This window comes from Azospirillum soli (assembly GCF_017876165.1).
Taxonomy (GTDB): Bacteria; Pseudomonadota; Alphaproteobacteria; order Azospirillales; family Azospirillaceae; genus Azospirillum; species Azospirillum soli.
The window spans coordinates 223,876-447,948 of the sequence record NZ_JAGINQ010000002.1 but is presented as its reverse complement, the minus strand read 5'-3'; the positions used below and the strand labels follow the sequence as shown (position 1 = coordinate 447,948).

At 67.5% G+C, this 224,073-nt stretch carries 222 protein-coding genes, 1 pseudogene and 1 riboswitch (2 of these 224 cut by a window edge); of the genes and pseudogenes, 100 read left to right on the top strand and 123 right to left on the bottom strand.

The genetic code is table 11. The features are described 5' to 3' along the window. Together gpt and J2852_RS05155 are read left to right on the top strand one after the other, a co-directional pair. Window positions 1–93 carry the end of a xanthine phosphoribosyltransferase gene (gene gpt, locus J2852_RS05160; protein ID WP_209871933.1) on the top strand. It extends 408 nt beyond the left edge of the window, so 93 of the gene's 501 nt are visible here — the last part of the coding sequence; its start codon lies off the left edge, out of view; it ends in the stop codon at window positions 91–93. 286 nt (window positions 94–379) lie between these two features. Further along, complete coding sequence (locus J2852_RS05155) at window positions 380–2,011, top strand: hypothetical protein (protein WP_209871930.1); 1,632 nt, start codon at window positions 380–382, stop codon at window positions 2,009–2,011. A 69-nt stretch (window positions 2,012–2,080) separates the two neighbouring features. On the opposite strand, the gene J2852_RS05150 is transcribed toward J2852_RS05155, so the two are convergent. The 12 genes from J2852_RS05150 to ccoN form a co-directional block, all read right to left on the bottom strand. Continuing rightward, window positions 2,081–2,908, bottom strand: coding sequence for an ABC transporter permease (locus tag J2852_RS05150; protein WP_209871928.1), 828 nt, complete (start codon window positions 2,906–2,908; stop codon window positions 2,081–2,083). A 10-nt stretch (window positions 2,909–2,918) separates the two neighbouring features. Next, a complete protein-coding gene (locus tag J2852_RS05145; RefSeq protein WP_209871925.1) occupies window positions 2,919–3,866 on the bottom strand; it encodes an ABC transporter permease in 948 nt (315 codons plus the stop codon). A 31-nt stretch (window positions 3,867–3,897) separates the two neighbouring features. After that, window positions 3,898–5,385 carry an ABC transporter substrate-binding protein gene (locus tag J2852_RS05140; RefSeq protein WP_209871922.1) on the bottom strand — a complete coding sequence of 496 codons (1,488 nt, stop codon included), beginning with the start codon at window positions 5,383–5,385 and terminating at the stop codon, window positions 3,898–3,900. A 96-nt stretch (window positions 5,386–5,481) separates the two neighbouring features. Next, entirely contained in the window at window positions 5,482–6,144 is a 663-nt protein-coding gene (locus tag J2852_RS05135) for a Crp/Fnr family transcriptional regulator (protein WP_343206681.1), read from the bottom strand. A 183-nt stretch (window positions 6,145–6,327) separates the two neighbouring features. Then, complete coding sequence (ccoS, locus tag J2852_RS05130; protein ID WP_209871919.1) at window positions 6,328–6,528, bottom strand: cbb3-type cytochrome oxidase assembly protein CcoS; 201 nt, start codon at window positions 6,526–6,528, stop codon at window positions 6,328–6,330. Beyond that, a complete protein-coding gene (locus tag J2852_RS05125; protein WP_209871916.1) occupies window positions 6,434–8,899 on the bottom strand; it encodes a heavy metal translocating P-type ATPase in 2,466 nt (821 codons plus the stop codon). The genes ccoS and J2852_RS05125 overlap by 95 nt, the downstream gene beginning before the upstream one ends. Before the next feature lie 15 nt (window positions 8,900–8,914). Continuing rightward, window positions 8,915–9,433 (bottom strand): FixH family protein, encoded by a 519-nt coding sequence (locus J2852_RS05120; protein WP_246499294.1) that lies wholly within the window; start codon window positions 9,431–9,433, stop codon window positions 8,915–8,917. Window positions 9,434–9,480: 47 nt separating this feature from the next. After that, on the bottom strand, window positions 9,481–11,004 hold the full coding sequence (gene ccoG, locus J2852_RS05115) for a cytochrome c oxidase accessory protein CcoG (RefSeq protein WP_209871911.1): 1,524 nt from the start codon (window positions 11,002–11,004) through the stop codon (window positions 9,481–9,483). Between the two features lie 329 nt (window positions 11,005–11,333). After that, window positions 11,334–12,221, bottom strand: coding sequence for a cytochrome-c oxidase, cbb3-type subunit III (ccoP, locus tag J2852_RS05110; RefSeq protein WP_209871908.1), 888 nt, complete (start codon window positions 12,219–12,221; stop codon window positions 11,334–11,336). 3 nt (window positions 12,222–12,224) lie between these two features. Next, window positions 12,225–12,386: a cbb3-type cytochrome c oxidase subunit 3 gene (locus tag J2852_RS05105; RefSeq protein WP_209871905.1), complete on the bottom strand. Its 162-nt coding sequence runs from the start codon at window positions 12,384–12,386 to the stop codon at window positions 12,225–12,227. Between the two features lie 13 nt (window positions 12,387–12,399). Next, on the bottom strand, window positions 12,400–13,140 hold the full coding sequence (gene ccoO, locus J2852_RS05100) for a cytochrome-c oxidase, cbb3-type subunit II (RefSeq protein WP_209871902.1): 741 nt from the start codon (window positions 13,138–13,140) through the stop codon (window positions 12,400–12,402). Window positions 13,141–13,160: 20 nt separating this feature from the next. After that, the gene (ccoN, locus tag J2852_RS05095) at window positions 13,161–14,657 is read right to left on the bottom strand and encodes a cytochrome-c oxidase, cbb3-type subunit I (protein WP_209871900.1); all 1,497 of its coding nucleotides are present in this window, start codon (window positions 14,655–14,657) and stop codon (window positions 13,161–13,163) included. A 244-nt stretch (window positions 14,658–14,901) separates the two neighbouring features. On the opposite strand from ccoN, the gene J2852_RS05090 reads away from it, so the two are divergent. Both J2852_RS05090 and J2852_RS05085 read left to right on the top strand, forming a co-directional pair. Continuing rightward, the gene (locus tag J2852_RS05090; RefSeq protein WP_209871897.1) at window positions 14,902–15,429 is read left to right on the top strand and encodes a hypothetical protein; all 528 of its coding nucleotides are present in this window, start codon (window positions 14,902–14,904) and stop codon (window positions 15,427–15,429) included. A 92-nt stretch (window positions 15,430–15,521) separates the two neighbouring features. Further along, window positions 15,522–16,730, top strand: a complete 1,209-nt coding sequence (locus tag J2852_RS05085; protein ID WP_209871894.1) for a class I SAM-dependent rRNA methyltransferase — start codon at window positions 15,522–15,524, stop codon at window positions 16,728–16,730. A gap of 138 nt (window positions 16,731–16,868) precedes the next feature. Here the strand turns inward: J2852_RS05085 and J2852_RS05080 are convergent, their stop codons facing one another. From J2852_RS05080 to J2852_RS05070, 3 genes are read right to left on the bottom strand one after another with little or no spacing between them, the layout of a single operon-like run. Then, on the bottom strand, window positions 16,869–18,191 hold the full coding sequence (locus tag J2852_RS05080) for a class I SAM-dependent RNA methyltransferase (protein ID WP_209871891.1): 1,323 nt from the start codon (window positions 18,189–18,191) through the stop codon (window positions 16,869–16,871). Beyond that, complete coding sequence (locus tag J2852_RS05075) at window positions 18,188–19,576, bottom strand: multicopper oxidase family protein (RefSeq protein WP_246499293.1); 1,389 nt, start codon at window positions 19,574–19,576, stop codon at window positions 18,188–18,190. The genes J2852_RS05080 and J2852_RS05075 overlap by 4 nt, the downstream gene beginning before the upstream one ends. Window positions 19,577–19,588: 12 nt before the next feature. Beyond that, window positions 19,589–20,071: an acyl-CoA thioesterase gene (locus J2852_RS05070; RefSeq protein ID WP_246499292.1), complete on the bottom strand. Its 483-nt coding sequence runs from the start codon at window positions 20,069–20,071 to the stop codon at window positions 19,589–19,591. Window positions 20,072–20,165: 94 nt separating this feature from the next. Here J2852_RS05070 and J2852_RS05065 point away from each other — a divergent pair, with 94 nt between their 5' ends. Then, window positions 20,166–20,408, top strand: coding sequence for a hypothetical protein (locus J2852_RS05065; RefSeq protein ID WP_209871888.1), 243 nt, complete (start codon window positions 20,166–20,168; stop codon window positions 20,406–20,408). A gap of 18 nt (window positions 20,409–20,426) precedes the next feature. Here J2852_RS05065 and J2852_RS05060 read toward each other — a convergent pair whose 3' ends face one another. Together J2852_RS05060 and J2852_RS05055 are read right to left on the bottom strand one after the other, a co-directional pair. Further along, window positions 20,427–21,239: an ABC transporter permease gene (locus J2852_RS05060; protein WP_209871885.1), complete on the bottom strand. Its 813-nt coding sequence runs from the start codon at window positions 21,237–21,239 to the stop codon at window positions 20,427–20,429. Window positions 21,240–21,261: 22 nt separating this feature from the next. Beyond that, entirely contained in the window at window positions 21,262–22,146 is an 885-nt protein-coding gene (locus J2852_RS05055; protein ID WP_209871882.1) for an ABC transporter permease, read from the bottom strand. Between the two features lie 228 nt (window positions 22,147–22,374). Here J2852_RS05055 and J2852_RS05050 point away from each other — a divergent pair, with 228 nt between their 5' ends. From J2852_RS05050 to J2852_RS31950, 3 genes and pseudogenes are all read left to right on the top strand, one after another. Continuing rightward, the gene (locus J2852_RS05050) at window positions 22,375–22,737 is read left to right on the top strand and encodes a DUF2946 family protein (protein ID WP_209871879.1); all 363 of its coding nucleotides are present in this window, start codon (window positions 22,375–22,377) and stop codon (window positions 22,735–22,737) included. Between the two features lie 44 nt (window positions 22,738–22,781). Then, window positions 22,782–23,309, top strand: a complete 528-nt coding sequence (locus tag J2852_RS05045) for a YcnI family copper-binding membrane protein (RefSeq protein WP_209871877.1) — start codon at window positions 22,782–22,784, stop codon at window positions 23,307–23,309. A gap of 16 nt (window positions 23,310–23,325) precedes the next feature. Continuing rightward, a pseudogene (locus tag J2852_RS31950) lies at window positions 23,326–24,543 on the top strand (copper resistance CopC/CopD family protein); the annotation flags it as partial. A 334-nt stretch (window positions 24,544–24,877) separates the two neighbouring features. Here J2852_RS31950 and J2852_RS31400 read toward each other — a convergent pair. From J2852_RS31400 to J2852_RS04995, 10 genes are all read right to left on the bottom strand, one after another. Then, on the bottom strand, window positions 24,878–26,041 hold the full coding sequence (locus tag J2852_RS31400; protein WP_246499291.1) for an ABC transporter ATP-binding protein: 1,164 nt from the start codon (window positions 26,039–26,041) through the stop codon (window positions 24,878–24,880). Between the two features lie 116 nt (window positions 26,042–26,157). After that, on the bottom strand, window positions 26,158–27,327 hold the full coding sequence (locus J2852_RS05035) for an extracellular solute-binding protein (RefSeq protein WP_209871871.1): 1,170 nt from the start codon (window positions 27,325–27,327) through the stop codon (window positions 26,158–26,160). A 153-nt stretch (window positions 27,328–27,480) separates the two neighbouring features. Next, window positions 27,481–28,413 carry a GGDEF domain-containing response regulator gene (locus J2852_RS05030; RefSeq protein ID WP_209871869.1) on the bottom strand — a complete coding sequence of 311 codons (933 nt, stop codon included), beginning with the start codon at window positions 28,411–28,413 and terminating at the stop codon, window positions 27,481–27,483. Window positions 28,414–28,500: 87 nt separating this feature from the next. Continuing rightward, window positions 28,501–29,985: a chromosomal replication initiator protein DnaA gene (dnaA, locus tag J2852_RS05025; RefSeq protein ID WP_209871866.1), complete on the bottom strand. Its 1,485-nt coding sequence runs from the start codon at window positions 29,983–29,985 to the stop codon at window positions 28,501–28,503. 550 nt (window positions 29,986–30,535) lie between these two features. Continuing rightward, complete coding sequence (rpsT, locus tag J2852_RS05020; protein ID WP_209871863.1) at window positions 30,536–30,796, bottom strand: 30S ribosomal protein S20; 261 nt, start codon at window positions 30,794–30,796, stop codon at window positions 30,536–30,538. A 174-nt stretch (window positions 30,797–30,970) separates the two neighbouring features. Next, window positions 30,971–31,747 carry an enoyl-CoA hydratase gene (locus J2852_RS05015; RefSeq protein ID WP_209871860.1) on the bottom strand — a complete coding sequence of 259 codons (777 nt, stop codon included), beginning with the start codon at window positions 31,745–31,747 and terminating at the stop codon, window positions 30,971–30,973. Window positions 31,748–31,807: 60 nt separating this feature from the next. Then, entirely contained in the window at window positions 31,808–32,221 is a 414-nt protein-coding gene (locus J2852_RS05010; protein ID WP_209871858.1) for a hypothetical protein, read from the bottom strand. Between the two features lie 14 nt (window positions 32,222–32,235). After that, window positions 32,236–33,078, bottom strand: coding sequence for a bifunctional DNA-formamidopyrimidine glycosylase/DNA-(apurinic or apyrimidinic site) lyase (mutM, locus tag J2852_RS05005; RefSeq protein ID WP_209871855.1), 843 nt, complete (start codon window positions 33,076–33,078; stop codon window positions 32,236–32,238). A gap of 54 nt (window positions 33,079–33,132) precedes the next feature. Continuing rightward, window positions 33,133–33,492, bottom strand: a complete 360-nt coding sequence (locus tag J2852_RS05000) for a hypothetical protein (RefSeq protein ID WP_209871852.1) — start codon at window positions 33,490–33,492, stop codon at window positions 33,133–33,135. 12 nt (window positions 33,493–33,504) lie between these two features. Continuing rightward, window positions 33,505–34,365 carry a hypothetical protein gene (locus J2852_RS04995; RefSeq protein WP_209871849.1) on the bottom strand — a complete coding sequence of 287 codons (861 nt, stop codon included), beginning with the start codon at window positions 34,363–34,365 and terminating at the stop codon, window positions 33,505–33,507. Window positions 34,366–34,540: 175 nt separating this feature from the next. Between J2852_RS04995 and J2852_RS04990 the strand changes: the two genes are divergently transcribed. The 4 genes from J2852_RS04990 (at window position 34,541) to J2852_RS04975 (ending at window position 38,134) form a co-directional block, all read left to right on the top strand. Beyond that, complete coding sequence (locus J2852_RS04990; protein ID WP_209871846.1) at window positions 34,541–34,897, top strand: hypothetical protein; 357 nt, start codon at window positions 34,541–34,543, stop codon at window positions 34,895–34,897. A gap of 101 nt (window positions 34,898–34,998) precedes the next feature. After that, entirely contained in the window at window positions 34,999–35,790 is a 792-nt protein-coding gene (locus J2852_RS04985; protein WP_425514350.1) for a class I SAM-dependent methyltransferase, read from the top strand. Between the two features lie 6 nt (window positions 35,791–35,796). Next, window positions 35,797–37,335, top strand: a complete 1,539-nt coding sequence (ubiB, locus tag J2852_RS04980; RefSeq protein WP_209871841.1) for a 2-polyprenylphenol 6-hydroxylase — start codon at window positions 35,797–35,799, stop codon at window positions 37,333–37,335. Between the two features lie 115 nt (window positions 37,336–37,450). Next, entirely contained in the window at window positions 37,451–38,134 is a 684-nt protein-coding gene (locus J2852_RS04975) for a cytidylate kinase-like family protein (protein ID WP_209871838.1), read from the top strand. 175 nt (window positions 38,135–38,309) lie between these two features. On the opposite strand, the gene J2852_RS04970 is transcribed toward J2852_RS04975, so the two are convergent. After that, window positions 38,310–40,022, bottom strand: a complete 1,713-nt coding sequence (locus tag J2852_RS04970) for an extracellular solute-binding protein (RefSeq protein WP_246499290.1) — start codon at window positions 40,020–40,022, stop codon at window positions 38,310–38,312. 243 nt (window positions 40,023–40,265) lie between these two features. Between J2852_RS04970 and ppa the strand changes: the two genes are divergently transcribed. Both ppa and J2852_RS04960 read left to right on the top strand, forming a co-directional pair. Next, on the top strand, window positions 40,266–40,823 hold the full coding sequence (gene ppa / locus J2852_RS04965) for an inorganic diphosphatase (RefSeq protein ID WP_209871832.1): 558 nt from the start codon (window positions 40,266–40,268) through the stop codon (window positions 40,821–40,823). A 25-nt stretch (window positions 40,824–40,848) separates the two neighbouring features. After that, complete coding sequence (locus J2852_RS04960) at window positions 40,849–41,358, top strand: O-acetyl-ADP-ribose deacetylase (RefSeq protein WP_209871829.1); 510 nt, start codon at window positions 40,849–40,851, stop codon at window positions 41,356–41,358. On the opposite strand, the gene J2852_RS04955 is transcribed toward J2852_RS04960, so the two are convergent. Further along, a complete protein-coding gene (locus tag J2852_RS04955) occupies window positions 41,355–42,305 on the bottom strand; it encodes an L-lactate dehydrogenase (RefSeq protein WP_209871827.1) in 951 nt (316 codons plus the stop codon). The genes J2852_RS04960 and J2852_RS04955 overlap by 4 nt on opposite strands. A 264-nt stretch (window positions 42,306–42,569) precedes the next feature. On the opposite strand from J2852_RS04955, the gene J2852_RS04950 reads away from it, so the two are divergent. Together J2852_RS04950 and J2852_RS04945 are read left to right on the top strand one after the other, a co-directional pair. Then, on the top strand, window positions 42,570–45,269 hold the full coding sequence (locus J2852_RS04950) for a bifunctional acetate--CoA ligase family protein/GNAT family N-acetyltransferase (protein ID WP_209871824.1): 2,700 nt from the start codon (window positions 42,570–42,572) through the stop codon (window positions 45,267–45,269). 37 nt (window positions 45,270–45,306) lie between these two features. Further along, complete coding sequence (locus J2852_RS04945) at window positions 45,307–45,864, top strand: Uma2 family endonuclease (protein WP_209871821.1); 558 nt, start codon at window positions 45,307–45,309, stop codon at window positions 45,862–45,864. An 18-nt stretch (window positions 45,865–45,882) separates the two neighbouring features. Here the strand turns inward: J2852_RS04945 and J2852_RS04940 are convergent, their stop codons facing one another. Next, the gene (locus J2852_RS04940; RefSeq protein ID WP_209871818.1) at window positions 45,883–46,872 is read right to left on the bottom strand and encodes a 2-hydroxyacid dehydrogenase; all 990 of its coding nucleotides are present in this window, start codon (window positions 46,870–46,872) and stop codon (window positions 45,883–45,885) included. Between the two features lie 220 nt (window positions 46,873–47,092). On the opposite strand from J2852_RS04940, the gene J2852_RS04935 reads away from it, so the two are divergent. Continuing rightward, window positions 47,093–47,635: an SH3 domain-containing protein gene (locus tag J2852_RS04935; protein WP_209871815.1), complete on the top strand. Its 543-nt coding sequence runs from the start codon at window positions 47,093–47,095 to the stop codon at window positions 47,633–47,635. Between the two features lie 70 nt (window positions 47,636–47,705). On the opposite strand, the gene J2852_RS04930 is transcribed toward J2852_RS04935, so the two are convergent. The 6 genes from J2852_RS04930 to J2852_RS04905 form a co-directional block, all read right to left on the bottom strand. Further along, window positions 47,706–48,299 (bottom strand): DUF3501 family protein, encoded by a 594-nt coding sequence (locus J2852_RS04930; protein WP_209871812.1) that lies wholly within the window; start codon window positions 48,297–48,299, stop codon window positions 47,706–47,708. 18 nt (window positions 48,300–48,317) lie between these two features. Next, the gene (locus J2852_RS04925; RefSeq protein WP_209871810.1) at window positions 48,318–49,673 is read right to left on the bottom strand and encodes a heterodisulfide reductase-related iron-sulfur binding cluster; all 1,356 of its coding nucleotides are present in this window, start codon (window positions 49,671–49,673) and stop codon (window positions 48,318–48,320) included. A 98-nt stretch (window positions 49,674–49,771) separates the two neighbouring features. Continuing rightward, window positions 49,772–50,185, bottom strand: coding sequence for a rubrerythrin family protein (locus tag J2852_RS04920; protein ID WP_209871807.1), 414 nt, complete (start codon window positions 50,183–50,185; stop codon window positions 49,772–49,774). A 172-nt stretch (window positions 50,186–50,357) separates the two neighbouring features. Beyond that, complete coding sequence (irrA, locus tag J2852_RS04915; protein ID WP_209871803.1) at window positions 50,358–50,792, bottom strand: iron response transcriptional regulator IrrA; 435 nt, start codon at window positions 50,790–50,792, stop codon at window positions 50,358–50,360. A 191-nt stretch (window positions 50,793–50,983) separates the two neighbouring features. Next, window positions 50,984–52,381: an NAD(P)H-dependent flavin oxidoreductase gene (locus tag J2852_RS04910; RefSeq protein WP_209871800.1), complete on the bottom strand. Its 1,398-nt coding sequence runs from the start codon at window positions 52,379–52,381 to the stop codon at window positions 50,984–50,986. A 169-nt stretch (window positions 52,382–52,550) separates the two neighbouring features. After that, window positions 52,551–53,288, bottom strand: a complete 738-nt coding sequence (locus J2852_RS04905) for a glycerophosphoryl diester phosphodiesterase (protein WP_209871798.1) — start codon at window positions 53,286–53,288, stop codon at window positions 52,551–52,553. 64 nt (window positions 53,289–53,352) lie between these two features. On the opposite strand from J2852_RS04905, the gene J2852_RS04900 reads away from it, so the two are divergent. After that, a complete protein-coding gene (locus tag J2852_RS04900) occupies window positions 53,353–54,387 on the top strand; it encodes a lysine-2,3-aminomutase-like protein (protein WP_209871794.1) in 1,035 nt (344 codons plus the stop codon). Between the two features lie 28 nt (window positions 54,388–54,415). On the opposite strand, the gene J2852_RS04895 is transcribed toward J2852_RS04900, so the two are convergent. After that, a complete protein-coding gene (locus J2852_RS04895; RefSeq protein WP_209871791.1) occupies window positions 54,416–54,958 on the bottom strand; it encodes a TspO/MBR family protein in 543 nt (180 codons plus the stop codon). 98 nt (window positions 54,959–55,056) lie between these two features. Between J2852_RS04895 and ypfJ the strand changes: the two genes are divergently transcribed. Then, window positions 55,057–55,953: a KPN_02809 family neutral zinc metallopeptidase gene (gene ypfJ / locus J2852_RS04890; RefSeq protein ID WP_209871788.1), complete on the top strand. Its 897-nt coding sequence runs from the start codon at window positions 55,057–55,059 to the stop codon at window positions 55,951–55,953. A gap of 74 nt (window positions 55,954–56,027) precedes the next feature. Here the strand turns inward: ypfJ and pnp are convergent, their stop codons facing one another. The 19 genes from pnp to J2852_RS04795 all read right to left on the bottom strand — a co-directional run bounded on the left by pnp (window position 56,028) and on the right by J2852_RS04795 (window position 77,350). Next, window positions 56,028–58,151: a polyribonucleotide nucleotidyltransferase gene (gene pnp, locus J2852_RS04885; protein ID WP_209871785.1), complete on the bottom strand. Its 2,124-nt coding sequence runs from the start codon at window positions 58,149–58,151 to the stop codon at window positions 56,028–56,030. Between the two features lie 304 nt (window positions 58,152–58,455). Next, a complete protein-coding gene (gene rpsO, locus J2852_RS04880) occupies window positions 58,456–58,725 on the bottom strand; it encodes a 30S ribosomal protein S15 (protein ID WP_209871782.1) in 270 nt (89 codons plus the stop codon). 16 nt (window positions 58,726–58,741) lie between these two features. Continuing rightward, the gene (gene truB / locus J2852_RS04875) at window positions 58,742–59,680 is read right to left on the bottom strand and encodes a tRNA pseudouridine(55) synthase TruB (RefSeq protein WP_209871779.1); all 939 of its coding nucleotides are present in this window, start codon (window positions 59,678–59,680) and stop codon (window positions 58,742–58,744) included. Next, window positions 59,670–60,230 carry a 30S ribosome-binding factor RbfA gene (gene rbfA / locus J2852_RS04870; protein ID WP_209871776.1) on the bottom strand — a complete coding sequence of 187 codons (561 nt, stop codon included), beginning with the start codon at window positions 60,228–60,230 and terminating at the stop codon, window positions 59,670–59,672. The genes truB and rbfA overlap by 11 nt, the downstream gene beginning before the upstream one ends. A 184-nt stretch (window positions 60,231–60,414) precedes the next feature. Continuing rightward, window positions 60,415–63,147 carry a translation initiation factor IF-2 gene (gene infB, locus J2852_RS04865; RefSeq protein WP_209871772.1) on the bottom strand — a complete coding sequence of 911 codons (2,733 nt, stop codon included), beginning with the start codon at window positions 63,145–63,147 and terminating at the stop codon, window positions 60,415–60,417. A gap of 14 nt (window positions 63,148–63,161) precedes the next feature. Continuing rightward, window positions 63,162–63,869: an RNA-binding protein gene (locus J2852_RS04860; protein ID WP_209871770.1), complete on the bottom strand. Its 708-nt coding sequence runs from the start codon at window positions 63,867–63,869 to the stop codon at window positions 63,162–63,164. Between the two features lie 37 nt (window positions 63,870–63,906). Then, the gene (gene nusA / locus J2852_RS04855; RefSeq protein WP_209871767.1) at window positions 63,907–65,442 is read right to left on the bottom strand and encodes a transcription termination factor NusA; all 1,536 of its coding nucleotides are present in this window, start codon (window positions 65,440–65,442) and stop codon (window positions 63,907–63,909) included. A gap of 54 nt (window positions 65,443–65,496) precedes the next feature. Beyond that, window positions 65,497–65,982, bottom strand: coding sequence for a ribosome maturation factor RimP (gene rimP / locus J2852_RS04850; protein WP_209871764.1), 486 nt, complete (start codon window positions 65,980–65,982; stop codon window positions 65,497–65,499). Between the two features lie 256 nt (window positions 65,983–66,238). After that, window positions 66,239–66,967 carry a tRNA (guanine(46)-N(7))-methyltransferase TrmB gene (gene trmB, locus J2852_RS04845; RefSeq protein WP_209871761.1) on the bottom strand — a complete coding sequence of 243 codons (729 nt, stop codon included), beginning with the start codon at window positions 66,965–66,967 and terminating at the stop codon, window positions 66,239–66,241. 73 nt (window positions 66,968–67,040) lie between these two features. Continuing rightward, window positions 67,041–68,210 carry a methionine adenosyltransferase gene (metK, locus tag J2852_RS04840; RefSeq protein ID WP_209871758.1) on the bottom strand — a complete coding sequence of 390 codons (1,170 nt, stop codon included), beginning with the start codon at window positions 68,208–68,210 and terminating at the stop codon, window positions 67,041–67,043. Between the two features lie 216 nt (window positions 68,211–68,426). Further along, the gene (locus J2852_RS04835; RefSeq protein WP_209871755.1) at window positions 68,427–68,912 is read right to left on the bottom strand and encodes a helix-turn-helix domain-containing protein; all 486 of its coding nucleotides are present in this window, start codon (window positions 68,910–68,912) and stop codon (window positions 68,427–68,429) included. Between the two features lie 113 nt (window positions 68,913–69,025). After that, on the bottom strand, window positions 69,026–70,654 hold the full coding sequence (gene lnt / locus J2852_RS04830) for an apolipoprotein N-acyltransferase (RefSeq protein WP_209871752.1): 1,629 nt from the start codon (window positions 70,652–70,654) through the stop codon (window positions 69,026–69,028). 251 nt (window positions 70,655–70,905) lie between these two features. Continuing rightward, a complete protein-coding gene (locus J2852_RS04825; RefSeq protein ID WP_209871749.1) occupies window positions 70,906–71,823 on the bottom strand; it encodes a hemolysin family protein in 918 nt (305 codons plus the stop codon). Then, a complete protein-coding gene (gene ybeY, locus J2852_RS04820; protein WP_209871746.1) occupies window positions 71,820–72,347 on the bottom strand; it encodes an rRNA maturation RNase YbeY in 528 nt (175 codons plus the stop codon). Before ybeY ends, J2852_RS04825 begins: the two co-directional genes overlap by 4 nt. Then, window positions 72,347–73,336: a PhoH family protein gene (locus tag J2852_RS04815; RefSeq protein ID WP_246499316.1), complete on the bottom strand. Its 990-nt coding sequence runs from the start codon at window positions 73,334–73,336 to the stop codon at window positions 72,347–72,349. Before J2852_RS04815 ends, ybeY begins: the two co-directional genes overlap by 1 nt. A 56-nt stretch (window positions 73,337–73,392) precedes the next feature. Next, window positions 73,393–74,781, bottom strand: coding sequence for a tRNA (N6-isopentenyl adenosine(37)-C2)-methylthiotransferase MiaB (gene miaB, locus J2852_RS04810; RefSeq protein ID WP_209871736.1), 1,389 nt, complete (start codon window positions 74,779–74,781; stop codon window positions 73,393–73,395). Between the two features lie 211 nt (window positions 74,782–74,992). Beyond that, window positions 74,993–75,856 (bottom strand): lysophospholipid acyltransferase family protein, encoded by an 864-nt coding sequence (locus J2852_RS04805; RefSeq protein ID WP_209871733.1) that lies wholly within the window; start codon window positions 75,854–75,856, stop codon window positions 74,993–74,995. Window positions 75,857–75,863: 7 nt separating this feature from the next. Next, window positions 75,864–76,685, bottom strand: coding sequence for a GNAT family N-acetyltransferase (locus J2852_RS04800; RefSeq protein ID WP_209871730.1), 822 nt, complete (start codon window positions 76,683–76,685; stop codon window positions 75,864–75,866). Window positions 76,686–76,933: 248 nt separating this feature from the next. Beyond that, window positions 76,934–77,350, bottom strand: coding sequence for a Ros/MucR family transcriptional regulator (locus tag J2852_RS04795; RefSeq protein WP_209871727.1), 417 nt, complete (start codon window positions 77,348–77,350; stop codon window positions 76,934–76,936). A 91-nt stretch (window positions 77,351–77,441) separates the two neighbouring features. Here J2852_RS04795 and J2852_RS04790 point away from each other — a divergent pair, with 91 nt between their 5' ends. Beyond that, window positions 77,442–77,696: a sulfurtransferase TusA family protein gene (locus J2852_RS04790; RefSeq protein ID WP_209871724.1), complete on the top strand. Its 255-nt coding sequence runs from the start codon at window positions 77,442–77,444 to the stop codon at window positions 77,694–77,696. A 3-nt stretch (window positions 77,697–77,699) separates the two neighbouring features. Here J2852_RS04790 and rimI read toward each other — a convergent pair whose 3' ends face one another. Further along, window positions 77,700–78,164, bottom strand: coding sequence for a ribosomal protein S18-alanine N-acetyltransferase (rimI, locus tag J2852_RS04785; RefSeq protein ID WP_211112092.1), 465 nt, complete (start codon window positions 78,162–78,164; stop codon window positions 77,700–77,702). Beyond that, the gene (gene tsaB, locus J2852_RS04780) at window positions 78,164–78,835 is read right to left on the bottom strand and encodes a tRNA (adenosine(37)-N6)-threonylcarbamoyltransferase complex dimerization subunit type 1 TsaB (RefSeq protein ID WP_209871718.1); all 672 of its coding nucleotides are present in this window, start codon (window positions 78,833–78,835) and stop codon (window positions 78,164–78,166) included. Before tsaB ends, rimI begins: the two co-directional genes overlap by 1 nt. 63 nt (window positions 78,836–78,898) lie before the next feature. On the opposite strand from tsaB, the gene ddpX reads away from it, so the two are divergent. Both ddpX and J2852_RS04770 read left to right on the top strand, forming a co-directional pair. Next, complete coding sequence (gene ddpX / locus J2852_RS04775; RefSeq protein ID WP_209871715.1) at window positions 78,899–79,450, top strand: D-alanyl-D-alanine dipeptidase; 552 nt, start codon at window positions 78,899–78,901, stop codon at window positions 79,448–79,450. 146 nt (window positions 79,451–79,596) lie between these two features. After that, window positions 79,597–80,649, top strand: a complete 1,053-nt coding sequence (locus J2852_RS04770; protein WP_209871712.1) for a polysaccharide deacetylase family protein — start codon at window positions 79,597–79,599, stop codon at window positions 80,647–80,649. Between the two features lie 167 nt (window positions 80,650–80,816). On the opposite strand, the gene J2852_RS04765 is transcribed toward J2852_RS04770, so the two are convergent. After that, window positions 80,817–81,368, bottom strand: a complete 552-nt coding sequence (locus J2852_RS04765; protein WP_209871710.1) for a NifU family protein — start codon at window positions 81,366–81,368, stop codon at window positions 80,817–80,819. 102 nt (window positions 81,369–81,470) lie between these two features. Between J2852_RS04765 and J2852_RS32210 the strand changes: the two genes are divergently transcribed. From J2852_RS32210 to J2852_RS04750, 3 genes are read left to right on the top strand one after another with little or no spacing between them, the layout of a single operon-like run. Further along, window positions 81,471–82,721, top strand: coding sequence for an adenylate/guanylate cyclase domain-containing protein (locus tag J2852_RS32210; RefSeq protein WP_209871707.1), 1,251 nt, complete (start codon window positions 81,471–81,473; stop codon window positions 82,719–82,721). Window positions 82,722–82,733: 12 nt separating this feature from the next. Continuing rightward, window positions 82,734–83,093: a cupin domain-containing protein gene (locus J2852_RS04755; protein WP_209871704.1), complete on the top strand. Its 360-nt coding sequence runs from the start codon at window positions 82,734–82,736 to the stop codon at window positions 83,091–83,093. 41 nt (window positions 83,094–83,134) lie between these two features. Then, window positions 83,135–84,610: a fused MFS/spermidine synthase gene (locus J2852_RS04750; RefSeq protein WP_209871701.1), complete on the top strand. Its 1,476-nt coding sequence runs from the start codon at window positions 83,135–83,137 to the stop codon at window positions 84,608–84,610. A 15-nt stretch (window positions 84,611–84,625) separates the two neighbouring features. Here J2852_RS04750 and J2852_RS04745 read toward each other — a convergent pair whose 3' ends face one another. From J2852_RS04745 to J2852_RS04730, 4 genes are all read right to left on the bottom strand, one after another. After that, on the bottom strand, window positions 84,626–85,135 hold the full coding sequence (locus J2852_RS04745; RefSeq protein WP_209871698.1) for a universal stress protein: 510 nt from the start codon (window positions 85,133–85,135) through the stop codon (window positions 84,626–84,628). A gap of 1 nt (window position 85,136) precedes the next feature. Continuing rightward, entirely contained in the window at window positions 85,137–85,895 is a 759-nt protein-coding gene (locus tag J2852_RS04740; RefSeq protein ID WP_209871695.1) for a TIGR02186 family protein, read from the bottom strand. Then, window positions 85,895–86,812 (bottom strand): sulfite exporter TauE/SafE family protein, encoded by a 918-nt coding sequence (locus tag J2852_RS04735; RefSeq protein WP_209871694.1) that lies wholly within the window; start codon window positions 86,810–86,812, stop codon window positions 85,895–85,897. Before J2852_RS04735 ends, J2852_RS04740 begins: the two co-directional genes overlap by 1 nt. A gap of 258 nt (window positions 86,813–87,070) precedes the next feature. Next, the gene (locus tag J2852_RS04730; RefSeq protein ID WP_209871691.1) at window positions 87,071–88,069 is read right to left on the bottom strand and encodes an adenosine kinase; all 999 of its coding nucleotides are present in this window, start codon (window positions 88,067–88,069) and stop codon (window positions 87,071–87,073) included. 205 nt (window positions 88,070–88,274) lie between these two features. Between J2852_RS04730 and J2852_RS04725 the strand changes: the two genes are divergently transcribed. Both J2852_RS04725 and J2852_RS04720 read left to right on the top strand, forming a co-directional pair. Next, a complete protein-coding gene (locus tag J2852_RS04725; RefSeq protein WP_209871688.1) occupies window positions 88,275–88,946 on the top strand; it encodes an EI24 domain-containing protein in 672 nt (223 codons plus the stop codon). 144 nt (window positions 88,947–89,090) lie between these two features. Then, window positions 89,091–89,957, top strand: coding sequence for a bactofilin family protein (locus tag J2852_RS04720; RefSeq protein ID WP_209871685.1), 867 nt, complete (start codon window positions 89,091–89,093; stop codon window positions 89,955–89,957). A 90-nt stretch (window positions 89,958–90,047) separates the two neighbouring features. On the opposite strand, the gene J2852_RS04715 is transcribed toward J2852_RS04720, so the two are convergent. Together J2852_RS04715 and nth are read right to left on the bottom strand one after the other, a co-directional pair. After that, window positions 90,048–91,766: a methyl-accepting chemotaxis protein gene (locus J2852_RS04715; protein WP_209871682.1), complete on the bottom strand. Its 1,719-nt coding sequence runs from the start codon at window positions 91,764–91,766 to the stop codon at window positions 90,048–90,050. A 293-nt stretch (window positions 91,767–92,059) separates the two neighbouring features. Beyond that, the gene (gene nth, locus J2852_RS04710; RefSeq protein ID WP_209871679.1) at window positions 92,060–92,704 is read right to left on the bottom strand and encodes an endonuclease III; all 645 of its coding nucleotides are present in this window, start codon (window positions 92,702–92,704) and stop codon (window positions 92,060–92,062) included. 84 nt (window positions 92,705–92,788) lie between these two features. Here nth and J2852_RS04705 point away from each other — a divergent pair, with 84 nt between their 5' ends. Continuing rightward, window positions 92,789–93,292 carry a DUF2244 domain-containing protein gene (locus tag J2852_RS04705; RefSeq protein ID WP_209871676.1) on the top strand — a complete coding sequence of 168 codons (504 nt, stop codon included), beginning with the start codon at window positions 92,789–92,791 and terminating at the stop codon, window positions 93,290–93,292. Window positions 93,293–93,370: 78 nt separating this feature from the next. Then, window positions 93,371–94,255: a bifunctional transcriptional activator/DNA repair enzyme AdaA gene (locus J2852_RS04700; RefSeq protein WP_209871673.1), complete on the top strand. Its 885-nt coding sequence runs from the start codon at window positions 93,371–93,373 to the stop codon at window positions 94,253–94,255. A 7-nt stretch (window positions 94,256–94,262) separates the two neighbouring features. Here J2852_RS04700 and dapB read toward each other — a convergent pair whose 3' ends face one another. Further along, window positions 94,263–95,060 carry a 4-hydroxy-tetrahydrodipicolinate reductase gene (gene dapB, locus J2852_RS04695; protein ID WP_209871670.1) on the bottom strand — a complete coding sequence of 266 codons (798 nt, stop codon included), beginning with the start codon at window positions 95,058–95,060 and terminating at the stop codon, window positions 94,263–94,265. A gap of 66 nt (window positions 95,061–95,126) precedes the next feature. After that, window positions 95,127–96,044: a zinc ABC transporter substrate-binding protein gene (locus J2852_RS04690; protein WP_209871667.1), complete on the bottom strand. Its 918-nt coding sequence runs from the start codon at window positions 96,042–96,044 to the stop codon at window positions 95,127–95,129. Between the two features lie 89 nt (window positions 96,045–96,133). On the opposite strand from J2852_RS04690, the gene znuC reads away from it, so the two are divergent. From znuC to J2852_RS04640, 10 genes are all read left to right on the top strand, one after another. After that, entirely contained in the window at window positions 96,134–96,928 is a 795-nt protein-coding gene (znuC, locus tag J2852_RS04685) for a zinc ABC transporter ATP-binding protein ZnuC (protein WP_209871664.1), read from the top strand. Next, window positions 96,921–97,706, top strand: a complete 786-nt coding sequence (gene znuB, locus J2852_RS04680) for a zinc ABC transporter permease subunit ZnuB (protein ID WP_209871661.1) — start codon at window positions 96,921–96,923, stop codon at window positions 97,704–97,706. The genes znuC and znuB overlap by 8 nt, the downstream gene beginning before the upstream one ends. 77 nt (window positions 97,707–97,783) lie before the next feature. Next, window positions 97,784–98,557, top strand: a complete 774-nt coding sequence (locus J2852_RS04675) for a (Fe-S)-binding protein (RefSeq protein WP_209871658.1) — start codon at window positions 97,784–97,786, stop codon at window positions 98,555–98,557. A gap of 20 nt (window positions 98,558–98,577) precedes the next feature. Then, window positions 98,578–99,999: a LutB/LldF family L-lactate oxidation iron-sulfur protein gene (locus J2852_RS04670; RefSeq protein WP_209871655.1), complete on the top strand. Its 1,422-nt coding sequence runs from the start codon at window positions 98,578–98,580 to the stop codon at window positions 99,997–99,999. 2 nt (window positions 100,000–100,001) lie between these two features. Continuing rightward, the gene (locus tag J2852_RS04665) at window positions 100,002–100,682 is read left to right on the top strand and encodes a LutC/YkgG family protein (RefSeq protein ID WP_209871654.1); all 681 of its coding nucleotides are present in this window, start codon (window positions 100,002–100,004) and stop codon (window positions 100,680–100,682) included. Window positions 100,683–102,001: 1,319 nt separating this feature from the next. After that, window positions 102,002–102,571, top strand: a complete 570-nt coding sequence (locus tag J2852_RS04660; RefSeq protein ID WP_209871650.1) for a Smr/MutS family protein — start codon at window positions 102,002–102,004, stop codon at window positions 102,569–102,571. A 6-nt stretch (window positions 102,572–102,577) separates the two neighbouring features. Continuing rightward, window positions 102,578–102,979 carry a helix-turn-helix domain-containing protein gene (locus tag J2852_RS04655; RefSeq protein ID WP_209871647.1) on the top strand — a complete coding sequence of 134 codons (402 nt, stop codon included), beginning with the start codon at window positions 102,578–102,580 and terminating at the stop codon, window positions 102,977–102,979. A 208-nt stretch (window positions 102,980–103,187) separates the two neighbouring features. After that, a complete protein-coding gene (locus tag J2852_RS04650; protein WP_209871644.1) occupies window positions 103,188–104,729 on the top strand; it encodes a PAS domain S-box protein in 1,542 nt (513 codons plus the stop codon). 26 nt (window positions 104,730–104,755) lie between these two features. Continuing rightward, on the top strand, window positions 104,756–105,418 hold the full coding sequence (locus tag J2852_RS04645; RefSeq protein ID WP_209871641.1) for a CoA transferase subunit A: 663 nt from the start codon (window positions 104,756–104,758) through the stop codon (window positions 105,416–105,418). Beyond that, window positions 105,411–106,064 (top strand): 3-oxoacid CoA-transferase subunit B, encoded by a 654-nt coding sequence (locus tag J2852_RS04640; protein ID WP_209871638.1) that lies wholly within the window; start codon window positions 105,411–105,413, stop codon window positions 106,062–106,064. The genes J2852_RS04645 and J2852_RS04640 overlap by 8 nt, the downstream gene beginning before the upstream one ends. Before the next feature lie 101 nt (window positions 106,065–106,165). Here the strand turns inward: J2852_RS04640 and hslU are convergent, their stop codons facing one another. The 3 genes from hslU to J2852_RS04625 form a co-directional block, all read right to left on the bottom strand. Beyond that, on the bottom strand, window positions 106,166–107,482 hold the full coding sequence (gene hslU, locus J2852_RS04635) for an ATP-dependent protease ATPase subunit HslU (RefSeq protein ID WP_209871635.1): 1,317 nt from the start codon (window positions 107,480–107,482) through the stop codon (window positions 106,166–106,168). A gap of 16 nt (window positions 107,483–107,498) precedes the next feature. Then, the gene (hslV, locus tag J2852_RS04630; RefSeq protein ID WP_209871632.1) at window positions 107,499–108,047 is read right to left on the bottom strand and encodes an ATP-dependent protease subunit HslV; all 549 of its coding nucleotides are present in this window, start codon (window positions 108,045–108,047) and stop codon (window positions 107,499–107,501) included. Window positions 108,048–108,122: 75 nt separating this feature from the next. Further along, window positions 108,123–109,553, bottom strand: coding sequence for a trypsin-like peptidase domain-containing protein (locus J2852_RS04625; RefSeq protein ID WP_209871629.1), 1,431 nt, complete (start codon window positions 109,551–109,553; stop codon window positions 108,123–108,125). A 135-nt stretch (window positions 109,554–109,688) separates the two neighbouring features. Here J2852_RS04625 and hisB point away from each other — a divergent pair, with 135 nt between their 5' ends. The 8 genes from hisB (at window position 109,689) to J2852_RS04585 (ending at window position 115,446) form a co-directional block, all read left to right on the top strand. Next, entirely contained in the window at window positions 109,689–110,312 is a 624-nt protein-coding gene (gene hisB, locus J2852_RS04620; protein WP_209871617.1) for an imidazoleglycerol-phosphate dehydratase HisB, read from the top strand. A gap of 28 nt (window positions 110,313–110,340) precedes the next feature. Further along, on the top strand, window positions 110,341–110,985 hold the full coding sequence (gene hisH, locus J2852_RS04615; protein ID WP_209871613.1) for an imidazole glycerol phosphate synthase subunit HisH: 645 nt from the start codon (window positions 110,341–110,343) through the stop codon (window positions 110,983–110,985). Between the two features lie 2 nt (window positions 110,986–110,987). Then, window positions 110,988–111,536, top strand: coding sequence for a GNAT family N-acetyltransferase (locus J2852_RS04610; RefSeq protein ID WP_209871609.1), 549 nt, complete (start codon window positions 110,988–110,990; stop codon window positions 111,534–111,536). Then, the gene (gene hisA / locus J2852_RS04605) at window positions 111,533–112,282 is read left to right on the top strand and encodes a 1-(5-phosphoribosyl)-5-[(5-phosphoribosylamino)methylideneamino]imidazole-4-carboxamide isomerase (protein WP_209871607.1); all 750 of its coding nucleotides are present in this window, start codon (window positions 111,533–111,535) and stop codon (window positions 112,280–112,282) included. Before J2852_RS04610 ends, hisA begins: the two co-directional genes overlap by 4 nt. After that, window positions 112,282–113,067, top strand: coding sequence for an imidazole glycerol phosphate synthase subunit HisF (hisF, locus tag J2852_RS04600; RefSeq protein ID WP_209871605.1), 786 nt, complete (start codon window positions 112,282–112,284; stop codon window positions 113,065–113,067). The genes hisA and hisF overlap by 1 nt, the downstream gene beginning before the upstream one ends. Next, window positions 113,060–113,398 (top strand): phosphoribosyl-ATP diphosphatase, encoded by a 339-nt coding sequence (locus J2852_RS04595; RefSeq protein ID WP_209871602.1) that lies wholly within the window; start codon window positions 113,060–113,062, stop codon window positions 113,396–113,398. Before hisF ends, J2852_RS04595 begins: the two co-directional genes overlap by 8 nt. Before the next feature lie 24 nt (window positions 113,399–113,422). Continuing rightward, a complete protein-coding gene (locus J2852_RS04590) occupies window positions 113,423–113,791 on the top strand; it encodes a histidine triad nucleotide-binding protein (protein ID WP_209871599.1) in 369 nt (122 codons plus the stop codon). 119 nt (window positions 113,792–113,910) lie between these two features. Beyond that, a complete protein-coding gene (locus tag J2852_RS04585) occupies window positions 113,911–115,446 on the top strand; it encodes a PQQ-dependent sugar dehydrogenase (protein ID WP_209871596.1) in 1,536 nt (511 codons plus the stop codon). A 3-nt stretch (window positions 115,447–115,449) separates the two neighbouring features. Here J2852_RS04585 and J2852_RS04580 read toward each other — a convergent pair whose 3' ends face one another. The 3 genes from J2852_RS04580 to J2852_RS04570 form a co-directional block, all read right to left on the bottom strand. Continuing rightward, entirely contained in the window at window positions 115,450–116,280 is an 831-nt protein-coding gene (locus J2852_RS04580) for a DUF1206 domain-containing protein (RefSeq protein WP_209871593.1), read from the bottom strand. Window positions 116,281–116,359: 79 nt separating this feature from the next. Next, window positions 116,360–117,544 (bottom strand): murein transglycosylase A, encoded by a 1,185-nt coding sequence (gene mltA / locus J2852_RS04575; RefSeq protein ID WP_209871590.1) that lies wholly within the window; start codon window positions 117,542–117,544, stop codon window positions 116,360–116,362. Further along, window positions 117,544–118,212: a Tim44/TimA family putative adaptor protein gene (locus J2852_RS04570; RefSeq protein ID WP_209871587.1), complete on the bottom strand. Its 669-nt coding sequence runs from the start codon at window positions 118,210–118,212 to the stop codon at window positions 117,544–117,546. The genes mltA and J2852_RS04570 overlap by 1 nt, the downstream gene beginning before the upstream one ends. 211 nt (window positions 118,213–118,423) lie before the next feature. Between J2852_RS04570 and J2852_RS04565 the strand changes: the two genes are divergently transcribed. Then, complete coding sequence (locus J2852_RS04565) at window positions 118,424–118,984, top strand: FxsA family protein (protein WP_209871583.1); 561 nt, start codon at window positions 118,424–118,426, stop codon at window positions 118,982–118,984. Between the two features lie 133 nt (window positions 118,985–119,117). Next, window positions 119,118–119,615, top strand: a complete 498-nt coding sequence (gene secB / locus J2852_RS04560) for a protein-export chaperone SecB (protein WP_209871580.1) — start codon at window positions 119,118–119,120, stop codon at window positions 119,613–119,615. Window positions 119,616–119,716: 101 nt separating this feature from the next. On the opposite strand, the gene rho is transcribed toward secB, so the two are convergent. Then, the gene (gene rho / locus J2852_RS04555; protein WP_209871577.1) at window positions 119,717–120,973 is read right to left on the bottom strand and encodes a transcription termination factor Rho; all 1,257 of its coding nucleotides are present in this window, start codon (window positions 120,971–120,973) and stop codon (window positions 119,717–119,719) included. Window positions 120,974–121,313: 340 nt separating this feature from the next. Between rho and J2852_RS04550 the strand changes: the two genes are divergently transcribed. Next, the gene (locus J2852_RS04550; RefSeq protein ID WP_209871574.1) at window positions 121,314–124,031 is read left to right on the top strand and encodes a cation-transporting P-type ATPase; all 2,718 of its coding nucleotides are present in this window, start codon (window positions 121,314–121,316) and stop codon (window positions 124,029–124,031) included. A gap of 1 nt (window position 124,032) precedes the next feature. On the opposite strand, the gene hemJ is transcribed toward J2852_RS04550, so the two are convergent. From hemJ to hemE, 3 genes are all read right to left on the bottom strand, one after another. After that, on the bottom strand, window positions 124,033–124,464 hold the full coding sequence (gene hemJ / locus J2852_RS04545) for a protoporphyrinogen oxidase HemJ (protein WP_209871571.1): 432 nt from the start codon (window positions 124,462–124,464) through the stop codon (window positions 124,033–124,035). 39 nt (window positions 124,465–124,503) lie between these two features. Then, entirely contained in the window at window positions 124,504–125,571 is a 1,068-nt protein-coding gene (gene hemH / locus J2852_RS04540) for a ferrochelatase (RefSeq protein WP_209871569.1), read from the bottom strand. A gap of 70 nt (window positions 125,572–125,641) precedes the next feature. Beyond that, complete coding sequence (gene hemE / locus J2852_RS04535) at window positions 125,642–126,667, bottom strand: uroporphyrinogen decarboxylase (RefSeq protein WP_211112111.1); 1,026 nt, start codon at window positions 126,665–126,667, stop codon at window positions 125,642–125,644. A gap of 446 nt (window positions 126,668–127,113) precedes the next feature. Between hemE and J2852_RS04530 the strand changes: the two genes are divergently transcribed. The 5 genes from J2852_RS04530 to dnaQ are packed head-to-tail and all read left to right on the top strand — an operon-like array spanning window position 127,114 to window position 130,733. Then, complete coding sequence (locus J2852_RS04530) at window positions 127,114–127,953, top strand: pyruvate, water dikinase regulatory protein (protein ID WP_209871566.1); 840 nt, start codon at window positions 127,114–127,116, stop codon at window positions 127,951–127,953. Further along, window positions 127,950–128,558, top strand: a complete 609-nt coding sequence (locus J2852_RS04525) for a Maf family protein (protein WP_343206679.1) — start codon at window positions 127,950–127,952, stop codon at window positions 128,556–128,558. Before J2852_RS04530 ends, J2852_RS04525 begins: the two co-directional genes overlap by 4 nt. Next, window positions 128,555–129,409 carry a shikimate dehydrogenase gene (locus J2852_RS04520; RefSeq protein ID WP_209871563.1) on the top strand — a complete coding sequence of 285 codons (855 nt, stop codon included), beginning with the start codon at window positions 128,555–128,557 and terminating at the stop codon, window positions 129,407–129,409. Before J2852_RS04525 ends, J2852_RS04520 begins: the two co-directional genes overlap by 4 nt. 6 nt (window positions 129,410–129,415) lie before the next feature. Then, complete coding sequence (gene coaE, locus J2852_RS04515; protein ID WP_209871560.1) at window positions 129,416–130,060, top strand: dephospho-CoA kinase; 645 nt, start codon at window positions 129,416–129,418, stop codon at window positions 130,058–130,060. After that, window positions 130,053–130,733 (top strand): DNA polymerase III subunit epsilon, encoded by a 681-nt coding sequence (dnaQ, locus tag J2852_RS04510; RefSeq protein WP_209871557.1) that lies wholly within the window; start codon window positions 130,053–130,055, stop codon window positions 130,731–130,733. Before coaE ends, dnaQ begins: the two co-directional genes overlap by 8 nt. 97 nt (window positions 130,734–130,830) lie before the next feature. On the opposite strand, the gene J2852_RS04505 is transcribed toward dnaQ, so the two are convergent. From J2852_RS04505 to J2852_RS04495, 3 genes are read right to left on the bottom strand one after another with little or no spacing between them, the layout of a single operon-like run. Beyond that, window positions 130,831–131,805, bottom strand: a complete 975-nt coding sequence (locus J2852_RS04505) for a quinone oxidoreductase family protein (protein WP_209871555.1) — start codon at window positions 131,803–131,805, stop codon at window positions 130,831–130,833. A 17-nt stretch (window positions 131,806–131,822) separates the two neighbouring features. After that, window positions 131,823–132,317 (bottom strand): methylated-DNA--[protein]-cysteine S-methyltransferase, encoded by a 495-nt coding sequence (locus tag J2852_RS04500; RefSeq protein WP_209871552.1) that lies wholly within the window; start codon window positions 132,315–132,317, stop codon window positions 131,823–131,825. Window positions 132,318–132,321: 4 nt separating this feature from the next. Continuing rightward, window positions 132,322–134,340, bottom strand: a complete 2,019-nt coding sequence (locus tag J2852_RS04495; protein WP_209871550.1) for a thioredoxin domain-containing protein — start codon at window positions 134,338–134,340, stop codon at window positions 132,322–132,324. A 154-nt stretch (window positions 134,341–134,494) separates the two neighbouring features. Between J2852_RS04495 and J2852_RS04490 the strand changes: the two genes are divergently transcribed. From J2852_RS04490 to J2852_RS04450, 9 genes are all read left to right on the top strand, one after another. After that, the gene (locus tag J2852_RS04490; RefSeq protein WP_209871547.1) at window positions 134,495–134,746 is read left to right on the top strand and encodes a DUF6489 family protein; all 252 of its coding nucleotides are present in this window, start codon (window positions 134,495–134,497) and stop codon (window positions 134,744–134,746) included. Continuing rightward, the gene (locus tag J2852_RS04485) at window positions 134,743–135,102 is read left to right on the top strand and encodes a (2Fe-2S) ferredoxin domain-containing protein (RefSeq protein ID WP_209871544.1); all 360 of its coding nucleotides are present in this window, start codon (window positions 134,743–134,745) and stop codon (window positions 135,100–135,102) included. Before J2852_RS04490 ends, J2852_RS04485 begins: the two co-directional genes overlap by 4 nt. 32 nt (window positions 135,103–135,134) lie before the next feature. Beyond that, window positions 135,135–136,466: a tRNA uridine-5-carboxymethylaminomethyl(34) synthesis GTPase MnmE gene (gene mnmE / locus J2852_RS04480; RefSeq protein ID WP_209871542.1), complete on the top strand. Its 1,332-nt coding sequence runs from the start codon at window positions 135,135–135,137 to the stop codon at window positions 136,464–136,466. An 83-nt stretch (window positions 136,467–136,549) separates the two neighbouring features. Beyond that, on the top strand, window positions 136,550–138,418 hold the full coding sequence (mnmG, locus tag J2852_RS04475) for a tRNA uridine-5-carboxymethylaminomethyl(34) synthesis enzyme MnmG (RefSeq protein WP_209871539.1): 1,869 nt from the start codon (window positions 136,550–136,552) through the stop codon (window positions 138,416–138,418). Continuing rightward, window positions 138,418–139,047 (top strand): 16S rRNA (guanine(527)-N(7))-methyltransferase RsmG, encoded by a 630-nt coding sequence (gene rsmG / locus J2852_RS04470; protein WP_209871536.1) that lies wholly within the window; start codon window positions 138,418–138,420, stop codon window positions 139,045–139,047. Before mnmG ends, rsmG begins: the two co-directional genes overlap by 1 nt. Before the next feature lie 49 nt (window positions 139,048–139,096). Continuing rightward, window positions 139,097–139,882 (top strand): ParA family protein, encoded by a 786-nt coding sequence (locus J2852_RS04465; protein WP_209871533.1) that lies wholly within the window; start codon window positions 139,097–139,099, stop codon window positions 139,880–139,882. Beyond that, entirely contained in the window at window positions 139,882–140,808 is a 927-nt protein-coding gene (locus J2852_RS04460) for a ParB/RepB/Spo0J family partition protein (protein WP_209871530.1), read from the top strand. Before J2852_RS04465 ends, J2852_RS04460 begins: the two co-directional genes overlap by 1 nt. A gap of 5 nt (window positions 140,809–140,813) precedes the next feature. Beyond that, the gene (locus J2852_RS04455) at window positions 140,814–141,476 is read left to right on the top strand and encodes a class I SAM-dependent methyltransferase (RefSeq protein ID WP_209871527.1); all 663 of its coding nucleotides are present in this window, start codon (window positions 140,814–140,816) and stop codon (window positions 141,474–141,476) included. A 135-nt stretch (window positions 141,477–141,611) separates the two neighbouring features. Beyond that, window positions 141,612–142,979 carry an esterase-like activity of phytase family protein gene (locus J2852_RS04450; RefSeq protein ID WP_209871526.1) on the top strand — a complete coding sequence of 456 codons (1,368 nt, stop codon included), beginning with the start codon at window positions 141,612–141,614 and terminating at the stop codon, window positions 142,977–142,979. 27 nt (window positions 142,980–143,006) lie between these two features. On the opposite strand, the gene holA is transcribed toward J2852_RS04450, so the two are convergent. From holA to J2852_RS04430, 4 genes are all read right to left on the bottom strand, one after another. After that, a complete protein-coding gene (gene holA / locus J2852_RS04445) occupies window positions 143,007–144,032 on the bottom strand; it encodes a DNA polymerase III subunit delta (RefSeq protein ID WP_209871523.1) in 1,026 nt (341 codons plus the stop codon). Window positions 144,033–144,049: 17 nt separating this feature from the next. Next, a complete protein-coding gene (gene lptE / locus J2852_RS04440; protein WP_209871520.1) occupies window positions 144,050–144,592 on the bottom strand; it encodes an LPS assembly lipoprotein LptE in 543 nt (180 codons plus the stop codon). Next, complete coding sequence (gene leuS / locus J2852_RS04435) at window positions 144,579–147,149, bottom strand: leucine--tRNA ligase (RefSeq protein WP_209871517.1); 2,571 nt, start codon at window positions 147,147–147,149, stop codon at window positions 144,579–144,581. The genes lptE and leuS overlap by 14 nt, the downstream gene beginning before the upstream one ends. Window positions 147,150–147,247: 98 nt before the next feature. Next, on the bottom strand, window positions 147,248–147,790 hold the full coding sequence (locus tag J2852_RS04430) for a DUF3576 domain-containing protein (protein ID WP_209871514.1): 543 nt from the start codon (window positions 147,788–147,790) through the stop codon (window positions 147,248–147,250). A gap of 347 nt (window positions 147,791–148,137) precedes the next feature. Here J2852_RS04430 and J2852_RS04425 point away from each other — a divergent pair, with 347 nt between their 5' ends. Both J2852_RS04425 and J2852_RS04420 read left to right on the top strand, forming a co-directional pair. Further along, window positions 148,138–149,361, top strand: a complete 1,224-nt coding sequence (locus J2852_RS04425; protein WP_209871512.1) for a porin — start codon at window positions 148,138–148,140, stop codon at window positions 149,359–149,361. A 300-nt stretch (window positions 149,362–149,661) separates the two neighbouring features. Continuing rightward, window positions 149,662–150,825: a porin gene (locus J2852_RS04420; RefSeq protein WP_209871510.1), complete on the top strand. Its 1,164-nt coding sequence runs from the start codon at window positions 149,662–149,664 to the stop codon at window positions 150,823–150,825. 97 nt (window positions 150,826–150,922) lie between these two features. Here the strand turns inward: J2852_RS04420 and J2852_RS04415 are convergent, their stop codons facing one another. Continuing rightward, complete coding sequence (locus tag J2852_RS04415; protein WP_209871507.1) at window positions 150,923–151,435, bottom strand: hypothetical protein; 513 nt, start codon at window positions 151,433–151,435, stop codon at window positions 150,923–150,925. 94 nt (window positions 151,436–151,529) lie between these two features. Between J2852_RS04415 and J2852_RS04410 the strand changes: the two genes are divergently transcribed. Next, window positions 151,530–152,240, top strand: a complete 711-nt coding sequence (locus J2852_RS04410) for a YggS family pyridoxal phosphate-dependent enzyme (protein ID WP_209871504.1) — start codon at window positions 151,530–151,532, stop codon at window positions 152,238–152,240. 6 nt (window positions 152,241–152,246) lie between these two features. Here J2852_RS04410 and J2852_RS04405 read toward each other — a convergent pair whose 3' ends face one another. The 3 genes from J2852_RS04405 to ribA form a co-directional block, all read right to left on the bottom strand. Next, the gene (locus tag J2852_RS04405; protein WP_209871501.1) at window positions 152,247–152,762 is read right to left on the bottom strand and encodes a L,D-transpeptidase family protein; all 516 of its coding nucleotides are present in this window, start codon (window positions 152,760–152,762) and stop codon (window positions 152,247–152,249) included. Between the two features lie 26 nt (window positions 152,763–152,788). Next, a complete protein-coding gene (locus J2852_RS04400) occupies window positions 152,789–153,736 on the bottom strand; it encodes a hypothetical protein (protein WP_209871498.1) in 948 nt (315 codons plus the stop codon). 200 nt (window positions 153,737–153,936) lie between these two features. Then, on the bottom strand, window positions 153,937–155,079 hold the full coding sequence (gene ribA / locus J2852_RS04395; RefSeq protein ID WP_209871495.1) for a GTP cyclohydrolase II: 1,143 nt from the start codon (window positions 155,077–155,079) through the stop codon (window positions 153,937–153,939). Window positions 155,080–155,290: 211 nt separating this feature from the next. Here ribA and J2852_RS04390 point away from each other — a divergent pair, with 211 nt between their 5' ends. Together J2852_RS04390 and J2852_RS04385 are read left to right on the top strand one after the other, a co-directional pair. Further along, window positions 155,291–155,824: a glycosyl transferase gene (locus tag J2852_RS04390; protein WP_209871493.1), complete on the top strand. Its 534-nt coding sequence runs from the start codon at window positions 155,291–155,293 to the stop codon at window positions 155,822–155,824. Further along, window positions 155,821–156,510: a response regulator transcription factor gene (locus J2852_RS04385; protein WP_209871490.1), complete on the top strand. Its 690-nt coding sequence runs from the start codon at window positions 155,821–155,823 to the stop codon at window positions 156,508–156,510. The genes J2852_RS04390 and J2852_RS04385 overlap by 4 nt, the downstream gene beginning before the upstream one ends. Here the strand turns inward: J2852_RS04385 and J2852_RS04380 are convergent. Beyond that, window positions 156,492–157,250, bottom strand: coding sequence for a hypothetical protein (locus J2852_RS04380; protein ID WP_246499289.1), 759 nt, complete (start codon window positions 157,248–157,250; stop codon window positions 156,492–156,494). The two genes, J2852_RS04385 and J2852_RS04380, sit on opposite strands and share 19 nt — an antisense overlap. 177 nt (window positions 157,251–157,427) lie before the next feature. Here J2852_RS04380 and J2852_RS04375 point away from each other — a divergent pair, with 177 nt between their 5' ends. From J2852_RS04375 to J2852_RS04335, 9 genes are all read left to right on the top strand, one after another. Further along, complete coding sequence (locus J2852_RS04375) at window positions 157,428–158,303, top strand: MBL fold metallo-hydrolase (protein ID WP_209871487.1); 876 nt, start codon at window positions 157,428–157,430, stop codon at window positions 158,301–158,303. Between the two features lie 138 nt (window positions 158,304–158,441). Then, entirely contained in the window at window positions 158,442–159,260 is an 819-nt protein-coding gene (locus J2852_RS04370) for a YcbK family protein (RefSeq protein WP_246499288.1), read from the top strand. Window positions 159,261–159,311: 51 nt separating this feature from the next. Then, window positions 159,312–160,442: a glycosyltransferase family protein gene (locus J2852_RS04365; protein ID WP_209871484.1), complete on the top strand. Its 1,131-nt coding sequence runs from the start codon at window positions 159,312–159,314 to the stop codon at window positions 160,440–160,442. Between the two features lie 75 nt (window positions 160,443–160,517). Beyond that, window positions 160,518–161,291 carry a polysaccharide deacetylase family protein gene (locus J2852_RS04360; RefSeq protein ID WP_209871481.1) on the top strand — a complete coding sequence of 258 codons (774 nt, stop codon included), beginning with the start codon at window positions 160,518–160,520 and terminating at the stop codon, window positions 161,289–161,291. Continuing rightward, window positions 161,292–161,804, top strand: coding sequence for a hypothetical protein (locus tag J2852_RS04355; RefSeq protein WP_209871479.1), 513 nt, complete (start codon window positions 161,292–161,294; stop codon window positions 161,802–161,804). Then, window positions 161,801–163,684, top strand: coding sequence for an ABC transporter ATP-binding protein (locus tag J2852_RS04350; RefSeq protein WP_209871476.1), 1,884 nt, complete (start codon window positions 161,801–161,803; stop codon window positions 163,682–163,684). The genes J2852_RS04355 and J2852_RS04350 overlap by 4 nt, the downstream gene beginning before the upstream one ends. 65 nt (window positions 163,685–163,749) lie before the next feature. Next, a complete protein-coding gene (locus J2852_RS04345; RefSeq protein ID WP_246499287.1) occupies window positions 163,750–165,567 on the top strand; it encodes an ABC transporter substrate-binding protein in 1,818 nt (605 codons plus the stop codon). Window positions 165,568–165,571: 4 nt separating this feature from the next. Next, the gene (locus tag J2852_RS04340) at window positions 165,572–166,570 is read left to right on the top strand and encodes an ABC transporter permease (RefSeq protein ID WP_209871471.1); all 999 of its coding nucleotides are present in this window, start codon (window positions 165,572–165,574) and stop codon (window positions 166,568–166,570) included. Next, window positions 166,567–167,733, top strand: a complete 1,167-nt coding sequence (locus J2852_RS04335) for an ABC transporter permease (protein ID WP_209871468.1) — start codon at window positions 166,567–166,569, stop codon at window positions 167,731–167,733. Before J2852_RS04340 ends, J2852_RS04335 begins: the two co-directional genes overlap by 4 nt. Before the next feature lie 4 nt (window positions 167,734–167,737). Here J2852_RS04335 and J2852_RS04330 read toward each other — a convergent pair whose 3' ends face one another. Beyond that, window positions 167,738–168,193, bottom strand: coding sequence for a cyclic nucleotide-binding domain-containing protein (locus J2852_RS04330; protein ID WP_209871465.1), 456 nt, complete (start codon window positions 168,191–168,193; stop codon window positions 167,738–167,740). A gap of 58 nt (window positions 168,194–168,251) precedes the next feature. Next, entirely contained in the window at window positions 168,252–170,900 is a 2,649-nt protein-coding gene (locus J2852_RS04325) for an ABC transporter ATP-binding protein (protein WP_209871462.1), read from the bottom strand. Window positions 170,901–171,054: 154 nt separating this feature from the next. Here J2852_RS04325 and J2852_RS04320 point away from each other — a divergent pair, with 154 nt between their 5' ends. Genes J2852_RS04320 through J2852_RS04300 form a run of 5 tightly spaced genes read left to right on the top strand, consistent with a single transcriptional unit; the run spans window position 171,055 to window position 176,383 of the window. Further along, window positions 171,055–172,284 carry a glycosyltransferase family protein gene (locus tag J2852_RS04320; RefSeq protein WP_209871460.1) on the top strand — a complete coding sequence of 410 codons (1,230 nt, stop codon included), beginning with the start codon at window positions 171,055–171,057 and terminating at the stop codon, window positions 172,282–172,284. Continuing rightward, a complete protein-coding gene (locus tag J2852_RS04315; RefSeq protein WP_209871457.1) occupies window positions 172,281–173,567 on the top strand; it encodes a glycosyltransferase family 4 protein in 1,287 nt (428 codons plus the stop codon). Before J2852_RS04320 ends, J2852_RS04315 begins: the two co-directional genes overlap by 4 nt. 15 nt (window positions 173,568–173,582) lie before the next feature. Further along, window positions 173,583–174,593, top strand: coding sequence for a GGDEF domain-containing protein (locus J2852_RS04310; RefSeq protein WP_209871454.1), 1,011 nt, complete (start codon window positions 173,583–173,585; stop codon window positions 174,591–174,593). A gap of 39 nt (window positions 174,594–174,632) precedes the next feature. Beyond that, complete coding sequence (locus tag J2852_RS04305; protein WP_209871451.1) at window positions 174,633–175,805, top strand: glycosyltransferase family 4 protein; 1,173 nt, start codon at window positions 174,633–174,635, stop codon at window positions 175,803–175,805. Then, the gene (locus J2852_RS04300) at window positions 175,802–176,383 is read left to right on the top strand and encodes a histidine phosphatase family protein (protein ID WP_209871450.1); all 582 of its coding nucleotides are present in this window, start codon (window positions 175,802–175,804) and stop codon (window positions 176,381–176,383) included. The genes J2852_RS04305 and J2852_RS04300 overlap by 4 nt, the downstream gene beginning before the upstream one ends. Before the next feature lie 128 nt (window positions 176,384–176,511). Here J2852_RS04300 and xth read toward each other — a convergent pair whose 3' ends face one another. Together xth and J2852_RS04290 are read right to left on the bottom strand one after the other, a co-directional pair. Continuing rightward, on the bottom strand, window positions 176,512–177,306 hold the full coding sequence (xth, locus tag J2852_RS04295; protein ID WP_209871447.1) for an exodeoxyribonuclease III: 795 nt from the start codon (window positions 177,304–177,306) through the stop codon (window positions 176,512–176,514). Between the two features lie 10 nt (window positions 177,307–177,316). Then, complete coding sequence (locus J2852_RS04290) at window positions 177,317–178,000, bottom strand: fumarylacetoacetate hydrolase family protein (RefSeq protein WP_209871444.1); 684 nt, start codon at window positions 177,998–178,000, stop codon at window positions 177,317–177,319. A 358-nt stretch (window positions 178,001–178,358) separates the two neighbouring features. Here J2852_RS04290 and J2852_RS04285 point away from each other — a divergent pair, with 358 nt between their 5' ends. Next, the gene (locus J2852_RS04285; protein WP_209871441.1) at window positions 178,359–178,865 is read left to right on the top strand and encodes a MarR family winged helix-turn-helix transcriptional regulator; all 507 of its coding nucleotides are present in this window, start codon (window positions 178,359–178,361) and stop codon (window positions 178,863–178,865) included. 64 nt (window positions 178,866–178,929) lie between these two features. On the opposite strand, the gene J2852_RS04280 is transcribed toward J2852_RS04285, so the two are convergent. The 4 genes from J2852_RS04280 to J2852_RS04265 form a co-directional block, all read right to left on the bottom strand. After that, window positions 178,930–179,691 carry a gamma-glutamyl-gamma-aminobutyrate hydrolase family protein gene (locus J2852_RS04280; protein WP_209871438.1) on the bottom strand — a complete coding sequence of 254 codons (762 nt, stop codon included), beginning with the start codon at window positions 179,689–179,691 and terminating at the stop codon, window positions 178,930–178,932. Window positions 179,692–179,834: 143 nt separating this feature from the next. Then, window positions 179,835–182,120, bottom strand: coding sequence for a formate C-acetyltransferase (gene pflB, locus J2852_RS04275; RefSeq protein WP_209872107.1), 2,286 nt, complete (start codon window positions 182,118–182,120; stop codon window positions 179,835–179,837). A gap of 59 nt (window positions 182,121–182,179) precedes the next feature. After that, a complete protein-coding gene (gene btsR, locus J2852_RS04270) occupies window positions 182,180–182,899 on the bottom strand; it encodes a two-component system response regulator BtsR (RefSeq protein WP_209872104.1) in 720 nt (239 codons plus the stop codon). 26 nt (window positions 182,900–182,925) lie between these two features. Then, a complete protein-coding gene (locus tag J2852_RS04265; protein WP_209871436.1) occupies window positions 182,926–184,623 on the bottom strand; it encodes a sensor histidine kinase in 1,698 nt (565 codons plus the stop codon). A gap of 308 nt (window positions 184,624–184,931) precedes the next feature. Between J2852_RS04265 and speD the strand changes: the two genes are divergently transcribed. Both speD and speE read left to right on the top strand, forming a co-directional pair. Next, complete coding sequence (gene speD / locus J2852_RS04260) at window positions 184,932–185,441, top strand: adenosylmethionine decarboxylase (protein WP_246499286.1); 510 nt, start codon at window positions 184,932–184,934, stop codon at window positions 185,439–185,441. An 8-nt stretch (window positions 185,442–185,449) separates the two neighbouring features. Then, window positions 185,450–186,298 carry a polyamine aminopropyltransferase gene (gene speE / locus J2852_RS04255; RefSeq protein WP_209871433.1) on the top strand — a complete coding sequence of 283 codons (849 nt, stop codon included), beginning with the start codon at window positions 185,450–185,452 and terminating at the stop codon, window positions 186,296–186,298. 16 nt (window positions 186,299–186,314) lie between these two features. Here speE and J2852_RS04250 read toward each other — a convergent pair whose 3' ends face one another. From J2852_RS04250 to glnK, 5 genes are all read right to left on the bottom strand, one after another. Next, window positions 186,315–186,935, bottom strand: coding sequence for an HdeD family acid-resistance protein (locus tag J2852_RS04250; protein WP_209871430.1), 621 nt, complete (start codon window positions 186,933–186,935; stop codon window positions 186,315–186,317). 199 nt (window positions 186,936–187,134) lie between these two features. Continuing rightward, window positions 187,135–187,788 carry a LolA family protein gene (locus tag J2852_RS04245; protein ID WP_209871427.1) on the bottom strand — a complete coding sequence of 218 codons (654 nt, stop codon included), beginning with the start codon at window positions 187,786–187,788 and terminating at the stop codon, window positions 187,135–187,137. A 64-nt stretch (window positions 187,789–187,852) separates the two neighbouring features. Then, the gene (locus J2852_RS04240; RefSeq protein WP_209871424.1) at window positions 187,853–190,348 is read right to left on the bottom strand and encodes a DNA translocase FtsK; all 2,496 of its coding nucleotides are present in this window, start codon (window positions 190,346–190,348) and stop codon (window positions 187,853–187,855) included. 175 nt (window positions 190,349–190,523) lie between these two features. After that, the gene (locus tag J2852_RS04235) at window positions 190,524–191,771 is read right to left on the bottom strand and encodes an aminotransferase class I/II-fold pyridoxal phosphate-dependent enzyme (RefSeq protein ID WP_209871421.1); all 1,248 of its coding nucleotides are present in this window, start codon (window positions 191,769–191,771) and stop codon (window positions 190,524–190,526) included. 309 nt (window positions 191,772–192,080) lie between these two features. Continuing rightward, on the bottom strand, window positions 192,081–192,419 hold the full coding sequence (gene glnK, locus J2852_RS04230) for a P-II family nitrogen regulator (protein ID WP_085555610.1): 339 nt from the start codon (window positions 192,417–192,419) through the stop codon (window positions 192,081–192,083). A 289-nt stretch (window positions 192,420–192,708) separates the two neighbouring features. On the opposite strand from glnK, the gene J2852_RS04225 reads away from it, so the two are divergent. After that, complete coding sequence (locus tag J2852_RS04225; protein WP_209871418.1) at window positions 192,709–193,971, top strand: UbiH/UbiF/VisC/COQ6 family ubiquinone biosynthesis hydroxylase; 1,263 nt, start codon at window positions 192,709–192,711, stop codon at window positions 193,969–193,971. Window positions 193,972–194,168: 197 nt separating this feature from the next. On the opposite strand, the gene thpR is transcribed toward J2852_RS04225, so the two are convergent. Genes thpR through J2852_RS04205 form a run of 4 tightly spaced genes read right to left on the bottom strand, consistent with a single transcriptional unit; the run spans window position 194,169 to window position 197,568 of the window. Then, window positions 194,169–194,705 carry an RNA 2',3'-cyclic phosphodiesterase gene (gene thpR, locus J2852_RS04220; RefSeq protein WP_209871415.1) on the bottom strand — a complete coding sequence of 179 codons (537 nt, stop codon included), beginning with the start codon at window positions 194,703–194,705 and terminating at the stop codon, window positions 194,169–194,171. A gap of 32 nt (window positions 194,706–194,737) precedes the next feature. Continuing rightward, window positions 194,738–195,781: an NADP(H)-dependent aldo-keto reductase gene (locus J2852_RS04215; protein ID WP_209871412.1), complete on the bottom strand. Its 1,044-nt coding sequence runs from the start codon at window positions 195,779–195,781 to the stop codon at window positions 194,738–194,740. A 13-nt stretch (window positions 195,782–195,794) separates the two neighbouring features. Beyond that, window positions 195,795–196,967 carry an FIST signal transduction protein gene (locus tag J2852_RS04210; RefSeq protein ID WP_209871409.1) on the bottom strand — a complete coding sequence of 391 codons (1,173 nt, stop codon included), beginning with the start codon at window positions 196,965–196,967 and terminating at the stop codon, window positions 195,795–195,797. A gap of 4 nt (window positions 196,968–196,971) precedes the next feature. Beyond that, entirely contained in the window at window positions 196,972–197,568 is a 597-nt protein-coding gene (locus J2852_RS04205; RefSeq protein ID WP_425514349.1) for an arylesterase, read from the bottom strand. Window positions 197,569–197,674: 106 nt separating this feature from the next. On the opposite strand from J2852_RS04205, the gene J2852_RS04200 reads away from it, so the two are divergent. The 3 genes from J2852_RS04200 (at window position 197,675) to J2852_RS04190 (ending at window position 201,982) form a co-directional block, all read left to right on the top strand. Next, window positions 197,675–198,409, top strand: coding sequence for an ABC transporter ATP-binding protein (locus J2852_RS04200; protein WP_209871403.1), 735 nt, complete (start codon window positions 197,675–197,677; stop codon window positions 198,407–198,409). 169 nt (window positions 198,410–198,578) lie between these two features. Beyond that, window positions 198,579–201,104 carry an ABC transporter permease gene (locus J2852_RS04195; protein WP_209871398.1) on the top strand — a complete coding sequence of 842 codons (2,526 nt, stop codon included), beginning with the start codon at window positions 198,579–198,581 and terminating at the stop codon, window positions 201,102–201,104. Window positions 201,105–201,259: 155 nt separating this feature from the next. Continuing rightward, window positions 201,260–201,982 (top strand): Bax inhibitor-1/YccA family protein, encoded by a 723-nt coding sequence (locus J2852_RS04190; RefSeq protein WP_209871395.1) that lies wholly within the window; start codon window positions 201,260–201,262, stop codon window positions 201,980–201,982. A gap of 115 nt (window positions 201,983–202,097) precedes the next feature. Here J2852_RS04190 and J2852_RS04185 read toward each other — a convergent pair whose 3' ends face one another. Then, a complete protein-coding gene (locus J2852_RS04185; RefSeq protein ID WP_209871392.1) occupies window positions 202,098–203,228 on the bottom strand; it encodes a GGDEF domain-containing protein in 1,131 nt (376 codons plus the stop codon). 305 nt (window positions 203,229–203,533) lie between these two features. Here J2852_RS04185 and J2852_RS04180 point away from each other — a divergent pair, with 305 nt between their 5' ends. Further along, a complete protein-coding gene (locus J2852_RS04180; RefSeq protein WP_209871390.1) occupies window positions 203,534–203,983 on the top strand; it encodes an SRPBCC domain-containing protein in 450 nt (149 codons plus the stop codon). Next, window positions 203,971–204,546, top strand: coding sequence for a TetR/AcrR family transcriptional regulator (locus J2852_RS04175; protein WP_209871387.1), 576 nt, complete (start codon window positions 203,971–203,973; stop codon window positions 204,544–204,546). Before J2852_RS04180 ends, J2852_RS04175 begins: the two co-directional genes overlap by 13 nt. A gap of 142 nt (window positions 204,547–204,688) precedes the next feature. Here the strand turns inward: J2852_RS04175 and dnaJ are convergent, their stop codons facing one another. Both dnaJ and dnaK read right to left on the bottom strand, forming a co-directional pair. After that, window positions 204,689–205,855 carry a molecular chaperone DnaJ gene (gene dnaJ / locus J2852_RS04170; RefSeq protein ID WP_209871384.1) on the bottom strand — a complete coding sequence of 389 codons (1,167 nt, stop codon included), beginning with the start codon at window positions 205,853–205,855 and terminating at the stop codon, window positions 204,689–204,691. Window positions 205,856–205,969: 114 nt separating this feature from the next. After that, the gene (dnaK, locus tag J2852_RS04165) at window positions 205,970–207,961 is read right to left on the bottom strand and encodes a molecular chaperone DnaK (RefSeq protein WP_281418407.1); all 1,992 of its coding nucleotides are present in this window, start codon (window positions 207,959–207,961) and stop codon (window positions 205,970–205,972) included. Between the two features lie 484 nt (window positions 207,962–208,445). On the opposite strand from dnaK, the gene J2852_RS04160 reads away from it, so the two are divergent. Then, window positions 208,446–208,649, top strand: coding sequence for a hypothetical protein (locus J2852_RS04160; RefSeq protein WP_209871377.1), 204 nt, complete (start codon window positions 208,446–208,448; stop codon window positions 208,647–208,649). 62 nt (window positions 208,650–208,711) lie between these two features. Here J2852_RS04160 and J2852_RS04155 read toward each other — a convergent pair whose 3' ends face one another. Beyond that, window positions 208,712–209,200: a hypothetical protein gene (locus J2852_RS04155; protein WP_209871374.1), complete on the bottom strand. Its 489-nt coding sequence runs from the start codon at window positions 209,198–209,200 to the stop codon at window positions 208,712–208,714. Between the two features lie 92 nt (window positions 209,201–209,292). On the opposite strand from J2852_RS04155, the gene J2852_RS04150 reads away from it, so the two are divergent. Beyond that, window positions 209,293–210,180 carry a DUF1848 domain-containing protein gene (locus J2852_RS04150; protein ID WP_209871371.1) on the top strand — a complete coding sequence of 296 codons (888 nt, stop codon included), beginning with the start codon at window positions 209,293–209,295 and terminating at the stop codon, window positions 210,178–210,180. Here J2852_RS04150 and J2852_RS04145 read toward each other — a convergent pair. From J2852_RS04145 to hrcA, 4 genes are all read right to left on the bottom strand, one after another. After that, window positions 210,167–210,496 (bottom strand): DHCW motif cupin fold protein, encoded by a 330-nt coding sequence (locus J2852_RS04145; protein WP_209871368.1) that lies wholly within the window; start codon window positions 210,494–210,496, stop codon window positions 210,167–210,169. The two genes, J2852_RS04150 and J2852_RS04145, sit on opposite strands and share 14 nt — an antisense overlap. A 13-nt stretch (window positions 210,497–210,509) precedes the next feature. After that, on the bottom strand, window positions 210,510–210,875 hold the full coding sequence (locus tag J2852_RS04140; protein WP_209871365.1) for a response regulator: 366 nt from the start codon (window positions 210,873–210,875) through the stop codon (window positions 210,510–210,512). Window positions 210,876–211,083: 208 nt separating this feature from the next. After that, window positions 211,084–211,713, bottom strand: a complete 630-nt coding sequence (gene grpE / locus J2852_RS04135; RefSeq protein WP_209871363.1) for a nucleotide exchange factor GrpE — start codon at window positions 211,711–211,713, stop codon at window positions 211,084–211,086. A 52-nt stretch (window positions 211,714–211,765) separates the two neighbouring features. Then, entirely contained in the window at window positions 211,766–212,806 is a 1,041-nt protein-coding gene (gene hrcA / locus J2852_RS04130; protein WP_209871360.1) for a heat-inducible transcriptional repressor HrcA, read from the bottom strand. 157 nt (window positions 212,807–212,963) lie between these two features. Between hrcA and rph the strand changes: the two genes are divergently transcribed. Genes rph through J2852_RS04110 form a run of 4 tightly spaced genes read left to right on the top strand, consistent with a single transcriptional unit; the run spans window position 212,964 to window position 215,959 of the window. Continuing rightward, complete coding sequence (gene rph / locus J2852_RS04125; RefSeq protein ID WP_209871357.1) at window positions 212,964–213,683, top strand: ribonuclease PH; 720 nt, start codon at window positions 212,964–212,966, stop codon at window positions 213,681–213,683. Window positions 213,684–213,695: 12 nt separating this feature from the next. After that, entirely contained in the window at window positions 213,696–214,295 is a 600-nt protein-coding gene (rdgB, locus tag J2852_RS04120; RefSeq protein ID WP_209871355.1) for an RdgB/HAM1 family non-canonical purine NTP pyrophosphatase, read from the top strand. Beyond that, on the top strand, window positions 214,283–215,449 hold the full coding sequence (gene hemW, locus J2852_RS04115; protein WP_209871353.1) for a radical SAM family heme chaperone HemW: 1,167 nt from the start codon (window positions 214,283–214,285) through the stop codon (window positions 215,447–215,449). The genes rdgB and hemW overlap by 13 nt, the downstream gene beginning before the upstream one ends. Before the next feature lie 18 nt (window positions 215,450–215,467). Next, entirely contained in the window at window positions 215,468–215,959 is a 492-nt protein-coding gene (locus J2852_RS04110; RefSeq protein WP_209871349.1) for a dihydrofolate reductase, read from the top strand. Between the two features lie 57 nt (window positions 215,960–216,016). Here the strand turns inward: J2852_RS04110 and gshB are convergent, their stop codons facing one another. Genes gshB through rsmI form a run of 4 tightly spaced genes read right to left on the bottom strand, consistent with a single transcriptional unit; the run spans window position 216,017 to window position 219,153 of the window. After that, window positions 216,017–216,973: a glutathione synthase gene (gshB, locus tag J2852_RS04105; protein ID WP_209871347.1), complete on the bottom strand. Its 957-nt coding sequence runs from the start codon at window positions 216,971–216,973 to the stop codon at window positions 216,017–216,019. 18 nt (window positions 216,974–216,991) lie between these two features. Continuing rightward, a complete protein-coding gene (locus J2852_RS04100) occupies window positions 216,992–217,825 on the bottom strand; it encodes a SirB1 family protein (protein ID WP_209871344.1) in 834 nt (277 codons plus the stop codon). 33 nt (window positions 217,826–217,858) lie between these two features. After that, the gene (locus tag J2852_RS04095) at window positions 217,859–218,227 is read right to left on the bottom strand and encodes a YraN family protein (protein ID WP_209871341.1); all 369 of its coding nucleotides are present in this window, start codon (window positions 218,225–218,227) and stop codon (window positions 217,859–217,861) included. Further along, complete coding sequence (rsmI, locus tag J2852_RS04090; protein ID WP_343206678.1) at window positions 218,224–219,153, bottom strand: 16S rRNA (cytidine(1402)-2'-O)-methyltransferase; 930 nt, start codon at window positions 219,151–219,153, stop codon at window positions 218,224–218,226. The genes J2852_RS04095 and rsmI overlap by 4 nt, the downstream gene beginning before the upstream one ends. A 140-nt stretch (window positions 219,154–219,293) precedes the next feature. On the opposite strand from rsmI, the gene J2852_RS04085 reads away from it, so the two are divergent. Next, window positions 219,294–220,328, top strand: a complete 1,035-nt coding sequence (locus J2852_RS04085; RefSeq protein WP_343206677.1) for a penicillin-binding protein activator — start codon at window positions 219,294–219,296, stop codon at window positions 220,326–220,328. Between the two features lie 60 nt (window positions 220,329–220,388). Here J2852_RS04085 and J2852_RS04080 read toward each other — a convergent pair whose 3' ends face one another. After that, entirely contained in the window at window positions 220,389–220,904 is a 516-nt protein-coding gene (locus J2852_RS04080) for a phasin family protein (RefSeq protein WP_209871335.1), read from the bottom strand. Window positions 220,905–220,977: 73 nt separating this feature from the next. Beyond that, the gene (metZ, locus tag J2852_RS04075) at window positions 220,978–222,186 is read right to left on the bottom strand and encodes an O-succinylhomoserine sulfhydrylase (protein ID WP_209871332.1); all 1,209 of its coding nucleotides are present in this window, start codon (window positions 222,184–222,186) and stop codon (window positions 220,978–220,980) included. Between the two features lie 76 nt (window positions 222,187–222,262). Further along, window positions 222,263–222,342, bottom strand: a riboswitch (SAM riboswitch). Between the two features lie 147 nt (window positions 222,343–222,489). Between metZ and J2852_RS04070 the strand changes: the two genes are divergently transcribed. Next, window positions 222,490–222,921, top strand: a complete 432-nt coding sequence (locus tag J2852_RS04070) for an STAS domain-containing protein (protein WP_209871329.1) — start codon at window positions 222,490–222,492, stop codon at window positions 222,919–222,921. Here the strand turns inward: J2852_RS04070 and J2852_RS04065 are convergent. The 3 genes from J2852_RS04065 to tehA form a co-directional block, all read right to left on the bottom strand. Beyond that, complete coding sequence (locus J2852_RS04065) at window positions 222,918–223,661, bottom strand: nucleotidyl transferase AbiEii/AbiGii toxin family protein (RefSeq protein WP_209871326.1); 744 nt, start codon at window positions 223,659–223,661, stop codon at window positions 222,918–222,920. The two genes, J2852_RS04070 and J2852_RS04065, sit on opposite strands and share 4 nt — an antisense overlap. Window positions 223,662–223,673: 12 nt before the next feature. After that, window positions 223,674–223,898: a hypothetical protein gene (locus J2852_RS04060; protein ID WP_209871323.1), complete on the bottom strand. Its 225-nt coding sequence runs from the start codon at window positions 223,896–223,898 to the stop codon at window positions 223,674–223,676. A gap of 77 nt (window positions 223,899–223,975) precedes the next feature. Next, window positions 223,976–224,073, bottom strand: the end of a protein-coding gene (gene tehA, locus J2852_RS04055; RefSeq protein ID WP_209871321.1) for a dicarboxylate transporter/tellurite-resistance protein TehA. The gene runs 862 nt beyond the window's last position; only the last 98 of its 960 coding nucleotides appear in the window; its start codon lies beyond the right edge, outside the window; it ends in the stop codon at window positions 223,976–223,978.

The following is a 224,073-nucleotide window of genomic DNA, read 5'->3' as shown; positions in this document are numbered from 1 at the left end:
ACGGAAGTCAGCCAGGACACCTGGATCCACTTCCCCTGGGACATTGAGCTGCAGTTCTCGCAGCCCATCGCCAAGCAGCATCGCGGCTCCTGAAACGGGCTGACGCCCGCTTCAGGCTTATATGGCTTCATTCGCCAGCTCTCAGCGGATGCCATAGGCATCCGCCTGCCGCCAGCGGGAACTGCGTTCCCGCGAGAGGCCGGGGCATCGGCCGCATGAGCGGCCCAGAGCGGATTGAAATCCGCTTTAATCCCGCGCATTTCTGCCATGAGAAAAGCGGCGCTCCGCCTGGGGCGCCGCTTTTTTTCTTTACGGCAATATTAACCTTCAACACGCCATAAAGGTGGTGCAACGCATCTCACTCGCGCGACCGCCTTCGATGCACGACGAAAACGAAAACGCCCTTCGGGAAAAGATCAACGAGCTGGTCACGCGGCTGCCCGCCAGCTTCGTCTACGCCCTGCTGAGCGAAATCGAAGGCATGGACGGGGAGCCGGCCGAGCGCGTCCAGCTCGTCCGCCAGTACGTCATCGAGTATCTGAACCGCCAGCGCACCAACCGCGCCCGGCGCCTGTTCACCAACCTGTTCGAAGCCTTCCTGACCGACGACGACGTGCTGTACCACGGCGGCGTCAGCGTGCCGGGCATGGTGCAGCGGGTGGATGTCGGCGCGTTATGGGAAGTGCTGAGCCGCGACGCCTTCCCCCTGCTGGCCGTCGAGGCGCAGGAGAGACTGGACGAGATGGCGCGCGGCGAGGTCATCGACCGGGCGCTGCGCTCCCCGGAGGCGGCGGCGCTGAAGGAACGGATGCGCGCGGCGGCGGTGAAGCATCTGGACGCCGTGCTCGCCAACCGCAAGGCGCTGGAAGAGACCCTCACCGCCCTGTCACGCAACCGGCCGCGCCGCACCCGGCTGCTGTCCGCCTTCCTCGACAAGGCGCCCCATTTTGAGTCCAACACCGTCCAGTTGATGCGCGACATCCTGGCCCACGCTGAGGGATCGGCGCGCCTGATTGGCGAGCGGCTGGAGGGCTTCCCCGCGAACAGCTCCTCCGGCTGGGAGCGCGACCGCATGGCCGACACGCTGATGAACGGCACCGCCGAACTGGCGGAGCGTTTCCGCGGGCATGAGGATTTCGCGCTGCTGCTGCCGCTGTCCGTCCTGAACGTGAAGCGTAACTACGCTGTGGCGGCGCTGTACATCCGGCAGAGCGGCGTCGATCCGGGCCGGGGCAACCCGGTGACCGACACGCTGACCGCCCACTTCCTCGGCACGACCCGCGCGCTGACCGCCGCGCTGACCGCCATCCTGAAGCTGAACGAGCGCGTCCCCGGCTCCCCCATCCGGCCGAGCGCCAAGGAAAAGGCTCGCGTCGAGGGGCTGATGCAGCGGCTCGGCCAGCTGATTGAAGCCGTGACCGCGTCCGGCCTGATGGAAGACCGGCGCAGCGAGCCGACCTTCCGCAACGCGTGGCAGTCGGCCAGCAAGATCATCGGCGCGCGCGTCGCCGGGGTCGCCATGGAGCGGTCCGGACAGGCCGCCGCCGCACGCCGCCAGTCGGTCATCGACCATGGCGACGTGATCTGGCTGAACCGCCTGTTGTGGCAGTGGCATGGGCTGGCCCGCGACTTCGGCTTTGAGACCTACGACCTCGTGAAGTGGCGGGAGACGCTGCTGGAGGAGATGCGCGCCAACGTCGAAAAGGCCATGAAGTTCGAGGACACCGAATCCCTCGACGAGCGCATGGAGCATCTGCTGCGCATCAATGGCTTCAGCACCGTCTTCGGCCAGCGGATCAGCGGCTGGATTCCGCCCTCCAGCCACAACATGACCCGCCTGCTCACCCACCGGCTGGAGCGTGGCCCGGACCTGTCGCCGGAGGAGCGGGCGATCATCGACGACCTGATCGCCACCGCGCGGACCGAGGTCGGCAAGTCCCGCTACTGGAAAAGCCACGAGCTGATGGACCTGATCGAGCTGTCCGACAAGACCCGCAACGGGGCGGGTTGACAGACCGGCCAATAGGCGAGCCAACCACTTGACACAAGCCGCGCCCGCTTGCGTCAAGTCACGCGCGCATCAGATGACCGGTGCCGAGCGGTGGCGCGGGTCGAGCACGTCGCGCAGCCCATCGCCCAGCAGGTTGAGACCAAGCACGCACAGCGCGATGGCCGCGCCTGGAAAGACGGCCTGCAAGGGGGCCGTGAACAGGAAGGTCTGGGCGTCGCCCAGCATCTTTCCCCAGGACGGCGACGGCGGCTGGATGCCGAGACCGAGATAGCTCAGCGCCGCCTCGTTCAGCACGGCCACGGCGAACAGGACGGTCGCCTGCACGATCACCACCCCGGCCACGTTCGGCAGCACGTGGATGATGGTCACGGACAGCGGGCCTCGGCCAAGCGCCAGGGCCGCCCGCACGAACTCCCGCCGCCAGACGGAAAAGGCCGCCCCGCGCGTGACGCGGGCGAAGACGGCGGCGTTGAAGACGCCCAGCGCCAGGACGACGTTCACCGCCCCGGCGCCGAGAACGGCGGTCAGCAGGATGGCGGTCAGCACCGCCGGAAAGGCGAACAGCAGGTCGCCGAGCCGGGCCACCGCCTCGTCCCCCCAATGGCCCCAGCTGGCGGCGGCAAGGCCGAGCGGCACCCCGACCGCGGCGCCGAGCGCCACCGCCGCCGCGCCGACGGCCAGCGAGTTGCGGGCGCCCACCATGATCATGGACAGCACGTCCCGGCCGAAGTGGTCGGTGCCCAGCCAATGCTCCGGCCCCGGCGGGCGAAGCCGGGCGACGACGCGGATCTGCTCCGCCGGAAACGGGGTCCAGACGAAGGATAGCAGGGCGACGGCCAGGATCAGGGCGGTGATGACCGCGCCGAGGATCAGGCTGACGGGCACGCGGCGCCTCATGTCCGTACCCTCATGTCCGCACCCTCGGGCGCGGATCGATGGCCGCGTAGGCGACATCGACCAGGGCGTTGACGACGACGACGCTCATCGCCAGCAGGACGACGACGCTCTGCACCACGATCAGGTCGTGCTGGCCGATGGCCTGATAGAGCAGCCGCCCGAGGCCGGGCAGCGTGAAGACGTTCTCCACCACCACCGCCCCGGCGATCAGGAAGGCGCATTGCAGGCCCAGGATGGTGGCGACCGGGATCAGCGCGTTCGGCAGCACGTGCCGGATCAGCACCGTCCGCCGCCGCAGCCCCTTGGCCCAGGCGGTGCGGACGTAATCCTCGCGCAGTGTGTCCAGGGCGGCGGAGCGGGTGACGCGGGCCAGGATGGCGGCTTCCGGCAAGGCCAGCGCAACGGCGGGCAGCAGCAGCGCCTTCAGCGCCGGCCCCGCGCCGGCTTGCCAGCCGGGAAAGCCGCCGGCCGGAAACCAGCCCAGTTTGACCGAGAAGCCGAGGATCAGCAGGATGGCGAACCAGAAGCTGGGCACCGCGATCCCGACCTGTCCAAAGGCCATGACCGCCCAATCCCCCGCCCGGCCATGGCGGGACGCCGCCGTCAGCCCCAGCGGGATGGCGATGACGGCGGACAGAACCAGCGCCATGGCGGCCAACGGCAAAGTGATCGCCAGCCGCTCGGCGACCAGATCGGCGACCGGGCGGGCGTAGGTCAGGCTGGTGCCGAGATCGCCGGTCAGCAGCCCGCCGACCCAGCGCAGGTAACGCACCGGAATCGGCTGATCGAGGCCCATCTGGGCCCTGAGCGCCGCCAGCGTGTCGGGTTGCGCCTGGGTGCCGAGCATCAGCAGCGCCGGATCGCCCGGCACCACCTCCAGCACGGCGAACACGACCATCGTGGCGAGCCACGCGGTCAGCGCCAGCGTCAGCAGCCGGCGCACGAGGAAGGCAAGCACGCGGGTCTCTCCCGGCGCAAGGCTCGCGCCGTCACTTCCACCGCACGGCGGTCACGTCGTTGGCCTGGATCGGGCGGTTCAGCCACATGCCCTCGATCTTCGCGTTCTGCACGGTGGCCGCTGGCAGCATGAACAGGAAGGCGTTGACGGCGTCTTCGGCCAGGATCTGCTGCTGCTCCGCGTAGAGCTTCTCGCGCTTGACCGGGTCCTGGGTGCGGTTCAGCTCCTCCTCGACCTTCAGGAAGCGCTCACTCTTGTAGTTGAAGTAGTAGTCGGGGCGCCCGTAGATGTCGATGTCCAGCGGCTCGGTGTGGGCGATCAGGGTCAGGTCGTAATCCTTGCCCCGGAACACCTTTTCCAGCCACGGCGCCCATTCCATCGGCTCGACCTTCACGCGGATGCCGACCTCGGCCAGCATGGCGGCGATCAGTTCGCCCGAGCGGCGGGCGTAGATCGGCGGCGGCAGCTTCAGCGTCGTCTCGAACCCGTCGGCGTGGCCCGCCTCGGCCAGCAGCGCCTTGGCCTTCTCCGGGTCATAGGGATACATCCCCGTCAGGTCCACATAGCCGGCGCGGTGCGGCGGAAAGTGGCTGCCGATGGCGGCACCGTTGCCGAACAGGACCCCGTCGATCAGCGTCTTGCGGTCGATGGCGTGGGCCATGGCACGGCGTACCCGGACATCGTCGAACGGCTTGCGGCCGTTGTTGGTGCCGAGGATCGTCTCACCCTCCGTCGATCCGACCATGACCATGAAGGCCGGGTTGGCGCGGAACTCCGGCAGAGCCTCGTAGGTGTCGAACTGCGGGAAGGTGTCGATGTCGCCGGCCTTCAGCGCCGCGACCTGGGCGGCCGGATCGCTGATGAAGCGGAAGGTCACGCGGTCCAGCGCCGGCTGCGCGCCGTCGTAAGCGGGGTTACGGGCCAGGATCACGCGGTCGCCGGACACCCAACGCTCGAACTTGAAGGGTCCGGTGCCGACCGGGGTCTGCTTGTTGGTCGCTGCCGTCTCCGGCGCCACGATGGCGGCGTCGCCCGAGGCCATGTGGAAGAGGAACAGCCCGTCCGGCCGCGACAGCGTCACCACGACGGTCTGCGGGTCCGGTGTCTCCACCGTGTCGATGGCGGCGAAATAGGCCTTCTGCGCGTTCACCGAATCGGCGGCGCGGGCGCGGTCCAGCGAGAACTTCACGTCCGCCGAATCGGCCGCGCTGCCGTCGTGGAATTTGGCGTTCGGACGCAGGCGGAAGCTGTAGGTCAGCCCATCCTTGGACACCGTCCAGCTTTGCGCCAGTCCGGGAACCACCTTGCCGTCCGCATTGACGCGAGTCAGCGGCTCGAACAGGTTGGCGTAGGTGACCTCGTCGATCGCGGCGGCGGCCCCGGCGGTGGGGTCGAGGTGCGGCGGTTCCAGCCGCATGCCGACCACAAGATCGGTCCGGGCTTGCGGCCATGCGGCGCCCGGCACCAGCGCCAGAGCCGTGGCGGCGGCAAGCGCTAGGCGCTTCGCGCGGTTCAGCATGGCAACGTCTCCCCCATTTTTATCGCGGGGGCGATGATGCGGTGCGATGCGCCCAAGTTCAAGGCTTCCAATTCGCGGCGGGAAGCGGCCCGCCCTTTAGCAGCCCTCGGCCATGTCGTAGATGGCGTCCATGTCCGCGATCAGGACCTTGTTCCCTTCCTGAAGGGAAATCACCCCGGCGGTCTTCAGCTGGGTGAAGGTGCGGCTGACGGTTTCGGTGGTCAGACCCAGATAATCGGCGATGTCCGCGCGGCTCATCGGCACGTAGACAGGGTTTTCCTTGTGCCCGCGCCGGGCGGCGCGCTGGGACAGCATCAGGAGAAAGGAGCAGATCTTCTCCTTCGCCGTCTTGCGGCCGAGCAGAAGCATCTGGTCCTGCGCCGCCGCCAGCTCGTTCGACGCCATGGAGAAGAGGCGGCGCTGCATCTTCGGGAACTCGTCCATCAGCGCGTCGATCTTCTTGCGCGGGAAGCGGCAGAGGGTCGAGCCGGTGACGGTTTCCGCCGTGTAGGCGTAGCTCTCGTTCACGGCGAGGCCGAGGAAGTCCCCGGTCACCAGAAAGCCGGTGATCTGCCGCCGGCCGTCGGGCAGCAGCTTGTACAGCTTCACCGTGCCGGCGGTGACGTTGTACAGCGCATCGGCGGCGTCGCCTTCGCTGAACAGGGTCTGGCTGGCCTCGACACGGACGGTCTGGAGAATGTCGGCAAGACGGCGCAGTTCTTCCGGGTCCAAAGCGGCGCAGACCGTCAGGCTGCGCACGGGACAGGCCCCACAGGGGTTCATCTCGCTTGTTGCGCCCTTTTCGCGGGCGCGACCCATGTCGAAGGGTGGCATGGCATGACCCAGCCCTAGCCGTGCATGGGTCACATCATGGTCATTATCGTTCCGTTTCGCAACCGTGCTCGCACGAGCCTTTGCCGATTTGTCATAAAACCGGCGGGGCTACTGACCTTTCGACGGGGGCTCCGCCCGCTCGGGCTGCACGGGCTGCTGCGGGCGCGCCGCCTCGTCATCGAACAGGATGCGGTGGGCGGCGCCGTCCAGATCGTCAAACTGACCCGACTTCAGAGCCCACAGGAACGCGCCCAGCCCCAGAAGACCCAGGCTCAGCGCGATCGCGATCAGATACAGAAGCTCGGTCATTGGTCAGATCCTTGGCCACGGCGCCCCGGCTGAGCCGCAGCGCGTTGGCGATGACGATAAGCGACGAGGACGACATCGCCAAGGCGGCGAGCAGAGGAGTCAACAGACCGGCCACCGCGAGAGGCACGGCGAACAGGTTGTAGACCAGCGCGATGCCGAAATTCTGCTTCACCAGCCGGCCGGAGCGGCGGGCGACCTCGAACGCCTCGACGATGGGGCGCAGGTGGCGGCCCTGGAACACCACGTCGGCGGCGGTCTGGCTGACGTCCACCGCCGTGGAGGGCGACATGGACACCGAGGCCGCGGCCAACGCCGGGGCGTCGTTCAGCCCGTCGCCCACCATCAGCACATTGCGCCCTTCGGCGGCAAGCTCTGCCAGGACGGCGGTCTTGTCAGCCGGGGTCTGCTCGGCGCGCCAGTCGGCGATGCCGAGTTGGGAGGCGACAGCGGCCACCGCGCCGCGCCGATCGCCCGACAGCAGCCGGACGTCGAGGCCACGCGCCTTCAGCGCCGCGACCACCGCCGCCGCATCGGCGCGCGGCGCGTCGAGGAAGGTGATGCGCACCGGGGCGGCGCCCGGCCTGGCGAGCCACAGTTCGGGGCCGGCGGCGTCTTGTGTCGCTTCCGGCGCGCCGGTGAAGCGGCGGCTGCCCAGGCGGATTTCGCCCTCGGCGGTGTCGAGCGCCAGACCGGCGCCGGGGATCTCGCGCACGCCGGTGGCGACCGCCGCACCCGGAACGGCGCGGGCCAAGGCGCGCGCCAGCGGGTGGCGGCTGGCGGCGGCCAGCGAGGCGGCGAGACGCAGGTCGTCATCGGCCACGCCGGACAGCTGCGGGACGGGGTGCCCCTCGGTCAGCGTGCCGGTCTTGTCGAAGACCACCGTGTCGATGGTGGCGAATCGTTCCAGCGCGGTGGCGGTCTTCAGCAGGATGCCTTGCCGCATCAGCCGGCCGCTGGCGATCACCTGCACCACCGGCACGGCCAGCGCCAGCGCGCAGGGGCAGGTGATGATCAGCACGGCGACCGCGTTCATCAGCGCGACCTGCCAAGGCGCGTCCATCAGGAACAGCCAGCCGAGGAAGGTGCTGAGCGCCGCCACATGCACGACCGGGGCGTAATGGCGCGACACGCGGTCGGCGATGGCGACGTATTTGGCGCGGCCCTGCTCGGACACCTCCATCAGGCGGACGATCTCGGCCAGCAGGGTCCCCTCCCCCACCGCCGTGACGGTCAGGCGCAGGGGCGAGGTCAGGTTCAGCATGCCGGCGAAGACCTGATCGCCGGGGCGCACGGTGCCGGGCACGGTCTCGCCGGTGATGAGGCCGGTGTCCACGTCGGACACGCCGTCGGACACGCGGCCGTCCACCGGAATGCGCTCGCCCACCGCGATCAGGACGGTGGAGCCGGGGGCCACCTGCTCGGGCGGGACGATGGCGCTGCGCCCGTCCGGGTTCAGCACGGTGACGGAGGTCGCGTGCAGGCCCAGCAACTGTTCGGCGGCGGACCGCGCCCGGCCGCGCGCCCGCTGGTCGAGGTAGCGGCCGATCAGCAGGAAGAACAGCAGCATCATCGCGCCGTCAAAATAGGCGTGCGGGCCGCTGTTGATGGTCTCGAACAGGCTCATTCCCGTGGCGAGGCAGACGCCGATGGTGATCGGCACGTCCATGTTGGTGCGCCCGCGCCGCAGCGCCTGGAACGCCGAGCGCGCGAAGGGCCGCACGGCGTAGGCGATGGCCGGCATACAGATCAGCGCCGACAGCCAGTGCATCAGGTCGCGCGTGGCCGAGCCCATGCCCGTGGCGTGACCGGCCCAGACCGACACCGACAGCAGCATGACGTTGGACGCGCCGAAACCGGCGACGGCCAGCGCCCGCAGGAGCTCCTTCTCCGTCTTCTGCTGGTCGGTGCCGAGGCGGTCGGGATCGTAGGGGACGGCGCGGTAGCCGATGCGCGCGACCGTGTCCACGACGGTGTTGGCGTCGGTCTCGTCCGTCCGCCATGTCACCGTCAGGCGCCGCGTGGTCATGTTGAGCCGCGCGTGCGTCACCCCCGGCTGGCGCCCCAGCGCCGTTTCGATCAGCCAGACGCAGGCCGCGCATTGCAGCCCGTCCACCATCAGGTGCAGGGTCGCCGTGCCGTCCGCCGCCGTCTTGGCGTGCGGGGCATAGTCGATGGCCGGGGCCTCGTCCGGCCGCAGAGGCCGGGCGGACGGATCGACGCAACGCCGCTCGTAATAGCGTTCCAGCCCGAGGCCGCGCACGAGGTCGTACGCCGCCGCACAGCCGGTGCAGCAGAAGGGACCGGCGCCGTCGGAGGCCGTGGTGCCGGTGCCCTCCGCGTGCTCCTGCCCGCAGTGGAGGCAAACGGTCATGACATCAGACCTCGGTTACTTGATCCAGATGCGCTTTTCGTCCTGGTAGTCGCCGGTCGCATGCTCGATCTGCACGCGGAGGTCCCACTGGCCGGGAAGCGCCAGCTCCACCGGCGCGCCGTAGCGGCCTTCGCCCAGATACGGCAGATCCATGGTCACGTCGTTGCCCTGGCTGGTCGGACGGATGAAGGTCACCTTCACCGTCGCGCCCTGGAGCAGGTTGCCGTACTTGTCGTGCAGGGTCAGCGCAACGAGGCCCTTCAGCGGGTCGGTGGAGGTGAATTCGGTCTCCACCTTCCAGCCGCGCTCCGCCTGGGCGCGGGCGCCGGCGATGTCCTCGTTGTACTTGATGCCCTTGATGAAGTGCTGTTCGGTCTGCAAGCCGGTCCAGGTCGAAAAGGCGAAGTGCATCATCACGGCGTTGACCGCGACGACCACGCCGAAAAAGGCGACGAACAGCCAGGGAATGTACCAGCCGGGCTGGCGGCCATTCCCGGTGGTCTGCGTGCGGCGGTTCCCGGCGTCGGTGGACATCGTCATCGTCTCGTGGACCTTTACAACAGAGGGTGATGTGCGTTCGGTCAGTTGGCCGGCCCCATGAAGACCGACTCGTAAGTCGCCGTCTCACCATTGGCCGAGGTTAGCCTAAAGGTAAGGGGCTGACTGGCGCCTTGCAAACTGGAGCGGGGCGCTGTCACGAAAATTCTGTAGGTGGCGACCGTATCCGGCGGCGCGGAAAGGCGCTGCTGGACGGCTTGGATCTCTTGCCCTTCGCCGGCGACGGCGATGGTGGTTCCCGGCAGGCCGGCGACGGTCAGCGTGTAGTCGCGCGGGTCGCGGGTCATGTTGGAGATCTTGAAGGTGTAGGCGTTGCGCACCGACCCGTCGGACAGCGCCACGAACAGCGGCGCGCGGTCGCGCAGCACGCTGATGTCCAGCCCCGGCTTCAGCGCCAGCCCGACCGCGATGGCGCCGCCGATGACCAGCATCAGCAGCGAATAGATCAGCGTGCGCGGGCGGAACAGGCGGTAGGGCGCCGGCTTTCCGGTGGTGGCGATGGCGACCTGGTTGGTCTGGGTGTCGAACTTGATCAGGCCGGTGGGACGGCCGATCTTCGTCATGATCTCGTCGCAGGCGTCCACGCACAGGCCGCAGCCGATGCACTGCATCTGAAGGCCGTCGCGGATGTCGATGCCGGCCGGGCAGACCTGAACGCAGTTGAAGCAGTCGATGCAGTCGCCCAGCCCCTCGCCCCGGCGCTCGTCCCAGCTCTGCGACTTGCGGACCGGACCGCGCCCCTCGCCACGCCAGTCCTGATAGGTGACGATCAGGCTGTCCTCGTCGATCATTGCTGACTGGAAGCGCGGCCACGGGCACATGTAGGTGCACACCTGCTCGCGCGCGAAGCCGGCCAGCAGATAGGTGGTGGCGGTGAACAGGCCGATGAAGCCGAGCGCGGTCGAGGACGCCTCGAAGCGGACCATGTCGCCCAGCAGGGTCGGCGCGTCGGTGAAGTAGAAGATCCAGGCGCCGCCAGTGGCCGCCGCGATCAGCAGCCAGATCAGGTTCTTCAGCGCCTTGCGGCCGAGTTTCCGCGCGGTCCACTTGCCCTGGTCGAGGCGGATGCGCTCGCTCCGGTCGCCTTCCACCAGCCGTTCGACCCAGACGTAGAGGTCGGTCCAGACCGTCTGCGGGCAGGCATAGCCACACCACACACGGCCGGCCAGCGAGGTGGCGAGGAACAGGCCCAGCGCCGCCAGGATGAGGGCGCCGGTCAGGTAATAGATCTGCTGCGGCCACAGCTCGATGAAGAACAGATAGAAGCGCCGGTTGGCGAGGTCGAGCAGCACCGCCTGATCCGGCGCGTCCGGCCCCCGGTCCCAGCGAATCCAGGGCAGCACGTAGTAGATCGCCAGCAGCACGGCCAGCGCCGTCCATTTCAGCCGGCGAAAGGTGCCGTGGACGGCCTTCGGATAGACCTTGTTGTGCTTCAGGTACATCGACCGCGATGTGCGCCGGGGAGGCTTCTGTGGCCCGGACGGCGAAGGCGGCAGCGGTTCCGGCGTTTCCAGATGGGGCGGCTGGACATCGGTGGTCGTGGTCATGACCTTGCCTCCTTCTCTGGGCCTTCTTCTCTGGCCCTTCGTCTTTGGGCCTTACCTCTGGCCTTGCCCGTCATCGGGCCTTCGCCCCGCGCGTCCCCATCGGCGGCCGAGCCGACATGGTGCGGTGGCATTTCGGGGACTATGGCGTCACATCGCCGCAGGGGCATTGCGCTGGATCAATGGCCGAGCCGGGGGACGAACGGAGAATCGGCCGCGTTTGGCCGTGTTGGACCCTGAAAAAAGGACTTTGGACAAAAAGAAAGTGCCGGGGAGTCGCCTCCCCGGCACTTCAGAGCCCTACCGGCCGAAACCGGCACCTTGGCTTTGGCTTACTTGCCGCCGCCGAGGTTGTGGACGTAGACGGCCAGCGACTTGACGGTGGCGTCGTCCAGGCGCTTGGCCCAGGCGGGCATCACGCCGGCGCGGCCGTTCGTGATGGTTTCCACCAGGGATGCCTTGTCGCCACCGTACAGCCAGTTGGCCGTGACGAGCGGCGGAGCGCCGACGTCGATGCCGGCCGCGACCGAGCCCTGCGCCTGGTCACCGTGGCAGGCCACGCAGTTCTCCTCGTACACGGCCTTGCCCTTTTCGGCGGCGGCCGCGTCGGTGGAGCGCTTGTTCAGCGACAGGACGTATTCGGCAACCTGGCCGATCTGCTCCTTGTTCAGGATGCCGTCCTTGCCGAACGCGGTCATGCCCATGCCGACCGTGCCGCGGGTCTCCGCGTCATCCGCACGGATGCCGTGCTGGATGGTCTTGTAGATGTCGGCGGTGGTGCCGCCCCACAGCCACACGTCGTCGGCCAGCGTCGGGAAGCCCTTGGCCCCCTGGCCGCCGGCGCCGTGGCAAGCGGCGCAGTTCTCGTTGAAGTACGACCGGCCGCCGGCCATCGCGAAGGCAAGGAGGTCCTTGTTCTTCTGGATGTCCTCGACCGACGTGGCCGCGATGGCGGTCAGGTACTTCTCCTGGGCCTTCTTGCCCTCGGCGATCTTCTGCACGACTTCCTCGCGCTGCGAGTAGCCGAGCAGACCCTTCGTGTAGCTCTTGCCCAGCGGCCACGCCGGGTAGAACACGTAGTAGACGAGCGCCCACGCGATACAGACGTAGAAGATGTACAGCCACCACTTGGGCAGGGGGTTGTTCAGCTCCCGCAGGCCGTCCCACTCGTGGCCGGTGGTCTCGACGCCGGAAAGGGCGTCCTTTTCCTTCTGTGCCATGGCCTAAAACTCCTGACCATCTTCCTTGAGCGGGATCCGGGACGCGTCCTCGAACTTGCCGCGATTGCCGGGCCACATGGCATACACGAGGATGCCGGAGAACAGCAGGGCGAGCCAGACGGTCCAGAAGGACCGCAGGGCGATAGTGATCGAATCCAAGTCCACGGATCCCTCCCGGTTACTGCTGGAGCTGCTTCGGCGACTGGTACTTGGTGAAGTCCACCATGGTGCCCAGCACCTGCAGGTAGGCCACAAGGGCGTCCATTTCGGTGACGGTCTTGTTGCCCGTGAAGTTCGCCACGACGGCCTTCGGGTAGCGCTTGGCGAGCCCGGCCGTGTCGGCGTCCGGGTTCTTCTGCGCTTCGAGGTCGGCCTTGGCGTTGGCGATCTGCTCGTCCGTGTAGGGGACGCCGACGATCTTCAGGGTCTTCATGTGATCCTGAATGTCGGCGTACTTCAGCGGACGATCCTTCATCCAGGAGTAGCCCGGCATGATCGACTCCGGCACCACGGCGCGCGGATCGACCAAGTGGGCGACGTGCCAGTCGTTGGAGTACTTGCCGCCGACGCGGGCAAGGTCCGGACCGGTGCGCTTGGAGCCCCACTGGAAGGGATGGTCGTACATGCTTTCCGCGGCCAGCGAGTAGTGCCCGTAACGCTCCACCTCATCGCGGAACGGACGGATCTGCATGCTGTGGCAGTTGTAGCAACCTTCGCGGATGTAGATGTTCTGGCCAGCCAGTTCGAGCGGCGAATAGGGACGGACCCCATCGACCTTCTCGATCGTCGACTCGATCGTGAACAGCGGGACGATCTGGACAAGGCCACCGATCGCCACCGTGATCAGGATCAGAACGATGAGCAGAAGCGTGTTCCGCTCGATCGTGTCGTGGCTAAAGCCCTTTTTTTCCTCAGCCATTTTCTCAGATCCTCCGGGCGTTAGGCCGCACCGACCGCCGCCTTGTGCGGGGCGGTGGCATAGGGCTTCTCGATGCGGACGTCACCCTTGGCCGTGCGCCACAGGTTGTAGACCATGATCAGGGCGCCCGTGACGAACAGCACGCCACCCATCGCACGGATCACGTAGAAGGGATGCATGGCCGCAACCGTCTCGACGAACGAGTACTGGAGGAAGCCGAGGTTGTCGTAGGCGCGCCACATCAGGCCCTGCATGATGCCCGACACCCACATGGCGGTGATGTAGAGCACGATGCCGATAGTGGCGGTCCAGAAGTGGTAGCTGACCAGACGCAGGCTGTAGAGCTGCGAGCGCTTCCACAGGACCGGAACCAGGTAGTAGATGGCGCCGAAGGAGATGAAGGCGACCCAGCCCAGCGCGCCGGAGTGCACGTGACCGACCGTCCAGTCGGTGTAGTGCGACAGCGCGTTGACCGGCTTCACCGACATCAGCGGGCCCTCGAAGGTCGACATGCCGTAGAAGGCCACCGACGTGACGAGGAAACGCAGGACCGGGTCGGTGCGCAGCTTATCCCAGGCGCCCGACAGGGTCATGATGCCGTTGATCATGCCGCCCCACGACGGCATCCACAGCATGACCGAGAAGGTCATGCCCAGCGTCTGCGCCCAGTCCGGGAGAGAGGTGTAGTGCAGGTGGTGCGGACCGGCCCAGATGTAGAGGAAGATCAGCGTCCAGAAGTGCACGATCGACAGGCGGTACGAATAGACCGGCCGCTCGGCGCGCTTCGGGACGAAGTAGTACATGATGCCGAGGAAGCCGGCGGTCAGGAAGAAGCCGACCGCGTTGTGGCCGTACCACCACTGCACCATGGCGCTCTGCACGCCCGACACGAACGGGTAGGACTTCAGCCCCGTCAGCGACACCGGGACGTTGACGTTGTTGCCGAGGTGCAGGATCGCGACCGTCAGGATGAACGCCATGAAGAACCAGTTCGCCACGTAGATGTGCGACTCGCGCCGCGTCATCACCGTGCCGATGAACTGGATGGCGTACAGGACCCAGACGACCGTCAGGTAGAGGTCGAGGATCCATTCCGGCTCGGCATATTCCTTGCCCTGGGTGTAGCCGAGCACGTAGCTGAGCGCCGCCAGGACAATGAAGATGTTGTAGTTCCAGAAGATGAACTTCGCGAGGCCCTCGCCGCCGAACAGGAACTGGCGGCTGGTGCGCTGCACGGAGTAGAGCGAGGTGGCGAACAGAACGTTGCCACCGAACGCGAAAATCACGGCCGAGGTGTGAACCGGCCGCAGGCGACCGAAGCTCGTCCACTCAAGGCCGAGATTCAGCGCCGGAAACGCAAGCTGCAGCGCGATGAACGTGCCGGCCAGGAAGCCGACGACACCCCAGAACACTGCAGCGATGACGAAGAGTCGGACGGCGTCTTCGTAATAACGAACGTCTTCCGACACCCGCTGGCTGCCCAGGGCGGCCCCTGGAGTCAGAGTCGCTGATGTCATTCAATCTCTCCCGTTTGCCCCGGGCGGCTCGGGCCGCTCCCTCTGAGGTTGCACCACCGCTGGGTACGTACTGTTAAGGAGGGGGGCAGGTTCGCGCGCGATGTACGCATGCCGACGCCGGACGCGCCTGCCTCCAATAGTCCCCAATATGTGTAGGGGTGGACTTTGCAACATTGATCTACGTCAACGACCGGGCTTACCGGTGCCTGCCATCGTTCACCGTCCTTCACGCGGTTGGACAGGCATGGACGACAGCTTCATCGCGAAACCTCTCGGTCAGCGTCAAATCGACCAGGCCTACCCTCTGGTGCGTGCCATCGCCCCGGACCTGGCGGTGGAGCGTTGGCGCGCGTATGCCGCGGCACTCATTGGGTCCGTCGATACCCCCACGGCTCCGACCGGCATCATGACCGTGCAGAACGCGAGGGGGTACCTCCATGGGCTTTTCTCATACGCCATTGAGGAGCATCTGCGCCACGGTCGAATTTTGGCCGTGGAGAATTTCGTCGTGCTGGATCTGTTCGACATGACCGGGCCAGCGGAGACGCTGCTGCGGTCCATGGACGTTCTGGCGCGGGGCTTGGGCTGCTCGGCGATCCACACCACGCTGCCGGAAAGCTGCGTGGGAGCGGCGGATTCACACAATTCCGTGCTGTCCTGCTTCCGCAACGAGGGGCACCGGACCGAAACCCTGCGCATGTGCAAGCCGCTGGACGGGGCCAACGACAACCACGCCCACCCGCCGCGCGGCGACGCGCGGGATGGCAAATAGCCGCATGTGACAAGTGTGGGCGGGGTGCTGATTCGCATCCCTCTCCCTGTGACGGATTGCGCGGCGGCGCCAAGCCGCTACAGTGCGGGTCCATGAGCGACACCATCACCAAACCCGTCAAATACCCGGCGATCCATTTGCAGGCCGGCCGCCAGCGGCGCGTCCTGCACGGCCATCCCTGGGTCTATTCCAACGAAGTCCAGATGGACACGGCGGCCAAGGCCGTGCCGCCCGGCAGCCCGGTGCGGCTTCTGGACGCAGGCGGCACGCCGCTGGGCATCGCCACCTTCAACCCGCACACGCTGATCGCCGCGCGGCTGCTGTCCAGCGACCCGGCAACCGTGGTGGACCACGCCTTCATCGCCGGCCGGCTCCGCCGCGCCGTCGAGCTGCGCGACCAGCTGTTCGACCGTCCCTATTACCGCGTGGTGCACGCCGAGGCCGACGGGCTGCCGGGCCTGATCGTGGACCGCTACGGCGACGTGGTGACGGTTCAGGCCAACAGCGTCTTCATGGACCAGCGAATCGACGCCATCCTGGCGGCGCTGGACGAGGTGCTGGCCCCGCGCGCGGTCATCCTGCGCAACGACAGCACCCAGCGCGCGCTGGAAGGGCTGGCCGAGGAGACCCGGCTGGCCAAGGGCGAGATCGACGGCCCGATCCGGCTGGAGGAGAACGGCGCCACCTTCTTCGCCGACCCGCTGGGCGGGCAGAAGACCGGCTGGTTCTACGACCAGCGCGACAACCGCGCCTTCATCGCCAAGCTGGCGAAGGGCAAGCGGGCCATCGACTTCTTCAGCTACAACGGCGGCTTCGGCGTGCTATGCGCGGTCGCCGGCGCGTCGTCGGTGGTGTCGGTGGACCGTTCGCAGGGGGCGCTGGACAACGCGACCCGCGCGGCCGAGGCCAACGGCGTGTCCGACCGGTTCGAGGCGCGCCGCGCCGACGCCTTCAACGAGCTGGAGCGGCTGAACGCGGCCGGCGAAAAGTTCGAGGTGGTGATCGCCGACCCGCCGGCCTTCGTGAAGTCGAAGAAGGACCTGGCCGTGGGGTGCCGCGCCTACCGCAAAATGACCCGTCTGGCCGCCAAGATCACGGCGCCCGGCGGCTTTCTACTGTGCGCGTCCTGCAGCCACAACGTGGACACCCCGACCTTCGCCGAGCAGGTCGCGCGCGGCCTGACGGACGCCGGGCGCACGGGGCGCATCCTGCGCACCGCCGGGGCCGGCCCGGACCATCCGGTGCACCCGAACCTGCCCGAATCGGCCTATCTGAAGGCCATCGTGATGCAGCTCGACTAAAAAAGAAATTTTACCACGAAGACATCAAGACACTAAGAACTTCACAAAGGGACGTCAACTGGCGGAAGGACGATCCGCGCCGCCAGACCTTTTTATAAAGTTCTTTGTGCCCTTGGTGTCTTGGTGGTTATTCTTTTTTTATCGTGTGAACACCCCGACCACTTCCACATGCGCCGACCAAAGGAACTGGTCCACGGGGTAAACGCGTTTCAACGTGTAGCCCCCATCGACCAGGGTACGGGCGTCGCGGGCGAAGGTGGCGGGGTTGCAGGACACCGCCACCACCAGCGGAACCTTGCTGGCGGCCAGCGCCTGGGCCTGCGCCGCCGCTCCGGCGCGGGGCGGGTCGAAGACGACCGCGTCGAAACGGGCCAACTCCTTGGCGGTCAGGGGATTCTCGAACAGGTCGCGGCGTTCGGTGGTCAGGCGCAGGCTGCCGGTGGCCTTGTTCAGGGCGGCCTGCGCCGGGGCGTCGCCCTCCACGGCGTGGACCGCCGAACGCTGGGCTAGCGGTATTGAGAAGGTGCCGATCCCGGCGAACAGGTCGGCGACGCGCTTTGCCTCTCCAACATGCTCCAGAACGGCGGACACCAAGGCCGCTTCGCCCTCGGCGCTCGCTTGCAGGAAGGCGCCGGGCGGCGGGGTGACCGGCACGCCCGCGAAACGCACCGCGACGGGGCGACGGTGGGCGATGGGCTCGGGCGCGCCACGGTCGTCCGGCTGCCAGGAGATGCGGGCGATCTCGGCCTCGTTAAACGCCACCAAACGCTCGCGGGCGGTGCGATCGAGGCTGCGCGGGCCAACCAGCACGAGGTCGATGCCCCCTTCCAGATCGGTCGCGATCACGTCGCAGGCCCCGCCCTCGGGAAGGACCTGAAGCAGCAGCGCGCGCAGGGGCTCGACCAGCGCGGTCAGGCGCGGGACGAGAACCGGGCAGTCCTCCAGATCGACAAGGCGGTGGCTGAGCCGTTCGTTGAAGCCGAACCAGACGCGCTTGCCGCGCTTCAGCGCCGCGAAGCGGGCGCGGCGGCGGGCGGCGGCGGGGGTGCGGGACAGCGGCTCCATGGGCAGGTCGCCCAGCCCGACGCGGGCCAGCGCGCCGCGCACCAGCCCGACCTTCCAGGCCGCGTAAGACCCGTCGCCCATGTGCTGGAGCGTGCAGCCGCCGCAGGTGCCGAAATGGCCGCAGGGTGCCGTGCCACGGCCGGGGCCGGGTTCCAGGATTTCCAGCAGGTCCGCGCGCAGGGCCTCGCCCTTATCGGCGCTTTTCTCGTTGGCGCCGTCCTTTATGCGGACGCGCACGCGGTCGCCGGGGACGGTCAGGGGGACGAAAACCTTGACGCCCTCGACGCTGGCGATACCGTCGCCGCGTGCGCCGACCTCCGAGATGGTCACATCGGCGATGAGGGGTTCCGACGAAGTTTGCGGGCGGCGTTTGGAATTGGAGAAGGAACGTTTCACGCGGTTACTTTCAATACGGCCATCATGCCGGTCTCCTGGTGTTCCAGAATGTGACAGTGGAGCATCCAGTCGCCGGCCTCTTCAGCGACGAAGGCGATCTCGGCGGTCTCTTCGGGGCCGAGCAGGACGGTGTCGCGCCACTCGCGGTGCGGGGTCGGCTCGCCGTTGTGCTTCAGGACGCGGAAGGGGAAGCCGTGCAGGTGCATCGGGTGCCACCAGCCGGTCTCGTTGACGAAGGTGGTCACCAGCGTTTGGCCGCGTTTGGCGGTGATGAGCGGCTCCATGTGGTGGCCCATGGGGGCCTGCCCGTTCAGCGCCCAGAAGGGGCCGCGCGGGCCGGCGCCCTTCGGCATGGCGCCGTGCATCCCGCCGTCGAGGATCACGTCCTGGCGGACGGCGTTGGCGAGGTCCGGTTCCGGCAAGGGGTTGGGCGCCAGCGCGATGGGAGCGTCCAGCGGCGATTCCCGCAAGGGGGCCTCGGTGCCGTAGGTCAGCCGCGTCAGGCGGTAGGCCATGCGCGGGTAGAAGCCGTCCACCACGTCGAACCGCTCGCCGGGCTTGCCGGCCATGTCCAGCACGAGGTCGGCGCGCTGGCCGGGGGCGAGGATGACCTTGCCGCCCTTGGGCGCGTGCGGCGGCATCGGCTGCCCGTCCAGCGCGATCACCTGCGGGTCGTGCCCCTTGAACTCCAGCGCGAAGACGCGGGCGTTGGCGGTGTTGATCAGGCGCAGGCGGACGCGCTCCCCGGCGCGGACGGGCACCTCGTCCAGGATGGCACCGTTGACGGTCACCGTGTTGCCGATGCGGCCGGCGTGGGTGCTGTCCATCGGGTGGCCGAAGCCGCCGGCGATCTCCGCCTCCTTGGTCAGGCGCCAGTCGCCGAGCACCCAGAGCAGGTCGCGGTCCACGCGGATCGGCTCACGCTCCTCCACGATGAAGGCGCCGGACAGGCCGTGGGCGAGCTGCACCCCGCTGTTGGAATGCGGGTGATACCAGAAGGTGCCGGCGTCCTTCAGCGCGAACTCGTAGGCGAAGCGGCCGCCGGACGGCACCTCGGTCTGCGAGAGGTGGGGGACGCCATCCATGTTGTTCGGCACGCGCAGGCCATGCCAATGGATGGTGGTGACCTCCGGCAGGCCGTTGGCGAAGGCGATGCGGGCGGTGTCGCCCTGGCGGAAGCGCAGCTCCGGGCCGGGGACGCGGCCGTTGTAGGCCCAGACCAGCGTTTCCGGATGGCCCTTGCCGACGAGCGGCAATCGGGCGGGGCCGGCGGTGAGATCGATGGCCTTGCCCTCGCCGGCCAGCGGCACGCGCGGCAGCATCGCGGCGCCGGCGATGGCGGCGCTACCAGTCAAAAGCGTGCGGCGGGACAGGCGGATGGGCATGTTTAAGTCCGTTTAATAGCGGGCGAGGACGGCGCGCAAGCCCTCGGGGATGGGGGTCGGGCGGTGTTCGGCCTTGTCCACGATGACGCAGACGGCCTCCTGCGTGGCGATGCAGCGGTCGCCCTCGAACACGCCGGCGCCGACCACCAAGGAGCTGTTGCCGAGCTTCAGCACCCGCACGCCGATGCGCACGGTGGCGGGGTATCGAAGCTCCGCCTTGTACTCGATCAGGCTGCGGGCCAGAACGACGGTCCACGGGTCGGCGTCACGGAAGCCGCCGCATTCTTGCAGGAAATCGACGCGCCCCTGCTCGAAATACACGCCGATGGCGTTGTTGTTGACGTGGCCCAGCGCGTCGAGGTCGGCGAAGCGCACGCGCTCGCCGGTCCAGAAACGGTAGGCATCGGGGCTGGTCGGGCCAGGGGGCTGGTCTGGGGTCTGGTCGGTCATCCGCCGAATGTGGCCGGTCCGGGCGCCGGGAACAAGCTGGATCATGGCGGTTATTCGCGGCATCGGGCGCGAATAACCGCGCCAATGCGAGCGAGGCGGTGTTATAGGAGTCGGACCAACACCCGCTATGGACCGGATGATGAGCAACGAGAAAACCAACCAGACGGCCGAGGCCCTGTTCGAGAAGGCCCTGTCGATCGCCGAGAAGCACCTGGACGAGGCGATCAAGGAAGGCGGCCCGCTCGGCCCCTACATCGCCGTTGCCATGATCGAGGCCGCCGTCAACGCCGCCGTGGACGAGACGAGCCACGAGGACGTGATCGACATGCTGCGCGACCTCGCCTCGCAGATCGAGGCCGACGCGGACGAAGACGAGGACTGATCGCCCTTTTTGGGGCCGTCACTCCGCCGGGGCTGCCTGCCGGCGCGCTTCGCGCCGGCGCAGGACCTCGTGGACGACGGCGCCCAGGATGGTCAGCGCGATCAGGATCAGCGACAGCGCGTTGACCGCGGGCGTCAGTCCCGTGCGCACCTTGGACGCGATGTAGATCGTCAGCGTGGTGTCCAGCCCGCGGACGAACAGCGTCGTGTTGTAGTTCTCGAAGCTCTGAAGGAAGGCCAGGAAGGACGCCGACAGGATCGCCGGCGTCAGGTACGGCAGCGTGATGCGCCGGAACACCTGCCCGTGCGTGGCGCCCAGGTCCAGCGCCGCCTCCTCCAACGTCGAATCGAACCGCTGAAGGCGGGCGAGGAAGAGAAGCATCGCATAGGCGGCGATGAAGCTCGACTGCGCGACGATGGTCAGGAACAGCCCGCCCGTCACCCCGAACCATTGCCGCCAGAAGACCAGCGTCGAGATGCCGACGATCACCCCCGGCGTCAGCAGCGGCGACACCATCACGGCGTAAAGGAAGGTCCGCGCACGGCTGTGCAGCCGGTCGAGCAGCAGGGCGGCAGCAAGGCCCAGCGGCACGGCCACCGCGATCACCCCCGCCCCGATCAGCAGACTCGTCCCCAGCGCCTGCCACATGCGCTGGTCGGCCCACAGCGCCGTGAACCAGTTCAGCGTGAAACCCATCCAGGGCGTGACGGTGGGAAAGCGGCTGGTGTTGAAGGTCGCCGCCGCCATGATGGCCAGCGGCAGGAACAGATAGCCAAAGAAAACGACGAGATAGGCGCCGGTCATCCAGCGGCGGAAGGTTGCGGCGGTCATTTCGCCCCCGTCATTTGGCCCGTCATTTCGCGATATCCGTCAGGCCGACGCGGAACAGGCGCATCATCAGCAGGATGAAGCCGATGCACAGGACCAGCAGTATGAAGGCGTAGGCCGCACCCTGGTTCCAGTTCCCGCCCTCAAAGAACCAGTTGTAGATGACCTCGGTGAACCAGCGGCTCTGCGGCCCGCCGAGCAGGGCCGGCACGGCGTAGCTGCCCGCCGCCAGCATGAAAGTCATGATGCAGCCGACCGCGATGCCCGGCTTGGCGTGCGGGATGACGATGCGGCGGTGGATGCGCAGCCAGCCGGATCCTAAGTCCCGCGCCGCCTCGATCTGGTTGCGGTCCAGCGATTCCATGGCGTTGGTGATCGGAAACACCATGAAGAGGATGTAGACGTACACCATCCCCACGATCACGCCCGCGTCGCCGCCCAGCAGTCGCTGCGGCTCCGTGAAGATGCCGAGCTTGACCAGCAGCACGTTCAGCGGGCCGTTGTAGGCCAGGATGATGTACCAGGCGAAGGTGCGCAGCAGCTCGTTGATCCAGAAGGGAACGACCAGCATCAGGATCAGCGTGGGCAGCCGGCGCCGGGGCGCCACCTGGGCGAGGTAGAAAGCCACGGGGTAGCAGACGACCAGCGTCACGGCGGTGACCAGCGCGCTGGCCCAGATGGTCTTCAGGAAAATTGCGAGGTGGATCTGGTTGGTCCACAGCGTCGCGTAGTTCTTCAGCGTGTAGACGTCCTCCGGCCCGCCGAGCTTGCTGGGCGGCAGCGACGGCCGGAACGAGAAGTCCACCATCAGCAGCTGCGGCAGCACGACCAGCAGCGCCAGCCAGACCGCCACGGCCGCCAGGATCAGGCCGGTCAGCACCGGCCCATAGCGGCGCAGCACCTCCGTCACGGGCGCAGGTTCCCGAATGAAACGCCGTGCAACGCTATGAAACAGAAAACGGCGTTGTGTTTCATTCGTCCGCCTTGGCCGGAATGTAGGACTGCAAGCCTATCATGGCGATTGCGACAAGCGCAAGCGGAGCCGGCGCGCGGGCACGATCACCCTTTCTTATTTGTTCTTTCATGTCCATTCCCGTGGCCTCATAGTCCAAAGATGGGTGCATGGCGGCGGGCATCGGTGACGAAGGGAGCGACGGCATGGCTGGCCATGCTGGTGCTGGTCTTCCACGCCGTCGTCATGGCGACGCATGTGCCGCCCCCGCTGGCCGCCCTGACCATGCAGGTCGCAGCCGCCGCAGCCGAGGCGCCGCCCTGCCATCAAGGGCATGACAAGGCGCCGGCCGGGAAGGCCACGCACGTCACCTACTGCCCGATCTGCCTGTCGCTGCACGGCGGCAAGCTGCTGGGGCCGGCGGCTGGTCCGCTGCTGGTCGTGCCTGTGGCGGTGGCCGTCGCGATGCCGCTCCCGTCCATGGATGCCGCGCCCGGCGAGCGGCCCGTCCCGCCTTTCTCCGCGCGCGCCCCTCCGGCGGTCGTCTGACACCCGATCCAACATCGTCAGACAACCGAACACCGGAGTTTTCCATGATCCGCGAAACCCGCGGCGCCATTCTGGCCGCCGCCGTCCTGGCCTGCCTGCCCGCCGCCTCCGCCCTCGCCCACACCACGCTGGAGGCCAAGCAGGCCCCCGCCGGCAGCACCTACAAGGCCGTGCTGCGCGTCGGCCACGGCTGCGGCGACTCCCCCACCACCGCGCTGCGCGTGCAGATTCCCGAAGGCGTCGTCGCCGTGAAGCCGATGCCCAAGCCCGGCTGGACTCTGACCACCAAGGAAGGCCAGTACGCCCAAGCCTATGATTATTATGGGGAAAAATTGACCAAGGGCGTCACCGAGATCGCCTGGACCGGCGGCAGCCTGCCCGACGCCCACTATGACGAGTTCGTCTTCCGCGCCAAGCTGCCCGACCAGCCGGTGGGGACGGTGATCCATTTCCCCGTGGTGCAGGAGTGCGAAAAGGGCGTGCACCGCTGGATCGAAATCCCCGAGCCCGGCAAGTCCCCCGACGACTACAAGGAGCCGGCGCCCAGCGTGACGCTGACCGCCAAGCCGTAAGCGGAGGCCCAGGGGCATGCGCCGGCGCATCGTCGGACTGTTGGCCGTCCTGCTGCTGCTGGCGGGAACGCCGGTGGCGTGGGCGCATGCCGTTCTGGTCGAGTCCGTCCCGGCGGACGGCGCGCGGCTGGACCACCCGCCCGCCGAGATTCGGCTGCGCTTCAACGAGCCGGTGCAGCCGGTGTCGGTCCGGGTGCTCGGCCCCGGTGGACAGGCGCTTCCCCTGCCCGGCCCGACCAAGGCCGAGAATGGAACGGTGATCGTCCCCCTTCCCCCCGAACTGACAGCGGGAACGCATGTGGTCAGCTACCGCGTGTCGTCCGGGGACGGGCACCCGGTCGCCGGATCGCTGCTGTTCGGCATCGGCGCGCCTCCGGACCGTTCGGCGGTGCATGGCGAGCAGGCGCGGGAGGCCACGGTGCTGGCGGCGGCGCTGGGGCGGGCGCTGCATTACGGGAGCCTGCTGATCGCGGCGGGCGGCGGGCTATTCCTTGCGCTGGTGCTGGGGCGCTGGAGCCCGGTGAACGGACGACTGAAGCCGGGGCTGTGCCTGACCATCGGGGTGGCGGCCATGGCCGTGGTGCTGAACGTCGGTCTGGCCGGCGCGGTGCTGGAAGGGGCGCCGCTCGGTGCGCTGGCCGGGGCATCCGTGTGGAAGACCGGCGTCACCAGCACCTCCGGGTTCAGCGGCGTTGTGGCGCTGTTGAGCCTAATCGTCGTGGCGCTGGGGCTGGCGCTGGAGGGACGCGGCCGAACCGGAACCGTGCTGCTGGTCGGCGGGGCGGTCGGAGCGTCCTTGGCGTTGACCGCGACCGGGCACGCGGCCACGGCGGAGCCGCGCTGGCTGAGCGTGCCGCTGGTGGCGGTGCATGGCTTTGCGGCGGCCTTCTGGGTCGGGTCGCTGTGGCCGCTGGCGGTGGTGCTGCGGACCGAGACGGCGAAGGAGACCGCGCGGATCGTCCGGCGTTTTTCCGGCATCGCCATCGGAGCCGTGGCGGCGCTGCTGCTCGCCGGGACGGGGCTGAGCGTGCTGCAACTGGCCGAGCCGCGCGCCGTGGTGGACAGCGCCTATGGGCAGATCTGGCTCGGCAAGATGGTGTGCGTGGCGGTGTTGCTGGGCTTGGCGTGCTTCAACCGGCTGCGCCTGACGCCGGGGCTGGACTCGGCCGGCACGGCGGGGCGGCTGCGCGGCAGCGTGTTCACAGAGATGGTGGTGGCCGGGCTGATCCTGCTGTTCACCGCCGCCATGGGCACAACCCCGCCGCCGCGCGCTCGGGCCGTGTCCGACGTGGAGGCGTCCTATACGGCGGCGATCGTGTCGAAGGGGCGGCAGGCGGTGGTCACGATCACGCCGGCCCGGTCGGGGCCCAACCGCATCGAAGTGCACTTGACGCAAGTTGACGGTTCGCCGCTGTCGGTCAAGGAGGTCACCATACAGGCCGCCCTGCCCTCAGCCGGCATCGAACCGTTGGAGCGGGCGTTGGGCTCGGCCGGGCCGGGGCTGTATGCGGCGGACGGGGTGGAGTTGCCGGCGGCGGGCGCGTGGGCCGTACGGCTGGACGTGCTGGTCAGCGACTTCGAAAAGGCGCTGTTCCGGACGGAGGTTCCGGTTGGCGACGTGCCCCTCTCCCTGCCCCTCCCTCTCCCACCGGGGGCGGGAGAGGGGATTCGGTGGGCAGCACCACCGCATCCTCGGCGCGGAAGGCGATGCGGGCGGGCTGGCCGGGGGTCAGGGCGGGTTCGTCGCCGAGATGCGGGACCTGGACGACGATGTCGCCTTCCAGAAAGGCGTTGATGAAGGCGCCTTCGAAGTCGCGGTGGGTGACTCGGGATTCCAGCACATTGTTGGCCACGTTGTCGGCGGAGGCTCCGGCCGTCAGGCGTTCCGGGCGGACGAACAGGGTTGCTCGGTCGCCGGGCTTCAGCGCGCGCGGGTTGCGGCCGATCAGCCGGCCGAAGGGCGTGTCGAGCGCCGCGCGATCGGCGGACGCCTCCAGCACCGTGCCGGTAAAGCGATTGCTTTCGCCCACGAAGGACGCGACGAAGGCGGTTTCCGGGTGATCGTAGATGGTCCGGCCGTCGCCCACCTGCTCCAGCACGCCCTTGGACATCACGCCGATCCGGTCGGACATGGTCAGTGCCTCGCCCTGGTCGTGGGTGATGTAGATGAAGGTCACGCCGGTGCGCTTCTGAAGGTCGCGCAGTTCGGCCCGCATGTGCTGGCGCAGCTTCAGGTCGAGCGCCGACAATGGTTCATCGAGCAGGAGGACCGCTGGTTCCACCCCCAGCGCACGGGCGATGGCGATGCGCTGGCGCTGGCCGCCGGAAAGCTCCGTCACCTTTTTGTCCGCCGTCTCCGGCAGGGCCACGAGGTCGAGCAGCCGCTGCACCCGGCGGCGGCGGTCGGCGGCGGGGACGCCGCGCACCTCCAGCCCGAAGCCGATGTTCTCGGCCACCGTCATCAAGGGGAACAGGGCCAAGTTCTGAAAGATCAGCGCGGTCGGCCGCTTGTTCGGGCCGATGCCCCGCATGTCGCGCCCGCCGATGCGGATGGCCCCCTCGGTCGGCTCCATGAAGCCGGAAATCATGCGCAGGATGGTCGTCTTCCCGCAGCCGGAGGGGCCGAGGAAGCTGAAGAATTCACCCGCGCGGATGGTCAGGCTGACGTTGCGGACGGCGGTGATGTCGCCGAACCGCATGGTGACCTTGTCGAGCTGGACGTCCTGGCTCAATCAGAAATCCTCAAAGTCCATCTGTGTGTATCTATGTTCATCTGTGGATCAAAAATATCCTTCCACAGATGAACACAGAGGGACACAGATGAATATTTAGATCAGAATATTTTTGATCAGGCGGCCAGGAAGCGGTCCTGGTACTCGTTGCGGACGGAGACGTACCAGGCTTCCTGGATCGGCCACCACCACAGCTTTTGCAGCGCGTCGCCGGGGTAGGCGTCGGCGAAGAACTGCTTGTTCAGGTCGGACAAGTGCGCTTCCGCCCCGACCGCCGTGCTGGAGATGCCGGAGTGGTTGGTGTAGAGCGCGCCGGCCTGCGGCGTGTAGAACCAGTTGATCCAGGCGTAGGCCTGCTCCAGGTTCTCGGCCTTCTTCGGGATCGCGAAGCCTTCCATCCAGGCCAGCGCCCCTTCCCTCGGCGCGATGAAGCGGACCGGCAGCCCCTCCTTGCGCAGCGCGACGGCGGTGCTGTCCCAGGTCTGGCCGATGACGCAGCCGTTGGTGCGGAAGGCGCCCTGGGCTTCGTTCTCGTTGGACCAGAACTGGCCGATGTTCTTCTTGTTGTCGGTGGCGACCTTCAGGATCGCGTCGAAGTTGGCGCGGGCCTTCTTCTCGTCGGTGAACTGCTCGCGAATCGGGTGCGGCAGCTTGCCCTGACTTTCCAGCCACAGGCCGATGCCAATCAGCGAGGAATGGCCGCGCACGGTCACCTTGCCGGCGTGTTCCGGCTTCCACAGGTCGCCGTAGCTCGCCTCGCCGTACTTCAGCGGGGCCTTGGTCTGGTCGTAGGCGATGGCCTCCGTGCCCCAGTCGGCCGGGGCGAAGAAGCGCTTGCCGCCGACCACGCCGCCCATGCCGGCGGAGCCCTCGACCGCCGACTTCAGGCAGCCGTCCCACTTCACCTTCGCGTCGTCGAGCGGCTGGACGAGGTCGAACTCCACATAGTTGGGCACGCGGTCCACGGTCGGGTGAATAATGTCGAAGCCGGCGCCGCCCGTGGCCTTCAGCTGGTTCAGAAGCTCGTCGTTGGTGGCGTATTCGGTCAGCGTCGCCTTGATGCCGGTCTTTTTCTCGAAGTCGGCCAGCATGTCCGGGCTGATGTAGCCGGACCAGGAGAAGATCTTCACGGACCCGGAGGCGGCGCGCCCCTCGCGCAGGATGAACGGGCCGACCGAGGCGACACCGGCAACGGCGGCAGCACCTTGCAGCAGCACGCGACGGGTGAAGCTCTTGGCGGCGCGCTGGGTCGCGGCACTCGACCGCTGGTCGTTCGTGATGGTCATGGCGCCCTCTCTCCCTTTTTCGTTGGCCGGGGGAGCCGCGCGGGTTCCCGCCGTAGCGGCAACTTTGCCGGGATTATCGGCACTCGTCCATGGCTCAAGCGGAAGCGGAACGAAACTTCATCGCGCCGTCATGAAGCATCGCTTCACAAGGCATCACATCACGTAGAAGCGCGCCTTCACCACCACGCCGCCGGTGCCGCACACGACGGTGCGGTTGCGGCCGCTGTTCTTGGCGAAGTAAAGCGACTCGTCGGCGCGGGCGAGCAGGTCGGCCGGCGACTCGGTGCCGTCGGCCGGGCACATGCCGACGCTGACCGTGAAGGAGAAATCCACCCCGTCGGCCGTCGTCGCGGTCATGGCGGAAGTCGCGAGGCGCAGGTCCTCCACCAACGCGATGGTGGCCTCCACGTCCGGGGCCGGCAGGACCATGCAGAACTCCTCGCCGCCGAGTCGCCCGAGGAAGCCGCCGGGCGGAACGCGCGCCGCGCAGGTCGCGGCGAACCGCTTCAGCGCCATGTCGCCGTTGGAATGGCCGTAGGTGTCGTTGATCCGCTTGAAATGGTCGATGTCGAACAGGGCGACGGCGAAGTTGCGCGACAGGCGGTGCTGCTGCTCCAGCCGTTCCATGAAGCGGCGGCGGTTCAGCACACCGGTCAGATAGTCGGTGTTCAGCATCTCCGACATCAGGCGGTGCGTGCGCGTGATGCGCTCGCCGGCGCGCACGCGGGCGCGCAGCATGGGCATGTCGATGGGCTTGGTCAGGAACTCGTCGGCGCCGGCGTCGAACGCCTCGATGCGGCGCTGGATGTCGTCGTCCGCCGTCATCAGGATGCAGAAGGTGCGGTGCTGCTCGTCCTCCGCGCGGACCAGCCAGCACAGTTCCAGCCCGTCCATGCGGGGCATTTCCAGATCGGTGATCAGGATGTGGATGTCGTCCGCGCGGTAGAGATCCAGCGCCTCCGCCCCGTCCCTCGCCATCAGGACGCGGTAACCATGGCCTTCCAGGTGGTCCTTGATGATCTTGCGGACGACCGACGAGTCATCGACGACGAGGACGCTCGACTCCATGGTTGCGCTCGACTCCATGCCATCAACCCCCGAGACTCCACCATCGCAGGGATTTTAGCTAAAGTCATATGCTTTCTGGATCGAACGGTTCGATGCCGAAGCGAATCAGCTTTCCAGCATGCGGCGCAGGAGTTCGACATCCTCGGCGAAGGCGGGGTCGGTGGCGCGCAGCTCCTCCACCTTCTTGACCGCGTGCATGACCGTGGTGTGGTCGCGACCGCCGAACTTGCGCCCGATCTCCGGCAGGGAGCGGGCGGTCAGCTGCTTGGCGAGGTACATGGCGACCTGACGCGGGCGCGCGACGGCGCGGGCGCGGCGGGCCGAATGCATGTCGGCGACGCGGATGTTGAAGTGCTCCGCCACGCGCTTCTGGATCTCGTCGATGGTGACGCGGCGGTCGTTGGCGCGCAGCAGATCGTGCAGCACCTCCTGCGTCGATTCGAGCGAGATGGCCCGGCCGACCAGTTCGGCGTGCGCGACGATGCGGTTCAGCGCCCCTTCCAGCTCGCGCACGTTCGAGGTGATCTTGTGCGCCAGGAACTCCAGCACCTTCAGCGGGATGTTGGCGTTCAGCGCGTCGGCCTTGGCCTGGAGGATGCCGAGTCGCAGCTCGTACGTCGTCGGGTGGATGTCCGCGACGAGGCCCCAGCCGAGGCGGGAGCGCAGCCGCTCCTCCATGCCTTCCAGGTCGGACGGGCTCTTGTCGGCGGAGATGATGACCTGACGGTTCTGGTCCACCAGCGCGTTGAAGGTGTGGAAGAACTCCTCCTGGGTGGAGTCCTTGCCGCTGATGAACTGCACGTCGTCGATCATCAGCACGTCCACCGAGCGGAACTGCTGCTTGAAGGCCATCGTGTCCTTGAAGCGCAGCGCGCGGATGAACTGGTACATGAACTTTTCCGCCGACAGGTAGATCACCTTGCGGTTCGGATCGTTCTTGCGGATCTGCCACGCGATGGCGTGCATCAGGTGCGTCTTGCCGAGGCCCACGCCGCCGTAGAGGAACAGCGGGTTGAAGGTCACCGCCGTGGCGTCCGCGACCCGGCGGGCGGCGGCGTGCGCCAGCTCGTTCGGCTTGCCGACCACGAAATTCTCGAAGGTGAAGCGCGGGTCGAGCGGGGCGGAAATGTCGGTGCGGTCCTCCAGCACGGAGGCCACCGCCGTCGGCGACTCGTCCGACGCGGCGTAGGAGGAGCCGATGTAGGAGGGCGGCGAGTAGGATTGGCCCGAATAGGATTGGCCCATCGCGGGCGCCGGAGCCGGAGCGCGCGGAGCGGGGGGCGGTTCTTCCCCCGAATCGTCGTTGTCGGCCGAGAGTGCCGGCGGAACGTTGGTCGAGGCAACGACGACGTCGATGGATTGGACCTCCGGGTTTTCCCCAGCCCAGAGCACGCGGATGCGGTCGGCATAGTGGGTCAGCACCCAGTCGCGCATGAAGCGCGTGGGCACGACAATGCGCACCTCGCCACCCCGGATGCCCGCCACGGACAGCGGCTGCAGCCAGCTGCGGTAGGCGATCTCGCCCACCTCGTCCTTCAGGCGGCCCCGGATGCGGGCCCACTGTTGATCCAACGACACGCCGACCGACATGCTCCCCCTACTCCTTGCCCCCTCTCCCCCTGCGGGCCGAAACGCAATCGCCGGCCACGGCAACGGAAGCGCGGGGCAAGCCCGCTCACCTCTTTATGTGGCCCCGCTGTCAAGGAATGTTCCTCTCCGGAAGACTCCAACAGCGGATGCCCCCAAACTAGACGGCAGCACTACCCGTTTGGCGAAATGGTAAATCCCGCCAGCGCCCAGCCAATTTTTTAAGAAAGGGACCGTTCCAGAAGCAACGGATTGATTCGTGTTCTTTTTACGATCCGCAGCCTCGAACGTCTCCGTCCTTTAGCGAATGACGAATGATACACGAAGTAACACCAATCCGCCATTCCTTACAGATCGAAAGTCTAATCAGCCGTCCCATCGCTGGCAATGGGACAGAAAGCGAACGAGTCAAAAAGCACAAATCGTGCGTGGCACGGCCGCATCAGCCGCCGCTTGTTTTGCCCGCACTTTAGAAGGATTTTAGCGGAGACTTTGCACAACGCAAAAAGCCGCGCCCAGAACTGGTGCGCGGCTTGATGACGCTGAGAAAAACTCAGAGAGCCTTGATGCGGGCCGACAGGCGCGACAGCTTGCGCGACACCGTGTTCTTGTGCAGAACGCCCTTGGAGACGCCGCGCATCAGTTCCGGCTGGGCGTCCTTGAACGCCTCGGCGGCTTCCGCCTTGTTGCCGGTCTCGATGGCCGTCTCGACCTTCTTCACGAAGGTGCGGATGCGGCTGATGCGGTTACGGTTGACTTCCGTACGACGCTCGGTTTGACGAATGCGCTTTTCAGCAGACTTATGATTGGCCATGAAAACCCTACTCCGGACGACACGCCTGTCCCAGTGCGAGGGGGCCTTATACGCGCCACCCGAATGAGAGTCAAGACGCCGTCAAACGCTGTTTTTATTTAAAGAGGAACGCCACGAAATCTTGGTACCGACCTGCCCCTCCCCCGCAAGATGCGGGGGAGGGGTCGGCGCGGATCAGCGATTCTTCCAGTCCGGCTGGCGCTTCTCGGCGAAGGCCGACATGCCTTCCTTCTGGTCTTCGATGGCGAAGGTGGAGTGGAACAGGCGGCGCTCGACCTTCACGCCCTCGGTCAGCGTGGTCTCGTAGGCCACGTTCACGGCGTCCTTGCACATCATGACGACCGGGCGCGACAGCTTGGCAATCTTCTCGGCGACCTTGACGGCCTCGTCCACCAGCTCGGCGGCCGGGACGACGCGGCTGACGAGGCCGGCGCGCTCGGCTTCCGCCGCGTCCATCAGACGGCCGGTCAGGCACATTTCCATAGCCTTGGATTTGCCGACGAAGCGGGTCAGGCGCTGCGTGCCGCCGGCGCCCGGAATGGTGCCGATGGTGATTTCCGGCTGGCCAAACTTGGCGGTGTCGGCGGCCAGGATGAAGTCGGCCATCATCGCCAGCTCACAGCCGCCGCCCAGCGCGTAGCCGGCGACCGCGGCGATGGTCGGCTTGCGGCACTTGGCCAGACGCTCCCACTTCGCGGTGATGAAGTTGGACGCGTAGACGTCCATGTAGGAGAAGCCCTGCATCTCCTTGATGTCGGCACCGGCCGCGAAGGCCTTTTCCGATCCGGTCACGACGATGGCACCGATGGAGTCGTCGGCCTCCAGCGTGTCCAGAGCCTGGCCCAGTTCGGTGACCAGCTGGTCCGACAGGGCGTTCAGCGCCTTCGGCCGGTTCAGCGTGATCAGACCGACGGGACCGCGGGTCTCCACGAGGATGGTTTCGTACGGCATGTGCGACAAGCTCCCGATATGGTTCGGCCCCCTTTGAGATGGGGGCATTATGGTTGGGCGTCAGCGTGGACTCAGTGTGAAACGCACGGTCGTCTGGCCCGGCTGTGCCGGGCGCCCCGTGTTGACGAACTCCAGGCGCAGCTCCTCGCCCTCGCGCACGTAATTCGTGTCGCTGGTGCGCTTCCAGCCGAGCTGCGGCATGGTCTGATTGTAGAAGGCCAGCACCGCCTTGCGGTCGACCCGGCCGGCCATGACGGACTGCGCGATGCGCCCGTCCGGCTTGTCGAACACCAGCGGTTCCTCCTCGGCGGGGGCGAGGCCCGGCATCACCGGCACATCCCCAAGCCCCGTGACGAAGCGGGTGGATTCGGACGCCCTCGCGGGCAAGGGGACCCCGACCAGACCCGCGAAGACGGGGCCGGCGAGGAGGAAGGCGGCGAAAACCGCCCGAGCAAAGGCCGGTGGAGCCATCATAACCGTCACCTATATCAGCGCTGACGCTGCGGACAATAGAAAGTCGAGCGGCCGGCCTGCACGATGCGCCGGATGCCCCCGGTCCCGGCCACATCGCAGCTGCATCCCGGACAGGGCTGCCCCTCCCGGTCGTAGACCGAGAACTGGTGCTGGAAGTAGCCGAGTTCGCCCGACGCCTGCCGATAGTCGCGCAAGGAGGAGCCACCGGCCTCGATGGCGCGGCCCAGCACCTCGCGGATCGCGGTGGCGAGCCGGTCCGCCTTGGCCCCGGTCACCGTGGCGGCGATCCGCTTCGGGCTGAGGCGGGACAGGAACAGCGCCTCCGACACGTAGATGTTGCCGAGCCCCGCGACGACCGTCTGGTCGAGCAGCGCCGCCTTGATGCTGGTCATCTTGCCGGCCAGCCGCTCGGCCAGGACCGGGCCGGAGAATTCGTTGCCCAGCGGCTCCGGCCCCAGCGTGCGCAGCAGCGGGTGTTCGGAAACCGTGTCGGCGGTGGCCAGATCCATCAGGCCGAATCGGCGCGCGTCGTTGAAGGTGACCACCGTGCCGGCGTCCGTCTCGAACACCACATGGTCGTGCGCGCCGTAGGCGGGCGGCGCCTCCGGCGTGATGATCATCCGCCCCGACATGCCCAGATGCGCGATCAGCACCGTCCCGTCGTCCAGATGGATCAGGATGTACTTGGCCCGCCGCCGCACCGACTCGACCCGGCGTCCGGTCAGCCGCTCGCAGAATTGCGGCGGAAAGGGAAAGCGCAGGTTCGGCCGGCGCTGCTGCACACAGACCAGCGTGCGGCCTTCCAGATGCGGGGCAAGGCCCCGGCAGACGGTTTCGACTTCGGGAAGCTCTGGCATGGGCTTACAGGGTGGGGAGAACGGCGCCCCAATGCAAGGCGTGCGTCAAAACGGTCAGTCCTTTATCGGTATTCCCACTATGGAAGCCCGGAATTTTCTCATCTCTGCGACCTTCTGTTCCGTTTTCATGGAAGTATCACTCGCCAGCTCCTGACAAAACATGGCAATAAATGCCATGTTGATAAGCGTCTCACTAGCGTTTGGATAGCGGGATAGCACCTCCTTTTTTTCAACCGATGCGCGACCGCTTAGTTCAGCGTTTCCGATCATTTTTATTAAGCCGCCCACTGAACCTTTGATATCACCTTCTATTTTTTGGTCGTTAAGTGGTGGCGTCTCAGGGCATTTCTGTGACCAAGCCGGCGCGGCTAAAAGCACTACGATCATGCCCATCATGATGGCGCTGATTTTCATTTTCTATCCTCGTCAGCAGTTTTGTGCTCTACCTATCGACGTGCTACACACTCTTACGCCATTACGTGCTTCTTCCCAAAATTGCGCATCAGACAAAGGTGCAAGTTCGTTTAAATCGAGTGCTGATGATTCAGAAAATACAGGAACGTCTTGTTCGGCATCGATAATCGTTCCAACTTGTATTTCCCTCCGATCATGCAAGACGTCACTTTGAACCGATTTAATTTCCACTCCAAGCCTCGACAAGCTTTTGATAACCTCCACCACTTCACGCCTCGGGACTCGGTTTTTGTTTACAAACAATACATCTGCCGGGTTTCGCACGTCGATATCAGAAAACCCACGCCGCACATCGTATTTTGCAGGAAGCATCCGACGCAGAGCTTCCATTTTCTCACTTCCAATATTCGATTTTGGAAACACCTTTAGAATAGTAGAGTCTCTTGCGACCTCTGGCTTAGCATAATCGTTGGCTGCAATTTTGGTTTTCGTTTTCAATTCTTCTGTATTCACCTGCTGCGGGCGCACGTTCAGAAATATTGCAACAAAATACTTGTGCAACTCGACGATCTTTTTAGCATCGTCCATCGAGCCGTCACGGATGAATTTGCAAATGTCTGAATAAACAACGAGCTGCGGTATCAGTTCTTTCGCGTTTGGAAGACGATCCAGTATTTGCTTTTCGACGACTTTTTCGTCTTTTGATTCAGTCCTTTCCCGGACAATTCCCATAAGTGTCTGCTTAGATTGTTGAAAACTCTGACGAGAAACGTCTTGGAAGGACAAATCGGGGCACGCCGGTGCCGCTATAGTACCACTTGGACAAAGTATAGCTATAGCCATCCCAGAAATTATGATAGTTTCTAATCGCATTTTCCCCTCTCCTCAATTTCCCGAACAACTGATGAGAGATTGATTGTCTAGCATAGATCCTACAGAATGCGAGGGTAGTAAAGATAGTAACGCGTCTTAGTTCCCTGATGTTAAAGCCGTGCGCTTCGCATACTCCAGTATGTACTGGGCAACACACAGCGTTTGGAGGTGACGCATGCTCGTAACAGCCGCTGCTTTTTCGAAACTTCAGGCAGCAATCGCGTTCGTGGCAATCACGGCAAATTCGTGCCCTCCACCACCATCAATGACGGACAGCACCATTTTGGTCGAAACTAAGAAGAATATTGAAGAACAGCAAAACAAGCTTGGGCAATACACAATAGTATCGTCCTACAGAGAGACGAGAAATGACGTGATGTCCAAGATACCGAACGCGGACAGTCTTATTGTAGATCGGGCAATTGCTCATATTTATTGCACACTCCTTCTTGATGATTCCTCGAAAAGCGATGAGGAGAAAACCGATATCTATGGACGCCTCCTTTTAGAGATGCACAACAACGCGAATTGAGTGGGACTGCGGTTACCCGGTTGCCACTGGTTGGTGCGCCTTCGCTCCGACAGCTACGCCCCGGCTGGCGAAAGCCCAGGCTGCGCGCTATGTTGCGCGCCATGACCGAGCGCACCCCCCCTGATCCCAATATGGCCGATCCGAACAAGGCCCCCGGCTCCGAAGGCAACTGGTTCGGATTCCAGCCCGTGGATCCCGACGCCAAGTCGGGCCTCGTCCGCGCCGTCTTCGACAGCGTGGCCGGGCGCTACGACCTGATGAACGACCTGATGTCGGGCGGCATCCATCGGCTGTGGAAGGACACGCTGATGGAGATGGTGGCGCCGAAGGCCGACATGACGCTGCTGGACGTGGCGGGCGGCACGGGCGACATCGCCTTCCGCTTCCTGCAACGGGGCGGCGGCCGGGCCATCGTCTGCGACATCACCGAGTCGATGGTCCGCGTCGGGCGCGACCGCTCCTTCGACCGGGGCATCCTGTCGGGGGTGAACTGGACGGTCGGCGACGCGGAAAAGCTGCCCTTCGCCTCGCGCTCGGTGGACGCCTACACGATCGCCTTCGGCCTGCGCAACGTCACGCGAATCGACGCCGCGCTTTCCGAGGCCCGTCGCGTGTTGAAGCCCGGTGGAAAGTTCTTCTGCCTGGAGTTCAGCCACGTGGTTCTGCCGGTCCTGCGCGAGATTTACGACGTTTATTCCTTCCAGCTGCTGCCCAAGCTGGGCCGCGTGGTCGCGGGCGACGAGGACTCCTACCGCTATCTGGTGGAGAGCATCCGGCGCTTCCCCCAGCAGGAGGCGCTCGCCAAGCGGATCGAGGCGGCCGGCTTCGGCGCCGTGCGCGTTCGCAACCTGACGGGCGGCATCGCCGCCATCCATTCCGGCTGGCGGATTTAAGCTCCCGTGTTCCGCACCATCCGCAACCTCGTCCGCCTGTTCGGCATCGCCCGCACGGTGGCCCGCTACAACGCCCTGCCCGAGACGCTGCCGCAGGTGGCGCCGGCCGGTGCGCTGTTCTGGCGCTGGGTCTCCAACCAGAAGGAGCCGGGCCGCGTCGGCCAGCGCCTCGCCCGCGCTCTGGCGGAGCTGGGGCCGACCTACATCAAGCTAGGCCAGCTGTTATCGACGCGCTCCGACCTTGTCGGCGAGCGGATGGCGACCGACCTTGCCGAGTTGCAGGACAAGCTGCCGCCCTTCCCCGGTTCCCAGGCCCGCGCGATCATCGAGGAGGAGCTGGGCCAGCCCATCGCGACCGTCTTCCTGAGCTTCGACGAGGAGCCGGTCGCCGCCGCCTCCATCGCGCAGGTGCATTTCGCGGTGACCGCCGACGGGCGGGAGGTTGCGGTCAAGGTGCTGCGCCCCGGCATCGAGTTCGCCTTCGAACGCGACATCGACCTGTTCTTCTGGCTGGCCGAGTGGGCCGAGTATCTGCTGCCGAAGCTGAAGCGCCTGCGCCTGCGCGAGGTGGTGGAGACCTTCGCCCGCACCTCCCGCCTGGAGATGGAGCTGCGGATGGAGGCGGCGGCCGCGTCGGAGCTGGCCGCCAACTTCAAGGGCGACCCGACCTTCAGCGTGCCCATGATCGACTGGGACCGCACGGCGCGCCGCGTCCTGACGCTGGAGCGCATCCGCGGCCTGAAGGTGGACGAGAGCGAGCGCATCGACGCCGCCGGCTTCGACCGCGACGAGATTCTGGCGAAGGCCTCCGCCGCCTTCTTCAACCAAGTGTTCCGCGACGGCTTCTTCCACGCCGACCTGCACCCCGGCAACCTGTTCGTGAACCAGGACGGCAACATCACCGCCGTCGATTTCGGCATCATGGGCCGGCTGGACCGGGCGACGCGCACCTATCTGGCCGACATGCTCATCGGCTTCCTGACCGGCGATTACCGCCGGGTGGCGCTGGTTCATTTCGAAGCCGGTTACGTTCCGCGCCACCAGTCCATCGAGATCTTCACCCAAGCCTGCCGCGCCATCGGCGAGCCGTTGCAGAACAAGCCGCTGAACGAGATCTCGGTCGGCCGGCTGCTCGCCCAGCTGTTCGCCGTGACCGAACAGTTCGAGATGGAGACGCAGCCGCAATTGCTGCTGCTGCAAAAGAGCATGCTGACCGCCGAGGGCGTCGGCCGCATCCTGAACCCCAACATCAACATGTGGGAGCTGGCGCGCCCGCTGATCGAGGAGTGGATGCGCGAGAACCGGGGTCCGGAGGCGCAGATCCTCGACGATCTAGAGGCCACCGTCTACACGGTCCGCCGCCTGCCCCATCTGGTGCGCGAGGCCGAGCGCGCCGCCACGCAGATCGCGGAAGCCGGCCTTCGCCTGCACCCGCAGACGATCCGTTACATGCTCGACCGCTGGGTGGACCGGCGCCAGAGCGAACGCGTGGCGATCTGGGCCATCCTCGCGCTGCTGGCGGTCATCGCCGTGGAGTTGCTGTAACCGCGCCTGTCTTTCGGAAGGGTGCGACCCCTCGCCCCTCCCCCATGGGCGTGCTTGACCCGCCGGAGACGGTTGCCGACACTGAATGGGTCGCAACCGACTCCGGAGGCACGCCATGCCCCGCGACGAATTCCAAGCCCTCCTCACCTATGTCCAGACCGACCAGCTTCACCCGCACCGGGCGCACTCCGGCGCGCTGGAGAAGCCGCCGCCCGTCATCACCATCGCCCGCGACCATGGCGCCGGCGGCGACGTGATCGCCCCCAAGGTGGCCGAGGCGCTGGGCGTCCAGTGCTTCGACAAGGAAATCCTGGACGTCGTCGTGGCGACGGCCAAGTCCGACCCCGCCCTGATGCGGACGCTGGACGAAAAGCTGCCGGAACGCGCGGGCATGTTCCTCTACGCCAGCCTGCTCGGCCTGCACGACCCGCTGAGCGAGTACCAGCAGCTGCTGACGCAGGTGGTCAACGGCATCGCCTTTCGCGGCGGCGTGATTGTCGGACGCGGCGCGCACCTGCTGCTGCGCGGATCGTTGCGGTTTCGTGTGCGCATCGTCGGCTCCGACGAGGTCTGCGCCCTGCGGCTGGCCGGCGGCGACAAGGACAAGGCGGCGGAAAAGCTGGCCGAGGTGCGGACGGTCAACGCCGCCCGCGCCAAGTTCTTCCAGGAAACCTTCAAGGCGAACAACAACGACCCGCTGCAATACGACCTGATCGTGAACACCGACCGGTTCGCGAGCCTGGACGCGGTGGCCGATCTGATCGTGCGGGGGTATCACGCGCACGGGGGCAAGGAGTAGGGGTACAAATTCTTCACGGATTGCGCGGATTTGAACACGGATTACACGGATTTTTTTTCGAGCTTGGCGATGCATGGGCTCCTTGCAGAGGCCAGCACACGGCAAGCAAAGAAAATCCGTGAAATCCGCGCCTCAATCCGTGAAATCCGTGAAGATTGAGTAGCTTGCAAAGATCCTACCGCCGCTCCGCCCACCACGACTCGACGAGAGGGCCATACAAAGGCGTCACCTCCGGGCGTTTCAGCCAGGACCAGCGGGCCATACGGTCCACCGGGCTGTGGAACAGCGGCACCATGTATTGCCCCCACAGCAGCACGCGGTCGAGCGCGCGAACCCGCGCCACGAGATCGTCCCGCGTCCGGGCCTCGGCAATGGAGGCGGCGATGGCGTCCACCACCGGGTCCTTGATGCCGGCGTAATTGCGGCTGCCCGGCTGGTCGGCGGCGGCCGAACCAAAATAATAAAGCTGCTCGTTGCCGGGCGAGAGGGATGACACCCACCAGCGCACGGTCATGTCGAAATCGAAACTGTCCAGCCGCGCCTGATACTGCGCGTTGTCCACCGTACGGACGGACGCGGCGATGCCCAGCCGTTCCAGCGACCGGGCGAACTCCAGCGCCACGCGCTCGTCGGCCGGGTTGCCCAGCAGGATCTCGAAGGCGAAGGGCTGGCCGGCACCGTTGACGAGGCGTCCGTCGCGGATGCGCCAACCCGCCTCGGACAGCAGGCGCAGGGCCTCGCGCAGGTTGGCGCGCCCACCCGCCGGGCCGCTGCCATCGGTCTGCGGAAGCGTGAACGGCTGCGTGAAGAGGCCCGGCGGCAGGCGGTCGCGGAAACGCGCCAGAACGCTCAGTTCTTTCGCGACCGGAACGCCCTCGGCGGCCAGTTCGGAGGTGGGGTAGTAGCTCCGCGTGCGGACCAGCGCGCCGTGGAACAGGGTCTTGTTGATCCAAGCGAAATCGGTGGCAAGGCCCAGCGCTTCCCGCACGCGGCGGTCTTGGAACAGCGGGCGGCGCGTGTTGAAGATCAGGCCGCGCGCGAACTCCGGCCGCTTGTGCGGTAACTCCTCCAATACGATGCGGCCATCGCGCAGCGCCGGGCCGTCATAGGCGGTGGCCCATTTGCCGGGATCGTCCTCGCGCCGCACGTCGCCCTGCCCGGCCTTGAACGCCTCCAGCGCCACGGTGTCGTCGCGGAAATAGGTGAAGTCCAGCGTGTCGAAGTTGAACAGCCCGCGCCGGGTCGGCAGGTCGCGGCCCCAATAGTCGGCCACCCGTTCGTAGACGATGCGCCGGCCGGCATCGACCAGCTTGACCCGGTAAGGACCGCTGCCCATCGGCGGATCGAGCGTCGTCTGCTCGAACGCCCGCCCTGTCCACCACGCCTTGGAATGAATGGGCATCAGCCCCATCAGCAACGGCATTTCGCGGTCCAGCGCGCCGTCGGGACCGGGCGCGAAGGTGAAGCGGACGGCGCGGTCGCCCAGCGCCTCGGCGCTCGCCACCTTGGCGTAAAACTGGCGGCGGTTGGGCGTTCCATGGACGCGCTGGATCTCCAGCGAGAACAGGACGTCGGCGGCGGTGACGGGCGTGCCGTCGTGCCAGCGCGCCGCCGGGTTCAGATGGAAGGTGGCGGCGCCGCGATCCTCCGGCACCTCCAGGCCTTCGGCCAGCAGGCCGTAGAGGGAGAAAGGCTCGTCCCACGACCGCACCAGCATCGTTTCGAAGACGAAACCGAGGCCCAGCGCCGGCACGCCCTTCACCACATGGGGGTTCAGCGTGTCGAAGCCGCCGGTCACCGCTTGACGCAACACGCCGCCCTTCGGGGCGTCCGGGTTGACATAAGGGAAGTGACTGAATCCGGGCGGCAGAGCCAGATCAGCGTGCATCGCAACACCGTGGGCAGGGCCGCCCGCCGGCTCGCTCCACGCCGGAAAAGCCTCAAAAAGCAGAAAAAGCAGTACGAAAAGCGTTCGGATCATGCGCAAAAGGCTCGCCCCATTGCCGCACCCGCGCAAGTGCCTTTGACTTATGCTCGCTTCTGCCTAAAACTCCGCCCCCGCGCGGCGTCGGGAGATTGGCCGGCGTCCTCATCCCGCGCATCCCGCTTTTGCATTCAAAGGATAGTTTCCATGGATCTCAGCAAGGTTCCGGTTGGCAAGAACGCCCCGTGGGACGTGAACGTGGTCATCGAGATCCCGTTGCGCGGCGAGCCGGTGAAGTACGAGATCGACAAGGAGTCGGGCGCGATGTTCGTCGACCGCTTCCTGCACACGGCCATGTACTACCCCTGCAACTACGGCTTCATCCCGCACACCCTGTCGGGCGACGGCGACCCGGTGGACGTCTGCGTGGTCGGCCGCCATTCGGTCATTCCGGGCGCGGTTCTGCGCTCGCGCCCGATCGGCGTTCTCTACATGGAGGACGAGGGCGGCGAGGACGAGAAGCTGCTGGCGGTGCCGGTTGACAAGCTGCACCCGTTCTACGCCAACGTGAAGTCCTACAAGGACCTGCCGGAGATCACCACCGAGCAGATCGCCCACTTCTTCCAGCACTACAAGGATCTGGAAAAGGGCAAGTGGGTGAAGATCCTGCGCTGGGGCGACGAGCACGAAGCCGCCCGCAAGATCCAGGAAGGCATGGAGCGCGCCGCCGCCGCCACCAAGGGCAAGGCCGGCCCGATCGTCTGATCGGACCGCCGACTGGACCGATTGCATGGACCGGATCCGCGTCGTCGAAGGCGACATCACGCGCCAGACGGTTGACGCCATCGTCAACGCCGCAAACGCCGCCCTGAAGGCGGGCGGCGGCGTGGACGGGGCGATCCACCGCGCCGCGGGACCGGACCTGCAACGGGAACTGGACGGGATCGGCGGTTGCCCCACGGGCGACTGCCGCCTGTCGCGGGGGTACGGCCTGCCCGCCCCGCACATCATCCATTGCGTCGGCCCGGTCTGGCGCGGCGGCACCCAGGACGAGGAGCGGCTGCTGGAAAGCTGCTACCGCTCGGCCCTGGCCCTGGCGCGCCGCCATGGCCTCCGCACGCTTGCCTTCCCGGCCATCAGCACGGGCATCTACGGCTTCCCCAAGCAGCGCGCCGCCGAGGTCGCGGTCGCAGCCGTCCGCGACGAGCTGGCCAAGGATGACGCCATCGCCGAGATCCGCTTCGTGGTGTTCGACACGGAAACGGCGGCGATCTACCGCCGGCTGCTTCCGGGCGCCTAGACGCCCGTCTCCAACGTCCCTTCCACCGACGTCGCGGCGTCCTTCAGGATTTCCGCGCTGCGCTTCAGCGCCACGGCCTCCTCGTCGGACAGGTCGGGCATGACCGTCTCCAGCACGCCGCGCGCGCCAACCACGCGGGGCAGCGACAAGGCCACCTCCGGCACGCCCAGCACCGAGTCGTTGAGGATCGAGCAGGTCAGAACAGCCCGCTCGTCCCCGGCGATGGCCGCGACGATGCGCGACAGGCCGCCGCCGATGCCGAAGGCAGTGTGGCCCTTGCCGTCGATGATGCGGTAGGCGGCGCGGCGCACGCCCTCGTCGATGGAGGCGCGGTCGCCCTCGGTCAGCGGTCGGCCGAGCTGCGCGGCGCAGGAGTCCACCGGAACGCCGGCCGCCATGGCGCCGGACCATACCAGCACCTCCGAATCCCCGTGCTCGCCCAGCACATAGGCGTGCACCGACTTCGGCGTGACGCCCAGGCGGGCCGCCAGCAGCGCCCGAAAACGCGCGGTGTCCAGGATGGTGCCGGAGCCGATGACCCGTGTCCGGTCCAGGCCGGAGATGCGCGCGGCAACCTGCGTCATCACGTCCACCGGGTTGGTCGCCACCAGCAGGACGGCGTCGGGTGCCACAGCCAGCGCGGCCGGAATGATGGCGGCGAAGACCCGCGCGTTGCGCTCCAGCAGTTGCAGGCGCGTCTCGCCCGGCTTCTGCGCGACGCCGGCGGTCAGCACGATCACCCCCGCCCCCGCCAGATCAGCGTAGGAGCCGTGCCGCACCACGGTGGGATGGGCGAAGGGAACGGCGTGCGCGATGTCCTGCGCCTGGGCCATCGCCATCTTTTCGTTCAGGTCCACCAGCACCACCTCGCTGGCCGAACCGCTCATCACCATGGCGAAGGCGGCGGTGGCGCCCACCGCTCCGGCCCCGACGACCCCGACCTTCATCCCCGCCCCCATTGTTTGTTCGCGCAACCAACCTGAGGCATTCGAGCTTCGCACTCAAGCGGGTTGAACTATGACCTTCGGGCGCGACGAAAGGGCACCTATACAAAGGTAATACCAACGTATATGTTGCGGCGCAGCATGAGCGGCGATCCGCCACGTTGTTCCGGCGCGATTGCCCTCATACCCCTGTTTGCCATGGAACTGTCGCAAGCCCGCATTACATTGCCCGCGGCGGCAGTTTGAGACCCATTCCCGGACCCGGCCATGACCGTTCGCAACCTCGACCACCTGTTCAAGCCGACCTCCATCGCCCTGATCGGGGCGAGCCGCAAGGCGAACCCGGTGGGGGCCGTGGTGGCCCGCAACCTGTTCAACGCCGGGTTCGACGGCCCGATCATGCCGGTGAACCCGACCGAACGCGCGGTGGAAGGCGTTCTGGCCTACAAGACGGTGGACGATCTGCCGGTCACGCCCGACCTGGCGGTGATCTGCACCCCGCCCGACACGGTGGCCGCGACCATCGACGCGTTGGGCAAGCGCGGGACGAAGGCGGCCATCGTCATCCCCGGTGGCTTTTCCAAGGAGCAGACGCAAAAGCTGCTGGACACCGCCAAGCCGCACCTGATGCGCGTCATCGGCCCGAACAGCCTGGGCATCATGGTGCCGGGGCGCGGGCTGAACGCCAGCTTCGGCCATGTAACGCCGAAGAAGGGCGACGTGGCGCTGGTGGCGCAGTCGTCGATGGTCGTAACCTCCATCGCCGACTGGGCGACGGCGCGCGGCATCGGCTTCTCGCACCTGATCTCCATGGGCGACAAGTCGGACGTCGATTTTGGCGACCTGCTGGACTATCTGGCCGGCGACGGCTCGGTGCGCGCGATCCTGCTCTACATCGAGAGCATCTCCAACGCCCGCAAGTTCATGTCGGCGGCGCGCTCCGCTGCCCGCCAGAAGCCGGTCATCGTCATCAAGGCCGGCCGCACGGACGAAGCGCTGGAGGCCTCCACCTCGCACACCGGGTCGCTGGCTGTGTCGGACGCGGTCTACGACGCCGCCTTCCGCCGCGCCGGCATCCTGCGCGTGAACGGCCTGGACGAGCTGTTCGACGCCGTGGGCACGCTGGCGACCGGCGTGCCGATCACCGGCGACCGGCTGGCCATCCTGACCAACGGCGGCGGCATGGGCGTGATGGCGACCGACGCGCTGATCCTGGCCGGCGGCAAGCTCGCCCAGTTCGCCCCGGAAACGCAGGAGGCGCTGGAGAAGGCGCTGGGCGGCATCGCGGGCAACGGGCGCAACCCGCTGCGCATCGGCGCCGACGCCTCGCCCAAGCGCTACGCCGACGCGCTGAACGCGCTGATGCAGGACCCGAACAACGACGCGGTCCTGGTGCTGAACTGCCCCTCGGCGGTCACCGATTCGCTGGCCGCCGCGAAGGCGGTGGTGGACACCATGGTTGCCAACAAGACGCGCAAGCATCCGGTGCTGACCAGCTGGCTCGGCGACGGGTCGGCCTCGGAGGCGCGCAAGCTGTTCGCCGCCAACCGCGTGCCCACCTACGACACGCCGAGCCACGCGGTGCGCGCCTTCCTGCATTTGGTGGAATACCGCCGGAACCAGGAACTGCTGATGGAAACCCCGGCTTCGGTGCCGGAAGACTTCCAGCCGGACGGCATCGCGGTGCGCAAGATCATCGCCCGCGCCATCGCCGAGAAGCGCGAGTGGCTGACCGAGTATGAGGCCAAGCGCGTGCTGGCCGCCTACGGCATCCCCGTGGTGGACACCCGCTGCGCCGACACGCCGGAGGAGGCCGCGCGCTGCGCCGCCATGATCGGCGGGCCGCTGGCGCTGAAGATCCTGTCGCCGGACATCACCCACAAGTCCGACGTGGGCGGCGTCGCCCTGCACCTGACCGAGCCGGAGGAGGTCCAGGCCGAGGCCGAAGCCATGCTGGCCCGCGTGCGCGAGGCCGTGCCCGGCGCCCGGATCGAGGGCTTCACGGTGCAGGAAATGGCCGTCCGCCCCGACGCCTACGAGCTGATCGTCGGCATGACCGAGAACGAGCTGTTCGGCCCTGTCCTGCTGTTCGGCGAGGGCGGCATCGGCGTGGAGGTGGTCGAGGACTACGCGCTGGCCCTGCCGCCGCTGAACATGAAGCTGGCGACCGAGCTGATGGGCCGCACCCGCATCTGGAAGCAGTTGCAGGGCTACCGCTCCCGCGCGGCGGTGGACTTGGAGGCGGTGTCCATGGCGCTGAACCGCGTGTCGCAGCTGGTCGTGGACTTCCCGGAGATCGCCGAGCTGGACATCAACCCGCTGCTGGCCGATGCGGAAGGCGTGATGGCGTTGGACGCCCGCATCAAGGTCGGCGTGCCGGCTTTGCCCGGCGCCAAGCGGCTGGCCATCCGCCCCTACCCCAAGGCGCTGGAAGACCGGCTCAGCATCAAGGACGGCCGCCAGTTCCTCGTCCGCCCGATCCTGCCGGAGGACGAACCGCTGGTGCACCACATGGTGGCGAACCAGACGCCGGAGGATCTGCGGCTGCGCTTCTTCGCGCCGCTGAAGCGGCTCTCGCACCAAGCCGCCGCCCGTCTGACCCAAATCGACTACGACCGCGAGATGGGGTTGGTGGCGGTCGGCCCGGACCCGGAGACCGGCGAAACCATCATGTACGGCGTGGTCCGCATCACCGCCGACCCCGACAACCTGCGCGCCGAATACGCGGTCATGGTGCGGTCGGACATGAAGGGCCAGGGCCTCGGCTACCAGCTGATGAACCGCATCCTGGACTACGCCCGCTCGCGCGGGATCAAGGAGGTCTACGGCGAGGTTCTGCGCGAGAACACCAACATGCTGGGCATGTGCCGGGCACTGGGCTTCATCCGCAAGGAGAACCTGGACGAACCCGGCGTCGTCGAGGTGCGCATCGAACTGGGCGGCGGGATCGGCGCGGCGGCGCAGTAGGGCGCCCTTGGATCGAGGCTGAACAGGGGCCATACTCATGGGCATGTCCGATCCGGCGCGCCGACCGATGACCGTGGAGGAGTTCCTCGTCTGGGACGACGGAACCGACACCCGCTATGAGCTGGTCGGCGGCGAGCCCGTGGCGATGGCCCCGCCCGCCCCGGCACACAGTGCCCTGGCCATGGCCGTGGGTGTGCAGATCAGCGCCCGGCTGCAACCGCCTTGCCGGGCGTTTTCGGAAGCGGGCATCCGGTTCTCCGACCGCGACGACTCCTACTTCCAGGCTGACGTCGCGGTGACGTGCCGCCCGCTGGAACCCGGCATGACCTCGGTTCCCGATCCGGCGATCATCGTCGAAATCCTGTCGCCGTCCACGGCCGGGTACGACCGGGGCACCAAGCTCGCCGTCTACCGGGAAATTCCGTCGGTGCAGGAAATCCTGCTGCTCGACTCGACCAAGCGCTGTGCCGAACTCTGGCACCGCGAGGACGAGCGGAGCTGGGTCGTGCGCGACATCATCGGCGGGGGAACGCTGGTCTTCCCCTCGGTCGGCATCGAGATCCCGATGGCCGCGCTGTACGAGGGCGTCCTTTAAGACGCCCTCGGTCACGCCTTACAGCAGCGTCTCAAGCACACGGTCGGGCGGCGCGTGTCCGTCCACGAAGGTCTTGATGTTGACGATCACCTTCTCGCCCATGTCGATGCGGCCCTCGATGGTGGCCGAGCCCATGTGCGGCAGCAGCACCACGTTGTCGAGGCGCAGCAGCTTCGGGTTCACCGCCGGCTCGTGCTCGAACACGTCGAGGCCCGCGCCGGCGATCTCGCCCTTGGACAGCATCTTGGTCAGCGCCGTCTCGTCGATCACCTCGCCACGCGAAGTGTTGATGATGTAGCAGTGCGGGCGCAGCAGCCGCAGCCGGCGTTCCGACAGCAGATGGTAGGTGGCCGGGGTGTGGGGGCAGTTGATCGACACCACGTCCATGCGCGCTAGCATCTGGTCCAAGCTGTCCCAGTAGGTCGCCTCCAGCTCCAGCTCCACGTCCGGATGGACGCGGCGGCGGTTGTGGTAGTGGATCGACATGCCGAAGGCGCGCGCCCGGCGGGCCAGCGCTTGGCCGATGCGGCCCATGCCGAGGATGCCCAGCCGCTTGCCCCAGATGCGGTGGCCGAGCATGGTCGTCGGCCCCCAGCCCGCCCACTGGCCGGTGCGCACCAGCCGCTCGCCCTCCGCCAGACGGCGGGCGACGGCCAGCAGCAGGGCCATGGTCATGTCGGCGGTGTCCTCGGTCAGGACGCCCGGCGTGTTGGTGACGGAGATGCCGCGCTCGCGCGCCGCCTTCAGGTCGATGTGATCGACGCCCGTGCCGAAGGAGGCGATCAGGCGCAGCTGCGGCCCGGCCTTCTCGATCAGGTCACGGTCGATGCGGTCGGTGACGGTTGGGACCAGCACGTCGGCCACCTGCGCGGCCTCGATCAACTGGGCGTGGGTCAGGGGCGTGTCGTCCGAATTCAACCGGGCGTCGAACAGCTCCATCATCCGCGTTTCGATGACGTCCGGCAGCTTGCGCGTGACGACAACGAGCGGCTTTTTCTTTTCGGTCATCGGGCGGTCTCTCCCCCTCCTAGGGCCCCTGTTCGGGCCGCGATCTGTCGTATCAAGCGTCCAGGGGCCTGTCCAGATGGCTGTGACGATTCGAACCGGCCCAGCCTTGTCCTTGCTCCAAGGAAGTACCCCTAACTATAGTGCGTCCGACCGCCGGCCAGCTGTGGCTTCGGCGGAGCGTTTCTCATCCTTCCTTGCCACGGGATTGCCGGTGTTGCCGATGACGTCCGCCATCCGCCACGCGCTCGCCGTCCTGGCGCTGGTCATTGCCACCTTTGGAACCACTGTTGGAGCCGCGCTGCCGGCCGCCGCCGAGGGCGCGCGCCGGGAAAAGGACCCGACACACGCCTCTGGCCTGCCGATCCCCCGCTTCGTCACGTTGCGGTCGGGCGAGGTAAACGCGCGCACCGGCCCCAACGCGCGCTACCCCATCGAGTGGGTGTTCACGCGCAAGGAAATGCCGGTCGAAATCACCCAGGAATTCGACACCTGGCGCCGCATCCGCGATTGGGAGGGCAGCGAAGGCTGGGTGCACCAGAGCATGCTGTCCGGCAAGCGCGGCGTCGTCATCCTGGGCCAGGTGCGCGCCATCCGGAAGGAACCGCGCAGCGACGGCGCCGTGGTCGCCCGCGCCGAGCCCGGCGTGATGGGCTGGCTGCGCAAGTGCCAGGGCGACTGGTGCGAGGTCGATCTGAAGGGCCACCGCGGCTGGCTGACCCGGTCCGAGGTCTGGGGCGTCTACCCCAACGAAAAGGTGGATTGACCGCAAAGCCCTCCCCCGCCGTGAGGTGGGGGAGGGTTGGGTGGGGGCCCGCCGCGACCGCTCTCCGGCCCTACGCGAAATCTCCGGCCAGCGCCGCCCGCGTGGCCTCGGGCATGACGGCCATGTGACCGTAGTTCTCGTGGGCGATGCCGACGATCACCTGGGTGCCGGGGTTGCGGAAGGCGGCGACCTGTTCCGGCGTGAAGTCGAAATGCATGAAGTGCACCGACGAGGTCTTGCCCTCCTCGTTGGTGCGTTCCACGTCGCCCTCCGGACGGCCGGTGACGGTGTGGCCGGCGAACTGGATCGTCATGGCCTCCTCGACCCCGCCCAGACGGCCGAGCACGGTGGCGCGGCGCAGCGGGTCGTCGATCTCGAACATCACCGTGGCGACCAACTCGGCCCCCTTGGGGATCAGCGGGTTGTAAGCGCGCAGTTCGTCCGCAATCTGCTCCTCGCCGCCCTTTTCGATGTAGAGCATCTCGTGGATCTGCTGCCACATCGTCTCGTAATTCTCGAAATAGAAGGTGGCGAAGGGGCCGACCGGCACGCGGCGGTTCTTCTTCACCTCGACCAGCGCCTTGCGGCGCGCGGCGCGCTCCTGGCCGTACTGGTCGAGCGGGATGATGTCGGCGCGGGTGATCTCGGTCTTGCGCGCGGTCATGCGTGTTCTCCTGGACGCTCAGACGGTGATGCCGTAGGCGCGGGCGAAAATCTCGATGGGGTGCAGGTTTTCGGGCAGCGGTGCGTCGCCGGCAAGCTTTTCGATGCCCTGCATGATGTGCGGGCCGGCGATGGGGCATTCCGACGCGACGATGGCCTTGCCGGCCTTCACCGCCTGGTTCGCCACCGGCTTGCCGACCTTCAGCGCGACGGGGAAGTTCTCCTTCATCACGCCCCATGAGCCGCCGTGGCCGGAGCAGCGCTCGATCACCTTCAGGTCGGCCTGCGGGATCAGGCGCAGCATCTCCGTCGCCTTCTGGCCCATGTTCTGGGCGCGGGAATGGCAGGAGATGTGCAGCGCCACGCCGCCGGGCAGCGGCTGCAAGCCCTCCGCCAGCCCTTCCTTGCGGGCGATGTCCACGATGTATTCGCTGACGTCGAAGGTCGCCTGGGAAAGGTTTTCCACCGCCTTGCGGTGCGGCGCGTCCTTCGGGACGATCAGCGGCCATTCCATCTTCAGCATCAGCGCGCAGCTCGGCACCAGCGCGATCACGTCGTAGCCCTTCTCGACCCACGGGGCGAGCGTGGTGGCGACGGTGGCGGCGTTGCGGCTGACCTTCTCCAGGTCGCCCTGCTCCAGCTGGGGCATGCCGCAGCAGGACGGGTAGACGACCTCCGTCTCCACGCCGTTCCTGGCGAGGATGGCGCGGGCCGCCAAGCCGATGTTTGGGTTGTTGTAATTGGCGAAGCAGGTCGCGTAGATCACCGCCTTGCGCTTGCCGTAGGCCGGGGCGGCGGTGTTGACGGTGATGGCGTCCGTCTTGGCGCGCATGGCGAAGGTCTTGCCGTGGAACTTCGGCAGATGCGCCTCGCGGTGGACGTTCGCGACCTTTTCCAGGATCGGGCGGGTCAGCGTGTTCTTCTCGTCCGACGCCCAGTTGGCGAGCGGTGCCACGGCGCCGGCCAGCTTGCCGTTGCGGTCGGTCGCGGTCAGCTGCTTCAGCGCGAAGGGCACGCCCTTTTTCTTCGCCTCGACCGCGCGGTAGCGCACCATCAGGTGCGGGAAGTCCAGCGCCCATTCGTGCGGCGGCACGTAGGGGCACTTGGTCATGAAGCACATGTCGCAGAGCGTGCAGGCGTCCACGACCGGCTTGAAATCCTCCGACTTCACGCCGTGCAGCTCTTCGTCCCCGGCGTTGTCCACGAGGTCGAACAGGCGCGGAAAGCTGTCGCACAGGTTAAAACAGCGCCGGCAGCCATGGCAGATGTCGAAGACGCGGCGCATTTCCGCGTCCAGCTTGGCCTCGTCGTGGAAATCCGGGTTCTGCCAGTCGAGCGGATGGCGAACGGGCGCCTCTAGGCTGCCTTCGCGCATGGGCGTCTCCCCTGAAACACAGGCGGCCGGTTCATTGCCGGCCATCGTCATTTTTGGAAGAGGGGCGCGGGGGCTCTCGCGCCCCCGCGAGCAAGCTCTTACAGCTGGTCCAGAGCCTTCTGGAAGCGGCCGGCGTGGCTCTTCTCGGCCTTGGCCAGGGTCTCGAACCAGTCGGCGATCTCGTCAAAGCCCTCGTCACGGGCGGTGCGGGCCATGCCCGGATACATGTCGGTGTATTCATGCGTCTCGCCGGCGATGGCGGCCTTCAGGTTGGCCGAGGTCTCGCCGATCGGCAGGCCGGTGGCCGGGTCACCCACCTCCTCCAGGAACTCCAGATGACCGTGGGCGTGGCCGGTCTCGCCCTCCGCGGTGGAGCGGAAGACGGCGGCGACGTCGTTGTAGCCTTCCACGTCGGCCTTCTGTGCGAAATAGAGATAGCGGCGGTTGGCCTGGCTCTCACCGGCGAAGGCGGCCTTCAGATTGTCTTCGGTCTTCGTGCCCTTGAGCGACATGGCTGATTCCTCCAGACGATTATCCGCCCAGCCGCGCGTCCACACGGCGTCTGTAAGCCGGGCGCAGCTAATGCTTATGCCACCGATAGCGGTGATCGTCAACAATCTGGAATCGCTCTAAAAGCCGCTTTAGAGCGTTGGAACGCAATGATAATGAGAATGATTCTCGGGCTTAGGACTCTTGGTTCTGACCTTCGGCCAGGAGCCGGACGATGACGTCCACGCGCGCGATGCGTGTGCCTTCCGGCGGCGGCGGCAGGTTGCGGACGATCAGGTGATCGCCGGGAATGTCCTCAAGCCGGCCGGCGCCTTCCAGGAAGAAGTGGTGGTGATCGCTGGTGTTGGTGTCGAAGTAGGACTTGCCGGCCTCGACAACCACCTCACGCAGCAGGCCGGCGGCGGTGAACTGGTTCAGCGTGTTGTAAACGGTGGCGAGCGACACGCGCAGGTCGGCGGCCATCGCCTCGCCGTGCAGCTGCTCGGCCGTCACATGGCGATCGCAGCCTTCGAACAGCAAGCGGGCCAGCCCCAGGCGCTGGCGGGTGGGACGGAAGCCCGCGTTCTGCAGGCGGTCGAGAGCGCGCTTGAAAGGACGGTCGCCGGTCATGTCGATCTGTTCACCGTGATCAGGTGCGTCTGGTCGTCCAGTCGCTTCTGGTCGCCTATGCAAAACGGACCGCGACAGGCTGCCGCAGTCCGCTTCACTTTAGAACGATTTCAGGTCATGGCGCAACAATGAGCACACACGCGCCTCGAAACGGTTCCCGATTGTACCTTGCCGGATCGCCAGCCGCCCAATCAGTAACCGGACGCGATGCGTTCGACCAACTGCTTCACGGTCGGGATGAACCCGTCCTTGTAGTAGGGGTCGGAGCCGAAGCGGAAGGCGTTGTGCCCGGCGAACATCAGCTGGTTCTCGCAGTCGTCGGTGTGGCTGACCGCCTGGAGCGTCTTCTGGATGCAGTAAGAACGCGGATCGGCCTTCTTGCCGGTCGAGCCTTCCTCGTTTTGCGCCCAGTTGGAGAAGCCGCAGGCCGACAGGCAGCCCATGCAGTCCACCTGATCCCGGAGGATCTTCTCCGACTGTTCGGGCGTGACAAAGACCAGCGTGCTGTCCGGGGTCTTCAGCGCGGTGGTGAAGCCCTGGGATACCCAGCCCTCGGCGCGCGCCTTGTCCGTCTCGGTCACATAGACCGGACGGCCGCGCGGGCCGACGGGGAATTCGGCGGAATGCTCGCCCACCGGCTTGGGCAGGTAGGCCACCTGACGCTCCGACCGGGCCATCAGGTCCATCAGGAACGGGTTCTTGACGGCCGAGGAGTAGAAGCCGGTCGGCGAGAAGCGGTTCAGGAAAACGTCGCCTTCCTTCAGCGTCAGCAGACGGCGCTTCCACGCCATGGAGATCGGGCTTTCCTGGGTCAGCAGCGGGCGCGTGCCGAACTGGAAGGCCACCGGGCCCAGGTCGGGGTTGTCGATCCAGTCCGCCCATTCCGACAGCCACCAGACGCCGCCCGCCATGACGATGGGCGTGTCGTTCAGGCCGAAGCTGTTCATCATCTGGCGCAACGCCAGGACGCGGGGGAACGGATCCTCCGGCTGGCGCGGATCCTCGCTGTTGGACAGGCCGTTGTGGCCGCCGGCCAGCCAGGGATCTTCGTACACCACGCCGCCCAGGTTGTCCCGGAACTTGTGGTAGGCGCGCAGCCACAGCGCGCGGAAGGCGCGCGCCGAGGAGACGATGGGGTAGTAATGCACGCCGTAGCGCACGGCGATCTCGGCCACCTTGTAGGGCATGCCGGCGCCGCAGGTGACGCCGTGGATCAGGCCCTGGGAGCCTTCCAGCACACCGTGCAGGATGTGCTCGGCCCCGCCCATCTCCCACAGGACGTTCATGTGGATACGCCCCAAGCCGTTCGACGTCTCGTGCGCGATGCGGGCTTGGGCGATGCCGCCCTGGATGCCGAAGTTGATCAGCTCCTCGTGCCGCTCGCGCCGGGTCTTGCCGTGATAGATCTGCGGCAGGAGGTTGCCGTTCTCGTCATAGCTGTCAGCGTTAACGCCGGAAAAGGTGCCGATCCCCCCGGCCGCCGCCCAGGCGCCCGAGCTTTCCCCGTTGGAGACGGCAATTCCCTTGCCACCCTCGACGAGCGGCAGAACCTCCCGGCCAGACATCAGCAACGGCTTCAGCGCCTTCAACGAAACCTCCAAACCATACGAGCGCCCGCGAAGGGGGGCGAAAACCGAAAGACGACGAAAAGCGCCGCCGGGAGTCCTACCCCCGACGGATCGGCGTCGCGTGCGTCCTATATATGAGGAAATTTCCGTGCGGACGAGCGGATTCGCGGGGTCATTAAAAAATCTGTGATCATTGGCCGAGGGCTGCGGCCAAACGCCCCGGCGCGTCGGTGAAGACGCCGGCCACGCCCCAGTCGAACAGCTCATTCGCGCGTCGCGGGTCGTTGACCGTGTAGGCCAGCACCGGCCGCCCGGTGGCGCGGTAAACGGCGACGGTCCCGGCCGTCTGCCGTTCCTGGTCGACGTTCAGCGTCGCCGCGCCGATCCGGTCGGCGATGGCGGCCCAATCGGCGGGCGGGTCCCACAGCAGGTAACCGCGCGGGATGTCCGGGGCCAGATCGCGCGCCACCTCCAGGCAGGGCACCTCGAAGCTGGACAGCAGCAGAGGCCGCCCGGCCGGCCACAGGCGCTTCAGCGTCGCGATGGCGGCCTCGGCGGTCGCAACGTCCTGCCCCGGATAGGGTTTGATCTCCAGGTTCAGCCCCAGGCCGAGATCGCGGATCAGGGCCAGCGCGTCTTCCAGCGTCGGCACCGTCTCCCCCGCGAAGCGCGGGTCGAACCAGGAGCCGGCGTCCAGGCGTCGCAGCTCGGCCAGGGTCAGGTCGGGAACCGGGCCAGTGCCGCTGGTGGTGCGTTCCAGCGTGTCGTCGTGGATCAGCACCGGGACGCGGTCGCGGGTCAGCATCACGTCCACCTCGACCCAGGCGGCGCCCTGGCGGGCGGCCTCGCGGAGGCTGGCGAGCGTGTTCTCCGGCGCGTTTTCCTTGGCGCCGCGATGGCCGATCAGGCGGGGAAGAGTCGACAGCATGGGCCCTGCGGGAGTAAGAGCGGTCCCCTTTATAGGGCCTAAAGTGCCGAGTCGGGAAAGAGTGATGAAGGCTGCGCACAGCGTCTCCGATCTGGTGGGTGCCGGGCTGCTGACGCCCGAAGCGGGCGCGGCGGTCGCCGACGTCGCCGGCCGCTACGCGGTGGCGCTTACCCCGTACCTGCTGGACCAGTTGGCCGGCGCCACGCCCGGCGATCCGCTGTACGCGCAGTACGTGCCCTCGCCAGAGGAGGCGTACACCGCGCCGGAGGAGCGCGCCGACCCCATCGGCGACGTGGTCCGCAGCCCGGTGAAAGGCATCGTCCACCGTTATCCCGACCGGGTTTTGCTGAAGCCGCTGCACGCCTGCGCGGTGTACTGCCGCTTCTGCTTCCGCCGCGAGATGGTCGGCCCCGGCGGCGAGGCGCTGTCGTCCGAGGAGCTGGACGCCGCCCTGGCGTACGTGCGCGAACACCCGGAGGTGTGGGAGGTCGTCATCACCGGCGGCGACCCGTTCCTGCTGTCGCCGCGCCGGCTGACCCACATCGTACAGACCCTCTCGGCCATCCCGCACGTCGGCGTGGTCCGCCTGCACACCCGCGTTCCCGTCGCCGACCCGGCGCGGGTGACGGCGGAGCTGGTCGCGGCGCTGAAGGGCGCGGACGTGGCGACCTGGGTCGCCGTCCACGTCAACCACGCCGTCGAGCTGACCGACGACGCCCGTGCGGCGCTGGGCCGGCTGGCGGACGCCGGCATTCCGCTGGTCGGCCAGACGGTGCTGCTGAAGGGCGTCAACGACGACGCGGCGACTCTGGAGGCCCTGTTCCGGGGGCTGGTGCGCAACCGGGTCAAGCCCTATTACCTGCACCACCCCGATCTGGCGGCCGGCACCAGCCACTTCCGCCCGACCCTGGCCGAGGGGCAGGCCCTGGTGAAGGCGCTGCGCGGAACGGTGTCGGGGCTCTGCCAGCCGACCTACGTGCTGGACATCCCCGGCGGCCACGGCAAGGCCCCGGCGGCGCCGGCCTGGGTGGAGTCGGATGGAACGGGCGGCCACACGGCGGAAGACTTCACCGGGAAGCGCCACGAATACCGAGGCTGATTCTTCTCTACAAACGCCGGATTTCCAGTCAGCCCGCACCCAGGCGCGGCCCCACCCCGAACAGCGGATCCGGGTTGGTCATGACGGCGTGCACGGCGACCACCGACGCATAGGCCGTCCACAGCACCAGCGGCAGCCAGCTCGCTGCGATGGCCCGGTCGTCCTTCCAGACGAACGCCACGCTGAAGGCGGCGATGATGAAGTAGGAGATGGTCCAGGCCATCGCCAGGATCGGGCTGCCCAGCGTGAAATAGGCGAAGTTGAAGCTGAAATAGAGCAGCCACAAGGCCCCCTGAAGCCCGATCAACGCCGCCCGGTACTGGATCGTCCAGGGCGCGTTGAGCATCCGCACATCGCCCCACAGCTGGACGAGGCTCAGCGGCAGCCAGATCAGCGGAAAGGCCCAGCCGGGCGGTTGCAAGGGCGAGGGCTGGTAGCCCGCATACGGCTCCCCTCCCCGCTCGAAAAAACCGTAAGTGTTGGCGAGCAGCCAGAAGATCAGCGCGTGCCACCAGCGCACGCGGAATGGCAGGCGACCGATGTCAGTGGGGGCGAAGGAAGCGTTTTGCATGGCAAGCCAGATGGACCGCCATCCCCCGAGGTCAAGCTTAAGGAACGCCGAAGCCCCCTCCCCGGTTAACCGTCCGTACAGGGTTGGAGGATCATGCGATGCGCTGGCAAGGCGGACGTGAGAGCGAAAACGTCGAGGATCGTCGCGGCGGTGGCGGCTTCTCCATGGGCGGCCCCCTGGGAGGGCGGGGCATCCCCATCGGGCGCGGCGGCCTGGGCATCGGCGGGCTGGCCGTCGTCGTGGTCGTCTCCTTGCTGCTCGGCATCAACCCGATGGATTTGCTGAACGGCACCGTGCCGGTCGAGCAGTCCCGCTATGAGCAATCGCAGGCCCCGCGCTCCAACGCCGACGACGAGCTTGGCCGCTTCGTCTCCGTCGTGCTGGCCGACACGGAGGACACCTGGAACGCCCTGTTCCAGCAGGCCGGGCGGAACTATCAGGAACCGACGCTGGTGCTGTTCTCCGGCGCGGTGGATTCCGGCTGCGGCTTCGCGCAGGCGGCCATGGGGCCCTTCTACTGCCCCTTGGACCAGAAGCTTTACATCGACCTCAGCTTCTACCGCGACCTGCGCGACCGCTTCCGCGCGCCGGGCGACTTCGCCCAGGCCTACGTCATTGCGCACGAGGTCGGGCACCATGTGCAGAACCTGCTGGGCATCTCCGACCGTGTCCAGCAGGCGCAGCAGCGCGCCGGCAACCGCGCCGAGGCCAATGCCCTGTCGGTTCGGCTGGAGCTGCAGGCCGACTGCCTCGCCGGCCTGTGGGCCAACCACGCCAACCGCGAACGCCAGATCATCGAACCCGGTGACGTGGAGGAAGCCCTGACCGCCGCCAGCGCCATCGGCGACGACCGCCTGCAAAAGCAGTCGCGCGGCACCGTCGCCCCGGACAGCTTCACCCACGGCAGCTCCGCCCAAAGGGTCCGCTGGTTCCGCACCGGCCTGGAGTCCGGCCAGATGCAGGCCTGCGACACCTTCAGCGCGGATCGGCTGTAGCCGGAACGAAACCGAAGCCGGAAACGAAAAAGGCGCCTTGCGGCGCCTTTTCCTTACGACAGCCCAACCGCCGATCAATCGGCCGCCGGGGCGTCCTTCTTGGTCAGGTCTTCGCCGGTGGCCTGATCGACCTGCTTCATCGACAGCTTGACCTTGCCGCGGTCGTCGAAGCCGATGACCTTGACCTTCACCTCGTCGCCCTGCTTGACCACGTCCGCCACCTTGCCGACGCGCTGCTGCGACAGCTCGGAGATGTGGACGAGGCCGTCGCGGGAGCCCAGGAAGTTCACGAAGGCGCCGAAATCGACGACCTTCACGACCTTGCCAGTGTAGACGACGTTCAGCTCCGGCTCGGCGACGATGCCCTTGATCCAGTCGATGGCCGCCTGGGCGGCCTTGTTGTCGACAGCGGCAACCTTGACGGTGCCGTCGTCCTCGATGTCGATCTTGGCGCCGGTCTGCTCCACGATCTCGCGGATCACCTTGCCGCCGGAGCCGATCACATCGCGGATCTTCTCCTTCGGGATGTTGATGACCGTGATGCGCGGGGCGTTCTGGTTGACCGCCTCGCGGGCGCCGGTTAGGGCCTTCGCCATCTCGCCGAGGATGTGCAGACGGCCGTCCTTGGCCTGGGCCAGGGCGATCTTCATGATCTCCTCGGTGATCGAGGTGATCTTGATGTCCATCTGCAGGGCGGTCACGCCCTTGTCGGTGCCGGCAACCTTGAAGTCCATGTCGCCGAGGTGGTCCTCGTCACCCAGGATGTCCGACAGGACCGCGAAGCCGTTGTCTTCCTTGATGAGGCCCATGGCGATGCCGGCCACCGGGCGCGCCAGCGGGGCGCCGGCGTCCATCAGCGACAGCGAGGTGCCGCAGACCGTCGCCATCGACGACGAGCCGTTGGACTCCGTCACTTCCGACACGACGCGCAGCGTGTAGGGGAACTCTTCCTTGGTCGGCAGCAGCGGGTGGATGGCGCGCCACGCCAGCTTGCCGTGGCCGATCTCGCGGCGGCCCGGCGAGCCCATGCGGCCGGCCTCGCCCACCGAGTACGGCGGGAAGTTGTAGTGGAGCATGAAATGCTCCCGGTACTCGCCTTCCAGCGCGTCGATGATCTGCTCGTCCTGGCTGGTGCCGAGCGTGGTCACGACCAGCGCCTGCGTCTCGCCGCGGGTGAACAGGGCCGAGCCGTGGGCGCGCGGCAGAACGCCGACCTCCGACACGATCGGGCGCACGGTCTTGGTGTCGCGGCCGTCGATGCGGCGGCCGGTCTTCAGGACGGCGCCGCGCAGGATGTCGGCCTCCAGCTCCTTGAACTCGGTCGCGATGGCCTGGGCCTCGAACGACTCGGCGAGCGACTCGAGGGCCTTGGCCTTGGCCGCGCCGATCTTCTCGTAGCGGACCTGCTTGACCGTCTCGGTGTAGGCGGCCTCCACGTCGGCGCCCACGGTCTCGCGCAGCTTGGCCTTCAGGCCGGCGCGGTCGTAGGCCGGCTCCGGCAGGTCCCACGGCTCCTTCGCGCACTGCTCGGCCAGCTCGATGATCGCCTGGATGACCGGCTGAAAGTTCTTGTGGCCGAACATGACGGCGCCGAGCATGACCTCCTCGGTCAGCTCCTTGGCTTCCGACTCGACCATCAGCACGCCTTCGGTGGTGCCGGCGACGACGAGGTCGAGCACCGAGTCGCCGACGCGGTCCATGGTCGGGTTCAGCACGTACTGGCCGTCGACGTAGCCGACGCGCGCGGCGCCGATCGGGCCGAGGAACGGAATGCCGGAGATCGTCAGCGCGGCCGAGGTGCCGACCATCGCGACGATGTCCGGATCGTTCTCCAGATCATGGCTCAGCACGGTGCAGATGACCTGCGTCTCGTTGCGGAAGCCATCGGCGAACAGCGGACGGATGGGACGGTCGATCAGGCGGCTGACCAGCGTCTCCTTCTCCGTCGGGCGGCCTTCGCGCTTGAAGAAGCCGCCGGGAATCTTGCCGGCCGCGAAGGTCTTTTCCTGGTAATTGACCGTCAGCGGGAAGAAATCGACGCCGGGCTTCGGCGACTTGGCGGCCACGGCCGTGCACAGCACGGTGGTCTCGCCGTAGGTGACCAGAACCGCGCCGTCAGCCTGACGCGCGATCTTACCGGTCTCCAGCGTAAGCTTGCGCCCGCCCCATTCGATTTCTTTGCGGTAAACGTTGAACATCTGTCTTTCCTTCCATCCGACACCTTGGCCCGCCGGATTGCTGGCCTAGGCCGGGGCCACCAGTCGTAAGACCCCGCATGTGAAACGGTCGGCGCAAGATCGCGTCCCGAACCCGCCGACCGTATGAAACGCCAAACGGCCGGTCCCGGAAGGATCCGGGCCGGCCGTCTGACTAAACATAACCTTCGCTAACAGCCGAACGCCCCGACCAGCACGCCTGCTCCCATGGCACCGGACGGTGCGGAGGGGATTGGGCTGATCGGAGCGTGTGTTCGGTCACCAGGAGAGGCGCCTCTATACAGGATTAGCGGCGCAGGCCCAGGCGCTCGATGAGCGTGGCATAGCGGCTGTTGTCCTTCTTCTTGAGGTAGTCAAGAAGACGACGACGCTGGCCGACCATCACCAGCAGACCACGGCGGGAATGGAAGTCCTTCTTGTGGCCCTGCAGGTGCTCGGTCAGGTTCCGGATGCGCTCCGACAGGATGGCGACCTGGACCTCGGGCGAGCCGGTGTCGGCCTGGCCACGGGAATATTCCTTGATCAGCTCCTGCTTGCGCTCGGGCGTAATCGACATCGGGGTCTCCTAAATTCTAAAGGTTGAGGACGCGCACCGGACGGACCTCCGCCCCCTCGACCCGCGCCAGCGCCACCGGCTTTCCGCCGAAAAGCGCAATAACGGCGCCATCCCCGCCCACAGCCCCGTGAAGCGCCGCAAGGCGTTCGCGGTCCTGTCGGGTGAGGAGAGCCACCGTCTGGCCGTGTCTCAGTCGGTGCGCTTCCGCTTCGGTCAGGGCCAGCGCCGGGATGTCGTCCAGCGCGGTCTCAATCGGGAGCAGAAGTCTTTCGACCGCCGCACCTTGCTCCATTGCGGCTAAGTCGTCCAGGGAAATCGCGCGCTCCAAGGTGAAGGCGCCGACGCGCAAACGGCGTAGCGTGATGACGTGACCGACCGTCCCCAGCCGTTCGGCCAGATCGCGGGCGATGGAGCGCACATAGGTGCCTTTGCCGCAATCGACCTCCAGAACGGCGGTGTCGGCGTCGGGCGTCTCGATCAGTTCCAGCCGGTCGATGCGGACGATGCGCGACTTCAGATCCACCGCGTCGCCCTCGCGGGCGATGTCGTAGGCGCGCTCGCCGTTGATCTTGATGGCGCAGAACTGCGGCGGCACCTGCTCGATCTCGCCCAGGAAGGCGGGCAGAGCGGCGCGGATCGCGTCGGCGTCCGGACGCACATCGGAACGCTCGATCACCTCGCCCTCGCGGTCGTCGGTGGCCGTGCGCTCGCCCCAGCGGACGGTGAAGCGGTAGGTCTTCTCGCCGTCCATCGCGTAGGAGACGGTCTTGGTCGCCTCGCCCAGCGCGATGGGCAGGATGCCCGTAGCTGCCGGGTCCAGCGTACCGCCATGCCCGGCCTTTTCCGCGTTCAGCAACCGCCGCACCTTGGACAGCGCCTGGGTCGAGGTGAGGCCTTCGGGCTTGTCGAGGATGATCCAGCCGTGGATCGGCTCGCCCTTGCGCTTACGAGCCACGCTTGTCCTCTTCCTCGTCGTCCAGATCGTCCTCGTCGTCCAGATCGTCGTCGTCCGGACCCTCATCCTCGTCGATCTGGTCTTCGTCGTCCTCGTCCCAGCGGTCGTCCTCATCCTCGTCGTCATCGTCGCCGTTGACGCGGTCGGCCAGAACCGGGCGGCCCAGGTCGCGGGCGACCGCCGGGCTGTGCAGGATGCTGTCGATGCGGCTGGCATAGTCGAAGGAGGTGTCGGCCTCGAAGCTCAGCGTCGGGGCGTAGCGCAGGTTGATGGCCCGCGCGATCTGGCCGCGCAGGAAGGGCGCGGCACGGCGCAGCGCAGCCAGCGTCTCGGCCATGGCGCCGCCGCCCAGCGGCGTGACGAAGGCGGTGGCGTTGCGCAGGTCCGGGCTGATGCGCACCTCGGTCACGGTGACGTTCAGCTCGGCCAGCTCCGGGTCGTGGAAGTCGCCCCGCTGAAGCAGCTCAGCCAGAGCGTGGCGCAGTTCCTCGCCGACGCGCAGCTGCCGCTGGGACGGGGGCTTTCCGGCGTCGTGGTTCTTTTTTCTCATGGTGTCGGTCCCGAATGCAGTGCGTGAAGGGACATGCCCTGCCGCACAAGCAAGACAAGGGCGCTCGCGCGCCCTTGCTTGTCTGGAGTCTCAGGGGCGCTCGCGCGCCCTTGCTTGCCCGAAGTCTCAAGGACGCTCGCGCGCCCTCGCTTGTCAGAAGACCCGAAGATCGTGACGGCAGGCTTTACAGCTCGCGCGCCACCTCCTCGATTTCGAAGGCCTCGATGATGTCGCCTGCCTGGATGTTGTCGTAGTTCTCGAAGGCCATGCCGCACTCGTAACCCTCGCGCACTTCCTTGACCTCGTCCTTGAAGCGCTTGAGCGTCTTGAGCGTGCCCTCGTGGATGACGACGTTGTCGCGCAGCAGGCGGACGCCCGCACCACGCTTGACCGTGCCCTGCGTGACCAGACAGCCGGCGACCTTGCCGACCTTGGTGATGTTGAAGACCTCGCGGATGTTCGCGTAGCCGATGAAGCGCTCCCGCAGCGTCGGCGACAGCAGGCCGGTCAGGGCCGCCTTCACGTCGTCGATCACGTTGTAGATGATCGAGTAGTAGCGGATCTCCACGCCGTCGCGCTTGGCCAGATCGCGGGCCTGCGGGTTGGCGCGGACGTTGAAGCCGATGATCATCGCGTTGGACGCGTTCGCCAGCGTGATGTCGGATTCGTTGATCGCGCCCACCGACGCGTGCAGCACGCGGACCTTGACTTCGGTGTGCTCGGCCGTGAGCTTCTCCAGCGAACTGGAGATCGCCTCGATCGAGCCCTGGACGTCGCCCTTGATGACCACCGGCAGTTCCTTGGCCTCGCCGGCCTGGATGCGGGTGAACATGTCCTGCAGCGAGCCGCGCGCGCTGGCCGCGTTGGCCGCTTCGCGCTTCTTGCGCTGGCGGAACTCGGCGATCTCGCGGGCGCGGGCTTCCGATTCCACCACGGTAAAGTCGTCGCCGGCCATCGGCGTGCCGTTCAGGCCGAGCACCTCGACCGGAACCGCCGGACCCGCCGACTGCACGTTCTGGCCGCGGTCGTTGATGAGGGCGCGGACGCGGCCCCACTCCGACCCGGTGACGAACACGTCGCCGACGTTCAGCGTGCCGCGCTGGACCAGCACGGTGGCGACCGAACCACGGCCGCGCTCCAGCTTGGCCTCGATCACGACGCCTTCGGCGACGCGGTTCGGGTTGGCCTTCAGCTCCAGGATTTCGGCCTGCAGGAGGATGGCCTCCTCCAGCTTGTCCAGGTTCATCTTGGCCTTGGCCGACACCGGCACGTCCAGGATGTCGCCGCCCATCTCTTCCACGACCAGCTCGTACTGGAGCAGTTCCTGGCGGACACGCTCCGGCTTCGCGTCGGGCAGGTCGATCTTGTTGATGGCGACGATGATCGGAACCTTCGCGGCCTTCGCGTGATGGATCGCCTCGACCGTCTGCGGCATGACGCCGTCGTTCGCGGCGACGACCAGCACGACCACGTCCGTCACGTTGGCGCCACGGGCGCGCATCTCGGTGAAGGCGGCGTGGCCCGGCGTGTCGATGAAGGTGATCTTCGAGCCGGACTCCAGCTGCACCTGATAGGCGCCGATGTGCTGGGTGATGCCGCCGGCCTCGCGGCTGACCACGTCGGTCTGGCGCAGCGCGTCCAGCAGCGAGGTCTTGCCGTGGTCGACGTGGCCCATGATCGTGACGACCGGGGGACGCGCCACCATGTTGTCGGACGCATCGTCCTCGCCCCGCAGGCCAACCTCGACGTCGGCCTCCGACACGCGGCGCACGCGGTGACCGAACTCGGCGATGACCAGCTCCGCCGTGTCGGCGTCGATGGTCTGGTTGATGGTGGCCATCACGCCCATGCGCATCAGCTGCTTGATGACGTCGGCGCCGCGCTCGGCCATGCGGTTGGCCAGCTCCTGGACGGTGATGACCTCCGGCAGAACGACGTCTCGGGTCACTTTTTGCGTCTCCTGACGGCTCATCTGACGCAGCCGCTCGCGCTCACGGGCGCGGCGGACGGCGGCCAGCGAGCGGGTGCGCTCGCCGCCCTCGTCGCTGAGAGCCTGCGAAACGGTCATCTTGGCGCCCTTGCGGCGGTCACCGCCCGGAGCCGCCTTGCGGACGGGGGCGGGGGCCGGAGCCTTCGCCTTGCCGGGCTTGCCGCGGGCACCGCCACGGTCGTCCTCGTCTTCGAAGCGGCCGGGGGTACCGGGCGCCGGACGGGCGGCCGGAGCCTCCTCGGCGGTGCGGGCGGCCGGAGCGCCCGGACGGGCGGCGCCGTCGCGGCGCGGCGCCTGCTGTTCGGTCTCCTTGCGCTTGGCCTCTTCGGCCTCCTTGCGCTTGGCTTCCTCTTCCTGGCGGCGGCGCTCGGCCTCTTCGGCCTGTTTGCGTTCGGCCTCCTCGATGCCGCGCAGCTCTGCCAGCTCGCGCTGACGCAGCGTCTCGGCGTCGAGAATCTCGGGCTCTTCCTCGACGACCGGCGTCGGGGCGTTGGCGGCAGCTTCAGCGGCCTCGGCCTCGGCGATGGCGGCGAGTTCCGCCTCCTCCTCGGCGTTCAGGCGGCGCTGTTCCTCTTCCTGCACGGCGCCACGCAGGGCGCGCAGGCGGGCTTCACGCTCTTCCTTGGTCAGCTGGCGCACGCCACCGCCGCCACCGCCGCGCGGGCGCTGGCCGGGGCCGCCGCGCATCGGCATGCCCTGGGCGGCTTGACGCGCCGCCGCGCCACCGTCGGCGACGCCCGGCAGGGCGCCCTTCTCGACGGCGCGTTTGCGCTTGACCTCCACGGTAACCGGCTTTGACCGTCCATGGGAGAAGCTCTGCCGGACCTGGGTCTCGACCGGCTTCTTCAACTCCAGCTTTCCCTTGGACGAGTTGCCGGTGTTGAGGTGCAAGACTTTCTTGTGGTCCTGGTCGTTGCTGTCGGTCATCGGTTCCCGAATGGTCAGACGTTAGTACCCTGGCCGGCCGGCGACGTGCCGGCGACAAAGCCCTTTATACCCTTGAGACGCGCGGAGTCGCGGGCCAATCCTTTGGCCAGCTTGCCGCGCGCCACCACCGCGTGCACCGCGTGGTCCCGCCCCAAAGCCGCGGCCATGGCCGCCGAGTCGAAGAGGTCAACCACCGGCATTCCCGGCGCCAGCGCTGTAACCTTGCCCCGCTGGTCGGGCGATCCGTCGCTGGCTTCCACCAGCAGGAGCGGCGGCCCGGCGCGTCCGACCTGGTTGGTCTTCAGCGCCTCGCGCACCTTTTCGTAGCCGGCGAGCGCCTGGCCGGCGCGGCGCGCCAAACCGAAAGCGTCGAGGCAACGACGTTCCAAAAGCCGTTCCAGACGGTCCGCCAGATCGGGCGGGACGCGCACCGCGCGCCGCGCCGCCTTGGCGAACAGGTTCTTGGCGATGGCCCGGGCGAGAACCGCCCTATCGGCCGACAGCCACAACCCGCGTCCGGGGAGCCGCTCCTCCAGGTCGGGCACGACCTCGCCGTCCGGCGCGATCACGAAGCGGATCATGCCGTCCTTCGGCTGCACCGCCCCGGTGGCGAGGCAGCGGCGCAGCGGACCCTTTTCCAGATCCGCCGGCAGCTGCGGCTCGTCGCCGCCCGGTTCGTGCCCGCCCGGCTCATGCTCAATCGCGTCGTTCAGCCCTACCATCCGTACCGTAACAGCTCCAACTCTGCTCTAACCGGGCTCAGCCCTGCGCCGGTTCGCCGTCGGCGGACGGCTGGGCCTGCGCGGGCACAGCGTCTTCACCGTCGAACCAGTGGGCACGGGCGGCCATGATGATCTCGTTGGCCTCGTCTTCCGACGGGCCGTCCTTGCCGAGGTAGTCGCGCAGCTCGTCGGCGGCGAGGTCGGCGAGGTCGTCCAGCGTCTTCACGCCGTTCTCACCCAGCTTGACCAGCTGCGCCGGCGTCAGGCCGGACAGCTCGGCCACCGCGTCCTCAACGCCGAGCGCGCGGCGCTTCTCGTTCATGCGGACGTCCTGCTCTTCCAGGAAGCTCAGGGCGCGCTGCTTCAGCTCGTCGGCCACGTCCTCGTCGAAGCCCTCGATCTCGGCGAGTTCCTCGGTCTCGACATAGGCGATTTCCTCGACGGAGGTAAAGCCCTCGGCCACAAGGAGGTGGGCGATCACGTCGTCCACGTCCAGGGCTTCCATGAACAGGCCCGAACGGCTGCGGAATTCCTCGGAGCGGCGCTCCGACTCCTCCTGCTCGGTCAGGATGTCGATGTCCCAGCCGGTCAGCATGGTGGCGAGGCGCACGTTCTGGCCGCGGCGGCCGATGGCCAGCGACAGCTGGTCGTCCGGCACCACCACCTCGATGCGCTTGTTCTCCTCGTCCAGCACGACCTTGGCGACTTCCGCCGGGGCCAGCGCGTTGACGACGAAGGTCGCCGGCTCCTGCGACCAGGGAATGATGTCGATCTTCTCGCCCTGCAGCTCGCCGACGACCGCCTGGACGCGGCTGCCGCGCATGCCGACGCAGGCGCCGACCGGGTCGATGGAGCTGTCGTGGCTGATCACCGCGATCTTGGCGCGGCTGCCCGGATCGCGGGCGACCGCCTTGATCTCGATGATGCCGTCGTAGATCTCCGGCACTTCCTGCTTGAACAGGTTGGCCATGAACATCGGATGCGTGCGCGACAGGAAAATCTGCGGACCGCGCGTTTCCTCGCGGACGTCGAAGATGTAGGCGCGCACGCGGTCGCCGTTCTTGAAATGCTCGCGCGGCAGCAGCTCGTCGCGGCGCAGGATCGCCTCGGCGCGGCCGAGATCCACGGTGACGTTGCCGTACTCGACGCGCTTGACGAGGCCGTTGACGATCTCGCCGGTGCGGTCCTTGTACTCGTTGAACTGGCGCTTGCGCTCGGCGTCGCGGACCTTCTGGACGATGACCTGCTTGGCCGTCTGGGCGGCGATGCGGCCGAAGTCGATGGGCGGCAGCGGATCGACCAGGAAATCGCCGATCTGGGCGCCGGGCTTGCGGCGCTGGGCGTAGGCCAGCGTGACCTGCGTCGCCTCGTTCTCGACCGTCTCCACCACCTCGAGGTGGCGGGTCAGGTGGATGTCGCCCGTCTTGCGGTCGATGCGGGCGCGGATGTCGTGCTCGTGGCCGTACTTGGAGCGACCGGCCTTCTGAATCGCCTGTTCCATCGCCTCCAGGACCTCGTCCCGGTCGATGTTCTTTTCGCGGGCGACCGCGTCAGCGACTTGCAGCAGTTCCATCCGTCACACTTCCTGGAGTGGCGTTCGTTCTTGGGTGGACCCGGCCGGAACGGCTCAACCCTGGCCCTGGCTGGCGCGGATCAGCTCATCCGTCAAAACCAGTTTGGCGCGCAGGATGTTGTCGAATTCCAGGCGGGCGGCTCCCTGTTCGGTATCGATGCACACGAGGCCGTCCTCGACGCCCTTCAGCATGCCCTTGAAACGCTTGCGGCCATCGACGGCGAGCCGGGTTTCCAGCTTCGCCTCGAAACCGGCGAAACGCTCGTAATCCTTCAGCCGGGTCAGCGGCCGGTCGATGCCGGGCGAGCTGACCTCCAGCGTGTAGGCGTTCTTGATCGGATCCTCGACGTCGAGGAGCGCGGAGATGGAGCGGCTGAGATCGGCGCAATCCTCGACCGTCATGGGGGCGCCGTCGGCGCGTTCCGCCATGATCTGAAGAACCGCGTGCTGCCCACCGGTGACCTGCACACGCACGACCTCGTAGCCCATGGCCTCGACCGACGGCGTGATGATCTCTTCGATACGACCGGTTGCGTCCATTCCACCTGACCTGCCTCGTCGCCCGGAATCGAGCGAATGCGAGGATTCCACACGCTGATAAAAAAATAAGTGGGCCAAGGCCCACCCGCAAAGCGTCCCGCCGGCCCAGTTTCCCGGGCCGCCGATCCGTATGGGTTCATGCGGTGAATATAGACATTCCGTGGCAAGCCGCAAGCGCTTTTCCAACGTCGGCGATCGGAGGCGGGGTCGCGCCGCGCCTTGGTCAGACGCGCGACCCTCGATCCTCTGGAGAAGCTTACGCCCTCGCCTTCCGAATGAAGCGCAGGAAGACCGGCTTGCGGCCGGCTTCGATGGCCTTTTCCTCGTAGCGGGTCGGCGGCCAGTCCTCGGTGCGGTGGCGCCAGTCCGACGGGCCGCGCGCGGTCCATTCGAAGTCCGGGTGCTTGACCGTGTGCTCCAGCATCCAGCGCACCAGCCCCATGTCGTCGCTGGCCAGCCGCAGCTCCGCCCCGTCCTTCAGCACGCGCGACAGGCGCGGCAGGTTGTCGGGGCCGATGAAGCGGCGCTCCCAATGGCGCTTCTTCGGCCAAGGGTCGGCGAACAGCACGAAGGCGCGGCCGATGGACGCGTCCGGCAGGGCGTCCAGCAGCGGGCGGGCGTCGTCGGGCAGGACGCGGACATTATCCTGCACCTGTTCCTCGTCCACCAGCGCCATCAGGCCGGCGACGCCGTTGACGAAGGGCTCCGCCCCGATCAGGCCAACGTCGCGGTTGCGCGCCGCCTGCCAGGCGAGGTGATGGCCGCTTCCGAAGCCGACCTCCAGCCACACGTCGCGCACGGGCTTGGGGAACAGGGCCTGCGGGTCGATCCGCTCGCCCGGCCGGGGCACCGGGATTTCCAGAGACGGCAGAATCGTGCCGAGCAGTTCGGTCTTGCGCTTGCGGAGCGGCCGGCCCTTGCGGCGTCCGTAGAGCCGGTTGGAGGAATCCGTGGCGGAGGAATCTGTGGTGGAGTCGTCGGTCATGATGAAAGCGGGGTCCAAAAACAGAAGCAGGGGCCGAAACGGCCCCTGCATACCTTACCAGTCCAAACCGTTCTTAAAAGAACGCGGCGCGCAGGTCCTTGACCAGATCGGTCTTCTCCCAGGAGAAGCCGCCGTCGGCCTCCGCCTCGCGGCCGAAATGGCCGTAGGCGGCGGTGCGCGCGTAGATCGGCTTGTTCAGGCCGAGGTGCGTGCGGATGCCGCGCGGGGACAGGTCCACCAGCTGCTGCAGAACCGCCGACAGGCGGTCTTCATCGACCTTGCCCGTGCCGTGCGTGTCCACATAGACCGACAGCGGCTTCGAGACGCCAATCGCATAGGACAGCTGAATGGTGCAGCGCTGCGCCAAATCCGCCGCGACGACGTTCTTGGCGAGGTAGCGCGCGGCGTAGGCGGCCGAGCGGTCGACTTTGGTCGGATCCTTGCCGGAGAAGGCACCGCCGCCGTGCGGAGCGGCCCCGCCGTAGGTGTCCACGATGATCTTGCGCCCGGTCAGGCCGGCGTCGCCGTCCGGCCCGCCGATCACGAAGCGGCCGGTCGGGTTGACGTAGAAGCTGGCCTCGTCGCACATCCAGCCCTGCGGCAGGCAATTGACGACGTGCGGGCGGACGATCTCGCGCACCTCCTCCTGGCTCAGGCCATCGGCGTGCTGGGTGGAGACCACGACGGCGGTGGCGCGCACCGGCTTGCCGTTCTCGTACTGCAGCGTCACCTGGCTCTTGGCGTCGGGGCCGAGCTGCGGGGCGGCACCCGAATGGCGGGCTTCGGCCAGCGACTTCAGGATGGCGTGGCTGTAGTAGATCGGCGCCGGCATCAGGGCCGGGGTCTCGTTGCAGGCGTAGCCGAACATGATGCCCTGGTCGCCGGCGCCCTCGTCCTTCTCACCGGCGGCGTCGACGCCGACCGCGATGTCGGCCGACTGCGAATGGACGAAGCACTTGACGTCCATCTTCTCCCAATGGAAGCCGTCCTGCTCGTAGCCGATGTCCTTCACCGCGGCGCGCGCGACCTGGATCAGCATGTCGGGCGTGATGCTCTCCGGCCCGCGCACCTCGCCGGCCAGCACCACCTGGTTCGTGGTGCACAGCGTCTCCACGGCCACGCGGGCGTACGGGTCGTGCGACAGGTACAAATCGACGATCGCGTCGGAGATCCGGTCGCTGACCTTGTCCGGATGGCCTTCGGACACGGACTCGCTGGTGAAGACGTAGTTGAGCTTGGCCACGGCGAACCTCGGCAATGAAGGGGGCTATTTCACATTGAAAATCTGAAGATCGGCGCAGCACCCACGGGAAAACCGATCTTTTCCCGTATTTGACAAGGTTTGCCGCCGGGGTCAAGCAATCTCCCGGCAATAGGACGCCGGGGTACCGGAATCGCTCGTCATAAGCGCAAGGGGGATGCGGCCGGTGCGGCGCATCCCCCTTACGGACAGGGGATGTTACTCGGCCGCTTCGATCGTAGCGGCGTTGGCGACCGCCTTGGTCAGCTCGAACAGCCGCTTGCGGACCGACGGGTCGTTGATGCGGTAGTAAGCGCGGACCAGCTCCAGCGTCTCGCGCTTGGCCATCGGATCGGGCTCGTAACCGCCCGAACGCTCCTCGTAGGTCACGCCACCGTCCTCATCCTCCACCGGAGCGGCGGCGGCGTCGGCCGGCATGTCGTCGAAGAAGAACGACACCGGGACGTCCAGCACGCGGCTGAGGTCGAAGAGGCGCGACGCGCCGATGCGGTTGGCACCGCGCTCATACTTTTGGACCTGCTGGAAGGTGAGACCAATGGCCTCGCCCAGCTTTTCCTGGCTCATACCGAGAAGGGTCCGGCGCAAACGGACGCGGGAACCGACGTGGACGTCGATCGGGTTCGGCTTTCCCGTTTTGGGGCGGCCGGCTGAGGCCCGGCGGCCCCGCGCTGCTGCTGCTGGCATGTCTCTAATTCCCTGGAACAGTTGTGCAACCTTGATACGACATATCCACGTATGCAGTCAAGGGCGCCCCTGCCGCTCCCGTCGCGCGTGGTTGTAAAAGATTCTGGGTTGCGCTAGCGGCGATGTCGAGCGAGCAGGCCGAGGGCAATACAGCTCAGGAGCATTACTCCAAAAATCATGTCGCCCGCCCGACCATAAAGTGTGGGGACGGGCAGCGCCTTGGGCAAGGCCGCATCGACCACGCCCCGCTGCCCGAGGCCGAGCATGGCAGTCACTCGTCCATAAGCATCGGTCACGCCGGAAATGCCGGTGTTGGCGACACGGACCAGCGGCAACCCCTCTTCCACCGCGCGGGTCTGCGCGATGGCGAAATGCTGGTGCGGGCCGGCGGTGTTGCCGTACCAGGCGTCGTTGGTCAGGTTCAGCAGCCATTGCGGCCGGTTGCCAGGATCGGTGACCGCGCCGGGGAAGATGACCTCGTAACAAATCAGCGGGCTGACCGGCGGCAGGCCCTTCATCGGCAGCGACACCGGCCCCGGCCCGGCCGAGAACTCCGCCCCGTTGCCGGCGATGGCGCCGACCGGCAGCCATTGGCGCAGCGGCATGTACTCGCCGAAGGGGACGAGGTGGAATTTGTCGAAGGCTGCCGTCACCGCGCCGCTGCCGTCCACCGCCAGCAGGCTGTTGAAGTAGCTGCGCTCGCCATACACGTCCACCGACGCGCGCGGCGCCCCGGTGATGAGCAAGCCGCCCGGCGGCGTCACGGCAGCGAGTGCCTGCCGCACGCGGGCGTCCTGCTCCAGGAACAGGGGCACGGCGGTCTCGGCCCAGATGACGTGCGTGATGGGTTCCGACGCCGGGGCGGCGGAGAGGTCGAGCTGCTGCTGGATGTTGCGCACGCGCTCGGCCGGTTCCCACTTCAGCCGCTGGTCGATGGCCGGCTGGACAAGGCGCAGCCGTACCCCCGGCACTGTCTCCGCTGGGGCGCCGGCCAGCCGCATCGCCCCCCACCCGCTGAGCCCGGCGAACAGCGCCAGCCCAGCCGCCAGCGCCGCCCAGGCCCGGCGCGGCGGCGCCGCTGTTTGCGAATTGGGGCCTGTTTGCGAATTGGGGCCTGTTTGCGAATTGGGGACATCGCCCAGCGCAGCAGGAAGCGCCGCGACCAGCACGGTCAGCAGGCTGAGCCCGTAGACGCCGGTCAGCGACACGGTTTGCAACACCGGCAGAAAGCCGGTCCAGCTGTAGCCGATAAGATTCCACGGGAAGCCGGTGAACAGATGCCCGCGCAGCCATTCGAACACGGCCCAGGAGGCGGCGAACAGCAGCACGCGGGCGAGGCCCGCCGCCCGCAGCTTCCACACCACGAGCGTGGCGAAGCCGGTGAACATGGACAGCAGGATCGGCAAGCCCGCCGCCGACAGGGGCAGCGCCCACCAGAAGCGCCCGATGTCGGTGAACAGCGCCGCGCTGATCCAGTAGAGCCCCAGCAGATGGTGCGCAAAGCCGAAGAACCAGCCGACCGCGAAGGCCCCCTTCCCCGTCCGCACGCCGTCCAGCAGCCAGAGCAGCCCCGGAAAGGCCAGCAGCAGCACCGGCACCGCATAGGCCGGCGGCAGCGCGAAGGTCGCAAGACCACCGAAGACCGCCGCCATCGCCAGCCGCCGCCACCCGGACAGCTCGGCAAGGCGCGCCGGAATCCGGCGCAGCGGCGCCGGGGAGGACAGGGTGTCGGTGGCGGTCAAGGGGCGGTCTCCGTGAACGGCGAGGCCGGACGGCTCACAGGTGGGGCGAAGTGGCATTCATAAAAAGCCCTTCTCCCCAGCGTGGGAGAAGGGTTGGGATGAGGGGGCGGCCGCAAGACCGGAGAGGTGTTGTTACGCCGGCGTTACCCCTCACCCCAACCACGCTGTGCCTATGGTGGCCTTCGGCCCCCATCCGCCTTGCGGACGACTTCGCGCCCACAAGGGGAGAGGGGCTTATTTCAAGCTTTCGCTCACCCCGTCGCGGCCAGCACGGAGCTGTTCGCGGGGGCGTTGCGGACGCGCAGGCGCTTGATGCGGCGGGGATCGGCCTCGACAATCTCGAACTCCAGGCCGGACGGGTGCTTCAGCATCTCGCCACGGCCCGGCACGCGGCCGGCCAGCGAGACCACCAGACCGCCGAGCGTGTCGATGTCCTCGCGCTCCTCCTCGGTCAGGACGGGGCCGACGCGCTCCTCGAAATCCTCAATGGAGATGCGGGCGTCGGCGATGATCGATCCGTCCGGCCGTTCCACGAGACGCGGCGAGGCTTCCTCGTCGTGCTCGTCCTCGATCTCGCCGACGATCTCCTCGACCAGATCCTCAATGGTGACGAGGCCGTCGATGCCGCCGAATTCGTCCACCACCAGCGCCATGTGCTGGCGCTTCTGGCGCATCTGCACCAGCAGGTCCACCACGGGCATGCTGGGCGCGACAATGGTGATGTCGCGAACGATGTCCTTGAGTTCCAACGGCTTGTGGCCGGCGACCACCGCGATGACGTCCTTGATGTGGACCATCCCGACGACGTCGTCGAGCGTCTCGCGGTAAACCGGAAGGCGGGAATGCGCCTCGTCCGCCATCCTGTGGATGAGGGCGGGCATCGAGGTGTCCACGTCCACCGCGACAATGTCGGCGCGGGGCACCATCACATCGGCCACGCTGCGGTCGCGAAGCTTGAGGATGTTGGCGAGCAGGGCGCGTTCGCCGGCTCCCATCGATCCTTCTTCGCCGTCCTGCTCCTCGATCAATTCCTCGATCGTTTCGCGGAGCGTGTTGTCGTCACGCCCCCCCAGGACGGTGCGGAGCCACCCTTTGAACAGGTGGCCCAGGGAATGCTGGTCTTCGGCCCCGTCTTCACGGGGCGTGCGACTGTCGGAAATCTCGCTCATCGGTCGGGTGGTTCGTCCATGTTGGGCGCTCCGGGAGGGAGACGCGTGGCGGCGTAGGGATCGGCGATCCCGAGGGTTTCGAGCACCTGGACCTCCAGCTGCTCCATCTCCTCGGCTTCGTCGTCCGTTTCGTGATCATACCCCAGCAGATGCAGAACGCCATGCACGACAAGGTGGGACATGTGGTCCGAAGGCGTTTTACCCTGCTCGGCGGCCTCGCGGGCGACGGTTTCCCAGGCCAGGATGACATCGCCCAGCAGAATGGGCGCGTCCTCGTCCACCTCCGGCTCCTCGGCCTCGGTCAGCGCGAAGGACAGCACGTTGGTCGGCTTGTCCTTGCCGCGATACTCGCGGTTCAGGCGGTGCACCAGCGCGTCGTCGGCGAGCACGACCGAAAGCTCGGCCGGCCCTTCATCCTCGTCGTAGGTGACGGTGAGCGCGGCCAGCGCTGCGCGCTCGGCCAGCCATTCCGCGTCGTCGGCCCAGTCGCCTGCTTCACGTGAAACGGCCACATCGACGGCCATCACAGCGTCCCCTCCCGAGTGGGAGCACTGCCGCCATTCCCGTTCGGACGCTTGGCGGCTTTCGCCTGCGCCTCGGCCTTGTCGTAGGCGCGGATGATGCGGGCAACCAGCGGGTGGCGCACCACATCCACGTCGGTGAAATGCACGAAGCGCACGCCGTCCACGCCCTTCAGGATCTCCAGCGCCTCGCGCAGGCCGGACTTGGTGCCGGCCGGCAGGTCGGTCTGCGAGATGTCGCCGGTCACCGCCATGCGTCCGCCCTCGCCCAGGCGGGTCAGGAACATCTTCATCTGCATGGGCGTGGTGTTCTGCGCCTCGTCCAAAATGACGAAGGCGTTGGCGAGCGTCCGGCCACGCATGAAGGCCAGCGGGGCGATCTCGATCTCGCCGGATTCCAGCCGCTTCTTCACCTGCTCCGCCGGCAGCATGTCGTGCAGCGCGTCGTAGAGCGGGCGCAGGTAAGGATCGACCTTCTCCTTCAGGTCGCCGGGCAGGAAGCCCAGCCGCTCCCCCGCTTCCACGGCGGGACGCGACAGGATGATGCGGTCCACCTGCCCCGTCGTCAGCATCGCCACGGCCTGCGCGACGGCGAGGTAGGTTTTGCCCGTGCCGGCGGGTCCGAGCCCGAAGACCATCTCGCTCTCGGCCAGCGCCTGGAGATAGGTGGCCTGCATGGGCGAGCGCGGGGTGATCGCCCCCTTGCGCCGCGTACGGACGGCAACCTCGCCACGGCTGAGCGTGGCAAGGTTCTGATCGCGCACCGCCTCTCCGCCCACGGCGGTGGCCATGCGGACTGCGGCGTCCACCTCGCCCGTGCCGACGGCCATGCCGCGCTTCAGCCGCTCATACAGAGCGTCCAGCGCCGACCGGGCGGTTTCCGCGGACTCCGCCGGACCGGCGATGGTCAGGATGTTGCCACGGGAAATCAGGGAGACGCCCAGCTGGTTCTCGATCCGCGCGAGGTGGCGGTCATGCTCCCCATACAGCATGGGGAGGAGCCGGTTGTCGTCGAACTGCAAATCAATGCGCTGGTCGGGCAAGCCGTTCAAACGGTCGCCTCCAAGGTTTGTGTCCCAATGGGAGAAGAGTGGTATTCGTCGGTCACCACGGTGCCCGACAGGCTGTTCGGGTGGGCGCCGTCGATGCGGATCTCGACGATCCGGCCGAACAGACGCTCGTTCGCCTCGGCGTAGACCGATTGCATGTAGGGGCTGCGGCCGAGCAGCTGGCCGTCGCGCTTGCCTTTCCGGTCGAACAGCACCGGCACGGTCTTGCCGACGAAGCCCTGGTTGAAGGCCTGCTGCTGCGCGTTCAGCAATTGCTGGAGCGCGGCAAGGCGGCTTTCCTTCACCTCCTCCGGCAGCTGGGTGTGTTCCAGGGCGGCGGGCGTGCCGGGACGCGGGCTGTATTTGAAGGAATAAGCCTGCGCGTAGCCGACGTCGGTCACCAGACGCAGCGTCTCGGCGAAGTCGGCGTCGCTCTCGCCGGGGAAGCCGACGATGAAGTCGCCCGACAGCGCCAGATCCGGCTTGGCCGCGCGCAGCTTGTCGATGATGCGGCGGTAGTCGTCGGCGGTGTGCTTGCGGTTCATCGCCGCGAGGATCCTGTCGGAGCCCGCCTGCACCGGCAGATGCAGGTAGGGCATCAGCTGCGGCACCTCGGCGTGGGCGCGGATCAGGTCGTCATCCATGTCCCTCGGGTGCGAGGTGGTGTAACGGATGCGCTCCAGTCCGTCGATTTCCGCCAGCTCGCGGACCAGCCGACCGAGGCCCCAAGTCGTGCCGTCCGGCCCGTCGCCGTGCCAGGCGTTGACGTTCTGGCCCAGCAGGTTGATCTCCCGCGTGCCGGCCGCGACCAGGCGCCTAGCCTCCGCCAGGATCTGCACGCCGGTGCGCGAGAATTCCGCGCCACGGGTGTAGGGGACGACACAGAAGGTGCAGAACTTGTCGCAGCCCTCCTGCACGGCCAGGAAGGCGGCGACACCCTGCGACCCCGCCTCGTCGGGCAGATAGTCGAACTTGGATTCCGCCGGGAAATCGGTGTTCAGCACGCTGCCGGCCGCGCGGGTGGCCTTCGCCACCATTTCGGGAAGCGTGTGGTAGGTCTGCGGCCCGAAGACGATGTCCACGTAGGGCGCGCGGGCGACGATCTCCTCGCCCTCGGCCTGCGCGACGCAACCGGCCACCGCGACGATCATGCGACCGTCGCCAGCCTGGGCCTTGGCGTCCTTCATCTGGCGCAGACGGCCGAGTTCCGAGAACACCTTCTCGGACGCCTTCTCGCGGATGTGGCAGGTGTTGAGGATCACCATGTCGGCGCCGTCCGGCTCTTCCACCGGCCGGTAACCCAGGGGGGCCAGGACATCCGCCATGCGGGCGGAGTCATAGACGTTCATCTGGCAACCCCAGGTCTTGATGAACAGCTTTTTGCTCAACGATCCCTTCCACACCAAAACAAAAAGGCGCGCCAGGACGGTATGGCCCGGCGCGCGACCCGCCGCCACGCGGCGTCGCTTCTGGCCAATATGGTAACACGACCAACGAGAATCGAGTCAACCGCGCCCTGAATATTCCCTCTCCCGCCGCATCGCGGCGGGAGGATGAGGGTGCCGGCAAGAATAACGCGCTTGATCCTCGACTGTACCCTCACCCGCCCGCTGGCGCGGGCACCCTCTCCCGGGACGGGAGAGGGAATGCGGCAAGCTCGCGCCCCGACACAGCCTTTGCCACACCGCCCGCCACCGCCCGCTGGCAATGATCGGCCAGGGCCTTGCGGCTGGAGAAGTTCTCAATGGTCACCGGCGGATGGAACTCCACCTCCACCGTCATGCGGCCGAGCGTGAAGACCGTCCACAGATGCGGGGCGAGGTCCATGTCCCCGTACCACGCATAATAGGGCCGAAAGGCGATCCCCATGGGAATGCCGTCGAGCCGCGTCGGCGTGATGCTGACCGGCTGCACGGTCAGGGGCTTGTCACCGATCCGCCGCGCCGCCACGGCGAACAGCGCCGTCTTGAAGGGCAGCGTGCGGTTGCCGTCGCTCGACGTGCCCTCCGGGAACAGGATCAGGCTGTCGCCGGCGTCGAGCCGCGCGCCCAGCTCGTCGCGCTGCCGTTCCACTCCCGCGCGCGCCTTACGCTCCACGAACACCGTCTGCTGGAGCTTCGCCAGCGTGCCGAAGAAGGGCCAGCCGGCCACCTCGCTCTTGGCGACGAAGGAGCCGGGAATGACCGAGCCCAGAACCGTGATGTCCAAATAGGACGAGTGGTTGGAGACGAACAGAACCGGCCCTTGGGCCACCCGCTCCCCGCGCACCACCACGTCGAAGCCGATGATGCGGGCGCAGATGCGGTGGTAGAAGACCGGGATGCGGTGGCGGGCCGGCAGCTTCAGCGCGACGGCCAGCGTCTGTACCGGGATCAGCAGCAGCGTCCAGGCGAGATACAGCGCCAGCCGCAAACCGCCAATGACCGGCGACCCCGGCGCGCGCCCACCCTCTGCCGTCACCATCACCGCCTCACGCGATCTGGGCGTCGCGGCTGCGTCGCTCGTAGTGCTTGGCGTATTTTTCGGTGATTAGGTCCGTCTTCACCACGATGGACACATCCGTCGTGTTGAACTGGTGGTCGATCACGGCACCCTCGCCGATGAAGCCGCCCAGCCGCAGGTAGCCCTTGATCAGCGGCGGCAGGACGTTCAGCGCGCGTTTGAAGTCAATCTGCTCGCGCGGCATCAGGTCCATGCTGACGTAGCGTTCCGGCAGCGCCACCGGGCGCAGTTCCGGCGGCGCCAGATGGTTGTGGTGCAGATAGGCCAGCGGCTCGGCCAGCGCCCCCGGATCGGTTCCCGGCAGGCTGGCGCAGCCGAACATCAGCGCGATGTCGTGCTGGAACACATAGGCCGCAATGCCCCGCCACAGCAGCTGCATGCTGCCGCGCGTGCGGTAGGCCGCGTCCACACAGGACCGGCCCAGCTCCAGGATCTCGCCCGGCAGATCGACCAGACGGCCGATGTCGTATTCGTCGCTGGAATAGAAGCGCCCGGCCTTCGCCGCCGCCGGACGGCGGATCAGGCGGTAGGTGCCGACCACCATCTCCGGCCCGTTGCCGCGCGCGTGGTCGATGACCAGCAGATGGTCGCACAGCGTGTCGAACGCGTCGAAATCCCGGTGGCGCGCCGCCATGTCCGGGGTCGGGATCGCCGACATCTCCTCGTAGAAGACGCGGTAGCGAAGGGCCTGCGCCCAGTCGATCTCGGCGGCGTTTTCGGCCAGCCGCACTTCGAGGGAGCCCATGCGCAGTTCGGACGAACTGCCCTGGTCCGTGCTCGTATCAGCCATGTCGACGGTTCGCCGGCGTTGTTCGTGATAAGGCGATCGCCGGCACCCCATATCCGGGACCGGCCCGATCACACCACAGGGATAACACGAATGGCCGGTTGCCGGTCAACCGCCTCTTTGCCGTGCACCCTGGGCGGCGGATCCTCGGCGGCCGGACAGGGGCAACGGCCCGTGGTTCCGAAGCGGACCGCCCGGAGCGGGGCGATCCGCCGCAGACCGACGCTCAAGCCTGCCTGATCTTGGACGTCTTAGGCGGCGCCGCGACGGGCGCGGGTGCCGAGCCCGATCTGCTTGGCCAGCGAGCTGCGCTGGCGGGCGTAGTTCGGGGCGACCATCGGATAGTCGGCCGGCAGGCCCCAGCGGTCCCGGTATTCCTCGGGCGACATGTCGTACGCCGTCTTGAGATGGCGCTTCAGCATCTTCAGCTTTTTGCCGTCCTCAAGACACACGATGTAATCGGGGGTCACCGACTTCTTGATGGGAACGGCGGGCTGCGGACGCTCCTCCGTCACCACCGGTTCGGTGCCGACGTTCGCGAGCGACTTGTACACCTGCTCAATCAGCGTCGGAAGATCGCTGAGAGCCACTGTATTGTTGGAGACATGCGCCGCCACGATCTCCGTGGTCAGAGACAACAGCGCGTTGGAAGGGTTCCCATTGCTCATGTAAGCTTGCTCCGCGGCTTGGCGTTCCTCTCCATATAAAGAGGTTTCCAGCCGCGTGCAATATCCATCCTTTGATCATAAAGAGGAAGCAGTGTACGAAAAAATCTCGACCGACTTGTTTTTGGACATCACCTCGGACGTGTGCCCGTTAACCTTCGTCAAAACCAAGTTGTCAGTGGAACGAATGGAGTCCGGGCAAACCCTCGAAGTTCGGCTGAACGCAGGCGAACCCTTGGAGAATGTACCCCGATCCTTAGCCGAACTGGGTCACTCCATTCTGGCGGTAAAACCCGAAAATCCGGATGAGCCGGCCGGGATCCACCGCCTTTGGGTGCGCAAAAGTTAATATTTATACGCTCACGAAAGAATACCGAAGCACCAGGGCGGCAACCCTTCCATCCGGGCGCTTGTAATATCCGGGCCGCCGGCCGACCGGAAAGAAACCGCAGGACTTATACAATGCCCGCGCCGCGTCGTTGTCTTCGGCGACTTCCAGGAACAGCGCCGTGGCGCCCCGTTCCCGGGAGCCGTCCAGCGACGCCGCGACGAGGCGCCGGCCGATGCCCCGCCCGCGCGCCTCGGCCGAAACGCCGATGGCGATGATCTCCGCGTCCTCGGCGGCGACCCGCGCCATGACGAAGCCGACCGGCTCCTCTCCCTTCAAAGCCAGCACCGCGAAGGAGCCCGGCTGGCCGACCAGCGTCGCCACGGCTTCCTCCCCCCACGGGTCGTCGGGGAAGCAGGCCCGCTGCAAGGCGGCGATCACCGGCGCCGCGACGACATCGGCCGGCTGGAGCATCACTTCATCACTCATCACTTCGCCTTTGGCAGGGTGACGTCGGGCGGGCGCAGGTAGAAGGGCTGGGCCGGCAGGCCGACCGGGCGCGCGGCACCCAGCGCCGCCACCACGGCGGCGTCCGGCGTGCCCGCCCCCTCCGCGAAAGCCGTATCCGGCCGCCCCTCCAGCACCGGGCGCAGTAGCCCGGCCCCGTCGCCGGCGATTAGCAGAGGCGCGGCGGGCAAAAGTCCGGCCAGCCACGCGGGCACCGCCGCCGGCTCGTGCATCGCCGGCTCACCGACCGGCGTCAGGTCGGGACCGAAAAGTTGCAGAAACGGCTCGGCCCGGCGGGAGTCCACGGCGACCAGCACCGCCCTCCCCGCCCGCGCCTCCTCCGGCAACCCGTGCGCGATGGCGTCGAAGGTGGTGATGCCGACGACCGGAAGCCCGGCGGCCAGCGCGAAGCCGCGCGCCGCCGCCAGCGCGATGCGCAGCCCCGTGAAAGCCCCCGGTCCCACGGTCACCGCGATGCGATCCAGCCGGTCGAAGCCGACAGCGGCCTCGGCCAGCGCCGCCTCGGCCATGGGGACCAGCGCCTCCGCTTGGCCGCGCGCCATGGGTTCAGCGCGGCGCGCCGTGACACGGCCATCGTCCCACACCGCCGCCGAGCAGCCCGACGTCGCTGTATCCAGCCCCAGAACGATCATTGACCCACCGCCTTCATTGCTGCCTTCTTCCCAAACCCTAAGTCCAACAGACCCCTCGCAAACATGCTCATTGACATCGCACCGCCGGCCTTCGACGTCGATCTCGACCTGCTCTACGCCACGCCCGACAACCTGACGGGCGCGCCGATCTACCGCCGGCCGGCGTGCCTGCTGCATCCGCACGCCGCCGACCGGCTGCGCGCGGCCATCGATCTGGCGCGCGGCATCGGCTGCCGGCTGCGCCTGTACGATGCCTTCCGCCCGGTCGAGGCGCAATGGATGCTGTGGCATGCCTTTCCCGACCCCGCCTACATCGCCGACCCGCGCACCGGCTCCATGCATTCGCGCGGGGTGGCGGTGGACCTGACCCTGGCCGACAAGGACGGCCAGCCGCTGGACATGGGCACCGGCTTCGACGACATGACCGACCGCTCGCACCACGGCCGCACCGACCTGACCCGCAAACAACAGCGCAACCGCGCCGCCCTGCTCGGCGTCATGACGGCGGCGGGCTGGCGGCATTACGCGTGCGAGTGGTGGCATTACCAGCTTCCCGACGCGGACGGCTACCCGCTGCTGACCGACGCGGCGACGGGTGGAAAGCTGATGGGCTGAGGCGACGGTTTGTTGCATGGCTGCATCGCTCGGCGACCGGCAGCAGCCTTGGGGACGTTGCGGACTTGTTCCCGGTGGGTCTGATATGCCACATCACATGTGGTAAGCCGGACGGTCGTCCGGTTCCGCGATCCGTATGGGCCGACATGCCGCTTCGACGCGCCGCCGCATTGCTCGCCGTGGCCGCCGCCTGGACCCTTCAGGTTCTGGCGGGCGGCCCCGCCGTCGCCGCGGAACAGCCGAGCCCCAACGCGGCCCCGAGCGCGGTGGTCTTCGCCTACGACCGCTTCGGCGAGGACCAGACCCCCTCGATCAGCATCCGCCTCGACCAGTTCGAAGCCCACATCGAGGAGCTGACGGACGGCGAGTATCAGGTTCTGCCGCTGCCCCGCATCCTGGAGGCGCTGCGCACCGGCAAGCCGCTGCCCGACCGCACGGTCGCCATCACCATCGACGAGGCCAGCAAGTCAGCCTATCGCGAGGCCTGGCCGCGTCTGAAGGCCGCCAACCTGCCGTTCACGCTGTTCGTCGCGACCGACGCCGTGGACCGGGGATCGCCCGCCCACATGACCTGGGCGGAGATCCGCCAGCTGGCGGCGGCCGGGGTGACCATCGGGGGCCTGAGCGCCTCCACCCAATCGCTGGTGTCCCGCCCCGCCGCCGACATCGTGGCGGAGCTGCGCCGCATGTCCGACCGCCTCCAGGCGGAGCTGGGCAAGCGCCCGACGCTGTTCGCCTACCCGCAGGGCGAGGTGTCGGCCGCCGCCCGCGCCTATGTCATGGACCATGGGCTGGAGGCCGCCTTCGGCCAGCAGTCCGGCGTTCTGCACCCGCAGGCCGACCGCTGGAACCTGCCGCGCTTCTTCATGAACGAGGCCTTCGGCAGCGTGGACCGTTTTCAGCTGGCCGCCAATGCGCTGCCGCTGCCGGTCACCGACCTGACGCCCGACGATCCGCTGCTGACCGTCAACCCGCCGTCGCTGGGCTTCACCGCCGCCGACGAGGTGGGCGACCTGTCGCGGCTGGCCTGCTTCGCCGCCGGCCAGGGCCGCACCGCCATTGAGCACGTGTCCGACGACCGCGTGGAAGTCCGCATCAAGGATCCCTTCCCGCCCGGCCGGTCCCGCGTCAACTGCACCCTGCCGGCCCCGGACGGCCGCTGGCGCTGGCTGGGATTGCAGTTCGTGGTTCCGGAATAAGAAAAAGATTCACCACAAAGACACGAAGGGCACAAAGAACCCCACAAAGGAGCGCCAGCACCGCAACGCACAGCCGCGATGCCGAGACCCTCTTTGTGAAACCCTTTGTGCCCCTCGTATCTTTTTGGCCGTGTCTTTGTGGCGATTCCCCTCGCCGCAAAGAAACGTTACCGGACCGCGCGGACCTCGACGACCTCGGGGATGTAGTGGCGCAGCATGTTCTCGATGCCGGCCTTCAGCGTGGCGGTCGAGCTGGGGCAGCCGGAGCAGGCGCCCTTCATGACCAGATACACCACCCCTTCCTCGAACCCGTGGAAGGTGATGTCGCCGCCGTCCTGCGCCACGGCCGGACGCACGCGGGTGTCGAGCAGCTCCTTGATCTGCTGGACGATCTCGTCGTCATCACCGCCCTCGGCGTGGCCGTCGCCGACGTCGTCGAGCAGCACCGGCCGGTTGGCGGTGAAGTGCTCCATGATGACGCCGAGGATCGACGGCTTCAGCAGGAACCAATCCTTGGCGGCGGTCTTGGTGATGGTGATGAAGTCGGCGCCCAGGAACACGCCCTCCACCCCGTCGATTTCGAACAGGCGCTGGGCGAGCGGCGAACGGGCGGCATCCTCGCGGCTGGGGAAGTCGGCGGTGCCGCGTCCGAGCACGTCACGCCCCGGCAGGAACTTGAGAGTCGCCGGGTTGGGCGTCTGCTCGGTCTGAATGAACATGTCCATATCCTCCATCGGCGCCGAACATGACTGGCGGCGCAGGCGAAACTTGGGCAGAATCGTGCGCCAGATCAAGGATCGTCTCAGTATGGTTATTGCCCCGTGAGCGTCGCGCCGTCCACGCCCGCCTCCACGCCGGATCTTGCCGCCCCCCTTCCCGCCCCCGGCCCCCGCGATACCCGGCAGGAGGTGATCGACTGGCTGTTGCAGGAAGGGCGGCACGCCGCCAGCATCCAGGAGCTTCTGGACCGCTTCTGCCGCCGACTGGGCGCGGCGGGCGTGCCCCTGTGGCGCGTGGTGTGCGGCCTGCCGCTGCTGCACCCGCAGATCCGCTCCATCGTCTTCTTCTGGCGCCGCCACACCCAGGGCGTGGAGGTCTCCACCCGCCCGCACGGCACCGAAACCAGCAGCGAGTATCTGAGCAGCCCCTTCGCCACCCTGCTGGACGACGGCGCCGACGCGCTTCGCTACCGGCTGGAGCAGATGGAGGCGCCCTGGCCCTATCCAGTGCTGGGTGAACTGCGCCAACAGGGCGCCACCGACTACGCCGCCATGACCATCCTGTTCGCGGACGGGCGGCGCAACGTGATGAGCTTCACCACCGACCGGCCCGGCGGCTTTTCCATCGAGGATCTGGCGCTGGTCAACGGCGTCATGCCCGCGCTGGGCGCGGTGCTGGAAACGATGGCGCTGCGGCGGCTGGCCGTCACGGTGCTGGACACCTACGTCGGGCGGCGGACGGGCACGCGCATCCTGTCCGGCGACATCCGGCGCGGCACCGGCGCCAACGTGCGCGCGGTGCTCTGGTACTGCGACCTGCGCGGCTTCACCTCCCTGGCCGACCGGCTGCCGCGCGAGGAGCTGATCGGCCTGCTGAACGGCTATTTCGAGATCATGGGCGGGGCGGTGGAACGCCAGGGCGGCGAGATCCTGAAGTTCATCGGCGACGCCATGCTGGCGATTTTCCCGCTGGAGGACAGCGACCGCGACGGAGCGTCCGCCTGCACCAAGGCGCTCGACGCGGCGGAAGACGCCGTGAAGGGCATGATCGAGCGCAACGCAGAGCGCGCCGCCTGGGGCCAGCCGACGCTCCGCTGCGGCATCGCGCTGCATCTGGGCGAGGTTATGTACGGCAACATCGGTTCCGCCGACCGGCTGGACTTCACGGTGATCGGTCCGGCCGTCAATCTGGTCAGCCGGATCGAGGGATTGTGCAACCGCCTGGACCGCACCGTCCTGACCTCCGCCGCGTTCGCCGCCGCCTGCGGCGCCCGCCTGACCCCGGTCGGCTGGCACCCGGTGAAGGGCCTGCCCAACCCGGTCGAGGTCCATGGCTTGAAAGAACAGGAATAACCGGAGGACAGCGTGCAGAAGGTCAACTTGGCGGAGGCATTCAGCCGCTTTTCGGAGCACTGGAGCCCACGGATCGCCGGCGAGATCAACGACAGCCATGTGAAGCTCGTCAAACTGAAGGGCGAGTTCGTCTGGCACCACCACGACCAGGAGGACGAGCTTTTCCTGGTCGTCAGGGGGCGCCTGCTCATGCGGTTCCGCGACCGCGAGGTCTGGCTGGAGCCGGGTGAATTCATCATCGTGCCCAAGGGCGTCGAACATCTTCCCGTCGCGCCGGAGGAATGCGACGTCCTTTTGCTGGAGCCGAAGACGACGCTGAACACCGGCAACGTCGTCAACGAACGCACCGTCGCGGACCTGCAACGCCTGTGACCGAAACACCCCTGACTGAAACGCCTCTAACTGGAAAGCCTGTGACCGGCCTCGCCCCCACACTCCCCGCCACCCGCCCCTATGCCCTGGCCGCCGCCGCGTTCTCCGCCGGCTGGTCGCTGATGATGATGGAAATCCTCGGCGCGCGGCTGATGGCGCCGCACTTCGGCTATTCCGTCTATCAATGGGGCGCCATCATCGGCGTGGTGATGACCTTCATGGCCGCCGGCTACTGGACCGGTGGGCAGCTCGGCGACGGGCCGCGCGCCGTGCCCGCGTTGCGCTGGGCCCTGCTGGCCGGGACGCTCGCGGCGGCGCTGACGCCGTGGCTTGGCAAGCCGATGCTGGCGGACGCGGCGGCGCGGCTGAACGCGGCGGATGGGGCGGTGATCGGCGCGGCGCTGATCCTCGGCGTGCCGTCCTTTGCACTCGCCATGGTGTCGCCCATCTGCGCGGGGCTCAGCGCGCTGTCGGGCGCGGCGGCGGCGGGGCGGATCTACGCGGTCGGCACGGTGGGCAGCATCGGCGGGACCTTCTTCGCCTCCTTCTACGCCATCCCGCAGGTCGGCGTGTCGGCCGGCTACGCCATGGCCGCCGTTCTGCCGGCCCTCGCCTGCGCCTTCGTTCCGGGTGGTAAACGAATGGCGGCTGCGGCCGCTTTGGGCGTGCCGCTCGCCTGGGCCGCCGGCTATGGCGAGGGGCGGGAGTTCGCCGTCTACCGCGAGACGCCGCACAACACCGTCATGGTGCGCGAGGACGACCGGGAGATCCGCCTGCACCTGAATGTGCTGTGGGCGACCCAGTCGCGGCTGCGCAAGGACGGAACGCCGACCGGGCTCTATTACGACCTGTTCCCCGCCGCCCCGGCGCTGACGGGCGGCACGGAATCCGGCGGCAAGCGCGTGCTGGTGCTGGGGCTTGCCGGTGGTGCGGCGGCCAAGGGCATTCTGGAGGCTTGGCCGGGCGCCGACGTTCTGGGGGTGGAACTCGACCCGGCGGTGGTGGAGGTGGCGCGTTCCCACTTCGACCTGCGGCCGGAGGTGCGAGTCGCTGTGGACGACGCCCGCCGTCATGTGGAGACTTCAACCGAGCAGCACGACGTGGTGATCGTGGACCTCTACTCCACCGCCATCATCCCCTTCTTCACCGCCACGCGCGAGTTCTTCGAGGCGGTCGAGCGGCGGGTGGCGCCGGGCGGGATCATGCTGATGAACGTGGCCTCGCCGCAGGACCGCGACACGCTGGTCGGGCCGCTGGCGGCGACGCAGGGTGCGGTCTTTCCCTCCGTCTTCCTCGCGGACGCCGGGCGCGGCAACTATCTGCTGATCGCCACGAAGGAGAAACGTACGCTCGACGACGTACGCGTACGCCTGGAAAACGCCCCGCCGCAGGTCGCGTACGCCGCCCACCGCGTCCTGGACGACCTGACCGTCGCCGACACCGCCGGTCACCCGGTTCTGACCGACGACCGCAGCGACATCGACCTGCGCAGCCTCGCCGCCCTTTACGGGAGATAGGTTACGGCAAGCAAGTCAGGTGATGGCGTCCAGCTGCTCGTCGTCCAGGCCGCCGGGCACGATGGTCAGCGGGATGCGCAGGCGGGACAGGCCGCGCCCGGTGTAGTAGGAGATCAGCGGCCCCGGCCCTTCCGGATCGGTGCCGGCGGCCAGCACGAGGATCGAAATGCTCGGCTCCTCGTCGATCAGGGCCAGCACCTCGTCGCGCGGGTTGCCCTCGCGCACGTACAGGGCCGGCAGGGTGCCAGTCAGCTTGTTCACGTCGCGGGCGAGCTTCTGGAGCTTCTGCTCCGCCTCGTTGCGCTGTTCCTCGCGCATCAGGTTTTCCATGGCGAGCCAGTGCTGCATCTCGCCCGGCTCCATCACATAGACCAGCGCCACCTTGCCCTGCGACTTGCGGGCGCGCAGGCAGGCGTAGCGCAGGGCCACCGGCAGCTCGGGGCTCTCGTCCACGACGACGAGGAAGATGCGCACCGGCGGCTTGGCGACTTCGGGGGTCTCGGTCGGGGTCTGTTCGTCGCTCATCTCACACCCTTCGGAAGGCGGCGCCGGCCAGCCAGCCGGCTGCAATCGCGCCAATCACCGCAGCCACGCCGTAGGCCAGAGGCTGGTTGCGGGCAAACTCGAAGATCTCGGCGCTGAAGCCCACCTTCGAGACCACCAGCGGCGTGGTTTGCGCGCTGACCACTTCACCCTCGCGGATCAGCAGCGCTTCCACATTGTACAGCCCCGTCGGCACGTTGGCCGGAAAGTAGATGTTGGTCCGGAACAGCCGCTCGCCAAGGAAGGACACCTGCCCCAGCGTGATGCCATAAAGCCCGGCGCGCTGCTTGTTGCGGATCAGGGCGAGGCGGAACACCGCCAGCTCCTCCGGCGACAGCTGCTCGCGCGGGCCCAGCTGCAACTGCGGCAGGCCGATCTGGTGGCGCTCCAGCACGGGCCGGCTGACGAACTGGTCCAGCGGCCGGTTGGTCGCGACCATGTAATAGCTCGGCACCTGCTCGAACCGGACGCTGGTGGCGTTGAGCCAGATGCCGGCGATGCGCTCTTTGCGGCGCACAGTGACGCTGCCGCGCGGGCCGGTCACCACGATGGCAACGTCGCCGGCCCCGTCGGTGGTGCCGAACAGCACGACTTCCGTGCCGGTGAAGCCGGTGTTGATGGCGATCAGGTGGCTGGACAGGTCGGCGACCAGCTGTTGCGCCCACACGGTCGCGGCCAGCGTTCCCCCGACAACCAGCCCGGCCAGCGCCCCGACGGCCCGCGCGGTCCAAACCCGCCGCATCACAGCGAGCCCGAGGTGATGGTGAAGACGTCGTTCGGCTCGACCACCAGATCCCAGGCGAGCTTCAGCGCCACCGCCACGACCAGGGAGGCGAGCAGCAGCCGCGCCTGCTCGCCGCGCAGCTTGCCGCTGACCTTGGTGCCGAACTGCGCGCCGATCACGCCGCCGATCAGCAGCAGCAGCGCCAGCATCACGTCCACCGTCTGGTTGGTGGCGGCCTGCAGCAGCGTCGCCATGGCCGTGGTGAAGATGATCTGGAACAGCGAGGTCCCGGCCACCAGCCCCGTGGGCATGTTCAGCAGGTAGATCATCGCCGGCACCAGCATGAAGCCGCCGCCGATGCCCATGATCGCCACCAGCATGCCGCCGACCGCGCCGATGCCCGCCGGCAGAAGTGCCGAAATGTAGAGCTTTGAGCGCTGGAACCGCATCTTCAGCGGCAGCCCGTGCAGCCAGATGTGCCGGTGCAGTTTGCCGCGCCGGGCGGTGGGGGCGCGGCGGCGGATCAGCGCGCGGCTGCTTTCCACCAGCATCATCGACCCGATGCCGCCCAGGAAGAAGACGTAGGCCAGCGTGATCGCCACGTCGATCTGGCCGATCCGCTGCAACAGGCCGAAGATCCAGACGCCCACGACGGTGCCGACCAGACCGCCCAGCAGCATGACGACGCCGAGCTTCACGTCCACGTTGCCGCGCCGCCAGTGGGCCAGAACGCCGGACACGCTGGCGGCGACCAGCTGGTTGGCCTGGGTGCCCACCGCGACGGCGGGCGGCACGCCGATGAAAATCAGCAGCGGCGTCATCAGAAAGCCGCCGCCGACGCCGAACAGCCCGGACAGAAAGCCAACCACCCCACCCATGCCGAGCACGAGCAGCGCGTTGACCGACATTTCGGCAATCGGCAGATAGACTTGCATGCGGGGCGGGGCCGGCGGACGGGGATCGTCCGCCAGCTTAACCCACGGCGCGACGCGGGGGCAATCGCGCTGGAATTTTATTGTCCACAGATGAACACAGATAAACACAGATGGTCGAGAAACGTTCTTCCCAAATCGACTGTCATTCCTGCGAAGGCCGGGATCCAGAAAACTCCGCAACACCGCCATCGCGGGAACGACGGAGCATCCTTTTTTATCTGTGTTTATCTGTGTCTATCTGTGGACAAACAACAGTGTTTACGCCAGCACGCCCTTGCTCTTCACCAACTCGGCGAGGTTCACCTCCGGCCGGGCGCCGACGTGGCTGATGATCTCGGCCGCCGCGATGGCGCCCAGGCGGCCGCACACCGCCGGGGCCAGACCGCGCGTGTAGCCGTAGAGGAAGCCCGAGGCGTAGAGGTCGCCCGCACCCGTGGTGTCCACCACGCGGTCCACCGGCTCGGCCGGAACCTCGACCACCTCGCCGCCGGAGACGATGACCGCGCCCTTCTCGCTGCGGGTCAGGGCCGCGACCTTGCCCAGCCGCTTCACCGCGTCCAGCGCGTCCTCGAACCGGTCGGTCTTGTAAAGGGCGCCGATCTCGTGCTCGTTGGCGAACAGGATGTCCACATGGTTCTCGACGAGGTCGAGGAACTCCGCGTGGTGGCGGTGGACGCAGAAGCTGTCGGACAGCGACAGCGACACCTTGCGCCCGGCGCTGTGGGCGATCCGGGCGGCCTTGCGGAAAGCCTCCTTCGCCTGCGGCGGATCCCACAGGTAGCCTTCCATGTAGGTGACCTGCGAGTTGGCGATCAGAGCCTCGTCGATGTCCTCCGGCCCCAGTTCCACGCAGGCGCCGAGGAAGGTGTTCATGGAGCGCTGGGCGTCCGGCGTCACCAGGATCAGGCAGCGCGCGGTCGGGGCACCGCCGTGGCCGGCCTCGGTCTCAAAATGCACGCCGGCGGCGCGGATGTCGTGGCGGAAGACCTGGCCCAGCTGGTCGCCATGGACCTTGCCGATGTAGGCCCCCTTGCCGCCGAGGAAGGCGATGCCCGCCATGGTGTTGCCGGCCGAGCCGCCGGACACTTCGACGCCCGGACCCATGCGGCCGTACAGCTCCTCCGCGCGGGCGGCGTCGATGAGGGTCATAGCCCCCTTCTCGATGCCGTTGGCGGACAGGAAGGCGTCATCGGCATGCGCGATGACATCGACGATGGCGTTGCCGATGCCGGTGACGTCGAATTCGGCCGAGGCCATGGGCGCTCCTTTTCGGGAAAATTCATGCGTGGAACTTGGCCGCGAGTATAGCCGCGCCGCACCGCATCACAAGCGCGCCGGTCGGGCGGCGCGACCAAACGACGCTCTGAGATCACCAATGCGGCAGCCCGCCCTGGAACGGTGGCCGGCGGCGGCGTAGATAAGCAGCGCCTGTCCAAAAGGGCTCACGCCAAGGGAAATGTTCATGATCCGCGCCCTGCTTCTCGCCATCGCCCAGCTGTCCGATCCGGCCTCGCGCCGGGTGGTGTGGACCGGCGTCCTGTCCGCCATCGCGGCTTTCGGGTTGCTGGCCGGGACGGTGTGGTGGGCGCTGTTCCACACGGTGCTGACCGATTACGCCTGGGTGGACTGGACGCTGGACCTGCTGGGCGGGCTGGCGGTTCTGGTGCTCGCCTGGGTGCTGTTCCCGGCGACGGTCGGCATGGTGTCCAGCTTCTTCCTGGACGAGGTCGTGCAGGCGGTGGAGCGGCGCCATTACCCGCATCTGCCCCCAGCCCGGCAGACTGGGATCGCCGAAGAACTCGGCACCGCGATCCGCTTCTTCGCCGTGGTGTTGCTGGTGAACCTGTTCGCCCTGCCGCTGTATCTGCTGGTGCCGGGACTGAATTTGTTGGTCTTCTACACCGTCAACGGCTATCTGCTGGGCCGCGAATATTTCGAAATGGTGGCGATCCGCCGGCTGGAACGAAAAGAGGCCGGCTACCTGCGGCGCGCCCGACCGTTGAAACCATTTTTGGCTGGCGTCGTAATCGCCTTTCTTTCGACGATCCCTTTCGTCAACCTGTTGGTGCCGGTGATCGCGAGCGCCTTCATGGTCCACGTCTTCCAGACCATGGCACGGCCTTCCAGCCCGTGAAAGCCCACTTGCGGCCGGCCGGATGACCGTGTTACCCCGCTTGGGTGGGCTTTTTTCGGCCGGTTCCGATCGGAGCGCCCGTCATCCGAAGCCGCCTTGATGACCTGACTGACCTCGACCTGACTGACCAGGGGATCAACGTTCATGCTGTTCGGACGAAAGAATCCGCCCGTCGGTGCGCCGAAGACCGAAAGCGCCGACGCGGCCCGCGTGGCCGCACCGGAGGCGGGCACCGCCGAGCCCTCGGTAACCCCCGCCACAACGGCGTCGCCGCTCTCCTCCCTGAACGCGGCCCCGGCGGCGGTTCCGGCTTCCCCGGCAACGTCCGCGCCGACGTCCTCCCCGGCCGTTCCGCAGGCCACGGCTCCGCAGACCCCGGCACCGGCCTACCGCCCGCCGTTTTCCGACAAGGGACCCGAGATGAACACCAGCACCCCGAAGCCGCCGACCGGCGCCTCCATTCCCGGTGCCAGCTTCAAGCCGACCGACATTCCGCGTCGCACGGTCGATCTGCCGGGCGTCGCCCCGCGCAAGCCCGAAGGCTTCGGCGCGCCGGTCGCCCCCACGCCCGTGACGCCAGCCGCTGCGGCTCCGATCGCTCCGGCGCCGTCCTCCTCGCTGCCGTCCGACCACCGCCGCCTGATCGTCGGCCGCGACATTTCGCTGAACGGTGAGATCGGCTCCTGCGACGTGCTGGTGGTTGAGGGTACCGTGGAGGCCAAGCTGCGCGACGGCCGCTCCATCGAGATCGCCGACACCGGCCTGTTCAAGGGCTCGGTCGAGATCGACGAGGCCGACATCGGCGGCCGCTTCGAAGGCGACATCACCGTGCGCGGCCGCCTGACCGTGCGTTCGACCGGCAAGATCACCGGCTCGATCAAGTTCGGTGAGCTGGCGGTCGAGGCCGGCGGCATTCTGTCCGGCGACATCCAGCAGGTGAACGCCGCTCCGAAGGCGGCCCCGGCAGCCGCTCCGGCCGCCCCGTCCCTCGCGGTCGTCGACGGCGAGTAAACACTGCGCCATCGCTGAAACGAAAAAAGCCCGGCCGGACCACAGTCCGCGCCGGGCTTTTTCCTGTCCGCTCGGCGGAGGCCGCGGCGTTTAAGCCGCCTTCACCGCCGAAAGGAACACCTCCACCTTCGACTTCAGCACGCCGGCTTGGCCCGACAATGTGTCGGCCGCGCCGAGCACCTGGTGTGCCGCCGCACCCGTGTCGGCGGCGGAACGGTTGACGCCGACGATGTTGCTCGACACCTCTTGGGTTCCCAGGGCCGCCTGCTGAACGTTTCGGGCGATTTCCTGCGTGGCCGCCTGCTGCTCCTCCACCGCTGCGGCGATGGTGCTGGAGACGTCGCTGATGCGCCGGATCGTTTCCATGATGGCGCCGATGGACGACACCGCGCCCTGCGCCTCGCCCTGGATCGAGGTCACCTTGACGGCGATCTCATCCGTGGCGCGCGTCGTCTGGTCGGCCAGCGCCTTGACTTCGGCCGCCACGACGGCGAAGCCCTTGCCCATCTCACCGGCCCGCGCCGCCTCGATGGTGGCGTTGAGCGCCAGAAGCCGCGTCTGCGAGGCGATCTGCATGATCAGATCGATGACCTTGGCGATCTCCTCGGAGGCCGAGGCCAGCCCGCGCATGGCTTCGTCGGTCCGTCCGGCCTGCGCCACCGCCTCACTGGCGATGACGGCGGATTGGGCGACCTGACGGCTGATTTCCTGCACGGAGGCGGCCAGCTCCTCCGTGGCGGTGGCGACGGTCTGCACGTTGGCCGAGGCCTGTTCGGAGGCTGCCGCCACGGCCGTGGACTGGCGCGTCGTCTGCTCCGCGTTTGCCGAGAGCTGGCTGGCGGTTCCCTGCATCTGCACCGCCGCGGACGAGACCTCGCCCAGAACCGTGCTGGCGTCGTGGTCAAAGCGGCCGGTCAACTCCTCGATGGCGCGGGCCCGGCGCTCGCGGGCGGCCTGCTCGACGCGTTCGCGCTCGGCGGCCTCGCTGGCGGCCACCATGCCTTGCTTGAAGACCAGCACGGCCTGCGCCATCACGCCAATCTCGTCGCGCCGCTCGGTCGCCGGGATGTCGGTGCCATGATCGCCGCCGGCCAAGCGGCGCATCGCGTCGGTCATGGTCGTCAGCGGTCGCACGATGGAGCGCGACGTCAACAGCACCGCGCCCGCCGCGATCATCAGCCCCAGCGCCAGCATGACCATCTGCGACAGCATGAGGCGGTCGGCCGCGACCAGCATGTCGTTCGCGTCGCCTTCCAGCAGGGTTCGCTGGCTGTTGGCGATGCCATCCACCGTCTGGCCCGCGGCGTCCTTTCCCCCGGCAAGCAGCAGCCGCAACCGCGCCGCCCGTGGCATCGCTTCCTCGGCGAGGATCCTGATGGCGCGTTCACGGTCGTTGGCGATGGCGGCCGTTTCGGCGGCGTCCTGCGCCTTGCGCAGCTCATCGAGCAGCGGCGTCACCTCGGCCCAGGCGCGCCGGTTGGCGTCCAAAATCCAGGAGGCGGACAGGCGGTCCATGTCAACGCGCAGGCGGTCGATTTCCGCCCAGCTCACGGCCCGCTCGGTCCGCGCCGCCGGGTTTCCGGTCAGCAGGAAACCGCGCATGGACGCGAGCGATTCCGTCAGGTTGGCGTAGATGCCGTTGCTGGCCAAGGCCGTGGGCATGCGCACCTCGGCGATTGTGGTCGCCATCCGTTTGCCGCCGCTGGTCATCACCAGCGCGACGCCGACGTTCACCACCAACAGCGTGATCACGGCGGCGAAGCCGATCAGCAAGCGCCAGCCGATGCGCAGGTTGTTGTACCAAATCATTCTCGCCCCTCCATGCAAACCGCCCGGCGGCGGCTGGATTCTCCGTTGCCGTTTGTTCCGGCTTATCTCTTATTCCGTAGGCCAAAGAGTGGAGAGAGGGGCTTAACGAACTGTTTCACTCGGGTATTTCGTGACGCAGAAACGGGCAGAGCGCCTAAAATACAGGCTCCGCGTGCAACATCAGGGAGATTTGCGCATCGAGTGAAGCCGTCGTGGCTCACGGAACGCAGCCTCCGAAAGGCAGCGCTCGCGGACAGGTTGCGCCCGGCGACCAGAAATGTGGACAGCCGGCTTTATGCGTTATCGGCCTTCGTCTTCTCCTTGAACCCGCACAAATCACTCACCGGGCAGGTCGGACAATCCGGCTTGCGGGCCTTGCACACATAGCGCCCGTGCAGGATCAGCCAGTGGTGCGCGTGACGGCGGTAAGGCTTGGGCACCACTTTCAACAGCTTCTGCTCCACCGCGTCCGGCGTCTTGCCCGGCGCCATGGTCGTGCGGTTGCCGACGCGGAAGATGTGGGTGTCCACCGCCATCGTTTCCTCGCCGAAGGCGACGTTCAGGACCACGTTGGCCGTCTTGCGCCCGACCCCCGGCAGCGTTTCCAGCGCCTCACGGTCGCGCGGCACCTCGCCCCCGAAGTCCTTCACCAGGATCTCCGACAGCTTGATGACGTTCTTGGCCTTGGTGTTGAACAGGCCGATGGTCTTGATGTAGCCGCGCAGCCGTTCCTCCCCCAGATCAATCATCTGTTGCGGAGTCGTAACGACCTGGAACAGCGGCCCCGTGGCCTTGTTGACGCCAACGTCGGTGGCCTGTGCGGACAGGACGACGGCGACCAGCAGCGTGTAGGGGTTGACGTATTCCAGCTCGCTCTTCGGCTCCGGGTTGGCGGCGCTGAGGCGGCGGAAGAACTCTTCGATGGCGGCGGGCTTCATGATGACCGGAAGGATAACCGCAGCCGCCCCCCACAGGCAAACTGTCGCTTTACCGGCCGTTCGGAGGCGTATTAGATTCGTCATATGACCATGACCCGCGCTCCCCGCGTGTTCTTCGACGCGATCCTGCACCCCCACCGCAGCCTGGGGCGCCGGGGCTTCCGCGTCCTCATGGGCGTGGTGATCCTGGCGAACCTGCTGATCGCCGGCATTTTCGTCGCCAGCGGGGCTTGGCCGGTGGTACCCTTCTGCGGTCTGGACGTGCTGATCCTGTGGCTGGCCTTCCGCGTCAACTACCGCTCCGCCCGGCTTTACGAGCGGGTACGCCTGACCGACACCGACCTGACCGTCCAGCGCGTCGCCTGGAAGGCGCCGGAGAAGCGCTGGACCTTTCAGCCCTACTGGCTGCGCGTCAGCATGGACGACCCGCCCCGCCACGAGAGCCAAGTGACCCTGACCTCGCACGGGCAGTCGGTGGTGGTCGGCTCCTTCCTTTCCCCGGACGAGCGGGCCGAGTTCGCCAAGGCCCTGAACGGCGCACTCGTGGCGTGGCGCCGCGCCCCCTGCCCCCCGGAACCGGCTCTCTGACAAGCGCAAGAATCGGGTTGGTCGCCCCCCTGGAACGGCGCATTCTCTAGCCCTTCATGGAGCCAGGGAGCATTCGCCATGCCGTGCATGAACACCGACACCGACCCGGTTGACGCACAGCATTACCGCGCCATCGCCAGCGCCATCCGGCATCTGGTCGACAACTGGCAGGACCAGCCCTCGCTGGAGGATCTGGCCGAGGTCGCCGGCATCAGCCCCTTCCATTTCCAGCGCCTGTTCACCCGCTGGGCCGGTATCAGCCCGAAGCGCTTCGTGCAGTTCCTGACGCTGGACCACGCCAAGCGCCTGCTCGCCGAGAACCGCAGCGTGCTGGACGTGGCGCTGGACGTCGGTCTCAGCGGCCCATCCCGTTTGCACGACCTGTTCGTCGCCTGCGAGGCCATGACCCCCGGCGAGTACAAGGCGCTGGGCGGCGGCCTGACCATCCGCTGGGGCCTGCACGAGACGCCCTTCGGCCCGTCGCTGGTCGGCACGACCGAGCGCGGCGTCTGCTGGTTGAGCTTCGCCGAACGGCCGGACGGCCGCGACGCGCTGGACGAGCTTGGCACCGTCTGGCCCGCCGCCCGTCTGGTCGAGGACGCCGACGCCACCCTCCCCGTCGCCTCCCGCGCCTTCGGCTGGGATGGTTCAAACCATGCGCCGCTGCGCCTGCTGATGAAGGGCACCAACTTTCAGATCAAGGTGTGGGAGGCGCTGATGCGCATTCCCTCCGGCGCCGTCGTGTCTTACGAGGACGTGGCCCGCGCTGTCGGCCAGCCGACCGCCATGCGCGCGGTGGGCGCGGCGGTCGGGCGCAACCCGGTCTGCGTGCTGATCCCCTGTCACCGGGTCATTCAGAAGTCGGGGATCATCCACAATTACCGCTACGGCATCCCCCGCAAGCGCGCCCTGCTCGCCTGGGAACAGGCGCGCGCCACGGAGGACAGCGAAGCGGCGGCGTGAGGGGGATTCACATCCCCAGCACGTCCTTCATGCTGTAGAGGCCCGGCTTCTTGTCGTTGGCCCACAGGGCGGCACGCACCGAGCCCTTGGCGTAGATCTGGCGGCCGGACGCCTTGTGAGTCAGTTCGATCCGCTCGCCGTCGCCAGCAAACACCACGGTGTGGTCGCCGATCACGTCGCCGCCGCGCAGGGTGGCGAAGCCGATCTCGCCGCGCGGACGCACGCCGGTGTGGCCGTCGCGGACCTTCTGCCAGACGTCCTCCAGCGGCACGCCCCGGCCCGCCGCCGCCGCGCGCCCGAGGCCCAGCGCCGTGCCCGAGGGCGCGTCCACCTTGTTGCGGTGGTGCATTTCCAGGATGTCGATGTCGTAGTCGTCGCCCAGCGTGTGGGCCACCTGCTCGACCAGGGCCAGCAGCAGGTTGACGCCCAGCGACATGTTCGGCGACTGGACGATGGGGGTGTGGGTGGCGGCCTGGGCGATGGCCTCCTGCTGCGCCGGGCCGATGCCGGTGGTGCCGATGACCAGCACCGTTTCTGACTGCGCGGCCAGCGCCGCATGGCGCACGGTGGCGTCGGGGCTGGTGAAGTCGATCACCGCGTCGGCCTCGGCGAACAGCGCCGCCGCGTCGTCGATGGCGACCACGCCCAACGCGTCGATCCCGGCCAGCGTGCCAAGGTCCTTGCCCAGCGCCGGGCCGCCGACCCGCTCCGTGCCGCCGGCGAGCGTGCAGCCCGGCGTGGCGGCGATCTCGCGCACCAGCATCTGCCCCATGCGCCCCGCGCACCCGACGACCCCGATCTTCATGCCAGCCTCCCCCAGTATTCGCTCACAGAATTAGCCCTTAGGGTCTAGCACAGGAATCGGCGCGGCTTAAGAGCCGAGGCAGCCCGTCAGCGCCGCCGCGACGTTGCGCATCAGCGTCGGGTAGAGGTCCGGCCCGTCGGGCAGATCGGCTCCCTCCGGATCCAGCACGCCCTTCTTCGCCTTGGTCCCCTCGACGATTGTGTCAACCAGCGCCGGTTCGAACTGCGGTTCGGCGAAGACGCAGGCCGCACCCAGCGCGGTGATCTTGGCGCGGATGTCCGACAGCCGCTTGGCCGAGGAGCGGCGCTCCGGGTTGACGGTGATGGCGCCAACGCCGTTCAGCCCGTAATGCGCCTCGAAATACTGGTAGGCATCGTGGAAGACGACGAAGGGCTTGCCCGTCACCGGCGCCAGCGCGGCCTTCAGCTCCGCGTCCAGGTCCTCGATGCGCCGGGCGGTGCGCTCCGCGTTCGCCTTGTAGGCCGCCGCGTTGGCCGGGTCCTTTTGCGTCAACTCCGCCGCGATTGCGTCAACCATGGCGCGGGCGTTGGTGGGGCTGAGCCAGATGTGGGTGTTGGCCTCCTCATGCCCGTGCTCATGGTCATGCTTATGGCCGTGCCCATGGTCGTCCCACGCCCCGCCCTCGCGCGCGTCGAGCAGCCGCACCCCCTTCGCCTCCAGCAGTTCCACGGCCGTGGCCTTCTTCGCCGTCGCCTGCAACGGCTTGGCGAGGAACCCTTCCAGTTCCGGCCCGATCCAGAAGACCAGATCCGCGTCGGCCAGCGCCTTGGCGTCCGACGGCTTCAGCGCGTGGGTGTGCGGCGAGGCGGCACCCTTCACGACCAGCGCCGGCTCCCCCACCCCCTGCATGACCGAGGCGACCAGCGAATGCACCGGCTTGATCGAGGCGACCACCTTCGGCACCTCCGCCAAAGCCGGGGAGGCAAGCAGAACGGTCGCAAGCAGAGGCAGCGCGAAGCGCATGGCGGAGTTCCCTTTCGTCTGGCTGGACAGGCGGCCGTTTCGGGCGCATACGGGTGTTCGCCGGAACCAATGTCACGTTATAACATAACATGTCAATCCAGCCTCTCGGCACATCAGATCCGCTTGCAGCCGCGCTTGTTGACGCAAGGCACCTCTCCGTGCGCCTGGGCGGGCGCGTGATCCTCGATCACGTGGACCTCCAGGTGCACCCCGGCGAGGTCGTCACGCTGATCGGCCCGAACGGCGCCGGCAAGACGACGCTGGTGCGCGCCGTGCTGGGCCTCGTGCGCCCGTCTCATGGGGAGGTGCGGCGCCGGCCGGGCCTGCGCATCGGCTACATGCCGCAGCGGTTGACAGTTGACGCAACCCTCCCCTTGACGGTCCGCCGCTTCCTCGCCCTGTGGCGCCCGACCACCGCCGCGCGCATCGAAGCGGCTTTGGCCGAGGCTGGCGTGACGCACGTTGCCGACAGCCCGGTGCAGTCCGTCTCCGGCGGCGAGATGCAGCGCGTCCTGCTGGCCCGCGCCCTGCTCGGCGACCCCGACCTGCTGGTGCTGGACGAGCCCGACCAAGCCGTGGACGTGCATGGCCAGGCCGAGTTGTTCAGCCGCATTGAGGCGCTGCGCCGCTCGCGCGGCTGCGGCGTGCTGCTGGTCAGCCACGACCTGCACACGGTGATGGCGCGTACCGACCGGGTGCTGTGCCTGAACCGGCACGTCTGCTGCCACGGCTCCCCGGAGGATGTCAGCCGCCACCCCGAATACCACGCCCTGTTCGGCCGCCACGCCGCCGATCTGGCGGTCTACGTCCACCGTCACGACCACGCCCACGCCGGCGACGGCACCGTCGTGCCCGGCGAGGGCGGAGACTGCTGCCATGGATGACTTCATTCTTCGCGCGTTGGCCGCCGGCTGCGGCATCGCCCTGCTGGCCGGGCCGCTGGGGTCCTTCGTCGTGTGGCGGCGCATGGCCTATTTCGGCGACACGCTGGCCCACTCCGCCCTGCTGGGCGTGGCGCTGGGCTTTATCCTGGGCACCAACCCCATGGTCGGGGTGATCGGCGTCTGCGTCGCCCTGGCCCTCGCCCTCGTTGGCTTGCAACGGCACCGCGCGCTGGCTTCCGACACGGTGCTGGGCATCCTGTCGCACTCGTCCCTGTCGCTCGGCCTCGTCGCGCTGGCCTTCCTGGAGACGCTGCGCGTCGATCTGGTGGCCTATCTGTTCGGCGACATCCTGTCCGTGACCCCGACCGACCTCGCCTGGATCTACGGCGGCGGAGCGGTCGCCTTGGCCGGCCTGATCCTGCTGTGGCGCCGCCTGCTGGCCGTGACCGTGGACGAGGATCTCGCTCGCGTCGAGGGCATGCCGGTCGAGGCGCTGCGGCTGGCCTTCATGCTGCTGATCGCGCTGGTGATCGCGGCGGCGATGAAGATCGTCGGCATCCTGCTGATCACCTCCCTCCTCATCATCCCGGCAGCAGCCGCGCGCCGCTTCGCCCGCACGCCGGAGATCATGGCGGTGCTGGCCTCCGTCATCGGCATGGCGGCGGTTCTGGGCGGACTGTTCGCCTCGATGACCTGGGACCTGCCCGGCGGCCCGAGCGTCGTGGTCGCCGCCGCCGCCCTGTTTATGCTGAGTGCCGTGGTGCCAGCGCGAAACTGACCGGCCCCGTTGCCATCCCCGGTACGACCACCTACAGTCGTTCTCCCAGGGAGACCAACCTAGAAGCACCAAACTCCATGTCGGACCAGCGCCCCGCGCCCAGGGTTGGGCTGTTCGTCACCTGCCTCGTGGACGTGTTCCGCCCCACCGTCGGCTTCGCCGCCGTCAAGCTGCTGGAGGATGCCGGCTGCACGGTGGAGGTGCCGTCGGCGCAGACCTGCTGCGGCCAGCCGGCCTTCAATTCCGGCGACCGCAAGACGGCGGCCGACCTCGCCCGCAACACCATCGCGGCGTTCGAGGGGTTCGACTACGTCGTGGTCCCTTCCGGCTCCTGCGGCGGGCAGATTAAGCATCACTACAAGGAACTGCTGGCCGACGATCCCGCCTGGGCCGCCCGCGCCCACCACCTGTCGGCGCGCACGTACGAGTTGGTCTCCTTCCTCGCCGACGTGCTGGGCGTCACCAACGTCGAGGCGCGCTACGACGGCACCGTCACCTACCACGACAGCTGTTCGGGCCTGCGCGAGCTGGGCATCAAGGAACAGCCCCGCCGCCTGCTGAACTCGGTGGACGGCCTGACGATCAATGAACTCCCCGGCGCCGAGGTGTGCTGCGGCTTCGGCGGCACCTTTTGCGTCAAGTACCCGGATATCTCCAACCATATGGTCGAGGCGAAGATCGCCGACATCACGAAGACCGGTGCCGACACGCTGCTGGCCGGCGACATGGGCTGCCTGCTGAACATGGCCGGCAAGCTGAAGCGCGAAGGCTCCCCAATTCGCGTGCGTCACGTCGCCGAGGTGCTGGCCGGCGTCACGGACGAGGCGCCCCCCATCGGTGACAAGACCTGAACGCGCGGAGGACCGGCCCCATGCACCCGACCACCCACGCCTTCCCTGAGAACGCCCGCAAGGCCCTCAGCGACGAGCGCCTGCAAAAGGTTCTCTCCACCGCCGGCACCGGCTTCGTCGAGAAGCGCCGCAAGGCTGCGGAACGCCTGCCCGAGTTCGAGGCTCTGCGCGACCAGGGCCGCGACCTGAAGAACCATGTGCTGGCCAACCTCGACACCTACCTGGAAGCCTTCGAGGCCAAGGTGACGGAGCAGGGCGGCCACGTTCACTGGTGCCGCACCGACCAGGAAGCGCGCGACGCCATCCTGGGTATCTGCCGCAAGGCGAACGCCAGGACCGTCACCAAGGGCAAGTCGATGATCGCCGAGGAGATCGGCATCAACGATTATTTGGAAGCCAACGGCCTGATCCCCATCGAGACGGATCTGGGCGAATACATCATCCAGCTTCGCCACGAGCCGCCCAGCCACATCATCGCCCCGGCCATCCACCTGTCCAAGGAGGACGTGGCCGAGACCTTCCGCGACGCCCACACGGAGCTTCCCCGCGACCGCCTGCTGGACGAACCGAAGGTTCTGATCGCCGAGGCGCGGCAGGTCCTGCGCCGCAAGTTCCAGGAGGCCGAGGTCGGCATCACCGGCGCCAACCTGATGATTGCGGAGACCGGCTCCACCATCATCGTGACCAACGAGGGCAACGGCGACTTGACGCAAATCCTGCCCCGGATTCACGTCGTCATCGCCACCATCGACAAGGTCGTCCCGACGCTGGAGGACGCGACGCTGGTGCTGCGCCTGCTGGCGCGTTCCGCGACGGGTCAGGAGGCGTCGGCCTACACCACCGTCTCCACCGGACCGAAGCGCCCCGGCGACGTGGACGGGCCGGAGGAGTTCCACGTCGTCCTGCTCGACAACGGGCGGTCGGCGCTGCTCGGCACGGAATTCCAGGACGTTCTGCGCTGCATCCGCTGCGGCGCCTGCATGAACCACTGCCCGGTCTACGGTTCGGTCGGCGGGCACGCCTACGGCTGGGTCTATCCGGGGCCGATCGGGTCGGTCATGCAGCCCGCCCTGCTGGGCGTGAAGGAGGCCGGACACCTGCCTAACGCTTCCACCTTCTGCGGGCGGTGCGAGGCGGTCTGCCCCATGCGCATCCCCCTGCCGAAGATGATGCGCCACTGGCGCGAGAAGGAGTTCGAGCAGGGCTTGCAGCCGGCGACCATGCGCCGGGGCCTCGGCGTCTGGGGCTGGTTCGCCCGGCGCCCGGCGCTGTACCACGCCGCGACGCGCATGGCGGTGAAGGCGCTGGGCGCGCTCGGCCGCGGCAAGGGCCGCTTTGCCCGCCTGCCGCTCGCCGAAGGCTGGACCCGCCACCGCGACATGCCCGCGCCCGAGGGCAAGACCTTCCAGCAGCAATGGGCGGAACGGAAAGGAAAACGCTGACCATGGCCGACACCTCCTCCGCCCGCGCCCAGATCCTAGGCGGCATCCGCAAGGCGCTCGGTTCTGCCGATGGCGCCGACGAGGCCCGCCGGCGCCTCGCCACCCACCCGCGCAACCTCGTCCCCGCCCGCGCCCAGATCCCCCACGCCGATCAGGTCGAGCTGTTCGCCACCATGGCGACGGAGGTCGCGGCGACGGTCGAACGGCTGCCCAGCCTGGACGAGGTGCCGCGCGCCGTCGCGGAATATCTCGCCGGCCTGAACCTGCCCGCCGAGATCCGCGTCGCCCCCGACCCCAAGCTCGACGCGGTGCCCTGGGACCAGCGCCCGACCCTGACCGTCACCAGGGGCCGCGCCCGCGATCCCGACGCCATCTCGGTCACCGGTGCCTTCGCGGCCGTGGCGGAGACTGGTACACTAATGCTCATTTCGGGTCCGGAACATCCGACGACGCTGAATTTCATGCCCGACACGCACATCGTCGTGCTGAAGCGCGGCGAGGTCGTCGGCACCTACGAGGACGCCTGGGACCGCCTGCGCGCCGCGATGCCGGGGGCGATGCCGCGCACCGTCAACCTCATCACCGGCCCGTCACGCACCGGCGACATCGAACAGCGCATCGAACTGGGCGCCCACGGCCCCCGCCGCCTGCACATCCTGCTGATCGAGGACGATGCGGGCTGACGGTCACGTTCTTGCTTTGTTTCGGCAGTTCCGCTACCCTGCTGGCATTAACAGCCGATTTGCGCCTATGCCCTTTCTCCCCAGTGGGGAGAAGGGTTGGGATGAGGGATAATCGCCGTAGACAAAGATGCGCGACGGTTCCGTTCCCGTCCTGCCGGACGGGTCAACCCCACTTCCCTTGCAGGAGAGGGTTTTTTTGAGAAATCACAGGGGCCAATGCAACATACAGTGAAAAAGTGCTTGGCGGCTGGTAGGCCCCTGGTGCGGGCAGGAGGCCATGCTGGAGGATCGGCAGACCAACGTGCTCCAGGGTAGAGCGTCAAGATTCATGCCCTGTCGACGGACGAGCGGAACGGCGTGAAAACGTTGTAGGGTTAGCTATGCGGGCGAATCTTTTTCAGGTGGAATGGTACTGGCGACGCCGTGTGTGGACGTGTCTTAATCATCATTAATACAAAGGATAACAATCTTCGAGGCCTAAGATGCTACCGATAGAATTGAGGACGATACTTGGGGTATTTGTATTTTCTTCTTTTGTAGCTGGTCTTTTCTTTCATTCCAGATCAAGGGATCACTTAGACAAAGCTATAATGCACACTGAGCGAGAAAGCGGGAAGATTTACGGGAAATATGAGCTTGAGTTAAGATTTATGCTATTTGATGACTCTGCTCTTACAGAGGAAGGGCGGCACCACGCCAGGAAGGCTCGAGTTCTCCTAGTAAAAGGGTTTGTTTTTATGTTAGGATCTGTGTTGATCTATCTTATAATTACTTGGATTTTCCAGGGATTCGCATTCGTAGTAGAGCTGTTAAATTAGAAATGAAGCTGGTGATTAATTTTCGATATTATTTCCATCGGGAGTAGAAAAGATTAAAAAATATTTTAATTAATCTGAAGGTGAAATAAAAGTTCTTGGTTTCTGAAGGTTTTTTCCTTTGGATTATTCATGACTCTGCACCGGTTGGTGCTCTTCATTTCATTCTTTTCCATATCATTGTACGCCAAAATATAAAGTAATCGTATACACATAAAACAACAAAATTGCATTTATCCGTAAATCGGCAACTTTGAACCGTTGTGCAGATCTACGCTTATGCACAATTTGCACAACGATGCATAATCCGGGGAATGGTGCGCCGGTAACCAATCCGCACGGCACGCCCCCTCCCCCTCCCCAAAAGTAGGAGAAGGGCGGTTGACATAAGGCGGTGAAGGGCCTTTATCCCTGTCCATCGCCTTGACCCCGAACCGTTCCGGCCCCCGTGTCCCGATCCGCATTTCCCTGCCCCGCCGCTCCGCAAGGCCCGGGGTGCCGGCCATGAGCCGCCGCCGCTCGGTCACCACCGAGGAACGGCGCCTGTGGCGGATCGCCATGCGCGACGCCGAGCCGATGCCCGGCCGCACCGTCGAGGAGCCTGAGTTGCCGCCGCTCGTTGCGGAACCGGAACCGATCGCCACGACCGCCGCGCCGCCCCCGGTCGCGCCGTCCCGCGCCGGCAAGCCAAAGACGGGCCGGCCAGAGATGCCGCCGCTGACCCCCGGCTCGGTCGCCAACATCGACCGCCGCACCGCCGACCGTTTCCGGCGCGGCGAACTGGTCATCGACGGGCGGATCGACCTGCACGGCATGACCCAGGCCCAGGCGCACGGCGCGCTGGCCGCCTTCGTCCACCGGGCGTGGCATGAGGGGCGGCGCTGCGTGCTGGTCATCACCGGCAAGGGCACCTACACGGGCGGCACCGGCGTGTTGCGTCAAGCGGTGCCGCGCTGGCTGGCCGACGCGCCGCTGCGGCCGATGGTGCTGGCCGTGCAGTCGGCCCAGTTGAAGGACGGCGGCGAGGGCGCGCTGTACGTCTTGATCAAGCGGCGCCGAGACCGTAAGGACTAGCCGGCCATGACACCGTTCGGCGAACGGGTTCGCTCGCTGCGCGAGGCTCGGGGCGTGACGCTCAAGCAGATGGCGGCGGACCTCCACATATCCTCGGCCTACCTTTCGGCGCTGGAGCACGGCAAACGCGGCCAGCCCTCGCCGCAGCTCGTCCGCCAGATCTGCGCCTATTTCGGCATCATCTGGGACGAGGCGGAGGAGTTGGAGCGGCTGGCCGACCTGTCGCACCCGCGCGTGACCGTGGACACCGCCGGCCTGAACCCCAAGGCCACGGAGCTGGCGAACCGCTTGGCCGAAAGAATCCACGACCTGGACGACGGCGCGCTCGATAAGCTCCTGGGCGTGCTCGACGAGACGTTGGCCCGCTGCGGCCCGGCCCGGCGGCGCGCGGGTGGACGGCGCCGCTGAAACCCCACGGGTAAGCCCCTCCAGGGTTGTGGGATAATCGGTCGCACCCCAGGCTTTGATTACCGGACGTTTCAGGTCGATTTTGCACAAGATCAAGCTTATGTATGGGCGTCGCCGTACGGGGAGACCGGTCCCGGCGTGCGAACCCCCGTGTTCCGGAAAGCTTGATGACGCCTCGCCCTCACCCCCGTCCCCGCAGGATCATTTCATGACCGCCGAGACCGGAACTTGGGCGCAGGGCGGTTACCACCCGGAATCGCTCTTCCGCACCCTGTTCGAAAGCGCGTCGGTCGGCATGGTCCTGGCCGGGCCGGACGGCGCCATCCTGGCCGCGAACGCCGCGTTCGCCGGTATGCTGGGCTGCGCGCCGGAAAGCCTTGCCGGCCGGCCGGTGTCCGCCATCACCCACCCCGAGGATTGGGCGTGGGAGAACGAGCGCTTCGCCCGCGTCGTCCAGAGCGGGACGGCGCCCGCTCCGTTCGAGAAGCGCTTTCTGCGCGCCGACGGCACGGTGGTGCGCGCCACCATCCGGCCTTCGCTGCTGCGTGGTCCGGACGGGCGGCTTCAGGCGATCGCCGCCGTCATCGAGGACGTCACCTCCACCCGGCTGGCGGAAGAGGAGCTTCAACGCAGCGAGGCGCGCAACCGCGCCATCGTCGAACAGGCGGTCGAGGCCATCCTGACCGTGGACCGGCGCGGCATCATCATCAGCGTCAACCGGGCGACCGAAACGCTGCTCGGCTACCGCCCCGACGAGCTGGTCGGCCAGCACATCCATATGTTGATGCCGCCGGACGAGGCCGCGCGGCACGGCCACTACATGCACCGCTACATGACCACGGGGGAAAAGCGCGTCATCGGCATCGGGCGCGAGGTCACGGCGCGGCGGCGCGACGGCACCGATTTCCCGGCTTGGCTGTCGCTGTCGGACATCGACCTGCCGGGCTTCCAGGTCTTCGTCGCCATGCTGCGCGACATGAGCGACACCAAGGCGGCCGAGCTGGCGCTGATCGAGGCGAAGGAGGCGGCGGAGATGGCCAACCGTGCCAAGACCGCCTTCCTGGCGAACATGAGCCACGAGCTGCGCACCCCGCTGAACGGCATCCTGGGCTTCGCCGACGTGATCCACCAGCAGATGCTGGGATCGCTGGAAAACCCGATGTATCTGACCTACGTGGCCGAAATCAAACGGTCGGGCGAACTGCTGCTTGCCAACATCAACGACCTGCTGGAGATGGCCACCATCGAGGCCGGCCGCGTCGATCTGGAGGAATCGCTCTGCGATTTCCGCGACGTGGTGGTGTCCTGCCTGCGCCTCGTCGCCAAGCGGGCGGAGCGCGGCAAGCTGCGCGTCGAGGCCGACATCGCGGCGGAGCTGCCGCCCCTGCTGGCCGATCCCCGCGCGCTGAAACAGGTTCTGCTGCACCTGCTGTCCAACGCCATCAAGTTCACGCCGGAGGGCGGGCGCATCGGCGTGTCGGCCCGCGTGGACAGCCGGGGCGCCCTGGTGGCGGAGGTGTTCGACAGCGGCCTCGGCATCCCCGAGGACCGGCTGGAGACCGTCTTCCAGCCCTTCGTCCAGGGCGACGCCACGCTGGCCCGCCGGCACGAGGGCATCGGCCTTGGCCTGTCCATCGCCAAGTCGCTGGTCGAGCAGCACGGCGGCCGGCTGGAGATCCGCTCCCAGGAGGGCTCCGGCACCTCGGTCATCATCCATCTGCCCAAGGAGCGCTTCGTCGCCGACTGGTGACGGACCCGTCTGGAGACGAGCACCCCATGAAGAAACTGATTCCCTTGGCTGACGCCGTCGCGTTGATCCCGGACGGCGCCTCGCTTCTGATCGGCGGCTTCATGGCCGTCGGCAGCCCGCACCGCGTGATCGACGAGCTGGTCCGCCAGCGCAAGCGCGACCTGACCGTCATCGGCAACGACACCGCCCGCCCCGGCCAGGGCATCGGCAAGCTGGTGGTCGAAAAGCTGGTTCGCAAGGTCATCACCAGCCACATCGGCCTGAACCCCGAAACCCAGCGCCAGATGATCACCGGCGAGATCGAGATGGAGCTGGTCCCCCAGGGCACGCTGGCGGAGCGCATCCGGGCGGGCGGTGTCGGCCTCGGCGGCGTGCTGACACCGACCGGCGTCGGCACTACCGTGGAAGAGGGCAAGCAAACCGTCGAGATCGACGGCAAGACCTTCCTGCTGGAACTACCGATCAAGGCCGACTTCGCCCTGATCGGGGCCAAGCAGGCCGACTATTACGGCAACCTCACCTACGCGCTGACCGCCCGCAACTTCAACCCGCTGATGGCGATGGCCGCGACCACCGTGATCGCCGAGGCCGAGGACATCGTGCCGCTCGGCTGCATCCCGCCGGACACGGTCGTCACCCCGTCGATCCTCGTGGACCACGTGATTGCCCAGGAGAAGCGCCATGGATGAGAAGACCCTGATCGCCAAGCGCGTCGCCCTGGAGCTGGCCGACGGTGACCTCGTCAACCTCGGCATCGGGCTGCCGACGCTGGTCGCCCGCTACATCCCCGCCGGCCGGCACGTCTTCTTCCAGTCGGAGAACGGCATCGTCGGCATGTCCGGCCCCATCGCGGGCGCGGAGAATCCCGACCTGACCGACGCCGGCGGCAACCCGATCAGCGCGCTTCCCGGCGCCGCCTCCTTCGACAGCGCCATGTCCTTCGGCCTGATCCGCGGCGGCCACCTGGACATCACCGTGCTGGGCGGCCTCCAGGTCGATGAGGAAGGGCGCCTCGCCAACTGGATGGTGCCCGGCAAGATGGTGCCCGGCATGGGCGGCGCCATGGACCTCGTCACCGGGGCCAAGCGCGTCATCGTCGCCATGCAGCACAGCGCCAAGGGTGAGTCCAAGATCGTCAAGCGCTGCACCCTGCCCCTGACCTCGGTGCGCCGCGTCAGCCTCGTGGTGACCGACATGGCCGTGATCGAACCGACCGAAAAGGGCCTCGTCCTGCGCGAGGTCGCGCCGGGCGTCAGTGTTCAGGACGTGCTGAAAGCCACCGAGGCGGAGCTGATCGTCCCGGCCAACGTGCCGGAAATGGCCCTGGCGGCGTGAGAGTTCGTGGGAGGGCGCCGCCCTCCCACACCCACCGGCCAAGGGCCGGAGGGCCCTTGGAACCCGCAGAGCGAGGGACAGTGTCCCTCGCGCCTTTCACCTTACAGGATGAACTTCGACAGATCCGCGTTCTTCGCCAGACCGCCGACCTGTTCACGGACGTAGGTTGCGTCAATCGTGATGGTCTGGCCGGGCTTGTCGCTGGCGGTGAAGCTGATCTCCTCCAGCAGGCGTTCCAGCACCGTGTGCAGGCGGCGGGCGCCGATGTTCTCGACCGTGGCGTTGATGTCGGCCGCCAGCCGCGCCAGCTCGTCGATGGAATCGTCGGTGAAGACGAGGTCCACGTCCTCGGTCTTCATCAGCGCCTTGTACTGCTTGATGAGGCTCGCTTCCGGCTCGGTCAGGATGCGCTTGAAGTCGTCCTGGGTCAGGGCCTTCAGCTCCACCCGGATCGGCAGGCGGCCTTGCAGCTCCGGCAGCAGGTCGGACGGCTTGGCGAGGTGGAAGGCGCCGGACGCGATGAACAGGATGTGGTCGGTCTTGACCGCGCCGTGCTTGGTGCTGACCGTCGTGCCCTCGATCAGCGGCAGCAGGTCGCGCTGCACGCCCTCGCGGCTGACGTCGGCGCCGCCCTTATAGTCGGAGCGGGCGGAGATCTTGTCAATCTCGTCCAGGAAGACGATGCCGTTCTGTTCGACCGACTGGATCGCTTCCGAAACGACCTTTTCCTGGTCCAGAAGTTTGTCCGACTCCTCGGCCATCAGAACGGTGTAGCTCTCGGCCACGGTCATGCGGCGGGCCTTGGTGCGGCCGCCGAACGCCTTGCCGAAGATGTCGTTCAGGTTGAGCATGCCCATCTGGGCGCCCGGCATGCCAGGAACATCGAAGGTCGGCAGGGAGCCGGCGCCGGTGTCGGCGACCTGGACCTCGATCTCCTTGTCGTTCAGCGAGCCTTCGCGCAGCATCTTGCGGAACTTCTGCCGCGTCTCGGCGCTGGCGTTGTCGCCGCACAGGGCGTCGATGACGCGCTCCTCGGCGCGCAGCTCGGCCTTGGCGGCGACCTCCTTGCGCAGGCGCTCCTTGGTCATGCCGATGGCCGCCTCGACGAGGTCGCGGACGATCTGCTCCACGTCGCGGCCGACGTAGCCGACCTCGGTGAACTTGGTCGCCTCGATCTTCAGGAAGGGCGCCTGGGCGAGCTTCGCCAGACGGCGCGCGATCTCGGTCTTGCCGACGCCGGTCGGGCCGATCATCAGGATGTTCTTGGGCAGAACCTCCTCGCGCAAGCCCTCCGGCAGTTGCTGGCGGCGCCAGCGGTTGCGCAGCGCGATGGCGACCGCGCGCTTGGCCTCGTGCTGGCCGACGATGTAGCGGTCGAGTTCGGAAACGATCTCGCGGGGGCTGAAGGCGGCGGTCATGACGTGTGCCCCTCTGTCAGAGCTTTTCAAGAGTGACGTTTTCGTTGGTGTAGACGCAGATCCCGGCGGCGATCTTCATCGCCTTGCGCGCGATGGCCTCCGCGTCCATGCCGTCGATGTCGACCAGCGCGCGCGCCGCCGACAGCGCGTAGGACCCGCCGGAGCCGATGCCGATCAGGCCGTCCTCCGGTTCCAGCACGTCGCCGTTGCCGGTCAGGATGAGGCTGACCTCGCGATCGGCCACCGCCATCATGGCTTCCAGGCGGCGCAGGTAACGGTCGGTGCGCCAGTCCTTCGCCATCTCCACGCAGGCGCGGGTCAACTGGCCGGGGTGCTGCTCCAGCTTGGATTCAAGCCGTTCGAACAGGGTCAAGGCGTCGGCGGTGGCACCGGCGAAGCCCCCCATCACGGTGCCGCCGGCAAGCCAGCGCACCTTGCGGGCGTTCGATTTCATGACCGTCTGGCCGACGGACACCTGCCCGTCGCCGGCGATCACCACCTGGCCGTTCTTGCGGACCGACAGGATGGTGGTGCCGTGCCACTGAATGGGATCGTGGGAAGTCATAGGGACCGTGTTCAAAGGGGCAAAACCCTCGTGCCCGAAAGGAACACGCCTTTATAGGCACACAGGGACACGGGTCTATGTGGGGGGACGGCGGTTCCCGTCAAGCCTGACGTCGGGTCCGGGCTTCGCCCTTTGGGGTGCCGCTTGTGTCAACCGCGCGCCCGTCAACCGCACGCCCATGCGCCTCAACGCCTCCCCCACCGGGACGAAAGCGGCCAGCCCGTGCGCCGACACCCCGCCGAGCGGCCGGGGTGCCATGGCGAGACCCAGAAGGCTGCCGGCATCATCCACCAGCGGGTCGCCGAGCGCCGGATCCGGCCCGGTCAGATCGGCCTGGAGGAGGTCGAGGCCCATGCGCAGGTCTGGACGCAAGGCAGCCACGATGCCCGATGCCGCCTCGTCCCCGCCCTTGAGGACGGCGGTGACGGGCTCGCTGACCGCAGGACCGCCGGACCGCACGGGCATGGCGGTCAGACGCGCCGGGACGCGGACCAGCGCCAGCCCGCTGAGCGCGTCGCGCGCCACGACCGCACCGTCAAGTGTCACACCCTGCGCCGGGCGGATGTTGACAGTTGTGTCAATAGCGGCCACGGCGGTCAGGATCACCGATTGCCCGTCCGCGTCGCCGATGACGACGCCCCTGCCCTCCCCCACGCGCACGGTCGCGGCCGAGGCGCGGGCGGTGGGATCGTCGACGAAATCCTGGGCCGCGGCGGGAGAGGCAATGATCACGGAGCCGCGCGGGGGCGGTGAAAGCGGCGCGGGGCCGGTTGACGCACCGCCTTCCGGAACCGGAGCGGGAGTTGACGCCGTTGACACGGTTGACGCAAGGCCGCTCGGCTCCACCACCCCGCCGCGCGACAGGACCGCCCGGAAGCCGGGGTCGGCGGCCAGCGCCGCCGCCGCCGTGGAGAAGGCTTCCTCGATGAGCATCACGTTGCCTTGCGGCACGCCGGCCTCCTTGCGAGCCACGCCCGTGGTGGTGACGCGGTGGGCGAGCTGCCCCGTGTCCGCGTCGAACACCGACCAGTCCACGCGCAGGTTGCCGGTGCCGGAAATGCCCTTTCCACTGCCGGTCAGCCAGTGCTTGCGGTGGCACAGCTCCAGCCGCACGTCGCGCAGGTCGCCTTGGACGACGTAGCGCGCCCGCTTGCGGTCGGCGTCGGCTTCCATCGTTCCGCCGAGACGGCCGGCAACGTCGAAGCCAGCGTCGGTCAACACCTCGGCGAAGCGCTCCGCAAAGGTGGAGTTCTCGTGCAGGTTCCGCCCGCTGGTCCAATAGACATCCTCGTAGGGCGGCGCGCAGTCGATGTCCCAGATGTAGCGCCCGATGGTCATGCCCCGGCGCATGGAGCCCAGCGACAACTCTCCGAAACGCACCGGTTCGGTCGAGCCGCGCGCGACCGGAGCGGACGGTTTCGGTTCCGGCAGCGCGTCGAGAGAAGCGCAGGAGGCCAGCAGGAGAGCGGCCGCCAAGGCCGGGAAAAAGCGTCGCGAGGGGATCATATCGGGTTATGCGCGTGTTGCGTGCATAAAACCATAACCTGCACACGCATGTACGGCAATCGTCGGACCGGTCATAGACGAATCCGGGGATGCACCGCTGGCGCGTGCGGGCGCTTCCTGCTAAATACCGATTTCATGGACCAGAGCCCTGCCAATGGCGTCCGCCGCGCCTCGATCGAGCGGAACACCACCGAAACCCGCATCCGCGTGGCCGTGAACCTGGACGGCACCGGCGTCTATGACGTGAAGACGGGCGTCGGCTTCCTCGACCACATGCTGGAACAGCTGTCCCGGCACAGCCTGATGGACCTGACGGTCCTGGCGGACGGCGACCTGCACATCGATTATCACCACACGACCGAGGACACGGGCATCGCCATCGGTCAGGCGGTGGCGAAGGCTCTGGGCGACCGCAAGGGCATCCAGCGCTACGGCAGCGCCTATGTGCCGATGGACGAGACGCTGACCCGCGTGGCGCTGGACTTCTCCAACCGGCCCTATCTGATCTGGAAGGTGTCCTTCAGCCGCGACAAGATCGGCGACATGGACACCGAGCTGTTCCGCGAATGGTTCCAGGCCTTCGCCATGGCGGCCGGCGTGACGCTGCATGTCGAATGCCTGTACGGCGAGAACAACCACCACATCGTGGAGAGCTGCTACAAGGCGCTCGCCCGCGCGGTGCGCGCCGCCATCGAGATCGACCCGCGCAAGCGCGACGCCGTTCCCTCCACCAAGGGCACGCTGGGCGGCTCCCTCTAAGGTTCTTAGGACAAGGCTTTCCGAGATCATGGAAACCGTTGCGCTGATCGATTACGGCTCCGGCAACCTGCGTTCCGCTGCCAAGGCGCTGGAGCGCGCGGCGGCGGAGTCCGGCGCCTCCGCCCAGATTCTGGTGACCTCCGACGCCGACGCGGTGCGCAAGGCCGACCGCGTGGTGCTGCCGGGCGTCGGCGCCTTCGCCGACTGCAAGCGCGGCCTGTCGGAAGTCCCCGGCATGCTCGACGCTCTGGAGGAGGTGGTGCACCAGAAGGCCCGTCCCTTCCTGGGTATCTGCGTCGGCATGCAGCTGATGGCCGAGCGCGGGCGCGAGTTCGGCGTCACCGAAGGGCTCGGCTGGATCAAGGGCGAGGTGGTGAAGCTGGAGCCCAGCGATCCCACGCTGAAGATCCCGCACATGGGCTGGAACGAGCTGAACGTCCGCCACCGGCACCCGATCCTGGCGAACCTGCCGGAGGGCGCGCACGCCTATTTCGTCCATTCCTACCGCTTCGCGGTGGAGAGCCCGGACGAGGTGATCGCCACGGCCGATTACGGCGGCCCCTTCGCCGCGGTCGTCGGGCGCGACAATCTGGTCGGCACCCAGTTCCACCCGGAAAAGAGTCAAGCCACTGGTCTGGCGCTGGTCGCCAACTTCCTGACGTGGCGGGTCTGAGCATGGCGGACATCGCCATCGAGCGCGTCGAGACGCTGAAGACTGGCGACCTGCACGACCTGTGCGACGCCACCGACGACGCCATCAAAGCCGGCGGCGGCTTCGGCTGGGTCGCCCCGCCAGCGCGCGACATCATGGAGCGTTACTGGAAAGGCGTTCTGGTCGTGCCGGAGCGCATCCTGTTCGTGGCGCGGCTCGACGGCGTCATCTCCGGATCGGCCCAGCTGCTGAAGCCGGCGCGCAACAACGAGGCGCAGGCCCACGCCGCCACGCTGACCACCAACTTCGTCGCCCCCTGGGCGCGCGGCCACGGGCTGGCCAAGAAGTTGACGCAAGCGGTGGAGGACGAGGCGCGGGCTTGCGGCTTCCGCATCCTGAACCTCGACGTGCGCGAGACGCAGGACGCCGCCATCCGGCTTTACGAAGACCTCGGGTTCAAGCGCTGGGGGACGCATCCCTTCTATGCGCTCGTGGACGGCAAAAGGCTTGCCGGACATTTCTATGTGAAAGAGCTCTCCCCGGACAACGCACAGGACGAGACACCGCGATGATCATTTACCCCGCCATCGACCTCAAGGACGGTGCCTGCGTTCGGCTTCTGCGCGGCGAGATGAGCCAGGCCACCGTCTTCAACACCGATCCCGCCGAGCAGGCCCGCCTGTTCCAGAGCCAGGGGTTCGAGTGGCTGCACCTCGTCGACCTCAACGGCGCCTTCGAGGGCAAGCCGGTCAACGGTCAGGCGGTGGAGCGCATCCTGGGCGCGGTCAACATCCCGGTGCAGCTGGGCGGCGGCATCCGCGACCTGAAGACCATCGGCATGTGGCTGGACAAAGGCGTCAGCCGCGTCATCCTGGGCACGGTCGCGCTACGCGAGCCGGAGCTGGTCAAGGAAGCCTGCAAGGAATTCCCCGGCAAGGTCGCCGTGGGCATCGACGCCCGTGAAGGCTACGTCGCCGTCGCCGGCTGGGCCGAGACCTCCAACATCAAGGCGCTGGATCTGGCGCTGAAGTTCGAGGATTGCGGCGTCGCGGCCATCATCTACACCGACATCAACCGCGACGGCGCCATGGGCGGCGTGAACGTCGAGGCCACATCCGACTTGGCCTTCCACCTGACCACGCCGGTCATCGCGTCCGGCGGCGTGTCGTCCATCGACGATCTGGTTGCACTGAAGAAGGAAGAGCACACGGGCATCGAAGGCGTCATCTGCGGCCGCGCGCTGTACGACGGGCGCATCGACCCGGCGGCGGCGCTGGAGCTGCTGTCCGCCGCCCCTGTCTCCGGGGATGCCGCCTGATGCTGAAGATGCGCGTCATCCCCTGCCTGGACGTCAAGGACGGCCGGGTGGTGAAGGGGGTCAACTTCGTCGATCTGGTGGACGCCGGCGACCCCGTGGAGCAGGCCCGCGTCTATGACCGCGAAGGTGCGGACGAGCTGACCTTCCTGGACATCACGGCCAGCCACGAGAACCGCGACACCATCTACGACGTGGTGCGCCGCACCGCCGAGCAGGTGTTCATGCCGCTGACCGTCGGCGGCGGCGTGCGCGCGGTGGAGGACATCCGCAAGCTGCTGCTGGCCGGGGCCGATAAGGTGTCGATCAACACCGCCGCCATCCACCGGCCGGAGTTCGTGCAGGAAGCCGCCGAGAAGTTCGGCGCCCAGTGCATCGTCGTCGCCATCGACGCCAAGCAGGTGGAACCGGGCCGTTGGGAGATCTTCACCCACGGCGGCCGCAAGGCCACGGGCATCGACGCCGTGGAGTGGGCCAAGCGCATGGAATCTTACGGGGCCGGCGAGATCCTGCTGACCTCCATGGATCGCGACGGCACCAAGAGCGGCTTTGACCTCGCCCTCACCCGCAAGGTGGCGGATTCCTTGCGCATCCCCGTCATCGCCTCCGGCGGCGTCGGCACGCTGGACCATCTGGTGGAAGGCATCCGCGAGGGCCACGCCACGGCGGTGCTGGCGGCCTCCATTTTCCACTTCGGCACCTACACCATCGGTCAGGCCAAGGCGGCGCTCGCCGAGGCCGGCATCCCCGTGCGCCCGGCGCGCGGTGTGGAGATGGCCCATGGCTGAGGATACGAAGCTCAGCGCTGAGGTTCTCGACCGCCTTTACGCGACGGTGCTGTCGCGCAAGGGCGGCGATCCGGAAAGCTCGTACACCGCCAAGCTGTTCAGCCGGGGCACCTCCAAAATCGCCCAGAAGGTCGGCGAAGAGGCGGTCGAGGCCATCCTGGAAGCGGTGCAGGGCGACAAGGCGGCGCTCGCCTCGGAATCGGCGGACCTGCTCTACCACCTGATGGTGCTGTGGGCCGACGCCGGGCTGGAACCGGCCGAGGTGTGGGAAAAGCTGGCCCAGCGCGAGGGCACCAGCGGCATCGCCGAAAAGAAGGCGCGCAAAGCCTAAGAACCTTAGACGGGGGATAGCGAGATGGCCAAGACCTACGATCCGAACAACATCTTCGCCCGCATCCTGCGCGGCGAGATCCCGTGCAAGAAGGTCATGGAGACCGAGCACGCCCTGGCCTTCCACGACATTAACCCGCAGGCCCCGACCCACATCCTGGTGATCCCGAAGGGCCCGTACGTGGACATGGACGACTTCACCGCCAAGGCGTCGGAGGCCGAGATTGCCGGCCTGTTCCGCGCCGTCGGCGAGGTGGCCCGTCAGGCCGGCGCCGTCGAGCCCGGTTACCGCATCCTGTCGAACTGCGGTGCGGACGCGCATCAGGAGGTTCCGCACCTCCACATCCACGTCTTCGCCGGCCGCGACCTGGGACGGATGCTCGCCAAGGCGTGATCGTGCAACGATCCACGTGAAACATTGCCGAGAGAGTTTGGGGCGCCGGGGGAAACCTTGGCGCTTTTTCGTTGCCGCGGATGTTCATACGGGATGGACACTCTGCGGAGGATCCCGTGATGGCCACGCGGCTGTTGGTCGGCGACGATGGTGCCAACCTCCTTCAGGGCGGAAGTGAGTCCGACCTGATCTATGGCTTCAACCCGCAAGGCCCACAGGCGCAGATCACCGGCATCACAGCCAACCGCGTGGCCACGGGACTGGATCAGCCGCTTTTCGCCACGGCACCTCCCGGCGATGCGTCCCGCCTGTTCATTGTCGGAAAGACCGGCCGGATCGACATCCTCGACCTGTCCACGGGCCAGATCCTGCCGCAGGCTTTTCTGAACCTCTCGGCCGAGATCGCCGCGCCAGGGGAACAGGGGCTGCTCGGCCTTGCCTTTCACCCGGCCTTTGCCAGGAACGGCCTGTTCTACGTGACCCTGAACAACGTCAACGGCGATACGGAAATCCGCCGTTATCAGGCAGCCCCATCGGCGAACCAAGCCGATCCCGCCAGCGCGCAACTGGTCCTCGCGGTCGATCAGCCGGACGGCCTCACCAACCACAAGGGCGGCTGGCTTGGTTTCGGGCCCGACGGGTTCCTCTACGCCGGGCTTGGTGATGGGGGCGGAGGCGGCGACCCGTTCAACAACGCGCAGAACACGAACAGCCTGCTGGGTAAGATTCTGCGCCTGGACGTGAACGCCGACGCCTTTCCGGCCGATCCCGCGCGGAACTACGCCATCCCGGCCGACAATCCGTTCGCCAGCGGTGGTGGGGCGGCCGAAGTCTGGGCCTACGGCCTGCGCAATCCATGGCGAGCAAGCTTCGACCGTGGCTTGGGCGATTTTTTCATCGCTGATGTCGGTCAGAACGCCTGGGAGGAGATCGATCTCGGTGCGCCCGGCGCCAACTATGGCTGGCGCGTATTGGAGGGGTTAGAGCCCTTCGCGCCGGGGCCGTTGACCGGCGGCGCGGCGATCCCGCCCATCCACGTTTATGGCCACGCTTCCGGGACCTCGATCACCGGCGGATACGTCTACCGGGGCGAGAGCGAGGGGCTTCACGGTCAATATTTCTTTGCCGACTTTGGTTCGGCCCGGGTCTGGACGCTTCAGAACAACGGCGTTTCATGGTTGGCGACGGAGCGCACCCGGCAGATCGTGACCGATGCCGGCAGCATCGACCAGCCGACCTCCTTCGGTGAGGACGCGCGCGGCAACCTCTACCTGACCGACTTCGATGGCGACGTTTTCCGTCTGACGCCACAGACGATCTCCAACGACCTGGGCGACCAGCTTCTGGGTGGCGGCGGCAATGACCTGACCTTCGGCGGATCAGGCGTGGACTGGCTGCTGGGGGAATCCGGCAACGACACGCTCGTGGGCGGGCGCGGTGCCGATGTCTTCGTCTTCGCGCCGGGCGGCGGCACCGATCTGGTGAGCGACTTCAACGGCGCGGAAGGCGACCTTGTTCTGATGACCGGCGGGTTGACGCACGTCCTCTCGGAACAGCTGGGCGGCACCCTGGCGACCTTCTCCGACGGCTCCTCGGTCCTGCTGGCCGGGCTGCCGCCGGATCAGGTCTCGCCCGGCTGGTTCGTTGCCGGATAAGCCTCACGCCATCGCGCGCAGGCGCTGTTCGGCGGCCTGGATGTCGATGCGGCGGTAGACGGCCTGCACGACGCTGAACGCCCCGAAGGCGAACAGACCCGCTGCCACGATCCCGAGAAGCCACGGGCCGTAAGGTTGGTCCTGGAGGAATTGCAGCGCCTTGACCAGCCCGCCGGATTCCGAGGAGTCCGTCCGCCACGCAGCCAGGATCAGGAAAAAGCCGATCAGCGCGAAGACGACACCCTTGGCGGCGAAACCGAAACGGCCGATCAGGCAGATCACCTTCATCTTGTCCTCGTCGGCAGCCAGCCAGCGGCGGAAACTGGCTTTATAGGCCTTCACGAAGTGGGCAATCGCCACGCCGGCGATGATGAGCCCCACTCCGGCCACCAGATAGCGCCCCATGGGCTGGGCCATCAGCCAAGCCGTCCAGTCCCGCGCCGATTCCTCGCCGCTCTCCTGCCGGCTGGCGCGCCCGGAGAGCAGGCTGACGGCGAAGACAGCGAGACCGGCGTGGACCAGCCCGGCAACGAAGAAGCCGGTGCGCACGACAAGGCCCTTAGCCGAACCGCCGTAATGATCCACGTCCGCCACCGCCTGCACCATCCGCCACAGGGCGTAGCCGGCCAGCCCCAGCGCGGTCAGCGCGAGCAGCACCGACCCGAACGGCCCCTGGAACAGCTCGACCAGGGCACCTTTGGTGTCGGTCGGCCGCGTGCTGCCATAGGCGGCCATGACCGCGAACCAGCCGACGATCAGATAAACGACACCGCGCGCCGCATAACCGAGCCGCGCCAAGCCCTCGATCTCATTCAGGCGGTGGAGCTGGTGCATGCCCCCTCCCCTTGCGTCAACATTACGTCAGTTGACACAACCCGCCCGGAGCTTGTGGGTTCCGCCTGGGGATTCCGGGTCAGGAGACCGGAGTGACCGTCTTCGGCAGCAGGATGTAGTACTCGCCGGGGCTCTTCATCACGCCGGCCTTCTGTTCGGCTTCCTCGCCATGGCCCCAAAAGACATCGCCACGCACCGGGCCGCGGATCGCCCCGCCGGTGTCCTGGGCGACCAGAAGGCGGCGCAGCCGCTGCTGCGTGTCGAGCGGGTCCTCGGCGTCCAGCCACACCGGCACGCCGTAGGGCAGAAACTTGGAATCCACGGCGAGGCTGCGGCCCGGCGTCAGCGCCACGTTCTGCGCGCCGTTGGGGCCGTCGCCCTTCAGTTCCTGGAAGAAGACGTAGGACGGGTTCATGTTCATCAGCGCGGCGGCCTGGTCGGGGTTCGCCTGGAGCCACGCGCGGATGGTCTGCAAGGAGACGTTTTCCCGCTTCAGAGCGCCCCGGTCGATCAGCTCCTTGCCGATGGCGACGTATTTGTGGCCGTTCTGCGCGGCGTAGCCGACGCGCATCTCCGTGCCGTCCGCTAAGCGCACGCGACCGGAACCCTGAATGTGCAGGAAGAAGGTGGCGATGGGGTCCTGGAGCCAGACCAGTTCCTGTGCCTTGCCGCGCAGCGCGCCGGCTTCGATGGCCGCGCGATCCTCGAAGGGTTTCAGCTGGCCGTTCACCACGCGCCCGGCGGTGCGCTCGCCCTTCCAGCGATCGGAGAACTCGCCCAGATTCACCATCACCAGATCGGCCGGCCGCTTGTAGAGCGGCACCGGGTAGGCCGGATCCGGCTTGCGGCTGCCCTTCAGCTCCACCTCGTAATAGCCGGTGAAGAGGCCGCGCCGGTTGTCGTTGTTGGCGGCGGCGTAGGGGGTGAACCATTCCTCGAAGAAGGCGCGCGCCGCCGCGTCGTCGCCCGGCGGCAGGTCGGCCAGCTTGGCGCACGGCGTCTGCCAGTCGCCGGCCTTACCGCCCACCCCATCAGGTCCGATCGGCCGGTCGGCCGGCTGGGCCTTCACCTTGGCGCAAGAGCGCTGAAAGGCCGGAACGGCCTCCGCCACGCGGTCGGCGGTCCATCCGGGCAGGTCGGCGAAGGCGACGGGCTTCAGCGTCAGCTTGTCGGGCGGAGGCGGCGCCTTGGCCTCTTCCTTCCGCTCGCAGGCTACAAGCAGGGTCGCGGCGGCCAGCGCCGCGACGGTGAACAGGGAGCGCATCAGTGAGTGGTGCGGGTCTCGACGAGCGACCAGTTCGGATCGCGGGCGCGGGTGTTGCGGGCGAAGGTCCAGATGTCGGTCGCTTCGACTGCCGCGTTCGGATCGCCGTCCACCACCTCGCCGGCGCTGTTGCGGACGGCGTTCACCTGCTCGGACACGAACTTGACGGTGACCAGGGCGGTGCGGCCGTCCAGCCGGGCCTCGACCACGTCGGCGTCGGTGATGTTCTCGATGCGGGTTTCCAGCGTCTCGCCGGCCGTCTGACGCTCGCGGACGGCGCGGGCGAAGTTCTCGTAGACCTCATCCGACAGCAGCGGACGCAGGGCGGCGGTGTCGCCCTTGGCGAAGGCCTCCACGATCATCTGGAAGGCGCCGCGCGCACCCTGGAGGAAATACTTCTCGTCGAAGCTGGGATCGGCGCTCTTGATCTGGGCCAGGGCGGCGGCCAGCGACACCGGCTCATCCGGCGCCGGGGCGGGAGCCGCCGGGCGGTCACGGCCGGGCATCTGAACCACGTTGTCGGATGCGCTGGGACGGGACGTGAAGGGGTTCGGACGCTGCTGCTCCTCACCGGTGCGGCGCCCCAGGACGCTGCGCAGCCGATAGACGAGAAACGCCGCAATCATCGCGAAAATCACGATCTCGAGGAACACGAACCCATCCCCCATCGCCAATCCTTCCGGGTGCTGTAGGCCAAAAACAAGAATTCCGGCCGCTTTCAATCTGCTACTGGACCCTCCGGAGGGCGGGCATTAAGTGTACCCTGAAGGCGCGTCTTGAGGACGCGTCCATGTGAACCGGAGAGGCCACCCGATCACCAGACCGGGGGGCTTACCCAAGTCTAGATAGGGCCTTGACGGCAAAAGAGCAAGGACAGCCATGAATCCATTGCTTTTGATCCTGTTGTTGCCGATCGCGGAAATCGCGGTGTTCATCGAGGTCGGCGACTGGATCGGCGCCTGGCCGACGGTTGGACTGGTCGTGCTGTCCGCCGTCCTGGGCTCGGTGCTTGTGCGCCGGCAGGGCCTGACCGCGATGAAGCGCGCCCAGGAGGCGGCGGAGCGCGGGGAGTTCCCGGTCGGCGCCGTGTTCGAGGGTTTCTGCATCGTCGTCGCCGGCGTTCTGCTGATCATTCCGGGCTTCCTGACGGACGTGGTCGGTTTGCTGCTGTTCGTGCCGCCGGTGCGCAACGCTCTCGGCCGCTGGCTGTTCGAACGTCTGCGGGGCAGCGGTTCCTTCCATGTGTGGACCGGCGCCGGTGCCGGCGGGATGGGAACGGGGCCTCAGCCGCACCGCCCGCAGCCGGGCACCATCGAGGTCGATTACCGGGAGGTGGAACCCGAAGGGGCCGAGCCGGACGACGCCCCGCGACTGACCGAATCCCGCTGGCGGCCGCCGGGTTCCAGCCACCCCAATGGGCGCCCTGACGATCACCGCTGATTGCAGACCGGCGCCATGGTCGGTCTGCCCCGATAGGGTCGGTCTACCCATTGTCGGTCTGACGGATCCGTGCTAGCCAGCACGTCCTGAAGCCATTTCACACGTGATGCCGCCCCGCGGCCAGGAGTTGTTCATGTCCGATCAGCAGACCAACGGTCAAGACCAGGCTGCCTCTTCGATGCCGATGCATGTGCTGGCGCAGTACGTGAAGGACCTGTCGTTCGAGAACCCCAACGCCCCGCAGAGCCTGCTGCCCGGCCAGCCGCAGCCGCAGGTCAACATCGGCGTGGACGTGCAGGTTCAGCCGATGGGCGAGGACGTCTACGAGGTCGTGCTGAAGCTGCATTGCGAAGCCAAGCAGGGCGAAGGCGTGGCCTTCCTGGTCGAGGTCGCCTACGGCGGTCTGTTCCAGTTGCCGGGCCTGCCGCAGGAGCATCACCGCCCCGTGCTGCTGATCGAGGCGCCGCGCATGCTGTTCCCGTTCGCCCGCGCCATCGTGGCCGGTGCCACGCAGGACGGCGGCTTCCCGCCGCTGATGATCAACCCGATCGACTTCGTGGACCTGTACCGCCGCCAGACCGGCGCCCAGGACCAGCAGGCTCAACAGCAGCCGCAGCAGCCCCCGTTCTGATGAACATTCCGGCTCCGTTCCGACGGGGCCGGTCATCCGGGTAAAAAGAAAGGCGAGAGGCTTGATGCCCCTCGCCTTTTTTGTTCCGCCGACGAAACGTCCTACTGATTCATGGACTCGAAGAATTCCGAGTTCGACTTGGTGTGCTTCAGCTTGTCCACCAGGAAGTCGACCGCGTCGGTCACGCCCATCGGCATCAGGATGCGGCGCAGGATCCACATCTTCGACATGGTGCCCTTGTCCACCAGCATCTCTTCCTTGCGGGTGCCCGACTTGGAGATGTCGATGGCCGGGAAGGTACGCTTGTCCGACAGCTTGCGGTCGAGGATGATTTCCGAGTTGCCGGTGCCCTTGAACTCTTCGAAGATCACCTCGTCCATGCGGCTGCCGGTGTCGATCAGCGCGGTCGCGATGATGGTCAGCGAGCCGCCTTCCTCGATGTTGCGGGCGGCACCGAAAAAGCGCTTCGGCCGCTGCAGGGCGTTGGCGTCCACACCGCCGGTCAGCACCTTGCCCGAGGACGGCACCACCGTGTTGTAGGCGCGCGCCAGACGGGTGATGGAGTCCAGCAGGATCACCACGTCGCGCTTGTGCTCCACGAGGCGCTTGGCCTTTTCGATCACCATCTCCGCGACCTGGACATGGCGGGTCGCCGGTTCGTCGAAGGTGGAGCTGATGACCTCGCCCCGCACGGAGCGGGCCATGTCCGTCACCTCTTCCGGGCGCTCGTCGATGAGCAGCACGATCAGGTAGGCTTCCGGATGGTTGGTCGCGATGGAATGGGCGATGTTCTGCAACATCACCGTCTTGCCGGTGCGCGGCGGGGCGACGATCAACCCGCGCTGGCCCTTGCCGAGCGGCGCCACCAGATCGATGATGCGGCCGGTGAAGTTCTTCTTGGTCGGATCATCGACTTCCATGCGCAGACGCTCATCCGGGTAGAGCGGCGTCAGGTTGTCGAAGTTGATGCGGTGACGAACCTTGTCCGGCGCGTCGAAGTTGATCGTGTTGACCTTAAGGAGAGCGAAGTAACGCTCGCCGTCCTTGGGCGCCCGGATCTGCCCTTCCACTGTGTCGCCGGTGCGCAGGCCGAAGCGGCGCACTTGGCTGGGGCTGACGTAGATGTCGTCGGGGCCGGGAAGATAATTCGCCTCCGGCGAGCGCAGGAACCCGAAACCGTCCTGCAGAACCTCAAGCACACCATCGCCGTAGATCGGAACGTCGTTTTCCGCCAACTGCTTCAGGATGGCGAACATCATATCCTGCTTGCGCAGGGTGCTGGCGTTCTCGATCTGCAATTCCTCCGCGAACGCCAGCAGTTCGGCGGGGCTCTTGCACTTCAACTCTTGGAGATGCATGGGGTTGCCTTAGGGGATCATCATGCGGGGGGAGTGCCTGGAGTCCCGGCCGACGACGGATGCGTCGGTTGGGCGTCGGACGACGCTGAGCGGAGCGTGAGGCTCTTCGGTCGCCGCGCCCGGATCGTTGGGGAGGGACGGAACGGCAGATGTGGGTGTGGGTTCCCGCGAGGCTTGCCGCCCCGTGGTGAAAAAGATGGTTACTGGATCGTTGGGTGCAAGTCAAACGAAAGCGAAACCTTGGGCGCCTTCATCCGACCCATTTTGACGCAACCCCTGGTACGCGAACGATGCCATCCCGACCTACCCTTCAGAAAGCCCCCTGCCCTGGCGGATCGTCATGAACCCACGCGAGCTTCCCGACGCCCCTTCCTGGCACGCGCACCCGGCGGACAAGGCCCTGTCGGCCCTGGAAAGCCCCGATGGCGGCCTGTCTACCGACGAGGCGCGGGCGCGGCTCGACCGGCACGGTCCGAACCGGCTGACGCCCCCGCCAAAGCGGTCGGCGCTGCTGCGTTTCCTGGCTCAGTTCGACAACGTGCTGATCTACGTGCTGATCGCGGCCGGTGTGGTGACGGTGCTGCTGGGCGAGTTCACCGACGCGGCGGTGATCGCCGGCGTGGTGCTGATCAACGCGCTGATCGGCTATGTGCAGGAGGGCAAGGCGGAACAGGCGCTGGATGCCATCCGCAACATGCTGTCGCCCCAGGCGGTGGTGCTGCGCGGCGGGCACCAGCAGACGGTTCCGGCCGAGGAACTCGTCCCCGGCGACCATGTGGTGCTGTGCTCCGGCGATCGGGTGCCGGCCGACCTGCGGCTGATCCGCGCCAAGGGCCTGCGCATTCAGGAGGCCGCGCTGACCGGCGAGTCCGTCCCGGTCAGCAAAACCACCGACCCCGTGGACGCCGCAGCACCGCTCGGCGACCGCTCCGGCATGGCCTATTCGGCGACTCTGGTCGCGCAGGGCCAGGGCGTCGGCATCGTGGTGGCGACCGGCGACGCGACGGAGCTGGGCCGCATCGGCACCATGCTGGCCGGGGTGGAGCAGCTGACCACGCCCCTGCTGGCCCAGATGGCCGTGTTCGGCCGCTGGCTGACCATGGGCATCCTGGCGCTGACCGCCGTCACCTTCCTGTTCGGTACGTTGGTCCAGGAGGAGCCCTGGGCCGAGATGGTCATGGCCGCGGTGGGGCTGGCGGTGGCCGCCATTCCCGAAGGTCTGCCGGCGGTGATGACCATCACGCTGGCCATCGGCGTCACCCGCATGGCCCGGCGCAGCGCCATCATCCGTCGCCTGCCGGCGGTGGAGACGCTGGGCTCGGTCGGGGTCATCTGCTCCGACAAGACCGGCACGCTGACCCGCAACGAGCTGATCGTGCAGGCCGTGGTCACCGCCGGCGCCGAATACACGGTGGGCGGCACCGGCTACCGGCCGGAGGGCGAGTTCCTGCGCGACGGCGCCGCCGTGGATCCGGCCGCCGATCCCGTTCTGGTCGATCTGGCGCGCGCCGCCCTGCTGTGCAACGACGCGGAGCTTCAGCGGGACGAGACCGGCGACTGGACCGTGGCCGGTGACCCGACCGACGGGGCCCTGCTGGCGCTGGGCATCAAGGCCGGGTTGAACGCCAGGGACGAGGCCGGGTGCAACCCGCGCACCGACGTCATCCCCTTCGAGTCCGAACACAAGTTCATGGCGACCCTGCACCACGACCACAATAAGCATGGCACCCTGTACGTGAAGGGCGCGCCGGAGCGGGTGCTGTCCATGTGCGACCGCGTGTTGAGCACCAACGGCGCGCAGCCGCTGGACGCCGCCGCGTGGCACGCCCGTGTCGAGGCTCTGGCCTCGCGTGGCCAGCGGGTGCTGGCGCTCGCCCGCCGCTCCGCCCAGCCCGGCCAGTTGGCGCTCGACATGGCGGAGTTCGATACGATGGCCGGACAGGAGGGGCTGACGCTGCTCGGCCTGTGCGGGCTGATCGATCCGGCGCGCGACGAGGCCATCGAGGCCGTGCGCCAGTGCCAGGCCGCCGGCATCCGCGTCAAGATGATCACCGGCGACCACGCCGGCACCGCGCAGGCCATCGGCCGGCACTTCAGCCTGTCCGGCACGGCGATGACCGGCGCCGAGCTGGACCGCATCGGCGACGACGACCTGATCGCCGTTGCGCGCGACACCGACGTCTTCGCCCGCACCACGCCGGAACACAAGCTGCGCCTCGTCCGCGCGCTCCAGGCCTCCGGTCAGACGGTCGCCATGACCGGCGACGGCGTCAACGACGCCCCCGCCCTGAAGCGCGCCGACGTGGGCGTCGCCATGGGCCAGAAGGGCACCGAGGCCGCGAAGGAGGCCGCCAGCATGGTGCTGGCCGACGACAACTTCGCCTCCATCGCCCACGCGGTGGAGGAAGGCCGCACCGTCTACGACAATCTGCGCAAGACGATCCTGTTCATGCTGCCGACCAACGGCGCGCAGGCGCTGGTCATTCTGGCCGCCGTTCTGGCCGGCTACACGCTGCCGATCACGCCGGTGCAGATCCTGTGGGTCAACATGGTGACCGCCGTCACGCTGGGCCTCGCGCTGGCCTTCGAGCCGCCGGAAGCCGAGGTGATGAAGCGCCCTCCCCGCTCTCCGGCCGAGCCGATCCTGCCCGGCTATTTGATCGGACGCATGGTGCTGGTCATGGCGCTGCTGGTGGCGGCCAGCTTCGGCTTCTTCCTCTACGAGGAAGCGCGGGGCAGTTCGCCGGAGATGGCCAGCACCATGGCGGTCAACACGCTGGTGATGGGCGAGATCTTCTTCCTGCTGAACGCACGGGCGGTGACCGGATCGGTGCTGAACCGGCAAGGGCTGTTCGGCAGCCGGCCGGTGTGGATCTCCATCGGCCTGATGCTGGTTTTTCAGCTGGCCTTCACCTACGCCCCGCCGATGCAGCGGCTGTTCGGCACAGCCGCCGTCGGCTGGATGGAATGGGCCTGGATGACCGCAGCAGGGCTGGCGATCTTCCTGGCGGTGGAGGCGGAAAAGGCGGTGACCCGGCGCTTCCTCAGAACGGCCTAAATCAGAACGGCTTCACGATCACGAAGATGACGATGCCGATCATCAGCAGGGTCGGCACCTCGTTCCAAACGCGGAAGAAGCGCTGCGGCCGGCGGTTGCGGTCGGCCTCGAAGTCCTTGCGCCAGCGCGCCATCATCATGTGCACGGCGGTCAGGCCCAGCACGAACAGAAGCTTGGCGTGCAGCCAGCCGCCCTGCTTGAACAGCGACGGATCGATGGCGATCATCGTGATGCCGAAGACGTAGGCCGCGATCATCGCCGGGTTCATGATGGCGCGCAGCAGGCGCCGCTCCATCACCTTGAACTTTTCCGAGGTTTCCGAACCCGGCGCCGCCTCGCAGTGATAAACGAACAGGCGCGGCAGATAGAGAAGCCCCGCCATCCAGGCGATGATGCTGATGACGTGCAGCGCCTTGACCCAGAGGTAGAGCACCGGATTTCCCTTCCTGACTGTTGAGCTTAACGGTTGACTTTACTTGGCCTGCTGCGGGCAGCCGGAGAAGCCGGCGGGGCAGATCTGGCCGCCGTTCTGGGCGCAGACCGCCTTGGGCGTCGCCACCGACTGGCGCACCAGCTTTGCCAGCCCTTCGATGAAGGCCGGTTCCACCCCAACCGTCGGCACACGACCGAACCAGGGCACGCCGACCTCCTTGGCGAGGTGGCGGTATTCGATCTCGATCTCGACCAGCGTCTCGGAATGCTCCGACACGAAGGCCATGGGCACCACCAGGATCGGAACGCCGTCCTGGCCGGCCCGCCGGATCTCCTCGTCGGTCGAGGGACCGATCCATTTCATCGGACCGACGCGGCTCTGGTAGCAGTTGACCCAGTCCAAGTCCTCGATGCACAGCGCAGCGGCGATGGATTCGGCGGTGCGCTCGCATTGCCACTGGTAGGGATCGCCGGCCTTCACGACCTTCTCCGGCAGTCCGTGGGCGGAGAACAGGACGCGCGGCTTGCCGTGGTTGCGCGCCTTCTCGTAAAGCGGCCGGATCACTGCGGCCGAGGCGTCGATGAAGCCCGGCTGCGTCGGGTAGCAGCAGACCAGCCGCGTCGGCGCGGTCAGCCCGACGACCTTCGCCGCCTCGTCCCACACGCGGGCGCTGGAGGCCGTCGTGGTCGTCGAGAATTGCGGGTAGAGCGGCAGCAGCACGACCAGATCCGGCGCGTACTCCTTCACCCGCGCGGCCGTCTCGGCGCTCATCGGGTGCCAGTAGCGCATAGCGATGAAGACCTTGGCCTCCATCCCCTCCCCGGCCCACAAACCCTTCAGGGCGGCTTCCAGGGCGGCGGCCTGCGCCTCGGTGTTCTCCAGCAGCGGCGACTTGCCGCCGAGTTCCGCGTAGATCGCCTTCGCCGCCTTGGCCCGCCGCCCGGAGATGAAGCTGGCGAGCAGGAAACGCATCGGGTTCGGGACCCGGATGATCGACGGATCGTTGAACAGGTTGAACAGGAACGGCCTGACCGCCTCGGGGCTGTCGGGGCCACCGAGGTTGAACAGGACGACGGCAATACGGCGGGAAGATTGAGGGACTGGCATGGAGCGGTAAACTGGAGCGGAGCCGTGTTCCTGTCCAGTCCCTCCCGCGCGATTTTTAGCCGCGCTCCCTTTAGCTACGGTCTGGCCAAGCCTTGATCAGCCGTGCCAGTTCGGCCACATGCTCCGGCGGCGTGGTCTGGATGACGCCGTGGCCGAGGTTGAAGATGAAGGGCCGACCGGCCAGCGCGTCCAGAATGCCCCAGGCGGCCTCGCGCAGCGCCTCGCCGCCAACGGCGAGCATGATCGGGTCCAGGTTGCCCTGCACCGGCAGGCGGGTCTGGAGGTTGCGCGCGGCCCAGACCGGCGGCACGGTGGTGTCGAGGCCCACGGCGTCCACGCCACTGTCCGCTACGTAATCCTGATAACAAAGTCCGGCGCCGCGCGGGAAGCCGATGACCGGCACGGTCGGATGCTTCGCCTTGACCAGGGCGACGATGCGGCGGGTCGGCTCGATCACCCAGCGGCGGAAGGCGTCCGGCGGCAGCACGCCGGCCCAGCTGTCGAACAGCTGCACGGTTTCCGCGCCCGCGTCGATCTGGGTGCACAGGTAATCGGCGGTGGTCTCGACCAGCAGATCGATCAGCTTGGCGAAGCCGTCCGGGTCGCCGTAGGCCCAGCGCTTGACGTGCGCGTACTCCTTGGACCCCGCTCCCTCCACCATATAGCACGCAATCGTCCAGGGAGCGCCGGCAAAGCCGATCAGCGTGGTGTGCTGGGGGATGGCAGCGGACAGACGCCGGACCGTCTCGTAGACCGGCTCCAGCCGCTCGTGGAAGCGGTCGCGCGACAGACGCTTCAGATCCTCGACGCTGCGCACGGGATCGAGCTTCGGCCCCTCGCCCTCCAGGAAGGCCAGGGGCTGCCCCAGCGCGTGCGGCACCACCAGAATGTCGGAGAACAGAATCGCCGCGTCCATGTCGTAGCGGCGCAGCGGCTGCAACGTCACCTCGACCGCGAAGTCGGGGTTGTAGCAAAGGTCGAGGAAGCTGCCGGCCTTGGCGCGCAGTTCGCGGTATTCCGGCAGATAGCGGCCGGCCTGGCGCATGAGCCAGAAGGGCGGGCGCTGGCGCACTTCGCCGGCGAGGGCTGCGAGCATCGGCTTGCGGGTCTCGGACACTGCGATTCCATCCCTGGATAAGAGCGCCCTGGACAAGGGCGCGGTTCGGTTCACACCCCTACTCAGTATTCTTTTTAAAGAGAGAAAGGAAGGTGAGGTGGTGGGACCCTGTGGAAAACGGGAATCCCCGCTTTGCCCGGATTCATCCACAAGCCGGTGTGCGTTCTGTGGACGGATCCGGGGCAATGTGGACGACTCCAGGCACTACCGCCCGAAACGGCGGAAATGCTATATCTGGAACCACGGGAATCCCGTGGATAACCGGGCCGCCGCCGCCAACTGTTCCCATCTTCCGAAGGGGACGGGGATTCTGTCCCGAAGGGGGCTGGAACGGGGGTGGTGAGTCCCGCCGCCGGGGATGGAATCAGAGGGCACCTGTTTGTCCACAGTTTTGGACCGGGTTCTCCACAACACATTGGGGACGGATGAGACAGTTCCATCTGCATCTTGTGTCGGATGCGACCGGCGAAACGATCAACAGCGTGGCGCGCGCCTGCGTCATCCAGTTCGACGACGTGCGCCCGGTTGAGCATTTCTGGAACCTCGTGCGCACCGACCGACAGCTTGACATGGTGCTGGAAGGCATCAAGGAGCATCCGGGGCTGGTGATGTTCACGTTGGTGGACGAACCGCTGCGCCGCCGCCTGCAGGATTTCTGCCGCGAGGTGCAGGTGCCCTGCATTCCCGTGCTGGATCCGCTGATCAACGCGCTCGCCGCCTTCCTGGGCGTGGAGTCCCAGCGCCAGCCCGGCCGCCAGCACGCCCTGGACGCAGAGTATTTCGGGCGCATGGACGCGATGGACTTCGCCCTGTCGCACGACGACGGCCAGTCGAGCTGGGACCTGCACGAGGCCGACGTAATCCTGATGGGCGTATCGCGCACCTCCAAGACGCCGACCTGCATCTATCTGGCGAACCGGGGCATCAAGGCCGCGAACATCCCGATCGTGCCCGGCTGTCCCCTGCCGCCGGAAATCGAGAAGGTGACGCGCCCGCTGATCGTCGGCCTGACCAAGGATCCGGACCGCCTCGTCCAGATCCGCCGCAATCGTTTGAAGCTGCTGAACCAGAACGAGTCCTCGACCTACGTCGATCCGGAGGTGGTGCGGACCGAGGTGACCGACGCTCGCCGCATGTTCAGCCGCCATGGCTGGCCGGTGATCGACGTGTCGCGCCGGTCCATTGAGGAGACGGCCGCCGAGATCATGATGCTGCTGGCCCGCCGTCAGAGCGGCGCCCTGCCCGGCGGAGGGACGCCGTCGTGACTGGCGCCGGTCCTAAGGTCGTTCTGGCGTCCGGCTCCAAGACCCGCGCGGCGATGCTGGAGCGGGCCGGCGTGCGCGTGTCGCTCGACCCCGCGATCGTGGACGAGGAGGAGGTGAAGCTCGCCGCCCGCGCCGAGGGCATCGGCGTGGACGAGGTCGCCGAGGCGCTGGCCGAGCTGAAGGCGCAGCGCGTGACCCGCCGCCATCCCGGCGCGCTGGTCATCGGCGCCGACCAGATGCTGGAATGCGAGGGCGCGTGGTTCGACAAGCCCACGGGCCGGGACGGCGCGCGTGAGCAGTTGAAGGCCCTGCGCGGCAAGACGCACCGTCTCATCAGCTGCGCGGTCATCGTGCGCGACGGTGAGCGGATCTGGCACCAGATCGACCGGGCGCGGCTGACCATGCGGAACTTCAGCGACGCCTTCCTGGAGGAGTATCTGGACAGTGCCGGCGACGACGTGCTGCATTCGGTCGGCGCCTACCAGCTGGAAGGGCTGGGCGCGCAGCTGTTCCATCGGGTGGATGGCGACTTCTTCACGATCCTCGGGCTGCCGCTGTTGCCGGTGCTCGGGTTCCTGCGGGTGCATGGGGTGATCACGGAATGATTCTCAGCGGCAAGGCAAAGCTGGCCGGCGTCATGGGCTGGCCGGTCGGACATTCGCGCTCTCCCCGCCTGCACGGCTATTGGCTCGACCGCTACAGGATCGACGGCGCCTATGTGCCGCTGGCCGTGCCGCCGGATCGGGTGGAAGAGGCGATCCGCGCCCTGCCCGCTCTTGGCTTCCGTGGCTGCAACGTCACCGTCCCGCACAAGGAAGCCGCCTACCGCACCGTGGACCGACTGGACGCCACCGCGAAGCGCATGGGTGCGGTGAACACCATCGTCGTGCAGGAGGACGGCTCGCTGGAGGGCCGCAACACCGATGGGTTTGGCTTCATCGAAAACCTGAAAAGCGGCGCGCCGGGTTGGAAGGCGTCCGATGGCCCGGCGGTGGTGATCGGTGCCGGTGGCGCCGCCCGTGCCGTCGTCGCCTCCCTTCTCGACGAGGGTGCCCCGCTCGTTTGGCTGGTCAACCGCACGCGGGAGCGGGCGGAGGAACTCGCCGGAGATATCGGCAACAAAGTGGGGGGCGGCGCAATCGAGGTCGCCGATTGGGTTTCACGTGAAACATTGCTGGAGGGCGCGGCCCTGGTGGTGAACACCACGACCCAGGGCATGGTCGGCCAGCCCGCGCTCGATCTGGATCTCGCCGCCCTGCCCGCCTCGGCGGTGGTGACCGACATCGTCTACACGCCGCTGCTGACCCCGCTGCTGACGGCGGCGCAGGCGCGCGGCAACCGCGTGGTGGACGGCGTCGGCATGCTGCTGCACCAGGCGCGCCCCGGCTTCGCCGCGTGGTTCGGCACGCAGCCGGAGGTGACTGACGAATTGAAGCGTTTCGTTCTTCAGGACTGAACCGCGATGATCGTGCTGGGCCTCACCGGCTCCATCGGCATGGGCAAGAGCACCGCCGCTCGGATGCTGGCCGCCATGGGTGCGCCGGTCTGCGATTCCGACGCGGTGGTTCATAAGCTGCTCGGCAAGGGTGGTGCCGCCGTGCCGGCCATCGACGCGGCCTTTTCCGGTGTGGTCCGCGACGGCGCGGTGGACCGCCGCGCGCTGGGCGCCGCCGTCTTCGACAACCCGGAGGCGCTGAAGCGTCTGGAAGCGATCCTCCACCCCAAGGTTCACGAGGCGCAGCGCGCTTTCCTCCGCAAGGCCGCGCAGCGCCGGGTGAAGCTCGCGGTGCTGGATATCCCCCTTCTCTTCGAAACGGGCGGCGACCGCCGGGTGGACCGGACCATCGTCGTCACCGCCCCCTTTCTGGTGCAAAAGGCACGGGTCCTCGCGCGGCCGGGCATGACGCCGGAGAAGTTCGCGGGTATTCTGGCCCGCCAGATGCCCGACGTGGAGAAGCGGCGGCGCGCCGATTTCGTCGTCAACACAGGCGACGGGCGCCTAAGCACAAGAAGGGCTCTGCGGGAAATAATTGCGAAAGCGAAACGTCTTCGTGGCCGGCAATGGCCGCCGCGGGGCTATCAGCCGGGACAGGTGGTGCATGCGTGAGATCGTGCTCGATACGGAAACCACGGGCTTCAAGCCCGAGGAAGGGCACCGGCTCGTCGAAATCGGCTGCGTCGAGCTGGTCAACCATCTCGCGACCGGCCGGAACTTCCACGTCTACATCAACCCGGAACGCGACGTGCCGGCCGACGCGGCGGCGGTGCACGGCTTGACCACGGAGTTTCTGGCCGACAAGCCGGTGTTCAACGACGTGGTCGCGGAGTTCGTGGCCTTCATCGGCGACGCGCCGCTGGTGATCCACAACGCCGCCTTCGATATGGCCTTCCTGAACTGGGAACTGAAGATCGCCGGCTATCCGGTGATGCCGAAGGACCGGGCCATCGACACGCTGCTGATGGCGCGGCAGAAGTTCCCCGGCGCCCCGGCCACCCTGGACGCGCTCTGCAAACGCTTCGGTGTGGACAACTCCAGCCGCACCTACCACGGCGCGTTGCTCGACGCCCAGCTGCTGGCGGAAGTCTATCTGGAACTGCTTGGCGGCCGTCAGGCGGGCCTGGAGCTGGCCGCCGGCCCGACGGCCAAGGGAGGAGTGGCGAGCATCCGCATCGACCGCCCCTTCCGCGAAGCTCGCCCCCATGCCCCGAGCGAGGAGGAGCTGGCGGCCCACGCCGAACTCCTCAAGAAGCTGAAGAACCCGCTCTGGGTCGCGGAGTAACCCTCGACGTTGGGTTTCGGCTGCGCCTCAACCCAACCTACGAACTACGAACGGTGCCGTAGGTTGGGTTGAGCAAAGCGAAACCCAACAATCCCCCTTACGGCAACAGAACCGTGGAGCCCGTGGTCGCACGGGCTTCCAGCGCCCGGTGCGCTTCCGCCGCGTCGCGCAGCGGGAAGGTCTGCCGCACCTCGACCTTCACGCCACCGGCGTGCACCACTTCGAACAGGTCGGCCGCGCTGGACATCAGGTCGTCGCGCTTGGCGATGTAGGTGAACAGCGTCGGGCGCGTGACGTAGAGCGAGCCTTTCGCCGCCAGCACTTGCAGGTCGAGCGGCGGCACCGGCCCGGACGCGGCCCCGAACAGCACCATGAAGCCGCGCGGGCGCAGGCAATCCAGGCTGTCCATGAAGGTGGTCTTGCCGACGCCGTCGTAGACGACCGGCACGCCCTGCCCGTCCGTGAGGTCCTTCACCCGCTGCACGAAATTCTCGCGGGTGTAGACGATGGCGTGGTCGCAGCCGTGCGCCTTGGCCAACTCCGCCTTCTCGTCGCTGCTGACCGTGCCGATGACGGTGGCGCCCAGATGCTTGGCCCACTGGCACAGCAGCAGGCCGACGCCGCCCGCCGCGGCCTGGACCAGGATCGTGTCGCCCGGCTGCACCACGTAGGTGGAGCGCAGCAGGAACTGCGCGGTCATGCCCTGCAGCAGCATGGCGGCGGCCTGCCGATCCTCGATCCAGCTCGGCAGCGGGATCAGCCGGTCGGCCGGCACCAGACGGGATTCGGTGTAGGCACCAATGGGACCGGCGTAGCCGACGCGGTCACCGGGCTTCAGCGTCGTGACGTCCGGCCCGACCGCCTCGACCACGCCGGCCCCTTCCGTGCCGATCACGGCGGGCAGCTGCGGCAGTTTGTAGAGGCCGGAGCGGTGATAGGTGTCGATGTAGTTCAGTCCGACGGCGGTCTGGCGGATGCGCACCTGACCGGGGCCGGGCTCGCCAACCTCGACCTCTTCCCAGCGCAGCGCTTCGGGTCCGCCGTACTCGTGGATGCGGATCGCGTGAACCATGATGGTCCCTTCCCTGATTATGTCTCGTGAAGAGCCAGCGTAGCCCCGGCCGTATCGGCTGTCACCAGCTGCCGGCGCTCATGCCGCAGCAGCCAATCCTTGGTCTCCAGCCCGCCGAAGCCGGAATAGCCGCCCGGCGCACCGCCGCCCCCGACCACCCGATGACAGGGAATGATGACGGGGATCGGGTTCGCCCCGCAGGCACCGCCCACCGCGCGCGCGGCGGTGTCCAGCGCACGGGCGATGTCGCCGTAGGTGGCAACGCGCCCGTAGGGGATCGCCTGCATCGCCGCCCACACCTTCTGCCGGAAGGCTGTGCCACGCGGCGCCAGGGGCACGTCGAAGTCCCGGATCCGGCCGGCGAAGTAGTCGTCGAGCTGCCGCGCCGCCGACTCCAGCACCGCGTCGGGTGCGTCTTCGCCCTGTCGCCCCCAGTCCAGCGCCACCACGGCGCCATCGGCGCTGGTCAGCGTCAGCAGGCCCAGCGGGCTCTCGACGGTCAGGCGTCCCATCCATTCACCTCCGTTCCAGCGCGTTGCCCAGGGCCTCGGCCGAGGTCACCGGAGGCGAGCAGGTCATGCCCATGCAGACATAGGCGGTGGCCGTCCCATTCTGCATCCCCTTCCCGCAGGCCGGGTGGCTGGCCGGCAAATCGGTCCCCGGCGGTACGACGGAAAGGATGCGGTTGGGCAGCGACCGGTTCAGCACCGCCCGGCGCAGCGCGGCCGTATCGGCGTTCTTTGGATCGCCGACGATGACGATCTGAAGCGCGTTCTGCAAAAGCTCCACGGCGTTGAGGAAGGTCGGCAGCGGGAAGAAGTTGCGGCTCAGTTCGCCGGAGAAGGCGGTCACCAGGGCGTCGGCGCGGGTCCGGTACACCTCCTCCCCGGTGCGGTGATAGAGCGTGGTCAGCACGGCCAGCATCGTGCCGTTGCCGCTGGGGATGGCGCTGTCGTGCGCCGACTTGGTCCGTACGATCAGGTCCGTCGCGTCGTCGGCCGTGTAGAAATAGCCGCCGGCCTGGGCATCCCAGAAACGCTCATCCAGCACCTGGACCCAAACCCGCGTCTGGTCGAGAAACGCCTTGTCGCCGGTCGCCTCGTGCAGCGCCAGGGCCGCCCGCGCCATGTGGGCGTAGTCGTCCAGCGTCGCCCGGTGCTTCAACTGCCCCGCCCGCCAGCTGTGCAGCAGGCGCCCGCCTTCGGTCATGTGGTCGCGCACGAAGGCGAAGGCGCGCTCCGCCGCCGCGATCCAGGTGGGCTCATCGAGCGCCAGCCCGGCGTGGGCGAGCGCCGCGATCATCAGCCCGTTCCAGTCGGCGAGCACCTTGTCGTCCCAGCCCGGCCGAACGCGCTTCTCCCGCTCACGCCACAGCACCGCGCGGCACTCGGCCAGCTTGGCCTCGGTCGCGTCGTCCAGCTGGGCGATCTGGTGCAGGCGGTTGAGGATCGTCACCCCTTCCCAGTTGCCGTTCGGCGTCACGCCGTAAGCCCGCTTGAAGATCGCCGCGTCGGGGCCGAGCAGCCGGTCGACCTCCTCCTCGTTCCAGATGTAGAAGAGGCCCTCCTCGCCCTCGCTGTCGGCGTCCAGGGTCGCGGCGAAGGCGCCGCCCTCCGCGATCATCTCGCGCAGCAGCCAGCCGACCGTCTCGCGGATGCGCGCCTCGAACAGGGGCTCGCGCGTCTCCTGCCAGACCAGGGTCAGCAGGTCGAGAAGCTCGGCGTTGTCGTAGAGCATCTTCTCGAAATGCGGGACCAGCCACATCTCGTCCACGGAGTAGCGCGCGAAGCCGCCGCCCAGATGGTCGTAGATGCCGCCTTGGCTCATGTGCGCCAGCGTGTTCAGCACCGCCTGCCGATACGGCTCCCTTCCCGTCCGCTGCCAGGCGCGCCAGAACAGTTCGAAGATGGGAACCTGCGGGAACTTCGGCGCGCTGCCGATGCCGCCGTGGAAGGGATCGACCTCGCGGGCCAGCCGTTCGGCGACATGGTCGATCACGGCGATGTCGATGGCGCCGGCCGCCTTGTTCTCCGCCAGCTTGCCCAGCGCGTCCTTCAGGGCGGTGACGTTCTGGGCGACATTCTCCGGCTTGCTCCGGTAGGTCTCGGCCACGCCCTGCAGCACGTCGGGGAAGCCGGGGCGTCCGTAGCGGGCGCTCGGCGGGAAATAGGTGCCGCCCCAGAACGGCTCGGCGTCCGGGGTCAGGAACATGGTCAGCGGCCACCCGCCCTGCTGTCCCAGCAGCGCCAGGGCCGACTGGTAGATCTGATCGACGTCCGGCCGCTCCTCCCGGTCCACCTTGATGTTCACGAACAGCGTGTTCATCAGGTCGGCGATCTCGGGATTCTCGAAGCTCTCGTGCGCCATGACGTGGCACCAGTGGCAGGCGGCGTAGCCGACCGACAGCAGCACCGGCTTGTTCTCCCGCTTGGCGCGCTCGAACGCCTCCGTGCCCCAGGGCATCCAATGCACCGGGTTGTCCTTGTGCTGAAGCAGGTAGGGGCTGGTTTCCTGACCAAGCAGATTGGCGGACATGCGGCGCGTTTCCGTTCGCTGATTCGTCACGGAGTAAACTGGCGCGGTGGTGGCGTTGCGCCAGGGCTTCCTATCTGTATAGTGGGACATGAGCCGAAGCGGCGCTCAACCCTAAATTCCTGCGACCCGCGCGCTTTCCAAAGGGAATGGGGCCATGAAGATCACCATCGACATCGATTGCACGCCGGAAGAGGCGCGCCACTTCCTTGGCCTGCCGGACGTCAAGCCGATGCAGGACGCCATGATGCAGGAAATCGAGGACCGCATGCGGGCCAGCCTGCACGCGATGGACCCCGAGACGGTGATGAAGACGTGGCTTCCAGCCGGGATCCAGGGGATGGAGCAGCTTCAGAAAATGTTTTGGACCCAGCTGGCCGCGGCCATGGGACAGGATGGAAGAAAGTGACCGATCCGAAGCCCTACTTCGAAGCCCACGTCTTCTGCTGCACGAACCTCCGCCCCGAAGGGCACAAGCGCGGCTCCTGCGCCGCCAAGGGATCCGAAAAGCTGCGCGACTACATGAAGGCCCGCGCCCGTGAACTGGGCCTGGACGGCAAGGTGCGCATCAACTCCGCCGGCTGCCTCGACCGCTGTGAGCTTGGGCCGACCCTGGTCGTCTATCCGGAGGGCATCTGGTACACCTTCCGCTCCCCCGCCGACATCGACGAAATCCTGGACAAGCACCTTGTAAAGGGCGGCCGGGTCGAGCGTCTGATGCTGGCCCCGGACCAGAAGACGCTGACGCCGGAACAGGTCGGCTGAGCGCGTCCAAGCATCCACCCCAAGCATCCGACATGACCGCGACCATCTTCGCCCTTGCCACCGCCCCCGGCCGCGCCGGTGTGGCGGTGGTTCGCGTTTCAGGCCCCGCGTCCGGAGCGGCGCTGAGCGCCCTGACCGGCCGACCCCTGCCCCGTCCCCGCGAGGCCACCCTCGCCAAGCTTCGCAACCCGAAGACCGGCGAGGTGCTGGACGACGCTCTCGTCCTCTACTTCACCGCCCCGCGCAGCTTTACCGGGGAGGACGTGGTGGAACTGCACCTGCACGGCGGGCGCGCCGTGGTCGCGGGTGTGGTCGAGGCGTTGTCCTCTCAGCCCGGCCTTCGCGTCGCCGAACCCGGCGAGTTCACCCGCCGCGCCTTCGAGAACGGCAAGCTCGACCTGACCGAAGCCGAAGCGGTTGCCGACCTTGTGGACGCGGAGACCGCCGCGCAACGCCGGCAGGCTCTGCGGCAGATGGAAGGCGCGCTTGGGAAGCTCTACGACGGCTGGCGGGAACGCCTGACCCGGTCCCTCGCCCACATCGAGGCGGACATCGACTTCCCGGACGAGGATCTGCCATCCGGCGTGTCGGACGCCGCGCGCCCTGTCCTCGAAGCGCTCGCCCGCGAGATCGACGCCCACCTGGACGATAAGGGCCGAGGCGAACGCCTGCGCGAAGGGCTGCACATTGCCATCGTCGGCGCACCGAACGCCGGCAAGTCCAGCCTGCTGAACGCGCTTGCCCGGCGGGAGGCCGCCATCGTGTCGGCCCGCGCTGGCACCACCCGCGACGTGATCGAAGTGCATCTGGACCTGGGCGGCTATCCGGTTGTCCTGGCCGACACGGCGGGTCTGCGCGAAGCCGCCGCCGACGAGGTGGAGGAGGAAGGCATCCGTCGTGCCCTCGACCGCGCGGCTAAGGCCGATGTGAAAATCGCCGTGTTCGACGCGACCGATCTGCCCACCCTGGATCCGGCCACGCTGGCTCTGGTGGATGCCGACACGGTCGTCGTGCTGAACAAGACGGACGTGGTGGATGCTACCCCGCCGGTGGTTGCCGGCGTTCCGGCCATTGCGGTTTCGGCGCGCACGGGGGTCGGGCTGCCGGCGCTGGAAGAGCGTTTGACAGCATTTAGCGCGGACCGTCTGGCCGGAAGCGGTGTCCCGGCCCTGACCCGCGCCCGCCACCGCTCCGCCTTGGAAGAGTGTCGCGATGCGTTGCGCCGCGCGCTGATGGCTCCCCTTCCGGAGCTGATGGCCGAAGATGTCCGCCTTGCCAGCCGAGCGCTTGGCCGCATCACCGGCCGGGTGGACGTGGAGGATCTGCTGGATGTGATCTTCCGGGATTTCTGCATCGGCAAGTGAACAGGCCCGTGTTTCACGTGAAACACGGCTGATGCGCGTCACCATGCTTGGCGTAAGCGGATGACTCCGCTATCTTCCGCCCTATGCGAACATTCGACGTCATTGTTGTCGGCGGCGGCCACGCCGGATGCGAGGCTGCGGCGGCGGCGGCGCGCATGGGTGCGCGCACGCTGCTCCTCACCCATAAGGTCGAAACCATCGGCGAGATGTCGTGCAACCCGGCTATCGGCGGGTTGGCGAAGGGGCATCTCGTGCGCGAGATTGACGCGCTGGACGGCGTCATGGCCCGCGCCATCGACCGTGGCGGCATCCAGTTCCGGATCCTGAACCGGAGCAAAGGCCCCGCCGTCCGTGGTCCGCGCGCCCAGGCCGACCGCAAGCTGTACCGTCAGGCCATGCAGGCCATTCTGGCGGAGCAGGAGAACCTGACCGTCGCGGCGGGCGGCGCCGAGGATCTGACCATCGACGGCAACGGGCGTGTTTGCGGTGTCGTGACCGGGGCCGGCGAGACCATTGGCACCGGTGCGGTGGTGCTGACCACCGGCACCTTCCTGCGCGGCCTGATCCACATCGGCGAGGAAACCATCCCGGCCGGCCGTGTCGGCGAGGCGCCGTCTCTCGGCCTGTCCAACACGCTGGCCCGCTTCGGCTTCCCGCTCGGTCGGCTGAAAACCGGCACCCCGCCCCGCCTCGACGGCAAGACCATCGACTGGGACGCGCTGGAGAAGCAGCCGGGCGACGTGCCGCCGCCGCCCTTCTCCTATCTGACCGACCGGATTGACACGCCGCAGATCGACTGTGCGATCACCTGGACGACGCCGGAGGCGCACGCGCTGATCCGCGCGAACCTGCACCGCGCGCCGATGTACTCCGGCCAGATCCAGAGCACCGGCCCGCGCTATTGCCCGTCCATTGAGGACAAGGTGGTTCGCTTCGCCGACAAGGAGCGCCATCAGATCTTCCTGGAGCCCGAAGGGCTGGACGACGACACCGTTTACCCGAACGGCATCTCGACCTCCCTGCCCCGTGACGTCCAGCTCGGCATTCTGAAGAGCATGCCGGGTTTGGAGCGGACGGAGATGGTCCGCCCCGGCTACGCCATCGAATACGACTTCGTCGATCCGCGCGAGCTGAAGCCGACGCTGGAGACGCGGCGCGTCGCGCGCCTGTTCTTTGCCGGCCAGATCAACGGGACGACGGGGTACGAGGAAGCGGCGGCCCAGGGCTTGATGGCCGGCATCAACGCCGCGCTGTCGGCCGGTGGTTCGGCGCAAGGTTTCGTGCTCGACCGTGCCGACGCCTATATTGGGGTGCTGATCGATGACCTCATTAGCCGGGGCACCAACGAGCCCTACCGCATGTTCACCTCGCGCGCCGAATACCGGCTTCTGCTGCGTGCCGACAACGCCGACCAGCGGCTGACCGCGAAGGGCCTCGCCATCGGCTGCGTGGGTTCGGTGCGCCGGGATGCCTACACGGCCAAGGCCGCCGCGCTCGAAGCGTCGCGTGACTTGGTTCGGTCGCTGCAAGCGACGCCGGCCGAGTTGCTGCGCCAGGGCCTCCCGGTCAACCAGGACGGCGTGCGCCGGACCGCCGCCGACCTGCTGCGCTACCCGGATCTGGACCTCGCGGCCCTCTCCCGTCTCTGGCCGGAGTTGAGCGAAATCCCGGCGGACATTGCTGAGCAGTTGGAGATCGACGGCAAGTACGCCGGCTATCTCGACCGCCAGGAAGCGGACATCCGCGCCTTCCGCAAGGACGAGGCGCTGGAGCTTCCCGACGATCTCGACCCGGACGCCATCGGCAGCCTGTCCGCCGAGATCCGGCAGAAGCTGCGGCAGTCGCGTCCGGCAACGCTGGGTGCGGCCGCGCGTATTCCCGGTATGACCCCGGCGGCTCTGGTCGCCCTGCTCCGCCACGTGAAGCGGCGCGACGAGAAGGTGGCGGTTTGATGGCCTCTCTCAACGATCACAGTTTCGATGCTGCGGCGTTTCAGGAGGTGACCGGTGTTTCACGTGAAACGCTGGATCGTCTCGCCGCTTATGAGGCCACGCTGCGCAAGTGGCAGCCGAAGATCAACCTCGTCGGACCGTCCACCCTCCCCGACTCCTGGCGCCGGCATTTTCTGGACTCGGCCCAGCTGTTCCCGGTGATCCCGGAGTCGGCCCGCGTCCTTGTCGATCTCGGCAGCGGGGCCGGCTTTCCCGGTCTCGTGCTCGCCATCATGGGCGTCCCCGAGGTGCACATGATCGAGAGCGACGCCCGCAAATGCGCCTTTCTGCGTGAGGCCGCAAGGGCCGCCGACACGCGTGTGACGGTGCACAACAAGCGGATCGAGGCGGTCCCGCCCATCGCCGCCGATGTGGTCAGCGCGCGCGCCCTCGCCCCCCTGTCCGACCTGTTGTCCTGGGCGCATCCGTTCATCGGAAACCGCGGTGTCGGCATCTTCCCCAAAGGCCAAAATGTGGAGGAAGAATTGACCGATACCACCAAATATTGGAAGATGCGGACCGAGCGTTTTGACAGCCGCACCGACCCCACCGGAACCATCCTGCGTGTGAGTGGTATCGACCGTGTCTAAGACCGCGAACCAGAATCTTCTCCGCTCCGAGGCTTCCCAAGAGGCACCCATGTCGCCGACCGCGCGTGTCATTGCCATCGCCAACCAGAAGGGCGGCGTCGGCAAGACCACCACGACCATCAATCTGGCGACGGCCCTCGCCGCTATCGGCAAGCGCGTGCTGGTGATCGATCTCGATCCTCAGGGCAACGCCTCCACCGGCCTCGGCATTCCGCGCGCCGACCGGCGCGTCGGCATCTACGACGTGCTGTTCGACAGCATGCCGCTGGAAGACGCTGCCGTGGTCTCGACCGTGCCGAACCTGTCGATCATCACCTCCTCGGTGGATCTGTCGGGCGCGGAGATCGAGCTGGTCAGCGCCGACCAGCGTGAGTTCCGCCTGCGTGAGGCGGTCGCCAAGAGCGCGCTCGAATATGATTACGTGCTGATCGACTGCCCGCCGGCTCTGGGTCTGCTGACGCTGAACGCGCTGGTTGCCGCGCACGCGGTCATGGTGCCGCTGCAGTGCGAGTTCTACGCGCTGGAAGGACTCAGCCACCTGATCCGGACCATCGAGCGGGTGAAGCGCACCTTCAACCCGGACCTCGACATCCACGGCGTCGTGCTCACGATGTTCGACAAGCGCAACAACCTGTCGGACATGGTGGCCGCCGACGTGCGCGGCTTCTTCGGGGAGAAGGTGTACGACACCGTCATCCCCCGGAACGTGAAGGTGTCGGAGGCTCCGTCGCACGGCAAGCCGGTGCTGATCTATGACATGCGCTGCCCCGGCTCGCAGGCTTACATTCACCTGGCCGGCGAAGTGCTGCGCCGTGAGAAGAGGCTGAGCGCGTGATGGAGGACACCAAACGTCAGGAAGCCGGGCGTCAGGAAGGCGGCGCCCGCCGCGCCAGCCTCGGCCGTGGCCTGTCGGCCCTGTTCGGCGAAGCGACCGAAGACTATTCGGCGCTCGACAAGGTGCGGCAGTCCAAGCAGGTGCCCATCGAGTTCATCCACCCCGGCAAGTACCAGCCGCGCCGGAACTTCGATGACGAGGCGCTGCAAGGGCTGGTCGAATCGATCCGCGACAAGGGCATTCTCCAGCCCCTGCTTGTCCGCCGCGACGCCGACAGCACGAATTCCTACGAGCTGATCGCCGGCGAGCGCCGCTGGCGGGCCGCGCAAATCGCCGGCCTGCACGAGGTGCCGGTCGTCATCCGCGACCTGACGGACCGTGAAGCGCTGGAAATCGCGCTGATCGAGAACATCCAGCGTCAGGATTTGACGCCGCTCGAAGAGGCCGAAGGCTACAAGCGCCTGATGGAGGAGTTCGAGCACACGCAGGAAGATCTGGCGCGGGCGGTTGGCAAGAGCCGCAGCCACGTCGCCAATATGATGCGCCTGCTTGCCCTGCCCGATCCGGTCAAGGGCATGGTGCAGGACGGCGCCATCACCGCCGGTCACGCCCGCGCCCTGCTCACCGCGCCGGATCCGGTGGCGGTTGCCAAGGAGGTGGTCAAGCGCGGCCTCAACGTCCGCCAGACCGAAGACCTTATGCGCGGCGACGCGCCCAAGGCGAAGAAGGGCGGCAACGGCGGGTCTGCTTCGGCCGATCCATCACTGAAGGACGTGGATCTGGTGAACCTAGAGGAGGAGATCTCGGCCCGCATCGGGCTGAAGGTTGCCATCACCCCGCAGGGCAAGCGCGGTACCATCACCATCCATTATCAGACGCTGGACCAGCTGGACGACGTGCTGCGGCGCCTCGGCGGCGGAGAGTAATCACCATGGTCAGCGCGGACGCCGTCCACGCCGGGCAAGCGGCCTACAAGGGCTGGATCCTGAAGTGGGTGTATGACGCGCTGGTCCTGGGCTTTTCCAATCACGCCCTGTGGAAGTGCCCGACGTCCGGTCTGCTCGACCTCTACAACGCGAACGTCACGAGCAACCACCTCGATGTCGGGGTGGGCACCGGCTATTACCTCGACCGCTGCCGCTTTCCGGATCCGGAACCGCGCTTGGCGCTGATGGATCTCAACGAGAACAGCCTGTCCTTCGCCGCGAAGCGGGCCGCCCGCTACCGGCCGGAAACCATCCGCTGCAACGCGCTGGAGCCCATCCCGTTCGATGGCCCGGGATTCGACTCGATCGGGGTGATGTATCTGCTGCACTGCCTGCCGGGGAGCATGGCGGAAAAGGCCGTGCTCTTCGACCATCTGCGCCCTTTGATGAACTCTGGCGCGGTGCTGTTCGGCGCCACCATCGTCCAGGGTTCCGCCCCGCGCGGCGCGGCGGCGCAGCGGTTGATGGACCTCTACAACGGCAAGGGCATCTTCTCCAACCGCCAGGACACGGTCGAGGCGCTGGACCATGAATTGGGCAAGCGCTTCCCGCGCCGGGATATTGCCCTGGTCGGTTGCGTCGCCGTCTTCCGCGCCTTCGCCGACTGAACTTTCATCGGCCGGTGACGGAACCAAACTGTCACTTTACTGAAATCGCGCCATCATGAACCGCCCCTAGAACAGGCCCCCTAGACCAGGGTTGCCCGGACCACTCGTCCGGCGATCAAAAATCAGGGGAGAGTCATGAAGACCATTCACAGCCTGTGTCTGATGGGCGTGGCGGCGGCCGGTCTGCTGTCCAGTCCGGCCTTCGCCGACCAGAAATTCCCGGCGGAACTGGCCGGACACAGCTATTTGGAAGCCAAGACTTTCGTGGCGCCACCGGCCGATGCGCCGGACCTCTTCAAGGTTTCCGGCAAGTTCACGGCCGACGACAAGAAGCGCGTCGACCGGCCGCAGTCCATCGAGGGCACGTCCTTCCTGTCCGCCCCTGGCGTGCCACGCGCCACGGCCCTCAAGCTGCCGTTCGAGGGGCAACCAGTCCAAGGCTTCTCCGGCATCAAGTCGCTGGGCAACGGCGAGTATCTGGTCCTGACCGACAACGGCTTCGGCAGCAGGGGCAACTCTCCGGACGCCATGCTGATGGCGCACCGGTTGAAGATCGATTGGCGCACCGGCACCACCACGCGCACGGAAACCATCTTCCTGCGTGATCCCGACCGCAAGGTGCCCTTCTTGATCACGACCGAGGCGACCAAGGAACGCTATCTGACCGGCGCCGACTTCGACATCGAGAGCATCCAGCCCATCGGCGACAAGCTCTACTTCGGTGACGAGTTCGGCCCCTACATTCTGGTCACCGACCGCAGCGGCAAGGTTCTGGCGGTGCATGAGACCAAACTGGACGGCAAGACCGTGCGCTCACCCGACCATTACGCGGTTGCCACTCCCGCCGTGCCCGGTCCGGCGAATTTCGAGGTCCGTCGCTCGCGCGGCTTCGAGGGCATGGCCGCCTCCCCCGACGGCAAGTTCCTCTACCCGCTGTTCGAAGGCCCGCTGTGGAGCAACGGGGCCTGGGAGATGAAGGACGGCCGCGAATATCTGCGCATCGCCGAGTTCGACGTGACCAAAGGCGAATACACCGGCCGCACCTTCAAGTACCGGCTGGAGGCCAACGGCAACAACATCGGCGACTTCAACATGAGTGACGCCACCACCGGCCTGATCATCGAGCGCGACAACGGAGAGGGCGACGCGACGAAGGCGTGCCCGGCCGACCCGAAGACGGATTGCTTCAACGTCCCGGCCAGGATGAAGCGCGTCTACAAGATCGACCTCGCCCAGGCTGACGCCGAGGGCTTTGTGAAGAAGGTCGGCTACATCGACCTGCTGGACATCAACGACCCGAAGGGCATTGCCCGCATCGGCGGTGATAAGGGCAAGTTCACCTTCCCCTTTGTGACCATCGAGGACGTGGATGTCGTGGACGCGGAGCACATCGTCGTCGCCAACGACAACAATCTGCCCTACTCGACCGGCCGCGAGATCGGCAAGCAGGACCACAACGAGCTGATCCTGCTGCGCGTGCCGCAGTTCCTGTCGGCGAAGTAAAAGCGTCGCCTGTTCGGTCGCCCGGCGCTACCGCCGGGCGGCCAGCGAGGCGAGCTGGAACAGCACGCGGGCGCAGATGGTCTGGTCCGGCATGTTGGTGCGCTTGCAGTCGGCTTCGGCCTCAACCAATCGATCCAGCGCCTGACGCACCGCCGGGGGCGGCCAACGGCGGGCCTGACTGGTCAGACGAGGCTTCAGCTTGAAGAACACCGGCGGGCGCAGGGATTCCACGGCGGCGTCCACCGACTTGCCAGCCGCCACATGCCCGCCGATCAGTTGCAGGCGCTGGAAATGGCGTTGCGCGCCGCGCAGGATCGCGACCGACGCCATGCCCTCGGCGAACAGCCGCGCCAGAGAGCGGTCGAGCGTGGCGAAGTCCCCCTCCGCCGCCGCCCAGATCGGCTCGTCCATGCTGAGCGCGGCGCTGTCGCCGACGCAGGCCTGGGCGTCTTCCAGCCGAACGCGCTTCTCGCCGCCCATGTAGAGCGCCAGCTTCTCCACCTCGCCACGCGCCACCATGCGGTCGCCCACGAGGTTGCCCGCCAGGAAAGTCAGAGCGTCGGGGTCGGCGGTCAGGCCATGCCCGTGCAGGATGTCGGCGATCACCCGGCCGAGCGATGCCTCCTCCTCCACATAGCAGGGAATGGCGACGGCGCCGTCGGCCCCCTCGAACAGGGTGCGGAGCTTGGATCGGTTGGAGAGGTCGCCCGCCTCGACCACGACCAGGCTGTCGCCCGGCGGCATGCCGCCCAGCAGGGCGGTGAAGGCGGCCGTGCTGTTGTCCTCGGCCTCGCGCACGCGGATCAGGCGCCGGCCGCCGGTGAAGGCGATGGCGGCAACCTCGTCGGCCAAGCGCGCCGGATCGTCGGCGACGGCGCGGCCGAGCATCTCGGTAACGCGGAACGGGTCGGACAGGTCGGACACCACCGTGCGGCCGAGCGTCATCGCGCGGTCGCGGACCAGACCGGTGTCCGGGCCGTAGAGCAGGACCGCGCGGATCTTGGGATCGGGGCTGCGCAGGAAGCCGTCGATCGCCTTGGGCTGAAGCTTCACGGGCTACCCGCCCCTCTTCAGGACCCGCGCCCCAGGAACATCGACACGCGGGAGGTGATGTCGTTGGAGATTTCCAGCAGCGCCCGGTCGTAGGCGTTGTCCACCGTGGCGAGGCCGGCGTACTGCTGCTCCAGGATGTTGTAGCTGACGTAGGAGCGGGCGTTGGACTGGAAGACCACCTTGCCGGTCGTGTTGTCCACCAGCCGGTAGGGCGCGTTCACCAGCAGCTGGGCGCGCACGGCGGTGGCGTCCTTCTGCAGGGCCAGCTTCTGCTCCGACGAGGTCAGGGTCATGTCCAGCCGGTAGCGCGGATTGCCCGGCCGCCCATCCGTGTAGAAGCGGTCGATCAGCAGGTTGCGCAGCTGCTGGCCGTACCGCTCGGGGATCGGGGCGATGTCCACCTGCTCCAACTTTGCGGCGACGCTGTTCGGGCCGGAGCCGCCGTACAGCGGCTGGAAACCGCAACCGGAGACGGCCAGGGCCAGCGGAGCCAGGGTGGCGAGGGCCAGAAGCCCCCGCCTTTTGGTCGCATCGGATGTCTTCTTATCAGACGACGACATTGATCACCCGGTTCGGGACGACGACGATCTTGCGCACCGGCTTGCCTTCCAACGCACGCTGGACGTTGGCGTCGGCCAGGGCGGCCTGCTCGGCGGCGTCCTTGGCCATGTCGCGCGGCAGTTCCAGCGTGGCGCGCAGCTTGCCGTTGACCTGCACCGGGATGGTGACCGTGTCCTCCACCACCAGGGCGGCGTCGGCCTCCGGCCAGGGCTGGTCGGCGAGCAGCGTGGTGTGGCCCAGCTGCGCCCACAGCTCCTCGCCCAGGTGCGGCATCATCGGGCCGACCAGACGGACGATGGTCTCATAGCCTTCGCGCAGGACCCACGCCTCACCGGTGCCCTTGCCGTCCAGCTCGGCGAGAGCGTTGGACAGTTCGCGCACGCGGGCGACGGCCTTGTTGAAGCGGAACTTGTCGAGATCCTCGGACACGCCGGCGATGGTCTTGTGGACCAGACGGCGGGCCGCCTCGCCCTTCTCGCTGATCGCGTCGGGCTTGGCGGCGCCAACCGGCGGCAGCTCCACCGGAACTTCGGTGATCATGCGCCACAGGCGGTTGATGTAGCGCCAGGCGCCGTCGATGCCGGCCTCGGTCCACTCCAGGTCGCGCTCGGGCGGGCTGTCGGACAGCATGAACAGGCGGGCGGCATCGGCGCCGTAGGTGCCGATGATGTGCGCCGGGTCCACCACGTTCTTCTTGGACTTCGACATCTTCTCGACGCGGCCGACATTCACCGGCGCGCCGTTGTCGGTGCGGACGTACTGGCCCGCCTCGGTCTTCTGGATGTCGGTTGGGGCCAGCCAGGCGCCGGTTCCCGCGTCCTTGTAGGTCTCGTGGTTGACCATGCCCTGGGTGAAGAGGCCGGCGAACGGCTCCTCCACGTTCAGATAGCCGCACTGCTTCATCGCCCGCGTCCAGAAGCGGGAATAGAGCAGGTGCAGCACGGCGTGCTCGATGCCGCCGATGTACTGGTCCACCGCCAGCCAGTAGTCCACCGCCTCGCGCGTGAAAGCCTGATCCTCGACCTTGGGCGAGCAGAAGCGGGCGAAATACCAGCTCGACTCGATGAAGGTGTCGAAGGTGTCGGTCTCGCGCACCGCCGCCTTGCCGCAGCTCGGGCAGGTCGTGTGCTTCCAGGTCGGGTGGTGGGCCAGCGGGTTGCCGGGCTTGTCGAAGGTCACGTCCTCGGGCAGCACGACCGGCAGGTCCTGCTCCGGAACCGGGACGATGCCGCAGCTCTCGCAATGGATGACCGGAATCGGGCAGCCCCAATAGCGCTGACGGGACACGCCCCAGTCGCGCAGGCGGTACTGGGTGGTGCGCTCGCCCTGCCCCACCGCCTCCAGGCGCTTGCCGACCTCCTGCTTGGCGGCCTCGACCTCAAGCCCGTCCAGGAACGCCGAATTGCGCAGCAGGCCGGGGCCGGTGTAGGCCTCGTCGCCGACCGCGAAGGCCGCCGGATCGGCGTCCGCTGGGATGACCACCGGCTTGACCGGCAGGCCATACTTGCGGGCGAAGTCCAGGTCGCGCTGGTCGTGCGCCGGGCAGCCGAAGATGGCGCCGGTGCCGTATTCCATCAGCACGAAGTTCGCGACATAGACCGGCAGTTCCCAATTCGGGTCGAACGGGTGCACGACCTTCAGACCGGTGTCGAAGCCCCGCTTCTCCGCCGTCTCGATCGCTTCCTCGCTGGTGCCCAGGCGGTTGCATTCCGCGATGAACTCGGCCAAGGCCGGGTTACCGGAGGCCAGTTCGGCGGCCAGCGGGTGGTTGGGGGAGATGGCGGCGAAGGACGCACCGAACAGCGTGTCGGGCCGGGTCGTGAAGACCTCCAGCTTGTCCTCGCGGCCCTTGACGTCGAAGCGGAAGCGCACGCCGGTGGACTTGCCGATCCAGTTCTCCTGCATCAGGCGGACGCGTTCCGGCCAGCGGTCCAGCGTCTCCAGCCCTTGCAGCAGTTCCTCGGCGAAGTGGGTGATCTTCAGGAACCACTGGGACAGCTTGCGCTTCTCCACCAGCGCGCCGGTGCGCCAGCCGCGGCCGTCGATCACCTGCTCGTTGGCGAGAACGGTGTTGTCCACCGGGTCCCAGTTGACCCAGGACTCCTTGCGGTAGGCCAAGCCCGCCTTCAGGAAGTCCAGGAACATCTTCTGCTCGTGGCGGTAATACTCCACGTCGCAGGTGGCAACCTCGCGGTCCCAGTCGATGGACAGGCCCATCGTCTTCAGCTGCCCGCGCATGGTCGCGATGTTCTCGCGCGTCCACTTGGCGGGGTGGACCTTCTTCTCCAGCGCGGCGTTCTCCGCCGGCAGGCCGAAGGCGTCCCAGCCCATCGGGTGCAGGACGTTAAAGCCCTTGGCGCGCTTGAAGCGCGCGATCACGTCGCCGATGGTGTAGTTGCGGACGTGGCCCATGTGGATGCGCCCCGACGGATAGGGGAACATCTCCAGCACATAGTACTTGGGCCGGGAAGCGTCCTCGCGCGCGGTGAAGCAGCCCTGCTGCTCCCACACGCCCTGCCACTTCGCCTCGGTTTCCTTGACATTGTAACGCGACATGACCGCAAACGCCGTTTGATGTGTTTGGGAGGCTCTAAAATTATGGCTCCGGCGGCCGTTCGAAAGCCGCCGGAGCCCTCATCGCTTGACAGCGGCGATCAGCGCGACGCCGAGGCCTGCGCCACGCGCAGCTGACGGGCGCGGGTCAGCACCGCGTCCTCCAGCGTGCCGGCGGTGTCGGAGCCGACGTTGGTGTCGCGCCAGTCGTTGCCGTTGCGCTGCTGCTTGAAGACCGCGACGCGCACGCCGTCGGCGCGCAGCTGGCGGTCCATGATGTAGAGGTTGACCTTGAAGCGCTCGTTCGGCGCGTCCGGCGGGGAATACCAGTCGGTCAGGATGACGCCGCCGAACGGGTCGGCCGAGACGATCGGCATGAAGGACAGCGTGTCGAGCGAGGCGCGCCACAGGAAGCTGTTGACGCCGATGCCGTTGGGGTCGCCCTGGTCCGCGCCACCGCGCTTGTTCTTGCCGAACAGGTTGAAGCCGCCTTCGGTGCCGAGCAGGCTGCCGAATTTGTACTCCCTCTGCTTCATCTGGTCCTCGACCGTCTCGGTCTTTCCGCCCCAGCTGGAGCAGCCGGTGACGGCGAGCGACGCCATGATCGCGACGGAGGCTAGGCGAAGGGCACGGAAACGGCGCATGGTCGTGAACCTGGGTCAATAAAATCGGAGTACCGCGCACGGGGCGTGGGCGGTGCCGGTGAAAAGACCATAAAAGGCCAGCCACGCGCAACAGGCGATGCGCCATGGCCGTAGGGCGCAACCATATAATGGCGCCACCGTGGCAACCCTGCCGAAGCCTTGCGGGGAGCGTTGCCGGAAGCCGTGTCCGGTGCCCTGATGAACTGTGCTCCGTCGGACACACTGTTCCATCAAAGCAGCATTTTTTCGATTTCCGGCTTGCTGGCGTCCGTTCAGGTGCGTAGGACATTCCTAGCCAGGAAGTAAACCCGGCTGAATATTCTGCTGCCAGGATGGAGGCAACAATCATGAATCGGTATCTGCTGGCGGGCTGCGCCGCCGTTGCTCTGGCGATGGGTGCCGGCGCGGCTAACGCCCAGGCCAAGTTTGAGGTGAAGGTCGGCGGCGACGCCTACTTCGAGGCTGGCTTCGTCGATCAGGACCTGGACAATGGTCTGCGCTCGACCGAGTTCCAGAACCGCTTCCGCGTCAACATCATCCCGACCGCGAAGGCTGACAACGGTCTCGAGTACGGCGGTCGCGTCCGTATCCGCGCCGCTGGCACCAACACCGGCGTGACCGGCGACCGCGCCTTCATCTTCGCGCAGGGCACCTTCGGCCGCGTCAACCTCGGCGTGACCAACTCGTTCAACGACGACACCTACATTTCGGCTCCGACCGACTACCTGCCGCTCGCCCTCGTTGATCGCGTGATCAACTGGGTCGGTGGCGCCGCCGGCTCCGCCGGTGCGCAGACCGGTGGCGGCGCGACCCGTTTCGTCGGCGCCGACGTGAACGGCGGCATTGCTCCGGCCATCAACGGCGGCAGCAGCATCGTGTGGCCGTCGCTGACGCCGGAAGGCAACGCGACGAAGATCGTCTACTACTCGCCGCGCTTCGCCGGCGTGCAGCTCGGCGCCAGCTACACCCCGCGCAACGACTCCTACAACCAGGACGTCAACCGCGTGAAGGTTGGCAGCGTTGCCGGCGCCCAGGCCACCAGCTCCTTCCAGGATCTGGTCGAAGTCGGTGCGAACTACAGCAACACCTTCGCCGGCTTTGCCGTGAAGGCCAGCGCTGGTTACTTCTGGGGTGAGGCCGCCGACAGCACCGGCGCGACCGACAACTTCAAGGACCTGAACGCCTGGCAGATCGGCGCCCAGGTCGGCTACGCCGGCTTCGCCGTCGGCGGCAGCTACACCGACTTCGGCAAGTCGGGCCAGAACCAGATCGCCGGCCGCTTCACCGAGAAGACCAGCACCTGGACCGCTGGTGTCCAGTACACCGCTGGCCCGATCGTTGTCGGCGCCAACTACAAGTACGGTCAGGATGCGGGCTCGACCCTCATCGCCGGCAAGCGCAAGCTTGAGGTCTACGAGATCGGCGCCGGTTACACCGTCGCTCCGGGCCTGACCCTGCAGGCTCAGTACGACTTCTTCAAGGCCGACAGCGACAAGCTGGCCACCGTTGCTTCCGGTTCGCCGGACGACGAGGGTCACGTGTTCCTCGTCCGCTCGGTCCTGGCGTTCTAAGCCAAGGTCGTTCGCGAAAAGAAGGGCGGTGGCTTCGGCCACCGCCCTTTTTTCATGCCTATATGGCGGGCAATTTGCTGAAATTTTGAGCGCGGAATGTGCTATTTTCGCAGCAAATGAAAATCATCGTTTGATTTCAAAGAGTTATCTATGTGGCGCGGATGCAACGGTGTAGCGTCACTACACTTTCTTGCAGGAAAGCCGCTTGCCGGTCCTACGGGCGCCGGTTTAAGTCAAGAACGGGAAGCACAACCGTTTAGCCCCCTTGCCGGGGCCGCCTGCCAGAAGGATGGATCATCCATGAAGCGTTCTCTCGTCATCGGCTGCGCCGCTCTTGCCCTTGCCGCCGGCTGCGGCACCGCGTCCGCCCAGTCCAAGTTCGACGTGGTCATCGGTGGCGACGCCTTCTTCCAGGGCGCTTACGTCGATCAGAAGCGCGACACCGGTCTGCGCTCGACCGACTTCTCCAACCGCTATCGCCTGGTCATCACCCCGACCGCCAAGGCCGACAACGGTCTTGAGTACGGCGGCCGCGTCCGCATCCGCACCGGCAACGGCAACGCGTCGCAGACCGGCACCGGCGTCACCGGCGACCGCGCCTTCATCTTCGCCAACGGCACCTTCGGCACCATCCAGGCCGGCGTGATCAACGGTCTGTCGGACGAGTACGGCATCATCGGCCCGAACGTCGAGGGCATCGCCGGCGGTCCGGACAACAACACCGTTTACTTCCTGAACGGCTCGACCACCTACGACCTGCTGCCGACGACCACCAACAACTTCCGCGCCTTCGCCTCGGGCGATGCCGGCACCAAGATCATCTACCTGACTCCGATCTTCGCGGGCTTCCAGGCTGGCGCTTCCTACATGCCGCGCACCGGCGACGTGAACCAGTCGGTCAACCGCGTGAAGAACAACGGCGGCTACGGCGTCTTCCAGGACGTGGTCGAGGTCGGCGGCATCTACAAGAACGAGTTCGGCGCCATCGCGGTCGAAGCCAGCGCCTTTTATCAGTTCGGTGAGTCGGTCGATGACGGCGTCGGCGCTGCCGCCGCCCGCTTCGAGGATCTGAACTCGGTCCATGTCGGCGCCAACGTCGGCTATGCCGGCTTCAAGGTCGGCGCCAGCTACGCCTACAGCGGCAAGAGCGGCTACGACAAGACCGCCGCCTTCAAGGAGAAGCAGGACGTCCTGCTCATCGGCGCGCAGTACACCACCGGCCCGTTCATCCTGGCCGCCAACTACTCGCACTCGCGCGGCAACGACAGCCTGACCGCCTCGGTTCCGGTCAAGGCCGACATCTATCAGGCCGGCGTGACCTACACCGTCGCTCCGGGCCTGACCACCGGTCTGGAGTACAGCTACGTCGACCTCGACTCGAAGCTGGATCCGGCTCTGACCGGCGGCGTCAACCTGGACGACCGCGCGCACATCATCATGATCGACACCCGCTTGGCTTTCTAATCGAGCCAGCGGCACCAGCAAAAACGGCGGCGGAAATTTTCCGCCGCCGTTTTCTTTTGTCCGGCCCAGAACGATGCCCAGAACAACGAGCAGGAGACTACTTCTTGGTCGCCGGCCCCTCGGTTTCGCACATGATCATCATGGCGGCATCGGACATCGGGACCCACACCATCAAAAGGCGCCGCTTGTCCTTGTCCGCCAGATAGGCGGTGGTTTCCGGATCCTGGATGGAGCGGGCCTTGACCGGTCCGGTCAGCCAGCCGTTCTGTTCGAAGGAGGCCATGGTGGACTGGAAGATGCGGTCCATCTTCTCCTGGTCGCCCTTGCGGAACTCCCAGCCGTAGTTCTCCTGCTTGCTGCAACGGCGGCCGACATCGGCGGCGATCTTCTCCAGGAAGGCCTTGTAGCTGCCGTCATCGCGCAACGGGAAAGGCTGTTCGGGGAAGGGCACCTGCGCCATGGGCGAGACGCTCATCGTCTTCGGCGGCGCCTTGGCTGCCGGAGCCTTCTCCGCATCCTGAGCAAAGGCGTTTCCGGCCACCAGCATCAGGGCCGCCATGGTCAAGCTTGCCATGGTCGAGGTCATCAGGGGACGCATCCAACCACGCATGTCTTCTCCTCGCGGTGCTTGCGTTTCGCTGGACCGTCCGTTACCACGCCGACCGGCCGGTGTACACCGGCGACCGAAGAACGGGAGGGCCGTCATGACCGCCTCGCATGCCCAACAGGACGCCATGGGCGAAACCGTAACCGCCCGCCTGCAGGCGGTGCGCCGGTCCATCGCCGACACCTGCGCCGCCAGTGGCCGCGACTCCGGCGCCGTGACGCTGGTCGCCGTGTCCAAGACCCACCCGGCTGAAGCGGTGGAAGAAGCCCTCGCCGCCGGCCAGCGCGTCTTCGGCGAGAACCGCGTGCAGGAGGCCAAGGGCAAGTTCCCGGACCTGAAGGAGCGGTTCCCCGACCTGGAACTGCACCTGATCGGTCCGCTCCAGACCAACAAGGTCAAGGAGGCCGTTGCCCTGTTCGACGTGATCCAGACGGTGGACCGCCCGAAGCTGGCCGAGGCGCTGGCATCCGAGATGGCGAAGTCGGGCCGCCGCCCGCGCTGTCTGATCGAGGTCAACACCGGCGAGGAGCCCCAGAAGGCCGGCATTCCCCCGCGCGAGGTCGAAGCCTTCTTGGCTGCCTGCCGCGACACCTGGAATCTGCCGGTGACCGGCCTGATGTGCATCCCGCCGGTGGACGAGGAGCCGGCCATGCACTTCGCCCTTCTGGCCGAAATGGCTCGCCGCGCTGGCCTGCCCGAGGTCAGCATGGGGATGAGCGGCGATTACGAGACGGCCATCCGGTTCGGCGCGACGCATGTGCGCGTCGGCACGGCGATCTTCGGCGCCCGTCCCTACCCGGCCGCCTGAGCCTCGTCAGGTCTGAGCTTCATTGGGGTCGAGCACGGTCAACGCCGTGTCCGGCCCGCAATCCTTCAGAAGCCGCAGCAGGTCCGGCAGCGGGAGCGCGATGCAGCCGGCCGTCGGCTCCCAATCGGGCCTCGCGACGTGCATGAACACGGCGCTGCCCTGCCCCGGCACGACCGGATCGTCGTTGTGCCCCATCACCACGATGACGTCGTAGACGTGATCCTCGCGCCACAGTTCCTCGTGGCTGGCGGGATAGGGACGCTTGACCGGGCGGTTGTAGGCGGGGTCTTCGGGGGCGTCGCACCAGCCGTCGTCGGGGGCGATGGGCGACACGGGAAGCCCGGTTTCCGGCCGTTCCAGCCGGTCGGCCCGCCACAGCACGCGGCGCAGCGCGAAGCGGCCGACCGGGGTGGCGCCGTCGCCCTCCCGCTTGTCGGCCCGCACGCCGCCGCGTCCCAGCGCGCAGCGGAACGACCCGCCCGGCCAGATCAATTGGCCGCAAGGGTGAACCGTGATCTCCATGATATGACCGTCCGGGGTTTCGTCCGTCAGCTCGACACGCGCAGGTTCGGCGCCGCCGATTGGGCGGCCTTCCGGCTCTGCTCATACTTGGCCAGATTACGCATCATCGTCTCGGAAAGCATGTCCGGCGACACCGGCGTCGGGCCATTTGGAGTCTGTCCATTCGCGGCTTCGCCGCTGACCGCGTTCTGCGCCGTGGCGGCGGTGGCGCCCGGCAGCGGGGCCGCGTGCCTGGGCACCGTGTGCTTGGCCTGCATCGTGTTCGCCAGCACCGTGTCGCGGGCCGGCATGCGTGACGGATGCGGGACGTTTCCAGCGGTCAACGCGTCGCGCGGTGCGCTGCCCATCAACTGCTGAGCGGCCAGCTGCGCCCCAACCTGGGAACCGGGATTGGCGCTGCCGATCGCACCGCTTGCGGCCTTTGCGCCGGCCGGCGGGGCTGCGCTGGCGGTCAGGCGGATCGGTTGGTCGGCGGAACGGGGAGCCTCGGCGGAAGCCAACGGATGCTGCCCCGGCTGAGCGTTCGGCATCTGGGCGTTCGGCACCGCGGAGGATCCGGCCTGCGCCGGACCCTCCGCACGCGCCGCGACAGCCACGGCGGGGGCGGGATGGTCACCCCCACCGAAGCCGAGCGAAGCCATGACCTGACCGCCGAGATCCTTGCCGTTCGCCTCTTCCACGACCGCGTTGGCCAGGGATGCCATGCCGCCGATCACGCCACCGAACAGGATGCCGCCCATCACCTTGGAGGAGGGCTGGATCGTGTCGCCGGTGACCTCGCGGTAGATGTGGTTGACGATCGGGATGTGCTGCAGCGGGTTGATGACGTCGAGGAAGTCCCAAAAGGACATGTTCCCTTCGACGTCGGGCGTCCGGTCGCTCCAGGCCTCGTAGGTGACCGGTGCCGACGACCGCTCGCGCTGGACCGGCCGCATGGCGGCGGAAGCGTCCTGGGTAAGAGCGTCGATGGCCATGGTCGGTCTCCGGCACTGGGGTCGCCATCATCAAAGCAACCGGCGTGCCAGTTTTCGCGGGGCCTTTCACCCCTATTCTCCCTGATTCCGGCCGAATCGCCCGGAATCCGATTCCCCTGCCCTCACCCCCCGGCAAGACCTGCCGGGTGCCGGGGCGATTCCTGCCCGGCGGAGTTTCGAAGGTTCAAAAGGGCGAAGGTTCAGAACATGTGCCCGCTGCGCTCGGCCTTAGTGCGCAGATAGCCTTCGTTGTGGCCGTTGGCCGGGAAGATGTGCGGAACCCGCTCCACCACCTCGATCCCGCAGCGGGCGAGCTGGCGCAGCTTCTCCGGGTTGTTGGTCATCAGCCGCACCGAGGCGAAGCCCAGCTGCCGCAGCATCTCCGCCGCCGGCAGATAGACGCGCTCGTCCGCCTCGAACCCCAGGATCTCGTTGGCGTCCACGGTGTCGAAGCCACGGTCCTGGATGCGGTAGGCGCGCAGCTTGTTGACGAGGCCAATGCCGCGCCCTTCCTGCGCCAGATAGAGCAGCACGCCGCTGCCCTGCCGCGCGATCTCCGCGATGGCCCCGCGCAGCTGGTCGCCGCAGTCGCAGCGCAAAGACCCCAGCAGGTCGCCGGTGAAGCATTCCGAATGCAGGCGGGCCAGCACCGGCTGGTCCGGATCGGGCTCCCCGATGACGATGGCCAGATGCTCGGAACCGCCGTCGATGGGGCGGAAGGCGACGATGCGCGTGTTCTCCGCCGCGATCAGCGGCACGCGGGCGTCGGCCACCTGCCGCAGCGTGCGCACCACATGGACCCGGTAATCGGCGATGTCGCGCGCCCGCACCAGCAGCAGGTCGTTGCGCACCGCCCAACCTTCGGCCGAGCCGCGCACGCCGCGCGCCGGCGCCACCACGGCGGACGGCAGCAGCCGCGCCAGCCGGGCGAGTTCCACCGCCGCCGCCTCGCGGGAGTCCGCGTCCATCGCCGTCGCGGTCAGCCCCACCGGCAGGTCGCCGTCGGGGCGGTGTTCGGGATCGGCCAGCGCGTGTGCCTCGTCGGCGGTCAGGCCGCCGGGCAGCGACAACGCGACCACGCCCGTTCCTTCCTCCATCAGTTTCAGCACGGTGGCGCGGCGCCGCGTGACGGCCAGCACCGGCTCTCCGCCGGTCAGCCGCTTCAGCCGGGCGACCGCGTCGGAGGCCACGGATTCCACCGACACGGCGGCGCCGACGGTGCCGTCGGCGGTCTCAATGGCGACGGCCTCGCCCCGGCGCAGCGCGGCCAGCGCCCGGTCGACCGCGCGCATGGCGGCTTCGTCGAAGGGCTGGGCGGGTTCGGAATGAAGGTCGGCGTACATCGCAACGCTTATCGCTGACGGAAAAACACGAGATAGGCCCGAAGGCCGGGGAAGCAAAGCGCAGGTGCCGCACGCCTGTCCAGCAAATCCCGCGCGCCGGGCGCTCACCACACCGTTGTTCTTCCCGCAACGATGCCCGCTGAAGCTCCGGTGCGCGCCCTCCGGCGTTGCGCTATCCTGATCGCAGCGACAAAGACGGAGGGTTCGCCCCATGCCGGAACAGCCGGCTCTGCACTTCCTGGTCCCGGCGTGCCAAGCCCCGGAGGCTTATGGGCCGCGCATCGCCGAGGCCCTGCGGGCGGCGGGTTGGACCGTCACCACGCACGCCCTGCCCGGCGACTATCCGCTGGTGGACCAGTCGGCGATCCTCGCGGCGGACATTACCGTGTCGCGTCTGCCGGATGGCGCCGCCGTTCTGGTGGACGGCCTCGCCCTGCCCGGCATCGCGGCGGCCCTGTCCATCGACAACCGCCGTCTGCGCTTCGTCGCCTTGATCGAACGGCTGCTGTGGCGCGCGCCCGGCCTGAACGCCGACGAGGCGGCGGCCCGGCGCAATCTGGAACAGGGGGCGCTCGCCCTCATGCGCGCCGTCGCCGCGCCGAACGCCGAGGGCGTTGCGGAGGTCACCGCACTCGGCCTCGCGCCGGAGGCGGTCAGCGTCGTTTCCCCGGATGCCGGGGCTGTGGCCGACCTCGCCGCCGTGCTAAGGTCCGGGCCGGAGCCCACGGTGAAAACCCCCGCATGACGCCCGCCAAACGCATTCTCCTCGTCGACGACGACGACGCCCTGCGCCAGTCCCTGGCCGAACAGCTCCATCTGCTGGAGGAGTTCGAGACGGCGGAGGCCACCGACGCCGCCGGCGCGCTCGCGGCGGCGCGGGAGGGCGGCTTTTCGGCCATTCTGCTGGACGTCGGGCTGCCGGACATGGACGGGCGCGACCTGTGCCGGCTGCTGCGGCGGGAGGGGGTGCGCTGCCCGATTATCATGCTGACGGCGGCGGGGTCGGATGCAGACACCATCCTGGGGCTCGATTCCGGGGCCAACGACTACGTCACCAAGCCGTTCCGCCTGGGCGTCCTGCTGGCCCGCCTGCGCGCCCAGCTGCGCCTCTTCGACCAGACCGAGGACGCCGTCTTCGTCATTGGCCCCTACAGCTTCCGCCCCGCCGGCAAGCTGTTGCTGGACGAGGCGAAGAACCGCAAGATCCGCCTGACCGAAAAGGAAACGGCGATCCTGAAATACCTGTACCGGGCCGGGGGCGCCGTGGTCGGGCGCGACACGCTGCTGGGCGAGGTGTGGGGCTACAACGCCGCCGTCACCACCCACACGCTGGAAACGCACGTCTACCGCCTGCGCCAGAAGATCGAGCGCGACCCGTCGAACGCGGAAATCCTGGTGACCGAACCCGGAGGCTACCGCCTCGTCCCGTGAGGGCGATGCCCGTGGCCGGAACGGCCGGCGATGGTGACCGCCACCGGATAACCCATCCAGCGCTTGCGCGGCCCGTCCAACGCTGCGGCACCATGCTTGCCGTTGGACTTGCTGTTGACGCTCCACAGCCCCCGCCCGCGCGGCACCACCGGCAGCAGCCGGATCTTGCGCCCGACGATGGCAAGGCGCCGCCGCCAATGCGCGACGACCTTCGCCGAGGCGCCGACGCGACGCGCGATCTCGTGATCGGCCAGCAGCGCGCTGCCGGGATCCTGAAGCTGGTCGAGGATGGCGCGCCGCTTGTCGGCCTTGGTGTGGCGGATGTGCTTGCGTTCCAGCGCCTTGCCCACGTCCCACAGCTTTTCCGCCGTCTCGCGGGCCAGCGAGCGCCAGCGATCGGCCTCGTCCCGCTGCCGTTCCATCTCGCCGCTGGTTTTCTCCAGTTGGCGCTTCAGCCCGGCGATCTCCAGCTCCAGATCCTTCACCTGACGGCGCAGTCCCTGGACGAGCTGGTCGGGCGGCGGCGGCCGGTCGGGGGGAGCGGGCGTGACGACGGTGGGGGGCGGTTCCGACGCCGGGGCCGAACGGGCGCCAGCCGGTCGGGCTCCCTGGGCGAGATCGCGGAACGACATGCCCGCCCGCGACAGCATGATGCGGGCGGCGCGCAGAGCGGACAGAGCCTCACCCTGGTGCTCCGACTCGGCCATGGCGAGGACTTTGGCGAGCTTGTCAGGATCCATCCGTCGATCAGGTCCGGAGGCGAATCAGCACAGGATTTGCGAATTGCCCGGACACTACCACACCTTATTGGATTCGGCACCCCCACATATTGGGGTTATCGGCCAATCTTTCAGACCCTCCGAGGGGGTAGGTTTTTACTCGACTTGGGATCGGTGCGCGGCCAAATTGATGGCACCATGACGGAATCCACCGTTCCCGAATCCGCGGCACCCGAGTCCCAAGTCGCGGCGCCGGCCTTCACCGTGCGCTTCTGGGGCGTCCGGGGCAGTATCGCCTCCCCCGGACCCGACACCGTCCGTTACGGCGGCAACACCCCATGCATCGAGGTGCGCTGCGGCGACGCGCTGCTGGTGCTGGACGCCGGCACTGGGCTGCGTCCGCTGGGCGAGACGCTGTTGCGCCAGGGGCCGGTCGATCTCGACCTGTTGCTGACGCACAGCCATCTGGACCACATCTGCGGCCTGCCCTTCTTCGCCCCGGCCTTCGATCCGAACAGCCACGTGCGGCTGTGGGCCGGTCACCTGACGCCGGACCACGGGTTGCGCTCGGTCCTGCGCGGCATGATGTCGGCCCCGCTGTTCCCGGTCCCGGTGGAGATCTTCACCGCCGACTGCTCCTTCAAGGATTTCCAAGGGGGCGAGACGCTGGCCCTGAAGCCGGGCGTCACCGTGCGCACCGCGCGCCTGAACCATCCGGACGGTGCCGTCGGCTATCGGGTGGAGTTCGCCGGGCGCAGCGTCTGCTACGTCACCGACACCGAACACCCGGCCATGGGCCGCGACCCCGACGTGGTCGCGCTGGTGCGCGGGGCCGACCTGCTGATCTACGACAGCACCTACAGCGACGCGGAATACCCGGCCCGCGTCGGCTGGGGCCATTCCACCTGGCAGGAGTGCCTGCGCCTTGCCGAGGAGGCCGGGGTCGGCCGGGCGGTCATCTTCCACCACGACCCGTCGCGCACCGACGCGCAGCTGGACGCCATCGCCGCCGCCGCCGAGGCGATGCGCCCCGGCACGCTGGTCGCCCGCGAAGGCATGGTTCTGACGCCATAGTTGATCCCCACCCGCCTGTGATGTTTTTCAGCCACATGGGAGCCGTATTTCGAGTCCCGTGGTAACTTGTCGCTGCAAGCTCTTGTGACAACTATGGTATGAAGGCCGCTTGCAACCGCAGGGGGAACTCTGGGGGAAATGATGCGGCCCTTTTTGCGCCTTACATTGCCGTGCCTGCTCGTCGGGGGCTTCCTGAGCGGATGCGCCTCCACCCCTGCACCGCAATCGACGCTGGGCGCTTCGCCCCGGTCGATCACCCTATATCATCCACAAAGCGGCGAGACGGTCAGCGCCACCTACTGGCGCGGTGACGGTTACGACCACGCGGCGTTGCAGGAGATTTCCACACTGTTCCGCGACCGCCGCAGCGGCGAGATCGCTCCGGTCGATCCGGCGCTGGTGGACATGCTGGTGGAACTGCGCGAGCGCTGCGGCGCCCCGGCCGACACGCCGGTCCACATTACGTCCGGCTACCGCTCCCAGACGACCAACGTGGCGCTGGCCCGCAGCAACCCGTACGTGGCCGAGAACAGTTTTCATCTGCGCGGACAAGCGGCGGACATCTACATTCCCGGCGTTCTGCCGCGCCGCATCGCGGACGAGGCGGCGGCCATGCAGCGCGGCGGCTACGCCCTGTACCCGCACAGCGGCCACGTCCATGTGGACACCGGCCCCTTCCGCACCTGGACGCCGAAGGGCGGCGAGCCGCGCACGACGCCGGCGATTCTGGAGGCTAAGGCCACCCCGCGCGCCAAGCCGGCACCGAAGGCCGAGCCGAGGGTGCAGGTTGCCGAGACGAAACCCGCCCCGGCCGCCAAGGCGCCTGGGGGGAAGCCCGTGGAGATCAAAACCGTGGCGTCCGCCGCTCCGGCCGATCTATCCCGTGTCCGCCTCGTGCTGGCCCAGTTGAAGGATCAGCCGTCGGCGGTACCGACCAAGGACAGGAAGAAGCCCTGAGGAACACGCCTCGTTCCGGGTTAAAATCCTTGGGAAGGAGGCGCCCGTTCCGTGAAGGTCCTGTTCCACGTCCAGCACTTGCTCGGCATCGGCCACGACCGGCGCGCTGCCCTGATCGCCAGGGGGCTGTCGGCCGCCGGCATGGATGTGACGGTGCTGCGCGGCGGCCATCCCGTTCCGGGCATCGGCTATGGCCCGGCGGCGGTGATCCAGCTTCCCCCCGCCCGCGCCGCCGACGAAACCTTCAAGACCCTGCTGGACGAGCACGGCAACCCCATCGACGACGCGTGGCGCGCGAACCGGCGGGAGGCTGTTCTAAACGCGTTTAAACGCGTCCAGCCCGACGCGCTGCTGGTGGAATCCTTCCCCTTCGGCCGCCGTGCCTTCCGGTTCGAACTGCTGCAGCTGCTGGAGGCCGCCCGCGCAGCCGGGACCGTCACCGCCTGCTCGGTGCGCGACATCCTGGTCGCCAAGGCCAATCCCGACCGGCTGGAGGAGAGTACCGCGACCGTGGAGCGCCTGTTCGACCGCGTGCTGGTGCATGGCGATCCGGACTTGATCCCCTTCGATGCCACCTTCCCGCTCGCTTCCCGCATCGCCGACCGCATCCGCTACACCGGCTACGTCGCCGCACCACCCTTAGCCGCTGAAACCACGGACGGAACGGACGAGGTGATCGTGTCGGTCGGCGGCGGGGCGGTCGGCTTGCCGCTGCTGCGCGCCGCACTGGCCGCCCGTCCGCTGACCCCGGCGGGCGATGCCGTCTGGCGTCTGCTGGTCGGGCCGGACGTGCCGGATGCGGCCTTCCGCGCGCTGGCCGCCGACGCCCCGCCCGGCGTGCTGGTGGAGCGCGCCCGGCCGGACTTTCCCGCCCTGCTCCGCCGCTGCCGCCTATCGGTCAGTCAGGCCGGCTACAACACGGTGCTGGACCTGTTGCAGGCCGGCTGCCGCGCCGTCGTCGTGCCCTTCGCCGCCGGCGGCGAGACCGAACAGCCGACCCGCGCCCGTCTGCTGGAACGGCGCGGTCGGCTGGTGGTGGTCGAGGAGGCCGGCCTGACCGCCGAAACCCTGGCGGCTGGTATCAGTCGCGCGCTGACCCAACCCGCACCGCCGCCCGTTCCCGTCCGCCTGGACGGCGCCGCCGGAACCGCGCGTTTGCTGGCGGAAGCGGTGGGCGGCTAAACCTATTGAGACGCTTGGATTTGTGCCGCGCGCGCGCCATGCTGGTGCCCGGCTCAGCTTCGGCGGTTCCGCGTGATGACCCAACCCGTTTCCGCCTCTTGGCATGACTTGGTGGAGGAATTGGACCGCTGGGCCGATGCCGGCCGCGTCGCGACCTTCTGGTGGCGCGACGACGACGCGACCGAGCCCGCGGAGGAACTTCTGAGGCTCATCAGTCTTTGCCGGTCACACAACCTGCACCTCGCCCTCGCCGTGATACCGGCCGTCGCGGGGCCGGCGTTGGGCTCGTTCCTGTCGATGTGCTCCGACGTCACCGTTCTTCAGCACGGCTGGTCGCACGCCAACCACGCCGCGCCCGCCGCGAAGAAATGCGAACTGGGCGCGGAACGTCCGATAAAGGCGACCATGGCCGAACTGGCCGAAGGCAGGCTGGTGCTGGAAGGGCTGTTCGGGCGGCGCGCCCTGCCCGTTCTCGTCCCGCCCTGGAACCGCATCGACCCCGGCGTCATGTCGCGTTTGGCGGACATCGGCTTCACCGGCCTGTCCACCTTCGGACCGAGCAAGGGCACACCGCCAAATCTGACTTGCGTCAACACGCATGTGGATCCGGTGGCGTGGCGGTCGGGCGGCGGTTTTCTCGGCGATGACCAGACTCTGGGCATGGCGGTTTCCCATCTGCGCGCCCGGCGCCTGGGCGATGTTGACGCAATCGAGCCCACCGGCCTGTTGACGCACCATCGGATCATGGACGCCGCGACCTGGGCCTTTACCGAACGTTTCCTTCGCACCACCCTGTCCCACCCGGCGGCCCGCTGGCTGCCGCCCGAGACCCTGTTTGGAGCCGCCTGAATGTCGGAGGTGCTGCGCTACCCGTCCGCTGTCCTGCTCGGCGACTACGCGCGGGCGGCGGCGGGGCTGGCCCTGACGGTCCTTCCGCTGGCGCTGGTCAACGTCAGTCCGTGGATCGGCGCGCCGCTGGCCGCCTGCGCCCTGCTGTTCGCCGCCTTCGCCGCGCGCACCGCCCAGCGACAGTTCACCCGCGTCACCATGGACGAACAGAGCGTTCGGGCCGAGGGGCCGTTGGGCGCCGCCATCCGCTGGGACGATCTGACCGGCCTGCGCCTGCGCTACTACGCCACCCGACGCGGCCGGGAAGGCTTTCGGCCAGAGGGGGGATGGATGCAGGCCACGCTGACCGGGCGTGGCGGACGCATCCGGCTCGACTCGACGCTCGACGGCTTCGACGCGGTGATCGAACGGGCGGTCGAGGCGGTGCGGCGCAACGGGATCACCCTCAGCCCGGTGACGGTGGACAACCTGCTGGCGCTGGGCATCGATCCGCCGGAGGATCCGGAATCATGACCCGCACGCTGCTCCGGGTGGAAGACCTGAAGGTCGATTTCCACGTGCCGGGCGGCGTGGTTCATGCGGTGCGCGGCGTGTCCTTCCGGATCCGGCCCGGCTCGACCGTTGCGCTGGTCGGCGAGTCGGGGTCCGGCAAGTCGGTGGCGGCGCAGTCGATCCTGCGTATCCTTCCCCGTTCCGCCGAGATTACCGGCGGGCGCATCCTGTTCGATGACGGCTCCGGCGCGGTGGACATCGCCGGTCTGAAGGCCGACGGCAAGACGATGCGGGACCTGCGCGGCGGCCGCATCTCGATCATTTTTCAGGAGCCGATGACATCGCTGTCGCCGCTGCACACCATCGGCGATCAGGTGGGCGAGGCGGTGCGGCTGCACCAGAGGGTCACCGCCAACCAGGCCCGCGCGCTGGCCGAGGATATGCTGCGCCGGGTGCGTTTCCCCGACCCGAAGCGGGCGCTCGACACCTATCCGTTCGAACTGTCGGGCGGCCTGCGCCAGCGGGCGATGATCGCCATGGCGCTGGTCTGCCGCCCGGCCCTGTTGATCGCCGACGAGCCGACGACCGCGCTGGACGTCACCATCCAGGCGCAGATCCTGAAGCTGATCAAGGATCTTCAGGCCGACTTCGGGATGGCCGTTCTGCTGATCACCCATGATCTGGGCGTGGTCGCCAACGTCGCGGAGGAGGTTGTGGTCATGCACCGCGGCCGGGTGATGGAGGCCGGCACCCGCGAGGACATCTTCGGCGACCCGCGCCACCCGTACCTGAAGGCCCTGCTGCGCGCCGTTCCGCGCTTCCACATGGCGCCGGGCGAGCGGCTGGTGCCGATCCGCTCGATCACATCCGAAGGCGGCAGCCTGCTGGAGAAGGACCATCAGCCCTGGCCGCCCGGTGCGGCGTCGGCCGGGCCGCTGCTGGCCGTGGAGGGCGTCAGCAAGCGCTACGGCGCCCGCAAGGCCGGCTGGTTCGGCGCCAAGGCGTCGGCGGGTACGCTGGCCGTGGACGATGTCAGCTTCACCATCGCCCAGGGGGAATGCGTCGGGCTGGTCGGCGAGTCCGGCTGCGGCAAGACGACCCTGTCCAAGATCCTGATGCGGGCGCTGACCCCCGACGCCGGGGCCGTCCGCTTCAACGACCACGGCCAAATCCTGGACGTGCTGGGCTTGCAGGGCGAGGAGCTGACCCGCTTCCGCCGCAAGGTGCAGTTCGTTTTCCAAGACCCGTTCGGCTCGCTGAACCCCCGCATGACCGTCTTCGACATCATCGCCGAACCGCTGGTCATCCACCGCATCGGCGACGAGGCCGAACGGGCCGAGCGGGTGAAGGAGCTGATGGGCCTCGTCGGGCTCGACGCGCGGCACGTCCGGCGCTACCCGCACAGCTTCTCCGGCGGCCAGCGCCAGCGCATCGGCATCGCCCGCGCGCTGGCGCTGCGGCCGGAACTGCTGCTGCTGGACGAGCCGGTGTCGGCGCTGGACGTGTCCATCCAGGCGCAGGTGCTGAACCTGCTGAAGGACCTGAAGGAGCGGCTGGGCCTGACCTACCTGTTCGTCAGCCACAATCTGGCCGTGGTGGACTACATGGCCGACCGCATTCTGGTCATGTGCCGGGGCCGCATTGTCGAGACCGCCCCGCGCGAGGCGCTGTTCCGCAACCCGGTCCATCCTTACACGCGGGCGCTGCTGGACGCCGTGCCCGATCCGGACCCGAGCTGCCCGCTGGCCCTGACCGACCTGGAGGAAGGCCACGCCTCCGATCCCGCCCGCTGGCCCGCCCCCTTCACCATCGACGCCGATCACGAACCGCATCTGGTGGACCTGGGCGGCGGGCACTGCGTCCGGGCCGATGCGTCGGTGCGGGTCAGGGAGATGGCGTGATGCGACCTGTTCTCCTCCCCCTCGCCTTCCTTGTGTTGAGTGCGTTTAGCGCCGTTGAGACGCCCATGCTGGCGGATGCGGTGGCGGCGGGGTCTCTGCCGCCGGTGGAGCGGCGCTTGCCCGAACAGCCGGCCGTGGTACCGATGGACTGGACGTGGCAGCAGCCGGGCCGGCATGGCGGCGACCTCGGCACCTTGATGGCGCGGACTAAGGACACGCGGCTGATCTATGTCTACGGCTACGCCCGGCTGGTGTCGCTGACCCCGGACCTGCGCATCGTTCCGGACATTCTGGAGCGGGTCGAGGCGAGCGAGAGCCGCGTCTACACCCTGACCCTGCGCCGGGGCCACCGCTGGTCGGACGGCCAGCCCTTCACCACCGAGGATTTCCGCTACTGGTGGGAGGACATGGCCTCCAACCCCAAGCGCTTCCCCGGCGGCCCGCCGCCGGAGCTGCTGGTCGGCGGTGAGGCGCCGAAGGTCGAAATCCTGGACGAGGTCACCGTCCGCTACAGCTGGAGCCGCCCCAACCCCTTCTTCCTGCCGATGCTGTCGGGGGCCAAGCCGGTCGAGATCTACGCGCCGGCCCATTACCTGCGGCAGTTCCACCCCCGCTACACCGACGAGGAGACGCTAAAGCGCCGGATCGAGGAGGCCCGGCAGAAGAACTGGCAGCAGCTTCACAACCGCAAGGACAATCTGACCGAGTTCGACAATCCGGACCTGCCGACCCTTCAGCCCTGGGTCCCGACCACCGCCCCGCCGGCCGAGCGCTTCGTCTTCGTCCGCAACCCTTACTTCCACCGCGTCGATCCCGCCGGGCGGCAGCTGCCCTATCTCGACCGCGTTGTCATGACGGTGGCCGATGCCAAGATCATCCCGGCCAAGACCGGGGCTGGGGAAAGCGACCTTCAGGCCCGCTATCTGCGCTTCGACAACTACACCTTTCTGACGCAGGGGGCGCGGCGCAACGGCTACCGGGTCACGCTGTGGCGCACCGGCATCGGGGCGCAGATGGCGCTGTTCCCCAACCTGAACTGCAACGACCCGGTGTGGCGGGCGCTGAACCGCGACGTCCGCTACCGCCGCGCTCTGTCGCTGGCCATCGACCGGGAGGAGCTGAACGAGGTCGTCTATTACGGCCTCGCCATCCCCTCCAACAACACGCTGCTCGACGTCTCGCCGCTGTGGCGGCCGGAATACCGGGACCGCTGGGCAACCTTCGACATCCGCTACGCCAACCGGCTGCTGGACGAGATCGGCCTGACCAAGCGCGACGTGAACGGCGTCCGCTTGCTGCCCGACGGCCGCCCGCTGGAGATCGTCGTGGAGACCGCCGGGGAGAGCACCGAGGAGACCGACGCGCTGGAGCTGATCGCCGACGGCTGGCGGCGGATCGGGGCGCGGCTCTATATTCGCTCGTCCCAACTGGACGTGTTCCGCAACCGCATCTTCGCGGGCGAGACCTGCATGTCCATCGCGCGCGGCGTGGACGACGCCATCGCCACGGCGGACATGAGCCCGGCGGAAATGGCGCCGACCGATCAGGCCAAGTACCAGTGGCCCAAGTGGGGCCAGCATTTCCAGACCATGGGCAAGGACGGCGAACGCCCCGACCTTCCCGAGGCGGTGGAACTGCTGGACGCCTTCCGCGCGTGGCGGATGGCGACGGACGAGGCCGGACGGGCGGCGGCGTGGCACCGCATCCTGTCCATCAACGCCGATCAGGTCTTCACCATCGGCACCGTCGCCGGGGTGCCGCAGCCGGTGGTGGCGCGCGACACCCTGCGCAACGTCCCGCCGGAGGGCCTCTTCAACTATGACCCCGGCGCGCATTTCGGGATGTACCGGCCGGACACCTTCTGGCTGGAGGCGAAGGAGTGAGGCCATGCTGGGCTACGTGATCCGCCGCATCCTCATCATGATCCCGACGCTGCTGGCGATCAGTGTCATCACCTTCGTCATCATCCAGCTGCCGCCCGGCGACTACCTCACCACGCTTGTCACCGAGATGCAGAGCCGGGGCGAAAGCCTGGACCAAGGGCGTCTCGCCATGCTGCGGGAGACCTACGGGCTCGACCGGCCGATGTACGAGCAGTATCTGGTCTGGGTGACCGGCATGCTGCGCGGCGACTTCGGCTATTCCTTCGAATACAACATGCCCGTGGCCGATGTGGTCGGCGACCGGCTGCTGCTGACCGCGATCCTCTCAGGCTCGACCATCGTCTTCATCTGGGCGGTGTCCTTCCCGATCGGCATCTACTCAGCCACACACCAGTACAGCCTGGGCGACTACACGCTGACCTTCCTGGGATTCCTCGGGCTCGCCACGCCCAATTTCCTTCTGGCCCTGGTGCTGCTGTATTTCGCCAACGTGTGGTTCGGCACCTCCATCGGCGGGCTGATGGACCCGCATTACCTCGGCCAACCCTGGAGCTGGGGGAAGGCCATGAGCGTGCTGGAACACCTGTGGATCCCGGTCATGGTCATCGGCACCTCGGGCACCGCCGCGATGATCCGTCGCCTGCGCGCCAACCTGCTGGATGAGCTGCACAAGCCGTACGTGGTCACAGCGCGGGCCAAGGGGCTGCCGCCCGCCAAGGCGCTGGTGAAATACCCACTGCGCGTGGCGCTGAACCCCTTCATCTCCGACATCGGCAACCTCTTGCCGCAGATCGTGTCGGGCGCGGCGGTCGTGTCGGTGGTCATGTCGCTGCCGACCACGGGGCCGATGCTGCTCCAGGCCTTGCGCAGCCAGGACATGTATCTGGCGGGATCCTTCCTGATGTTCCTGGCGATTCTGACCGTCGTGGGTGTGTTCCTGTCCGATCTGGCGCTGGCGGCGCTCGACCCGCGCATCCGCCTGGGCGGAGGGGCCAGCCGATGAGCGACGCGACCTCCGACCGCCTGCCCCACACCGCCGACACCGCCCCCTGGGACCCGGAGCATGTCGAGCGCCTGTCACCGGAGCAGGAACGCTTCACCATGGCATCGCAATGGCGGATGGTCTGGTGGAAGCTGAAGCGCCACCGGCTGGCCGTTGTGTCGGGGGTGATCCTGCTGCTGCTCTACGCCTCCACGTTGGTCAGCGAGGTGCTGGCGCCCTACGCGGTGGACAGCCGCCATTCCCGCTTCATCCACGCCCCGCCGCAGGCCGTGCACCTGTTCCACGAGGGGGAGTTCGTCGGGCCGTTCGTCTACGGCTACCGCTATCACCTGAACATGGAGACCCTGACGCGGGAGTACGAACCGGACAAGAGCAAGGTCCAGCCGATCCGCTTCTTCTGCCGGGGCGACCCGTACAGGTTCTGGGGCCTCGTCGAGGCGGACCTACACCTCGCCTGCCCGGCCGAGGGCGGCACGCTGTTCCTGCTGGGCACCGACCGGCTGGGCCGGGACATGCTGTCGCGGATGATCCACGGCACGCGCATCTCGCTCACCATCGGGCTGCTGGGCATCGCGGTCAGCTTCGTGCTGGGCATCACCATCGGCGGCATCGCCGGCTATTACGGCGGCTGGGTGGACAACCTGATCCAGCGCCTGATCGAGATCATCCGATCCTTTCCCGAACTGCCGCTGTGGATGGCGCTGTCCGCCGCCCTGCCCGTCACCTGGAACCCGATCTTCGTCTATTTCGGGATCACCGTGATTTTGGGCCTTCTGGAATGGACCGGCTTGGCGCGGGCCGTGCGGTCTAAGCTGCTGGCCTTGCGGGAAGAGGATTTCACCACGGCGGCGCAGCTGATGGGCGCCAGCCCCGCCCGCATCATCGGCCGGCACCTGCTGCCGAGCTTCATGAGCCACCTGATCGCCTCGGCGACGCTGGCCATCCCCGGCATGATCCTGGGCGAGACGGCGCTGTCCTTCCTGGGTCTCGGCCTGCGCCCGCCGATCACCAGCTGGGGCGTGCTGCTGACCGAAGCGCAGAACATCAACGTGGTGGCGCTCTATCCCTGGCTGATGCTGCCGGTCGTGCCGGTGATCCTGACGGTGCTGAGCTTCAACTTCCTGGGCGACGGGCTGCGCGACGCGGCGGATCCCTACCGGTAGGGATTCACACCCCCTGCCCGCTCAGCACCTCGCGCAGCCGGCCGGTGGTCTTGTCCAGGCGATGGGCCAGGGCGCGCATGATCTCCAAGGCCATCTGCGGGAAATCGGCGATCATCTGGAGGAAATGGTCTTTGGGCACGCACAGGGCGTCCAGTTCGGACAGCGCGCGGACGGTGGCGGTGCGCGGCACGTCGCAGAGGATGGCGATCTCGCCGACGATCTCGCTCGCCCCCAGGGTGGCGACGGCGAGCGGGCCGGCGGGGGTGCGCACCTCCACCTCCGCCTCGCCGCTCAGGATGATGAAGGCGCAAGTCCCCATCTCGTCCTGATGGAACAGAACCTCGCCGGGCTTGTAGGTCACCCGCTCGCTGGTGAAGGCCAGAAGCTTCAGTTTGGAAATCTCGACGTTGGCGAACATCGGTATCTTGCGCAGGCATTCGACTTCTTGCGCGATGCTCATGGGTTGAGCCTCCTCCTGGCTCTTTGGCGCTAGGGGCCAAGGCGTTGTTGGGCTGGCATCATTCCGCCGCCATCAGTTCATGCAACAGTGTGCCGGGTTTGTTCAGTTCCTCAAAGCGTCCCTGTTCGGCGACCCGCCCATCCTTCAGGACGATCACGCGGTCGAAGGCGCTGGCGAAGCTGGCGCGGTGCAGCACCCAGACGAGGCCGCGCCCGCGCATCTCCTCCAGGATCGCGCTGTGCACCCGGTTCTGGCTGGCCCCGTCTAGGCCGCTGGTCGCCTCGCTCAGCACCAACAGGTCGGGCCGTTTCAGCAGCGCGCGGGCGAGCGCCGCCTTCTGCCGCTGCGCCGCCGACAGGCGGGACCCGGCGACGCCGACCGGGTGGTCGAGCCCTACCTCGATCACCGTGTCGCGCAGGTGCAGCCGGTCCACCAGCTCGGCCAGGATGCGGCCGACCTTGGAATGCACCTGGGCCTGACCGTAAACCAGCTTTCCGAACAGGATGTTGTCCTGGATGCTGGCCGCCGCGTTGTAGGCCGCCGGGTCGAAGAAGGCGACCGAGTCGCGGAGATCCGCCGGCAGGTCGGCGGCGAAGACGCGCCGGGCCTCCAGTAGCTGCGCCTCGATCTTCGGCGTCATCAGGCCCAGGCGGTGCCGCGCCGGGATCAGGCGGAAGGGCAGGGCCATCAGCCGCGCCCGCTCCTCCGGCTTCAGGGCGCGGAGGCCCTCCTTCGCGCTGCGCGCCAGGATGGCCTGATAGTCCGGCAGTTCGGCGAAGCCGATGAAGGAGAAGCGCTCGAAGAACTCGTGCCCCGGCGGCAGGCCGGCGAACAGCTCCACCATCGTCTCGGCCACCTTGTACCCGGCCTCCAGAAAGGTGTCGGTCAGGCCGACCTTGTCCAGCACACGCAGTACGTAGGGGTTGGCCGCCAGCGCGTCGGGCTGGAAGACCGGGCCGACCGGTGTGCCGAACAGCAGGTTTTCCGCCACGCTGGCGTTCAGGGTGTAGCGAGCGGGGTCGAAACGTTCGACCAGCCGGCCGAGGTCGGGGTTGTCCAGAACGGTGCGCATCGCCTCGCGCGCCTCCAGCACGCGGGCGGCCACGTCGGGGCGCCGGTCCGGGTCGACGGTGCGGGTCAGGCCCATGGCGTAGACGTCCTCGTCCAGATGCACCAGCGTCAGAATCTGGAGAATGCGGCGCTTCAGATCCTCCGGCCCGTCGCAGCCGGCGGCGGCGTAGTCGATCCAGTCGGCGCGCAGGTCGTAGGTGGCGTTCCCCGACAGCTGCGATTCCATCAGCCGGCGCTGGTGGCGCTCGGCCATCTCGCCGGGATTCTCGTCACGCTTCTCGGGCGGGCGCAACGGGCGGTGGCGCAGGCCGTAGATCAGGTTGTCGTGCAGCGAGGCGGAGAACAGGTAGGGCGACGCCCCCACATAGGCGGCGTGGCGGCCGGTCACGCTGTCGGGCAGGGTGGCATAGTCGCGCTCGCCCAGCCGAATCTGCCCGGCCGACGGCAACAGCACGCGCGCCGCCAGCTGCGCCAGCTCGTCCCGGCCGGAGCCGGTGCCCACCACGGCGGTGTGGCTGTCCAGGGGGATGTCGCAGCTGACCGCCTCCAGCGCCCGCGCGCCGCCGTCCTCGCCGAAGGTGACGTTGCGGAAGGCGAGGGTGCCCTTCAGAGGCATGTCCTCGTCGGCGGTCAGCAGCCGCTCGTCCAGCAATTCGGGGACGTGGAACTGCTCCACCACCTGCTCGTACTTGATTCGGTTGTCCTCCTTCTGCTGGTACCAGTCCAGCAGCTCCTTCCAGGGTGCGGCGAGGTCCTTGTAGGCGGCCAGCACCGCCACCAGCGCGCCGAAGGACAGCTGGCCCCGGATCACCAGATAGCCGCCAATGGAATAGAAGAAGAAGGGCGTCAGCTGGTTGATGAAGTTGTTCAGGAATTTGACGAAGAACTTGCGCTGATAGATCTGGAAGCGGATGTCGTAGACGTCGCCCAGCCGGTGGCTGAGGTCGGCCAGATGCCAGGATGCTGCGTCGTGGGTGTGCACCTCCTGAATGCCGGACACCGTCTCGCCCACCCGGTCGGAGATCTGGCGCATGGCGCGCACGCGCTGCTTGCCCAGCTGGTTGACCTTGCGTTGCAGGCGCGGGATCAGCCAGCCCTGAAGGGGATACAGCGACACCGCCGCCGCCCCCAGCACCGGGTCCTGGATGAAGATGAAGGCGATGTAGACCAGCAGCGTGCCGCCCTGGAACACCGGGACGGCGATGGCGTCGCCGATGAAGCCGCCCAGCGGCTCCACCTCCGCGGTGATCATCGGGATGATCTCGCCCGGCGACATCTTGCGGAAGCGGGGCAGGGGAAAGCGCAGCACCCGCACATACAGCTCGTAGCGCAGGCGGCGCAGCATCCGTTCGCCCAGCCGCCCCTTGTAGGTGTTGATGACGTACTTGAACCAGCCGTTGATCACCACCAGCGCCAGGAACAGCCCGCTCAGCACGAACAGGTAATCGGTCTGGTCGAGGTGGAGGCCGAAATAGGTCTCCGGCACCTTCTTGCCCGCGATGGCCTCGTTGACGATGCGCTTGGGCAGATCCAGCGAGGCGTAGAGGAACGGGAAGGAGGCCAGCGTCATCCCCGTTAGCACGACCTGCTGGCGGGCGCTGTGCCGGACGATGAAGCGGTAGATGCTGGATTCCATGGCGCCATCCTACCAAGGAGACGGCGGGTGCGCGGAGGAGGCAGAGACCTTACCTCCTTTGCTGCATGGCGGGAGAGGGCCGGGTTTGCGCATTTTTTATGGGAGCGGATTTCACGGCCCTGTGGAAGCGGCCATGCGGAAGCGGAGAGTGCCGATGAGCGATCGCCCGACGTCCGGCCGCGTTCTGATCTACAGCCACGATACCTTCGGGCTGGGCCACCTGCGCCGCTGCCGCGCCATCGCCCACGCGCTGGTGGAGCGGTACAAGGATCTGTCCGTGCTGATCCTGTCCGGCTCACCCATCGTCGGCAGCTTCGATTTTCGCGCGCGGGTGGACTTCGTGCGCATCCCCGGCGTCATCAAGCTGCGCAATGGGGAATACACAGCGCTGAACCTGCATTTGGACATCGAGGAAATTTTGGCGATGCGGGCCTCGCTGATCCGCCACACGGCGGAGGCGTACCAGCCCGACCTGTTCATCGTGGACAAGGAACCGCTGGGCCTGCGCGGCGAGGTGCGCGAGACGCTGCACGACCTGAAGCGGCGCGGCGTGCCCCTGGTGCTGGGCCTGCGCGACGTGATGGACGAACCCGCCCTGCTCGTCCCGGAGTGGGAGCGCAAGAAGGTCATGCCCGCCCTGGAGGAACTCTACGACGAGCTGTGGGTCTACGGCCTGCCGCAGATCTGCGACCCGCTGGAGGGGATCGAGGTGCCGGACACGGTGCGGTCCCGCATGGTCTACACCGGCTATCTGCAACGCACGGCCCCGGCCCCCGGTCCGCACCTGCCCGGCATCCCGGAGGAGCCCTACATCCTCGTCACCGCCGGCGGCGGCGGGGACGGGGAAGCGCTGATCGATTGGGTGCTACGCGCCTATGAGAGCGATCCCGACATTCCCTACCGCGCCGTGTTGGTCTTCGGCCCCTTCATGCAGCCAGACGCCCAGGCCTACTTTCAGGCCCGCGCCGACGCCCTGCCCAAGGTCGAGGCCACGGCCTTCGAGGCGCGGATCGAGCGGCTGATGCTGGGGGCGGTCGGGGTGGTCGCCATGGGCGGCTACAACACCTTCTGCGAGATCCTGTCCTTCGACAAGCGGGCGCTGATCGTCCCGCGCGAGAAGCCGCGCCGCGAACAGACCATCCGTGCCGCCCGCGCGCAGGACTTGGGGCTGGTCTCCATGCTGATGGACGACGGTATTCGCGATCCCGGCGCCATGGCGGCGGCGCTGCGCCGGCTGCCTTGGCAGGCGCCACCCTCGGCCGTGCGCGTGCCCGGCCTGCTGGACGGGCTTGAGACGGTCAACGACCTCGCCGGCCGCTACCTGCCGCAACGCGAGCCGCCCAGGCGCTTCGCCACTGGTTTCGCCTCCGGGAGCGCCGCATGACCGTGGCGGTCATCGTCAAGGGCTGGCCGCGCCTGTCGGAAACCTTTATCGCCCAGGAAGTGCTGGGGTTGGAGCGGCGGGGCTTGCGTCAAGTCATCGTCAGTTTGCGTCAACCAACCGACACAGCGGTGCACGAGCTGAACTACCGCGTCACGGCGCCGGTCCTCTATCTCCCCGAATATCTGCACGACGCGCCGGGGCGGGTGGCGCGGGCGGTATGGGCCGCGCGGCGCCGGCCGGGGTGGAGTAGGGCGGTGTCCGCCTGGACGGCCGACCTGCGCCGCGACCCCACGCGCAACCGGGCGCGCCGCTTCGGGCAGGCTTGTGTCCTGGCGGCGGAACTGCCGGCCGACGTGACGTGGCTGCACAGCCATTTCCTGCACACGCCGGCCAGCGTGGCCCGCTACGCCGCGCTGCTGACCGGCCTGCCCTGGAGTTTTTCCGCCCACGCCAAGGACATTTGGACCTCCCCCGATTGGGACAAGCGCGAGAAGCTGGCCGAGGCGCACTGGGGCGTAACCTGCACCGCGCTCGGTCACGCGCATCTCGCGGCGCTGGCACCGGAGGCGGGCCAAATGGAGTTGGGCCGGGTGGAGTTGCTGTACCACGGGCTGGACTTCGCCCGCTTCCCCGACCCGCCCGCCGCCCGGCCGCCGCGCGACGGCTCCGACCCGGCCGACCCGGTGCTCCTGCTGTCGGTCGGGCGGGCGGTGGAGAAGAAGGGGCTGGATCTCGTGCTCGACGCGCTGGCCCGGCTTCCTCCCAACCTCCACTGGCGCTGGCTGCATGTCGGCGGGGGCGAGCGTCTGGCAACTCTGAAGGAACAGGCGGAGCGGCTGGGCCTGACCGGCCGGGTCGAATGGCTCGGTGCGAAGGCGCAGGACGCGGTGATCACGCAGTACCGGCGCGCCGACCTGTTCGTGCTGCCCTGCCGGACCGCGCGGGACGGTGACCGCGACGGGCTGCCCAACGTGCTGATGGAAGCGCAGGCGCAGGCGCTGCCCTGCGTCTCCACCCGCGCGGCGGCAGTGCCGGAACTGATCGAGGACGGGGTGACCGGCCTGCTGGTGGAGCCGGAGGATGTGCCCGCCCTGGCGGCAGCGCTGGAGTCGCTGATCCGCACCCCCGCCCGCCGCGCTGCGCTGGGCACGGCCGGGGCGGCACGCGTCCGCCGGGACTTCGGCTGCGACGCGGGAATCGACCGGCTGTATCGGCGCTTTACGGGGGACGAAGGGCATACAAACGTCACCGCGTCAGCTCCCTGTTGTGCGTTGCACCCATGAAGGGCGGGCTGTAGAGTGCGCGCGTTCCGCCACCAGACCAGCATCATGGCGACTGCTCCCGACATCACCGCAGCGGCCCCGCTCGATTTTTTCGAGTTGGACGACGACACCGACGCCGTCGTCACCAGCCACGAGCTGTCGGTGACGCGCAGCAAGCTGGGCGATCTTCTCGACCTGCTGCCGGCCGGGCTGCTGATTCACCAGGAAATGGGCATCGTCTTCGCCAATCAGGAAGCCGCGCGCATTCTGGGGGCCGATGGCGAAGCGCTGATCGGGCGCCATTATCTCGATTTCGTGGAGAGCGCGGACGCCGAGGCGCACCGCGACTTCTTCACCCGCTGCCTGCGCGGGCATGAGCTGATCCGCTCGCAGGATGGGGCGGTGCTGTCGGTGGACGGGCGGCGCATCCGCGTGCAGGTCAGCATGTCGCCGCTGCCCTGGGACGGGTTGCCGGTCATCTACGTGATGATCAACGACGTGACGCAGCTGAAGGAGAGCGAGGAGCGGCTGCGGCACCTGTCGATCACCGACCCGCTGACCAACACCTTCAACCGCCGCCATTTCTTCGAGGTCGCCGAGCGCGAGGTCGCCCACGCCCGCCGCCATGGCCGGCCGACCAGCCTGCTCGCCATCGACATCGACCATTTCAAGCGCATCAACGACAGCTTCGGCCACGCCGTGGGCGACGAGGCGCTGAAGGCCTTCACCCAGGCCTGCGAGGCCGAACTGCGCGCCAGCGATCTGCTGGGCCGCATGGGGGGCGAGGAGTTCGCGGTCCTGCTGCCGGAAACCGATATGGGCGGCGCCCGCATGGTGGCCGAACGCATCCGCCGCAGCATGGCCGAACTGGTCGTGAAGGCGGGGACCGAGGAGGTCCGCTTCACCGTGTCCATCGGCATTTCCTCCTGCCGGGCGGGGGAGCGCAGCGTGGACGCCTTGCTGTCCTGCGCCGACGAGGCGCTGTACCGCGCCAAGGACGCCGGCCGGAACCGCGTGATCGACGAGGTGGACGTTTCCTTCTTCTAAGCGCCTTTCTTCGAAACGACGGGAGCTGCGGGAGCGGAGATGCGCATCGCCTTCTACGCGCCGCTGAAGGCCCCCACCCACCCGGTGCCCTCTGGCGACCGCCGCATGGCCCGCCTGCTGATGGCTGCCCTGGAAGCAGGGGGGCACGAGGTGACCCTGGCCTGCACCCTGCGCAGCTGGGACGACGGCCGCATCTCTGGCCGGGCCAAGCGTTTGGCCGTGCTGGGCGCGCGTTGCGCCGGCCGTCTGATCATGCGCTGGCGCGACGATCCACCGAACCTCTGGTTCACCTACCACCTCTACCACAAGGCCCCGGACTGGATCGGCCCGGCGGTCAGCCGGCATTTCGGCATTCCCTATGTGGTGGCGGAGGCGTCCTTCGCGCCCAAACAGGCCACCGGCCCCTTCGCCGCCGGCCACCGCGCGGCCGAAGCGGCGATCCGGCAGGCGGCGGCTGTGATCAACCTCGCCGGCCACGATGCGGAGGGCGTGTTGCCTCTGCTCGACTCGCCCGACCGTCTGGTGCGCCTACGCCCCTTCGTCGAAACGGAGCTGTTCGCCGTCCCGCGTGAGTCCGCCCGACAAGCTTTGGCTGATCGTTACGGCCTGCCAACAAATGTACCCTGGCTGTTGGCGGTCGGCATGATGCGTGGCGGCGACAAGGAGCGCTCCTACGCCATCCTGGCCGAGGCAATACGGCGCCTGTCTCCCGCTCCCGCAAAGCGGGGGAGGGTTGGGGTGGGGGCAAGTACGCTGACACCGGAATGGCGTCTGCTGGTGGTCGGCGACGGACCGCAACGCGGAGCCATCGAATCCCTTTTCGACGGCACGGCAACGCACTTCCTCGGGCAACGCGACGCGGCCGAGCTTCCCGGCCTCTACGCCGCGTGCGACCTGATGGTCTGGCCGGCGGTGAACGAGGCCTATGGCATGGCTCTGCTGGAGGCGCAATCCGCCGGACTGCCGGTAGTCGCGGGGAACACCGGCGGCGTGCCCGACATTGTACGTCACGCCGTCACTGGATTGCTGACGCCCGTTAGCGAGGTGGCGGCTTTCGCCGATGCGATCAATGTGTTGATCTTAAATCCCGAGCGCCGCCGCGCCTATGGGGACGCGGCGCGCCAAATCGCCGTCGCCGAGCATGATGTCTCGAACGCCGTGCGCGTGCTGGACAATTTGGTTCAGCATGTTGCGCTTAAAGGAAAGCCATGACCGATCTGATCATTCTGCGCCATGGACCAACGGCCTGGAACGCCGAGCGCCGCCTCCAGGGCAGCATCGACGAACCCCTGTCCGACGCCGGCCGCGTCCGTGTCGCGGGTTGGCGCCTGCCGCCGGACGCCCTGTCCTACCGCTGGGTGACAAGCCCCAAGCGGCGCGCGTGGGAGACGGCGCGGCTCCTCGGTCTGGATCCGACACCGGAACCCCGGCTGGTCGAGATGAACTGGGGGGACTGGGAAGGCCGCCTGCTGGACGAGCTGCGGGCGGGCGGGCTGCTGTCGGCGGAGCATGAACGAATGGGCCTCGACTTCCGGCCACCGGGCGGGGAAAGCCCGCGCGACGTGCAGAACCGGCTGAAACCCTGGCTCGCCGAGGTCGCGGCGGAGGGCAGGGCGACCGGGGCCGTCGCCCACAACGGCGTCATGCGCGCGCTCTACGCGCTGGCGACGGGCTGGGACATGATCGCCAAGCCGGCGGACCGGCTGGTGGATGGCTGCTTCCACCGGTTCCGCCTCGCACCGGACGGCACGCCGACCGTGATGGCAATGAACGTTTCGATATCGGAATGATGAGTTTTCCCTCTTCCCTTGGGGAGAGGATAGAGTGAGGGGGAAACGCCAGCACCGCGACAGTTTTCCGGCCTGCGGCCGCCCCTTCATCCCAACCCTTCTCCCCCGAGGAGAGAAGGGCTTTGCTTTCAAACATTTAGGTCCACGATCACCGGCACGTGGTCAGACGGCTTGGGCTCCCAACCGCGGGCCTCGCGAAGCACCTTCATGCCCTGAAGGGCATCCTTCAGGGGCGGCGTCACCCACACATGGTCCAGGCGGCGGCCACGGTCGGAGGCGGCCCAGTCCTTTGCACGATAGCTCCACCACGTGTAGAGCTTTTCCGTTTCGGGAACGAAATGACGCATGGCGTCCACCCAGCCGATGGAGCGCTGCATGGCCGTCAGCTTCGAAACCTCGATCGGCGTGTGCGAGACGATCTTCAGCAACTCCTTGTGATTCCAGACATCTTGCTCCAGCGGAGCGATGTTCAGATCACCGACCAGCACCATGCGCCGATCAGGGCCGCGGCGCGTTCCCCACCACTCAGTCATTTCGTCAACGAAACGAAGTTTGTGGGCGAACTTGTCATTTTGTTCCGGGTCCGGAATGTCTCCGCCCGCCGGAATGTAGACGCAGTGCAGTTCGATCCCGCCCGGCAGCTCGGCCAGGGCGTGGCGGCAATCCTGCTTTTCGCACCAATGCTGCACGTCGCGGGACGCGAAAGGCAGCTTCGACAGGATGGCGACGCCGTTGTAGCTCTTCATCCCGTGCACGTGGGCGTGGACGTAGCCTTTGTCGGCCAGAGGGGCGAAGGGGAAATCCCCGTCCACCACCTTGGTTTCCTGAAGGCAGATCACGTCCGGCTGCGCTTCGTCTATGAGGCGCAGCAACAGCTCCATCCGCATGCGGACGGAGTTGATGTTCCAAGTGGCAATGCGCATGGACCGCCGCTCAGCCGATGGTGACGGTCAGGGTGCCGACGCCCTCCACGGCGCCCTCCAGCCGGTCGCCGGTCGTCACGGCGGCGACGCCCTCCGGCGTGCCGGTGTAGATCAGGTCGCCGGGCTGAAGCTCGACCAAGCCGGACAAGTACGAGATCGTTTCGGAAACGGACCAAATCAGGTCGGACAGGTCGCCCTTCTGACGCAGCTCGCCGTTCACCAACAGCGTCACCGCGCCCTTGGCCGGGTGTCCGATGTCGGCGGCGCGGCGGATGGCGCTGCACGGGGCCGAATGGTCGAAGCCCTTGCCCATGTCCCAGGGCTTGCCTTCCTTCTTGGCGGCGTTCTGCAGGTCGCGGCGCGTCATGTCGAGGCCGACGGCGTAGCCGTAGACATGCTCCAGCGCCGACTCCACCGGGATGTCGCGCCCGCCGCGCCCAATGGCGACGACCAGCTCAATCTCGTGGTGCAGGTTGGACGTGGCGGGCGGGTAGGGCACCGTGCCGCCATCAGCGACAACGGCGTCGGCCGGCTTGGTGAAGAAGAAGGGCGGCTCACGGTCCGGATCGGCGCCCATCTCCCGCGCGTGGGCGGCGTAGTTACGGCCGACGCAGTAGATGCGGCGGACCGGGAACGGGTCGCCGCCGGCCACGGGAACCGTGGGCTGGGACCACAGGGGAACGGCGTAGGCCATGGCGCGCCTTTCAGTCTTCGGGGTGGGCAAGCTCTCCAACACCTACCGGAAAGCCGGCCGGCCACCAAGTCCTGAAAGGCTCGAACGTCACACCAGGGACCGGATGCGAAGACGCCCGGTCTGGGGGGGACCGGGCGTCGGAAGCTCCGTTCGGGAGCCCGTGAGCGGCAGGGGAAAACCACGTCGCGGGCGATCGCGTCAGCGACCACTTCTTGTGTCTACAGGTGGCCCCGCCCGTTGGCGGAACCAATGCGCAACACGCATGCGAGCCATGCATATCAGGTGGAACGCATAGTTCTTGCTGACAAAAGTAGCAACTGCCTGCATTTTATCCGTCAAACTGACAAGTCAATAATTCATGGCTCTCACGTTGACCGACATCGAGCGTCCCACGACCCCCGAACGGCGGACTCGCCAGCGTCCCAGCAAGACTGGAAAGATGGCTCTCGGCCCTCTGCCGGAGCTGATCGGCTACAATCTGCGCAAGGCGCAGGTGGCTGTTTTCCAGAGCTTCCAGAACGCGGTGGCGCCGCACGACATCACGCCCGGCCAGTTCGGCGTGCTGATCATGATCAAGGAGAACGAGGGCCTGTCGCAGTCCGATCTGGGCTCTGCGGTGGGCATCGACCGCTCCACCATGGTCGCCGTCATCGACCGGCTGGAGTCGCGCGGCCTCGTGATCCGCGCCCCCTCGCCGAACGACCGCCGCTCCTACGCGCTGCGCCTGTCGCCGGAGGGTGAAAAGCTGCTGGACGAGCTGATTCCGCGCATCGAGGCCCACGATCAGGCGATGGTCAAGGACCTCTCCAAGCAGGAACAGGCCCAACTCATCGACTTCTTGCGCCGCGTCTCCAAGGCTGGCTGAGCGCGGACCGCGTGCCCGTTTTTTAGGCACGCGAGGTTCGGCAACAGTTTTGGGCGTGTATTGTTCAGGAACACCGCCGCCGGGCCCGCTCGGCGGCGGCGGATCCGAAGGTCCGCAACAGGGCCGTGGACAGCGGGTCCTCCCAGAAGCGCCATTCCGGGTGCCACTGCACCGCCAGCGCGAAGGCCGGCGCACCCGCCACCCGCACCGCCTCGACAAGGCCGTCCGGGGCCGTCGCTTCCACGATCAAGCCATCCGCCAACCGGTTGATGCCCTGCCCGTGCAGGGAATTGACCCGCACCTCCGCCGCGCCATGGGCGAGGCCGGACAGCACGCCGTCCGGCGTCAGGTGGACGCTGTGCGCCGGGCCGTACTGGACGGACAGCGGCGCCTCCCTGTCCTCGCGGTGGTTGCCGTGGCCGGGAACCTCGTGCACGCGCTGGTGCAGCGTGCCGCCGAGCGCCACGTTCAGCTCCTGCAATCCACGGCAGATGCCCAGCAGCGGCACGCCCTTTTCCAGCGCCGCACGGATCAGGGGCAGGGTGGTGGAGTCGCGCGCCGGGTCGTGCAGAGTGCCGGGCTCGCTGGGCGCGCCGCCGTAATGCTGCGGTTCCACGTTCGACGGGCTGCCGGTGACGAGAAGGCCGTCGAGTCGCTCCACCAGATCGTCGATGTCCAGCGCCGTCCCCAGCGCCGGAATCAGCATCGGCAGTGCGCCCGCCCCATCGGACACCGCACGCACGTACTTGTCGCCGGCGACGTGAAAGGGATGCTCGCCCATCATGCGGGCGCAGGCGGGAATGCCGATCAGGGGCTTGCGGGTCATCACGGGGGAGGGCTCCGGCGTGGGCTTTGGAACGCGATTCTTCCAGAAGTATGCGCGCCCGTCGCCGAATGCACCACAGCACGATGCCCGTCCCCCAATGAAGGGAGGGGGACGAGCGTCGTGGTGTCATTGGTCAGTTATCTTCAGTGCTTTGCATGGAAGGTGCGGTTGATGACGTCCATCTGCTGCTCGCGGGTGAGCTTGATGAAGTTCACCGCGTAGCCGGAGACCCGGATGGTCAGCTGCGGGTACAGCTCCGGATGATCCATGGCGTGCAGCAGCGTCTCGCGGTCGAACACGTTGACGTTGATGTGGTGCCCGCCCTGCCCGAAGTAGCCGTCGAGCAGCCCCACCAAGTTGTCCACCCGCTCGCCCGCGGTCGGGCCCAAGGCACCGGGCACGATGGTGAAGGTGTAGCTGATGCCGTCCTGCGCGTGCGCGTAGGGCAGCCTGGACACGCTGGCCATCGAAGCGATGGCGCCCTTCCTGTCGCGCCCATGCATCGGGTTGGCGCCCGGCGCGAACGGCTGGCCGGCCTTGCGGCCGTCCGGCGTGTTGCCCGTCTTCTTGCCGTACACCACGTTGGAGGTGATGGTCAGCACCGACTGGGTCGGCACCGCGTCGCGGTAGGTCGTCTGCTTGCGCAGCAGGCCCATGAAGGTCTCGACCAGCCACACCGCAATGTCATCGACCCGCGCGTCGTTGTTGCCGAACGCCGGGTAGTCGCCTTCGATGACGAAGTCGGTGGCCAGGCCGCGCTCGTCGCGGATCACCGACACCTTGGCGTGCTTGATCGCCGACAGGCTGTCGGCCACCACCGAGAGCCCGGCGATGCCGCAGGCCATGGTGCGCAGCACGTCGCGGTCGTGCAGCGCCATCTCCAGCCGCTCGTACATGTACTTGTCGTGCATGAAGTGGATGGCGTTCAGCGTGTTCATGTACGCCTTGGACAGCCACTCCATCATCGGCAGGAACCGGGCCATCACCGTGTCGTAGTCCAGCACGTCGCCGGTGACCGGCGCGAAGGCCGGGCCGACCTGCTCGCCCGAAACCTCGTCCTTGCCGCCGTTGATGGCGTACAGCAGCGTCTTGGCGAGGTTGGCGCGGGCGCCGAAGAACTGCATCTGCTTGCCGATGCGCATCGCCGACACGCAGCAGGCGATGCCGTAGTCGTCGCCCCAGTACGGCCGCATCAGGTCGTCGTTCTCGTACTGCACCGAGCAGGTCGTGATCGAGGTCTCGGCGCAGAACGCCTTGAAGCCGTCGGGCAGCCGCTCCGACCACAGCACGGTCAGGTTGGGCTCGGGCGCCGGGCCGAGGTTGTGCAGGGTCTGCAGGACGCGGAAGCTGTTCTTGGTGACCAGTGGGCGGCCGTCCAGGCCCATGCCGCCGATGCACTCGGTCACCCAGGTCGGGTCGCCGGAGAACAGCTGGTCGTACTCCGGCGTGCGCAGGAAGCGCACGAGGCGCAGCTTGGTGACGAACTGGTCGATCAGGGCCTGGGCCTCGACCTCGCACAGCGTGCCCTCGGCGAGGTCGCGCTCGATGTAGACGTCGAGGAAGCTGGAGACGCGGCCCAGCGACATGGCCGCGCCGTTGGCCTCCTTCACCGCCGCCAGATAAGCCAGATAGGTCCACTGCACCGCCTCCTGGGCGGTGGCGGCCGGGCGGGTCACGTCGAAGCCGTAGCTCGACGCCATCTGCACGAGTTCCTGAAGCGCGCGGATCTGCTCGTTGATCTCCTCGCGCAGGCGCAGCGTCTCCTCGGTGATCTGGTCGAGGTCGAGGGACTTCAGCTGCGCCTTCTTGTCGGCGATCAGGAAGGTGGCGCCGTACAGGGCGAGGCGGCGGTAGTCGCCGATGATGCGGCCGCGCCCGTAGGCGTCGGGCAGGCCGGTGATGACGCCGGACTTGCGGCAGCGCAGCATCTCGTCGGTGTAGACGTCGAAGACGCCGTCGTTGTGGGTCTTGCGCAGGCGGGGGAAGGTCTCCTCCAGCTTGGGGGAGGGGGTGTAGCCGTAGGCCTCCAGGCCGTTCTTGACCATGCGCCAGCCGCCAAACGGCATGATGGCGCGCTTCAGGGGCTGGTCGGTTTGCAGGCCGACGATCAGCTCCAGTTCGCGGTCGATGTAGCCGGGAGCGTGGCTGACGATGGAGGAGAAGACCTCGGTGTCGGCGTCGAGCACGCCGCCCTTGGCGGCGCGCTCCCGCTTCAGCAGGCCGGTGACCTTGTCCCACAGGAGCTTGGTCTTGCCGGTTGGGCCGGCGAGGAAGGCGCTGTCGCCCGCGTAGGGCCGCACATTCTTGACGATGAAGTCGCGGACGTTGACCTCGCGCTGCCAGACGCCCCCGGCGAAGTGCCGCCAGGGATTGGATGCCGGTGCGGGAACCAGCGATTCGACAACCGCTTCCGTCAACAGGGTGTCCATGGTCGTGACCTTCATGGTGAAGGGGGAGCCGCCGATTGGACTGCGGCCGGTGAGCAGGATCACCCGATCCCCAGCTGGTCCTTCAGCGGGCCGAGGAAGCGGCGGCTGATTGGGACGCTGTGCCCGCCGGTGGTCTGAAGCTCGGCCAGCCCGCCCTCTTGAAAGCGGATCTCCTGGATGCGCTCCGGGTTCACCAGATACTGGCGGTGGCAGCGGAAGAAGGTGCTCTTTTCCTGCAGGGTGTGCAGGGTCAGTTCGGTGAAGCGCTCCTGCCCGTCCTCGCCCACCACATAGACGCCGGCCGGGCGGGAGACGATGTACTCCACGTCCTCCAGCTTCATCAGGGTGATGCAGTTGTGGCCAGCGCAGGGGATCTGGCGCAGTTTCGCCGCCCCCTTCAGAACGCGGACGTCCTGCGGCGCGCGTTCGCGGCGAAGCCGTTGCAGCGTCTTTTCCAGCCGCGCCGGGTCGGCGGGCTTCAGCAGGTAATCGAAGGCGTGCTCCTCGAAAGCCTGCACGGCGTATTCGTCGTGGGCGGTCAGGAAGACGATGCGCGGCATCCGCTCGGGGTCGAGCATGCTCAGCATCTCCAGACCGCTGACGCGCGGCATCTGGATGTCGAGGAACACCACGTCGGGCATTTGCCGGTTGATGGCGCCGATGGCCTCGATGGCGTTGGCGCATTCGCCCAGGATGGCGATGTCGGGCGCCTCGTCCAGCAGACGCCGCAATTCCTCGCGGGCCAGCGGTTCGTCATCGACGATCAGAACCTTCATCATGCTCTCGAGCATCATGCTTTCTGGGCTCATGCGGGGACTGCCTCCAGGGGAACGCGCAGGGGGACGCGGGTCGAAACGTCCTGTTCGCAGGCGACGACAACCCCGTACCGGTCGCCATGGCGGTTTCGGATGAGCCGGTCCACCAGCGTCATGCCGAGGCCGTCGCCGCCGGGCTTGGTCTCGTACAGGCCGGCGTTGTCCTCCACCGACAGCAGCAGGTCGCCGCCGCCGTCGCGCCGGGCGGTGATGCGCACCTGACCGCTGTCCAGAAGCTGCGAGGTGCCGTGCTTAATGGCGTTCTCCACCACGGGCTGGAGCGAGAAGGCCGGCAGGCGGACGTGGCGCAGATCCTTGGGCACGTCGATCTCCACGGCGAGGCGACCGGCGAAGCGCGCCAGTTCGATCTGCAAGCAAGCGTTCACGTGCTCGATCTCGTCGCCCAGGCAGGCATTCTCGCTGGGGCGCTTCAGGTTCTTGCGGAAGAAGGTGGACAGGTTCTGCACCAGCTCCCGCGCCCGTTCCGGGTCCTTGCGGATCACGGCGGAGATGGTGTTCAGCGCGTTGAACAGGAAATGCGGGTTGACCTGCGCGTGCAGCAGTTTGATCTCCGACTGGGCCAGCAGCATCTTCTGCTGCTCGTAGCGGCCGGCGAGGATCTGTCCGGACAGCAGCTTGGAGATGCCTTCGCCCAGCATGCGGTTGATGGTGGAGAAGATCTTGGTCTTCGGCTCGTACAGTTTGATGGCGCCGATGACGCTGTTGTCCTCGCCGACCAGCGGAATCACCAGCGAGGCGCCCAGCCGGCAGTGCGGGTCGATGGAGCACTGGTAGGCCACCTCGTTCCCATCGGCGTAGAGCACCTGGTTGTTCGCGATGGCCTGCTGCGTCTGGGTCGAGGTGATGGGCGTGCCGGGCAGGTGGTGGTCGTCGCCGATGCCGATGAAGGCCTTCAGCTTCTCCCGGTTGGTGATCGCCACGGCGCCGACGCCGGTTTCCTCGTAAATGATGCGGGCGACCCGCATGCTGTTTTCCTGGTTGAAGCCGCTGCGCAGCAGGCCGTCGGCGCGCGCCGCGATCTTCAGCGCCTTGGCGGAGAAGGCGCTCAACTGCTTCTCGATCAGCGCGCGGCGGTCGAGCAGGATGCGCATGAACAGCCCGGCCCCCAGCGTGTTGGCGATGATCATCGGCGCCGACACCACCTCTACCAGATGGACCGCCGCGTCGAACGGGCGCGCCACCACGAGGATGATGAGCATCTGGATCACCTCGGCGAACAGCGTCACCGCGCCGACGCGCATGGGGGCGTACAGCGGCTCGATCTTGCCCTGGCGAACCATGTGCCGGTGCACCAGCCCGCCGATCAGCCCCTCCGACACGGTGGAGATGGCGCAGGCCGTCGCCGACATGCCGCCCAGCGAATAGCGGTGCAGCCTGCCGGTCAGCCCCACCGACACGCCCACCGACGGGCCGCCGAAGATGCCGCCAAGCACCGCGCCGATGGCGCGGGTGTTGGCGATGGAATCGTCGATCTGGAGCCCGAAATAGGTCCCCATGATGCAGAACATCGAGAAGATCAGGTAGCAGGCCAGCCGGTGCGGCCAGCGCACCGTGACATGCATCAGGGGCAGGAACAGCGGCGTCCGGCTCAGCAGATAGGCGATCACCAGATAGACGCACATCTGTTGAAGCAGGGAGAGGACGAGGGCGAACGGCTCGGCGATCATGGGCTTTTCCGGAAAGCAGCGGCCGCCCGCCGTCTCGCCTTAAGCGGTTGAAAGGGCGTCGGAATGGCCGAAAACAAGAAACTGATATATAACACGCCCAGTGGCCCCACAAGAAACCTTGAAGGGACTTCGTCGCGGCGTCCAAAAAGCGTTAGCGGCGTGATTCCGCAAATATGCGAGTACGTATGGCTTCACCTTTGCCGAGTTCATCACTACATTGCCGCGTTTGGCCGTGACGAGCCGACGCCTGTCGCGTTGTGTTGGGAAGGGCCGCGTGTGTTTTACGAAGCTCCAGGAGGTTGTCTGAAATGCGGCAGGTTTTGCGCGCGACGAAGGAAGGGATGGACTTGGAAAACGCTCCGAGGAAGGTCCACGCCAACGGTCACGGCGCTGAACGTACGAACGTCACCACCGGTCCGTGGAAGGAAACCCACGACGACCGGAAGGACCACTTCATCGCGCGCGACGGCAAGGTCTTCGCCGGAACCCACCTGATCGTCGATCTGTGGGGTGCCGAGCGGCTGGACGATCTTGAGCATGTCCGCGCCACGCTGATCGAGGCGGTCGAGGTGGCCGGTGCCACGCTGCTGCACATCCACCTGCACCATTTCACGCCGAACGGCGGCATCTCGGGCGTTGCCGTTCTGGCGGAATCGCACATCAGCATCCACAGCTGGCCGGAGCGGGGCTACGCCGCGCTGGACATCTTCATGTGCGGCGACGCCCAGCCGCTGAAGGCCATTCCGGTGCTGGAGCGCGCCTTCAAGCCGACCGCCGTCAAATGCGACGAGCTGCTGCGCGGCGAAACGGAGTCGTAAACCCCGCCATGAGCGACTGGTACGACGAGACGTTGTACGGGGACGTGGCCCAGCGCTTCCGCATGGGCCGCGTCCTCTATCGCGACAAGACCGATCTTCAGGATCTGGTGATCTTCGAGAACCCCGTTCTGGGCCGCGTCATGGCTCTAGACGGGGTCATCCAGACCACCGAGGGCGACGAGTTCATCTATCACGAGATGCTCACCCATGTGCCGATCCTGGCGCATGGGCGCGCCAGGCGCGTGGCCATCGTCGGCGGCGGCGACGGCGGCATGCTGCGCCGCTGTCTGGAGAACAAGACGGTCGAGCGCGTCACCATGGTGGAGATCGACCGCACGGTGGTGGATCTGTCGGTGGAGCATCTGCCGTCGATCAGCGCCGGTGCCTTCGACGATCCGCGCGCCAACCTCGTCATCGCGGACGGCTGCGCCTTCATGAAGGAGACGGACGAGAGTTTCGACGTGATCATCGTCGATTCCACCGACCCGCACGGGCCGGGGGCGGTGCTGTTCACGGAGGAGTTCTACCGTGACTGCAAGGCGCGGCTGACGCCCGGCGGCGTGCTGGTCACGCAGAACGGGGTGCCCTTCTTCCAGCCGCAGGAGCTGAAGGACAGTCACCAGCGGCTGGGACGCTTGTTCAAGGACGCCAGCTTCTTCGTGGCGCCGGTGCCCAGCTACTACGGCGGCTTCATGGCCTTCGGCTGGGCGACCGACGACGCGGATCTCCGTCGCCAGACGGCCGAGGCGATCCGGCCGCGCTTCGAGGCGGCCGGCCTGACCACCCGCTACTACACGCCGGAGATCCACGCCGCCAGCTTCGCCCTTCCGGCCTATGTGCTGGCGGCGCTGAAGTAAGGATCGCCAGCAAGGGTTACTCGGCGGGCACCGCCGTTCCGGTTCCGTGGTGGCTGCCGCGATCGTGGTGGCAACGGCGGAGCCGGAAGGCGGTGGCCAGCGTCAGCGCCCCGAAGGCGAGCAGATAAGCGGCGACACCCCAGGCGAGCGCCAGCAGGCCCAGCGCCGGCAGCACCCACATGCCCATGCCGAACAGCACCGACATGGCCCCCGCGATGCCCCAGGCCCATTTGCCGTGGGTGCGGTGCATGCGCCACGCGCTCATGATCTCGGCGAAACCGGTGATGGCCGACCAGGCGGCGATCAGCCAGACCAACGCGAACAGGCTCGCGATCGGCCAGAACAGGGCGAGCGCGCCGGCGATCAGGCTTGCCACACCTTCCAGGATGAAGGGCATCCAGCGTTCCTGCGCGCGGGCGGCGCGCACCCCGGCGACGATGGCGAGCACCCCGTCCGCCAGCAGATAGGCGGAGAGCATAATCGCCAGCGTCGCGACCGTCACCGCCGGCAGCAGGAAAGCCAGAACGCCCAGCAAAAGGGCGGCGGCCCCGCGCAGGGCCATCGCCCACCAGTTGCGGGCCAGCGTGTCGTTCATGTTCTGGACGCGTTCGGCGTCGTAAGCCTGAACTCGCGTCATGGTTCGTCTCCCGTTGCGTTGTACACGCCAACGGCAACAGGACGGCTAAAATTTGGTTGCGCACCTCTCTGTAACGTCATGCCCGGCCTTGAGCCGGGCATCCACGGCCACCTTGGAGCGTGCCCGTGCTGGTGTGGACGACCGGGTCAAGCCCGGTCATGACGATAGAGAGGTGTTGATATCCAACAGAAAAGACCGGTCAGTTCCCCCGCCCGTACTGCGAGCCGGACTTCGGGGGTTCCTTGAAGTAGAACATGTTCGCGTCGAACTGGACGCCGGCACGCGGGTTGACCAACGCCACCTCGGTGGTCAGGCCTTGGGCGTCCAGCACCCGCCACTTGCGCAGCTGGAACGGCCGGTCCTCGAACACCAGGGTCAGGGTGCCCTTGCCGGGATCCTTGGTCTCGACGAGGCTGACCTCGACCACGCCCGGCGCCTGGAACACGTCCGTGACGGTCACATCGCCGGCCAGCCGCACCTCCTTGCGCAGGATGAAGTCGGCGAGCGTGGAGCCAATGGGCGCGCTCGACTGCTGGCGCATCTCGCCGTCCCAGTAGAACAGGAACGATCCGTCCGCGACGACGAAGTCCTTCACCGGCGGATCGTATTCCAGCCGCATCCGGCCCGGCCGCGACAGGTAAAAGGTGCCCGTGGTCTGATGCCCGTTCGGCGCCGCCTGGATGAACTTGGATTGCAGCGTGTGGACGCTGTTCAGGTACTCCTCCACGCGGGCGAGCGTCGCCTGATCCTGGGCGGACAGGGCGGCCGGCTTGGGCGCGGCGACGGCGGGCGCGCTCACCGTGGCGAGGGCAATAACGGCGGCGGTGAGGATGCGGCGGAACACGGTCTTCATGGTCCCAGCTTTTACAGGATGGTCCGGGCGGAAATAAGGCGCCAAGTCCCGGCTTCCAAGAACGCTAATCCTCAATATTCCGCGCCAGAACGTCGCGCTTGCCGGCGTGGTTGGGCTTGCTGACGACGCCTTCGGCCTCCATGCGCTCGATCAGGCGGGCGGCGGAGTTGTAGCCGATGCGCAGCTGGCGCTGGATGAAGCTGGTGGAGGCCTTGCGCTCGCGGCAGACCACGGCGACCGCCTTGTCGTAGAGGTCGTCGCCCGAACCGCCGCCGGCCGTGCCGCCGTCGTCCAGCGAGGAGGCGGAATCCTCGTCGTCCTCTTCGATGATGGCGTCCACGTAGTTGGGCTCGCCCTGGGCCTTCAGGAATTTGACGATCTGCTCGACCTCGTTGTCCGAGACGAAGGGGCCGTGCACGCGGGTGATGCGTCCGCCGCCGGCCATGTAGAGCATGTCGCCCTGGCCGAGCAGCTGTTCGGCACCCTGCTCGCCCAGGATGGTGCGGCTGTCGATCTTCGACGTGACCTGGAAGCTGATTCGGGTCGGGAAGTTCGCCTTGATCGTGCCGGTGATGACGTCCACGGAGGGACGCTGCGTCGCCATGATCAGGTGGATGCCGGCGGCGCGGGCCATCTGGGCAAGGCGTTGAATCGCCGCCTCGATGTCCTTGCCGGCGACCAGCATCAGGTCGGCCATCTCGTCGACGATCACGACGATGTAGGGCAGCTCCTTCAGGTCGAGCGGCTGTTCCTCGAAAATCGGCTTGCCGGTGTCGGGGTCGAAGCCGGTCTGCACGCGGCGGGTCAGCGACTCGCCCTCGGTGCGGGCCTCGCGCAGGCGGGCGTTGTAGCCTTCGATGTTGCGCACGCCGAGCTTCGACATGTTGCGGTAGCGGTCCTCCATCTCCCGCACCGTCCACTTCAGCGCGACCACCGCCTTCTTCGGATCGGTCACCACCGGCGTCAGCAGGTGCGGGATGCCCTCATAGACCGACAGCTCCAGCATCTTGGGGTCGATCATGATGAAGCGGCAGCGGTCGGGCGGCAGCCGGTACAGCAGTGACAGGATCATCGTGTTGATCGCCACCGACTTGCCCGAACCCGTCGTGCCGGCGACCAGCAGGTGCGGGAAGCGGGCGAGGTCGGCCACGATGGGCTGGCCGCCGATGTCCTTGCCCAGCGCCAGCGCCAGCTTGCCGGGGCTCTTGTCGAAGGCGTCGGACGCCATCAGCTCGCGCAGCAGCACGGTCTCGCGCTTGGCGTTGGGCAGTTCGATGCCGATGACGTTGCGGCCCGGCACCACGGCGACGCGCACGGACACCGCGCTCATCGAGCGGGCGATGTCGTCGGCGAGGCCGATGACGCGGGACGACTTGGTGCCGGGGGCCGGCTCCAGCTCGTACAGCGTGACGACCGGGCCGGGGTGGACCTTCTGCACCTCGCCGCGCACGCCGAAGTCGGACAGCACGCCTTCCAGCACGGTGGCGTTCCTGCGCAGCGCCGATTCGTCCACCTGCTCGCCGCGCGACCCGGTGGGGACGACCTGCAACAGGTCCAGCGGCGGCAGCTCGTAACCGTCGGCCTCCTCCAGATGCAGGGCGGCCTGCTTGGGGGTGCTGCGGCGCACCGGCTCGGCGGGTTTCGTCTTCGGGGCGCTGGTCACGACGGGGGCGGGGCGCTCCTTCTCTTCGGCGCGGGACTCCGGCGTCGCGACCTCGATGGCGCGGCGCGGGGCGCGTCGCGCGCCGGGCTCCTCACCCGCCGCCGGTTCGTCGCCGAAATGGGGGGCGGTGCCGGCGGTCTCGAAGCTCGGCTCGCGGCGCAGCAGCTCGCCGGTCTGGCGGGCGGCGGTGCGCGCGGCCTCGGCACCGCGCCGGCCGACCAGGGCCGCACCGGCGCGGGCGCCACGGCCGAGCGAGCCGAAGGCGCTGCCGAGCTGGCGGAAGCTGGTCAGCCACTCGCCGATCGACAGGCCCATGGCGATGAACAGGATGAAGCCACCGGCCGCACCTGCCGCCGTGGCGACCGTGGACCGCCCGCCGCCACCGAACAGCAGGTTGCTGACGCCGTCCAGCAGGACGATGCCGAAGCTGCCGCCGGGATGGCCGCGCAACGGATCCTCGTCGCCGTTGGACATGCCGGCCAGCAGCATGGCGACCAGCAGCACGCCCCACAGCGCCAGCACGCAACGGAACAGCGGATGCCCGACGTTCTTCTGCAAACTGAGCCGCCAGCCCCAGACCATCGGCACCAGCGCCAGCAGATAGGCGGCCCAGCCCAGCGCCTGGATCAGCAGGTCGGCCATATAGGCGCCGAACAGGCCGAACAGGTTGTGCGTCTTGGCCCCGGCGGCGGGGACGGCGTTCCAGGACGGGTCGCCGGGGTGATAGCTGCCGAGGATGACCATCAGCATCAACCCGACGATGCCGAGCGCGAATCCCATCAGCTCGCGCGCCCGCGCCACCACGAAGGCGCGCATGGCGGGCGAGAAGAAGGGCGGCTTCTCCGGCCGTCCGGAGGATTTGCCGCTTCCGCCGCGGGGGCTTACGGGTCGGGCCATGGGTTGACGTCCCTCGGTGCTGCGCCAAAAGCCTCTTCCAGAGAGAGGCTTTCGCGGAACTCAGGTGCTCTGCCGTTCCGTCATCCCCACGAAGGCGGGGATCCAGGGCCATTCGAGAACCTGTCGAGGCGCCCTGGATTCCCGCCTTCGCGGGAATGACGGTGAAGAAGGTTCTTTAGGCGAGAATCCGCGCGATCGCCGCGCAGGCCTGGGCGACGGTTTCGGTGTCGTTCACCAGCGCCACGCGGATGAAGGATGCGCCGGGGTTCGGCTCGCCCGGATTGTTGCGGGCCAGATAGGCGCCGGGCAGCACGCGGATGGCGCCCTCCGCCCACAGGCGGCGCGTTGCCTCCTCGCCGTCGCCGACGTCCAGCCACAGGAAGAAGCCGCCGTCTGGCCGGTAATAGCCGAAGCGGCCCTTCAGCGACGCCTCGGCCGCCTCGAACTTGGCACGGTAGAGCGCGCGGTTCTCCTCCACATGCGCCTCATCGCGCCACAGCGCGGTGCTGGCCGCGACGACGGGCAGCGGCATGCCGGCGTTGGAGTAGCTGCGCAGGCGGGAGAAGCGCGCCATGAGATCCGGGTCGCCGGCCACGAAGCCGGAACGCAGGCCGGCGGCGCTCGACCGCTTGGACAGGGAATGGAAGACCAGCAGGTTCGCCCAGGGCCCCTTGCTGTTGTTTGGGCCGCCGTGGTCCAGGCTCTGCGCGACCTGGAGCGCGCCGACCGGCGGCGTGTCCAGGTAGATCTCGGCGTAGCACTCGTCCACCGCCAGGATGAAGCCGTATCGGCGGGCCAGACCGATGGCGCGCGCCAGATAGGCCGCGTCGGCGGCGGCACCCTGCGGGTTGGCCGGCGTGCACAGGTAGAACAGCGCGGTGCGCTCCAGCAACTCCGGCGTCAGCGTGTCCAGATCGGGCAGGAAGCCCGTCTCGCGCGTCGCCGACAGGAATACCGGCTCGGCCCCGGCCAGTTGGGCGGCACCCTCATAGGGCGCGTAGAAGGGGTTTGGCATCAGAACGGCCGGCTGCCGGCCCGCCTTGCTCTGCGGCACGGCCAGCAGGGCCAGCAGGAACAGCGCCTCGCGCGTGCCGGACACGGGCAGCACCGACGTTTCGGCGTCGAACAGGCCGGCGGTCAGGGAATAGCGGCGGGTCAGCCAGTCGCCGACGGCGGCGCGGAACTCCGGCGTGCCGCCGACCGGCGGGTACTTGCCCCACAGATGCGCGTTGGCGCGCAGCGTCTCGTCGATGATGGCCGGGGGCTTATGCTGCGGCTCGCCCACCGACATCATGATCGGCTCGACGTTGGCGCGGGGGCGCACGTCGGACAGCAGGGTCGCCAACCGGGTGAAGGGATAGTCGGTCAGCCGGTCGAGCCGGTCGTTGCCCAGAGCAGAAATGCCGAGGTCCGGTGTGGACATGCCGCCGCAGATCCTTTTCCCAAAAGGCCGAGTTTGCCCATACGGCGTGACCCGTACGAATCGGAAACGATCCTATCGGTGGTGGTGTCCCGGCACAAGGGCACAAAACCGGACAATGGCCGGACCAGGAGAAGCATAGGCCCAGGCGGAATGAAGTCCCCGCCATCGCCCGGAAAGAAGCCCCGAAAGAAAAGACAGGCGGACGCTCGCGCGCCCAGGGTCCATTCCGCCGGCCACATGGGGCCGTGGGCGGAAGGACCCGGAGCGGACGGGCCTTGGCCTTTACGCCGTGGCTTTCACGCTCTGGCCTTACAGGGCCTCGGCGTTGGTCTCGCCGGTGCGGATGCGCACGGCCTGGGCGATCTCCAGCACGAAGATCTTGCCGTCGCCGATGCGGCCGGTGTTGGCGGCCTTCTGGATCGCCTCGACCACCTGCTCGAACTGGTCGTCAGACACGGCGACCTCGACCTTGACCTTGGGCAGGAAGCTCACGGAGTACTCGGCGCCGCGGTAGATTTCCGTCTGACCCTTCTGGCGGCCGAAGCCCTTGACCTCGCTGACGGTCAAGCCCTGGATGCCGAGCGACGTCAGCGCCTCGCGCACTTCGTCCAGCTTGAACGGCTTGATGATGGCCATAACCAGTTTCATGTGGCTCCCCTTTAAGCGTGTGTGCCGGCCCGCGGTCGCCCGGCCCCCTCGGTTAAACCCCCGAACGTGCATCGAGCGTGTTCGCCTCGACCGCAGAATGCAATGAATTCAAAAACCGTGCCGATTGTGAGAGCGGCGGTTTCCGGTGGCTTTCGACGAACAAGGCGCGCCCTTGGGCAGAGAGTGCCTATATTATGGGCAGCAAGCAAGCCGCGACGCGGCGGCACTGGACTTCCGCCCGGTGTGAGACGATTGTTCCCCTGCAACGCATCAACAGGGCAGAGTCACCATGGCCGAGCTGAACACCGAAACGGGCACCGACGCGTCACGGGAGATCACGACGGAGGTCGTGGTGCTGGGCGGCGGTCTCGCCGGGCTCAGCATGGCGGCGGCGCTCGCGACGGCGGGCGTGCCGGTGGTCTGCATCGACCGCGACAGCCCCGACCACCACGCTACCGACGGCTTCGACATCCGCACCACGGCGGTCGCCTACGCCTCCATGAAGGTGCTGGAGGGGGCGGGCGTGTGGAAGCACATGGAGCCGCACGCCGGCCCCATCCTGGACATCCGCGTCGCCGACCAGTTCTCGCCGCTGTTCGTCCATTACGACCACACCGACGTGACGGTGGACGGCAAGAACCAGCCCTTCGGCTGGATCCTCGACAACAAGGACATGCGCCGCGCCCTGTTCGCCCGCGCGGCCGAGCTGCCGGGACTCACTCACCTCGCCCCCGCCCAGGCGACGGCCATCGAGCGCACGCGCAGCGGCGCCACGGTGATTCTGGCCGACGGGCGGGTGGTCAAGGCGCGGCTGGTGGTCGGCGCCGACGGCCGCCGCTCCCTGGCGCGGGACGGCGCCGGCATCAAGGTGCGGCGCTGGGCCTACGACCAGACCGCCATCATCTGCACCATCCGCCATTCCGAGCCGCACAACGGCGTGGCGGTCGAGCATTTCATGCCGAACGGCCCCTTCGCCGTCCTGCCGATGACGGAGAACCGCTCCTCCATCGTGTGGAGCGAGAAGTCGTCGCTGGCCGATATGTATCTCAAGCTGCCGGAGAAGGAGTTCATCGCGGAGCTGACGCGCCGCTCCGGCGGCTATCTCGGCGACATCGAGATCCTGACCCGGCGCGAGTCCTGGCCGCTCTCCGTCCTGCTGGCCGAGAGCTTCATCGCGGAGCGTCTAGCGCTGGTCGGCGAATCGGCCCACGCCATCCACCCCATCGCCGGGCAGGGGCTGAATCTGGGCCTGCGCGACGTGGCGGCCCTGGCCGAGGTAATCGTGGACGCGCACCGGCTGGGCCTGGACGTCGGCTCGCCGGAGGTGCTGGCCCGCTTCCAGCGCTGGCGGCGGTTCGACACGGTGCTGCTGGCCGCCGTGTGCGACGGTCTGGTGCACCTGTTCTCCAACAACATCCCGCCGATCCGGCTGGCCCGCGACGTCGGCATGGCCGTCGTCAACCGCCTGCCGCCGCTGAAGCGCTTCTTCATGCGGCACGCCATGGGCGTGGTCGGCGACCTGCCCCGCATGATCAAGGGCGTGCCGCTGTAAGCGGCCTTTCGGAGCCCGCCGCTTTTCAATCCGTCATTCCCGCGAAGGCGGGAATCCAGGCCGAACAAGCGCTTTAGGTGGGGAACTTCTGGATCCCCGCCTGCGCGGGGATGACGGTGAAGAAACAGAACGCTCCAAGCGGAAATGTTTCACCGGACAGCCATGCGCCTTCGCGGGAATGAGGGGAGTGGCAGCCCTCAGTTCAACGGATACTCCCGCAACGCCTCGTACACCGCCGCTCCCTTGCCGAGTTGGCTGCGGTAGAGGGTGAAGTGGTCGATGCGCATCGGGCCGGCGCGGAACAGGCCGCGTTCCTCGATGAAGCGGCCGACGCGGTCCTTGGGCGCGTCCTTTAGGCGGGCCAGCGTGATGTGCGGGGAGAATTTGCGCTCCTCCGCCGGCAGGCCGCAGCGGACCAGGGCCGATTCGACCTTGGCCTGAAGGTGCGACAGGGCATCGCTGCGCTCGACGCCCGCCCACAGGACGCGGGCGTTCCGGCCATTGCCGAACACGCCCACGCCGTCCAGCACCAGATCGAAGGCGGGGGCGGTGATCCCGGCCAGCGCCTCGTCGATCTCCGCCGCCTGATCCTCCGGCACCTCGCCGATGAAGCGCAGGGTGAGGTGCAGGTTGTCCGCCTCGGTCCAGCGGGCTCCCGGAACGCCGCCGCCCAGCCCGGCGAGCCGCTGGCGGATGTCCTCGGGAAAGTCGAGCGCGACGAAGAGACGGAGCATCAGGACCTTACGGCGTTACGGCTCAACAGAGCTTAAGGGCAGGGATCGGGATAGCGGTCGTTCACCGCCTCGATGTCCTTCAACACCTCGTCGGACAAGGTGACGTCGATCGCGGCGATGTTGGACTTCAGATCCTCCATGGTGGTCGCGCCGATCAGCGACGACGCCACGAAGGGCTGGTGCAGCGTGAAGGCGATCGCCATCTGCGTCGGCGACAGGCCGTGGCGCTTGGCGACGTCCAGATAGGCCTTGGTTGCCGCGTCGGCGTTGACGGTGGCGTAGCGCGACTTGCGGTGGTCGATGGCGCGGCGGGTGCCGGCCGGCATGGCGCCGTCCAGATACTTGCCCGCCAGCGTGCCGGCCCCCAGCGGCGAGTAGGCCAGCAGGCCGACATCCTCGCGCAAAGACACCTCGGCCAAGCCCTGCTCGAAGCTGCGGTTCAGCAGGTTGTAGGGGTTCTGGATCGAGGCGATGCGCGGCAGGCCCTTCTGCTCGGCGGCGCGCAGGAAGGCCATGACGCCCCAGGGCGACTCGTTGGAAACGCCGACGTGGCGCACCTTGCCGGACTTCACCAGCTCGTCCAGCACCGACAGCGTTTCCTCGATGGGCGTGCCGTCCAGTTCCGGGCGGTGGACGTAGTTGCGCGGGCCGAAGCGGTTGGTGGACCGGTCGGGCCAGTGCAGCTGGTACAGGTCGATGTAGTCGGTCTGGAGACGGCGCAGACTAGCCTCGACCGCCGCCAGGATGTTGGCGCGGTCCAGCTTCGACGTGCCGCCCCGGACCCACTCGAATCCGCCGTTGGGCGGTCCGATGATCTTGGTGGCGAGGATCACCGTGTCGCGCTTGCCGCGCGCCTTGAACCAGCTGCCGATGATCTCTTCCGTCCGGCCGTAGGTGTCGGCGGTCGGGGGGATGGCGTACATCTCGGCCGTGTCCCAGAAAGTCACGCCCTGGTCGAGCGCGTAATCCATCTGGGCGTGGCCCTCGGCCTCGGTGTTCTGTCGGCCCCAGGTCATGGTGCCGAGGCCGATGGCGCTGACCGACAGGCCGGTGCGGCCAAGCGGGCGGTATTGCATCAGAAGAATATCCTCAGAGGAACAGGGTCAGGACGCCGGTATAGCCATACAGGCGGTTGTGGGAAATCTCGCCGCTCGCGAAGAATCCGGCCAGCGGAATGTCTCCGAAGACCTCCCGGATCATGGCCAATTCCTGGCTTCCCTCGCCGAACAGGCTGGGGCCGCGCGCGATGCAGCTGACGTAAAGGGCGCCCTTCGGCGTCGTCTTTACCCGCTTCTTGAGGTTCGCCAGCATGCGGCGCATGTCGGTTTCGGCGCTCTGCTGGTCGCGGCGGGTGAACAGGATGGGCTGGCCGGTCTGCACCCGCTCGGCGACGGAAATCCAGCCGGCGCGCGGGTCGATGGCGATCAGGTCGCGGACCAGATAGTCGGCCGTGTCCGATCCCGGAATCGGCAGGCCGGCGAAGATATAGCCGGACACCTTGCGCAGGTCGCGGGCCAGAATCTCCCCAATGTCCTCCTTGAAGACCTCCAGCGCCGGGCGGCCGTCGATCTCCAGAACGACGTTCTCCTCGGCGGCGGTGATGGTGCGCACCGGGCCGATGGGGGTGCATCCCTGGCTGAGGCCGGTGGCGACCGCCAGATGCGGGGCGAACAGCACGCCCGACACGCCGCCGTCGCCGACCGGGCCGCTGGTCATGGTGGCGGTGTTGCCGGGGATGGTGAACTGCGGGAACTCCGACCGCGACGCCGTCGTGCCGCCGACCAGGAAAGCCCCGGTCGATTCCGAAAGGGTGGCGACGAGGCTGGGGAGCTGCTGGTTGCGCGGATCGGCGTGCACCAGCGCCAGCGCGGCGCCGTTCTTGTCCAGCCAGCCGCCGGCCATGCGGCGCAGTGGTTCCAGATCGCCGGATACGATGGGGAACAGGCGGAAGCTGTCCTCCGGCAGGCGGGCGACCATGACGGCGACGGCCGGCTGGTCGAAGAATTCCTCGTCGTTGGCGCAGACGCCGATGCCGACGGTGCCGACCCAGTCGCGGATGCCGGTCACCCCGCGCAGCAGCGTGACGATGCTGGTCGCGTGCTCCGCCAGCGCGTCGGTGATGTAGAGGAAGCCAAGGTTGCAGCCCTCGACCGGGCCAAGCTCGTCCAGGCAAGCCTTCACGGTCTGGCCCCACTCGGGACCGACGGCCGAGGCCGCCTTGAACTGGATGTCGGTGGCGCTTTCGCCGGCCAGGGACGCCATGATATCAGCCTCCGTTCTTGATGACGTTGTCCAGGAGGCGGGCGACGTGTGGCGTGATCCGCTCCACGATGACCTTCACTCCGGCGGCGTTGGGGTGGATGCCGTCCGGCTGGTTCAGCGCCGCGTCGGCCGCGACTCCGTCCAGAAAGAACGGGTAGAGCTGTACGTCGTACGTGCGTGCCAGCTCCGGGTATATGGCGTTGAACCGCTCCCCGTACGCGCGGCCCAAACTGGGCGACGCGTACATCCCGGCGAGGAGTACGGGGATCTTCTCGGCGGTCAGGCGCTTCAGGATGGCGTCCAGGTTGGCGCGCGCGGCGTCGGGGTCAAGCCCGCGCAGCATGTCGTTCGCCCCCAGCTCCACGATGGCCGCGTCCGGCTTGTCGGCCAGCGCCCAGTCGAGTCGCGACAACCCGCCCGCCGTGGTGTCGCCGGACACGCCGGCGTTGATGATGTCCACGGCGTAGCCCTTGGTCTTCAAAGCCTTTTCCAGCTGCACGGTGAAGCCCTGCGGCTCCGGCAGGCCATAGCCGGCGGTCAGGCTGTCGCCCAGCGCCAGCAGCTTCACCGTACCGTTCGCGGCCAGTGCCGGCGCGCTCACGCCCACCCCCGCTGCGACGAGGAGCCCCAGAAGCGCCGTGTTGAAATGGCGACGGGCCAAGCCATATGGCGAAAGGCTTTTCTGCATGTTCGTGAGACGCATTCCAATGTCCCGACCCGATTCCGCTGCCTCGTCCATCCTCGACCTCGACGAGGTCCACTTGAGATTGGACAGTGCGGCCGGACCCGTCAACATCCTGCGGGGATTGAATCTTCGCGTGGACCGTGGCGAGAGGGTCGGCGTGGTCGGCCCTTCCGGCTCCGGAAAATCGACGATGATGATGGTGATGGCCGGGCTGGAGCGGCCCACGGGCGGCACCGTCCGCGTCGTCGGCCACGATCTCGGCAAGCTCGACGAGGACGGGCTTGCGCGCTTTCGCCGCGACCATGTCGGCATCGTCTTCCAGGCCTTCCACCTCGTCCCGACCATGACCGCGCTGGAGAATGTGGCGATTCCGCTGGAATTTGCCGGCGCCAAGGACGCCTTCGACCGCGCCCGCGCCGGACTGGAGGCGGTCGGGCTGGGCCACCGTCTCACCCACTATCCCGGTCAGTTATCGGGCGGCGAGCAGCAGCGCGTGGCGCTGGCCCGCGCCTTCGTGTCCGAGCCGTCTCTGCTTCTGGCCGACGAGCCCACCGGCAATCTGGACGTGGACACCGGCGCCACCATCGTGGAACTGCTGTTCGACCTTGCCGAACGGCGCGGCACGACGCTGGTGCTGATCACCCACGACCCGGCGCTGGCCGCCCGTTGTGACCGCACCGTGCGCCTGAAGGACGGCCGCATCGTGGACGACGGGCTGGCCGCCCGCGCCGAACGCGTCCGCGTGGCGGGGGAGTGAGGATGATTTTGCTCTCGTGGTCGCGGCGGACTCCCACCCTAACCCTCCCCCACTGGACGGCGGGGAAGGGAACTCCGCCGCACGCGTCAAAGAGCCCTCCCTCGCCGAAGGTGGGGGAGGGTTGGGTGGGGGTCCGGTGCCCGCACTGTTCCGGGTTTCTGGTGCGCCCATGAACAACCTCCCTCTCGCCTTCCGCTTCGCCCGCCGGGAACTGCGCGGCGGCCTCAAGGGCTTTTGGATCTTCCTCGCCTGCCTGACGCTGGGCGTGGCGGCGATCGCCGCCGTGCAGTCGGTGTCCGGCGGCATCCTCGCCGGGTTGCAGGCGGACGGGCGCGCCATCCTCGGCGGCGACGTGGCCGTGCGGCAGATCTACAGCCCGGTCACCGACGAGCAGCGCGCCTACCTTGAGCAATCCGGCCGCGTCTCGCAGTCGGTGGAGATGCGGGCCATGGCGCGCTCCGGCGACGGCGTGCGCTCCTCCCTGGTCGAGCTGAAGGCGGTGGACAACCTCTACCCGCTCTACGGCCAGCCGGCCCTGCGCCCGGACGGCAATCTTCAGGACGCGTTGTCCAACAAGGGCGGGGCCTGGGGCGCCGTGGTCGAGGAAAGCGTGCTCGACCGCCTGTCGCTGAAGATCGGCGACACGGTCCAGCTGGGCGACGGCGCCTACGTGATTCGCGGCGTGCTGGCGCGCGAGCCGGACCGCGCGTCCTCCAACGCCTTCTCGCTCGGCCCCCGGCTGATGGTGGCGCTGCCGTCGCTGGAACAGACCGGCCTGCTGCAACCGGGCAGCATCGTCTATTGGAACGCCAAGGTCGCCCTGAATCCGGGCACGACGCTGACCGCGTGGCAGGCGGCGCTGAAGGAGCGTTTTCCGGACGCGAACTGGCGCGTGCGCGACTTCACCAACGCCTCGCCGCAGGTGGAGCGCTTCATCGAGCGCATGACCCTGTTCCTGACGCTGGTCGGGCTGACCGCCCTGCTGGTCGGCGGCGTCGGCGTCGGCAACGCGGTGCGCAGCCACCTCGATTCGCGGGCGCGGACGGTCGCGACGCTGAAATGCCTGGGCGCGCCCGGCGATCTGATCTTCCAGCTTTACCTGATGCAAATCCTGGCGCTGTCGGCGCTGGGCATCGTCTTCGGGCTGGCGCTGGGCGCGGTGGCGCCGCTGGGCCTCGGCGTTCTTCTGGAGGGTCTCCTCCCGGTCTCCGCGCGCATCGGCGTCTATCCCGGCGCCCTGGCGCTGGCTGCGCTGTACGGCGTGCTGACGGCGCTGACTTTCTCGCTGTGGCCGCTCGGCCGCGCGCGGGAGGTGCCGGCGGGCGCGCTGTTCCGCGACGTGATCGCCCCGGCGGGCGGGCGGCCGCGCGCCGTCTATCTGGTCGCCATGGCCGTCACCGTCGCCGCGCTGGCGGCGCTCGCCATCGCCACGGCGCAGAACAAGGTCTTCGCCGCGTGGTTCGTCGGCGGCTCCATCGCCACCTTCGGCGCCTTCCGCGTGGCGGCTTGGCTGGTCACCAAGGGGGCCGCCGCCGTCGGGCGCCCGCGCCGGCCGGGGCTGCGGCTGGCGCTCGCCAACCTCTACCGGCCGGGCAACCCGACCGGGACGGTGGTGCTGTCGCTGGGTCTCGGCCTGACGGTGCTGGTCGCCATCGCGCTGATCGAGGGGAACTTCTCCCGCCGCGTCAACGAGACCATCCCGAAGGACGCACCCAGCTTCTTCTTCGTCGACATCCAGCCCGACCAGTTCGAGCCCTTGCGCCAGCTGGTCACCGGCATCCCCGACACCGGCGGCTTCGAGGCCGTGCCGTCCCTGCGCGGCCGGATCGAGCGGGTGAACGGGCAAGAGGCGGAAAAGGCGCTCGCCAACCCCGATCAGGCCTGGGTTCTGTCCGGCGACCGGGGCATCACCTACTCCGCCAAGCTGCCCGAGCATTCGGAGATCGTCGCCGGCTCCTGGTGGGCGGAGGACTACAAAGGGCCGCCGCTGATCTCCATCCACCAGAGCGTGGCGAACGCCTTCGGCATCGGCCCCGGCGCGACGTTGGGCATCAACATCCTGGGCCGCACCATCGAGGCGACGGTGGCGAACGTCCGCGCCGCCGACTTCGCGACCATGGCGATCAACTTCACGCTGGTCTTCGCGCCCGGCACGCTGGAGCGCGCGCCGCAGACCTGGATCGCCACCATCCGCGCCAAGCCGGACGCCGAATCGCAGGTGCAGCGCGCCGTCCTGCAACGCTTCCCCAACGTCACGCTGGTGCGGGTGAAGGACGCGCTGGACACGGTGAACAGCATGCTGGGCCACATCGGCACGGCGGTGCGCATCACCGCCGGGATCACGCTGGCCGCCGGCACGCTGGTGCTGGCCGGGGCCGTGGCGGCCGGGCACCGCCGCCGGGTCTACGACGCGGTGGTGCTGAAGGTGCTGGGCGCCACGCGGGCCGACGTGCTGCGCGCCTTCCTGCTGGAATACGGGCTGCTGGGCATCCTCACCGCCGCCATCGCCGGGTGCATCGGTACACTGACCGCCTGGGCGGTGTTGACCTTCATGATGCGTTGGGATTGGACGTTCCTGCCATCGGCCGTCGTCACCACCGCGCTGCTCAGCACGGCGATCACGCTGGCTTTCGGCTTTTACGGGACGTGGCGAGCGCTGGGGCAGCCCTCGGCACCGTTGTTGCGCAATGAATAGCTCTCGATGAACAGTGTTCATCTTGCCCGGATCCGATATGGCAAGTTCATGAACGTTGTTTCACACTATGGTCGTGCTTCCGATTGCCGTTGAAGTCCAGGCTGCGGTCGCCAATATGTCATGGCAACGGGAATCACATTTTTCCGAGGATGACCATGGCTGACCCGACCTTTAACCGATACGCGACCGCCGGCCGCACGGTCGATCGGGGCTACTTCGACGAGGGCCTGCGGCAGCACATGCTGCGCGTGTACAACTACATGGGCGCTGGCCTCGTCCTGACCGGCCTGGTGGCTTTCCTTGTTTCGACCAGCCCGGCCATGATGCAGGCGATCTTCGGCACGCCGCTGAAATGGGTGGTCATGCTGGCGCCGCTGGCCTTCGTGATGGTGCTGTCGTTCGGCATCAACCGGCTGTCCTTCGCGTCCGCCCAGCTTGTCTTCTGGGCCTATTGCGGCGCGATGGGCCTATCGATGGCGGCGATCTTCCTGGTCTTCACCGGGGCCAGCATCGCGCTGACCTTCTTCGTGACGGCCGCGACCTTCCTGGCGATGAGCCTCTACGGCTACACAACCAAGGCCGACCTGTCGAAGATGGGCTCGTTCCTGATGATGGGCGTGATCGGTCTGGTCATCGCCATGCTGGCGAACCTGTTCTTCCAGTCGCCGGCGCTGCACTTCGCCATCTCGGCCATCGGCGTCCTGATCTTCACCGGTCTGACCGCCTGGGACACGCAGGCGATCAAGGAGCAGTACGCCGAGGGTTATGACCACGAGAGCGGTGGCAAGCTGGCCCTGATGGGCGCGCTGACCCTGTATCTCGACTTCATCAACCTGTTCCAGTTCCTGCTGCAGTTCCTGGGACAGCGCAACGAGTAGCCGGCCCGGCGCTCTTACAGCGCACGACGATCCGCCGCCCGGAGGGGACCACCCTCCGGGCGGTTTTCGTTTGTGCGGCTGTTTCCGTGAAGACTGAGTATGCCCGCAAGGAGCGTCAGTCCGCCGTCTCGAACACCTTGTCGCCCGCGACGATGCGGTCCTTGCCGTTCTGCTTGGCGAGGTACATGCGGTGGTCGGCCAGATCGACCAGCTTTTCCCAATCCGCCGGGCGGTCGGTGCCGTATTCGGCGATGCCGATGCTGGCAGTCTGGGGGGTGCCGTCCGGACGCAGGCCGAAGCCCTTGATGCGCAGCCGCTCCACGGCGGTCAGGGCGCCGTCGCGGGGCGTGTTGGGCATGATGACCACGAATTCCTCGCCGCCCCAGCGCACCAGAACGTCGGACTGGCGCAGCATCTCCCGTATGGCCTCGGCCGCGCCGCGCAGCACCTTGTCGCCTTCGTCGTGGCCGAAGCGGTCGTTGATGCCCTTGAAGTTGTCCAGGTCGAAGAAGACCACCGCCAAGGCATAGTCCGACCGCTGGGCGTGCGCGAACTGGAGGCGCAGCAGCTCCTCGCCAATGCGGCGGGAGAAGGCGCCGGTCAGCCCGTCGTGCGACGCCTGATCGACCAGCGCCATCATGAAGTGCAACTGGCTCATCGCCGCCAGCGTCGCCACCACCATGATCAGCACCAGCAGCCACAGCGCGCCGAGGTATGAGGGGAAGGGGAACACCAGCGACCCGTAGACGCCGGCCAGTAGGTGGGCCGACAGCATGGGCAGGGCGAACACGGCGCTTTCCCCCGCCGTCAGCGGAAAGACGCTGAGCCCCGCCACCATAACGAACGGCAGAAACGCGTATCCGGCGGCCACCGCCGCGGCGACGCCGACGATCTCATGCTCGTTCAGCATGGGGTGGGAGATGACGAAGAACACCGTCGGCACGGCCAGCAGCAGGGCCAGCCCGCGCCACGCGCTGTGCATGTCGTCGCTGATGCGGTATCCCAGCGCCAGCGCGCCGAAGGCGGCGCTCGCCACCAGACGCAGGGCCGCCAGATAGCCCCACAGCGGCCAGCCGAAGATGATGACGTCGATGACCACCCACAGCGGCGTCAGGACGGCGAAGGCCGCCGCGACCATGCGCACGCGTGAATGGATCAGAACCGCGCGCCGACGCTGGATCAACGGCGTGTGACCGCCTGGATGGATCAGGTCGCGCAACTGCTCGAAGGAGAGATCACCGCTCACGGCCTGGAACGCCCTCTCCGCGAACCGCCTCAGGAGATTAAGCGCCTGTAGATACACGCGACCGTCCCTCCGGGCAACTTAATTTCCTGTGAGATCTTAGGATCGGTTCGTTTGCGCGGGCCGGGCGCGTCGCCACTGAAACCACGGTCGATTTCCATGCGAATTGAATGGTTACTGTTCGCGCAAGACGGGATTCGCTGTCAACGGACAACTGGTCATACCATCTGTGGCGCGGTGGCGCACTTGATCTGTCTAACGGCATTAGGCATGATGACGTCTAAGGACATTAGACAAGAAGAGCCGTCATGCGCAGCATCCAGACCGTCATTGCCATCAACGCACCCGCCTCCGTGGTCTGGTCGATTCTGACCGACGTTGCGGCCTATCCCGCGTGGAACCCCTTCATTCGGGACTTCCAGGGCGAGTTGGTCGAGGGCGCCCGTCTGCGCGTCTCCATCGCACCGGAGGGTGCCGCCCCCATGACCTTCCGCCCGACCGTCATCCGTTGCATCCCTGGTCGAGAACTGACTTGGCTCGGCCGCGTGCTGTTGCCCGGCCTGTTTGACGGGGAGCACAGCTTCCGCATTGAATCGGACGGGGCCGGGGTTCGCTTCATCCATGAAGAGACGTTTCGCGGCCTGCTCGTGCCTCTCCTGTGGCAGCGCATTGCCGATCCGACGCGGGCGGGGTTCGAGGCGATGAATCGCGCGTTGAAGCAGCGGGCCGAGGCGATGGTCGTGGAATGGGCCGCCTGATGGCGCGGCGGATCGGGCTGACGCTGGATCGGGTGCTTGACGAGGCCATAGCGCTGGCCGATGCCGAAGGGCTGGGTGCGGTGACGTTGGCGCGGTTGGCGGAACGGCTGGGGGTCCGCTCCCCGTCGCTGTACGCCCATGTGGCCGGGCTGGACGGGCTGCAACGGGCCTTGGCCCTGCACGCGGCCGGTGCCCTGAAGAGCGCGCTTCAGGACGCCCTGGAAGGCACGAGCGGCCTCGATGGCCTGCGCTCGCTCGCCCGCGCCTACCGCGCCTTCGCGCACGCGCACCCCGGCCTGTACGAGGCAACGCAGCGCGCGGTGACGCCCGGCGAGGATCCGGAACTGTCGGCGGCCTTTCTGGAGGTGGTGGAGGTCGTCGGCCGGCCCCTGCGCAAGCGCGGTCTCACCGGGGACGACGTGGTGCACGCGGTGCGGGCTCTGCGCAGCGCGCTGCACGGCTTCATCGTGCTGGAACGGGCGCACGGCTTCGGCCTGTCCGCCAGCATCGACGAGAGCTTCGAGAGGATGGTGGATCTGTTGATTGCCGGTTTGCACGGGTAGGTGCTGCAGCGAGGCCCCCTTCCTCCCACGGCTTTGCCGTGGGCCCCTCCTTCCCCCATGCTGCGCACGGGGGCAGGTTGTGTAGCCCTCCCCCGCCGTGAGGTGGGGGAGGGTTGGGTGGGGGCCCACCCGAAACGGTCGCTCAGTCCTTCAGGTCTTCCCACAGCTCCTTCACCTTGGCGAAGAAGCCTTCGGACTGCGGGTGGGAGCCTTCCTTGCCGGCCTTGTCGAACTCGCGCAGCAGTTCCTGCTGCTTCTTGGTCAGGTTGACCGGAGTCTCGACGACCGCCTGGATGTACATGTCGCCGCGCTGCTGGCTGCGCAGCACCGACATGCCCTTGCCCTTGATGCGGAACTGGTGGCCGGACTGGGTGCCGGGGGGGACCGTCACCTTGGTGCGGCTGCCCTCGATGGTCGGCACCTCGACCGTGCCGCCCAGCGCCGCCGTGGTCATGGGAATCGGCACGCGGCAGTGGATGTTCGCCCCGTCCCGCTGGAAGATCGGGTGCGGCGCGATCGCCAGGAAGATGTAGAGGTCGCCCGGAGGCGCCCCGCGCAAGCCCGCCTCGCCCTCGCCGGCCAGACGGATGCGGGTGCCGTCCTCGACGCCGGCGGGGATGTTGACCTGAAGGGTCTTCTCCTTGCGCAGACGGCCGGCGCCGCCGCAGGTCTTGCAGGCGTCCTTGATGACGCGGCCCTGGCCGTGACAGCCGGGGCAGGTGCGCTCGATGGTGAAGAAGCCCTGCTGCGCGCGGATCTTGCCGTGGCCTTGGCAGGTCGGGCAGGTGATCGGCTGCGTGCCGGCCGCCGCACCCGAACCGTTACAGCCGTCGCACTGCACCGACGTGGGAACGCGCACGTTGGCCTGGGTGCCCTTGAAGGCCTCCTCCAGACCGATTTCCATGTTGTAGCGCAGATCCTGGCCACGGCCCGAGGCCGCACCGCCGCCACCGCGCCGGCCGCCCATGAATTCCCCGAACATCTCGTCGAAGATGTCGGCGAACCCGCCGCCGCCGAAATCGAAGCCGCCGAAGCCGCCCCCGGCACCGCCGCCGCCAAATCCTCCTGGGCCGCCGCGTCCGCCTTCGAAGGCGCCGTGGCCGAAGCGGTCGTAGGCCGCGCGCTTCTGCTCGTCCTTCAGGACTTCGTAGGCTTCGCTGATTTCCTTAAACTTGTGCTCGGCTTCCTTGTCACCCTGGTTGCGGTCCGGGTGGTACTGCATCGCCATCTTGCGGTACGCTTTTTTGATTTCGTCCGCGCTGGCGCCTTTCGCCACTCCGAGCAGTTCGTAATAGTCCTGTTTCGCCATGGGGCCCCGACCGCCTTCACATCCAATAAACCCAGCATACCGCCGGCCCGCCACCGGTGGAATGGTGACGGGCCGGACGGTGTAGCATGGGACCGGGTCTACCCGGCCGTGACGTTACGCCGACTTCTTCTTGTCGTCGTCGACTTCCTCGAAGTCCGCATCGACCACGCCCGGCTCGTTCGGGGCGGCGCCCGCACCGGCGGCACCGGCGGCACCGGCACCCGGAGCCTCGCCCTGGCCGGCCTTGTACATGGCCTCGCCCAGCTTCATCGACACCTGGGCCAAGGCCTCGGTCTTCGACTTCAGGGCTTCGAGGTCGTCACCCTCCATCGCGGTCTTCAGCTCGGCGACGGCGGCCTCGGCGGCGGTCTTGTCGCCGGCCGGGATCTTGTCGCCGTTCTCCTTGATGGTCCGCTCGGTGGTGTGGATCAGCGCGTCCGCGTGGTTGCGGGCGTCCACCAGCTCACGACGCTTCTTGTCGTCGGCGGCGTGGGCCTCGGCGTCCTTCACCATCTTCTGGATGTCGGCGTCCGACAGGCCGCCCGACGCCTGGATGCGGATCTGCTGCTCCTTGCCGGTGGCCTTGTCCTTCGCCATGACGCTGACGATGCCGTTGGCGTCGATGTCGAAGGTCACCTCGATCTGCGGCACGCCGCGCGGGGCCGGCGGGATGCCGACCAGATCGAACTGGCCCAGCATCTTGTTGTCCGCGGCCATTTCGCGCTCGCCCTGGAAGACGCGGATGGTCACGGCGTTCTGGTTGTCCTCGGCGGTCGAGAAGACCTGGGACTTCTTGGTCGGGATGGTCGTGTTGCGGTCGATCAGGCGGGTGAACACGCCGCCCAGCGTCTCGATGCCCAGCGACAGCGGGGTCACGTCGAGCAGCAGGACGTCCTTCACCTCGCCCTTCAGCACGCCGCCCTGGATGGCGGCGCCGATGGCGACCACCTCGTCCGGGTTCACGCCGCGGTGCGGCTCACGGCCGAAGAACTGCTTCACCGCCTCGATGACCTTCGGCATGCGGGTCATGCCGCCGACCAGGATCACCTCGTCGATCTCGCTGGCCTTCAGGCCGGCGTCCTTCAAAGCCGCCTTGCAGGGCTCGATGGTGCGCTGGACCAGCTCGTCCACCAGGGCTTCCAGCTTGGCGCGGGTCAGCTTGATGTTCAGGTGCTTCGGACCGGACTGGTCGGCGGTGATGAAGGGCAGGTTCACCTCGGTCTGCATGGCCGAGGACAGCTCGATCTTCGCCTTTTCCGCCGCTTCCTTCAGGCGCTGAAGCGCCAGGCGGTCCTTGCGCAGGTCGATGCCCTGCTCCTTGTTGAACTCGTCCGCGAGGTAATCGATGATCCGCGCGTCGAAGTCCTCGCCACCCAGGAAGGTGTCGCCGTTGGTCGACTTCACCTCGAACACGCCGTCGCCGATCTCCAGCACCGAGATGTCGAAGGTGCCGCCGCCGAGGTCGTAGACCGCGATGGTGCCGCTGCCCTTCTTCTCCATGCCGTAGGCGAGCGCCGCGGCCGTCGGCTCGTTGATGATGCGCAGGACTTCCAGGCCCGCGATCTTGCCGGCGTCCTTGGTCGCCTGGCGCTGGCTGTCGTTGAAGTAGGCCGGGACGGTGATGACCGCCTGCGTGACCTTCTCACCCAGGTAGTTTTCCGCAGTCTCCTTCATCTTTTGCAGGATGAAGGCGCTGATCTGCGACGGGCTGTACTTCTTGCCGAAGGACTCCACCCAGGCGTCACCGTTGTCGCCGGAGATGATCCGGTACGGGACGAGGCCCTGGTCCTTCTTGGTCAGCGGATCGTCGAAGCGGCGACCGATCAGGCGCTTGATGGCGAACAGGGTGTTTTCCGGGTTCGTCACCGCCTGACGCTTGGCCGGCTGGCCGACCAGACGCTCGCCGTTCTGCGCGAAGGCCACCATGGACGGCGTGGTGCGCGCGCCCTCGGCGTTCTCGATCACCTTGGCGCTGGAGCCTTCCATAACGGCCACGCACGAGTTCGTGGTGCCGAGGTCGATGCCAATGACTTTGCTCATGTTCAGCCTCTGTTGTTCGGCAGATGCGTGGCGGCCCGTGTGTTCCGGCACCACCGCGATCCCCATCGGGTCAGTGGAAACGGTTTGGGTGAGATCACGACTGTCGCCGGAGATATAGGCAGGTGCGTTTCGCCCTGCAACGCCCCGGTTATTCGCTCAACCGGCAAAAGGTGCAAACCGGCCCTGCACGCCGGGACATATCGTCGCGGGAGCGGCCTCGCGCGGCAATGGAATACTAGTGTATTCAAAGTCGCTCCGCGTATATACCCGGATATTCACCCCTCCGAGGGGACGAACGGACCATTGTTACAAGTCATTAACACACTTACAAGAACTCGAAGCCCGCTGTTAACTTTTCATTAATGTGAGGCGGTGTGCTTTTACCAGCCGAATCAATTGGCAGTTGCTCTGGTTATTTTATGTCCCAAGATTCTAATAGTGAAAGCCCCTCCTGGCTATGGTATATCCGTTCGGGGTAGGGCGCCGTTCTTGTTCGCGGACCGGCGGCCCCATGCGGGGAACTGCGAACAGTATTCCAGGGGGAATCACCATGATGGACGATCGGCGCGACGTGGCACTGGCCATCAAGTCCTGCCTCGACAGCCTGATGGACGACGCGACGAAGTGCGATCTGGACGATCTGGCGCGCTTCATCAGCCTCGCCGCGATGGCGGCGGAGGAAGCGGCGCTGGCCCATGATCCCAAGGCCGTTCAACTGAAGGCCCTGATGGCCGGCGGCGCCGGCCACTGCTGACGCCCTTCCCCTGAAAAGCCGCCCTCCGATGGGCGGCTTTTTCGTTGCGGGGGGCGGTTCGGTCAGAGAATCTCCGCCGCCCGGATGGCCGCGTCCAGTTGGGCCAGGGTGGCGGCGCAGGACTCATCACCGTCCATGATGGCCGGCAGGCCGTAGCTGAACATGGCGACCGAGGCCTGTCCGGCGCGCTCGGCCCCGACCAGCCACAGGTAGTGCGCGTCAGTCCGGCCGTCCTCTTCCGTCATCATCACGGCTTGCGCGACGATGCCGTCCTCGCCCCAGGGCTCGACCGTGCGGTCGCTGGCCCGCGAGTCCTGCGGGCGCACGAAGCGCAGAGCCATCTCGCGCAGCACCGCCGTCACGCCGTCCGGTCCTTCCTTGGGCGCCACCCGGTCGGTGACCAGCCGCAGCACGCCGCCCACCGGGGCAGGCGGGTGGAAGGCCGCGACGGAATGGCCCTCATGCTCCTCCACGTCGGCGCGCCAGCCGGCCGGCAGCCGGAAGCGCACCACGTCGTTCCATTCGATCTGTTGGTCTCTCTCGCCGGTCACGGCGCTCTCCTGTGCATTTTGAGGGCACTTTAGGCCGAAGCGGTTGGCCGTCCAGTCTTGATAAGGGGAATGCGGTCTCCCATGCTTCGCCGATGATCGTTTCCGCCAGTTACAAGACTGACATTCCCGCCTTCTACGGACGCTGGTTCCTGAACCGCCTGGATGCCGGTTTCTGCCGCATGGTGAACCCCTACGGCGGCCAGACCTACCGCGTGGACCTGACGCGCGGGGCGGTGGACGGCTTCGTCTTCTGGACCAAGAATCTCGGCCCTTTCCTCGGCGCGCTGGACGTGGTGTCGGGCGCGGGCTTCCCCTTCGTCGTGCAGTACAGCGTCACCGGCCTGCCGACCGCCCTGGAACGCTCCGTCCCCGACTGGGAGCGCGCGGTGGAGCATATGGAGCATGTCCGCGACCGCTGGGGGCCGCGCGCGGCGGTGTGGCGCTACGACCCCGTCGTCACGACCGACGCGACGCCGCCCTCCTGGCACTGCGAGACCTTCGCGCGGATCGCCGGGCGTCTGCGCGGCGTGACGGACGAGGCGGTGGTGTCCTTCCTCCAGCCCTACCGCAAGACCGCGCGCAACATGGACGCCACCGGCCACTCCTGGCGCGACCCGGACGCGGAGGAGAAACGCGCTCTGCTGGCGGACTTGGCCGGCATCGCCGCCGACCATGGGATGGCGCTGACCCTGTGCACGCAGCCGGAACTGGATGGCGTTGCGGGAGTGACGCCGACCCGCTGCGTGGACGCGGAGCGCCTGTCCGACGTCGCGGGCCGCCCAATCCAAGCCCGGCAAAAAGGCAACCGGCCGGGCTGCTTCTGCGCCGAGAGCCGCGACATCGGCGACTACGACACCTGCCCGCACGGCTGCGTCTACTGCTACGCCGTGGCGAACCGCGCGACGGCGCAGCGGCGCTTCGGCACGCATGATCCGGAGGGGGAGTTTCTCTTCGCGCCGGCGAAGCTCAATCTACGATGAAGAGCGTACAGCCCGTTTCGGTTGAGGAGCGGTGCGGCTCGGCACCATCGGCGACCTGATAGCTGACGCCGGGGGTCAGCGTGAAGGTGCGGCCGTCGGCCAGTTCGGTCACCATCGAACCGGTCAGGCACAGCAGGATGTGGCCCTTGCTGCACCAGTGATCGGCCAGATAGCCGGGCGAATAGTCCACCATTCGCACGCGGATACCCCCGAACTGGCGCGTGCGCCACAGGGCGTGGCCGCTCTCGCCGGGGTGCGTGGTGACCGGCACGTCGCTCCAGTCGGTGAGACCGAACGGAAGGTCGGCAATCTTCATTGGAAAGGCTTCTTCACGGGCAGACCTTCTTCACGGTCTCGACCAGCTTTTCCGGGTTGAACGGCTTCACCAGCCAGCCCGTCGCTCCGGCCTCGCGGCCGGCGGTCTTCTTGGCCGGGTCGGACTCGGTGGTCAGCAGCAGGACCGGGGTGGCGCGGTTGTTGGCGCTGCCGCGGATCGCCCTGGTCAGGGCCAGGCCGTCCATGCCCGGCATGTTCAGGTCGGTGATGATGCAGTCGAACTTCTGCTTGTTGACCATCGCCAGCCCGGCGGCGCCATCGGCGGCTTCCGACACGGCGTAGCCCGCCTTCTGAAGCGTGAACGTGACCATGTCGCGGATGGTCTTGGAATCGTCGACGGTCAGGATGCTCTTGGGCACGGGGCCGGTCCCTCGTTGAGCTGAAGCCATGGAGTGCGATGCGGCACGCCCACCCAAATCGGGTCTCCGGCGCGCGGCACAAGCCCTTAGGCCTCTTACGAACCGGCGTCAACCAGCGGATTGGCCCCAATCGCGACAATCTGCCGCAAGAGCCACCGCGCGCCAATCCACGCGCGGCGGCTCCCGAACACAGACTTACGCCCCAGACTTACGCCTTGGTGTCAACGTGCTGACCGCCGGCGTCGTTCGGGCCGGCCTTGGCGACGCCGACCATGGCTTCGCGCAGCAGGCGGCCATGGATGGTGTAGCCGGGCTGGAGCACCTGCACGACCGTGCCGGCCGGCTTGCCGGTGTTCTCGATCTCGAACATCACCTGATGGAAGTTCGGGTCGAACAGCTCGCCGGTCGGGTCGATCTTCTTGATGCCGGCGCGGTCGAAGGCGGCGAACAGCTGGCGCTCGGTCGCCTCGACGCCGACGGCGAGGCTCTTCAGCATCTCGTCCTGCTCGCGGCCCTCGGCCGGCACGGCCTCCAGCGCGCGGCGCAGGTTGTCGGCCACGGTCACCAGCTCCTTGGCGAAGCTGGACACCGCGTATTTGCTGGCGTCCTCGCGGTCGCGCTGGGCGCGGCGGCGGGTGTTCTCGACCTCCGCCATGGAACGCAGCAGCTGGTCCTTCAGGCTGGCGACCTCGGCTTCCAGCTGGGCCACGCGCTCCTCGGGCGGCGCGGCGGCAGCGGCCTCGGCGCCGTTGGTCTGCCCATTGGCGCCCTGCGCACCGTTGGAGGTCTTCGTCGGCTCCAGCTCGGCTTCGGCGGGCTTGTTCTGCTCTTCGCTCATGGCTCTCTCGTTGTCTTTTTGGTTCGTCGGTCGAAGCGTGGAGAAGCGGCCCTCAGCCGACGAGGCGGCTGATGACCTTGGCGGTATAATCCACCAGCGGAATGATGCGGGCATAATTGATGCGGGTCGGGCCGATGACGCCGATGGCGCCGATCACCTGCTCGCGGCTGTTCTGGAACGGAGAGATGATCAGCGAACAGCCGGAGTGGTTGAACAGCACGTTCTCCGCCCCGATGAAGATCTGCACCCCGTCGCCCTGCCCAGTGGCGTCCAGCAGGCGCAGCATGGTCTCCTTCGTCTCCAGCGCCTCGAACAGGGAGCGCACGCGCTCCAGGTCCGACAGGGCGGTGACGTCCTCCAGCAGCCTGGCCTGACCGCGCACGATCAGCTGGCCGCTGTTCTGCCCGCCGGCCCCGGCCCAGGTGGCGAGCCCGGCGGACACGACCTTCCGGGACAGCTCGTCCAGCTCGACCTTCTGCTCCTCGATCTCGCGCAGGACGGCCTGTCGCGCCTCGTCGAGCGTGCGGCCGACCAGCTTCGCGCTGAGGAAGTTGGAAACCATCTGCAACGTGGAGGCGGGCACGCCCACCGGCACCTCGATGACGCGGTTCTCGACCAGCCCGTCCTCGTTGACCAGCACGACCAGCGCGCGGCCGGGGGCGAGCGAGACGAACTCGATGTGCTTCAGCGGCCGGTCGGTCTTCGGCGCCACCACGAGGCCGGCGCAGTGCGACAGGCCCGACAGCATGGTGGACGCCTCGCCCAGCACGTCCTGCAGGGACCGGCCGGAGGAGGAGCATTTCGCCTCGATCGACTCGCGCTCGTCCTCGGTCAGGCTGCCGATCTCCAGCAAGCCGTTGACGAACAGGCGCAAGCCCGCCTCGGTCGGGATGCGGCCGGCGGAGGTGTGGGGCGCGTAGAGCAGCCCCTGTTCCTCCAGGTCGGCCATGACGTTGCGGATGGTCGCGGGCGACAAGGCCATGCCCAGCCGCCGCGAGATCGTGCGCGATCCCACCGGTTCGCCGGTCGCCACATAGGCGTCGACGATCAGCCGAAAGATCTCGCGGGACCGTTGGTTCAGCTCGGTGATCATGTCGCGGACGTAAGCCAGACCGTGCGTGATTGCAGCGTCCCGAATTTAGGCAGGTATTCCAGCCGAATCAACGTGCGCCCCGGTTGCGCGCTGGACGGCGGGGGCATCAGCCGCTAGCCTGCCGGCCGTTTTCAACAGTCCTGCGGATGATATGCCGATGCGTCCCTCCGGCCGCGCCTTTGACCAGCTGCGCACCATTTCCCTTGAGCCCCACTTCAGCAAGTACGCCGAGGGCTCCTGCCTGGTGCGCTTCGGCGACACGCATGTGCTGTGCACGGCCAGCGTGGACGAGGGCGTTCCGCGCTTCCTGAAGAACACGGGCCTGGGCTGGGTCACGGCGGAATACGGCATGCTGCCGCGCTCCACCCACAGCCGCACCGACCGCGAGGCCGCCAAGGGCAAACAGTCCGGCCGCACCCAGGAAATCCAGCGCCTGATCGGCCGCGCGCTGCGCGCCGTCACCGACCGCGCCGCCATGGGCGAGAAGCAGATCAAGGTGGACTGCGACGTCATCCAGGCCGACGGCGGCACCCGCACGGCGGCGATCACCGGCAGCTTCGTGGCCCTGCACCTCGCCTTCCAGCATCTGCTGTCCATCGGCGCCATCAAGTCGATCCCGCTGACCGACCATGTGGCCGCCGTGTCCTGCGGCATCTACAAGGGCACCAGCGTGCTCGACCTCGACTACGCCGAGGATTCGACCGCCCAGGCCGACGCCAACTTCGTGCTGACCGGCAACGGCGGCATCGTCGAGGTCCAGGGCACCGCCGAGGAGAAGCCCTTCTCCGAGCCGCAGTTCACCGAACTGATGGCGCTGGCCCGCAAGGGCATCGACGAGCTGGTCGCCCTCCAGAAGGCCGCCATCGCGGTCAAGTAAGGATACTCCTCAATGACTACCCCCCGCCGCTTCACCGGCGACACCCTGGTGATCGCCAGCCACAACAAGGGCAAGGTCCGCGAGATCGCGGACCTGCTCGGCCCCTACGTCTCCACCTTCACCTCGGCGGGCGAACTTGGCTTGCCGGAGCCGGAGGAGACCGGGACCACCTTCGTTGCGAACGCGGAACTGAAGGCCAAGGCTGCGGCCGCGGCGGGGCATGTGGCGCTGGCCGACGACAGCGGGCTGGTGGTGCCGGCGCTGAACGGCGATCCCGGCATCTACTCCGCCCGCTGGGCCGGCCCGACCAAGGACTTCCAGCTCGCCATGCGCAAGGTGGAGGATGGCCTGGAAGGCAACGCCGACCGCAGCGCCTATTTCGTCTGCGCGCTCTCTCTGGCTTGGCCGGACGGCCATGTGGAGACGGTGGAGGGCCGCTGCTACGGCACTCTGGTGTGGCCGCCGCTGGGCGAAAAAGGGTTCGGCTACGATCCGATGTTTAAACCGGACGGCCATGGCCTCACATTCGGCGAGATGGACCCGGCTAAGAAGCACGAGATGAGCCACCGGGCCGACGCCTTCCGCCAGCTTGTGGAGCGATGCTTCAAGTGACTCCTGATCCCGGCTTCGGGATTTACATCCACTGGCCCTTCTGCAAGTCGAAGTGCCCCTATTGCGACTTCAACAGCCACGTCCGCGAGCGGATCGAGCACGACCGCTGGCGCGCCGCGCTGCTGCGGGAGCTTGACCATTACGCAGACGCAACGGCTGGGCGCACGGTAACTTCCGTCTTCTTCGGCGGCGGCACCCCCTCGCTGATGGAGCCGGCGACGGTCGGCGCCATCCTCGACCGCATCGCCGCCCGCTGGCCGGTTGCCGACCGCCTGGAAGTGTCGCTGGAGGCCAACCCGACCTCCGTCGAGGCCGACAAGTTCCGCGCCTTCCGCACGGCGGGCGTGAACCGCCTGTCCATGGGCATCCAGGCTCTGGACGACACATCGCTGAAGTTCCTAGGCCGCCAGCACAACGCGGCGGAGGCCACCGGCGCCATCGAACTGGCGGCGCGGACCTTCGATCGTTTCAGTTTCGATCTGATATACGCCCGGCCTGAACAAACCGTTGCGGCGTGGGAGGCGGAGCTGACCCGCGCGCTCGATTACGCGGTCGGGCACCTGTCGGTCTACCAGCTGACCATCGAGGAAGGGACGGCCTTCTTCCCCCTGCACGCGCGCGGTGATCTGGTCCTGCCCGACGAGGATCTGGCCGGCGACCTGTACGAGGCCACCCAAACCCTCCTGAACGCCGCCGGCCTGCCAGCCTACGAGATCTCCAACCACGCCCGCCCCGGCGAGGAAAGCCGCCACAACCTGACCTATTGGCGCTACGGCGACTATGTGGGCGTCGGCCCCGGCGCGCACGGCCGCCTGACTCTGGACGGCGAGAAGTTCGCCACCCGCGCCCACCGCGCCCCGGAAATCTGGCTGGAGCGCGTGGAGCGCGACGGCCACGGCGCCGCAACTCCGGAGCCCATCGACCGCGACTCCCGTGGCTCGGAGCTTCTGATGATGGGGCTGCGGCTGCACGAAGGTGTCGCCCGCGCTCGTCTGGTCGAGGAAGCCGGCCGGGACTTGGGCGACCTTGTTGACGCAAGCGCGCTCGACCGGCTGGTGACCGGCGGCTTTCTTGAGGTCACCGACACGACCGTCCGCGCAACGCACGAAGGCCGGCAGCGGTTGAACGCTGTGCTGGCGGCTCTGCTGGCGTAGGACAGGGAGGGGACGGGGATGCGCATCAGCCTCGTGGTGGCCGCGTCGCGCAACGGCGTGATCGGCCGGAACGGCGCCTTGCCTTGGTCCCTCCCCAGCGACCTGAAGCGTTTCAAGGAGCTGACGCTCGGCAAGCCGATCCTGATGGGGCGACGGACGTGGGAATCGCTCCCCCGCCGGCCATTACCGGGGCGCGACAACCTGATCGTCAGCCGCAATGCGCCGAAAGGCGAGCGGGATGGCGCTTATTGGTTTCAAAGCCTCGACGCTGCTCTGGCGTGGTGCGGGAAACGAAACGTCTCCGAACTGTCCGTGATTGGTGGCGCGGAGGTCTTCCGCGAAACCCTGCCGCTCGCCGATGTGGTCCACATGACCTGGGTGGAGCAGGACGTGGAGGGCGATACCTTCATGCCGGCGCTTGGGGCCGAATGGGCGGAAGCGCAAGCCGGCCCTCTCCAGCACGAAAACGGCCTGTCATTCCGCTATGTGGACTATGAGCGCGCACCATAATTCCCTCTCCCATTTCCCTCTCCCGTATCGGGAGAGGGAAATGGGCAGCTCCACCCTTCACGCGTCCTTGTTCTCGCGGTATCGCCGCTCGATCGCGTCCCACAGCAGGGCTTCCAGCTGCACCCCGTTCAGGCGGTTGATCTCCTGGATGCCGGTCGGGGAGGTCACGTTGATTTCCGTCAGGTAGTCGCCGATCACGTCGATGCCGACGAAGACGAGGCCCTTCTTGCGCAGGACCGGGCCGATGACGGCGCAAATTTCACGCTCGCGGTGGGTCAGGTCGGTCTTCTGGGCGCTGCCGCCGGCGTGGAAGTTGGCGCGCGCCTCGCCGTCCAGGGGCATGCGGCTGACGGCGCCGACCGGCTCGCCATCGACCAGGATGATGCGCTTGTCGCCCTGGCGGATCTCCGGCAGGTATTTCTGCACGATCACCGGCTCGCGGTAGAGCTGGGTGAAGAGTTCCAGCAGCGAGCCCAGGTTCTCGTCGTCCGGCTTCAGGTGGAAGACGCCGGCGCCGCCGTTGCCGAACAGCGGCTTGACGATGATGTCCTTGTGCTGCGCGCGGAAGTCGAGGATGGCCTGTTTGTCGCTGGTGATCAGCGTCGGCGGCATCAGGTCGGGGAAGTGGGTGACGAACAGCTTCTCCGGCGCGTTGCGCACCTCGGCCGGGTCATTCAGGACCAGCACCTTGGGCTGGATGTGCTCCAGCAGGTGCGTGGCGGTGATGTAGGCCATGTCGAAGGGCGGGTCCTGGCGCATCAGCACCACGTCCATGCTGGACAGGTCCACCAGCTGCGGCTCGCCCAGCGTGTAGTGGGCGCCCTTCTGGCGGACGACCGTCATCTCGCGCACGCGGGCGGTCAGCTTGTTGCCGGTCAGGCTGAGGTCACGCGGGTGGTAGTGGTACAGCCGGTGCCCGCGCTTCTGGGCCTCCAGCGCCATCATGAAGCTCGAATCCGTGTCGATGTTGATGGACTCGATGGGGTCCATCTGGAATGCGACAGCAAGGCTCATGACGATGGTCTCCGGGGCTCAGTTCAGTCGGTTCTTCAATTGCTGGATCAGCGAGGCGGTCTGGTGCCGGTGGCGGTCGCTGTCGGTGAGTTCCATGAAGGTCTCCAGCGCCGCGATAGCGTCGCGCAGGTTGCCGGCGTGCGCCTCCAGCAGCCCGGTCTCGCGCCACAGCGACGGCTCCTCCGGTGCGAACAGGCGCATGGCCTCCAGCACCTCCAGCGCCTTGGGCACGTCATGGCCGGAGAGGTGGCGCAGCTTGATGTTGTTCTGCAACCGCAGCAGCACGTCGCGGTTCGAGACCGGCTGGTAATGGCCGGGCTCCAGCTCGGCGGCGCTGCCGGCGGTGGCCTTCAGCAGGTCGCGCAGGTCCACGGCGGTGCGCACCTGCCCCTCGTTGAAGGGGTCGAGGATGGCGCGGGCACCGTCCACGTCCATGCGGACCAGGAAATGGCCGGGGAAGTTCAGCCCCATGATCGGCCAGTTCTGCGATCGGGCGGCGTGCATGAACAGAATGCCCAGCGCCACCGGCAGGCCGCGTCGCCGGTCGATCACCCGCAGCATGTTGGCGTTTTGCAGATCGTCGTAGGTGTCATGGTCGCCGGAATAGCCGTGCCGCTCGATGATGACCTCGTGCAGCAGGGCGATGCGCGTCTCCAGGCTGTCGGCGGCGGGATCCACGCGCTGGGCCAGATCGTCCACGATGGCGGCGATGTGGCGGCGGTAGCCGTCGAGCGGCGTCCCTGGCAGCTCCAGCACGCCGAGCGCCAAGGCGGCTTCGGCCAGATCGATCTCGTCGTCCGGCTGTTCCCCCACGCGGCGCAGGATCTCGCGGGCTTCGGCGCGGCTGGTCAAAGGCGATGTCCTTTTGGTTTCCGATCCTTGGATCTAGGCGCGCCAAGCGTCCTGCAAATGGCGCGGCCAGGACCAAGGGGTAACGAGCATAACGTCGAAGCGCAAGACATAGCCCGCATAGTGCGGCTTGGCCGCAAGATAGACATGCGCGGCGCGGGCCAGCCGGCCGCGCTGGCGAGCGTTCAGCGCCTCGTTGGCGGCGTCCCAGTCGCCGCGCGCCTTCACCTCCACGATGGCCAGCGTCCGGCCGCGCTTGGCGACGATGTCGATCTCGCCCATCGGCGTGCGCAGGCGGCTTTCCAGGATGCGGTATCCCTTCAGGCGCAGGGCCAGCCGGCACAGCCCCTCGGCGAAGCGCCCGAACCCCTCGGCCCGGCGGCGGATCGCGTCCGGGGCGGTCACGGCTTCTCCTCCCGCGCCAGTTCGAGAGCCCGGGCGTACACCTCGCGCTTGGGCTGGCCGGTGCGGGCGGCGACGTCGGCCGCCGCGTCGCGCACCGACAGGCGGGTCAGCGCGTCGCGCAGCAGGGCATCCACGTCGGCCTCGGTCGGGGCGGCCTCCTCGCCCGGCGGGCCGATGACCAGCACGACCTCGCCCTTCGGCGGCCCGGCCTCGGCGTAATGGGCGGCGAGGTCGGGCAGGGGGCCGCGCCGCACCTCCTCGTACAGCTTGGTCAGTTCGCGCGCCACGGCGGCCTCGCGCGGCCCCAGGATGTCGGCGAGGTCGGCCAGCGATTCCGGCAGGCGGTTCGGCGACTCAAAGAAGACCAGGGTGGCCGGAACCCCCTTCAGCTCCCCGGCCGCCGCCCTCCGCGCGCTGCTCTTGTTGGGCAGGAAGCCGGCGAACAGGAAGCGGTCGGTCGGCAGCCCGGACAGCACCAGCGCCGCCAGCGGTGCCGAGGCGCCGGGCAGGGTGGTGACCTTCACGCCCTCCGCCACGCATTCGCGCACCAGCTTGTAGCCGGGGTCGGAGACCAGCGGCGTGCCGGCGTCGGTGACCAGGGCGATGGCCTCCCCCGCCTTCATGCGGCCGATCAGGACCGGGCGCATCTTGGCCGCGTTGTGTTCATGGTAGGAGACGAAGGGCGTGTGGATGCCGTGGATGCCCATCAGCTTGGAGGTCACCCGCGTGTCCTCGCAGGCGATGGCGTCGGCGCGTTTCAGCACGTCGAGCGCCCGCAGCGTGATGTCGGCGGCGTTCCCGATGGGGGTGGCGACGACATAAAGCCCGGCGCCGAGTTTACTTGCGGCCTTCGGGTCGCTACCTTCAGCGCCACCACAGGCGTTGGGTCCTGTGGTCGTACCGGATGTGGAGATCGTCGGTGGCACGCTTGGCAACACCTTTCTCGCGCGCTCGGGGACGGCACAACGCCGCCGCCCTGTTGATCGTTGGATTGCTCACGGCCTGCGCGTCGAATGTAGCGGCCCCACCGCCCGTTGCTCAAGCGCCCTCTCCGGTCGTGCCCGCCGTGCCGCAGACCATGAAGGCCGCGCTGCTGCTGCCGCTGTCCGGCCCGAACGCCCAGATCGGCCAGTCGCTGCTGGAATCGGCGCAGATGGCCCTGTTCGACCTGGCCGGCGACCGGTTCGAACTGCTGCCGCGCGACACCAAGGGGTCCCCCGCCGGGGCGGCTGAGGCGGCGCGCCAGGCCATCGCAGAAGGCGCGACCCTCATCCTCGGGCCCCTGTTCGGGCCGGAGGTCGCGGCGGTGAAGCCCGTCGCCGCTGGGGCCGGCGTGGACGTGCTGGCCTTCACCAACGACTGGAATCAGGCCGGCAACGGCACCTACGTGATGGGCTTCGTGCCCGGCGATCAGGTGAACCGCGTGGTCGGCTTCGCCCGCTCGCGCGGCGTCACGCGCTATGTGGCGCTGGCCCCGCGCAACGCCTACGGCGACGCGGTGGTCAACGCGCTTCAGAACACCACGCGGCAGCTCGGCGGGCAGGTGGCGCAGGTCGAACGCTACGACCCGGCGGTGCCCGACCTGACCCAGCCGGCGCGGCAGGTGGCGACCGCCGGCTTCCAGCCGCAGGCGGTCATGCTGGCCGAAGGCGGCCCGCGCGCCCAGGGTCTGGCCGCCGCGCTGACCGGCAACGGCGTCAACCCGCAGCAGGTCCGCCTGCTCGGCACCGGCCTGTGGGACGATCCCGGCCTGGGGCAGGAACCGGCGCTGGTCGGCGCGTGGTTCGCCGCCCCGGCCCCGCAGTCGCGCGCCGACTTCGAATCGCGCTACGAGCGGACCTACGGGCGCAAGCCGCCGCGCATCGCAACCCTGTCCTACGACGCGACGGCGATTGCGGCGGTGCTGGCCCAGCGGGGCGGTCCTGCGGGCTTCGACCGCGCGGCGCTGAACAACCCCAGCGGCTTCGAAGGCATCGACGGCCTGTTCCGCCTGCGCCCCAACGGCCTCGTGGAGCGCGGCCTTGCCGTGCTGGAGGTCACGCCGAACGGCTCCCGCGTCCTCGACCCGGCGCCGGTCACCTTCGAGGTGTTGGGGCAGTAAGACAGCAGAAAAAAAGCCCCTCGTCCCGCCAAGGGAGAGGGGCTTTTAATTTTGTGGCCGTTACGTGTGCTGGCGCGCCAGCCGCCGCGCGTTGGCGCGGACGGTGCGGTAGGCGGGGGCGATGCCGGCGCTGGCCAGAGCCGCCGCCGACTCGACCAGATAGAGGCTGGCGTGGATGCTGGCCTCCATCGCTTCGGTGAAGCTGCGGCGCTGCAACTCGACCAGATCGGCCGGAGACTGGGCCTTCCCCAGGCCGCCGAAAACCAGCATCGTGGATTGCAGCTGCCCCTGCACCAGGGCCATCCAGGCGTGCTGGAACTCCTGCACGCCCTTGGCGACGGCGTGGGTCGCCTCCACCATCGCCTCGACCTTCTCGGAGCCCATGCGGACGAACTCCGGGTTCATGAAGTCGATGGGGTTGTTCATGGCCGCCGTCATCATGGCCGTGCGGTAGCCGATGGTCTGGGCCGCCGCGACGCCCATTTCGCCATGCTTCACGCCGGTGCGGGTCAGCTCGTTCGCCACGGCGAGCAGCCGCTCCGTCGGTTCGCCGTTGCCGGCTTTGCGTCCTGCCATGAGCCTTCACCTCTTTCCAAACGGGACCCGGAGCCAACGCTGCACCGCAGCATTTGGTTCCGGGTCGAACCCTTTACAACGAGGCGAGCGCGCGGTCGAGGTCTTCGATGATGTCCTGGGCGTCCTCTAGACCAACGGACAGGCGCAGCAGATTGGGCTTGATGTTCGCCGCGACCTTCTCTTCGGGCGTCAGCTTGGCGTGGGTGGTGGTGTCCGGGTGGGTGATCAGGCTTTTCGAGTCACCCAGGTTGTTGGAGATCATCACCATGCCCAGCCCGTTCAGGGCACGGAACGCCTCCTCCTTGCCGCCCTTCAGGAAGATGGACAGCATGGTGCCGCCGCCGGTCATCTGCCGGCGCACCAGATCGTGCTGCGGGTGGCTGGGCAGGGCGGGGTAGAGCACGCGCTCGACCTTAGCATGGCTTTCCAGGAACTCCGCGACCCGAAGGGCGGACGCGCTCTGCGCGCCGACGCGCAGCTCCAGCGTCTCCAGCCCCTTCAGCAGCAGCCACGCGTTGAAGGGCGCGATGGTCGGGCCGGTGTGGCGCAGATAGGGATGGATGACCTCCGACCCGTATTTCTTGTCGTTGGTCAGGATGATGCCGCCCAGACACCGCCCCTGGCCGTCGATGTGCTTGGTCGCCGAATAGACGACCACGTCGGCGCCGAACTCGAACGGGCGTTGCAGGACCGGCGTGGCGAAGGCGTTGTCCACCACCACCTTGGCCCCGGCCTTGTGGGCCAGATCGGCGACCGCGCGCAGGTCCACGACCTCCAGGCCCGGATTGCTGGGGGTCTCCAGGAACACGGCGGCGGTTGGCTTGGACAGGGCGGCTTCCCACTGGCTCAGATCCGTGCCGTCCACGAACACCGCCTCGACGCCGAAGCGGGCCGACAGCTCCTTGATGACCCAGTAGCAGGAGATGAAGAGGGAGCGCGGGGCGACGATGCGGTCGCCGTGGCGCAGGTTGCACCACAGGGCGCCGTGCACCGCGGCCATGCCGCTGGTGGTGGCGTAGGCCCATTCCGCGCCCTCATACTCGGCCAGCCGGTCCTCGAACATGGCGGTGGTCGGGTTGCGGAAGCGCGAATAGACGTGGCGAGCGCCGTCGTTGGCGAAGGCGTGCTCCGCTTCCTCGGCCGAGCCGTAGACGTAGCCGGAAGTCTGGTACAGCGCCTCGCAGGTCTCGTCGAACTGCGAGCGGCGGATGCCGCCGTGGACCAGCTTGGAGCGGGGCCGCAGCCCCGAAACGTTCGGATTGCGATGATCGGTGCGCGCCATGGCCGCCTCTTTCCTTCTGTCCGCCGGCGGGGCTGACCGGCCAAACAAAAAAAGCCCCGACCGTTCGGGTCGAGGCGCGGACGCGGCTCGGACCTTTTTAGCGGGTTGTTTTACGTGGCCCGCAAGCCGGTCGACCAAATCACCACGTATCGGCGCTTGTAGGACCGCTTGCGCGCACCGTCAAGCATCAAGCATGGGGCCCCTGCGTCAAGATCGCGCAGCGCAGGGATGCCGGGTCCACTTGCCCAAAGGGCGGGCACTTTGGATCATGGCCCCGCAACGACGAGGGCGGGGGAGAAAGTCATGCAGTACCGCAAGGAATCCGAGCGGCACTTCGCCCGTCTGGTGATGACCGGCCGCCTGACCGGGCAGGACGCCGACCAGATGCGCGGCGTGATCGCCGAGGTGAAGTGCGGCGCCGACCGCCGCTACCTGCTCGACCTTTCGGGCCTGACCTTCATCGACAGCGCCGGCATCGGCATGCTGCTGGTCGTGAACGGAGAGGCCGTGTCGATGGGCAAGCCGCTCGCCATGCTGACCGGGCGCGGGCAAGTGAAGAAGATCGTGAGCCTGACCCGCATCGCCATGATCATCCCAGCCTTCGAGTCCGTGGACGACTACATCGCCGCCAGCGTGCCCGAAGCGGTCCTGGCCTCCGTTCACCCCTGCGCCCCCGGCGAGGATCCGCTGGCCGTCGCGGCGCGGGCGCTGCAAGTGGCGGCGGTGAACTGCTAATCCTGCGGCGTGGAAGGGAGAGCAAAGCTCCACTCCGGCCACGCGACCGTTGCGGCGGCCGAGAGGTTTGCGGCGGCTTCCCAAACCTCCTCGGGCTTCATCCGCAGCGTTTCGGCGGCGTGATCGACTTCGGCCGGATCGGTCAGCATGCGAAGAACCCGTTCCACATTCCTCGGCACGTCCCGGCCGTATGCCTTATCGACCTTGTTGAGCGACGCGGAAGGAATGCCACCGTTGTTCTTCACGAGGTATCCGAGGTCGATTGCATCTCGGTAAGCGATGCTCTTATCCAGACATCGGTCGGCATTTGCCAAGAGTTTCTCGGCGAACTGGTCCTCGACGGAGAGAAGCGGGACTCCAAGAGCGTGGTCCAAGGCCCCATCGATGTCGATACGACCCTCCCGCACGATCTCGAACTTGATGCGCTGACCTTCCCAGGCGAGAACGGCCCGCAGCCCGTACTGATCGGTCCTGAATTCGCGGACTGTCTCGATGCCCTCGCCGAAGAAGGCCCGCGCTCCTTGCTCGACTGCCGCAATCCGAAGTGTCCGGTAGCCATCGACGTCCGAGCACAGGAAATCCACGTCCAGAGACAGCCTGTATTCGCCGTTCTTCAGAACGATGGCCGTGCCGCCGCCGAAGAAGCACCGGCACCGGAGCAGCAGATCCGCGTTCATCGACGCCAGCGCGTCGGCGATCCGGTCGTGTTCGGGACGCAGGAAACCGGCGGTGGCCGTCATGGATCGGTCGACTTACGACAGAAAGACGCCGTTGCCGTATTCGTCGGTCAGGGCGTGGATAAGGTCTGCTTCCTTGCGGGTCAGGTGCCCGGCATCCACATGCCGCCAGTTGCGCTCGTAGAGCGCGAACGCCTCGGCCGCCCGGATCGGGCGCGCAGGGTCGCGGTTCCAGACGAGCTGGGCAAGCTCCGGAAATTCCTGCGGGACGACGGTGCAGGGCGCGGTGTGCGTAGCCATGGACGAAATATAGTCTCCAGTCTGCCTCTTGTCCAGGAAACGGCCCTGGCTCGACATGTGGTCGCGTGAAACGTTTTCTACTTCGCCGCCGCCGGCTCGGGCTTCGGCAGCAGTTCGCCTTTCAGCAGCAGCGTGACGGTGCCCAGCAGGATCATGCCGATGATCAGGTTGGCCG

Coding starts and splice junctions, on each gene's coding strand:
- J2852_RS04430 (WP_209871514.1), bottom strand. CDS start 147,790: ATGCGCCGTTTCCGTGCCCTTCGCCTAGCCTCCGTCGCGATCATGGCG.
- J2852_RS05035 (WP_209871871.1), bottom strand. CDS start 27,327: ATGACCATCACGAACGACCAGCGGTCGAGTGCCGCGACCCAGCGCGCC.
- J2852_RS04290 (WP_209871444.1), bottom strand. CDS start 178,000: ATGGCCTACGCCGTTCCCCTGTGGTCCCAGCCCACGGTTCCCGTGGCC.
- J2852_RS04380 (WP_246499289.1), bottom strand. CDS start 157,250: ATGGATCCTGACAAGCTCGCCAAAGTCCTCGCCATGGCCGAGTCGGAG.
- nusA (WP_209871767.1), bottom strand. CDS start 65,442: ATGGAACTGCTGCAAGTCGCTGACGCGGTCGCCCGCGAAAAGAACATC.
- dnaQ (WP_209871557.1), top strand. CDS start 130,053: ATGCGTGAGATCGTGCTCGATACGGAAACCACGGGCTTCAAGCCCGAG.
- znuC (WP_209871664.1), top strand. CDS start 96,134: ATGTCAATCCAGCCTCTCGGCACATCAGATCCGCTTGCAGCCGCGCTT.
- J2852_RS05120 (WP_246499294.1), bottom strand. CDS start 9,433: ATGTCCACCGACGCCGGGAACCGCCGCACGCAGACCACCGGGAATGGC.
- hemH (WP_209871569.1), bottom strand. CDS start 125,571: ATGCCAGTCCCTCAATCTTCCCGCCGTATTGCCGTCGTCCTGTTCAAC.
- ybeY (WP_209871746.1), bottom strand. CDS start 72,347: ATGGCCGTCGATGTGGCCGTTTCACGTGAAGCAGGCGACTGGGCCGAC.
- J2852_RS04455 (WP_209871527.1), top strand. CDS start 140,814: ATGGTCAGCGCGGACGCCGTCCACGCCGGGCAAGCGGCCTACAAGGGC.
- J2852_RS04325 (WP_209871462.1), bottom strand. CDS start 170,900: ATGGAATCCAGCATCTACCGCTTCATCGTCCGGCACAGCGCCCGCCAG.
- J2852_RS04895 (WP_209871791.1), bottom strand. CDS start 54,958: ATGCAAAACGCTTCCTTCGCCCCCACTGACATCGGTCGCCTGCCATTC.
- J2852_RS04745 (WP_209871698.1), bottom strand. CDS start 85,135: ATGAGCGACGAACAGACCCCGACCGAGACCCCCGAAGTCGCCAAGCCG.
- xth (WP_209871447.1), bottom strand. CDS start 177,306: ATGCGCATTGCCACTTGGAACATCAACTCCGTCCGCATGCGGATGGAG.
- J2852_RS04195 (WP_209871398.1), top strand. CDS start 198,579: ATGAACAACCTCCCTCTCGCCTTCCGCTTCGCCCGCCGGGAACTGCGC.
- J2852_RS04410 (WP_209871504.1), top strand. CDS start 151,530: ATGACCGCCTCGCATGCCCAACAGGACGCCATGGGCGAAACCGTAACC.
- J2852_RS04725 (WP_209871688.1), top strand. CDS start 88,275: ATGATCCGCGCCCTGCTTCTCGCCATCGCCCAGCTGTCCGATCCGGCC.
- J2852_RS04955 (WP_209871827.1), bottom strand. CDS start 42,305: ATGAAGGTCGGGGTCGTCGGGGCCGGAGCGGTGGGCGCCACCGCCGCC.
- infB (WP_209871772.1), bottom strand. CDS start 63,147: ATGACCGACAGCAACGACCAGGACCACAAGAAAGTCTTGCACCTCAAC.
- J2852_RS04070 (WP_209871329.1), top strand. CDS start 222,490: ATGCAGTACCGCAAGGAATCCGAGCGGCACTTCGCCCGTCTGGTGATG.
- J2852_RS04940 (WP_209871818.1), bottom strand. CDS start 46,872: ATGACCGAAAAGAAAAAGCCGCTCGTTGTCGTCACGCGCAAGCTGCCG.
- rdgB (WP_209871355.1), top strand. CDS start 213,696: ATGACTACCCCCCGCCGCTTCACCGGCGACACCCTGGTGATCGCCAGC.
- J2852_RS05125 (WP_209871916.1), bottom strand. CDS start 8,899: ATGACCGTTTGCCTCCACTGCGGGCAGGAGCACGCGGAGGGCACCGGC.
- J2852_RS04590 (WP_209871599.1), top strand. CDS start 113,423: ATGGCCAAGACCTACGATCCGAACAACATCTTCGCCCGCATCCTGCGC.
- J2852_RS04060 (WP_209871323.1), bottom strand. CDS start 223,898: ATGGCTACGCACACCGCGCCCTGCACCGTCGTCCCGCAGGAATTTCCG.
- J2852_RS04700 (WP_209871673.1), top strand. CDS start 93,371: ATGCCGTGCATGAACACCGACACCGACCCGGTTGACGCACAGCATTAC.
- hslU (WP_209871635.1), bottom strand. CDS start 107,482: ATGACCGCCGCCTTCAGCCCCCGCGAGATCGTTTCCGAACTCGACCGC.
- J2852_RS04280 (WP_209871438.1), bottom strand. CDS start 179,691: ATGACCCGCAAGCCCCTGATCGGCATTCCCGCCTGCGCCCGCATGATG.
- J2852_RS04650 (WP_209871644.1), top strand. CDS start 103,188: ATGACCGCCGAGACCGGAACTTGGGCGCAGGGCGGTTACCACCCGGAA.
- J2852_RS04065 (WP_209871326.1), bottom strand. CDS start 223,661: ATGACGGCCACCGCCGGTTTCCTGCGTCCCGAACACGACCGGATCGCC.
- J2852_RS04735 (WP_209871694.1), bottom strand. CDS start 86,812: ATGCAAGTCTATCTGCCGATTGCCGAAATGTCGGTCAACGCGCTGCTC.
- J2852_RS04305 (WP_209871451.1), top strand. CDS start 174,633: ATGCGCATCGCCTTCTACGCGCCGCTGAAGGCCCCCACCCACCCGGTG.
- J2852_RS04215 (WP_209871412.1), bottom strand. CDS start 195,781: ATGCAATACCGCCCGCTTGGCCGCACCGGCCTGTCGGTCAGCGCCATC.
- ccoO (WP_209871902.1), bottom strand. CDS start 13,140: ATGGCTGAGGAAAAAAAGGGCTTTAGCCACGACACGATCGAGCGGAAC.
- J2852_RS04425 (WP_209871512.1), top strand. CDS start 148,138: ATGAATCGGTATCTGCTGGCGGGCTGCGCCGCCGTTGCTCTGGCGATG.
- J2852_RS05155 (WP_209871930.1), top strand. CDS start 380: ATGCACGACGAAAACGAAAACGCCCTTCGGGAAAAGATCAACGAGCTG.
- ccoS (WP_209871919.1), bottom strand. CDS start 6,528: ATGACCGAGCTTCTGTATCTGATCGCGATCGCGCTGAGCCTGGGTCTT.
- J2852_RS04360 (WP_209871481.1), top strand. CDS start 160,518: ATGACCCAACCCGTTTCCGCCTCTTGGCATGACTTGGTGGAGGAATTG.
- J2852_RS04640 (WP_209871638.1), top strand. CDS start 105,411: ATGGATGAGAAGACCCTGATCGCCAAGCGCGTCGCCCTGGAGCTGGCC.
- J2852_RS04285 (WP_209871441.1), top strand. CDS start 178,359: ATGGCTCTCACGTTGACCGACATCGAGCGTCCCACGACCCCCGAACGG.
- J2852_RS04570 (WP_209871587.1), bottom strand. CDS start 118,212: ATGGGGGATGGGTTCGTGTTCCTCGAGATCGTGATTTTCGCGATGATT.
- J2852_RS04740 (WP_209871695.1), bottom strand. CDS start 85,895: ATGCGGCGGGTTTGGACCGCGCGGGCCGTCGGGGCGCTGGCCGGGCTG.
- J2852_RS04315 (WP_209871457.1), top strand. CDS start 172,281: ATGACCGTGGCGGTCATCGTCAAGGGCTGGCCGCGCCTGTCGGAAACC.
- J2852_RS04415 (WP_209871507.1), bottom strand. CDS start 151,435: ATGCGTGGTTGGATGCGTCCCCTGATGACCTCGACCATGGCAAGCTTG.
- pflB (WP_209872107.1), bottom strand. CDS start 182,120: ATGGACACCCTGTTGACGGAAGCGGTTGTCGAATCGCTGGTTCCCGCA.
- J2852_RS04490 (WP_209871547.1), top strand. CDS start 134,495: ATGAAGATCACCATCGACATCGATTGCACGCCGGAAGAGGCGCGCCAC.
- J2852_RS04665 (WP_209871654.1), top strand. CDS start 100,002: ATGGCCGACACCTCCTCCGCCCGCGCCCAGATCCTAGGCGGCATCCGC.
- J2852_RS05140 (WP_209871922.1), bottom strand. CDS start 5,385: ATGCTGAACCGCGCGAAGCGCCTAGCGCTTGCCGCCGCCACGGCTCTG.
- J2852_RS04860 (WP_209871770.1), bottom strand. CDS start 63,869: ATGGTAGGGCTGAACGACGCGATTGAGCATGAGCCGGGCGGGCACGAA.
- J2852_RS04900 (WP_209871794.1), top strand. CDS start 53,353: ATGAAGGCTGCGCACAGCGTCTCCGATCTGGTGGGTGCCGGGCTGCTG.
- ccoP (WP_209871908.1), bottom strand. CDS start 12,221: ATGGCACAGAAGGAAAAGGACGCCCTTTCCGGCGTCGAGACCACCGGC.
- J2852_RS04250 (WP_209871430.1), bottom strand. CDS start 186,935: ATGACGCGAGTTCAGGCTTACGACGCCGAACGCGTCCAGAACATGAAC.
- J2852_RS05150 (WP_209871928.1), bottom strand. CDS start 2,908: ATGAGGCGCCGCGTGCCCGTCAGCCTGATCCTCGGCGCGGTCATCACC.
- J2852_RS04835 (WP_209871755.1), bottom strand. CDS start 68,912: ATGCCAGCAGCAGCAGCGCGGGGCCGCCGGGCCTCAGCCGGCCGCCCC.
- J2852_RS04770 (WP_209871712.1), top strand. CDS start 79,597: ATGCCGCTTCGACGCGCCGCCGCATTGCTCGCCGTGGCCGCCGCCTGG.
- speE (WP_209871433.1), top strand. CDS start 185,450: ATGAGCGACTGGTACGACGAGACGTTGTACGGGGACGTGGCCCAGCGC.
- hisF (WP_209871605.1), top strand. CDS start 112,282: ATGCTGAAGATGCGCGTCATCCCCTGCCTGGACGTCAAGGACGGCCGG.
- J2852_RS04645 (WP_209871641.1), top strand. CDS start 104,756: ATGAAGAAACTGATTCCCTTGGCTGACGCCGTCGCGTTGATCCCGGAC.
- J2852_RS04520 (WP_209871563.1), top strand. CDS start 128,555: ATGATTCTCAGCGGCAAGGCAAAGCTGGCCGGCGTCATGGGCTGGCCG.
- J2852_RS05045 (WP_209871877.1), top strand. CDS start 22,782: ATGATCCGCGAAACCCGCGGCGCCATTCTGGCCGCCGCCGTCCTGGCC.
- lptE (WP_209871520.1), bottom strand. CDS start 144,592: ATGTCGTCGTCTGATAAGAAGACATCCGATGCGACCAAAAGGCGGGGG.
- hemE (WP_211112111.1), bottom strand. CDS start 126,667: ATGCTCGCAGCCCTCGCCGGCGAAGTGCGCCAGCGCCCGCCCTTCTGG.
- J2852_RS04715 (WP_209871682.1), bottom strand. CDS start 91,766: ATGATTTGGTACAACAACCTGCGCATCGGCTGGCGCTTGCTGATCGGC.
- J2852_RS04420 (WP_209871510.1), top strand. CDS start 149,662: ATGAAGCGTTCTCTCGTCATCGGCTGCGCCGCTCTTGCCCTTGCCGCC.
- rimI (WP_211112092.1), bottom strand. CDS start 78,164: ATGAGTGATGAAGTGATGCTCCAGCCGGCCGATGTCGTCGCGGCGCCG.
- J2852_RS04330 (WP_209871465.1), bottom strand. CDS start 168,193: ATGAGCATCGCGCAAGAAGTCGAATGCCTGCGCAAGATACCGATGTTC.
- J2852_RS04460 (WP_209871530.1), top strand. CDS start 139,882: ATGGAGGACACCAAACGTCAGGAAGCCGGGCGTCAGGAAGGCGGCGCC.
- J2852_RS04930 (WP_209871812.1), bottom strand. CDS start 48,299: ATGACCGCGCGCAAGACCGAGATCACCCGCGCCGACATCATCCCGCTC.
- J2852_RS04675 (WP_209871658.1), top strand. CDS start 97,784: ATGTCGGACCAGCGCCCCGCGCCCAGGGTTGGGCTGTTCGTCACCTGC.
- J2852_RS04245 (WP_209871427.1), bottom strand. CDS start 187,788: ATGAAGACCGTGTTCCGCCGCATCCTCACCGCCGCCGTTATTGCCCTC.
- J2852_RS04960 (WP_209871829.1), top strand. CDS start 40,849: ATGGACCGGATCCGCGTCGTCGAAGGCGACATCACGCGCCAGACGGTT.
- J2852_RS04350 (WP_209871476.1), top strand. CDS start 161,801: ATGACCCGCACGCTGCTCCGGGTGGAAGACCTGAAGGTCGATTTCCAC.
- J2852_RS04990 (WP_209871846.1), top strand. CDS start 34,541: ATGCTCGTAACAGCCGCTGCTTTTTCGAAACTTCAGGCAGCAATCGCG.
- thpR (WP_209871415.1), bottom strand. CDS start 194,705: ATGCTCCGTCTCTTCGTCGCGCTCGACTTTCCCGAGGACATCCGCCAG.
- J2852_RS05000 (WP_209871852.1), bottom strand. CDS start 33,492: ATGAAAATCAGCGCCATCATGATGGGCATGATCGTAGTGCTTTTAGCC.
- trmB (WP_209871761.1), bottom strand. CDS start 66,967: ATGACCGACGACTCCACCACAGATTCCTCCGCCACGGATTCCTCCAAC.
- J2852_RS04970 (WP_246499290.1), bottom strand. CDS start 40,022: ATGCACGCTGATCTGGCTCTGCCGCCCGGATTCAGTCACTTCCCTTAT.
- btsR (WP_209872104.1), bottom strand. CDS start 182,899: ATGATGAAGGTTCTGATCGTCGATGACGAACCGCTGGCCCGCGAGGAA.
- mnmE (WP_209871542.1), top strand. CDS start 135,135: ATGACCGCGACCATCTTCGCCCTTGCCACCGCCCCCGGCCGCGCCGGT.
- J2852_RS05015 (WP_209871860.1), bottom strand. CDS start 31,747: ATGCCGTACGAAACCATCCTCGTGGAGACCCGCGGTCCCGTCGGTCTG.
- coaE (WP_209871560.1), top strand. CDS start 129,416: ATGATCGTGCTGGGCCTCACCGGCTCCATCGGCATGGGCAAGAGCACC.
- J2852_RS04500 (WP_209871552.1), bottom strand. CDS start 132,317: ATGGGACGCCTGACCGTCGAGAGCCCGCTGGGCCTGCTGACGCTGACC.
- J2852_RS04190 (WP_209871395.1), top strand. CDS start 201,260: ATGGCTGACCCGACCTTTAACCGATACGCGACCGCCGGCCGCACGGTC.
- J2852_RS04340 (WP_209871471.1), top strand. CDS start 165,572: ATGCTGGGCTACGTGATCCGCCGCATCCTCATCATGATCCCGACGCTG.
- J2852_RS04950 (WP_209871824.1), top strand. CDS start 42,570: ATGACCGTTCGCAACCTCGACCACCTGTTCAAGCCGACCTCCATCGCC.
- J2852_RS04160 (WP_209871377.1), top strand. CDS start 208,446: ATGATGGACGATCGGCGCGACGTGGCACTGGCCATCAAGTCCTGCCTC.
- J2852_RS04945 (WP_209871821.1), top strand. CDS start 45,307: ATGGGCATGTCCGATCCGGCGCGCCGACCGATGACCGTGGAGGAGTTC.
- J2852_RS04110 (WP_209871349.1), top strand. CDS start 215,468: ATGCGCATCAGCCTCGTGGTGGCCGCGTCGCGCAACGGCGTGATCGGC.
- J2852_RS04935 (WP_209871815.1), top strand. CDS start 47,093: ATGACGTCCGCCATCCGCCACGCGCTCGCCGTCCTGGCGCTGGTCATT.
- J2852_RS04175 (WP_209871387.1), top strand. CDS start 203,971: ATGGGCCGCCTGATGGCGCGGCGGATCGGGCTGACGCTGGATCGGGTG.
- J2852_RS04080 (WP_209871335.1), bottom strand. CDS start 220,904: ATGGCAGGACGCAAAGCCGGCAACGGCGAACCGACGGAGCGGCTGCTC.
- J2852_RS04985 (WP_425514350.1), top strand. CDS start 34,999: ATGACCGAGCGCACCCCCCCTGATCCCAATATGGCCGATCCGAACAAG.
- J2852_RS04625 (WP_209871629.1), bottom strand. CDS start 109,553: ATGATCCCCTCGCGACGCTTTTTCCCGGCCTTGGCGGCCGCTCTCCTG.
- J2852_RS04825 (WP_209871749.1), bottom strand. CDS start 71,823: ATGAGCGAGATTTCCGACAGTCGCACGCCCCGTGAAGACGGGGCCGAA.
- ypfJ (WP_209871788.1), top strand. CDS start 55,057: ATGCGCTGGCAAGGCGGACGTGAGAGCGAAAACGTCGAGGATCGTCGC.
- J2852_RS04240 (WP_209871424.1), bottom strand. CDS start 190,348: ATGGCCCGACCCGTAAGCCCCCGCGGCGGAAGCGGCAAATCCTCCGGA.
- tsaB (WP_209871718.1), bottom strand. CDS start 78,835: ATGATCGTTCTGGGGCTGGATACAGCGACGTCGGGCTGCTCGGCGGCG.
- J2852_RS04390 (WP_209871493.1), top strand. CDS start 155,291: ATGCCGGAACAGCCGGCTCTGCACTTCCTGGTCCCGGCGTGCCAAGCC.
- J2852_RS04765 (WP_209871710.1), bottom strand. CDS start 81,368: ATGTTCATTCAGACCGAGCAGACGCCCAACCCGGCGACTCTCAAGTTC.
- hrcA (WP_209871360.1), bottom strand. CDS start 212,806: ATGATCACCGAGCTGAACCAACGGTCCCGCGAGATCTTTCGGCTGATC.
- J2852_RS04210 (WP_209871409.1), bottom strand. CDS start 196,967: ATGGCGTCCCTGGCCGGCGAAAGCGCCACCGACATCCAGTTCAAGGCG.
- J2852_RS04925 (WP_209871810.1), bottom strand. CDS start 49,673: ATGCGCGAAGGCAGCCTAGAGGCGCCCGTTCGCCATCCGCTCGACTGG.
- J2852_RS05085 (WP_209871894.1), top strand. CDS start 15,522: ATGAGCGACACCATCACCAAACCCGTCAAATACCCGGCGATCCATTTG.
- J2852_RS04495 (WP_209871550.1), bottom strand. CDS start 134,340: ATGTCCGCCAATCTGCTTGGTCAGGAAACCAGCCCCTACCTGCTTCAG.
- hemW (WP_209871353.1), top strand. CDS start 214,283: ATGCTTCAAGTGACTCCTGATCCCGGCTTCGGGATTTACATCCACTGG.
- rsmG (WP_209871536.1), top strand. CDS start 138,418: ATGGCCTCTCTCAACGATCACAGTTTCGATGCTGCGGCGTTTCAGGAG.
- dapB (WP_209871670.1), bottom strand. CDS start 95,060: ATGAAGATCGGGGTCGTCGGGTGCGCGGGGCGCATGGGGCAGATGCTG.
- hslV (WP_209871632.1), bottom strand. CDS start 108,047: ATGACTTCCCACGATCCCATTCAGTGGCACGGCACCACCATCCTGTCG.
- hisB (WP_209871617.1), top strand. CDS start 109,689: ATGGACCAGAGCCCTGCCAATGGCGTCCGCCGCGCCTCGATCGAGCGG.
- J2852_RS04585 (WP_209871596.1), top strand. CDS start 113,911: ATGGCCACGCGGCTGTTGGTCGGCGACGATGGTGCCAACCTCCTTCAG.
- J2852_RS04975 (WP_209871838.1), top strand. CDS start 37,451: ATGCCCCGCGACGAATTCCAAGCCCTCCTCACCTATGTCCAGACCGAC.
- J2852_RS04335 (WP_209871468.1), top strand. CDS start 166,567: ATGAGCGACGCGACCTCCGACCGCCTGCCCCACACCGCCGACACCGCC.
- J2852_RS04200 (WP_209871403.1), top strand. CDS start 197,675: ATGTCCCGACCCGATTCCGCTGCCTCGTCCATCCTCGACCTCGACGAG.
- rimP (WP_209871764.1), bottom strand. CDS start 65,982: ATGGACGCAACCGGTCGTATCGAAGAGATCATCACGCCGTCGGTCGAG.
- J2852_RS04370 (WP_246499288.1), top strand. CDS start 158,442: ATGATGCGGCCCTTTTTGCGCCTTACATTGCCGTGCCTGCTCGTCGGG.
- J2852_RS05010 (WP_209871858.1), bottom strand. CDS start 32,221: ATGATGGCTCCACCGGCCTTTGCTCGGGCGGTTTTCGCCGCCTTCCTC.
- J2852_RS04385 (WP_209871490.1), top strand. CDS start 155,821: ATGACGCCCGCCAAACGCATTCTCCTCGTCGACGACGACGACGCCCTG.
- J2852_RS04405 (WP_209871501.1), bottom strand. CDS start 152,762: ATGGAGATCACGGTTCACCCTTGCGGCCAATTGATCTGGCCGGGCGGG.
- pnp (WP_209871785.1), bottom strand. CDS start 58,151: ATGTTCAACGTTTACCGCAAAGAAATCGAATGGGGCGGGCGCAAGCTT.
- J2852_RS04180 (WP_209871390.1), top strand. CDS start 203,534: ATGCGCAGCATCCAGACCGTCATTGCCATCAACGCACCCGCCTCCGTG.
- J2852_RS04145 (WP_209871368.1), bottom strand. CDS start 210,496: ATGAAGATTGCCGACCTTCCGTTCGGTCTCACCGACTGGAGCGACGTG.
- J2852_RS05030 (WP_209871869.1), bottom strand. CDS start 28,413: ATGGAGTCGAGCGCAACCATGGAGTCGAGCGTCCTCGTCGTCGATGAC.
- ccoG (WP_209871911.1), bottom strand. CDS start 11,004: ATGACCACGACCACCGATGTCCAGCCGCCCCATCTGGAAACGCCGGAA.
- rph (WP_209871357.1), top strand. CDS start 212,964: ATGCGTCCCTCCGGCCGCGCCTTTGACCAGCTGCGCACCATTTCCCTT.
- J2852_RS04580 (WP_209871593.1), bottom strand. CDS start 116,280: ATGCACCAGCTCCACCGCCTGAATGAGATCGAGGGCTTGGCGCGGCTC.
- J2852_RS04995 (WP_209871849.1), bottom strand. CDS start 34,365: ATGCGATTAGAAACTATCATAATTTCTGGGATGGCTATAGCTATACTT.
- J2852_RS04610 (WP_209871609.1), top strand. CDS start 110,988: ATGGCGGACATCGCCATCGAGCGCGTCGAGACGCTGAAGACTGGCGAC.
- J2852_RS04795 (WP_209871727.1), bottom strand. CDS start 77,350: ATGAGCAATGGGAACCCTTCCAACGCGCTGTTGTCTCTGACCACGGAG.
- leuS (WP_209871517.1), bottom strand. CDS start 147,149: ATGTCGCGTTACAATGTCAAGGAAACCGAGGCGAAGTGGCAGGGCGTG.
- J2852_RS04355 (WP_209871479.1), top strand. CDS start 161,292: ATGTCGGAGGTGCTGCGCTACCCGTCCGCTGTCCTGCTCGGCGACTAC.
- J2852_RS04235 (WP_209871421.1), bottom strand. CDS start 191,771: ATGTCCACACCGGACCTCGGCATTTCTGCTCTGGGCAACGACCGGCTC.
- rpsT (WP_209871863.1), bottom strand. CDS start 30,796: ATGGCCAATCATAAGTCTGCTGAAAAGCGCATTCGTCAAACCGAGCGT.
- J2852_RS05075 (WP_246499293.1), bottom strand. CDS start 19,576: ATGCCCATCCGCCTGTCCCGCCGCACGCTTTTGACTGGTAGCGCCGCC.
- J2852_RS04225 (WP_209871418.1), top strand. CDS start 192,709: ATGGCCGAGCTGAACACCGAAACGGGCACCGACGCGTCACGGGAGATC.
- hisA (WP_209871607.1), top strand. CDS start 111,533: ATGATCATTTACCCCGCCATCGACCTCAAGGACGGTGCCTGCGTTCGG.
- rbfA (WP_209871776.1), bottom strand. CDS start 60,230: ATGAGAAAAAAGAACCACGACGCCGGAAAGCCCCCGTCCCAGCGGCAG.
- J2852_RS04670 (WP_209871655.1), top strand. CDS start 98,578: ATGCACCCGACCACCCACGCCTTCCCTGAGAACGCCCGCAAGGCCCTC.
- mnmG (WP_209871539.1), top strand. CDS start 136,550: ATGCGAACATTCGACGTCATTGTTGTCGGCGGCGGCCACGCCGGATGC.
- secB (WP_209871580.1), top strand. CDS start 119,118: ATGTCCGATCAGCAGACCAACGGTCAAGACCAGGCTGCCTCTTCGATG.
- J2852_RS04550 (WP_209871574.1), top strand. CDS start 121,314: ATGAACCCACGCGAGCTTCCCGACGCCCCTTCCTGGCACGCGCACCCG.
- J2852_RS04660 (WP_209871650.1), top strand. CDS start 102,002: ATGAGCCGCCGCCGCTCGGTCACCACCGAGGAACGGCGCCTGTGGCGG.
- J2852_RS04690 (WP_209871667.1), bottom strand. CDS start 96,044: ATGCGCTTCGCGCTGCCTCTGCTTGCGACCGTTCTGCTTGCCTCCCCG.
- J2852_RS04150 (WP_209871371.1), top strand. CDS start 209,293: ATGATCGTTTCCGCCAGTTACAAGACTGACATTCCCGCCTTCTACGGA.
- grpE (WP_209871363.1), bottom strand. CDS start 211,713: ATGAGCGAAGAGCAGAACAAGCCCGCCGAAGCCGAGCTGGAGCCGACG.
- J2852_RS05060 (WP_209871885.1), bottom strand. CDS start 21,239: ATGACCGCCGCAACCTTCCGCCGCTGGATGACCGGCGCCTATCTCGTC.
- nth (WP_209871679.1), bottom strand. CDS start 92,704: ATGAAGCCCGCCGCCATCGAAGAGTTCTTCCGCCGCCTCAGCGCCGCC.
- glnK (WP_085555610.1), bottom strand. CDS start 192,419: ATGAAACTGGTTATGGCCATCATCAAGCCGTTCAAGCTGGACGAAGTG.
- J2852_RS04720 (WP_209871685.1), top strand. CDS start 89,091: ATGCTGTTCGGACGAAAGAATCCGCCCGTCGGTGCGCCGAAGACCGAA.
- dnaK (WP_281418407.1), bottom strand. CDS start 207,961: ATGGGGATCGCGGTGGTGCCGGAACACACGGGCCGCCACGCATCTGCC.
- J2852_RS04920 (WP_209871807.1), bottom strand. CDS start 50,185: ATGTCGCTCAAGGGCACGAAGACCGAAGACAATCTGAAGGCCGCCTTC.
- J2852_RS04655 (WP_209871647.1), top strand. CDS start 102,578: ATGACACCGTTCGGCGAACGGGTTCGCTCGCTGCGCGAGGCTCGGGGC.
- mutM (WP_209871855.1), bottom strand. CDS start 33,078: ATGCCAGAGCTTCCCGAAGTCGAAACCGTCTGCCGGGGCCTTGCCCCG.
- J2852_RS04505 (WP_209871555.1), bottom strand. CDS start 131,805: ATGGTTCACGCGATCCGCATCCACGAGTACGGCGGACCCGAAGCGCTG.
- znuB (WP_209871661.1), top strand. CDS start 96,921: ATGGATGACTTCATTCTTCGCGCGTTGGCCGCCGGCTGCGGCATCGCC.
- J2852_RS05065 (WP_209871888.1), top strand. CDS start 20,166: ATGAGCAACGAGAAAACCAACCAGACGGCCGAGGCCCTGTTCGAGAAG.
- rpsO (WP_209871782.1), bottom strand. CDS start 58,725: ATGTCGATTACGCCCGAGCGCAAGCAGGAGCTGATCAAGGAATATTCC.
- ribA (WP_209871495.1), bottom strand. CDS start 155,079: ATGTACGCCGACCTTCATTCCGAACCCGCCCAGCCCTTCGACGAAGCC.
- J2852_RS04375 (WP_209871487.1), top strand. CDS start 157,428: ATGACGGAATCCACCGTTCCCGAATCCGCGGCACCCGAGTCCCAAGTC.
- J2852_RS04805 (WP_209871733.1), bottom strand. CDS start 75,856: ATGGTGACGGCAGAGGGTGGGCGCGCGCCGGGGTCGCCGGTCATTGGC.
- J2852_RS04400 (WP_209871498.1), bottom strand. CDS start 153,736: ATGGCCATCGACGCTCTTACCCAGGACGCTTCCGCCGCCATGCGGCCG.
- J2852_RS04815 (WP_246499316.1), bottom strand. CDS start 73,336: ATGCTGTATGGGGAGCATGACCGCCACCTCGCGCGGATCGAGAACCAG.
- speD (WP_246499286.1), top strand. CDS start 184,932: ATGCGGCAGGTTTTGCGCGCGACGAAGGAAGGGATGGACTTGGAAAAC.
- J2852_RS04320 (WP_209871460.1), top strand. CDS start 171,055: ATGAGCGATCGCCCGACGTCCGGCCGCGTTCTGATCTACAGCCACGAT.
- J2852_RS05070 (WP_246499292.1), bottom strand. CDS start 20,071: ATGATCCAGCTTGTTCCCGGCGCCCGGACCGGCCACATTCGGCGGATG.
- hisH (WP_209871613.1), top strand. CDS start 110,341: ATGGAAACCGTTGCGCTGATCGATTACGGCTCCGGCAACCTGCGTTCC.
- ccoN (WP_209871900.1), bottom strand. CDS start 14,657: ATGACATCAGCGACTCTGACTCCAGGGGCCGCCCTGGGCAGCCAGCGG.
- irrA (WP_209871803.1), bottom strand. CDS start 50,792: ATGACCGGCGACCGTCCTTTCAAGCGCGCTCTCGACCGCCTGCAGAAC.
- metZ (WP_209871332.1), bottom strand. CDS start 222,186: ATGGCGCGCACCGATCATCGCAATCCGAACGTTTCGGGGCTGCGGCCC.
- J2852_RS04530 (WP_209871566.1), top strand. CDS start 127,114: ATGAGACAGTTCCATCTGCATCTTGTGTCGGATGCGACCGGCGAAACG.
- J2852_RS04300 (WP_209871450.1), top strand. CDS start 175,802: ATGACCGATCTGATCATTCTGCGCCATGGACCAACGGCCTGGAACGCC.
- J2852_RS04450 (WP_209871526.1), top strand. CDS start 141,612: ATGAAGACCATTCACAGCCTGTGTCTGATGGGCGTGGCGGCGGCCGGT.
- dnaJ (WP_209871384.1), bottom strand. CDS start 205,855: ATGGCGAAACAGGACTATTACGAACTGCTCGGAGTGGCGAAAGGCGCC.
- dnaA (WP_209871866.1), bottom strand. CDS start 29,985: ATGTCGGTCGGCGTGTCGTTGGATCAACAGTGGGCCCGCATCCGGGGC.
- J2852_RS04565 (WP_209871583.1), top strand. CDS start 118,424: ATGAATCCATTGCTTTTGATCCTGTTGTTGCCGATCGCGGAAATCGCG.
- J2852_RS04595 (WP_209871602.1), top strand. CDS start 113,060: ATGGCTGAGGATACGAAGCTCAGCGCTGAGGTTCTCGACCGCCTTTAC.
- J2852_RS04345 (WP_246499287.1), top strand. CDS start 163,750: ATGCTGGCGGATGCGGTGGCGGCGGGGTCTCTGCCGCCGGTGGAGCGG.
- rho (WP_209871577.1), bottom strand. CDS start 120,973: ATGCATCTCCAAGAGTTGAAGTGCAAGAGCCCCGCCGAACTGCTGGCG.
- ppa (WP_209871832.1), top strand. CDS start 40,266: ATGGATCTCAGCAAGGTTCCGGTTGGCAAGAACGCCCCGTGGGACGTG.
- J2852_RS04265 (WP_209871436.1), bottom strand. CDS start 184,623: ATGATCGCCGAGCCGTTCGCCCTCGTCCTCTCCCTGCTTCAACAGATG.
- mltA (WP_209871590.1), bottom strand. CDS start 117,544: ATGCGCTCCCTGTTCACCGTCGCGGCGCTGGCCGCCGCGACCCTGCTT.
- J2852_RS04905 (WP_209871798.1), bottom strand. CDS start 53,288: ATGCTGTCGACTCTTCCCCGCCTGATCGGCCATCGCGGCGCCAAGGAA.
- J2852_RS05090 (WP_209871897.1), top strand. CDS start 14,902: ATGGACGACAGCTTCATCGCGAAACCTCTCGGTCAGCGTCAAATCGAC.
- gshB (WP_209871347.1), bottom strand. CDS start 216,973: ATGAGCCTTGCTGTCGCATTCCAGATGGACCCCATCGAGTCCATCAAC.
- J2852_RS04800 (WP_209871730.1), bottom strand. CDS start 76,685: ATGGCTGATACGAGCACGGACCAGGGCAGTTCGTCCGAACTGCGCATG.
- J2852_RS04705 (WP_209871676.1), top strand. CDS start 92,789: ATGACCATGACCCGCGCTCCCCGCGTGTTCTTCGACGCGATCCTGCAC.
- J2852_RS04465 (WP_209871533.1), top strand. CDS start 139,097: ATGTCGCCGACCGCGCGTGTCATTGCCATCGCCAACCAGAAGGGCGGC.
- ddpX (WP_209871715.1), top strand. CDS start 78,899: ATGCTCATTGACATCGCACCGCCGGCCTTCGACGTCGATCTCGACCTG.
- J2852_RS04730 (WP_209871691.1), bottom strand. CDS start 88,069: ATGGCCTCGGCCGAATTCGACGTCACCGGCATCGGCAACGCCATCGTC.